169 protein-coding genes and 1 tRNA gene (1 of these 170 only partly in view) are annotated in these 204,399 nt (G+C 63.1%); 108 read left to right on the forward strand and 62 right to left on the reverse strand.

Annotation, left to right across the window (positions count from 1 at the left end; translation table 11 throughout):
• Positions 1-57, forward strand: the 3' end of a protein-coding gene (locus tag MWN76_RS04890; protein WP_250459789.1) for a glycosyltransferase family 2 protein. 2,205 nt of this gene lie to the left of the window's left edge; 57 of the gene's 2,262 nt are visible here — the last part of the coding sequence; its start codon lies off the left edge, out of view; it ends in the stop codon at positions 55-57.
• A 108-nt stretch (positions 58-165) separates the two neighbouring features.
• Here MWN76_RS04890 and MWN76_RS04895 read toward each other — a convergent pair whose 3' ends face one another.
• The 3 genes from MWN76_RS04895 to MWN76_RS20930 form a co-directional block, all read right to left on the reverse strand.
• Complete coding sequence (locus tag MWN76_RS04895; protein ID WP_250459791.1) at positions 166-1,338, reverse strand: ATP-binding protein; 1,173 nt, start codon at positions 1,336-1,338, stop codon at positions 166-168.
• Between the two features lie 611 nt (positions 1,339-1,949).
• Positions 1,950-2,258: an addiction module antidote protein gene (locus tag MWN76_RS04900; protein WP_250459793.1), complete on the reverse strand. Its 309-nt coding sequence runs from the start codon at positions 2,256-2,258 to the stop codon at positions 1,950-1,952.
• A complete protein-coding gene (locus MWN76_RS20930) occupies positions 2,248-2,382 on the reverse strand; it encodes a hypothetical protein (RefSeq protein WP_284500097.1) in 135 nt (44 codons plus the stop codon). The genes MWN76_RS04900 and MWN76_RS20930 overlap by 11 nt, the downstream gene beginning before the upstream one ends.
• Before the next feature lie 239 nt (positions 2,383-2,621).
• Here MWN76_RS20930 and MWN76_RS04905 point away from each other — a divergent pair, with 239 nt between their 5' ends.
• The 6 genes from MWN76_RS04905 (at position 2,622) to MWN76_RS04930 (ending at position 12,519) form a co-directional block, all read left to right on the forward strand.
• Positions 2,622-4,349 carry an SLC13 family permease gene (locus MWN76_RS04905; protein ID WP_250459795.1) on the forward strand — a complete coding sequence of 576 codons (1,728 nt, stop codon included), beginning with the start codon at positions 2,622-2,624 and terminating at the stop codon, positions 4,347-4,349.
• A gap of 139 nt (positions 4,350-4,488) precedes the next feature.
• Positions 4,489-5,406: a glycosyltransferase family protein gene (locus tag MWN76_RS04910; protein WP_250459797.1), complete on the forward strand. Its 918-nt coding sequence runs from the start codon at positions 4,489-4,491 to the stop codon at positions 5,404-5,406.
• Positions 5,403-7,529 carry a capsular polysaccharide biosynthesis protein gene (locus tag MWN76_RS04915; protein WP_250459799.1) on the forward strand — a complete coding sequence of 709 codons (2,127 nt, stop codon included), beginning with the start codon at positions 5,403-5,405 and terminating at the stop codon, positions 7,527-7,529. The genes MWN76_RS04910 and MWN76_RS04915 overlap by 4 nt, the downstream gene beginning before the upstream one ends.
• A gap of 197 nt (positions 7,530-7,726) precedes the next feature.
• On the forward strand, positions 7,727-8,770 hold the full coding sequence (locus MWN76_RS04920; protein WP_250459801.1) for a phytanoyl-CoA dioxygenase family protein: 1,044 nt from the start codon (positions 7,727-7,729) through the stop codon (positions 8,768-8,770).
• Between the two features lie 438 nt (positions 8,771-9,208).
• The gene (locus MWN76_RS04925; RefSeq protein ID WP_250459803.1) at positions 9,209-10,378 is read left to right on the forward strand and encodes a capsule biosynthesis protein; all 1,170 of its coding nucleotides are present in this window, start codon (positions 9,209-9,211) and stop codon (positions 10,376-10,378) included.
• A gap of 416 nt (positions 10,379-10,794) precedes the next feature.
• Entirely contained in the window at positions 10,795-12,519 is a 1,725-nt protein-coding gene (locus tag MWN76_RS04930; protein ID WP_250459805.1) for a DEAD/DEAH box helicase, read from the forward strand.
• 132 nt (positions 12,520-12,651) lie between these two features.
• Here MWN76_RS04930 and MWN76_RS04935 read toward each other — a convergent pair whose 3' ends face one another.
• Together MWN76_RS04935 and MWN76_RS04940 are read right to left on the reverse strand one after the other, a co-directional pair.
• Positions 12,652-13,191, reverse strand: coding sequence for a cytochrome b (locus tag MWN76_RS04935; protein ID WP_250459807.1), 540 nt, complete (start codon positions 13,189-13,191; stop codon positions 12,652-12,654).
• A 159-nt stretch (positions 13,192-13,350) separates the two neighbouring features.
• On the reverse strand, positions 13,351-14,277 hold the full coding sequence (locus tag MWN76_RS04940) for a LysR family transcriptional regulator (RefSeq protein WP_250459809.1): 927 nt from the start codon (positions 14,275-14,277) through the stop codon (positions 13,351-13,353).
• A gap of 361 nt (positions 14,278-14,638) precedes the next feature.
• Between MWN76_RS04940 and roxB the strand changes: the two genes are divergently transcribed.
• Both roxB and metE read left to right on the forward strand, forming a co-directional pair.
• Positions 14,639-16,804: a rubber dioxygenase RoxB gene (gene roxB / locus MWN76_RS04945; RefSeq protein WP_250459811.1), complete on the forward strand. Its 2,166-nt coding sequence runs from the start codon at positions 14,639-14,641 to the stop codon at positions 16,802-16,804.
• A 223-nt stretch (positions 16,805-17,027) separates the two neighbouring features.
• Positions 17,028-19,286 (forward strand): 5-methyltetrahydropteroyltriglutamate--homocysteine S-methyltransferase, encoded by a 2,259-nt coding sequence (gene metE, locus MWN76_RS04950; protein WP_250459813.1) that lies wholly within the window; start codon positions 17,028-17,030, stop codon positions 19,284-19,286.
• A gap of 100 nt (positions 19,287-19,386) precedes the next feature.
• On the opposite strand, the gene pepQ is transcribed toward metE, so the two are convergent.
• Entirely contained in the window at positions 19,387-20,700 is a 1,314-nt protein-coding gene (pepQ, locus tag MWN76_RS04955; RefSeq protein ID WP_250459815.1) for a Xaa-Pro dipeptidase, read from the reverse strand.
• 82 nt (positions 20,701-20,782) lie between these two features.
• On the opposite strand from pepQ, the gene purU reads away from it, so the two are divergent.
• The 4 genes from purU (at position 20,783) to MWN76_RS04975 (ending at position 24,165) form a co-directional block, all read left to right on the forward strand.
• Entirely contained in the window at positions 20,783-21,619 is an 837-nt protein-coding gene (purU, locus tag MWN76_RS04960) for a formyltetrahydrofolate deformylase (RefSeq protein WP_250459817.1), read from the forward strand.
• 57 nt (positions 21,620-21,676) lie between these two features.
• A complete protein-coding gene (locus MWN76_RS04965) occupies positions 21,677-22,114 on the forward strand; it encodes a hypothetical protein (RefSeq protein ID WP_250459819.1) in 438 nt (145 codons plus the stop codon).
• Positions 22,115-22,573: 459 nt separating this feature from the next.
• Positions 22,574-23,353: a 4-vinyl reductase gene (locus MWN76_RS04970; RefSeq protein ID WP_250459821.1), complete on the forward strand. Its 780-nt coding sequence runs from the start codon at positions 22,574-22,576 to the stop codon at positions 23,351-23,353.
• Positions 23,354-23,427: 74 nt separating this feature from the next.
• Positions 23,428-24,165, forward strand: a complete 738-nt coding sequence (locus tag MWN76_RS04975) for an MHYT domain-containing protein (RefSeq protein ID WP_250459822.1) — start codon at positions 23,428-23,430, stop codon at positions 24,163-24,165.
• A gap of 245 nt (positions 24,166-24,410) precedes the next feature.
• Here the strand turns inward: MWN76_RS04975 and gcvP are convergent, their stop codons facing one another.
• On the reverse strand, positions 24,411-27,302 hold the full coding sequence (gcvP, locus tag MWN76_RS04980; RefSeq protein WP_250459825.1) for an aminomethyl-transferring glycine dehydrogenase: 2,892 nt from the start codon (positions 27,300-27,302) through the stop codon (positions 24,411-24,413).
• A gap of 438 nt (positions 27,303-27,740) precedes the next feature.
• Here gcvP and MWN76_RS04985 point away from each other — a divergent pair, with 438 nt between their 5' ends.
• The 3 genes from MWN76_RS04985 to MWN76_RS04995 all read left to right on the forward strand — a co-directional run bounded on the left by MWN76_RS04985 (position 27,741) and on the right by MWN76_RS04995 (position 30,472).
• Positions 27,741-28,172: a substrate-binding domain-containing protein gene (locus tag MWN76_RS04985; RefSeq protein ID WP_250459827.1), complete on the forward strand. Its 432-nt coding sequence runs from the start codon at positions 27,741-27,743 to the stop codon at positions 28,170-28,172.
• Positions 28,173-28,277: 105 nt separating this feature from the next.
• Positions 28,278-30,038: a GGDEF domain-containing protein gene (locus MWN76_RS04990; protein ID WP_250459829.1), complete on the forward strand. Its 1,761-nt coding sequence runs from the start codon at positions 28,278-28,280 to the stop codon at positions 30,036-30,038.
• Positions 30,039-30,160: 122 nt separating this feature from the next.
• A complete protein-coding gene (locus MWN76_RS04995; RefSeq protein WP_250459831.1) occupies positions 30,161-30,472 on the forward strand; it encodes a hypothetical protein in 312 nt (103 codons plus the stop codon).
• A 21-nt stretch (positions 30,473-30,493) separates the two neighbouring features.
• On the opposite strand, the gene MWN76_RS05000 is transcribed toward MWN76_RS04995, so the two are convergent.
• The 3 genes from MWN76_RS05000 to MWN76_RS05010 form a co-directional block, all read right to left on the reverse strand.
• Positions 30,494-31,378 (reverse strand): dTDP-4-dehydrorhamnose reductase family protein, encoded by an 885-nt coding sequence (locus tag MWN76_RS05000; RefSeq protein ID WP_250459833.1) that lies wholly within the window; start codon positions 31,376-31,378, stop codon positions 30,494-30,496.
• Between the two features lie 73 nt (positions 31,379-31,451).
• Positions 31,452-33,212, reverse strand: a complete 1,761-nt coding sequence (gene argS / locus MWN76_RS05005; protein WP_250459835.1) for an arginine--tRNA ligase — start codon at positions 33,210-33,212, stop codon at positions 31,452-31,454.
• 99 nt (positions 33,213-33,311) lie between these two features.
• Positions 33,312-33,761, reverse strand: a complete 450-nt coding sequence (locus MWN76_RS05010; RefSeq protein WP_250459838.1) for a VOC family protein — start codon at positions 33,759-33,761, stop codon at positions 33,312-33,314.
• 231 nt (positions 33,762-33,992) lie between these two features.
• Between MWN76_RS05010 and sbcB the strand changes: the two genes are divergently transcribed.
• From sbcB to MWN76_RS05045, 7 genes are all read left to right on the forward strand, one after another.
• Positions 33,993-35,420 (forward strand): exodeoxyribonuclease I, encoded by a 1,428-nt coding sequence (gene sbcB / locus MWN76_RS05015; RefSeq protein WP_250459840.1) that lies wholly within the window; start codon positions 33,993-33,995, stop codon positions 35,418-35,420.
• Positions 35,421-35,560: 140 nt separating this feature from the next.
• Positions 35,561-36,580: an aspartate carbamoyltransferase gene (locus tag MWN76_RS05020; protein WP_250459842.1), complete on the forward strand. Its 1,020-nt coding sequence runs from the start codon at positions 35,561-35,563 to the stop codon at positions 36,578-36,580.
• 137 nt (positions 36,581-36,717) lie between these two features.
• A complete protein-coding gene (locus MWN76_RS05025; protein WP_250459844.1) occupies positions 36,718-38,163 on the forward strand; it encodes an NfeD family protein in 1,446 nt (481 codons plus the stop codon).
• Between the two features lie 13 nt (positions 38,164-38,176).
• Positions 38,177-38,941 (forward strand): slipin family protein, encoded by a 765-nt coding sequence (locus MWN76_RS05030; protein ID WP_250459845.1) that lies wholly within the window; start codon positions 38,177-38,179, stop codon positions 38,939-38,941.
• A 6-nt stretch (positions 38,942-38,947) separates the two neighbouring features.
• Positions 38,948-39,571 carry a MarC family protein gene (locus MWN76_RS05035; RefSeq protein WP_250459847.1) on the forward strand — a complete coding sequence of 208 codons (624 nt, stop codon included), beginning with the start codon at positions 38,948-38,950 and terminating at the stop codon, positions 39,569-39,571.
• A gap of 128 nt (positions 39,572-39,699) precedes the next feature.
• Positions 39,700-40,209 carry an ArsR/SmtB family transcription factor gene (locus MWN76_RS05040; RefSeq protein ID WP_250459849.1) on the forward strand — a complete coding sequence of 170 codons (510 nt, stop codon included), beginning with the start codon at positions 39,700-39,702 and terminating at the stop codon, positions 40,207-40,209.
• 33 nt (positions 40,210-40,242) lie between these two features.
• On the forward strand, positions 40,243-41,682 hold the full coding sequence (locus MWN76_RS05045) for a serine hydrolase domain-containing protein (RefSeq protein WP_250459851.1): 1,440 nt from the start codon (positions 40,243-40,245) through the stop codon (positions 41,680-41,682).
• Between the two features lie 17 nt (positions 41,683-41,699).
• On the opposite strand, the gene MWN76_RS05050 is transcribed toward MWN76_RS05045, so the two are convergent.
• A complete protein-coding gene (locus MWN76_RS05050) occupies positions 41,700-41,876 on the reverse strand; it encodes a hypothetical protein (protein WP_345780051.1) in 177 nt (58 codons plus the stop codon).
• Positions 41,877-42,383: 507 nt separating this feature from the next.
• On the opposite strand from MWN76_RS05050, the gene MWN76_RS05055 reads away from it, so the two are divergent.
• Positions 42,384-42,770, forward strand: coding sequence for a hypothetical protein (locus tag MWN76_RS05055; RefSeq protein WP_250459852.1), 387 nt, complete (start codon positions 42,384-42,386; stop codon positions 42,768-42,770).
• On the forward strand, positions 42,713-44,830 hold the full coding sequence (locus tag MWN76_RS05060) for an arylsulfatase (protein ID WP_250460100.1): 2,118 nt from the start codon (positions 42,713-42,715) through the stop codon (positions 44,828-44,830). The genes MWN76_RS05055 and MWN76_RS05060 overlap by 58 nt, the downstream gene beginning before the upstream one ends.
• A gap of 308 nt (positions 44,831-45,138) precedes the next feature.
• Here MWN76_RS05060 and pgi read toward each other — a convergent pair whose 3' ends face one another.
• The 4 genes from pgi to nhaC all read right to left on the reverse strand — a co-directional run bounded on the left by pgi (position 45,139) and on the right by nhaC (position 50,148).
• Positions 45,139-46,764 (reverse strand): glucose-6-phosphate isomerase, encoded by a 1,626-nt coding sequence (pgi, locus tag MWN76_RS05065; RefSeq protein WP_250459854.1) that lies wholly within the window; start codon positions 46,762-46,764, stop codon positions 45,139-45,141.
• A gap of 655 nt (positions 46,765-47,419) precedes the next feature.
• The gene (locus tag MWN76_RS05070) at positions 47,420-47,575 is read right to left on the reverse strand and encodes a hypothetical protein (RefSeq protein WP_250459856.1); all 156 of its coding nucleotides are present in this window, start codon (positions 47,573-47,575) and stop codon (positions 47,420-47,422) included.
• Positions 47,576-47,618: 43 nt separating this feature from the next.
• Positions 47,619-48,665: a DUF3549 family protein gene (locus MWN76_RS05075; RefSeq protein ID WP_250459858.1), complete on the reverse strand. Its 1,047-nt coding sequence runs from the start codon at positions 48,663-48,665 to the stop codon at positions 47,619-47,621.
• Positions 48,666-48,726: 61 nt separating this feature from the next.
• A complete protein-coding gene (gene nhaC, locus MWN76_RS05080) occupies positions 48,727-50,148 on the reverse strand; it encodes a Na+/H+ antiporter NhaC (RefSeq protein WP_250459860.1) in 1,422 nt (473 codons plus the stop codon).
• A 307-nt stretch (positions 50,149-50,455) separates the two neighbouring features.
• On the opposite strand from nhaC, the gene MWN76_RS05085 reads away from it, so the two are divergent.
• The 7 genes from MWN76_RS05085 (at position 50,456) to MWN76_RS05115 (ending at position 60,012) form a co-directional block, all read left to right on the forward strand.
• Positions 50,456-51,625 (forward strand): 1-acyl-sn-glycerol-3-phosphate acyltransferase, encoded by a 1,170-nt coding sequence (locus MWN76_RS05085; RefSeq protein ID WP_250459862.1) that lies wholly within the window; start codon positions 50,456-50,458, stop codon positions 51,623-51,625.
• Positions 51,626-51,721: 96 nt separating this feature from the next.
• Complete coding sequence (gene dinG / locus MWN76_RS05090) at positions 51,722-53,875, forward strand: ATP-dependent DNA helicase DinG (protein WP_250459864.1); 2,154 nt, start codon at positions 51,722-51,724, stop codon at positions 53,873-53,875.
• Between the two features lie 135 nt (positions 53,876-54,010).
• Positions 54,011-54,334 (forward strand): YqcC family protein, encoded by a 324-nt coding sequence (locus tag MWN76_RS05095; RefSeq protein ID WP_250459866.1) that lies wholly within the window; start codon positions 54,011-54,013, stop codon positions 54,332-54,334.
• A 238-nt stretch (positions 54,335-54,572) separates the two neighbouring features.
• Positions 54,573-55,229, forward strand: coding sequence for an ATP-dependent zinc protease family protein (locus MWN76_RS05100; RefSeq protein WP_250459868.1), 657 nt, complete (start codon positions 54,573-54,575; stop codon positions 55,227-55,229).
• Between the two features lie 52 nt (positions 55,230-55,281).
• Positions 55,282-56,814 carry an inactive transglutaminase family protein gene (locus MWN76_RS05105; RefSeq protein WP_250459870.1) on the forward strand — a complete coding sequence of 511 codons (1,533 nt, stop codon included), beginning with the start codon at positions 55,282-55,284 and terminating at the stop codon, positions 56,812-56,814.
• Positions 56,815-57,828 carry an alpha-L-glutamate ligase-like protein gene (locus MWN76_RS05110; protein WP_250459872.1) on the forward strand — a complete coding sequence of 338 codons (1,014 nt, stop codon included), beginning with the start codon at positions 56,815-56,817 and terminating at the stop codon, positions 57,826-57,828.
• Positions 57,829-57,930: 102 nt separating this feature from the next.
• The gene (locus tag MWN76_RS05115; protein ID WP_250459874.1) at positions 57,931-60,012 is read left to right on the forward strand and encodes a TonB-dependent receptor; all 2,082 of its coding nucleotides are present in this window, start codon (positions 57,931-57,933) and stop codon (positions 60,010-60,012) included.
• A gap of 368 nt (positions 60,013-60,380) precedes the next feature.
• Here MWN76_RS05115 and MWN76_RS05120 read toward each other — a convergent pair whose 3' ends face one another.
• Positions 60,381-61,544 (reverse strand): acyl-CoA desaturase, encoded by a 1,164-nt coding sequence (locus MWN76_RS05120; protein WP_250459875.1) that lies wholly within the window; start codon positions 61,542-61,544, stop codon positions 60,381-60,383.
• 522 nt (positions 61,545-62,066) lie between these two features.
• On the opposite strand from MWN76_RS05120, the gene MWN76_RS05125 reads away from it, so the two are divergent.
• Together MWN76_RS05125 and MWN76_RS05130 are read left to right on the forward strand one after the other, a co-directional pair.
• Positions 62,067-64,121: a hybrid sensor histidine kinase/response regulator gene (locus MWN76_RS05125; protein ID WP_250459876.1), complete on the forward strand. Its 2,055-nt coding sequence runs from the start codon at positions 62,067-62,069 to the stop codon at positions 64,119-64,121.
• Positions 64,122-64,385: 264 nt separating this feature from the next.
• The gene (locus MWN76_RS05130; protein WP_250459879.1) at positions 64,386-67,322 is read left to right on the forward strand and encodes an EAL domain-containing protein; all 2,937 of its coding nucleotides are present in this window, start codon (positions 64,386-64,388) and stop codon (positions 67,320-67,322) included.
• A gap of 27 nt (positions 67,323-67,349) precedes the next feature.
• Here MWN76_RS05130 and MWN76_RS05135 read toward each other — a convergent pair whose 3' ends face one another.
• Complete coding sequence (locus tag MWN76_RS05135; RefSeq protein ID WP_250459881.1) at positions 67,350-68,153, reverse strand: inositol monophosphatase family protein; 804 nt, start codon at positions 68,151-68,153, stop codon at positions 67,350-67,352.
• Between the two features lie 192 nt (positions 68,154-68,345).
• Here MWN76_RS05135 and trmJ point away from each other — a divergent pair, with 192 nt between their 5' ends.
• From trmJ to MWN76_RS05260, 25 genes are all read left to right on the forward strand, one after another.
• Complete coding sequence (gene trmJ, locus MWN76_RS05140; RefSeq protein WP_250459882.1) at positions 68,346-69,131, forward strand: tRNA (cytosine(32)/uridine(32)-2'-O)-methyltransferase TrmJ; 786 nt, start codon at positions 68,346-68,348, stop codon at positions 69,129-69,131.
• Between the two features lie 239 nt (positions 69,132-69,370).
• Positions 69,371-69,850 (forward strand): Fe-S cluster assembly transcriptional regulator IscR, encoded by a 480-nt coding sequence (gene iscR / locus MWN76_RS05145; protein WP_250459884.1) that lies wholly within the window; start codon positions 69,371-69,373, stop codon positions 69,848-69,850.
• Positions 69,851-69,937: 87 nt separating this feature from the next.
• Entirely contained in the window at positions 69,938-71,152 is a 1,215-nt protein-coding gene (locus tag MWN76_RS05150) for an IscS subfamily cysteine desulfurase (protein WP_250459886.1), read from the forward strand.
• A 34-nt stretch (positions 71,153-71,186) separates the two neighbouring features.
• Positions 71,187-71,597 carry a Fe-S cluster assembly scaffold IscU gene (gene iscU, locus MWN76_RS05155; RefSeq protein ID WP_250459888.1) on the forward strand — a complete coding sequence of 137 codons (411 nt, stop codon included), beginning with the start codon at positions 71,187-71,189 and terminating at the stop codon, positions 71,595-71,597.
• Positions 71,598-71,626: 29 nt separating this feature from the next.
• Positions 71,627-71,950, forward strand: a complete 324-nt coding sequence (gene iscA / locus MWN76_RS05160) for an iron-sulfur cluster assembly protein IscA (protein WP_250459889.1) — start codon at positions 71,627-71,629, stop codon at positions 71,948-71,950.
• Between the two features lie 184 nt (positions 71,951-72,134).
• Positions 72,135-72,650, forward strand: a complete 516-nt coding sequence (gene hscB / locus MWN76_RS05165) for a Fe-S protein assembly co-chaperone HscB (RefSeq protein ID WP_250459891.1) — start codon at positions 72,135-72,137, stop codon at positions 72,648-72,650.
• Positions 72,651-72,659: 9 nt separating this feature from the next.
• Complete coding sequence (gene hscA, locus MWN76_RS05170) at positions 72,660-74,537, forward strand: Fe-S protein assembly chaperone HscA (protein ID WP_250459893.1); 1,878 nt, start codon at positions 72,660-72,662, stop codon at positions 74,535-74,537.
• A gap of 92 nt (positions 74,538-74,629) precedes the next feature.
• Entirely contained in the window at positions 74,630-74,968 is a 339-nt protein-coding gene (gene fdx, locus MWN76_RS05175) for an ISC system 2Fe-2S type ferredoxin (protein ID WP_250459895.1), read from the forward strand.
• A 28-nt stretch (positions 74,969-74,996) separates the two neighbouring features.
• Positions 74,997-75,191 carry a Fe-S cluster assembly protein IscX gene (gene iscX / locus MWN76_RS05180; protein ID WP_250459896.1) on the forward strand — a complete coding sequence of 65 codons (195 nt, stop codon included), beginning with the start codon at positions 74,997-74,999 and terminating at the stop codon, positions 75,189-75,191.
• Between the two features lie 176 nt (positions 75,192-75,367).
• Positions 75,368-75,796 (forward strand): nucleoside-diphosphate kinase, encoded by a 429-nt coding sequence (ndk, locus tag MWN76_RS05185; protein ID WP_250459898.1) that lies wholly within the window; start codon positions 75,368-75,370, stop codon positions 75,794-75,796.
• Positions 75,797-76,085: 289 nt separating this feature from the next.
• Positions 76,086-77,246, forward strand: coding sequence for a dual-specificity RNA methyltransferase RlmN (gene rlmN / locus MWN76_RS05190; protein WP_250459900.1), 1,161 nt, complete (start codon positions 76,086-76,088; stop codon positions 77,244-77,246).
• Positions 77,247-77,295: 49 nt separating this feature from the next.
• On the forward strand, positions 77,296-78,075 hold the full coding sequence (gene pilW / locus MWN76_RS05195; RefSeq protein ID WP_250459902.1) for a type IV pilus biogenesis/stability protein PilW: 780 nt from the start codon (positions 77,296-77,298) through the stop codon (positions 78,073-78,075).
• Positions 78,065-79,114, forward strand: a complete 1,050-nt coding sequence (locus tag MWN76_RS05200) for a RodZ domain-containing protein (RefSeq protein WP_250459903.1) — start codon at positions 78,065-78,067, stop codon at positions 79,112-79,114. Before pilW ends, MWN76_RS05200 begins: the two co-directional genes overlap by 11 nt.
• 237 nt (positions 79,115-79,351) lie before the next feature.
• Positions 79,352-80,464, forward strand: a complete 1,113-nt coding sequence (gene ispG, locus MWN76_RS05205) for a flavodoxin-dependent (E)-4-hydroxy-3-methylbut-2-enyl-diphosphate synthase (RefSeq protein WP_250459905.1) — start codon at positions 79,352-79,354, stop codon at positions 80,462-80,464.
• A 281-nt stretch (positions 80,465-80,745) separates the two neighbouring features.
• A complete protein-coding gene (gene hisS / locus MWN76_RS05210) occupies positions 80,746-82,008 on the forward strand; it encodes a histidine--tRNA ligase (RefSeq protein ID WP_250459907.1) in 1,263 nt (420 codons plus the stop codon).
• Positions 82,009-82,092: 84 nt separating this feature from the next.
• Complete coding sequence (locus MWN76_RS05215; RefSeq protein WP_250459909.1) at positions 82,093-82,833, forward strand: YfgM family protein; 741 nt, start codon at positions 82,093-82,095, stop codon at positions 82,831-82,833.
• The gene (bamB, locus tag MWN76_RS05220) at positions 82,830-83,993 is read left to right on the forward strand and encodes an outer membrane protein assembly factor BamB (RefSeq protein ID WP_250459911.1); all 1,164 of its coding nucleotides are present in this window, start codon (positions 82,830-82,832) and stop codon (positions 83,991-83,993) included. Before MWN76_RS05215 ends, bamB begins: the two co-directional genes overlap by 4 nt.
• 222 nt (positions 83,994-84,215) lie before the next feature.
• Positions 84,216-85,610 (forward strand): ribosome biogenesis GTPase Der, encoded by a 1,395-nt coding sequence (gene der, locus MWN76_RS05225; RefSeq protein WP_250459913.1) that lies wholly within the window; start codon positions 84,216-84,218, stop codon positions 85,608-85,610.
• Positions 85,611-85,739: 129 nt separating this feature from the next.
• Positions 85,740-87,203: an NAD-dependent succinate-semialdehyde dehydrogenase gene (locus MWN76_RS05230; protein WP_250459915.1), complete on the forward strand. Its 1,464-nt coding sequence runs from the start codon at positions 85,740-85,742 to the stop codon at positions 87,201-87,203.
• 39 nt (positions 87,204-87,242) lie between these two features.
• A complete protein-coding gene (gene tsaA / locus MWN76_RS05235; protein ID WP_250459917.1) occupies positions 87,243-87,938 on the forward strand; it encodes a tRNA (N6-threonylcarbamoyladenosine(37)-N6)-methyltransferase TrmO in 696 nt (231 codons plus the stop codon).
• 183 nt (positions 87,939-88,121) lie between these two features.
• Complete coding sequence (locus tag MWN76_RS05240) at positions 88,122-90,167, forward strand: metallophosphoesterase family protein (protein ID WP_250459918.1); 2,046 nt, start codon at positions 88,122-88,124, stop codon at positions 90,165-90,167.
• Positions 90,168-90,394: 227 nt separating this feature from the next.
• Positions 90,395-92,407: a protein-disulfide reductase DsbD family protein gene (locus MWN76_RS05245; protein WP_284500147.1), complete on the forward strand. Its 2,013-nt coding sequence runs from the start codon at positions 90,395-90,397 to the stop codon at positions 92,405-92,407.
• On the forward strand, positions 92,404-93,012 hold the full coding sequence (locus tag MWN76_RS05250; RefSeq protein ID WP_250459922.1) for a thioredoxin family protein: 609 nt from the start codon (positions 92,404-92,406) through the stop codon (positions 93,010-93,012). Before MWN76_RS05245 ends, MWN76_RS05250 begins: the two co-directional genes overlap by 4 nt.
• 16 nt (positions 93,013-93,028) lie before the next feature.
• Complete coding sequence (locus MWN76_RS05255; RefSeq protein ID WP_250459924.1) at positions 93,029-93,538, forward strand: protein disulfide oxidoreductase; 510 nt, start codon at positions 93,029-93,031, stop codon at positions 93,536-93,538.
• Positions 93,539-93,661: 123 nt separating this feature from the next.
• Positions 93,662-94,477, forward strand: coding sequence for an MBL fold metallo-hydrolase (locus MWN76_RS05260; RefSeq protein WP_250459925.1), 816 nt, complete (start codon positions 93,662-93,664; stop codon positions 94,475-94,477).
• A gap of 273 nt (positions 94,478-94,750) precedes the next feature.
• On the opposite strand, the gene MWN76_RS05265 is transcribed toward MWN76_RS05260, so the two are convergent.
• Positions 94,751-95,944, reverse strand: a complete 1,194-nt coding sequence (locus tag MWN76_RS05265) for a multidrug effflux MFS transporter (RefSeq protein WP_250459927.1) — start codon at positions 95,942-95,944, stop codon at positions 94,751-94,753.
• Positions 95,945-96,114: 170 nt separating this feature from the next.
• Here MWN76_RS05265 and MWN76_RS05270 point away from each other — a divergent pair, with 170 nt between their 5' ends.
• Complete coding sequence (locus MWN76_RS05270) at positions 96,115-96,540, forward strand: MarR family winged helix-turn-helix transcriptional regulator (protein WP_250459929.1); 426 nt, start codon at positions 96,115-96,117, stop codon at positions 96,538-96,540.
• A gap of 108 nt (positions 96,541-96,648) precedes the next feature.
• Here the strand turns inward: MWN76_RS05270 and nagX are convergent, their stop codons facing one another.
• From nagX to MWN76_RS05285, 3 genes are all read right to left on the reverse strand, one after another.
• Positions 96,649-97,746: a transmembrane glucosamine N-acetyltransferase NagX gene (gene nagX, locus MWN76_RS05275; protein WP_250459931.1), complete on the reverse strand. Its 1,098-nt coding sequence runs from the start codon at positions 97,744-97,746 to the stop codon at positions 96,649-96,651.
• A gap of 252 nt (positions 97,747-97,998) precedes the next feature.
• The gene (locus MWN76_RS05280; RefSeq protein ID WP_250459933.1) at positions 97,999-98,901 is read right to left on the reverse strand and encodes a glycoside hydrolase family 16 protein; all 903 of its coding nucleotides are present in this window, start codon (positions 98,899-98,901) and stop codon (positions 97,999-98,001) included.
• Positions 98,902-99,092: 191 nt separating this feature from the next.
• Positions 99,093-102,443 (reverse strand): chitinase C-terminal domain-containing protein, encoded by a 3,351-nt coding sequence (locus MWN76_RS05285; RefSeq protein ID WP_250459935.1) that lies wholly within the window; start codon positions 102,441-102,443, stop codon positions 99,093-99,095.
• A 516-nt stretch (positions 102,444-102,959) separates the two neighbouring features.
• On the opposite strand from MWN76_RS05285, the gene MWN76_RS05290 reads away from it, so the two are divergent.
• Entirely contained in the window at positions 102,960-105,440 is a 2,481-nt protein-coding gene (locus MWN76_RS05290; protein ID WP_250459937.1) for a TonB-dependent receptor plug domain-containing protein, read from the forward strand.
• A gap of 106 nt (positions 105,441-105,546) precedes the next feature.
• Here the strand turns inward: MWN76_RS05290 and MWN76_RS05295 are convergent, their stop codons facing one another.
• From MWN76_RS05295 to MWN76_RS05385, 19 genes are all read right to left on the reverse strand, one after another.
• Entirely contained in the window at positions 105,547-106,005 is a 459-nt protein-coding gene (locus MWN76_RS05295) for a hypothetical protein (protein ID WP_250459939.1), read from the reverse strand.
• Positions 106,006-106,081: 76 nt separating this feature from the next.
• Positions 106,082-107,617 (reverse strand): NADH-quinone oxidoreductase subunit N, encoded by a 1,536-nt coding sequence (locus MWN76_RS05300; RefSeq protein ID WP_250459940.1) that lies wholly within the window; start codon positions 107,615-107,617, stop codon positions 106,082-106,084.
• Positions 107,614-109,221, reverse strand: coding sequence for a complex I subunit 4 family protein (locus MWN76_RS05305; RefSeq protein WP_250459942.1), 1,608 nt, complete (start codon positions 109,219-109,221; stop codon positions 107,614-107,616). Before MWN76_RS05305 ends, MWN76_RS05300 begins: the two co-directional genes overlap by 4 nt.
• Positions 109,218-111,053 carry an NADH-quinone oxidoreductase subunit L gene (gene nuoL / locus MWN76_RS05310; protein ID WP_250459945.1) on the reverse strand — a complete coding sequence of 612 codons (1,836 nt, stop codon included), beginning with the start codon at positions 111,051-111,053 and terminating at the stop codon, positions 109,218-109,220. The genes MWN76_RS05305 and nuoL overlap by 4 nt, the downstream gene beginning before the upstream one ends.
• A 1-nt stretch (position 111,054) precedes the next feature.
• Positions 111,055-111,372 carry an NADH-quinone oxidoreductase subunit NuoK gene (gene nuoK, locus MWN76_RS05315; protein WP_425606592.1) on the reverse strand — a complete coding sequence of 106 codons (318 nt, stop codon included), beginning with the start codon at positions 111,370-111,372 and terminating at the stop codon, positions 111,055-111,057.
• Complete coding sequence (gene nuoJ, locus MWN76_RS05320; RefSeq protein ID WP_250459947.1) at positions 111,362-111,889, reverse strand: NADH-quinone oxidoreductase subunit J; 528 nt, start codon at positions 111,887-111,889, stop codon at positions 111,362-111,364. Before nuoJ ends, nuoK begins: the two co-directional genes overlap by 11 nt.
• A 77-nt stretch (positions 111,890-111,966) precedes the next feature.
• Entirely contained in the window at positions 111,967-112,482 is a 516-nt protein-coding gene (gene nuoI / locus MWN76_RS05325) for an NADH-quinone oxidoreductase subunit NuoI (RefSeq protein WP_250459949.1), read from the reverse strand.
• Between the two features lie 12 nt (positions 112,483-112,494).
• Positions 112,495-113,454 (reverse strand): NADH-quinone oxidoreductase subunit NuoH, encoded by a 960-nt coding sequence (nuoH, locus tag MWN76_RS05330; RefSeq protein WP_250459951.1) that lies wholly within the window; start codon positions 113,452-113,454, stop codon positions 112,495-112,497.
• Positions 113,451-116,288, reverse strand: coding sequence for an NADH-quinone oxidoreductase subunit NuoG (nuoG, locus tag MWN76_RS05335; protein ID WP_250459952.1), 2,838 nt, complete (start codon positions 116,286-116,288; stop codon positions 113,451-113,453). Before nuoG ends, nuoH begins: the two co-directional genes overlap by 4 nt.
• Positions 116,289-116,585: 297 nt before the next feature.
• Positions 116,586-117,899, reverse strand: a complete 1,314-nt coding sequence (gene nuoF, locus MWN76_RS05340; protein WP_250459954.1) for an NADH-quinone oxidoreductase subunit NuoF — start codon at positions 117,897-117,899, stop codon at positions 116,586-116,588.
• Positions 117,877-118,473 carry an NADH-quinone oxidoreductase subunit NuoE gene (gene nuoE, locus MWN76_RS05345; protein WP_250459956.1) on the reverse strand — a complete coding sequence of 199 codons (597 nt, stop codon included), beginning with the start codon at positions 118,471-118,473 and terminating at the stop codon, positions 117,877-117,879. Before nuoE ends, nuoF begins: the two co-directional genes overlap by 23 nt.
• 18 nt (positions 118,474-118,491) lie before the next feature.
• Positions 118,492-120,297 (reverse strand): NADH-quinone oxidoreductase subunit C/D, encoded by a 1,806-nt coding sequence (gene nuoC, locus MWN76_RS05350; protein WP_250459958.1) that lies wholly within the window; start codon positions 120,295-120,297, stop codon positions 118,492-118,494.
• A 40-nt stretch (positions 120,298-120,337) separates the two neighbouring features.
• On the reverse strand, positions 120,338-120,994 hold the full coding sequence (locus MWN76_RS05355; RefSeq protein ID WP_345780052.1) for an NADH-quinone oxidoreductase subunit B: 657 nt from the start codon (positions 120,992-120,994) through the stop codon (positions 120,338-120,340).
• A gap of 9 nt (positions 120,995-121,003) precedes the next feature.
• Positions 121,004-121,417, reverse strand: coding sequence for an NADH-quinone oxidoreductase subunit A (gene ndhC, locus MWN76_RS05360; RefSeq protein WP_425606593.1), 414 nt, complete (start codon positions 121,415-121,417; stop codon positions 121,004-121,006).
• Positions 121,418-121,853: 436 nt separating this feature from the next.
• The gene (locus tag MWN76_RS05365; RefSeq protein WP_250459960.1) at positions 121,854-124,625 is read right to left on the reverse strand and encodes a valine--tRNA ligase; all 2,772 of its coding nucleotides are present in this window, start codon (positions 124,623-124,625) and stop codon (positions 121,854-121,856) included.
• 155 nt (positions 124,626-124,780) lie between these two features.
• Positions 124,781-125,572, reverse strand: a complete 792-nt coding sequence (locus MWN76_RS05370) for a hypothetical protein (protein ID WP_250459962.1) — start codon at positions 125,570-125,572, stop codon at positions 124,781-124,783.
• A 24-nt stretch (positions 125,573-125,596) separates the two neighbouring features.
• On the reverse strand, positions 125,597-126,022 hold the full coding sequence (locus MWN76_RS05375; RefSeq protein WP_250459964.1) for a DNA polymerase III subunit chi: 426 nt from the start codon (positions 126,020-126,022) through the stop codon (positions 125,597-125,599).
• Positions 126,023-126,239: 217 nt separating this feature from the next.
• Positions 126,240-127,706 carry a leucyl aminopeptidase gene (locus MWN76_RS05380; protein ID WP_250459966.1) on the reverse strand — a complete coding sequence of 489 codons (1,467 nt, stop codon included), beginning with the start codon at positions 127,704-127,706 and terminating at the stop codon, positions 126,240-126,242.
• A gap of 11 nt (positions 127,707-127,717) precedes the next feature.
• A complete protein-coding gene (locus MWN76_RS05385) occupies positions 127,718-127,987 on the reverse strand; it encodes a hypothetical protein (protein ID WP_250459967.1) in 270 nt (89 codons plus the stop codon).
• A 3-nt stretch (positions 127,988-127,990) separates the two neighbouring features.
• Here MWN76_RS05385 and lptF point away from each other — a divergent pair, with 3 nt between their 5' ends.
• Both lptF and lptG read left to right on the forward strand, forming a co-directional pair.
• Positions 127,991-129,109 (forward strand): LPS export ABC transporter permease LptF, encoded by a 1,119-nt coding sequence (gene lptF, locus MWN76_RS05390; protein ID WP_250459969.1) that lies wholly within the window; start codon positions 127,991-127,993, stop codon positions 129,107-129,109.
• Complete coding sequence (gene lptG, locus MWN76_RS05395) at positions 129,106-130,167, forward strand: LPS export ABC transporter permease LptG (protein ID WP_250459972.1); 1,062 nt, start codon at positions 129,106-129,108, stop codon at positions 130,165-130,167. The genes lptF and lptG overlap by 4 nt, the downstream gene beginning before the upstream one ends.
• 44 nt (positions 130,168-130,211) lie before the next feature.
• Here the strand turns inward: lptG and MWN76_RS05400 are convergent, their stop codons facing one another.
• Complete coding sequence (locus tag MWN76_RS05400) at positions 130,212-130,706, reverse strand: RDD family protein (RefSeq protein ID WP_250459974.1); 495 nt, start codon at positions 130,704-130,706, stop codon at positions 130,212-130,214.
• Positions 130,707-130,760: 54 nt separating this feature from the next.
• On the reverse strand, positions 130,761-131,201 hold the full coding sequence (locus MWN76_RS05405) for a hypothetical protein (RefSeq protein ID WP_250459976.1): 441 nt from the start codon (positions 131,199-131,201) through the stop codon (positions 130,761-130,763).
• A 545-nt stretch (positions 131,202-131,746) separates the two neighbouring features.
• Here MWN76_RS05405 and MWN76_RS05410 point away from each other — a divergent pair.
• Positions 131,747-134,467, forward strand: coding sequence for a family 20 glycosylhydrolase (locus tag MWN76_RS05410; RefSeq protein ID WP_250459977.1), 2,721 nt, complete (start codon positions 131,747-131,749; stop codon positions 134,465-134,467).
• 22 nt (positions 134,468-134,489) lie between these two features.
• On the opposite strand, the gene MWN76_RS05415 is transcribed toward MWN76_RS05410, so the two are convergent.
• Positions 134,490-135,176, reverse strand: coding sequence for a class I SAM-dependent methyltransferase (locus tag MWN76_RS05415; RefSeq protein WP_250459979.1), 687 nt, complete (start codon positions 135,174-135,176; stop codon positions 134,490-134,492).
• 85 nt (positions 135,177-135,261) lie between these two features.
• Here MWN76_RS05415 and MWN76_RS05420 point away from each other — a divergent pair, with 85 nt between their 5' ends.
• From MWN76_RS05420 to MWN76_RS05435, 4 genes are all read left to right on the forward strand, one after another.
• Entirely contained in the window at positions 135,262-136,893 is a 1,632-nt protein-coding gene (locus tag MWN76_RS05420; RefSeq protein WP_250459981.1) for a GMC family oxidoreductase, read from the forward strand.
• Positions 136,890-137,693 carry a putative RNA methyltransferase gene (locus tag MWN76_RS05425; RefSeq protein WP_250459982.1) on the forward strand — a complete coding sequence of 268 codons (804 nt, stop codon included), beginning with the start codon at positions 136,890-136,892 and terminating at the stop codon, positions 137,691-137,693. The genes MWN76_RS05420 and MWN76_RS05425 overlap by 4 nt, the downstream gene beginning before the upstream one ends.
• A gap of 76 nt (positions 137,694-137,769) precedes the next feature.
• Positions 137,770-138,225 (forward strand): tRNA adenosine(34) deaminase TadA, encoded by a 456-nt coding sequence (tadA, locus tag MWN76_RS05430; protein WP_250459984.1) that lies wholly within the window; start codon positions 137,770-137,772, stop codon positions 138,223-138,225.
• 18 nt (positions 138,226-138,243) lie between these two features.
• A complete protein-coding gene (locus MWN76_RS05435; protein WP_250459985.1) occupies positions 138,244-138,672 on the forward strand; it encodes an ion channel in 429 nt (142 codons plus the stop codon).
• Here the strand turns inward: MWN76_RS05435 and MWN76_RS05440 are convergent.
• Complete coding sequence (locus MWN76_RS05440; RefSeq protein ID WP_250459987.1) at positions 138,651-139,196, reverse strand: YbaY family lipoprotein; 546 nt, start codon at positions 139,194-139,196, stop codon at positions 138,651-138,653. The genes MWN76_RS05435 and MWN76_RS05440 overlap by 22 nt on opposite strands.
• Before the next feature lie 153 nt (positions 139,197-139,349).
• Here MWN76_RS05440 and MWN76_RS05445 point away from each other — a divergent pair, with 153 nt between their 5' ends.
• Positions 139,350-140,549 (forward strand): multidrug effflux MFS transporter, encoded by a 1,200-nt coding sequence (locus MWN76_RS05445; RefSeq protein WP_250459989.1) that lies wholly within the window; start codon positions 139,350-139,352, stop codon positions 140,547-140,549.
• Positions 140,550-140,583: 34 nt separating this feature from the next.
• On the opposite strand, the gene MWN76_RS05450 is transcribed toward MWN76_RS05445, so the two are convergent.
• The gene (locus MWN76_RS05450) at positions 140,584-141,675 is read right to left on the reverse strand and encodes an acyltransferase family protein (RefSeq protein WP_250459991.1); all 1,092 of its coding nucleotides are present in this window, start codon (positions 141,673-141,675) and stop codon (positions 140,584-140,586) included.
• Between the two features lie 149 nt (positions 141,676-141,824).
• A tRNA-Leu gene (locus tag MWN76_RS05455) sits at positions 141,825-141,911 on the reverse strand.
• Positions 141,912-142,041: 130 nt separating this feature from the next.
• Between MWN76_RS05455 and queA the strand changes: the two genes are divergently transcribed.
• The 4 genes from queA (at position 142,042) to secF (ending at position 147,506) form a co-directional block, all read left to right on the forward strand.
• Positions 142,042-143,082: a tRNA preQ1(34) S-adenosylmethionine ribosyltransferase-isomerase QueA gene (gene queA / locus MWN76_RS05460; RefSeq protein WP_250459993.1), complete on the forward strand. Its 1,041-nt coding sequence runs from the start codon at positions 142,042-142,044 to the stop codon at positions 143,080-143,082.
• Positions 143,083-143,259: 177 nt separating this feature from the next.
• The gene (gene tgt / locus MWN76_RS05465) at positions 143,260-144,378 is read left to right on the forward strand and encodes a tRNA guanosine(34) transglycosylase Tgt (protein WP_425606595.1); all 1,119 of its coding nucleotides are present in this window, start codon (positions 143,260-143,262) and stop codon (positions 144,376-144,378) included.
• A gap of 233 nt (positions 144,379-144,611) precedes the next feature.
• The gene (gene secD, locus MWN76_RS05470; protein WP_250459996.1) at positions 144,612-146,477 is read left to right on the forward strand and encodes a protein translocase subunit SecD; all 1,866 of its coding nucleotides are present in this window, start codon (positions 144,612-144,614) and stop codon (positions 146,475-146,477) included.
• Positions 146,478-146,546: 69 nt separating this feature from the next.
• Positions 146,547-147,506: a protein translocase subunit SecF gene (gene secF / locus MWN76_RS05475; RefSeq protein ID WP_250460104.1), complete on the forward strand. Its 960-nt coding sequence runs from the start codon at positions 146,547-146,549 to the stop codon at positions 147,504-147,506.
• A gap of 67 nt (positions 147,507-147,573) precedes the next feature.
• Here secF and MWN76_RS05480 read toward each other — a convergent pair whose 3' ends face one another.
• The 6 genes from MWN76_RS05480 to pyrC form a co-directional block, all read right to left on the reverse strand.
• The gene (locus MWN76_RS05480) at positions 147,574-147,774 is read right to left on the reverse strand and encodes a hypothetical protein (RefSeq protein WP_250459998.1); all 201 of its coding nucleotides are present in this window, start codon (positions 147,772-147,774) and stop codon (positions 147,574-147,576) included.
• Between the two features lie 319 nt (positions 147,775-148,093).
• Positions 148,094-148,294, reverse strand: coding sequence for a hypothetical protein (locus MWN76_RS05485; protein WP_250460000.1), 201 nt, complete (start codon positions 148,292-148,294; stop codon positions 148,094-148,096).
• An 89-nt stretch (positions 148,295-148,383) separates the two neighbouring features.
• A complete protein-coding gene (locus tag MWN76_RS05490) occupies positions 148,384-150,303 on the reverse strand; it encodes an extracellular catalytic domain type 1 short-chain-length polyhydroxyalkanoate depolymerase (protein ID WP_250460002.1) in 1,920 nt (639 codons plus the stop codon).
• 302 nt (positions 150,304-150,605) lie between these two features.
• Positions 150,606-153,794, reverse strand: coding sequence for a DEAD/DEAH box helicase (locus MWN76_RS05495; RefSeq protein ID WP_250460004.1), 3,189 nt, complete (start codon positions 153,792-153,794; stop codon positions 150,606-150,608).
• Positions 153,795-153,852: 58 nt separating this feature from the next.
• A complete protein-coding gene (gene rnt / locus MWN76_RS05500; protein ID WP_250460006.1) occupies positions 153,853-154,518 on the reverse strand; it encodes a ribonuclease T in 666 nt (221 codons plus the stop codon).
• A gap of 253 nt (positions 154,519-154,771) precedes the next feature.
• Positions 154,772-155,803, reverse strand: coding sequence for a dihydroorotase (pyrC, locus tag MWN76_RS05505; protein ID WP_250460008.1), 1,032 nt, complete (start codon positions 155,801-155,803; stop codon positions 154,772-154,774).
• A gap of 307 nt (positions 155,804-156,110) precedes the next feature.
• On the opposite strand from pyrC, the gene MWN76_RS05510 reads away from it, so the two are divergent.
• The 13 genes from MWN76_RS05510 (at position 156,111) to MWN76_RS05570 (ending at position 171,621) form a co-directional block, all read left to right on the forward strand.
• Entirely contained in the window at positions 156,111-157,331 is a 1,221-nt protein-coding gene (locus MWN76_RS05510) for an argininosuccinate synthase (protein WP_250460009.1), read from the forward strand.
• Positions 157,332-157,475: 144 nt separating this feature from the next.
• Positions 157,476-158,930, forward strand: a complete 1,455-nt coding sequence (ccoN, locus tag MWN76_RS05515; protein ID WP_250460011.1) for a cytochrome-c oxidase, cbb3-type subunit I — start codon at positions 157,476-157,478, stop codon at positions 158,928-158,930.
• 11 nt (positions 158,931-158,941) lie between these two features.
• Entirely contained in the window at positions 158,942-159,559 is a 618-nt protein-coding gene (ccoO, locus tag MWN76_RS05520; protein WP_250460013.1) for a cytochrome-c oxidase, cbb3-type subunit II, read from the forward strand.
• A 14-nt stretch (positions 159,560-159,573) separates the two neighbouring features.
• Entirely contained in the window at positions 159,574-159,834 is a 261-nt protein-coding gene (locus MWN76_RS05525) for a cbb3-type cytochrome oxidase subunit 3 (protein ID WP_250460014.1), read from the forward strand.
• Positions 159,831-160,739, forward strand: a complete 909-nt coding sequence (gene ccoP / locus MWN76_RS05530; RefSeq protein ID WP_250460015.1) for a cytochrome-c oxidase, cbb3-type subunit III — start codon at positions 159,831-159,833, stop codon at positions 160,737-160,739. The genes MWN76_RS05525 and ccoP overlap by 4 nt, the downstream gene beginning before the upstream one ends.
• Positions 160,740-160,955: 216 nt before the next feature.
• Positions 160,956-162,374, forward strand: a complete 1,419-nt coding sequence (gene ccoG / locus MWN76_RS05535) for a cytochrome c oxidase accessory protein CcoG (RefSeq protein WP_250460016.1) — start codon at positions 160,956-160,958, stop codon at positions 162,372-162,374.
• Between the two features lie 58 nt (positions 162,375-162,432).
• Entirely contained in the window at positions 162,433-162,963 is a 531-nt protein-coding gene (locus tag MWN76_RS05540) for a FixH family protein (RefSeq protein WP_250460017.1), read from the forward strand.
• A 37-nt stretch (positions 162,964-163,000) separates the two neighbouring features.
• The gene (locus tag MWN76_RS05545; protein WP_250460018.1) at positions 163,001-165,457 is read left to right on the forward strand and encodes a heavy metal translocating P-type ATPase; all 2,457 of its coding nucleotides are present in this window, start codon (positions 163,001-163,003) and stop codon (positions 165,455-165,457) included.
• Between the two features lie 12 nt (positions 165,458-165,469).
• Positions 165,470-165,664 (forward strand): cbb3-type cytochrome oxidase assembly protein CcoS, encoded by a 195-nt coding sequence (gene ccoS, locus MWN76_RS05550; protein ID WP_250460019.1) that lies wholly within the window; start codon positions 165,470-165,472, stop codon positions 165,662-165,664.
• On the forward strand, positions 165,665-166,390 hold the full coding sequence (locus MWN76_RS05555) for a sulfite exporter TauE/SafE family protein (protein WP_250460020.1): 726 nt from the start codon (positions 165,665-165,667) through the stop codon (positions 166,388-166,390).
• 440 nt (positions 166,391-166,830) lie between these two features.
• Positions 166,831-168,543, forward strand: coding sequence for a glycosyl hydrolase family 18 protein (locus tag MWN76_RS05560; protein WP_250460021.1), 1,713 nt, complete (start codon positions 166,831-166,833; stop codon positions 168,541-168,543).
• Positions 168,544-168,675: 132 nt separating this feature from the next.
• The gene (locus MWN76_RS05565; RefSeq protein WP_250460023.1) at positions 168,676-170,058 is read left to right on the forward strand and encodes a methyltransferase family protein; all 1,383 of its coding nucleotides are present in this window, start codon (positions 168,676-168,678) and stop codon (positions 170,056-170,058) included.
• A gap of 12 nt (positions 170,059-170,070) precedes the next feature.
• Positions 170,071-171,621, forward strand: coding sequence for a glycosyl hydrolase family 18 protein (locus MWN76_RS05570; protein ID WP_250460025.1), 1,551 nt, complete (start codon positions 170,071-170,073; stop codon positions 171,619-171,621).
• A gap of 90 nt (positions 171,622-171,711) precedes the next feature.
• Here MWN76_RS05570 and MWN76_RS05575 read toward each other — a convergent pair whose 3' ends face one another.
• Positions 171,712-171,945 (reverse strand): hypothetical protein, encoded by a 234-nt coding sequence (locus MWN76_RS05575; protein ID WP_250460027.1) that lies wholly within the window; start codon positions 171,943-171,945, stop codon positions 171,712-171,714.
• A 200-nt stretch (positions 171,946-172,145) separates the two neighbouring features.
• Here MWN76_RS05575 and MWN76_RS05580 point away from each other — a divergent pair, with 200 nt between their 5' ends.
• Positions 172,146-172,442 (forward strand): sll1863 family stress response protein, encoded by a 297-nt coding sequence (locus tag MWN76_RS05580; protein WP_250460029.1) that lies wholly within the window; start codon positions 172,146-172,148, stop codon positions 172,440-172,442.
• Between the two features lie 63 nt (positions 172,443-172,505).
• Here the strand turns inward: MWN76_RS05580 and nadC are convergent, their stop codons facing one another.
• On the reverse strand, positions 172,506-173,378 hold the full coding sequence (gene nadC / locus MWN76_RS05585) for a carboxylating nicotinate-nucleotide diphosphorylase (protein ID WP_250460031.1): 873 nt from the start codon (positions 173,376-173,378) through the stop codon (positions 172,506-172,508).
• Between the two features lie 317 nt (positions 173,379-173,695).
• Here nadC and MWN76_RS05590 point away from each other — a divergent pair, with 317 nt between their 5' ends.
• From MWN76_RS05590 to MWN76_RS05605, 4 genes are all read left to right on the forward strand, one after another.
• Entirely contained in the window at positions 173,696-176,020 is a 2,325-nt protein-coding gene (locus MWN76_RS05590; RefSeq protein ID WP_250460033.1) for a DUF1631 domain-containing protein, read from the forward strand.
• A 278-nt stretch (positions 176,021-176,298) separates the two neighbouring features.
• Entirely contained in the window at positions 176,299-176,859 is a 561-nt protein-coding gene (gene ampD, locus MWN76_RS05595) for a 1,6-anhydro-N-acetylmuramyl-L-alanine amidase AmpD (protein ID WP_250460035.1), read from the forward strand.
• 89 nt (positions 176,860-176,948) lie between these two features.
• Positions 176,949-177,815: a regulatory signaling modulator protein AmpE gene (gene ampE / locus MWN76_RS05600; protein WP_250460037.1), complete on the forward strand. Its 867-nt coding sequence runs from the start codon at positions 176,949-176,951 to the stop codon at positions 177,813-177,815.
• 143 nt (positions 177,816-177,958) lie between these two features.
• Positions 177,959-179,383, forward strand: coding sequence for an aldehyde dehydrogenase family protein (locus MWN76_RS05605; protein ID WP_250460039.1), 1,425 nt, complete (start codon positions 177,959-177,961; stop codon positions 179,381-179,383).
• Between the two features lie 19 nt (positions 179,384-179,402).
• On the opposite strand, the gene fabF is transcribed toward MWN76_RS05605, so the two are convergent.
• Positions 179,403-180,668, reverse strand: a complete 1,266-nt coding sequence (gene fabF, locus MWN76_RS05610) for a beta-ketoacyl-ACP synthase II (protein WP_250460041.1) — start codon at positions 180,666-180,668, stop codon at positions 179,403-179,405.
• A 148-nt stretch (positions 180,669-180,816) separates the two neighbouring features.
• Between fabF and MWN76_RS05615 the strand changes: the two genes are divergently transcribed.
• From MWN76_RS05615 to MWN76_RS05630, 4 genes are all read left to right on the forward strand, one after another.
• A complete protein-coding gene (locus MWN76_RS05615; protein WP_250460042.1) occupies positions 180,817-181,458 on the forward strand; it encodes a TetR/AcrR family transcriptional regulator in 642 nt (213 codons plus the stop codon).
• A gap of 96 nt (positions 181,459-181,554) precedes the next feature.
• Positions 181,555-182,547, forward strand: coding sequence for a threonine ammonia-lyase (locus tag MWN76_RS05620; protein ID WP_250460044.1), 993 nt, complete (start codon positions 181,555-181,557; stop codon positions 182,545-182,547).
• A complete protein-coding gene (locus MWN76_RS05625; protein ID WP_250460046.1) occupies positions 182,544-183,119 on the forward strand; it encodes a YbhB/YbcL family Raf kinase inhibitor-like protein in 576 nt (191 codons plus the stop codon). Before MWN76_RS05620 ends, MWN76_RS05625 begins: the two co-directional genes overlap by 4 nt.
• A 202-nt stretch (positions 183,120-183,321) precedes the next feature.
• Positions 183,322-184,674: an AmpG family muropeptide MFS transporter gene (locus MWN76_RS05630; RefSeq protein WP_250460048.1), complete on the forward strand. Its 1,353-nt coding sequence runs from the start codon at positions 183,322-183,324 to the stop codon at positions 184,672-184,674.
• Positions 184,675-184,693: 19 nt separating this feature from the next.
• Here MWN76_RS05630 and MWN76_RS05635 read toward each other — a convergent pair whose 3' ends face one another.
• Positions 184,694-185,011 carry an MGMT family protein gene (locus MWN76_RS05635; protein ID WP_250460050.1) on the reverse strand — a complete coding sequence of 106 codons (318 nt, stop codon included), beginning with the start codon at positions 185,009-185,011 and terminating at the stop codon, positions 184,694-184,696.
• A gap of 38 nt (positions 185,012-185,049) precedes the next feature.
• On the opposite strand from MWN76_RS05635, the gene MWN76_RS05640 reads away from it, so the two are divergent.
• Both MWN76_RS05640 and MWN76_RS05645 read left to right on the forward strand, forming a co-directional pair.
• Positions 185,050-186,081 carry a DUF481 domain-containing protein gene (locus MWN76_RS05640; protein ID WP_250460052.1) on the forward strand — a complete coding sequence of 344 codons (1,032 nt, stop codon included), beginning with the start codon at positions 185,050-185,052 and terminating at the stop codon, positions 186,079-186,081.
• 80 nt (positions 186,082-186,161) lie between these two features.
• A complete protein-coding gene (locus MWN76_RS05645; RefSeq protein ID WP_250460055.1) occupies positions 186,162-186,923 on the forward strand; it encodes an SDR family oxidoreductase in 762 nt (253 codons plus the stop codon).
• A 21-nt stretch (positions 186,924-186,944) separates the two neighbouring features.
• On the opposite strand, the gene cfa is transcribed toward MWN76_RS05645, so the two are convergent.
• Positions 186,945-188,093 carry a cyclopropane fatty acyl phospholipid synthase gene (gene cfa / locus MWN76_RS05650; protein WP_250460056.1) on the reverse strand — a complete coding sequence of 383 codons (1,149 nt, stop codon included), beginning with the start codon at positions 188,091-188,093 and terminating at the stop codon, positions 186,945-186,947.
• Positions 188,094-188,484: 391 nt separating this feature from the next.
• Between cfa and MWN76_RS05655 the strand changes: the two genes are divergently transcribed.
• The 3 genes from MWN76_RS05655 to groL all read left to right on the forward strand — a co-directional run bounded on the left by MWN76_RS05655 (position 188,485) and on the right by groL (position 191,175).
• Positions 188,485-188,961 carry an FxsA family protein gene (locus tag MWN76_RS05655; protein ID WP_250460058.1) on the forward strand — a complete coding sequence of 159 codons (477 nt, stop codon included), beginning with the start codon at positions 188,485-188,487 and terminating at the stop codon, positions 188,959-188,961.
• A 217-nt stretch (positions 188,962-189,178) separates the two neighbouring features.
• On the forward strand, positions 189,179-189,472 hold the full coding sequence (locus MWN76_RS05660; RefSeq protein WP_250460060.1) for a co-chaperone GroES: 294 nt from the start codon (positions 189,179-189,181) through the stop codon (positions 189,470-189,472).
• Positions 189,473-189,534: 62 nt separating this feature from the next.
• The gene (gene groL, locus MWN76_RS05665) at positions 189,535-191,175 is read left to right on the forward strand and encodes a chaperonin GroEL (RefSeq protein WP_250460062.1); all 1,641 of its coding nucleotides are present in this window, start codon (positions 189,535-189,537) and stop codon (positions 191,173-191,175) included.
• Between the two features lie 100 nt (positions 191,176-191,275).
• Here groL and MWN76_RS05670 read toward each other — a convergent pair whose 3' ends face one another.
• The 3 genes from MWN76_RS05670 to MWN76_RS05680 form a co-directional block, all read right to left on the reverse strand.
• Positions 191,276-192,256, reverse strand: coding sequence for an L-carnitine dehydrogenase (locus MWN76_RS05670; protein ID WP_250460063.1), 981 nt, complete (start codon positions 192,254-192,256; stop codon positions 191,276-191,278).
• A gap of 9 nt (positions 192,257-192,265) precedes the next feature.
• Entirely contained in the window at positions 192,266-193,156 is an 891-nt protein-coding gene (locus MWN76_RS05675; protein ID WP_250460065.1) for a beta-keto acid cleavage family enzyme, read from the reverse strand.
• Between the two features lie 129 nt (positions 193,157-193,285).
• A complete protein-coding gene (locus MWN76_RS05680; protein WP_250460067.1) occupies positions 193,286-194,290 on the reverse strand; it encodes a GlxA family transcriptional regulator in 1,005 nt (334 codons plus the stop codon).
• 132 nt (positions 194,291-194,422) lie between these two features.
• On the opposite strand from MWN76_RS05680, the gene MWN76_RS05685 reads away from it, so the two are divergent.
• The 7 genes from MWN76_RS05685 to MWN76_RS05715 all read left to right on the forward strand — a co-directional run bounded on the left by MWN76_RS05685 (position 194,423) and on the right by MWN76_RS05715 (position 202,148).
• Positions 194,423-196,618, forward strand: a complete 2,196-nt coding sequence (locus MWN76_RS05685) for a TonB-dependent receptor (protein ID WP_250460069.1) — start codon at positions 194,423-194,425, stop codon at positions 196,616-196,618.
• Positions 196,619-196,713: 95 nt separating this feature from the next.
• On the forward strand, positions 196,714-198,294 hold the full coding sequence (locus MWN76_RS05690; protein WP_250460071.1) for a BCCT family transporter: 1,581 nt from the start codon (positions 196,714-196,716) through the stop codon (positions 198,292-198,294).
• Positions 198,287-199,177 carry a dienelactone hydrolase family protein gene (locus tag MWN76_RS05695; protein WP_250460072.1) on the forward strand — a complete coding sequence of 297 codons (891 nt, stop codon included), beginning with the start codon at positions 198,287-198,289 and terminating at the stop codon, positions 199,175-199,177. Before MWN76_RS05690 ends, MWN76_RS05695 begins: the two co-directional genes overlap by 8 nt.
• Positions 199,177-199,608: an acyl-CoA thioesterase gene (locus MWN76_RS05700; RefSeq protein WP_250460074.1), complete on the forward strand. Its 432-nt coding sequence runs from the start codon at positions 199,177-199,179 to the stop codon at positions 199,606-199,608. Before MWN76_RS05695 ends, MWN76_RS05700 begins: the two co-directional genes overlap by 1 nt.
• A gap of 266 nt (positions 199,609-199,874) precedes the next feature.
• A complete protein-coding gene (locus tag MWN76_RS05705) occupies positions 199,875-200,480 on the forward strand; it encodes a response regulator transcription factor (RefSeq protein ID WP_250460075.1) in 606 nt (201 codons plus the stop codon).
• A 99-nt stretch (positions 200,481-200,579) separates the two neighbouring features.
• Positions 200,580-200,945, forward strand: coding sequence for a SpoIIAA family protein (locus MWN76_RS05710; protein ID WP_250460077.1), 366 nt, complete (start codon positions 200,580-200,582; stop codon positions 200,943-200,945).
• 123 nt (positions 200,946-201,068) lie between these two features.
• Entirely contained in the window at positions 201,069-202,148 is a 1,080-nt protein-coding gene (locus MWN76_RS05715) for a peptidase M42 (RefSeq protein ID WP_250460079.1), read from the forward strand.
• Positions 202,149-202,151: 3 nt separating this feature from the next.
• Here the strand turns inward: MWN76_RS05715 and MWN76_RS05720 are convergent, their stop codons facing one another.
• Positions 202,152-202,469 (reverse strand): hypothetical protein, encoded by a 318-nt coding sequence (locus tag MWN76_RS05720; protein WP_250460081.1) that lies wholly within the window; start codon positions 202,467-202,469, stop codon positions 202,152-202,154.
• Between the two features lie 113 nt (positions 202,470-202,582).
• Positions 202,583-203,773 (reverse strand): MFS transporter, encoded by a 1,191-nt coding sequence (locus MWN76_RS05725; RefSeq protein WP_250460083.1) that lies wholly within the window; start codon positions 203,771-203,773, stop codon positions 202,583-202,585.
• Between the two features lie 118 nt (positions 203,774-203,891).
• Here MWN76_RS05725 and MWN76_RS05730 point away from each other — a divergent pair, with 118 nt between their 5' ends.
• Complete coding sequence (locus MWN76_RS05730; RefSeq protein ID WP_250460085.1) at positions 203,892-204,395, forward strand: MarR family winged helix-turn-helix transcriptional regulator; 504 nt, start codon at positions 203,892-203,894, stop codon at positions 204,393-204,395.
• Positions 204,396-204,399: the final 4 nt, after the last annotated feature.

The following is a 204,399-nucleotide window of genomic DNA, read 5'->3' on the forward strand; positions in this document are numbered from 1 at the left end:
GATCCGGCCTATAACCCCAATCTAACGCTGGTTCATGAGGATTTTTCTTTGGCGTGATTTTATGAGGCGCTGTGTCGTGGAGAGGGGGCCTGGCCGGTTCCCGGATTCCGCTGCGCTCCATCCGGGCTACGCCCGTATGCGGAGCTGGAGTTCCGCGAGCCCGGGTCAGTCTCGAAGGATGTAGTGGATTCCTTCCAGCCAGGGAAAAGCCCGGATTTCTCCTATTATCTGGCTGTGGGGAATCTGGCCCAGGACAATCGCCTCTGCGTCGGGGAAGTCGTTGGCCAATTGCGCGAATCGGGTGATTTTTTCAGGTGCTATGGTTTTTCCCGACTTTATTTCCACCAGCAGTAATGGCAGGCCGGGGCGCTGTATTATGCAGTCGATCTCCAGGCCGCTTTTTGTGCGGAGGAACGACAGTTTGAAGTCGTTCCTGGCATAGCTGCAACGCTTTTGCAGCTCAAGCAATACCAGGTGTTCAAATGTTTCTCCGTAGTAGGATGTACCGGCTTTGGGTTGCAGGCGCAGTTCTCCGGAAAGGGCGCGTTTGACACCGGAATCGAAAAAATAGAACTTCGGTGTTTTCCCCACTTGCTTGCGTACGGAGGTATCAAAAGGCTCGAGGAAAAAGCCGAGCAGGGTATCTTCAAGGATTTCGAAATAGGTGCGTACGGTTTTCTCCGTCACGCCACAGTGGCGGGCGGTAGCGGAAAAGTTGACTTCCTTGCCGTTGCTCTGGGCCGCTACCTGCAGGAACTTGCGAAAGGGTTCCAGATTGCGGATAAGTTGTTCCCCCCATACCTCCTCTTTCAGGTAAGTTCTGGCGTAGGCGGTGAGATAGTCATAGCGGTCCTCTTCATCCCGTAGCTGGTAGATTTCCGGCAAAAGGCCCCAGCTCAGGGCAGATTCGGTATCGAAATTTTCGCCCAGTTCGCTGGCGGTAAACGGGTAGAGCTCCCGGACCGAGGCCCTGCCGGCCAGAAGGTTGGAGCTGCCACGCTTCAGTTTGCGGGCGCTCGATCCGGTCAGGACGAAGCGGTATTTTTTTTGCTCGATCAGGTGATGAACGATATCCAGGAGTTTGGGGACCTTTTGCACTTCGTCGATGATGACGACAGCGGGCGATCCGGTGTGCGAGGGCTGGGGGTCCCAGGCCTTCAGGCGCCGAATCAGGGAGTCCGGGTCTCCAGCCAGTTGCGCTTCCTCTTCGTCCAGTAGAAGGTTGATATAGAGGGCATTGGGAAACTGGGTGCGTACCAGGGTACTTTTTCCTACGCCGCGGGCACCAAACAGGAAGAAAGAGCGACTCCCGGGGCAGGATATCAGGCGCTTTAACATACCACACTCCGAAATTAGCGGCTAATTTCGGAGTGTGGTGGCTAAATTGGAATGTGTCAAGCGCGCTTGTGGCTGCCTGGAATCTGGAACTCCCCGTATGGCTGCCCCTGTTTTCGCGGGCGGGCCTGCAGCCCGCTTGCCGAGCTGCAGCTCGGCGTTCCCGGCAACGTAGCCCGGATGAAGCGCAGCGGAGTCCGGGGTGGGTGGATATACGGTAGAGGGAGCTTGGCCGGTTCCCGGATTCCGCTGCGCTACATCCGGGCTACGGCCTCAAATTGTCCAATAAGAAGAATCAAAAGGAAGGGAAGGATCTATAGACCACGAACATTCATGCGAACACTTCGGCGATAGAGCTGGCCGTATTCCTTATTCTTATTGAACGGAAAACGGATTCAGAAACTGACGCCCCCAGAACAGTTTCCGGTCAACTTCACTCAGTTCAGCTTCCTCGCAGACGGTGTTCCAGTGCTGCCGGATGGTCCCTGTCAGGTGGTTCGTGAGCCCGGCTTCATCCGCATCAAAAAGTTTGACCCCGACAATGGTGGCCAGATTCCCTATGCCACTACAGGTGAGCTGTAGCTCCTTGGTTCAGAGGGGGCTGAGGGGGGATTTCAGGCCGCTTGGTGGGGCGAGTCGCCGATCTCTACCTTTAACTTCAACCCCAGGCCGTGGATCACCTTGGTGAAGCTGGAAAGCTTGGGGTTCCCGCTCGCTGACAGCATTTTATACATGCTTTCACGGCCCAGGTGGGAGCGGTTTGCCAAGCCGGTAATGCCATCTTCCTGAGCTTCGGCGATGTTGCGGAGAGCCATCAGGATAACGGCGGCATCGCCTTCTTCCAGGGCTTCGCTCAAGTATTCTGCCGCCACCTCCGGATCTCGCAGGTGTTCGTTGTGGGTCGCTCTGATATTACGCGCCATTTGGATGCCTCCGCTTGTGATCTTGCCAGTAGGCTTTAGCTCTGGCATCACGCAGCTTCCCCAGCCATTCGGCATAGAGGCTTTTCCCGTTCTCGTCCGTGTACTCGTTGATGGTATTTTTCATGTCCGACATGCTCTTATTGTATCCTGAAGGATACGGATCGCAACTACATATTTCGGTAGGGGCGTGTGAATTAGCCAGGTTTCCCGGATTCCACGTCGCTCCATCCTGCCTACGCGTGCGCCGGGCCATCTGCTCCTGCGGGGCGCATCGGGGGGCAAGATTTGGCATAATTTGCCTTCGCCACAGGCGCGTATCCATAACAATCACCTGCTTCGAAGACCAGAGCGGCGCCCCGATCTATGACTCTTTCCCAAATTATTGTTGCCGGCCTCTTTGCCGCGGTCATCGCCTCGCTGATCTTCACGCGTATCCGCCCGTCGCTGGTCTTCGCCTCGGGTGCGGCTGTCTGCTTTTTGACCGGTCTGGTGCCGGCGGAGTCGGTGTTGCAGAAGGCGGTGAACCCGGGCCTGGTGACCCTGGTGGCGCTGATCCTGGCCTCGATCGGCCTGGAGAAGGCCCGGTGGCTGCGGGCCATCTCGGAGGGATTGATCAACGGTTCGCTGAAAAGCAGCCTGCTGCGGCTCACCGGGGCCACGGCGCTGAGCTCCGCCTTCCTGAACAATACCGCGGTGGTGGCCGCGCTGGCTTCCAGTGTGCGCGACCAGCGCCGCTACCCGCCGGCCAAGCTGTTGTTGCCGCTCTCTTATGCGGCGATTCTCGGTGGCACCCTGACCCTGATCGGTACCTCCACCAACCTGATTGTGAACAGCTTCGTGCTGGATCGCGGCCTGCCGGGGCTGGAATTCTTCTCCTTCCTGCCGGTGGGGATCGGCGCCGTGCTGGTGGGCCTGGTGGTGCTGATGCTCTGCAACCGGCTGCTGCCGGAGGGCCGCGTGGCCGAGGAGCCGGTGGCCGAATACCTGCTGGAGGCGGAGGTGATCGGGGATTCGCCGCTGGACGGCAAGACGGTGGAGCAGAACAACCTGCGCCAGCTGGAAACCCTGTACCTGATCGAGATCGTGCGCGGCGGGCGAACCATCAGCCCGGTAGCGCCGACGGAGATAGTCCGCTGCGGCGACAAGCTGATCTTCAGCGGCGATGTGCGCGACCTGGGCCGGCTGGAGGAGATCGAGGGCCTGCGGCTGTTTGCGCTGGAAGACGAAAAGCTGGACCTGGACCTGACGGAAGTGGTGTTGACCCCCAACTCCAGCATGATTGGCGAGAGCCTGAAGAGTGCCCAGTTCCGCACCCGCTTCGATGCGGCGGTGGTGGCCATGCGCCGCGGCGGTGACCGCCTGTCCGGCAAGCTGGGCGAGGTCCGGCTGCAGGCCGGGGATGCCCTGTTGCTGGCGGTGGGGCCGGACTTCAAGCACCACCGCAATATCGACAAGAACTTTTATGTGATCAGTGGCAAAGAGGTGCAGCGCCAGTTGTCCCGGCGCGACAGCTGGCTGCTGGGCATCGGTTTTGCGGCCGTGGTGGCCGGCGCGGCCCTGGGGTACTTCTCGCTGCTGAAGGGGCTGGTGGTGATGCTGGGTGGCATGATCGGCCTGAATATCGTTTCCACCACGGAGCTGCAGCGCCGCTTCCCGTTCCAGATCTGGCTGATCATTGCCAGTGCGCTGGTGCTGGCGGAGGCGTTTTCCGGCAGCGGGCTGGCGGATGCGCTGGCCGCCGGTTTGCGCGGGCTGCTGGCCGGGGCGGGGCCCTATGCGGGGCTGGTGGGTATCTTCCTGCTGACCCTGGCGCTGACGGAACTGATGACCAACAACGCGGCCGCAGCGCTGGCGTTTCCGCTGGCCTGGAGCCTGGCGGAGAGTTTCGGTGTGAGCTGGACCCCGTTTGTCATGGCGGTGGCCTACGGGGCCAGTGCCAGTTTCCTGACGCCGTTCGGCTACCAGACCAACCTCATGGTGCAGAACCTCGGCGGCTACCAGTTGAAGGATTTTGTGCGCGCCGGGCTGCCGTTGACGGTGGCCTACTCGGTGACGGTGCTGGTGTTGCTGCCGATGGTGTTTCCGTTTTAGGGCGGGCCTTGATCCCTGGATCCCGCTGCGCTGCATCCAGGCTACGGGAGCTACCTTTCACAGTCGTCATCCCGGACTCGATCCGGGATCCAGCAGTGATGAGACCCTTAATATCAACTTTTCCGGATGTGACTGAATTTTGAAGAAGGGCGATCGGGTATTGCTGGTTGAGGAGGGGGAGAACCCCTCCACCGATTATTTTGTAATGCCCTTCCTGGGGGAACGGGGTGTGGTGCCCCGGCGCTTCAATTTTTCCCACCTGCCGGCGGCGGAAGAGTTGGAGGGGGCCACGCTGGTTTTTGTGCGCTACATCCCCACCGCCTGGCGCGCGCTGGTGGAGCGTTGCCGGGACAGGATCGGCGCTGTCTATTTCTTTATGGACGACGACCTGTTCGACTGGCGGGCGACGATCGATATGCCGTTGCGCTACCAGTGGAAGATCCTGCGCTACAGCCGCCGGCACCGGAACTGGCTGCAAAGCCTGGGTGCGCGGCTGCTGGTCTCCACCGAATACCTGCGCGACAAGTACGCCCAGTGGCAGCCGCGCCTGCTGCCGCCGAAACCGCCCGAGCCGGGCGAAGCCCCGATTGTGCTCTTCTACCACGGCTCCGCCTCCCACGGCGTGGACCTGCGCTGGTTGCGCCCGGTGATTGCGGAGGCGTTGGCGCGGGACGAGCGGCTGGTGTTCGAGGTGATCGGCAATGCGTCGGTCAACCGCCTGTTCAAGGGGGTGCCGCGGGTGCATGTGGTGCACCCGATGAAATGGGGCAGCTACCGCGCGCTGGCCCGCCGCCCCGGCCGCGCCATCGGCCTGGCGCCGCTGCTGGACAACCGCTTCAACCGCGCCCGCTCCCATACCAAATTCTTTGATATCACCCTGGCCGGGGCCGTCGGTATTTACGCACACGGCGATATCTATGGCGGCGTTGTCCGGGATGGCGAGAACGGTTTGTTGCTGCCGATGGACCGGACCACCTGGGTCGAGGAAATACTGCGCCTGGCCGCCGATGAACCCCGGCGCGAACGCTTGCTGGCGAACGCAAGGGCGTACCTGTGATCGGTTACTGCTCACCGGGGATTCGCCGCATCCCGTATCTGGAGGCGCTGCTGGAAGTGCCGTGCCGGTATTTTGTCCGCCGCCCCGGCGCCGCGGTCTCGGCCATTGCCGGCTGGGGCCTGAAGCCCACTGCCAATCGCGCGCGCCGCATCGCCGCCGCGCGCAAACTGCCCTATATCGCCATCGAGGACGGATTCCTGCGTTCGCTGGACCTGGGCGTGGCCGGCGCGCCGGCGCACAGTGTGGTGGTGGACTTCAAGGGTATCTACTACGACGCCACCCGCCCGAGCGACCTGGAAACGCTGATCCTGGAGGCGGATTTCGGCGCGGCGGAACTGGCGCGCGCGCGCGACTGCATGGCGCTGCTGCGGCAGCACCGGTTGTCCAAGTACAACTGCGCCACCGACCGCGCCATCGAGTGGCCGGATGCGCGCCCGCGGGTGCTGGTGGTGGACCAGACTTTTGGCGATGCGTCGGTGGTGTATGGCGGCGCCGACGAGCGGCGCTTTGTGGAAATGCTGGACGCGGCGCAGCGCGACAATCCGCACGCCGAGGTTTGCGTCAAGGTGCACCCGGATGTGGTAGCGGGCAAGAAGCGCGGGTATCTGCTGGACGCGGCGCGGCAGCGGGGCTGCCGGATTCTGGCCGGGGATATTGCCCCCTGGGCGCTGCTGGATGCGGTGGAAAGTGTGTATGCGGTTACCAGCCAGTTGGGCTTTGAGGCATTGCTGGCGGGGCGCAAGGTGCACTGCTTCGGCCTGCCGTTCTATGCCGGCTGGGGGCTGACCGACGACGTGCTCGATTGCCGGCGCAGGAATGTGGCGCGATCGCTGGAGCAGTTGTTCGCCGCCGCCTACCTGCGCTACAGCCGCTATATCAATCCCTACACCGGCGAGCGCTGCGAGCTGGAAGACACCATCCGCCTGATCGCGGAACAGAAGCGATTGCGCGAACGCTTTCGCGGCCCCTGGGCCGGTGCCGGTTTTTCCGCCTGGAAGCGGCGCTTCGTGCCCGGTTTTCTCGGCAAACACCGTAGCCCGGATGCAGGCGCGCAGCGCCGGAATCCGGGGGCCCTTGAAAATCAGGCGGTGCAGTTTATCGCCGCCAGGGCGTCGGCGTTGGCCAGGCTGCCTGCGGCAACCCGTGTCGCGACCCAAGTTGTAACCTGGGCCAGCGGCCTGACGGACGCGTTTGCCGCTGCCTGCGATCGTGCCGGCTTGGACCTGTGGCAGATGGAGGATGGATTTCTGCGCTCCGTCGGCCTGGGTGCGGACCTGGTTGCGCCGCTGTCGCTGGTACTGGACAGCCGCGGTATCTACTACGATGCGCGCTCGCCGTCGGACCTGGAGACGATTCTGCGCGAGACGCAGTTCGATGCGGCGCTGTTGGCGCGGGCGCGGCGGCTGCGCGAAACCCTGGTCCGTTCGCGCCTGAGCAAATACAACGTCGGCACTGCGCGGCCGGCGGAGCTGCAGTTACCGGCGGGCCGCCGCGTGATCCTGGTGCCCGGGCAGGTGGAGAGCGATGCGTCCATTGCCGGCGGCTCGCCGGCCCTGAAAAGCAACCATGCGCTGCTGCGGGCCGTGCGCGCCGGCAATCCCGATGCGCTGATCGTTTACAAACCGCACCCGGATGTTGTGGTCGGAGCGCGCCTCGGCGCATTGCCGGAGGAGGGCGGGGAACCGCTGTTCGATCGGCTGGTCACGGATATCGCCATGCCACAACTGCTGGAGGTGGCGGACGAGGTGCATACGCTGTGTTCCCTGAGCGGCTTCGAGGCCCTGCTGCGCGGTTTGAAAGTGGTGACCTACGGTCTGCCGTTTTACGCCGGCTGGGGGCTGAGTGAGGATCTGCTGCTGGACGCAGACACGATGCCGTCGGGCGCCGTGCAGGACTTTGACCGCAGCGCGATACTGGCGCGGCGCGGCCGGCAGTTGCATCTCGACGCGCTGGTGGCCGGTGCGCTGATCCTGTATCCGGTCTATTGCGACCCGGAGTCCGGCGATCATATCGATGTGGAAACGGCGGTACGGCTGCTGCAGGTCCGGCGCCACCGACAGGCGAAACGCGAATGGGGCCGCACACTGTATCGCCTGTTCCGCAACCGTTTTTTGCGACGGTAGCGGTGTGGCGATACACGATAGGCTCCGCCTCCCGGATTCCGCTCCGCTCCATCCGGGCTACGTTGACACCTTGCAAACGGCGTACCGGGGAGAGAGGCCCCCACCTCCGCAGGAGTAGCCTGGATGCAGGCGCGTAGCGCCGGAATCCGGGGAGAGAGGCCCCCACCTCCGCAGTCATCAAAACAGACAAAAAAACCATGATAAACAAAACCCTGAAATCACTCCGCAAGCTCCCCCAATGGCTGCTGGAGCTGGTGTCCTGGGGCAAGAGCTTCAAGAACAACCCGATCATCGGCAACTACTGGCTGAACCGCTGCGGCCTGCATGTGGTGCGGGTGGTGCTGGCGCAGTTGCTGTTCCGCTTCCGGTTGCTGCTGTTGGCACCGCTGGTGCCGGCGGGGGATCGGCGCGCGTTTCTCAGGGATGGCTTTGTGCTCAAGGAAAACTTCCTGCCGCCGGAGCAGTTCGAGCGGCTGGCGCGGGAACTCCAGGTCTACGAGGGCGAGGTGCGTGAGTTCGTAGAGGGCACGACACTGACCCAGCGCACCTTCATGACGCACGATGTGCGCGCGGATTTGCCCGAGATGCAGGCCTTGGCGGAGGAACCGCGTCTGGAGCGTTTGATGCGCTACTGCTCCTCCAAGAACCGCCCACCGCTGTTCTATGTCGAGAACCTGTGCAACCACGCCAATGTGACACCGCGCCCGGACCCGCAGCGCGACATGCACGCCGATACCTTCCACCCCTGTGTAAAAGGCTGGCTGTATATCGATGCGGTGGACGACCGCAACGGCCCCTACATTTATGTGCCCGGTTCCCACCGCCTGGGCTGGCGGCGGCTGAAGTGGGAGTACCGCCAGAGCCTGGAGGCCTGCAAGCGCGGTGCGGACCGCGCGCCGGGGCGCTACTGGGATGGCTCCTTCCGGATCTCCGGGGCCGAACTGGTGGAAATGGGGTTCGAGCCGCGCAAATTCTGTGTGCCGGCCAACACCCTGGTGATCGGCAATGTCTACGGCTTCCACCGCCGCGGCGAGGCCCTGGAAGAATCGCACCGGATGACCGTGTGGATGCAGGCCCGCGACAATCCCTTCAACCCGCTTTTCACACTTTGGCCCCGGCGCACCGGCAGGGTGTTCGAGTGGGTCTGGGGCAGGGTGCTGCAGAACCTGGACCGGAAAAAGCTGGCCAGTGGCGAGCAGCGCAGTTTCCGCGGCCGTTTCAGTCGCGGAAAGACAGTCTGATCCGTCCGCTTTTTCCGCCCGGATTTTGAGCAGTTGGAACACCGCTTGCAGATTGCAATATCGTGGCGCCGGGGCTGAATGGCAAACCGATTACATCGCATTACAAAGTAAAGATTTTGTGCCATATAGTGCGTACAATGCGACGCTGGCAAAAAGCTCCATGTGACGTGAAGGGGTGCCGCTTCATTGGGGGAAGCGGCGAACGGCAGAGCCGCCAAGGATCACCAATACCGTTTTTATCTTTTTGCGACTTCCCGGTTTGGCCGCTGGCCAATCGCAGTTCGCTGCCGTATCTGGTGCGAACGTGGAAGTTTTGGTGTCGGTATAAGCAGTAACAAAACCGGCACGTTTGGGGGGCAAATGTCTTCGGCTGTCTTTTTGCAGGGCCCGCTTGGTCCTTTCTTTGCCCGATTGGCAAAGCGGCTGTCTGCCTTTGGGGTGGAAACGCACAAGATCAACTTCAACGGCGGCGACCGCCATTTTGGCTGGGCCGACCACCAGGTGGATTTCACCGGCCACGCCCGCGACTGGTCGGCGTTTTTCCGCGACTATCTCCAGCGGCACGATATCGCTGCGGTTTTTGTCTACGGCGACTGCCGCCTCTACCACGCCGAGGCCTGCAGCGTCTGTGAAGCGCTGGATATCCCCTTTGGTGTCTTCGAGGAGGGCTACCTGCGGCCCGATTTCGTGACCCTGGAGTGGGGCGGTGTCAACGCGCTGTCGAGCACCGATTGGTCGCTGGAGGCCATCGACAGTTACCGCCCCGCCGGCCGCGAACCCTCGCTCAAGGTGGGAATGACGTTCTGGCAACGCGCCGCGTTTGCCGTCCGCTATTACCTGGCCGCGCGCCTGGCCCGCTCGGAATTCCCGGATTACCAACACCACCGCAACCGCGACTGGAAGGCGGAGACCGGTTGCTGGCTGAAGAGCTTCGTCCGCAAGGGGGTCTACAAACTGACCCAGCGCTCGCTGCTGCCCCGGGTGCTGGAGCGCTACAGCGGGCGCTTCTACCTGTTCCCGCTGCAAACCCGCGACGACTTCCAGCTGCGCACCCACTCCGATCTGCTGTCGATCGAGAATGCCATCGATGTGGTGATCAGTTCCTTTGCCAGGAACGCCGCTGAAGACGAGGCGCTGGTAATCAAGCACCACCCGATGGACCGCGGTTTCTGCCAGTACCGGAAGCTGATCGAGACGCTCGCCCGGCAGCGCGGCGTGACCGGCAGGATCTTCTATTGCCACGACCAGCACCTGCCCACCATGCTCAAGCACGCCAGGGGCGTGGTGACGATCAACAGCACCGTGGGGATTTCGGCACTGTTGCACCGGGTGCCGACCAAGGTGCTGGGGCGCGCCTTCTACGATATGGAAGGGCTCACCCACAGCGGGGACCTGGCCAGTTTCTGGCGCGGCGCGGATCCGGTGGATGCCAGGCTGTTCCGTCGCTTCCGCACCTATCTCTACGAGCGGACCCAGCTGGATGGCAGCTTTTTCAAATATATCGACCTGACAGTCGATGCCGCCTGGAACCGGCTGATGCACGTGGTTCCGGTCCGGGAGCGGGTCACCCTGCCATCGGTACAGGCACACTCGGCCGAGGCCGGCTGATCCCACCGCCCGGGATCCCGGATTCCGCTGCGCTCCATCCAGGCTACATCCTTGCGTACCGGGAATGGCCGCCCGGTGTCACGGATTCCGCTTCGCTCCATCCGGGCGACATCCGTCCGTAGCCCGGATGCAGGCGCGCAGCGCCGGAATCCGGGATCACCGCCCGGGGGCCCCGGATTCCGCTTCGCTCCATCCGGGCTACATCCCCGTAGCCTGGATGCATGTGCGCAGCGCCGGAATCCGGGATCAGCCGCTCGAATCCCCATTCCCGCCAATTGGCGTTCAAAAAACATACTGCCGACATCGCCCAAAGCTGCTAAACTGCGCGGCCTTTTGACCCCCGCCGCAGCCGGCCCCTCTATGCTGTAGAGAAGAGTAGAGACAGGCCCCCTTTGCAGCTTCAAGTGAATTCCGAAATGACCGATACCCCCGAGCCCGTTGGCTTTGACCAGCTGGGTCTACCCGCCCAAATTCTCACCGCCGTTGAAAAGCTGGGTTACGAAACCCCGTCGCCGATCCAGGCACAGACCATCCCCACACTGCTGGAAGGCCGCGACCTGCTGGGCCAGGCGCAGACCGGCACCGGCAAGACGGCGGCCTTTGCGCTGCCGCTGTTGTCGCAGCTGGACCTGAACAACAAGCGCCCCCAGGCGCTGGTACTGGCGCCGACCCGCGAGCTGGCCATCCAGGTGGCCGAGGCCTGCCAGTCCTACGCCGCCAACCTGAAGGGGTTTCATGTGGCGCCCATCTACGGCGGCGCCGACTATCGCAGCCAGCTGAAACAGCTCAAGCGCGGTGTGCAACTGATCGTGGGCACACCCGGCCGGGTGATGGACCATATGCGCCGCGGTTCGCTGGACCTCTCCAACCTGAAGACCCTGGTGCTGGACGAAGCCGACGAAATGCTGCGCATGGGCTTTATCGACGACGTGCAGTGGGTGCTGGAACAACTGCCCGAACAGCGCCAGATCGCCCTCTTTTCCGCCACCATGCCGAAGGAGATTGCACGCATTGCCCGCGAGCACCTGCGCGAACCGGTGGAGGTCAAGATCCGCGTCAAGCAGGAAACCGCGGAGACCATCCGCCAGCGCTACTGGCCGGTGGGTGGCCTGCACAAGCTGGACGCGCTGACCCGTATCCTCGAGGCGGAGCCGGTGGATGCCACCATCATCTTCGTGCGCACCAAGAACAGCACCGTGGAACTGGCAGACAAGCTGGCCGCGCGCGGTTTCGCCAGTGCAGCGTTGAACGGTGATATGGCCCAGAACCTGCGCGAGGGGGTGATCGACAAGCTGAAAAAAGGTGCGCTGGATATCGTCGTGGCCACCGATGTGGCAGCCCGTGGCCTGGACGTGAAACGTATCAGCCACGTGATCAACTACGACATTCCCTACGACAGCGAAGCTTATATCCACCGCATCGGCCGCACTGGCCGCGCGGGGCGCGAGGGCGACGCGATCCTGTTCGTGGCGCCGCGCGAGCGGCGCATGCTGCGCGTTATCGAAAAGGCCACCAAGAAACCCATCGAGCAGCTGGAACTGCCGAGTGCCGACCAGGTGAACAGCGCACGCATGCAGCGCTTCCGCGAGCGCATCACCACCACCCGCGAGGGCGGCACCGACCTGGCGCCCTACCGCCAGCTGGTGGAGGAATACCTGGCCCAGAACGACGTCGACCCGCTGGACGTGGCCGCGGCCCTGGCCGCCATGGCCCAGGGCGACCAGCCGCTGCTGGTGAAGGAAGTGGCGCAAAAGCCGCGCAGGGAGCGCAAAGAGCGCGACCGCGACTCCGAGGACCGCGGGCGCAAGAAGGGCGGCTACGACAAGGACAAGAAGATGCCGCCGCCGGACGAGGGCATGGAACGGTTCCGTATCGAGGTGGGCCGCGAGAACAATGTGCGCCCGGGCAACATCGTCGGCGCCATCGCCAATGAGGTGGACCTGGACAGCTCCTATATCGGGCGTATCGAAATCTACCCCGAGTACACCACCGTGGATCTGCCGGAGGGAATGCCGAAGGAGATTTTCCAGCACCTGAAAAAAGTGCGGGTGGCCGGCAGGGAAATGAAAATCTCCCGCTTCGATGCGAAGGTCGGCGGCAAGCCGAAAAAGCGCAAGCCCCAAAACAAGCCCCAAAAGTAGCCGCGTTTGTCATACCGGCGGAGGCCGGTATCCAAGTCCGGGGGACACCTGGATTCCGGCCTTCGCCGGAATGACGATGGGTAGCGCAGGTTGGGCTTCGCGGAGCTCGGCCCAACCTTGCGCCATCCGGGACTATCGCTGCGGCAACATCCTTGTGAGCGTATCGTCCTTCCGCACAAAGTGGTGCCACAGCGCCGCCGCGATATGCAGCCCCACCAGTGTCAGCAGTGCCGGCCACAGGACCTCCTTGTGCATAAAGGCGAGCTGCTTGCCGATATCCGGGTTTTCCGCCAGCAGCCGCGGCAGCGGGAAGAGCCCGAAAAACTCCGTGTCGCGGCCGAACAGCTGCCGCATGGCGATACCGGAAGCCGGCATTGCCAGCAGTACCAGGTAGAGGGCGGCGTGGGTCAGCTTCGACAGCGCCCGTTGCCAGCCGGGACCTGCCGCCTGCGGCCGCGCGTGGCGGGCCCGCCAGAAAAGGCGCACGGCCAGCAACAGCAGCACGGTAGTGCCGAGGGAGAAGTGCAGCCGCACCAGCCAGCCGCGCATCGGGTCTTCCCGGTCGTAGAATTCATGCAGTTCCACCGCGCCCCAGACGCAGATCAACAGGATCACGAACAGCCAGTGGAGGCCCTTGCTGACCGGGTTCCAGCGCTCGATCTGATTTGCCATAACACCATATCCTCACTCAATCTGCGGTTATGTTAATCGTGTTGCGCGGGCTGCGGAACCGCCGGGCGGCTGGTTTAAGAAATCTTTACACAGGTTCGCGCGGCGGTTTCCGTACCAAGCGGAGCCCGCCCATCAAAACGGCGGCTGCCGCTGTGCGATTCACACAGCGCGGATCCCGTTCAGGTTACTGAAGCAGGTGGCGCGGGCCGTGTCGAAGAAGTCCCGCAGGAATGCCTGCTCCAGCATTTCCTCGCGCACGGCGGCGTAGAGCCGGCTCCAGAGTCCCTTTTCCCCCAGCCGCAGCTGCGCGATCAGGCCCTTCTGCCCCTTCCGCAGATGGTCGTGCAGGGCCCAGTTGGGCAGCGCGCAGACCCCGCGGCCGCTGACCACCAGCTGCACCATCATCACGGTCAGTTCCGCCGTGCGCACATCCGCCGGTTCCACCCCGGCGGGGTCGAGAAAGTGCTGGAAGATATCCAGCCGCTCCCGTTCCACCGGATAGGTGATCTGTACCTCGCCGGCCAGTTCCTCCGGCGAGACCCAGCGTTGCCCCGCCAGCGCGTGCCTGCGGCTGACCGCCAGGCACATCTCGAAACCGAACAGCGGTTCGTAGTGGATGCCCTTGAGCGAATCGTCCGGGTTGCTCGTCACCACCAGGTCCAGGTCGCCGCGCACCAGCGCCGGCAGCGGCGCAAAGTGGAAGCCGCTGGACAGGTCCAGCTCCACCTCCGGCCAGTCGTCCCGGTAGGCGTCCAAGGTTGGCATCAGCCATTGGTAACAGCTGTGGCATTCGATGGCGATGTTCAGCCGGCCCGCCTGTCCCGACGCCAGCCGCGCGATATCCCGCTGGGCCACGGCGACCCGCGGCAGCACGTCGTCCGCCAGTTGCAGCAGCCGCAGCCCGGCGCTGGTGAAGCGCAGCGGCCGCGACTTGCGCACGAACAGCGCCTGCTCGTGGCGGTCCTCCATTTCGCGGAACAGGTGGGACAGGGCGGATTGGGTCAGGTGCAGTCGCTCAGCGGCCCGCACCATGCTGCCGGTCTCCCGCAGCAGCGTCAGCGCGCGCAAGTGGCGGAGTTCAATCATGGTGCAGGAGCATCTTTAGGTTGGTTCATGTTTTTGTCTGGAAAGGTGAAATTTATTAAACAGGGAGGGGCCCCGGAAATCAAGCCCGATGGACTTCGGCAGCGGGATCCACCGACAGGATTCGCATCGCGCGGCAAATAGTCCTTTCAGACGAAGCGGCGTAGCGCGCGAGCGGCTAGCTTCAACAACGCATGATGAGCGGGGCCGTCGACAGGCCATGCGATATCCCCGATTGACTCTTTGCGCCCCTCCTTCACCCGGAACCCAGCTGTATTCGCGGTAAAAGCATTCATTAGCGGGAGGTCACGATCCAGCCCGACGGCTGGAAAATATCCATAAAATAACGAGGGAGCCGAGTGTTATGTTGGAACCAACACACAAAACGACGGCGCTGGCCGTTCTCGGTGGAAAAGCGGTGATGAGAGGCGCGTTGTTTGCGTCGGTATTGACACTTCTATCAGCAGGGACCCCTGCCTATACGAGCGCGGATTCCGGATATGACGATCCCTATTACGATCCGGAATCCTCATCCAGCCCGCACAACGTATACAATCGCCCGTCGGATTATGATCCCGGCGCCCTGCTCGGTAGCAGCAATGGTGGCTGGGCCGTGTGGGATTTCTGTTATGGAAAGCCGGATGAGACCCAATTGCCCGAGGATCCGCGCGCGCTGGTCCAGGAGGGCATCAGCGATGGGCGCGCGGTACATTTCAATGCCTACTACAAAAACTGCCATGTCGACCCGGAAGCGGTGCGGGAAGTCGGGGCCGCCGAAACCTGCGGTGAACTGCGCGAGCGATTCGATCTCGGCGGGCGCCTGCTGACCGGTGGCTCACCCGGAGTCGGTGCGCTGTTCGCGGGCACTGACCCCTTTACCCCGGAAGCCGCGCTGGGTATCTCCACTCTGACACGCAGGCAGTACAACAACCTGTGGAAATCCTGGGGTGGCTACATCGCCAAGCCGGAAAATTACGATGCGCTGGTCGCGGAGCGCTACGGTTCCGTGTTGCCGGCGGGGCGCAATCCCTATCCCCTCAATGGCGAGGACCCGAACAGGACCAGTGGCGGTTCCGGGCAGCTGCCGTTGATGTTCACGCAGATGCGCTACCCGGACGGCACCTGGACCGGCCGCATCGGCATTACCTGCCACGCCTGCCACAGCGGTGCCATTGACGGTGAGGTGGCGCTGGGCGGCGGCAGTCCCCTCGCCGACCTGGACCTGTTCCTTCGCGACGCGTTGCCGCAGGGCTATCTCGCCTCCATCGCCACACTGGCCAACCTGTCGCATACCCGCGGCACCAATAACGCGAGCGACGTCAATCTGGCCTTTATTTTCCCGGACCAGGGGCTGTATTCCGCATCGGATGCCATCGACCTGATCACCTCCGGCTCGACCGCCAGTATGGACACGCCGGCCTGGTGGAACCTGGGGCACCGGCCGGTGAAATTTGTCGATGGCATGTTCCCCGCGGATGCACCGCGTATCGACCAGGTTTTCTATACGCCGCTGTTTGGCCTGTTCGGCGAGTTGCTCGGGCCGCTGAGCGACGCGGGACAAAAATACATGCGCGATAACGGGCCGCCGATCAACGCCTGGATCGAGACCCTGAAGGCGCCGCAGTATCCCGGGCAGATCAATACCGCGCTGGCAGAGGAGGGCGCGGTGCTGTTCCACGAGCTGGATATGTGGGCGCCGGAGCGCGACAACACGGTGCGCCGCCCGGAGGGCAACGGCAGTTGCGCCGGCTGCCACGGCGCCTATGCACCGCGCTACGTGAATGACCCGGATTTCCTTGCGAGCCCGGTTCTGGAAGGGGTTGCCAGCTACATCGTGCCGCAGGAAATCATCGGTACCGACCCGGTGCGCTGGGAAACCAACAACGAGGGAATGCAGCGCGCGGGCTCGGTCAACTTCTTCGGCTATCCGCCCACCAGGGGCACCGACCAGGATTGCGGGCCCCAGAACCAGGAGCGCCTGCGCGGCGACCGCGAGTTGGGCTACCTGGCGCCACCACTCTATGGTATCTGGGCCAGCGCGCCCTATATGCACAACGGCTCCATCCCCAATGTCTGGGAAGTGCTGAAACCCTCCGAGCGCGAACCGCTGTGGCGCCGTGAATCCGCGGCCAGGCTGGACAACCCCTGGTGGAACAACGGCAATGTGGTGATGGGCTACGATACCGATCTCGACAGCGCCTACGATCACGGGAAAATGGGTTGGAAATACGACGTGATCGACTGCGAGTGGCGCTCTTTCCTGAATCCTTCGGTTTCGCCGTATCGCACCTGTGACCCCAACGACAAGCACGCGACGCCGATGGCCCAGAAGGTGCTCGACGGCCTGTACAGCAACCTGATCCTCACGTGGAATATCTTCTTCCCGCCGACACTCACCACCCGGCAGATGGAAGACCGGAAGATCTACAACACGCTGCTCTTCAGCCACGGCAACGAGGGCCATGAGTTCAACAGCGTGCTGACGGACCACGAGCGCAGGGCGATTATCGAGTATCTCAAGACCCTGTAGTGACCGGGGTTACAGGTTTCATCCACAGAGGGCCGCTCGGGAGACCGCGCGGCCCTTTTTGTTTTGCCCGGTTGTTGCACCTTCCTTTAGAAGTATTCATGTTTTCGGCAAAAAATATGAAATTGATTGATGTTCGAATGATGCGCAGAATCAACCGGGAATACGGGGCTCCAGCCCCGCAGCGGGCCGGGCCCGCAGAGACAGGATGCGAAGGAAGAGATCAATGACACAGACACATATCCTCGGCTACCCCCGCATCGGCGCGCAGCGCGAGCTGAAAAACGCCCAGGAGGCTTACTGGCGCGGGGACATCACGCAGGCAGAACTGCTGAAGGTGGGCGCGGAGATCCGCCGAGCGAACTGGCGGGCGCAGTGCGACGCCGGGCTGGACCTGGTGACCGTGGGTGATTTTGCCTGGTACGACCAGGTGCTGAACCACACGCTGATGTTCGGTGCCGTGCCGGCGCGTTTCAATCAGGGCGCCGCCGATAACAAACTGGACCAGTATTTCCGCCTGGCCCGCGGCCGCGCGCCGTCCGGCGAGCCGGTGGCGGCCAGTGCCATGACGAAATGGTTCGACACCAACTACCACTACCTAGTACCGGAATTCGCTGCCGACCAGGCTTTCGAACTCGACGCCGAGTGGCTGCTGGACGAAGTGCGCGAGGCCCGGGGCCAGGGGCACAGCGTCAAGCCGGTGGTGATCGGGCCGCTGAGCTATCTCTGGCTCGGCCGAACCCGTAGTGGTGTCCGCGGTGATCTGCTGGAACTGTTGCCGAAACTGCTGCCCTGCTACGAACAACTGTTGCGACAACTGGCCGCGGCCGGCGTCGACTGGGTGCAGATCGACGAGCCGATCCTGGGGCTGGACCTGCCGGCCCAGTGGCGCGATGCCTTCGCGCCGGCGTTCCGCAAGTTGGCGGCTGTGGCACCGACCAGGTTGCTGCTGGCCACTTATTTCTCGTCGCTGCGGGAAAACCTGGCGCTGGCATTCGGTCTGCCGGTGGCCGGTGTACATATCGACTGTGTGCGCGCGCCGGAGGAACTGCCCGCGGCGGTGGAGGCGCTGGGGGCGCAACAGGTGCTGTCGCTGGGGGTGCTGAACGGTCGCAATGTCTGGCGAGGCGACCTGGGCCGGTGGCAGCGCGAACTGCAGCCACTGGCGGAAAAGCTGGGCCAGCACCTGTGGCTGTCCGCCAGTTGCTCGCTGCTGCACACGCCGGTGGACCTGGACAGCGAAACCGGACTGCCGCCGGAGCAGGTGCAGAAGCTGGCCTATGCGCGCCAGAAACTGGATGAGCTGCAGCAGTTGCAGTTACTGCTGAAAGGTGCGGGCGACACTGTGACGGCGCCGCTGGAGCAGACCGCAGGCTCCGGTTCCGTGGCTGCAGAGCTGGCCGATAGCTGGCGCCCGCAGCGCTACGCCGAGCGGGCGAACCTGCAGCGCCAGCGCCTGCAGTTGCCGCTGCTGCCCACCACCACCATCGGCTCCTTCCCGCAGACCGACTTGCTGCGCCAGACGCGCCGGCGCTTTCGCAGCGGTGAGATTTCCCGGCAGGATTACTGCGACCACCTGCGCGCGGAAATCGCCGAGGCCATCCGCCGCCAGGAAATCCTGGGCCTGGATGTGCTGGTGCACGGCGAGGCGGAGCGCAACGATATGGTGGAATATTTCGGCGAGCAGTTGGACGGCTTTGTGCACACCGGCAACGGTTGGGTGCAGAGTTACGGTTCGCGCTGCGTAAAACCGCCGATCATTTTCGGCGATATCTCGCGGCCGGCACCGATGACCGTCGAGTGGAGCACCTACGCGCAGGGCCTGACGAAGAAACCGGTCAAGGGCATGCTGACCGGGCCGGTGACGATCCTCAACTGGTCCTTCCCGCGCGAGGATATTTCCCGCCGCGAGAGCTGCCTGCAGATTGCGAAAGCCCTGCGGCAGGAGGTGCTGGACCTGGAGGCGGCCGGTATCGGCATCATCCAGATCGACGAACCGGCCCTGCGCGAGGGCGTGCCGCTGCGTGAGTCGGAGCACCGGGATTATTTCGACTGGGCCGTGGCCTGTTTCCGCTATACCTGCAGCGAGGTGCAGCCGGAAACACAGATCCACACGCATATGTGCTACAGCAACTTCAACGCGATCATGGATGCGATCGTGGCGCTGGATGCGGACGTGATCACCATCGAATCCGCGCGTTCGGACCTGCGTCTGCTGGAGGTCTTTGCCGGCGACGCTTCACTGTCCGGCCGGGGTGGCTACCCGAATGAGATAGGCCCGGGGATTTACGATATCCACTCGCCCAATGTGCCCGAGCGCGCGGAGTTGGTGGCGCGCTTGGAAAAGATGGCCGAGGTGGTGACGGTGGAGCGGCTGTGGGTCAACCCGGACTGCGGCCTGAAGACGCGCAGCTGGGCCGAGGTGGGATCGTCGCTGTTGAATATGGTGGAGGCGGCGCGCGCGGTGCGGGCGGCGCTGGCCTGACCCCGGCCCGACTCCGGTCCCGGTACGCGGCGTAGAAGAGAGGGGCTCCTCGGTAGGGTGCGCCGTGCGCACCGTTGACCCGCCGGGAGCCCGGAACCGGCTACGACTCCGCGTAACAGTCCCGTGTCATATTCTCCACCCGATCCGCGTGCACGATCACATTGTCCTCGATCCGCACACCGCCGAACGGCCGCAGTGCCTCTACCTTGTCCCAGTGCACTTCGCCCGCCAGGGCGGACTCCTTCAGGTCGCCCAGCAGGCTCTCGATGAAGTAGAGACCCGGCTCGATGGTGAACACCTGCTCCGCCTCGATGGTGCGGGTGGTGCGCAGGAAGGGAAAGTCCGCCGGCGGTGGGGTGGTGCCGCCCTCCGGGGCGCTCTGGTGGCCGCCGACGTCGTGTACCTGCAGCCCCAGGAAATGCCCCAGGCCATGGGGCATGAAGGTGCCGGTGAGGCCGGATTCCACCGCATTCTCCGCTGCCATTGCAATGATGCCGAAGCGCTGCAGGATATCCGCGATCTTCAGGTGGCAGTCGCGGTGCAGGTCCGGGTAGGGCAGGCCGGCTTTCATCTGCTCCACCAGTTGCAACTGCATGATGTCCATGGCCTCCACCAGGTCCGCAAACTCGCCGTCACTATAGGCGTAACTGCGGGTGATATCGGCGCAGTAGCCGTGGCTGTCGGCGCCGGCGTCGATCAGGAAGCTTCTCAGTTGTGCCTCCGGGAGGCGTCTGTCCGACAGGTGGGTGTAGTGGAGGATGGAGCCGTGTTCGTTGAGGCCGATGATATTGCCGTAGGGCATGCGGTTTTCGCCCTGGCCGGCGGCTTTCAGGTAGGCGAGGTTGATCTCGAACTCGCTGGCACCGCTGCGAAAGGCGTCCTCGGCGGCCCGGTGGGCGGTGACCGCGATGCGGTTGGCGTCGCGCAGGCAGGCCATCTCGTAGGGTGTCTTGTAGGCGCGCGCCCAGTGCAGCCGGGAAATCAGCTGTTCCGGGTTGGCTTCGCCCAGGGACCAGCCTTCGAGGCCGTCGGTCTCGCCGATAAAGGCGGCATTGTCGGCGCTCAGGAACTGCTTCGCTTCGTCCGGCTTGCTCAGCAGCTCGATCTCGTACTCGTCGCTCCAGAAGGTCTGCGGTGCCGGCGGCACATAGTGCCAGAAGTCCACCGGGCGGTAGAACAGCAGCTTGGGCTTCTGCCCGCGGCGGTAGATGACCCAGCTGTGCGGGTTGTCGGTGACCGGCACCAGCGCCTTGAACTGTGGGTTGACCTTGAACGGGTAGTTGTTGTCGTCGAGGAACTGGACCTTGGGGCGGCCGCTGTAGACATTCAGGGTGTCGAAGCCGCAGTTGTCCAGAATGGCGTCGTAGCGGCTGCGCAACAGCGCGAGGTGTTCGGCGAAAAGCTTTTTGTCCATGGTTCCCCTAATAGTCTGTGTGAATCGGGCAATCCCCTTAGTGTATAGTCTGTACCCTGGATATTTGGCCTGATTTTCGACCATGGAAAAGAAGATACTGCTGACTGATTGCCCGGATGCCAAGGGATTGATCGCCAAGATCACCAACATCTGTTACAAGCACCAGCTCAACATCACCAAGAACGACGAATTTGTGGACCGGCGGCGGGGCCGCTTCTTCATGCGCACGGCGCTGGAGGGCAACTTCAACGATGCCACCTTGCTGGAAGACCTGGATATGGCGCTGCCCGAGGGCGCCGAGCGCCGGCTGGTGGCCAGCGGGCGCAAGCGGCTCGTGCTGATGGTTACCCGCGAGCCGCACTGCCTCGGCGATATCCTGATGAAGTGTTACGCCGGGGCGCTGGATGTGGAGATTGCCGCGGTGATCGGCAATCATCCCGACCTGGGTGCGCTGGTGGAGAAGTTCGATATACCCTTCCACTGCCTGCCCGCCGAGGGCCTGGCGCGGGAGCAGCACGAAGAGCAGGTGGTACAGCTGGTGGACAGCTACGCGCCGGATTACCTGGTGCTGGCGAAATATATGCGCGTGCTGACACCGGCCTTCGTGGATCGCTACCGCGGCCGCATCGTCAATATCCATCACTCGTTCCTGCCGGCCTTTATCGGCGCCAGTCCCTACCGCCAGGCCTATGAGCGCGGGGTCAAGATCATCGGCGCCACAGCGCACTTTGTCACCGACGACCTGGACGAGGGGCCGATCATCGAACAGGACGTGATCCACGTCGACCACGCCTATTCCGCCGATGCCATGGCAGATGCCGGGCGCGATGTGGAAAAGCTGGTGCTGACCCGCGCGCTGCAGTTGATTCTGCAGGAGCGGGTATTCATCCACGGTAACAAGACGGTGGTGTTCAAGTAGTCGAACCGATCGCTGTTCGGCGCAGATCCGATAACGCCTGATTACGGAGGTACAGCTTTGATAAAAATGATAAATCCCGCGCTTGCCCGGCGCTGCGGGCTGCCGGTGATGGCGCTGCCGCTACTGCTGGCGGCCTGTGGCGGTAACCCGCCGCTGCCTATTCCGGGGTTGAAGGAATCCTTTCACACCGAGATCGCCGCCAATGGCGCCAAGCGTTTTACCTATTCTCTGCAGATGCAGCGGCGCGATATCCCCGCGCCCTACACCGACCAGGGGATCAATTCCGGCCGGGTGTCCCGTGCCTCCACGGGGCGCGGCGGGCGCCGGCCGACCGGGGCGGGACCGCTGCAGTTCGATCGTGCGATGAAGGAGAAGCTGATGGAGACCGGTTTCTGCAGGGATGGTTATTTCGAGATAGAGCGGACGATTTCATCTCTTGGGGGAGAGGTTCGGGGCGAGTGTCGCGAAGGGGCAAGTCGCACTGCCGGACAGTGATCCGCAGGGCCCGGTGTTTTACTGCGCCGGGTAACTCGCTCTATTTTTTTGTCGTCTCCCGACAAAATTCTTTGCCGGAATTTTCCTGGCTCACTGTGTCAATGCAGTGACAGGATTATTTGCATCAACTTCTCCTCATTGGCAAACCTCCCCTTGTCGCTTCCTGCCCTTTCCTGTTCGGTCGTCCCAATTAATCCTCACCTGACTTTTTGAAATGGTTTTTTGTATGTGATGACAATCACATAAAAAAATTATGGAGAAATAATTGACGCCAATTCCTTGTGAAGCTAAAAATTGATGCTATCTATTGAAGTGATAGCTAAAGGTAAATTTAGGCGCCGCACCCCGGTGCTGAACAACGGATAGGGGAGCTGGTATTCGACCCCCGTAAGGAAGCGCCGAGGTCGCCGGGAGTTCCATAGAGCATAATTATAAAACCAACCTGCCAGAAGGATCACAATGGAAGTCGAGTTTACGGTTCTATCCGACCGCCGCGAGGGACTGCTGCGGGGTTTGGGAAATGTCGTTATCCAGAGTGGCTTTACGTTGTTGCGTCAACGGATGTCGTCCCTGGAAAGTGGCATTCAACTCTGGTTGCGCGTCAGCGGGCGGGAGGAGTGCCTGCTGGAGCTGGAGGAGCGACTGGGGTCTCACCCCATGGTGCTCAGTTTTGAATCCGAGCACCAGGTCTCACCCAACGGCGCCCTGGCACCCCGCCCGCCAAAACCGGCGGCCTTTTCTAAACGGCCTTCCGGCGGCGTTGGCAGCAGCTTGAAGGCTGGCGGCAACGCCGGCCCGGCGGTGGGGCAGATAGAAGCGGAATTGCCCGGGCTGGCAAAGGAATACCCGCGGATTTTTCCCCGCCTGTTGAGTATGCACGGCAAGCTGCCCGACGGGCAGGTCGCCGCCAGCATGGAATTCGCCGGCCGCCGGGTGGGGGCCTGGGTATACAAGAGGGATTATGCCCTGGGGGGTCGGCTGGACATGTCCAGTGCCCTCAAGCAGATCGCTTTGCCCGCCCTGCGCAATTTGCTGCCCACCGACCTGAAGGAAAACTCCCTGCGAATCAAGAACAACCCGCTGTGCATGCCGGGCGGCCACTGCCGCAACGGCGATTTTTTCTGTGGTTTTTTACAGGGGCTGCTCGAAGAGTCCGGTGTCGGCGGGCAGGTCACCGTGCGCGAGATTTACTGCCGCAGTGAAGGAGCGGAAGACTGCGTTTTTGAAATCGTCAACTGAACCGGGATGCGACAAATTTCGAAACCTGAACAAAAAGGAAAAATGGCAGGAAAGCCAATCAAGGGGAATGCGTTATGATCGCTGAATACAATATGGTGCTGGTGACCCTTTCGTACCTGATTTCGGTGCTCGGGTCTTTCACCTCTCTGCAACTTGCCATCTCCATTCCACACGCCCGGCCGGGGCGGGAGAAACGCAATGCCATACTGGCAGCCGGTACCGCCATGGGTGGCGGCGCCATATGGGCCATGCATTTTATCGCCATGCTGGCTTATGAGATGGATATGCCGGTGGCCTACGACACATTTGTCACGCTGGTGTCGTCGCTGATTGCCATAGCGTCCTGTTCTATCGGTCTGGGCATTGCTGGATCGGGTGTTTTCACTTTCGATAAACTTCTGCCGGCCGGTATCTTCATGGGGTGTGGCGTTGCCGGCATGCACTACACCGGTATGGCGGCGATGCTGATGCCGGCGGAAGTCTATTACGACCTGAATATCCTGATGATCTCGGTGATCATCGGTGTGCTCGCCTCCTGCGCGGCGCTGTGGCTGGCATTCCATATGCGCGGCCAGTGGCAGATGTTCGGCAGTGCCCTGATCATGGGGGTGGCCGTCTGCGGCATGCACTATACCGGCATGGCGGCGGCCAATTACCGGCATACCGGCACCATTCCGGGTGCGACCTTTGCCGGCACCATGAGCGGTGAATACCTGGGGCTGTCGATATTTGTCATCAGCGTGGCATTGCTGATGTTTGCGCTGTGGATTACCCAGGCGCGCCGCCGTCGCCGGGCTACGTTGGCTATTTGAGCGTCGCTGGCAAGTGCCTGCTGAATAGAAAAAAGGCCGGGAAATTTCCCTAATGCCGGTCAGTTAAGTCACACTGTCGCCGCAAAGGCCCTGATGCCGGGTGCAGCCTTGCGAGACTGTCTGCGAGAGGGACCTCGCAGACAAGCCTACAGGGATGTATATACGGCGTGTCTCGCAAGGCTGCACCCGGTAGCAGGGCCGCCCCGAAGCCAGCCAAAGCCCCGCACAATCCTGCGGACCCGGCTTTAGTCCATATAACTCTCGACCGGCGGACAGGAACAGATCAGGTTTCTGTCCCCATAGACATTGTCGATGCGGTTGGATGAGGGCCACACCTTGTGGTCCTTCAGCCATGCCGCCGGGCGTCCGGCAATATCGCGGGAGTAGCTGTGGGGCCACTGGTCGGCCATCACGTCTTCCAGTGTATGCGGCGCATTGTGCAGCGGGTTGTCGTCGGCGCTGTACTTGCCTTCCGCCACATCCTCCACTTCCTTGCGGATGATCGCCATGGCCTCGATAAAGCGGTCCAGCTCTTCCTTGGATTCGCTTTCGGTGGGCTCGATCATCAGGGTGCCGGCCACCGGGAAGGACATGGTGGGTGCGTGGAAGCCGAAGTCCATCAGGCGCTTGGCGATATCCTCTTCGGTGATGCCACTGGCCTCTTTCAGCGGGCGCAGGTCCACCAGGCACTCGTGGGCGATGAAGCCGTTACTGCCGGTGTAGAGCAGCGAGTAGTCCTCGCTCAGGCACCGGGCCACGTAGTTGGCGTTCAGGATGGCCATCTCGGTGGCCTTTTTCATGCCCTGTCGGCCCATCATGCGGATATACATCCAGCTGATCGGCAGGATGCTGGCGGAGCCCCAGGGCGCCGCGGAAATGGTGCCGTTGACAGTGTCGGTTTCCGGCACTTCAGTGACCGGGTGCCCGGCCAAGTAGGGCTTCAGGTGTTCGCCGACAGCGATGGGGCCCATGCCCGGGCCGCCGCCACCGTGGGGGATGCAGAAAGTCTTGTGCAGGTTCAGGTGCGAGACGTCGCCGCCGAACTGGCCCGGCGCGGCCACACCGATCAGTGCGTTCATGTTGGCACCGTCGATATACACCTGGCCGCCGGCTCGATGCACCAGATCGCAGATCTCGCGGATACCCTCCTCGAACACGCCGTGGGTGGACGGGTAGGTGACCATCAGCGCGGCGATGCGGTCGCCGTGCTCTTCGATCCTGGCCTTCAGGTCGTCAGTGTCGACGTTGCCGTTCTTGTCACAGGCAACCACCACCACTTTCATGCTGACCATCATCGCCGAGGCCGGGTTGGTGCCGTGGGCGGAGGCTGGGATCAGGCAGATATCGCGCTGGCTCTCGCCCCTGGCCTCGAAGTATTTCTTGATCGCCACCAGGCCGGCGTACTCGCCCTGGGAGCCGGCATTGGGCTGCAGGCTGACGGCGTCGTAGCCGGTGCAGGCGGCCAGCATCTGTTGCAGTTGCTCGAACATCTCGGCGTAGCCCCGGGCCTGGTCGGCGGGGGCGAAGGGGTGCAGCTTGCCGAACTCCGGCCAGGTCACCGGGATCATTTCCGCGGTGGCGTTCAGCTTCATGGTGCAGGAACCCAGCGGGATCATCGAGTGATTCAGCGCGATATCCCTGGACTCCAGGGTTTTCAGGTAGCGCAGCATCTCCGTTTCGGAGTGGTAACTGTTGAACACCGGGTGGGTCAGGAACTCGCTCTCGCGCTGCAGGGATTTGGGCAGGCCCTGTGGGCCCTTGGCCGCGATCTCGCTGTCCAGCGCCGCCAGGTCCAGGCCGTGTTCCGCGCCCACAAAGGCGTTCAGCAGGTCGGACACATCCTGCAGCGAGGCGGTCTCGTGCAGGCTGATACCCAGCGAGTCATCGCCAACCTTGCGCAGGTTGATCTCGGCATCCAGGGCGCGCTGGTAAATTTCGCCCTGTCTGTCGCCGGTCACGACGGTCAGGGTATCGAACCAGCTGTCGTGAGCCAGTTCAAAATCTTTCTTCTGCAGGCCGGCGGCGAGAATATCCGCCAGGCGCTGGATGCGCGCGGCGATGGTCTTGAGGCCGTCCGGGCCGTGGTAGCAGGCGTAGAAGGCGCTCATGACTGCCAGCAGTACCTGCGAGGTGCAGATATTGGAGTTGGCCTTTTCGCGGCGGATATGCTGTTCGCGGGTCTGCATCGCCATGCGCAGCGCGCGCTTGCCCTTGCTGTCCACGGACACGCCGATAATGCGGCCCGGCGCGGAGCGCTTGTAGGCCTCGCGGAAGGCGAAGAAGCCGGCGTGCGGGCCGCCGTAACCCATGGGGATACCGAAGCGCTGGTTGCAGCCGACGACCACGTCCGCGCCCATCTCGCCCGGCGCCTTCAGGGCTACCAGGCTCATCAGGTCCGCGGCCACGGTCACCAGGCCCTTGGCTTCGTGCACCCTGTCGATGATGGCGGTCAGGTCGCGCACCACACCGGTGGAGCCGGGGTACTGCAGCAGGGCGCCGAACAGCTCTGCCGGCAGGTCCTGTTCCGGATCGCCGACGACAATGTCGAAACCGAAGTGTTCGGCGCGGGTTTTGACCACGGCGATGGTCTGCGGGTGGCAGTCCGCGTCGACAAAAAAGACGTTGGATTTGTTGCGCTTCGCCTGGCGCTTGCACATGGCCATGGCCTCGGCGGCGGCGGTGCCCTCGTCCAGCATGGAGGCGTTGGCCAGTTCCATGCCGGTCAGGTCCATGATCATCTGCTGGAAGTTCAGCAGGCCTTCCAGGCGGCCCTGGGCGATTTCCGGCTGGTAGGGGGTGTAGGCGGTGTACCAGCCCGGGTTTTCCAGCACATTGCGGAGGATGACATTGGGTGTAATCGTATCGTGGTAGCCCATACCGATGAATGTGCGGTAAATTTTGTTCCGCGCGGCCAGGGATTTCAGGTCCGCCAGGGCTTCTTCTTCGTTGATGGCGTCGGCGAGATCCAGCGCATCGTTTTTGCGAATCGCGGCGGGGACGGTTTTCTCGATCAGCTCATCGACGCTGGAGATGCCGAGCCGCGCCAGCATCGCCTCCACCTGGGCACTGTCCGGGCCGATGTGGCGGTGAATAAAAGCGTCGTGTTGTTCCAACTGCTGAAGAGATGGCTGGGTCATAAACTTCGTTCCTGTTATCGCAGGGAGGAGATGCGTCCACGGTTAAAGTAGCCGGCACCGGGCTCCGGCGCCCGGTGCCGCCCCTCGGGTTGATTCGGGTAGAGAGGGGCGGGGCAATTGCTCGCGGCGCTCTCGGCCGCCGGCCGGCGCGCATCTTAGCAACAGCGGGCCCGACCGGCAATTGGCCGGTTTTTAGCGGTAATTGTGCTATTTCATGTCAAAAATTGTGAAGGAAATCCTGTTGTTGGGGTTCTGGCGCAATTTTATTCTAGTTGATTTGGCACTGTTCAGTGGCCGAGCGGGCCTTCAACCATACTGATTCTCATTAATCGCCGCTGGCGATTGTCGATAACCGGATGTTCGTGCGCGCCTCATCCGGGGCAGTCTGCGCACCGCACAATAAGCGATAAACACCGGAACCGGAAAGGGAATCACCGCGTGCTGCGCCTGGCCTGCCCACTGATACTGTTGCTGTCCCTCGCCACCGGCCCCGTGCGCGCGGAGGGTGAGCCGTATGTATTTGTGGTGGTCAGCCGCGCCTCGGTGGAATCACTGGACCAACAGGCGCTGCGGGCCATTTTTTCGATGCAGCTGCGGGAGTGGGAAGACGGCAGCAGGGTCCATGTCTTTGTGCTGCCGGACGGGGACGCCACCCACTGCCAGTTTGTGCGCGAAGTTCTGCATCTGTTTCCCCACCAGCTGCGGCGCAGTTGGGACAGGGCCACGGACTCGGGCATGGGGCGGGCCCCGCGGGTGGTCGCCTCGGAGGCGGAGATGACCCGCAGGCTGATCGACAACCCGGGCGCCATCGGCTACCTGAGCGAGGACCCGCGGGACGAGCGCTTGTATACGGTTGCCGTCAGGCAGTAGCGCCGGGTACCGCTGAAGCGGCCATTGAGGAGAGGGCCGCTGCGAAGAAGGATTTTCCTGACAAAGTTCCAGGGCTTTGCAGATATACAGGAGTAGCAAAGGAAAATGCAGTTACACAGCTTGAGAGTGAAGGCCAGTATCTTTTCGCTGCTGTTGATTGTGGCGATATGCCTGTTTTTTATCTTGCTGGGAAACGGAAGCCTGCAGTCCCTGTTGGAGAAAAACCGCAAAAACCGCTACCAGACCTACGAGTACCAGATCTCCGGCCTGTTGAAACAGTCCCGCGAAGACCTGATCCAGCTGACCGACCTGATCGTGCTCTGGCACAACGGCAGCTCGGCCAATCCGTCGGTACTTCGACAGTTGTTCGACCGCCAGTGGGAGTACCTGCAGATCAGCTGGGGTGTCGAATCCCTGAAGCTCTATGTCGACGATCGCGAACCGCCGATTCACTGGGGCGAGTCCACCCGCCGGCTGACACCGGCACAGATTCGCGAGGTGATCATCAGCGGGCAGCCGCTGGAGAGTGTGCGCTGCAACCGCATCTGCGTGCAGAGCCTGGCGGTGCCGGTGATCGGCAACGACAACACCGACTATGTGTTACAGGTGGACCGCTCCCTGGCGGGGGAGCTGGTCACTTTTCGCGAGATTACCGGCTCGGATATCGGCATCCTTTCCGCCGCGCGCAATACGCCGTCGTTCCATACCAGTGATTACCTGGAGAACTGGCAGCGCGAGGTGATTGCTCTGACCTCGCGGGAGATGCTGATGCCGCTGCTGCGACAGGTGGCATCGGGGCAGTCACAGGTGCCCGGCTTGCGCTACTCGAAAAGCCACCTGTTCGAAGGCAGGCATTTCGATATCAAGACGATCCCGGTCAGCGGCCTGGACCGGAACGGGGCCCAGTTTGTGGTTGTCGAGGATGTCTCCGACCAGGTGGGACATATCGGCGATTCCCTCAAACTGCTGCTGCTTTTCTCGGTGCTCGGGGCCTTTATTTTTATCAGTGCCGTGACCAGCATGCTGTGGCAGCCGATCTTCCGCCTGCGCCGCCTGGCGGAGGCGCTGCCGCTGCTCAGCGACGGCAAGTTCGATGCGGCGCGCAGCCTGATCCGCCCGGTGTCCAAGCGCATTTCCCACTACGATGAGATCGACGTGCTTGACTCCACCGGTCTGGCGGTCTGTGACCAGCTGGAAGTCATGAAGGAAATCGTTTCGCAGAACACGGCCGAGCTGGAGCGTATTGCCATGTACGATACCCTCACCGGGCTGGCCAATCGCCACAATATTGTCGAGGAGCTGAAAAAGTACCTGCACAGTGGTGACTGTGACGAGAGTAACGGCTACCTGTTCTTTGTCGACCTGGACGACTTCAAACAGGTCAATGATTCCCTCGGCCACCAGGGCGGCGACGACCTGCTCAGGGTAGTGGCGCAGCGGCTGGTCAGTGTGATGCGTTTTGGCGATATCGTCGCGCGCCTGGGCGGCGATGAATTCTGCGTATTCGTGCGTTCGCTGTCCGGCGACGGCACCTATCGCGCGCTGGCGGAAAAAATGTTGAGCATCGTTGCCGAGCCGGTACGCATCGGCGACGAGCTGGTGCAGGTCACGCTGAGTATCGGCATCGTCGCCATTCCCGAGCACGGCAAGACCCTGGAAGCTGTGCTGCAGAAGGCGGATGTCGCCATGTACCACGCCAAGTTTCGCGGTAAGAACAATTACCAGTTGTACTCGGTGGAATTGCCCGGGATCGAGCAGGTCAGTACCGGTACCGGGGAGACAAAAAAGCTGGAGCTGGTCGCCGACCGAGATCACGGCGACCGAGATCACGGCGACTGGGTGACGCCAATAAAAACCCCGACCTGACGGTGGAATTCGCGTTATTGTCGAGGCTGGTCTATTTTTACGAAACCCCCGACGGTTTTGTGGGGCTGAGGGAGGCAGAACAAGGATAATGCATTTGGCAAGGATCGCGGAAAATTTTCAACATGGCGCAAAGGATTTATATCGCCAGTGACCAACTGTTAGTCAACCATCTCTGTAACCTGCTGGAAAAGGCCGGCATCCCGGCCCTGACACAAAAGGCGGTGATGGATGCACCACAGGAAGAGTGCACACCACTGGCCTGGTATTCGGAATTGTGGATCATGCGGGACGGCCAGCTGGCCAGAGCCTGGCAACTGCTGGACCGGGCCCTGGCCGGGGAAAACCCCCGCCCTCCCGGGCGCGACTTCTCCGCACTGGGCCGACAGGCCGCAAATATTCCCCCGTCTTTTCCCCCGCCGGCAGAAATCGCCTGAGCTGCTGTTGCTAATGGACCACTAGAGAAACGGTCGCAGGTAACGGGCCAGTTGCTCGTCGATGGATCCTGAAACCGAGATACCGAGATCGGCAAGGCGCGATTTATCGAGCTGGCAGTTATGCGGCCGCGGCTCGGCGTAGTCGGGATTCGGGTCGCCACTCAGGTGATCGGCCGGCAATCCACAGGCCCGCGCCACCAGGCCGGCGAGCTGGTAGCGTGTGCAGGCCCTATCGCCGCTCCACTGGTAGACACCACCCAGTTCCGCCGAACCGTCGGCAATCCTTTCCGCGCACTGTTCCAGCACCCGGGCGACGTCCTCCACGCTGGTGGGAAAACGGATGGCCCAGTCGTCCAGCGCCGCGGGTTTGCTGTCGCGGACGGTATCCAGCAGCGCGGTGACCCCGGATTCCTGCGGGTAGGTTACGGGCCCGAACAGCAACGGCAGGCGCAGCACCCAGTGGTCGCCGTTGCCGAGCACCGCCTCTTCGCCGGCGAGCTTGCTGCGGCCGTAGAAGTTCACCGGGTTGGGCCTGTCGCCGGCGGAGTAGGGCGGGGCACTGCCGTCGAAGACGTAGTCGGTGGAGATGTATACCAGCTGTGCGCAGGAGTCGGTACAGAGTTTCGCCAGGCGCGCGGCGCTGTCGACATTGAGCTGCCAGGCGGCATCCGGGTTTTCGGCGCAGCGGTCCGGCCAGCGTTCGGCGGCACAGTGGATGACCAACCGCGGGCGGACTTGCCCGAGCACAGCGCCGAGTCGGTCGCCGTCGGTCAGGTCCAGCTGTAGCAACGGCCCGCTGGCACGGGAATGGGCGGTACCGGTGACGGTAAAGGCGGGGTTGCTGTCGAGCTGTTTGAAGACGCTGCGACCCAGCAGGCCGGAGGCCCCGGTGATCAGGATTTCCAACGCGGTTCTCCGGATTTGCCTGTGGTCGGGGCGGCGGTTGCAGGGGGAATCCCTCTACAACCGGCGGGCCCGCTTACATCTTCTCCAGCACCTCGATACCCAGCAGGTCGAGGCCGGCGGCGATGGTGCGCGCCACCAGGTCGCACAACTGCAGGCGGCTGTTGCGGACATCCGCTTCGACCCCTTCCCTGAGCACCGGACAGGCCTCGTAGAAAGCCATGTAGCCGCTGGCCAGGTCGTACAGGTAGCCGCACAGTACGTGCGGGAAGGTGTCTTTCGCCACCTGGTCCAGCACTTCGCCAAACTGGCACAGCTTGATTGCCAGCGCGCGCTCCTCGGCGGTGCCCAGTTGGATATCGCCGCTCAGTTCCCCGGGATCGATACCGGCGCGGCGGAAGATACTGCGCACCCGGGTGTAGGCATACTGCAGGTAGGGGGCGGTGTTGCCCTCGAAGCTGAGCATCGCGTTCCAGTTGAACGCGTAATCGTTGGTGCGGGTCTTGCTCAGGTCGGCGTATTTGACTGCGCCGATACCGACTGTGCGACCGATCTGCGCGCACTCGTCGGGGCTCAGGTCCGGGTTCTTGTCCGCCACCAGCTTTTGCGCGCGCTCGATGGCCTCGTCCAGCAGCGCGGACAGTTTTACCGTGCCGCCGGTGCGGGTTTTGAACGGCTTGCCGTCGTCACCCATCATGGTGCCGAAGGCGCAGTGCTCGAGGCTCACGGACTCCGGCAGGAAACCGGCCTTGCGCGAGGCGGTGAAGGCCTGCTGCAGGTGCAGCGACTGGCGCGCGTCCACCACATACAGGATACGGTCCGCGTGCAGCTGGTTGGCGCGGTAGCGGATCGCCGCCAGGTCGGTGGTGGAGTAGAGATAGCCACCGCCTTTCTTGCGGATGATCATCGGGCTGGGATTGCCCTCCTTGTCCGCCATCTCTTCCAGGAACACCACGATCGCGCCCTGGTCCTCCACGGCGATGCCGCGGTCCAGCAGTTCCTGCACCAGCACCGGCAGGTCGTCGTTGTAGCGGCTTTCGCCATAGACGTCGCTGCGCTTCAGGGTGACGTTGAGCTTGTCGTAGATCTCCTCGCTGTGGCTGATGGAGATATCGATGAACTGCTGCCACAGTTTCAGGCATGCCGGATCGCCGCCCTGCAGTTTCACGACGTATTCGCGCGCGCGGTCGTCGAAGCCCTCCTCCTCGTCGAAGCGCACCTTGGCCTCGCGGTAGAAGACTTCCAGGTCGGCCAATGCCACTTTGGCTTTTTGATCGCTGCCGGCGCCGGCGTCATTGCTTTCCAGCTTGTCCGACAGGTGTGCCAGCAGCATGCCGAACTGGGTGCCCCAGTCGCCCATATGGTTCTGGCGGATCACCTTGTGGCCCTGGAACTCCAGCAGGCGCGCCAGCGCGTCGCCGATGATGGTGGAGCGCAGGTGGCCGACATGCATCTCCTTGGCCAGGTTCGGGTGCGAGTAGTCGATGACGACCGTCTGCGGCTGCGCCGCCGGGGCGATATTCAGGCGCTCGTCGCGCTGCGCCGCGGCCAGTTGAGCGGCCAGCCAGGCATTGCTCAGGTGGATGTTCATAAAGCCGGGACCGGCGATCTCGACCTTCTCGATCATGTCGCCCCGGTCCAGCTGCTCCAGGATCCCGGCCGCCAGCTCGCGCGGGTTGGTGCCCATGCGCTTGGCCGCGGCCATGGCGCCGTTGGCCTGGTAGTCACCGAAGCCCGCTTTCTTGGCCGGGGCCACGACCGGGCCGCAATCTTCGGGAATGCCGGCGGCGAGCATGGCGGCCTGGAATTTGTCGGTGAGGAGCTGGCGAATATTCATAGGTGGGAACTGCAGTTGTGATCCGTGGAAACGGCGGATTTTAATGGGCGGGAGCGGCTTTGCAACCGGCCGCCCGCGTCAGTGCGGGCGGCGGGCAGGTCAGGAGAGTTCGGCGACGCGTTTTTCCAGCTCGTCTTCCGGCACATCCTCGATATGGGTGCCGACAAACCAGACATGGCCGAACGGATCCCGCAGTGTGCCCATGCGGTCGCCGTAGAACTGGTCCACCAGCGGTCGCACGACGGTAGCGCCGGCGGCGGTGGCCTGTGCAAACACCGAGTCGACATCCTCGACATACAGCAGCAGGCCCACCGGCGAACTGCCCTGCGGGCTCAGCAGGCCGCCGTCCGGGTTGTCGTCGGCCAGCGAGATGCGGGTGTCGCCGACCTGTATCTCCGCGTGCATGATCATGTTGTCCGGTCCTTCCATGCGGAACAGCTCCTCGGCCCCGAATGCCTCCCGGTAGAACTCGATGGCCCTGGCCGCGCCTCTGATACACAGATAGGGGGTGACGCTGTGATAGCCGTCGGGAATGGGTTTGACCGCCATGTCGCTTCTCCTCTCAATTCTGTTGGTGTGCCCGGGCAATGCTCCGCCGCAATGGTGGATTTGTCCAGTGCGGCAGGGTGCACCGTTGATCCTGGCGGTGCGCACGGCGCACCCTACTGGGAGTCCCGAGTCCCGAGTCCCGAGTCCCGAGTCCCGAGTCCCGAGTCCCGAGTCCCGAGTCCCGAGTCCCGAGTCCCGATGATATGATGCGCGCAGACAAAGGAGACCGTTTTGAGCGCAAATACCCTCTACTGGCACGACTACGAAACCTGGGGCACGGACCCCGGCGCCGACAAACCGTCGCAGTTCGCCGGTATCCGCACCGACGAGGACCTCAATATCGTCGGCGAGCCGCTGATGCTCTACTGCCGTCCCCCGTCCGACTGCCTGCCGCAGCCGATGGCCGGCCTGGTGACCGGTATCATCCCGCAGAAGGCGCTGGCGGAAGGGGTGCCGGAAATCGAATTCATCCGGCGCATTGTCGCCGAACTGGGCGCGCCCGGTACCTGCGGGGTCGGTTACAACAGCCTGCGCTTCGACGACGAGGTGACCCGCCACACCCTCTACCGCAACCTGCTGGATCCCTACGAGCGCGAGTGGCGCTCCGGCAACAGCCGCTGGGACATCATCGATATGGTGCGCCTGGCCTACGCGCTGCGCCCGCAGGGGATCCAGTGGCCGCAGAAGGAAACCGGGGTGCCGTCCTTCCGCCTGGAGGAGCTGACCGCAGCCAACGGCATCGCCCACGAGGGCGCGCACGATGCCCTGTCCGACGTGCGCGCCACCATCGAATTGGCAAAGCTGGTGCGCAGCCGCCAGCCGAAGCTTTACGATTACCTCTATCGCCTGCGGCGCAAGAAGGAAGCGGGCAAACTGATCGACCTGCGCAACCGCAAACCGCTGCTGCATATCTCCGGCAAGGTGCCGGCCTCCCACGGGCACCTGACCTATGTGATGCCGCTGGCCAGCCACCCGGTCAATCGCAACGCCATCATCGCCGCCAACCTGGCGATGGATCCGCAACCGATACTCGAGCTGGACGCCGATGAACTGCGCGAGCGCCTGTACACGGCCCGCGACCAACTGGCGGAGGGCGAGTTGCCGGCGGGACTGAAACTGATCCACCTGAACAAGTGCCCGGTGCTGGCGCCGCCGAACATGCTCGACGACCGGCGCGCCGCGGAACTGGGCATCGACAAGGCCGCCTGCGAGGCCAACTGGCAGCGGCTGCAGCCGCTGGACCTGACGGACAAGCTGCACCGCGTCTACCTGGACAGCGAGTTCCCGCCGCGGGACGTGGAGGCGAGCCTCTACGACGGCTTCCTCAACGACGCCGACCGCGACCTGTGCCGGGAACTGCACCGGGCGCTGGCCGAGCGGGGCCCCGAAGTGCTGGTCGGCGATGTGCCCTTTGCCGACGCGCGCCTGCCCGAGCTGCTGTTCCGCCTGCGCGCGCGCAACTTTCCCGAGACCCTGTCCGCGGACGAGCAGCAGCGCTGGCAGGAGTGGCGCTACCGCCGCCTGACCGCCCCCTCCGCCGGCGCCAGCATCACGCTGGAGCCCTATTTCGAGCAGATCGCGGCGCTGCGCGCGCAGTATCCGGAACAGGCGGCACTGCTGGACCAGCTCGAGGCCTGGGGCGACAGCCTGCTGGCCTGACCCGGCGTCCCCGCGAACGCCGGGCGCTAGCCCGGTGTGCGGGCCGCAGCGCCGCTCCTGCGGCTATGTTCTTCGCCCGCGCGCGAGTAGAATCCCCCGGTCAAAACCCGCGCCCACAAGGCGCAGTCAACGGAGTAGCAATGGACTTTATCGGAGCCAATATCCTTTCCGTCAGCCAGTTCGAACGCTGCGACATCGAGCGCATCTTCGATGTGGCGGACGCCATGGGTCCCTACGCGCGGCGGGAGAAGGTCACCCGCGTGCTGGAGGGCGCCATTCTCGGCAACATGTTCCTGGAGCCGAGCACCCGCACCCGGCTCAGCTTCGGCTCCGCCTTCAACCTGCTGGGCGGCACTGTGCGCGAGACGGTCGGCATCAGCGCCAGCGCCATGGCCAAGGGGGAATCCCTGTACGATACGGCGCGGGTCCTGTCCGGCTACAGCGATGTGATCTGCATGCGCCACCCGCAGGCCGGTTCGGTGGCGGAATTCGCCGCCGCCAGCCGCGTGCCGGTGGTCAACGGCGGCGACGGTGCCAACGAGCACCCGACCCAGGCGCTGCTGGACCTGTACACCATCCGCAAGGAACTGGAGGGGCACGGCCGCACCCTGGACGCATTCAGCATCGCCATGATCGGCGACCTGAAGTATGGCCGCACGGTGCACTCGCTGTGCAAGCTGCTGTGCCTGTTCGGCAGGGTGCAGATAGTGCTGGTGGCGCCGCCGGAGCTGGCCATGCCGGAAGCCGTGATCGAACAGTTGCGCGCGGCCGGGCACGACGTCAGCGTTTCCGACCAGCTGGAGCAGTCCATCTCCCAGGTGGATATCGTCTACTCCACCCGCATCCAGGAGGAGCGTTTCGCATCCCAGGAAGAGGCCAACCTCTACCGCGGCCGCTTCCGCCTGAACCGCGAGATCTTCACCCGCCACGCGCAGCCCAACACGGTGATCATGCACCCGCTGCCGCGGGACTCCCGCGCCGAGGCCAACGAGCTGGACACGGACCTGAACGAACACCCGAGCCTCGCCATCTTCCGCCAGACCGACAATGGCCTGTTGGTGCGCATGGCGCTGTTCGCGCTGTTGCTGGGGGTGGAAGGTAAGGTCGACCAGTATTCCCACGAAGTACGCTGGCACAGCCGCCGCAACCCGGTCCCCTAAACCCTCTCTCCCGGTGGGGGCGTCGCCGGGCCCCCGCCCGTTTTGCGGGCCACCACGTCCGGTTCCATTCTTGCGCTCACTGAGCGATTTTCTGTTAGGCTCCGATAAACGCCATTTCCGCTTCCAGGATTGGAGCCATGCTGAATCGGATTTCAGAGGTGTGCCCGGGCGGCTGGAGACTGGCCGCAGCCCTGCTATTGGCCGCGGTGTTTTCCTGTGCCGTCGCCCAGCCGGCAGGTCGCCCCCATGTGGCCGAATTTTCCATCGAGGGTCCCATCGGCCCCGCCACCACCGACTACCTGATCCGCGCCATGGAGGAGGCCCAGGGCGATGGCGCGGAACTGTTCCTGATCCAGATGGATACCCCCGGTGGCCTGGACGCCGCCACCCGCGACATCATCAAGCATATCCTCGCCTCCGAGATTCCGGTCGTCACCTACGTCTACCCCGCCGGCGCCCGCGCCGCCAGCGCCGGCACCTATATCCTCTACGCCAGCCAGGTCGCCGCCATGACGCCGTCCACGACCCTCGGTGCCGCTACGCCGGTGCAGATGGGGGGCGCACCCGGGCAACAGCCACCCGGCGAGCGGCCGCAGCAGGGCGGTGGGGAATCGGAAAAAACCGGAGAGGCGGCTGGAGAAGGCGACGGGGAACAGGACGACAGCGCGAAATCCGGTACGGCCATGGAGCGCAAGGTCACCAACGACGCGGTGGCCTTTATCCGCGGTCTCGCCAACCGCCACGGCCGCAACGCCGACTGGGCGGAAAAGGCGGTGCGCGACGCCGCCACGCTGACTGCGACCGAGGCGCTGGAACAGAATGTCATCGATATCGTCGCCAGGGATCGCGAGGACCTGCTGCGCCAGGTCGCCGGTCGCGAAGTGGTGCTGGATACCGGCAGGGTCGTTGTCGACGAGCGCGTCGCCGAGCTGCCGGTGCAGGCCTACGAGCCGGACTGGCGCAACGAGATACTGGCGCTGATCACCAATCCGCAGATCGCCTATATTCTGTTACTGGTCGGAATCTACGGCCTGATTTTCGAGGGCTACAACCCCGGTGCCATGGTGCCCGGCATCGTCGGCATCATCTGCCTGCTGCTGGCCTTCTACGCACTGCAGGTGCTGCCGATCAATTACGCCGGCCTGGCGCTGATTGTGGTGGGCGCGGTGCTGATCGTCGCGGAACTGTTCATGCCCAGTTTCGGCGCCCTGGGTATCGGCGGCGTGATCGCGCTGGTGATCGGCTCGGTGATGCTGATCGACAGCGACGTGCCCGGCATGCAGGTCTCGCGTGGGCTGATCGGCGCCATCGCCGGCGTCAGTGGCCTGGCGGTGCTGGGGCTGCTGCTGGCAGCCGGGCGCAGTGCGCGCCAGCCGCGCATTCCCGCCGACCAGGCGCTGGTGGGCCGCAGCGCGACAGTCAGCGATATCCAGGATGGCGAGCTGCTGGTGCACCTGGGTGGCGAAATCTGGCGCGCCAGCTGCGACGAGCCGGTGAAGCCGGGGGATCGGGTGACCGTGGCGGAGCAGCACGGCCTGCGGCTGAAGGTGACGCCCGCGGAAAACTCCGGGCAAAGGGAATAACGGGAGAATAATTATGTTCAGCTACTTCATGGGATTGCTGATCGCGGTCATTGTGCTGCTGATCATGTACGCGATCCGCATCATGCGCGAATACGAGCGCGCGGTGGTGTTTTTCCTCGGTCGCTTCCAGTCGGTCAAGGGCCCGGGCCTGATCATCATCATCCCGGTGATCCAGACCATGGAGCGGGTGGATCTGCGCACGGTGGTCATGGACGTGCCGACCCAGGATGTGATCAGCCGCGATAACGTTTCGGTCAAGGTGAATGCGGTCGTCTACTACCGGGTGATCGATCCGCAGTCGGCGATCATCAATGTGGAGAACTACCACGAGGCGGTCAGCCAGCTTTCCCAGACCACGCTGCGCTCGGTGCTGGGCAAGCACGAGCTGGACGAAATGCTGTCGGAGCGGGACAAGCTCAATGTGGATATCCAGAAGATTCTCGACGAGCAGACCGATGCCTGGGGCGTAAAGGTGACCAACGTCGAGATCAAGCACATCGACCTGGACGAGAGCATGATCCGCGCCATCGCCAAGCAGGCGGAGGCGGAACGGGCGCGGCGCGCCAAGGTGATTCACGCCGACGGCGAGGCCCAGGCGGCGGTCAAGCTCACCGAGGCGGCCGACGAGCTCTCCAGGAACTCCAATGCCATCACGCTGCGCTATATGCAGACGCTGATCGACATCGCGGGCGAGCAGAACTCCACCATCGTCTTCCCCCTGCCGCTGGACCTGATCCAGCCGATCATGAAGAAATTGGTGGATGAGAAGAGCGGGTAGACGGCGATGGAGCTGAACTGGGATCAGTTCATCAATTCCTTCCTGTTGCTGCTGGTCCTGATCAATCCCTTTATCATGAGCATCTACCTGCTGGACCTGATCAAGCGGGTGGAGCTCAGGGTTTTCTCCCAACTGATCGTCCGCGCATTCCTGATTAGCCTGGTGGTTTTTCTGGTATTTGCCTGGTTCGGCGAGCGGGTATTCGAAAGCGTGTTCCAGGTGCGTTTCCTGGCATTCATGATCTTCGGCGGCATCACTTTCCTGATCGTCGGCATCCGCCTGATTCTCGGCATCGGCCCGCCGGTGGAAACCATGAAAACGCAGTCCAGCGAAGTGGCCGGCGCCATCGCCATGCCGTTTGTCGTCGGGCCCGGTACCATCAGTGCCTGTGTCATCGCCGGCAGCAGTGTCGGTGCCCCGGGCGCTTCCCTCGCCATCGTGCTGGCCATGTCTGTGTCCGTCGGCTCCATGATCCTGCTGAAAATACTCCACGACTGGGTACAGACGCGACACGAACGCTATGTGGAAAGGTATGTGGAGATTGCGGGCCGGCTTACCGCACTGTTCACCGGTTCCTTCGCTGTAGACATGATTCTGAAAGGGGTCGAGCGCTGGCGCGAGTTACTGTGAAGGGGCGAGCCCCGACCCTGTCGGTCCTTTAAATCCCAAATGCCGTTTTCGCGGTTTTCCCATTTCCCCCAAGTATCAGGATCGTCGTCCCTTGACATTCATGTAAAGTACGTAATAACGTTCTTTATATGAATAAAGATTCAATTTGGTTGGAAATTCATGCTTTGCAGGAGCGGGTTGCGTTGCTGGAAGCCGGCAGCGGTGGGGTGGCCCCTGCAGGGGGAAAGGATGACTCGCGCCTATGGTTGCTGGAGGCTCTGCGGCAACGAGTAGAGGCGCCCGGCGCGGTCGCGTTCGGCGGCACTGTGGATTTGCCCGATGGTCGGTATTACGAGTGGCAATGGGGAGAGTCTGTCGGTGAGCGCCTGGAGGCGGACTGGAGTGAAGCGGCAGTGCCGCTTGAGGCCCTGGGGCATCCGGTGCGTCTGGCAATACTGCGGAGTGTCCTGCAAGGGGTTTCGGATATCGCCTCCCTGGCCGCCCTGCCGCAAATGGGGACGCGCGGGCAGCTGTATCACCATCTCAAGGTTCTGGAAAACGGCGGTTGGATCCTGCCGCAGCGACGAGGCGTCTACGGTGTCCCCGGCGAACGCGTGGTGCCACTGCTGACCGTGCTGGCTGCCGCGACCGGAGGATGATTCTGTATTCATTTCGTTACGGGGGAAGGCGTGATGCGTCGAATACCGCTTTTGCTACTTGGGGGCCTGCTGGCTTTGCTGCCCCTTTTCGGTACGGCCAAACCGGAGGAGGGCCCGGAGCTCCTGCTGCGCGAGTATGTGCAGAATTTTGCTCCCGGGACATCGGTAGTGGCGATGGTGATAGATCTGGAGGCCGATGGGCCGCGGCGGCAGCTGTACCGCTATGCGGAGAAGGGCGAGCCCCTGCCCGATGGCGACAGCCTGTTCGAGATAGGCTCTGTCACCAAGGTATTCACCTCCCTGTTGCTGGCGGATATGGTCCGACGCGGGGAAGTATCCCTGGATACGACGGTGGGAGAAATTCTACCGGAACGGCAATTTCCGCAAGCCGTCAAAGACATTCCCCTGCGAGAACTTTCGCAACACACTTCCGGCCTGCCGCGCCTGCCTGCCGATCCGCGCTCCCTGCTGCAGTTGCTGCGGATCGACAACCCCTATGCCGGTTTCGACCAGGAGGATTTATATCGCGCATTGGCATCGGTAGAAGTCAGTGATCGCGGTGATTTTGCTTACTCCAATCTGGGTGTGGCTCTGTTGGGGCAGCTGCTCGCGGAGCGGGCCGGCCGGGATTTTTGGCCGCTGCTACAGGACAGGGTGTTATCGCCACTCGAACTTGCCGATGTCCATCTCGATGATGAGTCCGTCGGAAAGCGCCTGCTGGAGGGGCATCGGCGCAATGGTATGGCCGCTGCGGCATGGGAAATGGGTGCCTACGCACCGGCGGGCGATCTGTCGGCCTCTGCCGAGAGTCTCGCGAGACTGGTGGAGCTGCAGATGACAGAGCCCTGCCCGTTGTGGAAAGCCTGCATCAATGGTGAAACGGGCAGTGTGCGCCTGGGCTGGATGGAGAGCGATTGGCAGGGCAATACGCTTGTCTGGCACAACGGTGGCACTGGGGGGTTCCGCAGTTTCATTGGCTTCATACCCGAGTTGAAGCGGGGTGTGATTGTGCTTTCCAATGGTGCTGCGAGGGTTGGACACCTGGGGGGGCAATTGCTCGGAGGGGATCCCGAGCCTGTGTTGCGGCCGGAACCCAGATACTTCTGGATATTGTTTAGTGGTTTCTACCTGCTCCTGACGCCCCTCGGTTTGGGCATGTACTGGTGGTGTCACCCTCGAAAAACCGGGAAGCTGGCTTTGCGTTGTTGCCGGCTGTTCTTCGCCTGCGGGTGGCGCTTGAGCCGTGGAGTGGCCGATCGCTGGGAATGCCTGGTCTGGTTAGGAATTATGGGGCCTTTCTATGTGTTCTTGCTTTTCTTCGGCCCCTGGGAGGCGATCCCATTGTGGGCCCTATGGATATCCGCACCCATATCGGCAGTACTGTTTATCGCGTTGTTGATACGGCCGAAGGCCCGCGCCGCGGAGCCGGCGATGGGCGAGAGCGGGCAACCGGGCCGTATCGATGTGGGTTAACCGCCGTTACTGCGCTATTACGGCAGCAGGCGCCGGCACAGCTCCCGGGTCGAGCCGTCCCAATCCCCGGGTATCTCGCCGCCGATAGTATCGTGCACCCGCGCACCCAGCAGTTTGCCCAGCTCCACACCCCACTGGTCGAACGGATTGATACCCAGCAGGCAGCCGTGCACGAACACCTTGTGCTCGTACAATTCCAGCAGCGCAAAAAAACCAGCCTGTAAAGCAGGTGGACATGTGCGGGGAAGCAAAGCTAATACTGTCTCGGTTTAGAAAGCAGTTAGAGGTGGGCTGATCCCCAGTCAAAGCGCCAAGGTTGGCCCCGCGATCATAGTCGTGCGCCAAACCTCAAGTTTATCCCGCGTATAGTACTTTCAGTGTCGCCATTATTTACTTATCTCCGATAGTGGCTGATGAGGCTTTAAGTCAGTGGAGGATGGTTGTCTGAGATATCAGGCTGGGGCGGGTGTGCTAGGCTCAAAGCTGTGCGTTAGGACGGCTGATCGCGAAATTTTCCTGGTTAGCAGTGTAACAGAAGAAGCCATAAATCAGCTTGTCCTTCCATGTATGATGAAGAGTGCGCCCGTATAATTATACATTATGTCTCCGGCCAGAAATGGCGGCGGTTTTCTCTACTTGCGTGCATACTTTCTGCTCGTTCTGAATGTGTGAAGTACATCCCGCGGAAACGGAGAATGTGGATGTTTAAAAAGGTGAACGCTTTAGTTGTCGCAGCGGTATCGCTGCTTGGTATTTTCTGCTCGGAGGCTATTGCCGAAAGGACGAAAGAGGCGAATAATTCCGAATGGCCCGATCGGGAACACCTGCCGATTGAACCCTTTCAGAAGTCCGGCAAGCTTGCGCCCACAGTGCGTGATTCCACGAAGATGGAATGGCCAAAGGAAATTTCGGCTCCAGACGGTGCGCCGAATATCCTATTGATCATGATGGATGATGTCGGATTCGGCGCATCGCAGCCCTTTGGAGGCCGGTCCCCACGCCCACTCTTGATCGTATTTCAAAAGAGGGTCTGCGTTATAACGCTTTCCACACCACCGCAGTATGTTCCCCGACACGCGCTTCACTGATCACCGGTCGCAATCACCATGTTGCCTCTACCGGTATCATCATGGAGTTCTCTACGCCATATCCGGGTTACCACAGCCTTGTATCGCGCAGTGTGGGAAATGTCGGTGAAATCCTGACGATGAATGGCTACGGCTCCTCCTGGTTTGGCAAGAATCACAATGTTCCGGATTGGCAGACCACGCCCGCGGGGCCCTTCAATCTGTGGCCGACCGGGCTTGGCTTTGAGTATTTCTACGGCTTCCTCGGCGCCGATGCGCACCAGTTTCGGCCAGCCGTTTACGAGAATACTGCCCCCATAGACCCCTATCTGGGGCAGGAGGATACGTATCATTTTGATGCTGATATGGCCGATCAGGCAATCCGCTGGATACACACACAGAAGTCAGTGTGGCCGGACAAGCCATTCTTCGTGTACTACACACCGGGGACTTCACACGCGCCGCACCATGCACCCAGGGAATGGATCGAAAAATTTAAGGGTAAGTTCGACCACGGTTGGGACAAGCAGCGGGAAATGACGTTTAGAAAACAGAAGGAGATGGGAATTATTCCAGAAGATGCTGTATTGAACCCGACGCCAGAAGCCTATAAGCGTTGGGATGACCTATCTCCTGATATGAAAAAAGTCGCTGCCCGTGAAATGGAAGCCTATGCCGGAGCACTTTCGCATTCCGATCACCAGGTTGGGCGTGTTGTTGACGCAATCGAGCAGATGGGCGAGCTGGGCAATACGCTGATTATCTACATTATGGGCGACAATGGCGCCAGCGCAGAGGACCCGACGGGTATCGGTATCACCAGTGAGATCGCTGTACTGGGGAATGGTGTTGAAGATGATCCCAAGTACATGCTGGAGAATATCGATCTGTTTGGAACCATGTGGTTCCAGAATCATTATTCTCACGGCTGGGCCCACGCGATGAATACGCCTTTCCAGTGGGACAAGAAATTTGCGTCACATCTGGGGGGGACGCGCACTGGTATGGCCGTTTCCTGGCCGGGCCACATCAAGGAGCCGGGAAAGATACGTAGCCAGTTTACGCATGTTACCGATGTTTTGCCGACGATTCTCGAAGCTGCACGGCTGCCGGTTCCTGAAACCATTAATGGGTTCGAGCAGGTTCCCATGAATGGGACAAGCTTTATTTACACTTTCAACAATGCCGAAGCGCCGGAGCGTCACACCACGCAGTATTTTGAGATCATAGGAAACCAGGGGATTTACCACGAAGGCTGGCTGGCGAATACAACGCCTGAGCGCCTCCCATGGCAAGGTCGCGGCCCCACTCATGAAGACCCATTCAATGACTTCGAGTGGGAACTCTACAACCTCAAGGAAGACTTCACGCAATCCAGGAATGTCGCCGAGGAGCACCCGGAAAAGCTTGCGCAAATGAGGGCGTTATTTAAAGCGGAGGCTGAAAAGAACCAGGTCTTCCCGTTAGATGATCGTTATATTGAGCGGCTGGATCCGGCCAACCGACCGCAGCCGAACAAAGGACGTACCAAGTTTGTGTACTATGGGGATACAGTCCGAATTACTGAGCCAATGGCGGCAAATATCAAGAACACGTCATTCACCATTACGGCCGATGTGGAGGTGCCGGAGAAGAACGCCGAAGGTATCGTAATGACGCAGGGCGGGTGGTTCGGCGGCGTGGCATTGCTGCTGCAAGAGGGTAAGCCGGGTTTCGTATATGCGCGTTCTCATTACCCGAAACACAAGTATCGTGTTCAGTCAGATATGGCGCTTGAACCCGGAAAGCACCAGATAGTCGTCGATTTTGTCTATGATGGCGGTGGTGTGGGTAAGGGGGGGAAAGCGGTGCTGCGGGTTGATGGTAAGCAGGTCGCTGAAGGCCGTATACCGGAAACTGTTCCCTCGCGATTCTCCGCGGATGAGACTCTCGATGTCGGTGAAGATTCCGGCACGCCTGTGGTGCGTGATTATGATGTACCGTTTCGCTTTACCGGGAAGATAGAGAAAGTTGTGATTGATATTGATCCTACTGCCACGGCCAAAAGCCAGGCTTCCCTGCCCCCGCCGGCAGGAATATGATCATCGCAGATGAACTGATCAAGTATCTGCCTGATGACCCAGAGTTGCTCTAGTGTGCCGTACGGGAAGTTCGCAAACAGTTCGTGCGCCAAGGCGCTCAGCCCAGCCTTGAGAAAGCTTGAAATAACCCTGCTATTCCAGTGCTTTCTCGCCTTGATCCGGGCGTTTTGGCTGTGTTCCTTTGTTGACGAACTTCCCGCAGAGCGCACTAGTGCTGGCGATACTGGTGGCCGGTGGTTCCGTCATCTGCAGTGGATATGATCCTGAAAGGGGTGGAACGCTGGCTGGCGTTGGTGCCCCCGTAAGTATCAGCCCAAGAGTTTCTCGACCAGCGCGCGGGTCGAGCCATCCCAGTCTTCGGGCACGGTGCCGCCGATGGTTTCGTGCACTTGTGCTCCGAGCAGCTTGCCCAGCTCCACGCCCCACTGGTCGAACGGGTTGATACCCAGCAGGCAGCCGTGCGCGAACACCTTGTGCTCGTACAATGCCAGCAGCGCCCCCAGGTGTCGGGGATCGAGTCTGTCGACGATCAGTGTATTGCTGGGCCGGTTGCCGGGCACGGCCTTGTGCGGCGCCAGGGCGTGGGCTTCGCGGTGGGTGTGGCCCTGCCGCTCCAGTTCCTCGCGCGCCTCGTGCTGGCTCTTGCCGCGCAGGAGTGCCTGGCTCTGGCTGATGCAGCAGGCCAGCAGCCAGCGGTGCTGTTCCTCCAGCCCGGAAGTCGGTTCCCTGATGGCGATAAAGTCCGCCGGAATGGTGTCGGTCCCCTGGTGCAGTAACTGGTGGAAGGAGTGCTGGCCGTTACTGCCCTCGGTCCCCCAGATCACACTGCCGCTGGGGTAGTCCAGTGGCTGCCCGTCGCGATCCACGCCCTTGCCCAGGCTCTCCATATCCAGTTGCTGCAGCCAGGCGGGAAACTTGGCCAGGCGCTGGGCGTAGGGCAGGGTCACCTGGCTACTGGCACCCCAGCACTGGCGGTACCAGAACTGGATCAGCGCCTGCAGCACCGGCAGGTTTTCCGCCAGCGGCGCGGAGGCGAAGTGCCGGTCCATCTCGTTGGCGCCGGCCAACAGCGCCTCGAAGGCATCGAAACCGCAGGCCAGCGCGATCGGCAGGCCGATCGCGGACCACAGCGAATAGCGCCCGCCGACCCAGTCCCACATCGGGAAGATGTTCTCCGCGGCGATACCGAAATCGCGGGCGGCAACGATATTGCTGCTGACGGCCACAAAGTGCTTTTCCAGTTCGCCCTCGGCGCAGCCGGCATCCAGGATCCACTGGCGCGCGGACAGGGCGTTCTGGAGCGTTTCCAGCGTGGAGAAAGACTTGGAGGCGACGATAAACAGGGTCTTTTCGGCCGGCAGTTGCGCGATGGTATCGCTCAGGTCGGCGCCGTCGATATTGGCCACAAAGTGCACCGACAGGCCCTCGACCCGCCACGGGTGCAGTGCCTCCACGACCATGCGCGGCCCCAGGTCGGAGCCGCCGATGCCGATATTGACGATATGCTCGATAGGCTGGCCGGAAAAGCCGCGCCATTCACCGCTGTGTACTTTTTCCACAAAGCTGCGCATCTGTGCGCGGCAGTCGGCTACCGCCTGTTCGTGCTCGCTTTGCGGCTCGCCCTGGAAGCGCAGGGCCGTGTGCAGTGCCGGGCGATGCTCGGTGTTGTTGATATTGGCTCCGGCAAACAGGGCCGCAATCTGCGCGGGCAGGTCGATCTGTCCGGCGAACTCCAGCAGCATTGCCAGTGTGTCGTCGCGCAGGTGGTTTTTACTGTAATCCAGGTAGATGCCGGCGGCTTCTGCACTGAATTGCTGCGCCCTGTGCGGCGCGGTGGCGAACAGGTCGCGCAGTGACCACTTGTGTTGCTCGCGGTGGGATTGCAGTCGGGCGATGGCGGCGGAACGGCTGAGTGCCGGGGTGGCTGTTGTCATGGTGTTGTGAATTATTGCTATTGCGGAAAGGTTTCGCTGCAAGACAATGCGGGCAGCGGTCTGGAGCGTCAATGCTAGCGGGAAAGGCCGATTGGAGCCAGGGCTTTGGTATCGGAGGGCGTTCGCCGCGAAAGCCGGGCGGTGGGGAGGCGTGGGTCGTAGTGCCCGGAAGCGGAGTGGCCGGGCCGCGAAAAGCAAATGCCGCTTCGGAAAGCGGCATTGCTAATCGCTGGAAGCGATCTTACTTGACCACCTTCATGCAGCGCACGTTGTCGGAAGCCATCCAACAATCCGCATCTGCGGGGCAGGCCATTGAGAGTGGAATCTGCTCAGAGCCCGGAGGGCAGGAAGCCGGCATAGGTGGCGCTGCACAGCAACCTGCCAGAACCAGTGCACTGATAATTCCGATTAAGTACTTGGCTGGAGTGAAATTCATCCCCTAACTCCTTTCCGTTGATGTTAGCCATTAGCATAGCCAATAAAACGTCACCTGTTTGGTCTGCTTTGTAAAAAGATTTTCTACAAAGATACCGCCCAATGGAGTGTAATAGGCACCAGGTTTAAATAGCCGCCAAGGGTGAAGTCTGGATAAAATTTGTGCCACTTTGTCGCGGCGAAATACCTAAATTTAAAGGTTTTTCCGCCAATATGGCCGCTAGACCATTGCAGGACGCTTAGGATTTTTTTTCAGAAAAAATACAGGCAAATATTTCTGTGCCTGTTTGGTGGCTTTGTGTGTCACTTTTTTGCCGGTGGCCATCCCGGAAAGTGGTTTGCGGATAAATTTTGAAGAAGGATAGCTTCTTTTCAATTCAACTTTCGGCGTTTGACGTTTTGCTGGTCGACGAAAGTCGTCAGTGAATGGTGCCCGGGCCGTGCAGGAAGTTGCCGAATGCCCGTGCCAGTGCCTCCGGGCGCGTTGGGTCGCGCAGGGCTGCCAGCAGCGCTGTGCGCACCGGCGGCAGGTACATCAGGTCGCCGAGCAGCAGGTTGAAGGTTTCCTGCCCCTGGTGTTCCGCCAGTGCCGCCAGCCAGGGCGCGGCGATTTCGCCGTGTTCCAGGTCCTGCGGGCATCGGCTGCCGATGGCCGCGATCACTTCGGTATTGCTGCGGGCCTCGACGTTGTTCAGCAGTTCCAGCAGGAAGTCCCGTCGCAACCCCGCTGCCGGCGAGTGCGAAACACCGCGCACCGCCGCGGCGACAATGGCGCAATCCACCGTTTCGCCGCCCAGGGTCGCCCGGGCGCGGTGGATTACCTTTTCCGCCAGATGGTGGTCGATCGCCTCGTTTTCCAGGCATTGGCACAGGCCGATAAAGACCGGCGGCGCAACCTGGACGATCCCCTTCGACAGCAGGTTTTTCTGCGATTCCCAGCGCGCGGCGAGATCCGCGATGCCCTGGAGCCCGAGTTGGTCCCAGCGGTGCTGTTGCGGGTCGTGGAAATAGGCCAGTGCGGCGTCGAGGTGCGCACTGGCGGGGCGTTTCAACTGCAGGGCGGCGCGGGCGTGGAAGCAGGCCTGGCGCTCCGGTGCCGGCGAGAACTGCAGGCCGCTCTGCTCCAGTGCCGCGTGCAATTGCGCGGCGGATTCCGACGGCTCCGCCCGCTCCAGTTTCTGTGACAACAGCCGCAGCAGGCCGTCCCGCGCCGGCAGTTGCAGCCTGCCCTGTTCGTCCAGTGGCAGGCGCAGGAACCAGACCACCGGCTCGCCGCCTTCCTCCGGCCACAGCAGCAGTCCGGCCCAGGCGCTCTGCAGGTAGGGATATGGCCAGGCTGCGCGCCCGGCCTCGAAGGCCTCGGCGGCAGCGCGCGAGACCGGCTGCAGGCGCCGGCCCAGGTCGAACCAGCGCAGCTTGAACTGCGCCTCTGTAATCAGGCCGCCGAGGGTAGCGCTGTCTGTCATAGCGGTGGAAATCTCAATGTTCTATCCGGGGAATCGGGCCTTGGCGACAGCGCCTGTCGGTTTATCGCGCAGTTGCCGCCGCGGACAGCGGCATCTGCTTGAAGTGGAACCATCCGTAGGCGATGGCCAGCAGCGGGCAGATGAGGTTAAACAGCGCGTAGGGCGCGTAGCTGAAGGTGGCGATGCCGAGGGTCGCGCTCATGTAGGCGCCGCAGGTGTTCCAGGGGATCAGCACCGAGGTGATGGTGCCGGAGTCCTCCAGCGTGCGCGACAGGTTCAGCCCGTGCAGGCCCTTGTCGGCGAAGGCCTCGCGGAACATGCGCCCGGGAATGATGATGGCCATGTACTGGTCGCCGGCGGCGGCATTCATGCCGAAGCAGGTCAGTACCGTGGTGGTGACCAGGCCGCCGACGGTTTTGACCTGGGCCAGGGTCCAGTCGACGATCACCTGCAGGAAACCGGCGCGTTCCATGGCGCCGCCGAAGGCCATCGCCGAGATGATCAGCCACACGGTATTGAGCATGCTGCTCATGCCGCCCTTGGACAGCAGCGCGGCGACATTCTCGTTGCTGGAGGTGGACTTGTAGCCGTCGAACAGGCTGTACCAGGCCCCCTTGATGGCCGCCAGGAAATCGTCGCCGCCGCCCAGGCGGCGCGCGGTATCCGGCTCAAACACCAGCCCGATCAGGCAGCCCACCAGGGCGCCGATGATCAGCGTTGGGTAGGCCGGGATCTTGCGCCAGGCCATAAACAGCAGCAATACCAGCGGCAGCAGGCTGACGATGGAGATATTGAACTCTTCCTGCAGGGCGCCCAGCAGCAGTTGGATATCCTCCGCCGAGGCGCTGCCGGTATCGGCGGTGAGGCCGATCACCGAGAAGACCACCAGCGCGATCACGAAGGCCGGCATGGTGGTCCACAGCATATGGCGGATGTGCAGGAACAGGTCGTTGGAGGTGACCGCAGCGGCCACGTTGGTGGTATCGGACAGCGGCGACATCTTGTCGCCGAAGTAGGCGCCGGAGATGACCGCGCCGGCGGTAATGGCCGGTGACAGGCCCAGCGCGCCGGCAATGCCCATCAGCGCCACGCCCAGGGTGCCGGCGGTGGTCCAGCTGGAGCCGATGCTGAGGCCGACGATGGCGCAGATGATGCAGCTGGCGGCGTAGAACCACTGCGGCGACAGTATCTGCACACCGTAGTAGATCATCGATGGCACCGTGCCGGCCAGGATCCAGCTGCCGATCAGCGCGCCTACCGCCAACAGGATCAGGATGGCGCCGAACACCAGGCCGATGCCGTGCAGCATGCCGCCTTCCATATCGTTCCAGCTGTGGCCGTTTTTTATTCCCATCAGCGCGGCCACGCCGGCGCACAGCAACAGGGCAATCTGGTTGGGACCGTAGGAGGAATCGGCGCCGTAGAAATACACGGACAGGGACAGCAGGGCGATCAGTATCCCCAGTGGGATGAGGGCGTCCAACAGACTCGGCTTGTGGGGTTCGGGACGGGAACGGGTCTGGCTCAAAGTGAACTCCAAGTCTACTGCATACCCGGCGGCGGGCCGGGTTCGTTATCGTTGTTGTGGAATCAAGCGGTGTATTCTCCCGGCAGAGGGCGGGGAAGTCCAATTTCGCGGGAGCCGCTGGCCAGCGGCCGGCGCTTCCGGTATGTTCTGCGCCGGCCCGCCTTCCCGGGCCCGCCCGCAGGCGCGCGTCCGCGGGGTTGATCCTTGTCCAGAATAACTGAGAAGAGAGGTCCCGCGCGGTCCGCGGTTGGCAGGTAGTTTCATGAGAGCAAGTGAGTTGGATTCGGCCCAGTTCGAGGATATCCGCCCCTATCGCGACGACGAGGCGCGGGCGGTGCTGGACCGTGTGATCGCCGACCCGGAGATGTCACACGCCGCGGCCCACCTGCTGGTGCCCAAGCTGGCCAGGCTGGAGGGGCCCATCGCCTGGCTGGTGCGCCTGTTCGTGCGTTTCGAATTCCGCAGGGCCAGGGATATCCGCGGCGTGCAGGAAGTGATCGCCAAATACCTGCAATTGGCGGTCAACCGCACCAGTTCCGGCCTGAGCATTTCCGGCCTGGATACGCTGCCGCGGGATCGCGCCTGCCTTTTTGTCGGCAACCACCGCGATATCGCCATGGACCCGGCGCTGGCGATCCTGGCCATGTTCCGGGAGGGGCACGAGACGGCCCGTATCGCCATCGGCGACAACCTGCTCACCAAGCCGTTCGCCACCGATATCATGAAGCTGAACAAGAGCTTCGTGGTCAAGCGCGATGCCGGCAGTCGCCGCGAAAAACTGGCGGCCGCCACCCAGCTGTCCAATTACATCTACCACTCGGTGGTCAACGAGAATGAACACGTGTGGATTGCACAGCGCTCCGGGCGTGCCAAGGATGGCCTGGACCGCACCAATCCCGCGCTGGCGGCCATGTTCGCGATGACCAAGGACAAGGGCGCGCCCTTCGCCGATTTCTGGCGCAAACTGCATATCGTGCCGCTGTCGATCTCCTACGAGTGGGACCCCTGCGACGCGCAGAAGGCCAAGGAGCTGTACATCACCGAGCACAAGGAGGAGTACCGAAAGGGCAAGCACGAGGACCTGGGTTCCATCGCCAAGGGTATCACCGGCTTCAAGGGCCATATCCACGCCGCCTTCGGCACACCCATCGAGGGAGACTTCAACGATGTCGGCGCCCTGGCCGAGGAAATCGACCGCCAGGTGATCGGCAACTATGTGCTGCACCCCACCAACCTGATCGCCTACCAGATGCTCTACGGCGAGGCGCCACCACTGCAGGTGGGTTACCCGGCCAGGCCCTGGCACCCGGACGAATACCGCGAGACCCGCGAGAAGTTCGAACAGCGCATGGCGCGCATCGACGGGCGCTGGCGCGAAAAGGCGATCCATGCCTACGCCAATCCGGTGGTTTCCAAGCTCGCCTACGAGTGAGCGGCGGTTATTAATGGTGGCTGGTGAGTCGCGGATGGTTAGTGGATAATGCCGGCCTTCAATCCCCAACCACCATCACCAACCGCTGACCATTCCGTGCTGCAAGACCGAGACAAAAAAGCCATCCAGTCCGCCTACAGCCAGTTCCTTGCCGGCCGCGACCTCAAGGCCCGCTACGGGCAGAAGCTGATGGTGGCGGCCATTGCGCGCACCCTGGGCGGTATCGTCCAGGATGCCAGTGGCGAGCGCGACGCGGCCAAGTGCAGCGGCGAGCATATCTGTGTGGTCGAGGCCGGCACCGGCACCGGCAAGACGGTGGCCTACCTGCTGGCCGCGATTCCACTGGCCCGGGCCCAGGACAAGAAGCTGGTGGTGTCCACCGCCACCGTGGCGCTGCAGGAACAGATCATCAACAAGGACCTGCCGGAAGTGGCGCGCCACAGTGGCCTGAAGTTCGACTTCAGTCTGGCCAAGGGCCGCGGCCGCTATCTGTGCCTGTCCAAGCTGGACCAGCTGCTGTCCAGCCTCGGCAGCAGTGGTAGCGGCTTCTCGCTGGGCCTCTACGGCGATGAGCCACCGCAGGTGGACGAGGCCGACGCGAAGCTCTACCGCAATATGGCCGACCAGCTGGCCGCCGGCGACTGGGACGGCGATCGCGACAACTGGCCCGAGACCATCGAGGTCGAGGACTGGAGCCGCGTCACCACCGACCACCGCCAGTGCAGCGGCCGCCGTTGCCCCCACGTGACCAACTGCAGCTTCTTCCGCGCGCGCGAAAACCTCGGCAAGACCGAAGTCATCGTCGCCAACCACGACCTGCTGCTGGCGGACCTGGCCCTCGGTGGCGGCGCCATACTGCCGCCGCCGGAGGAGAGCATCTATGTGCTCGACGAGGCCCACCACCTGCCGGACAAGGCCCTGAACCACTTCTCCCACCACAGCCGCGTCGGCGCCTCCACCGGCTGGCTGGACCAGATGCAGAAAAATCTCGGCCAGATGCTGGGCGAGATCGGCGACGGAGGTGAGATAGACCGCAGCGGCGAGCAGTTGCCGGCGGTGCTGACCTCCGCCAAACAGGCGCTGGAGCAGATGTGGCCGCTGATCGAGGAGCACTGCAACTTCGAGGACGAGCGCGGCTACGGCAGGCAGGGCGGCAGCGCCCGCCACCGCTTCGAGGGCGGCGTGGTGCCGGAGGCCATGATGCAGCTGGCGGAGAAGCTGCGCGAGGACTTCGACGAACTGGAGACGCTGCTGAACAAGATGCTGCAGGCGGCGCAGAAACTGCTGGAGGATCCGCACTCGCCGGTGCCGGCGGTGGACCTGGAGCGCTGGTATCCGCAATTGGGCAGTTGGTACGGTCGCGCAGAGGGCAACCTGCAGCTGTGGGCCAACTATGCTCGAGCGGACGCCGAGGGCGCGCTGCCGCAGGCGCGCTGGGTGACACTGGTGGACTGGGGTGGGTCGACGGATTTCGAAGTCTGCAGTTCGCCCATCCTGGCTGGCAAGACACTGGAATACGGGCTCTGGCAGCGCTGCTATGGCGCCGTGTTGACCTCGGCCACGCTGACGGCACTGGGCAAGTTCGATCGCCTGAAGATGCGCGCCGGCACGCCGGACAACGCCAGCTACCAGGTGGTACCCAGCCCGTTCGACTTCTCCCGGGCAAAACTGCAGGTGCCGGCCGGCGCGGTGGATGCCGGCAGTGCCGACGCCCACACCGACGCGGTGATCGACGCGCTGCCGGGGCTGCTCGACGAAAAGGGCGGGGCGCTGGTGCTGTTCGCATCGCGCCGGCAGATGGAAACCGTCTACGAGGCGCTGCCGGGCGTGTTCCGCAATCGCGTCCTGATGCAGGGCCAGCGCTCGCGCCAGCAACTGCTTGAAAACCACCGCGAGACGATCGACGGCGGTGGCCAAAGCGTGCTGTTCGGCCTCGCCAGTTTCGCCGAGGGGGTGGATTTGCCGGGGGACTACTGTCGCCATGTGGTGATCGCCAAGCTGCCGTTCGCGGTGCCGGACGACCCGATCGAGGCGGCGCTGGCGGAGTGGATCGAGGCGAAGGGCGGCAACCCGTTCATGCAGATCACGGTACCGGATGCGGCACTGAAATTGGTACAGGCCTGTGGCCGCCTGCTGCGCACCGAGGGCGATACCGGCACCATCACGCTGCTGGACCGCCGCGTCGTCACCCGCCGCTACGGCCGTGCCATTCTCGATTCGCTGCCGCCGTTCAGCCGCCATATCGAGTAGCGCTTTCCCCGTCCCCCGCACGCGGATATCGCCAAGCGGGCCGGTTCGGGGGAGGTCGTGTCAAGAACGGCGGTCGATTCGCCCGCTTGTCGACCGGCTGGCCGAAAGAAAACACATTTTGTCCTACAACACCGTATGAAACCGATTTACAACGATATTGCCGATCAGTTGCTGTCACTGGAAATGGAGCTGCGCCGCCTGGACCTGTGGCGTTCGGAGCCCCCGCCGCCGGAAGCGCTGGCCAGTACCGAACCCTTTTGTGTCGATACCCTGACGCTGCCGGAGTGGCTGCAGTTCATCTTTATCCCGCGCATGGGGCAGTTGATCCGGGCGGAGCAGCCGCTGCCGCACCAGTGCGGTATCGCGCCGATCGCCGAGGAGTTTTTCAAGGAAACCGGTGGTGCCGGCGCGCTGGTCGAGCTGTTGCGCGCGATTGATACACGCCTGCAGCGCGGTTGAAAGCGGTCCGCTGCGACGCGGGTTCGGGTACGACGTCCGGAGCGGGCAGAACGCTGGCCTGCCGACCAGTCGCTGTTCAGCTACCGGGGGGATGCGGTACTATCGGCTCCTTGTTCAAGACGGGGGCAGGACTCTCCGGTATATAACAAGCATGGACAGCCTATCGCACAGGGATGGCCCCAGAGGCCTTAAGGTAGTAAACAGGAAAATGCGGATCTCTCCCATTTCATGGTTGTTGTTGGCTAGCCTGCTGGCCGGTTGCGAGTCGCTGCCGTTTGTCTCCCGGGACAGGGCACCGACCGCACCCTCCCCGGTTACCGAGACGCCGGCAACGCCCGGCGAGGGCCAGCAGTGCCCGGAGCCCGCCGAAGTCGTCTGCCAGGAGCCCGAGGTCAAAGTTGTCGAGCGGGTGATCGAACGAAGATTCGAAAAGGTGGTCGAAGTGCCGGTCGCGAAAGACAAGCTGGTACTGGGCTCGGTGGAGTCTGTCTCCATTGAGCCGGGCGGCCTGATTCTCGACTCGCTGATCGATACCGGCGCTCCCACTTCCTCCCTCGCCGCAAAGGAATTGAAACCCTTCGAACGCGATGGCAAGGAATGGGTGCGTTTCAAACTCGCCCCGCCTGCAGCCAACAGCGACCCGGTCACCATCGAGTTGCCGGTGAAGCGCTATGTGCGGGTGTCGCGCCCGGGCTTTGAGAGCCAGCGCCGCCCGGTGGTGGACATGAGCCTTACCGTCGGCGAGGTCACCCATATGGTCGAGGTGAACCTGACCGATCGCAGCGGCCTCGACCAGCCGTTGCTGGTGGGCCGCAACTTTCTCAAGGACGCCGCGGTGGTGGACGTGAGTCGCCGCAATGTCCAGGGCCAGCCCAGGCCACCGCTAAGCAAATAATCGATTAAAAGTGGCGCTGGTGATCCCGGCGCCCCTGCATGGGGATTGGCGAATGTCGCCACGCGCTCAGGTATATTTTCTGGCCGCGCTGCTCGCATTGATGGGCGCGGGGCTGACCATCTACAAAAACCGCGAACTGGGATTCCCGCTGCTGCCGGGAGAGTATCGCACCGTCTGGACCATCGAGGCCAAGGTCGGCTTTACCGCCGATGGCGGCCCGGTCAAGGCGGCGCTGACGCTGCCGCGCGAGCAGCGCAATATGGAAGTGCTGAACGAGAGTTTCAGCTCCTCCGGCTACGGTTTCAATATCATTCGTGAAAACGATGAGTACCGGGCCGTCTGGTCGCGGCGTTCCGCCAGCGGCCCCCAGTCCCTTTTCTATCAGCTGGATGTCCACCAGACTCCCGGCGCACCACTGGAGCAGCCGCTGGACCTGAGCACGGCGGTGGAAAAACCCTTCCTCGGCGCGCGTGAACAGGAGGCGGTGCGCCAGGCGATCTACTCCCTGGTGGAAACCGCGCGCGAGCGCTCCTCGGATGTGGAGACCTTTACCACCCAACTGCTGAGCGCACTGGGCGATCCGCGCAACCAGGACCGCAACCTGATCTTCGGCTATTACAAGGATCGCTCGCTGGTGGATGTGGCGCTGCTGGTATTGGCCACGGCGGAAGTCCCCGCGCACCGCATCCGCGGTCTCTACCTGGAGGACGACCGCCGGCGCCTGGATCCGGAGGACCTGCTCGAAGTCTACGACGGCAAGCGCTGGGTGGTGTTCGAGCCCCACAGCGGTTCCCCCGGTGTGCCGAAAAATTTCTTTATCTGGCAGCGCGGCGGCAAGAGCCTGCTGGACGTCGAGGGCGGGCGCAATTCCCAGGTGACCTTCTCGGTGATTTCCAACGATGTGCCGGCGCGCGACGTCTCCATGCTCAGCACCAGCAAGGAAAAGGAAGCGCTGGTGGATTTCTCTATCTACAGCCTGCCGATCGAACAGCAGAGTATCTTCAAGCTGATCCTGCTGGTGCCGGTGGGCGCACTGGTGGTGGTGTTGTTGCGGGTGTTTGTGGGCCTGCGCACCTCCGGCACCTTCATGCCGGTGCTGCTGGCCGTCGCCTTTATCGAGACACAGCTTTTTACCGGCCTGTCGATCTTCGTATTGATCCTGATCCTGGGCCTTTGGGTGCGTTTCTATCTCAGCCGGCTCAATCTGTTGCTGGTGTCGAGGATCGCCGCCGTGGTGGTCACGGTGGTGATACTGATGGGGGCCATCAGCGTGGTCAGCTACAAGCTGGGTATCGAACAGGCGCTGACGGTGACTTTCTTCCCGATGATCATCCTGGCCTGGACCATTGAGCGCATGTCCATCGTCTGGGAAGAGGATGGGCCCTACGAAGTGGTGGTGCAGGCGGGCGGCAGCCTGCTGGTGGCGGTGCTGGCCTGGTGGGTGATGACCAACCGCTACGTCGAGCACTGGACCTTCAACTTCCCCGAGCTGCTGCTGGTGCTGCTGGGCCTGATCCTGGTGATCGGTAACTACACCGGTTACCGCCTGGCCGAACTGATGCGCTTCCGGCAGTTGGTGAAATAGATGGGCGCTTTCTCCCTGCCACAATTCCTGGCCAAGCTGCGCGGCGGCCTGGTATCGCCGATGGCGCTGCACCGCATGGGTGTGCTGGGGATGAATGCGCGCAATATCAATTACATTGCGCGCTACAACGACCGCGACAAGTACCCGATCGTCGACGACAAGCTCAATACCAAGCGCGCCGCCAAGCGCTATGGCATCCCGACCCCGGAATTGATCGCCGCCTTCGAGATCCAGCCCAGCCGCTCGCAGGTCCTGAAACTGATCGAGCCCCTGTGGCAGTTCGTGATCAAGCCGGCGCGCGGTTCCGGCGGCAAGGGGATCCTGGTGATCGTCGGTCGCGACGGCGACAAGTACAAGAAAGCTTCCGGCGCGGAGCTGACGGCCGAGGATATCCTGCGCCACGTCAGCAACATCACCAGTGGCCTGTATAGCCTGGGTGGCAAACCGGACCGGGTGATGGTCGAGGCGCTGGTGGACTTCGATCCGGTGTTCGACAACTACTCGTTCGAGGGAGTACCGGATATCCGCGTGATCGTCTTTCGCGGTTTTCCGGTGATGGCGATGCTGCGCTGCTCCACCCACGACTCCGACGGCAAGGCCAACCTGCACCAGGGCGCCGTGGGTGTGGGAATCGACCTGGCTACCGGCAGGAGCTGCCACGCGGTGCAGCGGGGGCTGCGCATCAAGCAGCATCCGGATACGGAAATGCCTTTCGGCGAGCTGCAGGTACCGGGCTGGCGCGACCTGGTGCGGCTGGCGGCCAGTTGTTATGAGATGACCGGCCTCGGCTATCTCGGCTGCGACATCGTGCTCGACCGCCGGCGCGGCCCGCTGCTGCTGGAGGCCAATGCCCGCCCGGGCCTGGCGATCCAGGTGGCCAACGGCGTCGGCCTGGCGAGCCGGTTGCAGCATATCGAGCGCTTCGACCTGGAGCAGCTGGAAAAAAACGTGGAGGAGCGGGTGGCCTATTCCATGCGCGAGTTCGCTGCCTCCCGTACCCTGGACAAGGAATAAGTCCCATAGGCCGGCTCCGGCGGTTTGCACCCGTCGGCAAAATGCATACCCTCTGTTGCCGGTACTTTCTCGATTGCTAACCCCAGATAACCCGGGCTACCCATGACTCAATTTCGCAGGAAAGCCCGCCTCGGGCTGTTGCTCGCCCTGGCGCCGGTGGCGGCTGTGGCCGAACCCCCCGCGGAACTGGAAACCCTGTCGGTTACCGCTTCGCGGGACCGGCGGGCCCCAGGCTCTCTGGCGGAGAGCCTGTCCTCCGTTTCCGCCGCCGAATTGCAGCGGGCGCGCGCGGTACATATCAGCGAGGCGCTGGCGCGCGTCCCGGGGACCTGGATCAGCCGCGGCAACGGCCAGGAACACCTGACGGCCATCCGTTCACCGGTGCTGACTGGCGCCGGCAGCTGCGGTGCCTTCGCGATCACGGAAGACGGCGTGCCGGTGCGCGGCACCGGTTTCTGCAACGTCAACCAGTTATTTGATCTCAACAGTGAACAGGCGGGCCGCATCGAAGTGCTGCGGGGGCCCGCGCCGGTGCTCTACGGCTCCGATGCGCAACACGGTGTGATCAACCTGATCAGCGCGCCGCCGGGGGAGGGCGGCGATCGCCTGTCGCTCGAGGCCGGCGCCAACGACTACCTGCGTTTCGGAACCAGTATCGGCCGCAGCGCCGGCCGGCACGGCTACCGCCTCAGTGCCAACGGCGCCAGCGACGGCGGCTTCAAGGACGATTCCGGCTTTGACCAGCAGAAGCTGACCCTGCGCCACGATTTCGACGGCGACGGACTGAGCGCGCGCACCCTGCTGAACCTGAGTAACCTGAACCAGGAAACCGCTGGTTATGTGTCGGGTAAAGACGCCTACAAGGTTGCATCTCGCAAGCGGGAGAACCCGAACCCGGAAGCTTTCCGCGACAGCCGTTCGGCGCGTCTCCAGACCCGGATCGAGGGCGCGACGGATGGTGGCAGCCACTGGCAGTTGACGCCCTACGCACGCTACACCGATATGCAGTTCCTGATGCACTTCCTGCCGGGCACGCCACTGGAGGAAAACGGCCAGCGCGGTGTGGGTGTGAAGAGTGCGTACTTTTTTTCCGACCCGGACGGGTGGTCGCTGACCAGCGGTGTCGACCTGGAGTTGACCGAGGGCTGGCTCAGGCAGAGCCAGGAAAGCGGTTTTTCCTCGTTTCCGGCGGGTCAGCAGTACGACTACGAAGTGGCTGCGGCGGTGGCGGCGGCGTTTTCCAAAGCGGACTGGAGGCTGTCGGATTCCACCCGCCTGGCGGCCGGTGCCCGTTTCGAGTATCTCCGCTATGACTACGACAACCGGATGATCAGCGGCGACACCGCGGAGGACGGTTCCGTCTGTATCAGCAGTTACACCGGTGCGGAGGGCTGCCGCTACTCGCGCCCCGCGGATCGTCGCGACGATTTTACCAATCTTTCAATCGATGCCAGCCTGTTGCACCGGTTTGGTGACAGCCTTACCGGAGTTGCCCGATTGGCGCGCGGTTTCCGGGCTCCCCAGGCGACGGAACTCTACCGCCTGCAGAATGGCCAGCTGCGGGCCGACCTGGATTCGGAATCCATCGACAGCCTGGAGCTGGGGCTGCGCGGTACTGTGGAGCAGGTGCATTTCAGCCTGACCGCTTTCTATATGGAAAAGGCCGATGTGATTTTCCAGTCGTCGGAGCGCCTGAACCTGAGCGATGGCGAAACCCGCCACTACGGCCTGGAGTACGACCTGGGCTGGCAGCTCGCCGATCGATGGCGCCTGGCCCTGGCCGGCACTCTGGCCCGCCACCTGTACACCAACGATGTCAGCGCACCGGGCGCCTCCGAATGGATCGAAACCAGCGGCAATGATATCGATACCGCGCCGCGACAGATGCACACGCTGAACCTGCAGTGGTCGCCGGGTGAGGCCACCGCGGCGGAATTGCAGTGGCAGCGCATGGGCGCCTATTACACCGATATCGAAAACGATCACCGCTACGCCGGTCACGACCTGCTGAGCCTGCGCCTGCGCCAGCGGCTCTCGGAAAAGGTGGAAGTGGGCCTGCGGGTGCATAACCTGGCGGATGTGGATTACGCCGAGCGGGCGGATTACTCGAGCCTGGGTGGTGGGGATCGCTACTTTATCGGTGAACCGCGGAGTTTATTTGCGGATATCAGCTTCGTGCTGTGATTCGTCTGGGCGAACCTTTGGGTTCGCCGCTTTTCCTTGGCCTTTCCCATTTTGTGTCATTAGATGATTCAGTGGCGGCGCTGCTACCGGTGGCTGTTTGCCAGACACGCGGTGAATACATCCCTGTACGCTCTAATCGACATCCCTGTCTCATAAGGTCTGGCAAACAGCCACCGGCATCAGCGCCTTCGCATCGACATTGAAGTTCTAATTGGCTAGTTGGACCGTTCGAAAAGAAGATTGAAGTCAACGCGAAGGCCCTGATACCGGGAGCCACCAAATGCGCTTACCAGCACCGGCCTGAAGTGCCACAAATAAAAAGGGCGAACCCAAAGGTTCGCCCCGACGATCGAATCAAGTCGAATTGATCAGGCCGCAGTAGCCGGGCAGAGGTGGAACTGCTCCATCATGATCTGCAGGCGCTTGCGCTGCATCTTCAGGCTGTATTCCAGCTCTTTTACCCGTGTGCGAATAGCCGCGCTTTCCCATTTGGCCAGCAGGCGCTCGCGCGCGTTTTCGTAGCGGCGGGACTGGAGTTCCTTCCATTCGGACAGCGCTGCGGAAAATTCCTGCGCTTCCTTTTCCAGCAACTGGCGCCAGCTCTCCCTGTGATTTGATTCCTGCAACTTCTGTTCGGCGCGCTTGAACTGCATGGCGAGCATGGCGCGCTGGATGCGCATGGCCGGCACGGTTTTCAGGTTGCGTGCCAGGCCCAGCCAGCTGGCGGTCCTGATCAGCCACTTGGTCGGGTCCCACTGGTACCAGCGGATACCGTTGCGGTAGTCGGTCTGGAAGATGTGGTGGTAGTTGTGGTAGCCCTCGCCGAAGGTGAAGAACGCCAGCAGGTCGTTGTCCCGCGCGGTGTTTTCGTCGGTGTAGGGCCGGCGGCCCCAGATATGCGCCAGGGAATTGATAAAGAAAGTGGTGTGGTGGTTGACCACGATACGCAGCACACCCGCCAACAGCAGCATGCCGATCACATCGCCGGTAAGCAGGCCCAGCAGCAGCGGCAGGCCCAGGTTCATGGCCAGGGTGATGGGCACATAGTGGTTGTGCTGCCACATGACGATCTTGTCGCGCTGCAGGTCCTTGGCGTTACTGAAATCCTCTTTGCCGCTGGGGTAGTCGCGCAGCATCCAGCCGATATGGGAGAACCAGAAACCGCGTTTGGCGGAATAGGGATCCTGGTGGTTGTCGTCCACATGGCGGTGGTGGCGGCGGTGGCCGGAGCACCAGATGAGGACGCTGTTCTGCAGCGCGGCGGCGCCGAACAGCGCGAACAGCAGGCGCAGGGACCAGTGCGCCTCGTAGGTGCGGTGGGACCAGAGGCGGTGGTAGCCGGCGGTGATCGAGAGGCCGCACAGGGCACCGATGACGGCAAAGGCCAGCCACTGGTACCAGTGGTAGCCCACCATGGCACCGTACAGCGGTACCAGGATCAGGGCCGCCAGCGCAGTGCTGGCAAAAAGGACGGTGGTGACCCAGATGCGCGGCGCGTCGGCCCACTCTCGAGTCTCTTTAGCTGGATTCATAGTACAACCTTTCTCGTGCGCTACAGCGGGTGGGCGGTCGGGGAAACAGAACCGGGTTCCCCCCATCAGGTTAGTGCCCACTGAATGGCAGATGCTAACCGATCGCCCGGCGCAAGGCACGCCCAAAGCGCACAGACTGGGACTGATGCCCAACAGGAGGTCACCACCATCCATCCTCCCATTCATGACTTTTTGCCTGATTTTGGTGCACAAGCGGGTTTTTTCGTGCCCTGTTGGTTCAAACGCCGGCTGCCGGCTGGCGGGAAGGGCCCCACAGGGGCGATTTCATGGGGTTTGCAAAGTTGGCATGGCGGTTGCAATAACCAGGGTGTGGGCCGAAAGGTCCACGCTCCGGGAATCCATCACGGGGTTATGGCAAAAGTTATTACTGCGTGACTTCCCGTTTTCTCTCATCATCGCTGATTCAGGCCCCGCTTTGCGGGGCCTTTTTTTATCTCCTCCCGATACCGGCTTCCCCTGCCACAGCGGCTGACGCGGCGGTCTTTTCAGCGGCGCCCAGAAGTGATTCACTTGTGGGAATACCAGAAAAGCGATGAAGTGACCCGCGTGTCCCAGCCACTCCTCCCCGATAGCGCCGAAATGCCGCTGCAATTGCCCGCGTCTGCCGAAGAGCTCGAGCAGTTGGAGCCGGCGCAGTTGCAGCGGCAGTTGGGCTATTTGCGGGATCTGTTGCTGGATACGGACTGCGGCCTCTGGGAGTGGCACCCCCGGAGTGGGCACCAGCGTGCCAGCGGGGCGGTCTGGACACTCCTGGGGGAGGATCCGGACGCGGTTCTGAGCGGGCTCTGGAGTGGCGATGAGCTGACCCTGGTGCACTCCGACGAGCGCGACAAACTGTTCGCCCTGCGCCAGCGCATCGCTTCCCGGGGGGGCTCCATCGATACCACTTTCCGGGCCTACGACGCGTCCGGCCAGATCTACTGGATGCGGCTCTGGGCCCGCGCCTTCGATGTTGATGACAGCGGGGTGCCGGCCCTGGTGATTGGCGGCTGCGCCGATTACACCGAAGCCCTGTCGGTACGCTATCTCTCCAACCTGCCCGGCGAGCGGCCGCTGCAGGCGCTCGCCGGTGTCGGCGACGGCCTCTGGGAATGGGACCTGCGCGCCGACGAGGTAGTGCTGGACCGGGCCTGCTGGGCGATGCTCGGCTACGAGCACAGCCAGGTGGACACCGATGCGCGCACGGCGCTGTCGCACTGGAAAAACCGCATGCTGCCGGAGGATTACCCGCGCGCACAGCAGGCGATCCAGGACCACGTGCGCGAGCAGGTGCCGCTGGACGTGGAGTTCCGCCTCTGGCACCGCGATGGCGGCATCGTCTGGGTCCGCTGCCGGGGGCAGGTACAGCGCAACAGCGGCGGCGAGGCGGTGCGGGTCATGGGGGTGTTGCAGGACATCACCGGCAGCCGCGAGGCGCTGGCGCGGGCCGAACGGGAGCTGCAACAGCAGCGCCAGGAGAACGCCAATCGCGCGGACCTGCTGTTCAGCCTCAGCCACGAGCTGCGCACGCCGCTGAATGCGATCCTCGGCTACAGCCAGATGGTGGAGCTGGACCAGTCCCTGAACCCGGACCAGCGCCAGCGCCTGTCCGAGATCCGCCGTGCCGGGCAGCACCTGCTGCATCTGGTGGGCGACGTGCTGGAGCTGGCGCGCATCGACAGCCATCGCCTGGCGCCGTCGATGGAGCCAATGCAGCCGGCGGCGCTGGTGGCCGATTGCAAGCGGCTGCTGGAACCGCTGGCGGAGACCCGGCGTGTAAACCTGATTTTCGAGCCGCTGGGTTGGGAATCGGCCTACATCTGCGCCGATCCGGTGCGCTTCAAGCAGGTGGTGCTGAACCTGGCGGGCAACGCGGTCAAGTACAACTGCGAGAACGGCCGTGTCGTCATCAATTTTGCGCCGCAGACAGAGGGTTGGCTGCGGCTGAGTATCCTGGATACCGGCCAGGGGATTCCGGAGGACAAGCAGGCGGAAGTGTTCGAGCCGTTCAACCGCCTCGGCGCCGAAGAGGGACAGATAGAAGGTACCGGTGTGGGCCTGGCGATCGCCAAGCGGCTCACGGAGGCCATGGGCGGGCGCATCGATTTCGAGAGCCACGAGGACCAGGGCTCCATCTTCTGGATCGAGTTCCCACTGATCGACGCGCCGCTCGAGGTGATGCAACTGAAATCGCAACCCCAGTTGGACATCCGCCTGCTGCCCTGTCGCCTGTTATTGGTGGACAGCAGTCCGGCGGGTTTCAACCGTCTCGACAGCATGCTGGCCGGCGCTTCCCAGGTGCAGCTGTTGGCCGCGGCCGACGCGGTGGAAGCGATTTTCACTGCGCGTACCCAGTCGCCGGATATCGTGTTGTTCAATGCGTCGATGCCGGGAATGTCGGCGTCGGATATGGCGGCCATCCTGTGCGGCGATCCGCAGACGGCGGAGATCCACTTCGTCGCGATCGGTGAATACAGCGGGGAGGAATGCGAGGCGGCGCTGCCGTCCGGGTTCGAACTTATACAGCTTTGTCAGGTTGTGGAGAAATGCCTGGTTCCCACAGAGGAAGTCGACTGAGGTATCCCGGCCAACCGGTTTCAAGTCGTCTACAATGGGCCTCGATAAAACAAAATAAACGACGCAATGCGGGGTTTCCAACACCAGCCGGGACGTTTGCTGACGCCGCGCTACCCGGTTGGAGTGCCAGCTCCAGAAATCAGGCAGTACTCACGGAACGATACCGATAAGCCGAGGCAGTGGATGTCTGTTTTACTCCCGGATGCCAGTCCTGAGCGGCGGCAATTCTGTCAAAGTCCCTGGATCTCAGCCCTGCAATTGGCAGTGCTGGGTGCCGTTTTTGTCGTGGTGTGCAAGAAGCTCCTGAGTTCGGAAGTGGGCGCCGCACCCATCTGGTACGCCGATGCCATCGCCATCGCCTACCTCTATCGCTCGCCGGTGCGCGACTGGCCGCTGTTGCTCGCCGCGTACGTGGCGGGCAACGTCGTCGCTGGCGCGTCGATCAATTTCGGCGTGGATGTGGCGCTGATCTATACCTGCGTGGGATTGACGGAAATCCTGCTGGCCGCCGCGCTGCTGCGGCGTTTCTGCCCGGAGGAGGACCGCTTCGACGAGTTGCGCCGCTGGCTGCGTTTCACGTTTTTCTCGGCGATAGTGCCGCCGCTGGCCAGCGCCGGCATCGGTTCGGCGATCGCCTCGGTGCGGATGGATGTGCCCTACGCATCGCTGGTCCTGCCCTGGTACCTGGCGGATGCAATCGGCATCCTGGTACTGCTGCCGCTGGCGCTGCACTGCCGGCCCGAGAATCTGCGCGCGGCGCTGGGCCCGGCGCTGCTGGGGCGTTTCCTGGCGGTGTCGGCGGTTGCCATCGGTTCGGTGTTCGTGCTGCTGGAGGTGGCGCTGTTGCCGTTCGTGTTCGTGTCGCTGCCGCTGATCTGGGCCGCGACCCGGCTGCCGGTATTACAGACCCTGCTGCTGGTCTTCCTGACCGTGACGGCCCTGGTTTTCCGCTACGTGGGGGTGGAGGCGCACCCCAACCCGGCGCTGATGTCCGGGTCCCTGCAACCGCACACCGCTTCGCTGGTCCTGTCTATTTTCGTCGCCACGCTGCCGGCCTACGCGATGGCGCTGTACACCAACATCGAGCGCAACCGCAACGCGCGCATTGTCGAGGTGGAAAGCAGTTTCCGTGCCGCGGTGGAAAACTCGCGCATCGGCATGCTGCTGGTGTCGCTGGAGGGGCGGATACTGCAGGCGAACCGCAGTTTCGGTGAATTCCTGCAGTACTCCAGCGGTGAGCTTGAAGGGCGCAGTGTCTTCGATATCACCTGTCGGGAAGACCGGGACAGCAGCCGCGCCTTCTGGCGGGATTTTGTCAGCGGGCGCCAGCAGGCCCCGCACCTGGAGCTGCGCTACCTGCGCAGGGATGGTGCGGTGGTCTGGGGGCACCTGAGTTTCTGCCACGCCCGGGATGTGAACGGAGAGCCGCTGTATTCGGTTGCCCAGATCGAGGATATCGACTGGCGCAAGCGCAGCGAGGCCAGTCTGATGGAGGCCAAGGAGCGCCTGCAGGTGACCTTGTCCTCGATCGCCGATGCGGTCATTGCCACCGATGTGCAGCGGCATATCAATTTCATGAACCCGGTGGCGGAACAGATGACCGGGATTGGTTTCGAGGAGGCCCGTGGGCAGCCGATCGAATCGGTGTTTCATATCACTCGGGGGCGCGATGGTAAGCCGCTGGATCACGCGGTGGCCGAGTGTCTCCAGCGCGGCGAAATCGTCTACGGCGCCGATGGCACTGTGCTGCACAGCCGCGACGGCCGCACCTACGATATCAAGCACTCCGCCTCACCGCTTAAAAACGAGCGCGGTGCGCTGCTGGGGGCGGTCACTGTATTCCAGGATGTGAGCGAGTCGCGGCAGTTGATCCGGCAATTGAGCTACAAGGCCTCCCACGATGACCTGACCGGATTGCCGAATCGCGACGCCTTCAAGCGCGAGCTCCTGGATGCAATCGACAGTGTGCGCGGCGGTGACCGTTGTCATTCGCTCGCCTACATCGACCTGGACCGTTTCAAGGTGGTCAACGACAGCGCCGGGCACCTGGCCGGGGATGCGCTGTTGAAAAAGGTCAGCAAGTACCTGCGCGGCCTGTTGCGTGCGTCCGACAGTGTCGCGCGCCTGGGCGGGGACGAGTTCGGCCTGCTGTTCCGCCACTGCAATGCAGAACAGGCAAAACTGCGTTGCGAGCAGTTGATTCGCCAGATTGTCTCCCTGCGTTTCCCCTGGAACGAACGCATCTACGATGTGGGGGCCAGTGTCGGTATTACCGAAATCAATCGCCACAACGACCGGCTCGGCGATCTCCTCAGCCAGGCGGATGTCGCCTGTTACTCGGCCAAGCACGCCAGCCGCGGCACGGTGATGATCTACGAGCGGGAGCAGAGCGCGGCCGCCGACCAGCACCGGGAAATCATCATGGCATCCGCTATTCGCGAGGCCCTCGACGAGCGCCGGCTGGCTCTCTGCGTGCAGCCGATCGCGGCCACCGGCAATATCGTCGCGATCAATCACTACGAAGTGCTGGTTCGGATGGTGGACGATTACGGCAGCCTGATCCTGCCGGCGGCGTTTATTCCCGCGGCGGAGCGCTACGGGCTGATGCCGCAGATCGATCGCTGGGTAGTGGACGAGGTACTGGTGCGGCGTGCTGCAGAAGTAGCCCGCGCGGGGCTGCACTTCTCCCTGAATATTTCCGCCGATGCGCTCGGGGATGGCAGCTTCCAGTCCCACCTGATCGAGGTGCTGGAAAAAACGTCGATCCCCCTGTCCCGCGTGGGGTTCGAGATTACCGAGACCGCGGTCATCAATCAACTGGAAAACGCCGGCTATTTTGTCGCCCGGCTGCGGGAGATGGGCTGCAAGGTGGCGTTGGATGATTTTGGCAACGGTCTCAGCTCGTTCAACTACCTGAAGGCTTTCTCCGTCGACTTTATCAAGATCGACGGCAGCTTTGTGCGGCAGGTGGAATCGAACTTTGTCGATTCGATCATCGTCGAGTCAATTCACCAGGTGGCGCATCGCCTGGGGGCGCAGACCATTGCCGAGTATGTGGAGGACGCCTCTACCGAGGCCAGGCTGCGCACTATCGGTGTCGACCTGGTGCAGGGCTACCATATCGGCCGGCCGAAGCCCCTGGAGGCGCTGTTGTCAGACGGGTGCGAGGTAAAGCAGCTGGCGGTTGCCGCCAGTGATTGACGGCTCCTTCCCGCGGCGCCCCGGGAATTACCGCACCGAGCCCAGGTGCTTGCCGACAATCTGCAGCAGCGGCTTGAATGCCTTGGGGGTGGCGCAGACCAGGTGACCGGAGTCCAGGTAGCCGTCGCCGCCGCGGAAATCGCTGATCAGGCCGCCGGCCTCTTTGACCAGCAGCGAGCCGGCGGCGATATCCCAGCTGTTCAGGTACATTTCCCAGAAACCGTCGAAGCGGCCCGCGGCCACATAGGCCAGGTCCAGCGCCGCGGCGCCCGGGCGGCGGATGCCGGCGGTCTGGCCGGCGATCTCTTTCAGTGCCGCCAGGTAGGAATCCATATTCTCCAGTGCCGGGCCATTGAACGGGATACCGGTACCGATCAGGCCACCGCGCAGGTTCTGGCGACCGGAGACGCGGATGCGGCGGCCGTTCAGGGCCGCGCCGCGGCCGCGGCTGGCAGTGAACTCCTCACGCTTGATCGGGTCCAGCACCACCGCGTGTTCGATGCGACCGCGGTAGCGGCAGGCGATGGAGACGGCGAATTGCGGAATGCCGTGGATAAAGTTGGTGGTGCCGTCGAGCGGGTCGATGATCCACTCGTAGTCCGGCTCGGCGCCCTCGAGAACGCCGCTCTCCTCCGCGTGGATGCTGTGTTTGGGGTAGGCCTTGCGCAGGTGGTAGATGATCTCCTGCTCGCAGGCCTTGTCCACTTCGGTGACGAAATCGTTGCGGCCCTTCTCCTCGAATTTGGTCAGGTCGCTGCGCTCCCAGGCCCGTTCAATCAGTTCTCCGGCCTTGCGCGCCGCGCGCAGGGCAATATTCAGCATGGGTTCCATAGCTATTCCGCACAGTGGTGGTTGGGGGATTCGTAAAAAGCGGGAGCAGCGAGCAGCAACTCCGGGTCGGGCATCGATAGGTCTGGCGCATCGTCGCGCCGGCCGCGGGGCGCCGACGGCGGCGATTGTAGGGATTCCCGCGCACTTTTGCTACACTCGCGCGCCGCTAACGACCGACTAATGCATACCAGTATGGCCAACTCGTCCCCGGATCTCTCTCCCCTCGACAATGTGCGCGTGGTGCTCGTCAACACGGCCCACCCCGGCAATATCGGTGGCGCGGCCCGCGCGCTGAAGAACATGGGCCTCAGCCAACTCTACCTGGTGGCGCCGCGGGAGTTCCCCGCCGCCAACGCCATCTGGCGGGCTTCCAGTGCCGCGGACCTGCTGGACAGTGCCGTGGTGGTGGACACGCTGGAAGAAGCGGTGGCCGATTGCGGCCTGGTGGTGGGAACCAGCGCCCGTGAACGCCGCATCCCCTGGCCGCTGCTGACCCCGCGGGAGTGTGGTGCCCGCACCGTGGCCGAGGCACAGAGCCATCCGGTGGCGCTGGTGTTCGGGCGCGAGGACCGCGGCCTGACCAACGAGGAGCTGCAGGTCTGCAACTACCACGTGCATATCCCATCCAATCCGGACTACAGCTCGCTGAACCTGGCCACCGCGGTGCAGGTGCTGGCCTACGAGGTGCGCGTGGCCGCACTGGAAGCGGGCAGGGGGGGCGAGCTCAGCTACGCGGACTGGGACAGGCCGCCGGCCAAAGCGAGCGATATGGAACTCTACTACGAGCACCTGCAGCAGGCCCTGGGCGAGCTCGGTTTTATCGACCCGGACAACCCGCGCCAGACCATGACGCGCCTGCGCCGACTGTTCAGTCGCGTGCGTCCGGACGATATGGAGCTGGGGATATTGCGCGGCATGCTGACGGCGATCCAGAACCATATTCACCGCACTGGAGGCAAGGGCAGGCCGGATGATTGATGCGGAAGGCCGCCGTGGCTGCGGGCAGTTCCGCGACTGAGAGGCATGAACGCCTGGTCGCGGTGGAGATATTGCAGTCCGGCATCAACTATCTCCGCGTATTCCGCATTCATCGTTCAGCGTTCCGCATTTGGGAAATACCTGACTCCGATACCCGGTTATATACTTGACTGGGTTGCTGGGTTATTACATACTCCCGCCCCGATCGGATAAGGGCTGTAGATCAGTCGGGAGCTGATATGCGTTTGACAACCAAAGGCCGCTACGCGGTCACGGCGATGCTGGACCTGGCGCTGCACGCCGGTCGCGGCCCTATCAGCCTGGCGGATATCTCAAAACGCCAGGGGATCTCCCTGTCTTACCTGGAACAGTTGTTCTCCCGCCTGCGGCAGTCCGGCCTGGTTTCCAGTGTGCGCGGCCCCGGTGGCGGCTATCGCCTGGCGCGTGCCGGCGGCGAGATCTATGTGGCCCAGATTGTCGATGCGGTCAACGAGTCCGTGGATGCCACCAGCTGCGGCGGCAACAGCGATTGCGCCGGTGGCGAACAGTGCCTCACCCACTACCTGTGGTGTGACCTCAGCGACCAGATACACAGCTTCCTGAACGGTATCAGTCTCGCCGACCTGGTGGCGCGGGCCGAGGTGCAGGAAGTGGCGCGGCGCCAGGAACTGCGCGACGCGCCGGAACAGAAAGTGGCGGTGATCGGCGGCTTACAGTAAGGTGCGCGCCGCCGGACCGCCGGTTTTGCCAGAATTCAGCAAGTACAGCACTCGAGTTAACAGCACAGTGCGCGGAGAGAGATAAGTATGAAGCTTCCCATCTACCTGGACTATTCGGCTACCTGCCCGGTGGACCCCCGCGTCGCCAGCAAAATGGCGGAGCAGATGACCATGGAGGGCAACTTCGGCAACCCCGCGTCCCGCTCCCACCTGTTCGGCTGGAAAGCGGAAGAGGCGGTCGAGGACGCGCGTCGCCAGGTCGCCGACCTGGTCAATGCCGACCCGCGCGAAATCGTCTGGACCAGCGGTGCCACCGAATCCGACAACCTGGCAATCAAGGGCGCGGCCCACTTCTACCAGGGCCGCGGCAAGCACATCATCACCTCCAAGATCGAGCACAAGGCGGTGCTGGACACCTGCCGTCAGCTGGAGCGGGAGGGCTTTGAAGTCACCTACCTGAATCCCCGTGAAGACGGCATCGTCTACCCGGAGCAGGTGGAGGAAGCGCTGCGCGAGGACACCATCCTGGTGAGCCTGATGCACGTCAACAACGAAATCGGCGTGATCAACGACATCGCCGCCATCGGCGAGATCTGCCGCGCGAAGAAAGTGATCTTCCACGTGGACGCGGCCCAGAGTGCCGGCAAGCTGCCGATCGACCTGGCGGAAATGAAAGTCGACCTGATGTCCTTCTCCGGCCACAAGGTATACGGCCCCAAGGGGATCGGTGCCCTGTACGTGCGCCGCAAGCCGCGGGTGCGCATCGAGGCGCAGATCCACGGCGGCGGCCACGAGCGCGGCATGCGTTCCGGCACCCTGCCGACCCACCAGATCGTGGGCATGGGCGAGGCCTTCCGTATCGCCAAAGAGGAAATGGCGGCGGAAAACGAGCGCCTGCTGATGCTGCGCAACCGCTTCTGGGACCAGATCAGCGATATGGAAGAGGTCCATATCAACGGCTCCCTCGAGCAGCGGGTGGTCGGCAACCTGAACGTGAGCTTCGCCTTCGTCGAGGGCGAGAGCCTGATCATGTCGCTGAAGGACCTGGCGATTTCCTCCGGCTCCGCCTGTACCTCCGCCAGCCTCGAGCCCAGCTACGTACTGCGCGCGCTGGGCGTCAACGACGAAATGGCCCACAGCTCCCTGCGTTTCAGCTTCGGCCGTTTCACCACCGAAAGCGACGTGGACACCGCCGCCGCGGAAGTGCGCAAGGCGGTGGAAAAACTGCGCGAACTGTCGCCCCTGTGGGACATGTACAAAGACGGCATCGATCTCAATACCATTGAGTGGGCCGCTCATTAATTCCGCACCGGCAAAGATTTAGGAGATAAGAGTCATGGCATACAGCGATAAAGTGATCGATCACTATGAACATCCCCGCAATGTCGGTCGTATGGACGACAAGGCGGACAACGTCGGCACCGGCATGGTCGGCGCGCCGGCCTGTGGCGATGTGATGCGCCTGCAGATCCAGGTCAACGACGACGGCGTGATCGAGGATGCCAAGTTCAAGACCTACGGCTGCGGCTCCGCCATTGCCTCCAGCTCCCTGCTGACCGAGTGGGTCAAGGGCAAGAGCATCGACGAGGCGGAGCAGATCAAGAACACCGCCATCGCCGAGGAACTGGCATTGCCGCCGGTAAAAATTCACTGCTCTGTACTGGCGGAAGACGCCATCAAGGCCGCCGTGAAGAGCATTCGCGAAAAGCGCGGCCAACTGGCCGGTGACGCAAAAGAGGCCGGTTGATCGCGAGCGGAAGCAGTAGGGGAACCGCTATGGCAATTACCATGACAGACGCGGCCCGGGATCATATCCGGCGCCAGCTCGAGAAGCGCGGCAGTGGTATCGGCATCCGCGTCGGCATCAGGACCGCCGGCTGCTCGGGCATGGCCTATGTGCTCGAGTTCGTCGATCGGGCCGAACCGGAGGACCAGGTGTTCGAGCGCGACGACGTCAAGCTGGTCGTCGACCCGAAAAGCCTGGCCTACCTGGACGGTACCGAGCTGGATTTCGTCAAGGAGGGGCTGAACGAAGGGTTTGCCTTCTCCAACCCCAACGTGAAAAACGAATGCGGCTGCGGCGAAAGCTTTCACGTGTGAATTTTCCGCTGCCGCCAGAGAGGCCGGGTGCGTCGCGCACGCCGGCCTTTTTAATATGTTCGGGACTCGGGACTCGGGACTCGGGACTCGGGAGGTGCGCACGGCGCGCCCTACGCATCTCCGAACTCCGAAACATGAGCGCCCCTCTCCCTCCGGGAGAGGGGCCGGGGGAGAGGACAGGCCCATGGCACAGACCTATTTCGAAATATTCGGCCTGAAACCCGGCTTTGAAGTCGATCGCCGGGCCCTGGCCGAGCGCTACCGCGAGCTGCAGCGGGAATTTCACCCGGACAAGTACGCGTCGAAATCCGATCGCGAGCAGCTGCTCGCCATGCAGTACGCGGCGCAGATCAACGAGGCCCACACAACGCTGCGCGATCCGGTACAGCGCGCCGCCTACCTGCTGAAACTGGCCGGCGTCGAGGTCAGCCCCGAGCAAACGACCTCCGACGCCGAATTCCTGATGCAGCAGATGATGCTGCGCGAGCGCCTGGAGGACGTGCGTGGCGAAGCGGACCCGGCCGCCGCGCTGGACGAACTGGCCGATGAAGTACACGGCTTGTACAGCGGTGAACAGAAACATTTCGCCGAGGTCTTTGTCGCCGGCGATCTCGACGCGGGCAAAGACTCCCTGCTCAAACTGCAGTTCCTGAGCAAGCTGCAGAAGCAGGTGGAAGAACTGGAAGAAGACCTGGACTGAAGATTTACCATGGCATTACTGCAGATTTCCGAACCCGGCCAGACCCCGGAACCACACCAGCGCAAGCGCGCGGTGGGTATCGATCTGGGTACCACCAACTCCCTGGTGGCCGCGGTGCGCAGCGGTTCGGCCGAAGCGATCGCGGCCGAGGACGGCAGCGTAATACTGCCGTCGGCGGTGCACTACGGTGAGGACGGCATTGGCGTGGGCGCGGAGGCCCGCGCGCGCGCCGGCGAGGATCCCTACAACACCATGCTGTCGATCAAGCGCCTGATGGGGCGCGGTATCGGCGACGTGAAAAGTTTCGGCGAGCAGTTGCCGTATCGCTTTGCAGACAGTGACAACGACGGCGGCATGCCGATGATCGAAACCGCTGCCGGCCCGGTCAGCCCGGTGCAGGTATCGGCGGAAATCCTCAGGGTGCTGGCGCAGCGCGGCAGCGAAGCCCTGGGCGGCGAGCTGGACGGCGCCGTGATCACGGTGCCGGCCTACTTCGACGACGCCCAGCGCCAGGCCACCAAAGACGCGGCCCGCCTCGCCGGCCTGCATGTACTGCGGCTTCTGAACGAACCCACGGCCGCGGCGGTGGCCTACGGCCTGGACAGTGAGGAAGAGGGCGGCGCCGACCGGACAATCGCCGTTTACGACCTGGGCGGCGGCACCTTCGATATCTCCATCCTGCGCCTGTCCCGCGGCGTGTTCGAAGTGCTGTCCACCGGCGGCGACACGGCCCTGGGCGGCGACGACTTCGATCGCACCATCGCCAGCTGGATCGCCGGGCAGGCGGGCCTCGGCAGTGACCTGGATGTCACCACCCAGCGGGCCCTGCTGGATCGTGCCTGCACCGCCAAGGAGGCGCTGGCGCGGGAAGAGAGCGTCGCGCTCGAATTCGGCGACTGGCGCGGCAGCTTGGATCGCGCCGGCATGGCCGAACTGCTGGACTCGCTGATCGCCAAGACCCTGCGCGCCTGCAAGCGCGCCCTGCGCGACGCCGAGCTGGGCGCGGAAGATATCGACGAAGTGGTGCTGGTGGGCGGTTCCACCCGCACCCTGCGTGTGCGCGAGCGGGTGGAGGACTATTTCGGTCGCGCGCCCCACGCGGATATCGACCCGGACAAGGTGGTCGCCATCGGCGCCGCGCGCCAGGCGGACGTGCTGGTGGGCAACAAGTCCGGCGACGACCTGTTGCTGCTGGACGTGATCCCGCTGTCCCTGGGCATCGAGACCATGGGCGGCCTGACCGAGAAGCTGATCGCCCGCAACACCACCATTCCGGTGGCCAAGGCGCAGGAGTTCACCACCTTCAAGGACGGCCAGACCGCCATGGCGGTGCACGTGGTGCAGGGCGAGCGGGAACTGGTCTCGGACTGCCGTTCCCTGGCGCGCTTCGAGCTGCGCGGCATCCCGCCGATGACCGCCGGTGCCGCCCATATCCGCGTGACCTTCCAGGTGGATGCCGATGGCCTGCTGTCCGTCAGCGCGATGGAAAAGAGCAGCGGCGTCAGCGCGGATATCACCGTCAAGCCGTCCTACGGGCTGGAAGACGCGGATATCACCCGCATGTTGCAGGACTCCTACACCCACGCCGAAGAGGACATGGCCGCCCGCGCCCTGCGCGAGGCCCAGGTGGAAGCCGAACGCACCCTGGAAAGCCTGCTGGTCGCGTTGCGGGAAAACGGTGCCGAGCTGCTGGACGAACGGGAACTGGACGCGCTCGAACGGGGCATGGAAGCGCTGCGCCTGGCGCACAACGGCGGCGACGCCGACGAGATCCACAGGCGCATCGAGGCACTCAACGAGCTGTCCGAAGCCTTCGCCCAGCGCCGTATGGACGCATCGATCAAGCGCGCCATGCAGGGCCACTCCCTGGACGAATTTGATCAATGATTTTGTAGGAGCCAGCCCGGCCGGCGATTGTCCTCCCGGACCATCGCCGGTTTCGCCCGCAGGCTGGGTTCCCGGACCACAGAGAGTCAGTTATGCCGAAGATCGTATTTTTACCCCATGCCGAACTCTGCCCCGACGGCAAGGTTGTGGAAGTGGAACCCGGAGTCAGCGTTTGCGACGCGGCCCTGCAGAACGGTGTCGAGATCGAGCACGCCTGCGAAAAATCCTGTGCCTGCACCACCTGCCACGTGATCGTGCGCGAGGGCTTCGACTCGATGGAGGATCCGGACGAGCTGGAAGAGGACCTGCTGGACAAGGCCTGGGGCCTGGAGCCGGAATCCCGCCTGTCCTGCCAGGCCATCGTCGACGGCGAGGACCTGGTGGTCGAGATTCCCAAATACACCATCAACCAGGTATCCGAAAAACACTGACGGAGCAGTCACTGCCGGGGAAAATACTATGAAATGGACCGACATCAACGATATCGCCATCGAGCTGGTGGATACCCATCCGGATGTGGACCCGCTGCGGGTCAACTTCGTCGACCTGCGCAACTGGGTGATCGAACTGCCCGGTTTCGACGACGACCCGGACCGCTGCGGCGAGAAAATCCTCGAGGCCATCCAGGCGGCCTGGATCGAAGAGGCCGATTAGCGGACCCGGGCGGAAATAGTACAAACTTCACGCACTAACGCGTATAATCCGCCGGCCGTCACCGACGGTTGTTCATTTATTGAGCTAAGTGAATATTGGGAAAGAGCAACTTATTGGTTGCTCTTTCCGTATTGGAATTACAGATATCCCAGCAATCAGACAAATTGGAGAAAAACATGGCCCTGGAGCGCACTCTTTCCATCATCAAGCCGGACGCGGTAGCCAAGAACGTGATCGGCGAAATCGAAAGCCGCTTTGAAAAGGCCGGCCTGCGTATCGTCGCCATGAAAATGCTGCACCTGTCCGACGAGAAAGCCGGAGGCTTCTACGCCGAGCACAAGGAGCGCCCCTTCTTCAAGGATCTGGTAGGCTTCATGACCTCCGGCCCGGTTGTCGTGCAGGTGCTGGAAGGTGAAAACGCCATCGCCGCCAACCGCGACCTGATGGGCGCCACCAACCCGAAGGAAGCCGAAGCCGGCACCATCCGCGCCGATTTCGCCAACAGCATTGACGCCAACGCGGTACACGGCTCCGACTCCGCCGAATCCGCCGGCCGCGAAATCAGCTATTTCTTCGCCGACGACGAAATCTGCCCGCGCGGTTGATTTGTAAACTGGAAGCATAATGGTGCGCACGGCGTACCTTGTGATTCGCGCATCGGCAAAGGTGTTAACAACTCTTGAGTCGATGTGAAGGCCCTGCTACCGACAATGGGTGCAGGGACTGTCAGCGAGAGGGACCTCGCAGACAAGCCTCCAGGGATGTATTTACGGCGGGGGCGCCCAGCCGTGTCCCAGAAAGGCGTACCCCGTCCCGGCTAGCGAAACGGAACCCCGAAACCCGGGGCCGGAACGTCTGGGCCGCCACCGAGCCAGCTTAGAGGCACTGTTACCCATGAGCCAGCCACAATCCGACAAAGTGAACCTGCTCGGCCTCTCGGTCGAGAAGCTGACCGCATTCTTCGAGTCCCTGGGCGAGAAGCGCTTCCGCGCCGTGCAGGTGCTGAAATGGATGCACCAGAATGGGGTGGACGATTTCGCGCAGATGACCAACGTCAGCAAGGCGCTGCGCGAAAAGCTGGCCAAAGTGGCCGAGATCCGCGCCCCCGAAGTGCTCAAGCAGTGGGATTCCTCCGACGGCACGCGCAAGTGGCTGATCCGCGTCGAGGGCGGCAGCGCCATCGAGACCGTCTATATCCCCGACGGCGAGCGCGGCACCCTGTGTGTTTCCTCCCAGGTGGGCTGCTCACTGGACTGCAGCTTCTGCGCCACCGGCAAGCAGGGCTTTAACCGCGACCTGACTGCGGCCGAGATCATCGGCCAGGTGTGGATTGCCTGCAAGTCCTTCGGTCAACTGGAGCCGAAGGGGCCGCGCAAGGTCACCAACGTGGTCATGATGGGCATGGGCGAGCCGCTGCTCAACTTCGACAACGTCGTCGATGCCATGAACCTGATGATGGAAGACAACGCCTACGGCATCTCCAAGCGCCGCGTGACCCTGAGCACCTCCGGCGTGGTGCCGGCACTGGACCGGCTGTCCGAGGTGACCGATGTGAGCCTCGCCATCTCGCTGCACGCGCCCAACGACGAATTGCGCAACGAACTGGTGCCGATCAACAGGAAGTATCCGATTGCGATGCTTCTGGACAGCGCCGTGCGCTATATCGCCAGCATGCCCGACACCCATCGCAAGATGACCATCGAGTACACCCTGATGCGGGAGGTCAACGACCGCCCGGAGCACGCCGAACAACTGGCCGAATTGCTGCGCGATGTGCCTGTCAAAATAAATTTGATACCCTTCAACCCGTTCGAGCTGTCCGATTACCAACGGGTCAGCAACAACGCTTTGCGACGGTTTCAACAGATTTTGCTGGACAAAGGCTTTACCGTAACCGTACGCACCACTCGCGGCGACGATATCGCCGCGGCCTGCGGCCAACTGGCCGGCAGCGTCAACGACCGCACACGCCGCTCCGAGCGCTACCGGGACGCCGGCCGCCGCAATGCCGGGCGCGGCGACGATATTGAAAGCCCGGTACGCATCGTCGGGTGATGTCGACCAGACATCACCGGGATGAAATATAAAAATGACAGGTGATGTTGTGTTATCCAGAATTCTTTCCCCACCCATGGTGGGAATACTTCTTACTGCGTGGCTGAGTGGTTGTGTCACCACCGGCCTGCCGCCAAAACAGGAAATCGACCTGGACAAGGCGTTGGAGACCCATGTGCAGCTGGGCCTCCGCTATCTGCAGAGCGGCGACAACCGCGAGGCGGCGCGCCAGCACTTCCTGAAAGCCCTGGAACTCGGCGAGCGCGACCCCCGCGCCCACCACGGCCTGGCCCTGCTCTACCAGTCCCAGGGCGAGCTGGATGTAGCCGAATCCCACTTCAAGAAAGCCCTGCGCTATGGCGACGACTTCTCCATGGCAAAGACCAACTACGGGGTGTTTCTCTACCAGCAGGAACGCTACGAGGAGGCGCTGGAGCTGTTCCGCGAGGCCTCCGCGGACCTGCGCTACAACCGCCGGTCATACGCGTTGGCCAATCTGGGGCGCACCGCTCTCAAGCTCGGCCGGGTGGAGGAGGCGGAGAAGGCCTATACCCGCGCGCTGGCACTGAACGAAGGCATGCCGCAGGCGCTGCTGGAACTGGCGGAACTAAAATTCGATGCCGGTGCCTACCCAGAGGCCAAGCGCTACCTGGATCGGTTCAGCGCGAACAACCGGCAGATCCCCCAGTCCCTGTGGCTGGGCATCCGCATCGAGAAAGTTTTTGGCAACCGTAACAAGGAACGCAGTTACGCCCTTGCGCTGAAAAACCTCTATCCCTACTCAGACGAAGCGCTGAAGTACAAGAAGATGACAGCCAATGACGGATAACGTTTCTGAAAGCGTCGAAAACGCCGGGAACCGCGCCTCGCAGAGCGATGCGCGGAGCCTGGACAACTCCCCCGGCAGCCAGCTGCAGCGGGGCCGCGAAAGCGCCGGCCTCAGCCGCGAGGAGCTCTCCCGCCGCCTGTGCATGACGGTCGAAAAGCTGGACCTGCTCGAGCGCGACGAATACGAGCGCCTGCCGAGTGCACTCTATGTGCGCGGCTATATCCGCAATGCCTGCAAGGAACTGGGCCTGGATTCAGCCCCGGTACTGGCCGCCTTCTCCGGCTACGCTGCCGCGGAAGAAGAGAGCCGCGCAATCGTTGAGCACGTGCGCCGCGGTCCGGTGATCGACAACCGCCCCAAGCGCAACCTGCGCGGCCTGGCCCTGCTGCCGCTACTGCTCGTTGCCGGCGTATTCTGGTGGCTGAACGGGCGCGACCTGACCCCGCCGGTACTGACTGCGGAGCCCGCCGGGGAAGAGGCCCTTGCCGCCGAACAGGCGCCGGTGGAATCCGGGGCATTCGCAGTAGCCGGCAATGTACAGCCGCAAGGGCCCGACACCGACGCAGAGGCGGCCCCACTACAACCGCTGGCGGAAGAGCCCTCAGCGAAGGAGGTAGAGCCTTCAGCGGAGATAGAGCCCTCAGCGGAAAATGAGCCTTCAGCGGAACAGCAGCCCTCAGCGGAACAGCAGCCCCCAGCAGAAGAAGCCCCCCAGCAGCAAGAGACTGCCGCGGAGGCCGCCCCCGCGGCGGACCCCGTCAGCGAGCCGTCCTTCGACCCGGCTCCCGCGCCGGCCGGCAGTGAATCGCTGCAGTTGGCCTTCACCGAAGAGGCCTGGATCGAGGTGAAAGACGCCAGCGGCGCCGTGCTCCTGGCCAAGCTGCAACCCGCCGGTTCAAAGGTATCGGTGGCCGGTCAGCCGCCATTCCAGTTGATGCTGGGCAATGCGAGCGGCACCGAGGTGCGCTTCCACGGCGAACTGGTGGACAGTGACCCGTTAGGCAACCGCCGCACACGCAAGCTTACGGTCGGGGACTGAAGCGGCACGGTGGCTGCGGGGCGACCCGCCTGCCCACCCTCCGCGGCAGTCTCTCCCGGGCCGATACTGGTTTGACCAGCCCGCATTTTAGCGTGCAGGCAGCACATCCCGGCAATTCCGCCCCGCCGGAGGCCGCTGTCGGCGTGACAAATCGGCCATCCATGCTGATTTGTAAGCCTTCCGCATTTATAATCTCCCCCTCATTTATCCAGTCTGCGAAACTGCCGAGTCAGCCCTATGCAATTTGAGTCACCCATTGTCCGCCGCCGGTCGCGTCAGATTATGGTGGGCAACGTGCCCGTCGGCGGTGATGCGCCGATCTCGGTGCAGAGCATGACCAATACCGACACCTGCGACGTGGCCGCCACCGTCGACCAGATCCGCCGGCTGCAGGCAGCGGGCGCCGATATCGTGCGCGTCTCCGTGCCCAGCCTGGACGCCGCCGAGGCCTTCGGCGAGATCAAAAAGCAGGCGGAAGTGCCGCTGGTGGCAGATATCCACTTCGACTACCGCATCGCGCTGCGCGTAGCGGACCTCGGCGTCGACTGCCTGCGCATCAACCCGGGCAATATCGGCCGCGAGAAGCGCATCCGCGCCGTGGTGGACAAGGCCCGCGACCTGAATATCCCCATCCGCATCGGCGTCAACGCCGGCTCGCTGGAAAAAGACCTGCAGAAGAAGTACGGCGAACCCACACCGGACGCGTTGGTCGAATCCGCCCTGCGCCATGTGGAGATTCTCGACGGCCTGGATTTCCAGGATTTCAAGGTCAGCGTCAAAGCCTCCGATATCTTCATGGCCACCGTCGCCTACCGCAAACTGGCGCAGCAGATAGAACAGCCGCTGCACCTGGGCATCACCGAGGCCGGCGGCCTGCGCTCCGGCACGGTCAAGTCCGCCATCGGCCTGGGCGCGCTGCTGCTGGACGGCATCGGCGATACCCTGCGGGTCTCGCTGGCGGCGGACCCGGTGGAAGAAGTGAAAGTGGGCTGGGATCTCCTGAAGAGCCTGCGCCTGCGCACCAAGGGCATCAACTTTATCGCCTGCCCCAGCTGTTCGCGCCAGAACTTCGACGTGGTACAGACCATGAACGAACTGGAAACGCGGCTGGAAGATATCACCACGCCGCTGGACGTGGCGGTGATCGGCTGCATCGTCAATGGCCCCGGCGAAGCCAAGGAGGCGGATATCGGCCTCACCGGCGGCACGCCCAGCCACGCCATCTATGTGGACGGCAAGCCGGACCGCAAATTCAATCACGACAACCTGGTCGACAACCTCGAGCGCCTGATCCGCGAGAAAGCCGCGGCCAAGGAAGAGCGCGAGGCGGATATTATTGCCAAGGCATGATTGTTGGGACTCGGGACTCGGGACTCGGGACTCGGGACTCGGGACTCGGGACTCGGGACTCGGGACTCGGGACTCGAAAAAGAACACAGAAATCAAATGCGAAGGCGCTGATGCCGGTACTCTCTTGCGGGACTGTTGGCGAGAGGGACCTCGCCGACAAGCCTCCAGGGATGGATTTACGGCGTGTCCCGCAAGAGAGTACCGGCAGCAGCGCCGCCACAGGACCTTCTTACTGACACCCGTCCGTGTGGCCGCAAAAAATTAGCAAGTAAGGAACACCGTTGAAACAACTTCGCGCAATACGCGGCATGAATGACCTGCTGCCGGGCCAGTCCCCGGTGTGGCAGTATGTGGAATCCACCCTCAGCGAACTCTTCGCCCGCTACGGCTACAGCGAGATCCGCACGCCCTACCTGGAGGCGACACAGCTGTTCTCGCGCGCCGTGGGCGAGGCCACCGATATTGTCGAGAAGGAGATGTACACCTTCGAAGACAAGAGCGGCGACAGCGTCACCCTGCGCCCGGAAGGCACCGCCGGCACCGTGCGCGCGGCCATCCAGAACAACCTGCTGACCCAGCCCCAGCGGCTGTGGTATTTCGGCCCCATGTTCCGCTACGAGCGCCCGCAGAAAGGCCGCCTGCGCCAGTTTCACCAGTTCGGTATCGAAGTCTTCGGCATCGAGGGCCCCGACATCGATGCGGAAATCCTGGTCATGACCGCGCGCCTGTGGCGCCAACTGGGGATCCAGGATCACGTCAAACTGCAACTCAACTCGCTCGGCAACTCCGCCAGCCGCGCCGCCTACCGCGAGGCGCTGGTGACCTACCTGAGCGAGCGCCGCGAACAGCTGGATGAAGACAGCCAGCGCCGCCTGGAGCGCAACCCGCTGCGCATACTCGACAGCAAAAACCCCCAGACCCAGGAACTGCTGGCCGATGCGCCCTGTCTACTGGACTTCCTCGACGGGGAATCCGCGGCGCACTTCGACCGCCTGAAAGCCATGCTCGACGCCGCCGGCGTCGCCTACGAGATCAATCCGAAGCTGGTGCGCGGCCTCGACTACTACGGCAAGACCGTATTCGAGTGGGTCACCGACAGCCTCGGCGCCCAGGGCACCGTCTGCGCCGGTGGCCGCTACGACGGCCTGGTGGAACAGATGGGCGGCAAATCCACCCCGGCCGTGGGCTTTGGCCTCGGTGTCGAGCGGCTGGTGCTGATGCTCGAGACCCTCGAGGTACTGCCCGAAGCCATCGACCAGCAGGTGGACGCCTACCTGGTCGCCGTGGGTGATGTACAATCGGCGGCTTTGGCCGCGGCCGAGCAGCTGCGCGACGAACTGCCCTGGTTGCGCCTGCAGACCCATATGGGCGGCGGCAGCTTCAAGAGCCAGATGAAAAAGGCCGACCGCAGCAACGCCGACTTCGCGCTGATCATCGGCGAGGACGAGGCCGCGGCGGGGCAGGTCACCGTCAAGTTCCTGCGCGCCGACGAGCCGCAGCAGACGGTCGCGCTGGCCGAACTGCCCGCGCTGCTGGCAGGCTGACGACAGAACAGGCAGGGAAGGGGCCCGGCGCTCCTGATTTCCCTGCGGGAAGATCCAGATAATTACAGGAAAGGCAAGTATCCAATGGCTGACCACATTACCGAAGAAGAACAAATAGAAACGCTCAAGCGCTGGTGGGCGGAAAACGGCAAGGGTATCGTCACCGGCGTGGTATTGGCACTGGCCGGCTACTTCGGCTACCAGTGGTGGCAGGACAGCGAGCGGGGCGAGGCCGAAGCCGCCTCCAACCTCTACCAGAGCTTTGTCCAGGCCGTGTCTGCCAACGAGGGCCAGCCGGACAACAAACAGCTGACCACCGCCAAGAGCGTCGCCCGCCAGTTGAAGGAAGAATTCAGCCAGCGTATCTACGCCAGCCAGGCAGCCCTGCGCCTGGCCGCCATCGCCGCGGAAGACAACGACCTGGAAGCGGCCGCCAAACAACTGCAGTGGGTGCTGGACAACGGCGCCGAGCCCACCATGCAACTGCTGGCCAAGCGCCGCCTGGCTGCAGTGAAGGCCGCGCGCGGTGAACCGCAAGAGGCGCTGGCACTGCTGGAAGGCGAGGTGCCGCCGGCCTTCGCCTCCCTCTACGCCGAAACCCGCGGCGATATCCTGCTGCAGCAGGGCGATGAGGCGGCGGCCCACAGTGCCTACCAGCAGGCACTGGCCCAGCTGTTGCCGGAACAGGCCAACAGCGCCCGGTTGCTGCGGATGAAAGCCGACAGCCTGGCCGCGGCCGAAGACACCGAAGCCGCAGCCGACGACAAGGCTGAGCCGGTCGATGCAGAGGTAGAAGTCGAGGACAAGGAGAGCACTGAGCAATGAGTTTCCTTTCCCGCGCGAGTGCGCGCATGTTGGCGGTGGCACTGGCCGCAACCCTGGGCGCCTGCGCGTCCAATGACGAAAAAGAAGACACGGACCCGGTCGAACTGGTCGAGATCCAGCCCAGCGTCGAGCTGCGCGAAGTCTGGTCCCACAATATCGGCGATATCGACGCCAAGCTCTACGCCATGTTGCAGCCCGGTATTTCCGCCGGCCGTATCGTTGTCGCCAACAGCGAGGGGGACGTGATTGCCTTCGAGCGCAGCAGCGGCAAGCGCCTGTGGGAAACCGAACTGGATGTGGAAATCAGCGGCGGTGTCGGTGTCGGCCTGGGCCTGGCCGTGGTCGCGGATTACCGCGGTCGCGTCGAGGCCCTGAACCTGAACACCGGCGAAGAAGTCTGGAGCCACCAGCTGTCCAGCGAAGTGGTCGCCGCACCCGCAGTCGGCTCCGGCCGCGTGGTGGTACAGACGGTCGACGGCAAGATCATCGGCCTCGACGCCTCCAGTGGCGAGGAGCGCTGGAGCCACAGCACCGTATTGCCGGTACTGACCCTGCGCGGCACCGCCGCACCGGTGATCTCCGCCGGCGTGGTCTACGCCGGCCTGGACAACGGCAAGCTGATCGCACTGGATGCCACCGATGGCATTCCGCGCTGGGACCAGCGCGTCGCCATTCCGCAGGGCTCCGCCGAACTGGACCGGGTCGTGGATATCGACGGCTCGCCGGTGGTGCGCGGCGACCTGGTGTTCGCCGCCAGCTACCAGGGCCGCGCCGTGGCCCTGTCGCGCGAAGATGGCCGCGGCCTCTGGGCGCGAGATGCCTCCACCCACCACAGCGTGGCCGTGGGCGCGGGCAGTGTGTTCCTGAGCGATGCCGAGGGCAGCGTCTACGCCTACAATGTGGGCAATGGCCAGATTGTCTGGAGCAACAACGAACTGTTGCGCCGCGAACTCAGTGGCCCGGCCTATTTCGGCGATGTCCTGGTGGTCGGCGACCTGGAGGGCTACCTGCACGCGCTGGATCCCGCCAGCGGCCGCATCATCGGACGCAAGAAAATCGACAGCGACCCGGTGCGTATCCCGCTGCTGGCCGACGGCGACCTGCTGTTTGCCCTGTCCGACGACGGCGAACTCGTGGCCCTGCGCCTGGAGCGCGGATAATACTGGCGGGACTCGGGACTCGGGACTCGGGACTCGGGACCCGGCATCTGGCACTCTGGAAAGGGCCTGATTGCCCCGAGGTCGGAAAGAATAGCTCCCCTTCTCCCTCTGGCAGGGGGCTGGGGGAAGGGCCGCGCTGGCGCCCCGCATTTGAACATCGCCCGCACCTCTGCGGGCGTTCGCATTTATGGCAAACAAGTTTTGCCCCGAGTAGAAAGAACTATGCTCCCTGTAATCGCCCTGGTCGGGCGCCCCAACGTGGGCAAATCCACCCTCTTCAACCGGCTCACCAAGAGCCGCGATGCCCTGGTGGCCAACTACGCCGGCCTGACCCGCGACCGCAAGTACGGCGAGGCGGAGATCGAGGGCCACAAGGTTATCCTGGTCGACACCGGCGGTATCAGCGGCGGCGAGGAGGGTATAGACGCGGCCATGGCCCAGCAGTCCATGCAGGCCATCGAGGAGGCGGACGTGGTGCTGTTCCTGGTGGATTGCCGCGCCGGCCTGACACCGGCGGACGAGATGATCGCCGAACAGCTGCGCACCCGCTCCAAGCCCACGCTGCTGGTGGCCAACAAGGTCGACGGCGTCAACCCGGATATCGCCCTGGCGCCTTTCTACGAGCTGGGCATCGGCGAGCTGTTCCCCACCACCGCCACCCACGGCCGCGGCGTGCGCGGGCTGATGGAACGCGTGGTGCAGGACCTGCCGGAACCGCAGGAAGCCGAGACCGGGGACGAGGCCAAGGGCATCAAGATCGCCATCGTCGGCCGCCCGAATGTGGGCAAGTCCACACTGGTCAATCGCCTGCTGGGCGAGGACCGCGTGGTGGTCTACGACCAGCCCGGCACCACCCGCGACAGCGTCTATATCAACTACGAGCGCGACGACAAGCCCTATACCATCATCGATACCGCGGGCATCCGCCGGCGCAAGAATATCCGCGAGTCGGTGGAGAAATTCTCCATCGTCAAAACCCTGCAGGCGGTGGAAGACGCCAATGTGGTGGTACTGGTGATCGACGCCGGCGAGGGCCTGGTGGACCAGGATATGCACCTGATGGGCAGCGTGATCCAGGCCGGCCGCGCGCTGGTGGTGGCGTTGAACAAGTGGGATGGCCTGGAAGACGACCACCGCCAGTACGTCAAGACCGAGCTGGAGCGGCGCCTGCGTTTCGTCGACTTCGCCGATATCCACTTTATCTCCGCACTGCACGGCACCGGCGTCGGCCACCTGTACGAATCGATCGAGTCCGCCTACCAGAGCGCCACCGACAAGCTCTCCACCAACCACCTGACGCGTATCCTGCAGTGGGCGGTCAGTGAGCACCAACCACCGCTGGTACACGGCCACCGCATCAAGTTACGCTACGCCCACGCCGGCGGCCAGAATCCGCCGGTAATCGTGATTCACGGCAACCAGACCGAGCAGGTGCCGGGCCACTATGTGCGCTACCTTGAGAAAACCTTCCGCAAGGCGCTGGACCTGCACGGCACCCCGGTCAAGATCGAGTTCCGCACCGGCAGCAATCCCTATGCCGGCAAAAAGAACAAACTGAGCGACCGCCAGAAGGCCAAGAAGCGGCGCCTGATGAAGTTTGTGAAAAAGAAGAAGTAGTGTTGTCGGGACTCGGGACTCGGAAAAAGGCGCCTTGGGAACGCCGAGTTCGGGAGCGCCCGCCGCCAGCTCGGCAAAGCGGGCCGCAGGCCCGCCAATGCCAATGGAATATGTCAAAAGGAGAATGCGATGCTGGACCTGAAAAATACCTCGCTACTGCGCACCCAGTCCTACGTCGACGGCCAGTGGATAGATGCCGACTCGGGCAACACCTTCGATATCACCAACCCGGCCACCGGCGAAGTGATCGCCAGCATCGCCGACCTGGGCGCCGATGAAACCCGCCGCGCCATCGAGGCCGCGGACAAGGCCTGGCCCGCCTGGCGCGACAAGACCGTCAAGGAACGCGCCAAGATACTGCGCCGCTGGTACGACCTGATTATCGACAATGTCGACGATCTGGCGAAAATCCTCACCGTCGAACAGGGCAAGCCATTGAAGGAGTCGCAGACCGAGATTGTCTACGGCGCCAACTACATCGAGTGGTTCAGCGAAGAGGCCAAGCGCGTCTACGGCGATGTGATTGCGCCGCCGTCCAACGACAAGCGCATCGTCGTGATCAAGCAATCCGTCGGCGTCACCTGTTCCGTCACACCGTGGAATTTTCCCAGCGCCATGATCGCGCGCAAGATGGCGCCGGCACTGGCCGCCGGCTGCCCGTTCGTCGCCAAGCCCGCTTCCGATACGCCGCTGTCGGCCCTGGCCCTGGCGGTGCTCGCGGACGAGGCCGGAATTCCCGCCGGTGTTTTCAATGTCGTGGCCGGCAAGAGCTCGCGCGAAATCGGCAACGAGATGACCGCCAACCCGCTGGTGCGCAAATTCACCTTTACCGGCTCGACCGCGGTGGGCAAGAAGCTGATGGCCCAGTGCGCCGAGACCATCAAGAAAACCTCGATGGAACTGGGTGGCAACGCGCCGTTTATCGTCTTCGACGACGCGGACCTCGACGAGGCCGTCAAGGGCGCCATCATCTGCAAGTACCGCAACGCCGGCCAGACCTGCGTCTGCGCCAACCGTATTTTCGTGCAGGAAGGCGTCTACGATGCCTTCGCGCAGAAATTCACTACCGCTGTCGAAGCACTGAAAATGGGCAACGGTGTGGAAGAGGGCGTTGAAGTCGGACCGCTGATCAACAGCCAGGCGGTGGAGGATGTCAAGGCGCTGGTGGACGACGCACTGGCCAAAGGCGCCAGGGAAAAAGTCAGCGGCGGTCCCAGCGAGCTGGGCGACTGTTTCTATGCGCCGACGGTACTGACCGACGTCAACGAAGAAATGAAACTCTTCAAGGAGGAAATCTTCGGCCCGGTCGCGCCCCTGTACAAATTCTCCAGCGAAGACGAAGTCATCGCCATGGCCAACGACACCGAGTTCGGCCTCGCCTCCTATTTCTACTCCCGCGATGTCGGCCGTATCTGGCGCGTCAGTGAAGGCCTGGAATACGGCATGGTCGGCGTCAACGAAGGGATCGTCTCCAATGAAATGGCACCGTTTGGCGGCGTCAAACAGTCCGGCATCGGTCGTGAGGGGTCCAGGTATGGCCTCGACGATTACCTGGAAATCAAATACCTGTGCATGGGTGGGATTGATCAATGATGTGTTTCGCTTTCACGGCGCCTTGATTCCCGGTCATCGATGCTTGTCGAACCCATTGCCACCGTCCATTCCTGCTTCGGCGAAAAATTCGGCGTGCCGCGCCAGCCGCTGCTGGCCGATGCCAGCCGCGCCGCCATCGAATTGCTGCCGCCACTGGACACCGCCGATGCGGTGGCCGGGTTGGAGGAAAATACCCATCTCTGGGTGGTGTTCCAGTTTCACCAGGTCGCCGGCCAGTGGTCGGCGAAGGTGCGGCCGCCGCGGCTGGGCGGTAACAGGAAGCTCGGTGTGCTCGCCACCCGCTCGCCATTCCGGCCCAACAATATCGGCCTGTCGGTGGTGCGGCTGATCGAAGTGCGCACCGGGCCCAAGGTGGAGTTGGTTGTCGGCGGGGCGGATCTCGTGGACGGCACGCCGGTGCTGGATATCAAACCCTATATTCCCTACGCCGATGCGCTGCCCGACGCGCACAGCACTTTTGCCGACGCCTCGCCGGCACCGCTGCCGGTATCGATGCCCGATGCTGTACGCGATCGGGCTGCCGCCTACCGCGACGACTGGGGCACGGACCTGCCGCGACTGATCGAGCAGGTGCTGGCCCAGGACCCCAAACCCGCTTACCAGAAACCGGATCCGGCGCGGATCTACGGCATGCAGTTGTGCGGTTTTGATCTGCGCTGGCGCTATGTTGACGGCGGGATCGAGGTCGTCGACCTGACAAGCCCGCAGAACTGAGTTCCGCCATCGCAGCGTCAAATTTCTGCCGTCAAATTGTCACTTCCCCCCGCTTCAATAACCTGTCAGTCCGGTGCCGTGATGGCCGATTCGGTTGGTCGCTATTGCCGAGATTCGCGTGTGCCAACAGCATTCATTGTGTAGTCCGTAAAAATTCCCGATCCCGATAATGGAACAGGACAAATGACAGGTAGCAACAATATCGATTGGCGCTGGATCCTATTGGCATTGCTGATCGCCGCGGCCCTTGTCGGCTGTGGATCCGACTCGGACAACGGCATTGCAGCGGATACACAACCGCCCAGTGCCGGTGAACTGCCGGGGAATGAAGAGGAACCGGGGGAAGAGCCGCCCGCGGAAGAAGAAACCGGGCAAGAAGGCGTGCCAGAGTTCCGCATCGGCCTGCTGCCCGATACCCAGGGCGGTACCGACGGCGAGGGACAGGCGCACGTGGCCTTGCACCCGATGCGCGAAGTACTCGAACACCAGCAGTCCGCCGGTGTGGATATGGTGATCGCACTGGGGGACCTGACCGATCACGGGTCGGCCCTGGAATTCAACGAGTGGCGCTCGGTAGCGGAGGACTATGCGGAACTGGGCATCGAGTTCCTGCCGGTGATGGGCAACCACGAAAGCAGCTACGCCTACACCGTCGAGTGGATCGATACCATGCGGGATTTTATTCCCGCGGACGCCGTGCATATGCCCGGCTATGAATGGGTCAATTACTATGTGGTGCGCGAGAATGTGCTGGTGATCGGCCTCGCCTACTACAACCTGCCCATCGCCTTCGAGTGGATCAAGCAGGTGGTCTATGAAAAGCGCGACCAGGTGTTTCATATCGTCGTCGCCAGCCACGATGGCCTGATCGGTGCCAAGTACGGCCAGACCCGCGAGCAGATCGTCGAGGGCACCAAGGCGGACAACTGGGTTTACCAGATCCAGCCACAGATTCGGGAATTCCTCGCCGATAACGATGTCATCTATGTGCAGGGCCACGAGCACCAGTACCAGCGCTCGCTGATCTCTGCCAGGACGGCGCTGCAGACACTGCCATCGGGGTCCACCCCGTCGGGCGGGAATTATCGTATGCCCGCCTATACCCAGATCATGGCCGGCAACGCCTCCTACAAGGGCTATGAGTTCCGCTACGGCGAGCGGGATCTGGTGCAGATGATCGTATCGCAGAAGAACGCCACGCTGGAAAACGGCTCAGAGTCCTTCGACGTCAATTCCTCTATCCTGGCTTTCCGCGGCCCGCGGGTGGATTACGCTTCCTACTTTGCGCCACACACTGCGAAAAGCAATGACGAGGCTGAAGCTTTCAGCGCGGAGTGGAAACTGCTGGATAAATTCTCGCGCACCGGCAACCGCTGCGAGCGGCTCGTCTATCCCGACTCGATTCCCGACGACACCCGCTCGGCCCTGGTGTTGCAGCCGGAATATCGCACCGACGCCTGCCTGGCGCCGAACGGCGGCGAGGCGCAGTTGTCAGGCGGCCGCAACCGCACCTTCAACCGCACCGATACCCGTACCCGGGATATGGAGTACAGCCCCGGCTTGACCCGCGCGGAATCCCTCAACGACCTGGCGCGACTGGCTTACCAATGGCTGTTCCAGTATCACGAGAACTGGACGCCGAACCTGAACAGCCCGCAGCGCGCGGTACCGGACGCCGACAGCGATACGCTCATCATTCCGGAAACCACCATCGACCTGAAGGAACACGTCACCCTGAGCTGGCTGCCGGGCAACGGCGACACGCTGTCCGATATCCTGATCGTCAGCGGCACCCAGAACCAGACCGGTGTCTACCAGGATGACTACGGCGCGCCGAAGGATATTGAAACGGATTCCGGGCTCGCCACAAGCCGCACCGACGGCGGCGCCAAGCCCCCGGTCGCGTTGCCGGACACGGCGACAAAATCCTGGGATATCGGCGATGCGGTGGCCGATCCCTATGTGTTGTCTTTTACCGGCCGGGAAGAGGTCGGCGGCCCCGCGATACTGGCGACCAGGGACGCCGGCGCCTGGCGTGCGCTGGCGCCGGAGGCGTGCCTGGTGCAGGCCCCCTGGCAGGACAGTTACCTGGATACGATGCCTGAACGCACGGCCGGCTGTGAGGACCGGCCGCTGGTGGGGTTCGATCCGTTACAACCAAACCACTGGTGGGCGATTCTGCAGAGGGATGTGGAGGTGGCCTTGATTGAGCGCGAAAGCCTGAATTGATGAATCCGGGAACCCTGTGGCTGGCGAAGCTCCCCTACGCCTGAAAGCGGATCGTCGCTCGTGTCGGCGCAATTGTCGCACCGGTGTTTGCAGGCGGAGAGGGAATCCGCTTGAATGGCATTGTCGTATAAAAAATGCGCCGGTGCGGAAACGCAGCAAAACCGGCTCTTATCCGGGGAAGGCCAGTGTTCAATCCTTGCAATGTCGCAAAACTCATTGCCGCTGTCATGCTGCTGGCCGCTGCCCTGGCTGTCTCCGCCCAGGACAGCGCCAGCGGCGATCATGTCCGCGTACGTTGGCTGGCGCCGGATTCCTTTGCCGCCGGCGAAACCGAAACCGTCGGCTTCTATTTTGAAGTGGATCCCGAATGGCATGTCTACTGGCGCAATGCCGGTGATTCCGGCGCCGCGCCGCGTTTTGATATCGCTGCGGACGAGGCCGAGGTCGGCGGCATACAGTGGCCCTTCCCGACGCGGCTGCCGATCGAGCACCTGACCAATCTCGGCTATCACGGCAACGTCGCCTACCTGTTCGATGTAACACCCGCCGACGGCGCCGACAGCCTGTCCCTGGATGTGAACCTGGAATGGCTGGTGTGCCGGATAAACTGCATCCCCGGCTTTGGCAGTATGAACCTGGAGCGCCACGTGGGGCCCAGCGCCAACTGGAGCGCCGGGGACCGCAGCCTGCGGGACCGGTTCGCGCGACGCATTCCGGCAGCGGCAGCCGCCAGTCCCTGGCAGGTGGTCTCCCTGTCCGAAGCCGGCGGCGACAGAATCCGCCTGACCCTGGAGGGAACGGGTGAAGCGCCGCAGGTGTTCCCCCTGGACGGGGAACTGTTGACCGCGAAAGAACCGGCACTGCGCAGCGACGGCGGGCGGCTGCACTACACCTTTGAACGCGTGCCGGGCGCGCCGCGGCCCGAGGGCAGCGGTTTCGTCGTCAGCGATGGTGAGCGCGCCTGGCAGTTCGACGATATCCCGTTCACCGCCGCGGCGGTCGCCCCCGAGGCGCAAGCGACGAGCCTGTGGTGGCTGCTGCTGGCCGCCTTTGCCGGCGGCGCCATACTGAACCTGATGCCCTGCGTGTTCCCGGTGCTGTCGATCAAGCTGTTCGGGCTGATCAGTGCCCGCACCGGCACCGCCGGGCGGTTGCGCGAGGGGCTGGTCTACAGCGCCGGGGTACTGGTGACCTTTGCCGCGCTCGGCGGCCTGCTGCTGGCCCTGCGCACCGGCGGCGCCGCGGTGGGCTGGGGCTTCCAGCTGCAATCCGCGCCGGTGGTGCTGGCGCTGGTACTGCTGTTCTGGCTGATGGCGCTGTCGTTCAGCGGTGTGTTCGAGTTCGGCCACCGGCTGATGAACCTGGCGGGCCACAGCCGTGGCGGCTCCTTTGCCACCGGGGTCCTGGCGGTGTTTGTGGCCGCGCCCTGTACCGGCCCCTTCATGGGCGCCGCGCTGGGGGCGGCAGCGGTATTGCCCGCCGTCTCGGCGATGGCGGTCTTCCTCGGCCTCGGCGCCGGCCTGGCGGCGCCCTTCCTGCTGCTCTGTGCCAGCCCGGCACTGTTGAACAGGCTGCCCGCACCGGGCCCGTGGATGGAGAAATTCCGCCAGTTGCTAGCGTTCCCGCTCTACGCCACGGTGATCTGGCTGCTGTGGGTGCTGGGCCGGCTGCTCGGCGACAGCGGCTGGCTGATCGGTACCCTGTTGTTGCTGGTTGTGGTCTTCGCGCTGTGGCTGGGGCGCAACTTCGCACGCGCCGGCAGGGTCGCCGGTTACCTGCTGGCCATCGCGGCCCTGGTCAGCGCCTTCGGTGCGCTGCGCGTCCCGCAAACGGACCGACAACAGATGGCGCAGGGCGAGTGGCGGCCCTACGACAGGGCGGCCATTGAACAGGCGCGGGCCGATGGCCGCGCCGTGTTTATCGATTACACCGCCGCCTGGTGCATCACCTGCCAGGTCAACAAGAAGCTGGTGCTGGATACACCCGAGGCGATGGCGCTGTTCGCCGCCCACGATGTCTTCCTGGTGCGCGCCGACTGGACCAGCCAGGATCCGGAAATCACCCGCGCGCTGGCGGAGCTGGGCAGGAATTCCGTGCCCGTCTACGCCTGGTATGCGCCCGGTGCCACAGAACCCGAGCTGCTGCCCCAGATATTGCAGCAGCAGATGATTGCCGCGCTGTTTGACGGACTCTTTTCTGGGGAAAGTACACTTCAATTGACAGAGGATGAAAGACCATGAACGGAAAGCAGTTTCTTCGCAGCCTGGTATTGTTTGCGGCCGCACCGGCGCTGGCACTGGCGGCCGCCGTGCCCGGGGAAAAGGCGCCGGACTTTTCCGAAGTCGACGCCGCGGGCAAAACCCATGCGCTGGGCGATTACAAGGGCGAGTGGCTGGTGGTGGAATGGTTCAACAAGGACTGCCCCTACGTCAGGAAGCACTACGGCAGCGGCAATATGCAGGCGCTGCAGAAAAAATACACCGGCGAGGAGATCAACTGGCTGACGGTGATTTCGTCGGCCAGGGGCAAGCAGGGTTACCTGGAGCCGGCGCAGGCACTGGAAGTGGCCAGGAGTCACAAGCTGAACGCCAGCGCTCCCTTCCTGCTGGATGCGGACGGCAGTATGGGCCGCGCCTACGGCGCCAAGACCACACCGCATATGTTCATCATCAACCCGCAGGGCGAGGTGGTCTACGCCGGTGCCATCGACGACAACGATTCCGCCAACCCGGCGGTGATTGCGGATTCGACAAACTACGTCGCCGCCGCGCTGGACGCGTCGCTGAGCGGTGAGGCGGTCGATGTCGCCTCGTCGCGGGCCTACGGCTGCAGCGTCAAGTACTGAGCGGTAACCCCCGGATATGCCGTTGTGGAAAAAGCTGGCCGCAGTGCTGGGCAAGCTGGCGGGATTTGTGCTGCTGGCAGCCCTGTTGCTCGGCGCCGTGGGTTACTACCAGCAGCGGGATATTCCCCGCGAGCAGGCGCCGCCGCTGGCGGGAAGCACACTGCAGGGGCGCGCAGTCGACCTGCAGCGAATGACCGCCGGCGGGCCGGTGCTGATTTATTTCTGGGCCACCTGGTGCCCTTACTGCCGGGTGGTCTCGCCGGCCATTTCCGACCTGGGCCGGGATCACCAGGTCATCTCCGTTGCCATGCAATCCGGCAGCGATCCGGAACTGCGCGCCTACCTGCAGCGCCACGGGCTGGCATGGCCGACCCTCAACGATGCCAGCGGTGCCCTCAGCCGCCGCTGGGGCGTGCGTGTCACGCCCACCATCGTCATTGTCGACAGCCGCGGGGAAGTCCGCTGGGTCACTTCCGGCACCACCTCCAAGTGGGGACTGCAGTTGCGGCTGGCACTGACCGACTGATTGTTTTTGCGTTTGCCGACAGGCGAGCGTATCGGTCACCACGGTTTACGGAATCGGTAATTCCACCGGGCCGCGCCCGGCCCAACAATAGGTGGCTGTTGATTGCCGATTGAGAGACAAGCCGTGTCCGTACTCGACACCTTTCGCCACAAGGACCTTGATGCCCTGCGGGTCGGCCGCTTCAACCTGGGGATCAATACGTCTTTTATTGTCTACCGCCTGCAGGACGCAGTGATCGACACCGGCCCCAGCAACCAGTGGAAATATGTGCGGCCGTTTATACAGAGCCGGCCCTTCAGCCAGTTGCTGCTGACCCACCACCACGAGGATCACGCCGGCAACGCCGGCGCCATTCACCGTCTGACCGGGGTCCAACCCCGGGCGCCGGAGAAAACCGTCGAGATCCTGAAACGGGGTTTCCGCATACCGCTGGTGCAGAAGCTGATCTGGGGGTCGGCGGGCAGGGCCGACGCGGCTCCGCTGCCGGCGGAAATCGCCATTGGCGGCGAACTGGTAACACCGATTTTCACCCCCGGCCACGCGAAAGACATGACCTGCTACCTGCTGCCCGGGCGCGGCTGGCTGTTCAGTGCCGATCTGTATATCGCCAACTACCTGAAAATGCTGCGCAGCGATGAGGATATCCCGACGCTGCTGGACAGTATCCGCAAGGTGCTCGGCTACGATTTCGACACCATCCTGTGCCCGCATCGCGGCTTGGTGGAAAATGGCCGACAGCGGCTGCGGGAGAAATTCGACTACCTGCTCGAGCTGTCGGAAAATGCGCAGGCCCTGCAGCGACAGGGCCTGGAGCTGCGGGCGATCACCGAGCGGTTGCTGGGCCGGGAGGGGATGATCAGCGTGCTGAGCCGCTACAACTTCAGCAAGCGGAACCTGGTCGCCTCCTGCCTGAAAGTAAAACCGGATCGATACCGATAGCATCCTGTCTGCGGGCAGTACCTGATTTCGCCATCGGCTCCTGCAGGGAATATAGACTTATTGGTTGTCTCAAAATTGTTTTGACCAGGGCCCGCCCTTTTGAGCCGTCATCCCGTACTCCATCCCTCATCCCGTACTCCACCCGTCATCCCGGACTCGATCCGGGATCCAGTGAATGAGCCCCGGCGGCCTGGATTCCGGATCGAGTCCGGAATGACGACCGTATCAATAACTTGCCGCCATTCAGTTGGGCACTGATTCCGTTACCGGTTCCTACAGCTGCTGGCTTTCCAGCGCAGTATCCCGGAACGGGGCCCACACCAGCAGCAGGCAGACCGCCGAACAGATTGCCATGCCCAGGACTATCGCCTCCACGGTTTCCGGCAGCATCGCGGACAGCGCGGAAACACCGCCGGCCACCGAGAATTGCAGTGCACCCATCAGCGCGGCCGCGGTGCCGCCGTTCTCCTCAAAATACTCCATACAGCTGGCCTGGTTGTTGGGGCTGATGGCTCCCATGGCGCCCACCGTGATCATCATCGACGGCACAAACAGCCACAGTGTCGGCGCCAGCCAGAGCACCAGCAGCAGCGCGGCGATACCGCTGGCCTGCAGCGTGATTGCAAAGCGCAGCAGCCGATGGGGTGAGAAGCGGTTCAGGGCAATGCGGTTGGCCAGCATCATGACCGTCATCACCACGATATTGGCGCCGAACAGTATGGCGAACAGCTCCGGCCCGACGCCAAAATGCTGTTGGTAGATAAATGACGAGTGGGTGATAAACAGCAGCATCACCGAGAATGCCATGGCCTGCAGGCCGATAAAGCGCAGCGCCGGGCGGGTGGACAGCACCGCCGCATAGCGGCGTAGGGCGCTGACACCGGATGCCGGCGGCGAAACCCGGGGGCCGCGGAACAGCGTCAGGCGCTGGGCGACCAGCAGGATGGCGCCGTACAGGCCCAGGAACAGGAAAATGCTGGTCCAGCCGCCCAGCTCCAGCAGCAGGCTGCCGATACTGGGGGCGAAGGCCGGCGCCGCCACCACGATCAGGCCGATGAGGCTGAACAGTTTGGCCGCCTCGCGGCCGTGCACGCGATCGCGCACCAGCGCCGGCACGCAGACTGCGGCCCAGCCGCCACCGAACGCCTGCGCGGCGCGCAGCAATAACAGCAGCCGGAAATCCTCCGTCTGCCAGATGGCGAGGCTGGCCAGGCTGAAAATCGCCAGCCCCGCCATCAGCACCGGCCCGCGGCCGAGGCGGTCGGACAGCGGCCCGCCGATCAACTGCCCCAGCGACAGCACGAACACATAGATGGATATGCTCAGGGACAGGGCGTGGCTGTCGACGGCCAGTGCATCGGCCATGGCGGGAAAGGCGGGCAGGTAGGTATCGAGCGCCAGCGGTCCCAGTGCCACCGTCATGGCGAGCAGCAGTACAAATCCAAAGCGCGGGGAGGGTTCGTTCAAAGTGGTACCTCAGGCAGACAGCCGGCTACTGCGCCGCGCCAGTGCCTTGATAATATGACACTGGCTTGACAATAGGGCCGGCAGAACAGATAGTTGATATAGTCAACCATCTATCGGTTGATTCTGTCAACCATACTAGCTTTTCTGATCAGCGCTCGCGGGCCAACAGCATGTCGAATACCCCCTCCCTGGAATTTACCCTCGGTACCCTGATGATCGAGCTGCGCAAGGTCATGATGCGGTCGCTGGCCCGGGCGGGCTTCCAGCTGTCACCGCCGCAGACCCAGTTGCTGCAGATGATCGGTGTGGAGCCGGGGATTTCCGCCGGCGCACTGGCGCGGCGTTCCGGGCGCGACAAGGCCACCATTACCCGGATGCTGGCGCCGTTGGTTGCCGACGGCTGGGTCCTGCGCAGTCCGGACCCGGATGACGCGCGGCGCCAGCAGTTGTCGCTCAGCGGCGATGGCATGGAGGTCCTGCGCAAAATCCGCCGGGCGCGGCTGCGCGCCCACGAGGAATTCTTCAGCGCGCTCAGCTCGGAGGAAAAGCAGCAGCTCAGCGGACTGCTGCAGAAGTGCCTGCCGGATGCGGAGTGACAGGGTTCACGGGAAATTGGCACTAAGCCAGGCCCGCGCTCCCTGTAGGATGGGCGAAGGAGCGCAGCGACGTGCCCATCGTCCGCCGCTTTGCCCATCCTGCGAAAACTAAGGACTGATCAATATGCCGCGCTTGTACAGCCAGCGCAGCACCAGCCACTGCAGCAGTATCACGCCGACGGCGATGACCAGGGTGCCGCCGGCTTCCGGCAGCGCCGAGGCGATGCCGCCGAACAAGCCCTGGCTGCTGTAGCGCCAGTCCACCAGGCTGGTGCCCAGGTAGACCAGGATTGCGTTGCAGCCGATCACCGCGAAAAAGGTATTGAAGTGGCGCCAGTGCCACACATCCACCAGCAGGTAGAAGAGCGCCAGTAACAGCAGGCTGCAGCCGCTGGTAATCATGACGAAAGAGCTGGTCCACAGTTCCTTGTTCACCGGGTAGATCCAGTGCCACAGAAAGCCCGCCAGCAGGCAGGCGAGGCCGCCGATTGCCAGTCCCTGCAAGATTTTTCCGTGCTGCCCCCCAAAACGGCGCAGCCAGCGGCCGGCGAATACACCCATCAGCGCGTTGGCGATGGCCGGGATCGTGGACAGCAGTCCCTCCGGGTCGTAGGCGCGGTGTTGATAGGTACTGCCCGGCAGGCAGCACTGGTCGACCCAGGCGTTGGCGGAACCGCTGGGGGTCAGCGCACCGAAACCGACCTGGACCAGCCAGTAACCCAGCAGTATCGCCGCGGCGATCGCATACTGGGTGCGCGCGGCGCAGTGCCAGACGATCATGGCGGCGAAGAACCAGGCAAAACCGATGCGGGCCAGTACGCTGGCGTAGCGGATTTCTCCCGGGTCGGCGGGAATGCCCGTGCCCCAGCCGTGGTTGTAGATGATGCCCAGGCCGATCAGGATCAGCAGGCGCTTTGCCGCCTTGCGGTAGACCGGTCCGCGCTCGGCGGATGGCAGGCCGCGCAGGGATTTGTCGGCGAGCCCCAGGGTCACGCCGGAGAGAAAGATAAACAGCGGGAAAATCAGGTCGTAGAAGGTAAAGCCGTTCCACTCGGTGTGCTGCATCTGGCTGTGGCCGAAGGCGAACACAGACCAGCCGCTCAGTGCCAGCAGCGGCGCGAACAGGGCTTCGCCGCCGATAATCCAGAACATGTCGAAACCGCGCAGGGCGTCGACGGAGGCGAGGCGTTGTTTTTTTGCTGTCATGATACTTCTCGGTACATCTTCTTGTTGACTTGAGTATCGGGGTTCAGATCGGGCCGCCCGACTCTGTGCCTGTTTTCAAGGCTTCTCAATTCCGAAACTTGAGTTTTTGATTTCCGGTCCCGGGTTTTCTGGTTCCAATTAAAATTTACCAACGGGGTGTAGGGTGCGCCGTGCGCACCGATTGGATACCGGGCGCGCGGCAAACAGTCGGAGCGCGCGGCGCACCCGACAGTTGAAACTGTCGCGTTTATCCTACAGCCCGCAGGGCGAGTCCAGCTTCGGCGTCCAGTCCGGCACCGTGTCCGCAAATGCGACCTTATCGTTGCGCAGGTCGGCTACTGCCCGGGTCACCTGCCCGGTATTCATGATTTTGTCGGCATTGTGGTAGACCCAGTCCACATCCTGCTGGTACACGCGCTTCTCTTCCGAATCGAGCAGTCCCTCCTGGGTAAACCACAGGTTGAAATTGATCGACATGGGCTCTTCCGGGTAGACATGCTCGCTGTGCTCGGCGAACTGTTCGCCATCGACGAAGTAGCGCAGTTTTTTGTCGGTGACCTGTAGCACCAGCGTGTGCCAGCCCTCGAGGCTGCCCTGCCTGACCGTATACTCGTTGTCCTTTTCAAACGGGTTCAGTTTAAAGGTCTCCCAACTGGTGGCGAACAGGCCGTGCCCGTCTTCGCCCCAGCCGCCGTTGGCCAGGTATTCGAAGTCCATCTCGCTGTAATCCGGGTCCATGTCCTTCTTCAGCGGGCTGATGGTGTAGAAGGTCTCGATGATCTGGTCGCCGTCCGGTCCCTCCACCGGTGCATCGCGGAAAAATACCCGCGCCGCATAGGTGCCCTCCAGGTATTTGCGCTGGTGGCAGAACTGGGTGTGCTCGGTATTTTCACCGCTGCCGTCGGTGGAGGAGGTCATGCGCAGCAGCCTGTTGCCGGCGGAATCCCGGTCGTCGAGAAAGCGGATGCCGTCTGCCGACCAGCGCGCGCCGCTGACGCCGGGATGGCCGGTCTGGGTGCGCGCCTTCCAGCCGTTTTCCCGCATGGCCGGCAGGTCGGGGTAGGAGAAATCGTCGAAGAGGATTTTCTGTTGCGGATTTTCAGCGCCGCCGCAGCCGGCCAGCAGGCCGGTCAATAGAAATGCGCAGTATTTCATGGATGTTGTTACCTGTTTGTCTGCCCCGGGGCAGGTTCAATGGAGGAGAGTGTTCCCCCTTATCAAAACGAAAAAAAACCCCGGTGGACCGGGGCGAATATAGGAGCATTACCTATAGATCAACGACGAGAGAGAAAACGTCCTGTGAATATTCTTTCCTGTCCCTCTCCCCGCGGGGAGAGGAACGCTGCTCAGTCGACAGTGCAGACAAATTCCCAGCTGCCGTCACTGCCCGGTACCGAGTTGGTCCACCAGCTGGCCTGGTACACACTGCCCTCGTGGATGATGCGGTCGCCGCCGGAGGCGTGATCGCCCTGGGGCCAGTTGGGGTAGGTCACCAGGCCGCTGGTGTCCACACCCGCGGAACTGCAATTGCTGCCGCCGCCGTTACCGCCATCACCGCCGCCGGACAGGTCCGCCAGCGGCAGTTCCGGGTACTCGAAGGCCAGCGCGTAGGTGCTGCCATTGATGGTGACGGTGTAGGCCTGCGGGCCGGAAACCGGCAGGTAGTAGTTCAGGGTCAGGTCCCAGCTGGCGCCGTCGGCGAGGGACTGCCACTCCGGCAGCGTGAAGCGCACGCGGTGGAACTCGTTTTCCGCACCGCCCACGTTGCCGCCGCTGGCATTGGCGCCGCTCTCGATCACCGTGAGGCCGGCACCGCTCTGGTCGGTGATGGTGTCGGAGGTGGCCGTGGGCATATCGAACTCGAATGCGGTGCCGCCGGGAATGGTGGTGCCGGTGTTGTTGGTGATGGTCAGCTTCGGGTTGAGCGGGTAGTTCTGGTCGCCCAGCTTGAAGCCGTCCACGACCATGCCGATATCCACCGCTTCGTCCGGCAGCGCGCGGTCGCTGCGCAGCTCGCGGTAGTCGCCGGCGGTCTTGAACCTGTCGTAGGCGAGGCTGGTCAGGGTGTCGCCCATGAAGTACTCGCCCTTGCCGGCGTCATAGTCGTAGTCGCCGGCCAGCTCCCAGAACATGATGCCGCCGACGCCCTGGTCGATCACGTACTGCACCTTCGCGTCCATCGACTCTTCATCTTCGGTGGAGATGAACACATCCTTGCTGTCGTTCCACAGCCAGGGCGCTTCGGAGACGCTGTCGTAGTGGCGCACGTAAGTGCCCACCAACTGGTCCTGCGGGTCATTGGCCGGGTCCAGTCCGTAGTCGTCCAGGTAGCTGCCGAGAATGCCGTTCTCCAGGTTCTTGGCGTGCCACATGGGGTTGGAGCCGGCGCCCATTTCCTCGCCGATGCTGTTCTTGTCGTGCCACATATTGTCGATACCCACGGCACCATTGCCGCAGTCGGCCGCGCCGCCGGTACCCTCGGGGCAATCGGATTGCGACGGCAGCGGCGCGCTGCCACCCAGGCCGTTGGTACCGCCGGTGACGCCCTGCCAGCCGCGGGTGTAGTAGGGGATGCCGATATTGATGCGGCCCGGGGACATGGAACCGCGGAAATACTTCACCGCCCAGTCGATATTCAGGTAGCCGATACCACCATACTGGGATGTGGTGTAGACACTGGCGGCGGCCAGTTCCGGGTCCTCGCCGTTGTCGAACAGCGCGGAATTGTGGCCCACGTATTCGTTCCAGGCGCCGTGCAGGTCGTACGTCATGATATTGACGTAGTCCAGGTACCGGGTGATCTGCATCGTCTCCATGCCGCGCAGCAGGTAGCCGGAAGAGGGCGAGGCGATGGTCAGCATATAGTGGGTGCCGTCCTGCTCGCCGGCTTCATCCAGCTTTTCGCGCAGCACCCGCATCAGTTCCACATAGGCATCCATCAGGTCGCCGCGCTTGGGATTGGCAATGCCGAAATCCAGCGGATTGCCGGCGTCGTTCATCGAGGTGGGGTATTCGTAGTCGATATCCACACCGTCGAAGCCGTAGCTGCGGATAAAGTCCACCGCCGAATCGGCGAAGGTCTCGATACCCTGGTGATTGATGCTGCCGTCGCCATTGGTGGTCATGGTGTAGAAGCCGCCGTCGGCCACGCGGTCGCCCTGCTCGTTGAAATGGCCTCCGGTTTCGGCCCAGCCGCCGACGGAGATCAGGGTCTTCACATCCGGATACTGCTCCTTGTATTTGGACAGCTGGTTGAAGTGCCCTTTGTAGGCGTAGTCCGGATCGGTCTCCGCGCCGGCCACGCCCGGCCACTCCATGCCGGTAGCGGGGTTGTCCGGATTGGCGGTGTTGCCCACGGATACGGAATAGTCGCTGCCCACGTGGGCAAAGGCGTAGTTGATATGGGTGATCTTGCCCCAGGGAATATCCTTCACCAGGTAGCTGGGCTGGCCGTTGGCGCCGTTACGCCAGCTGGTGAAATAGCCGATGATGCGCCGCGGGTGATCCGCGCCCATTTTCTCCCGGCCGGCCTGGTCGTAGATATCGCAGTAGTCCGGATTGGTGCCCGGGGTGGTGTAGAGGCCGTCCGGGCGGCAGGGGAAGTCGCCGCTCACCGGCTCGCCGTCGACGGTGATCGATACGGCGGCGGAATCGGTCCAGACGTCGGCGCTGTCGTAGGCGCGGGCGAAAACCTCATGTTCGCCGGCCTCGGCGGTCCAGCCGTAGCTGTAGGGCGCGCTGGCATCCTCGCCGACTTTCTGGCCGCCGACATAGAACTCGACGCGGCTGACCGGGCCCTCGTCGTCCCCGGCCGAGGCGTTGAGACTGACGCTGACACCCTCCTCGTAGCTGCTGCCGTCGACCGGCGCGTCGAGGCTGACGCTGGGGGGATTGTTTGGCTCTGAAACCTCGATGCCCGAGGTCGCGGATTGGGTGGACTGGTCGTCATTGTCCGTGGCGATTGCGTGGATCGCGTGGCTGCCGAGTGTCGCAGTCCAGTCGACGGAATAGGGTGCGCTGGTATCGCTGCCGACACTGCTGCCGTCGACGAAGAATTCCACCGCGCTGACGGTGCCGTCACTGTCGCTGGCATCGGCGCTCAGCGCCAGGCTGTCCCCGGCGGAGAGAACGGTACCGTCCGCCGGCGCGGTCAGGCTGACCTGCGGCGGCACCGGCCCGGCCGGGTTGACGGTGATGACTACATCCGTGCTGAGCACCTCCTGGCCGGCGCTGTCCTCGATACGCGCGGTGATGACCGGCGATCCGGCCACTGCGATCCAGGTGGCCTGGTAGGGGGCGGTGTTGTCGGTGCCGATGGCGTTGCCGTCGATATAGAACTCGACGGCGGTCACGCCGTTATCGTCGCTGGCGTCGACTGAGATGACAACGTTGTCATTCTCGGTGTAAACGGAGCCGGCAGTGGGGGTGGTTATCGAGCCTTGGGGCGGGTTGTCGGCGGCGCCGTCGCAGGCGCCGAGCAGGCTCCATTCCTGGTACTGGCCGGAGTACTGTTCCGGATCCTGGTTCTGGGTCCACCAGTTGGCCTCGTAGGCGCTGCCGTTGTGTTCTACCTGGGCGCCGCCGTTATAGGCGCTGGAGGGGTTCCATGGGGACAGGCCCGAGCAGTCCACGGCGTAGGCGTGTCCCGCTCCGAGCATGGCTGCGGCGAGGGCGCCGAGCGCGAGTCGCTTGTGCATCTTCTTCACCTTGCTTGAGCAATTATTGTTATTGAATGGGCGCGCAAACCTCGGCACCGTCAAAATGACATCGCTGTCAAAATAACAGTCGCTTACAGCCGAGGCAATGCAAATTGCCCACAAATGTGAAAGAACCGAGTAAAGGTGCGCCAGTTCACGGGAGTAATAGATATTGCTCTGGCAGTGCTATCGCAGTGATTATCGGCCGTTTTTTGCATTGAGTCACAATTTCGTCCCGGGAAAACAATTTCCAGCGCGATTTTCTTTTGTCGAACTTCATTCTTGTCACGCTTCTTGCAATAACCCTGATATTGCAGCCATAGGGGTTTTTCTGTCGCCGCAGATAACGTTGACCGGAAGTGCTGTGCCTGGCCGTGGGGCAGTGGTGTTGTGCCGCGTTCCAGGTTGGTGCGGATCCCGGTCGAGGTGGGGCGACAGCGCGGTGGATACGCTGCAATGGATGCGACGCGGCCCGGACGCCGTGTCGAAAACAATAAAAACTGACAGGGTATATTTATGACAGAGAGTAAAAAGCGCCGGCTGGCCGTTGCCGGTATGCCGTCACTACTGGCCGTTGCCATCGCCGCGACCGCCGGTCCCGCACTGGCCCAGGATGAGGTCATCGAGGAGATCATCACCATCGGTACCCGGGTCGACGGTCGCTCGGCGACGGATTCCGCCGCGCCGGTGGATATCGTCAGCGGCGACGAGTTCGTCAACCAGGGCGACGGCGACCTGAACAACCTGCTGCGCAATGTGGTGCCCTCCTACAACGTCAACACCCAGCCGATCAGCGACGCCGCCACCATCGTGCGCCCGGCCAACCTGCGCGGCCTGCCGCCGGATTCCACCCTGGTGCTGGTCAACGGCAAGCGGCGCCATCGCGCCGCGGTGATCTCCTTCCTCGGCGGCGGCCTGTCCGACGGCGCCCAGGGCCCGGATATCTCCGCGATCCCCGCCATCGCCCTCAAGCAGGTGGAAGTGTTGCGCGACGGTGCCGCGGCCCAGTATGGCTCCGACGCCATTGCCGGGGTCATGAATTTCCAGTTGAAAGATGCGGCCGAGGGCGGAGAGGTGGAAGTGAAATACGCCACCACCGCCGCGGGCGACGGCGACCAGATGCAGATTGCCGGCAACCTGGGCCTGCCGCTGACCGATTCCGGTTTCATCAATATCAGTTACGAGTTGCGCGAGCAGGACGCCACCAGCCGCAGCGTGCAGCGCGACGATGCCGCCGGCCTGATTGCCGATGGCAACACCGCCGTGGAGGACCCGGCGCAGATCTGGGGCCAACCGGAAGTGAACGACGACACCAAGCTGTTTATCAACAGCGCGGTGGAAGTGGGTGACAGCGCCGAACTCTACGCCTTCGGCAACTACGCCAGCCGCACCGTGGATGGCGGTTTCTATTTTCGCAACCCGGAAACCCGCCCGGGGGTGTTCGCCGATGGCGACGGCAACCCGCTGGTCGCCGATCTGGACGACAGCAACGGCCTCGATGACTGCGCCGGTTTTTCCCACGCCGATGCCATGGCCAGCGAGGAGTGTTTCTCCTTCCAGGAAATTTTCCCCGGCGGCTTTACCCCGCGTTTCGGCGGTGACCTGGAGGATTACTCGGCGGTATTCGGTCTGCGCGGTGAGTTCGCCAATGGCATCGGCTATGACGTCAGTGCCAGCGCCGGCCACAACCAGGTGGATTTCGTGATCCGCAATACCGTGAATGCCACGCTGGGGCCGGATACGCCCACGGCGTTCAATCCCGGCACATACATCCAGGATGAAACCAACTTCAATGTCGACCTGAGCAGGGAAACCGCAGTGAGCGGCAAGCCGCTGTTTGTCGCCGCCGGTTTCGAGTGGCGCGAGGAAACGTTCGAGGCCCAGGTCGGCGATCGGGCCTCCTGGGAAGTGGGGCCCCTGGTAGGCCAGGGCTTTTCCATCGGTTCCAACGGCTTCCCGGGGTTTGGCCCGCAGGTGGCCGGTACTTTTGATCGCGACAATATCGCGGTCTATACCGATATGGAACTGGATGCCACCGACAAGCTGCGCCTGGGTGCCGCCCTGCGCTGGGAGGATTTCTCCGATTTCGGCAGCACCTCCAACTTCAAGTTATCCGGTCACTACACCGTCAATGACCTGCTGGCTTTCCGCTCGACGATCAGTACCGGTTTCCGGGCGCCGACGCCGGGGCAATCGAATATCACCAATGTGTCCACGGTATTCACCAGCGGCCAGCTGATCAACCGCGGTACCATTCCCCCCACCAATCCGATCGCGGAGTTGAAGGGTGGCGAACAGCTGCAACCGGAGGAGTCCGAGAGCGTTACGTTGGGCGCCATCATTACGACGGCGGACTGGGATATCACCATCGATTACTTCCGCATCGCCGTCAGTGACCGCATCACCCAATCCGCGGACCAGGAGCTGAGCGATGCCGAGCGCGCGCAGCTGATCGCCGACGGCATCACCGGCGCCGATTCGCTGTCCTCCTTCCGTTTCTACACCAACGACTTCGATACCGAGACCCAGGGGGTCGATATAGTGGCCACCTATTCACTGGCGGAATCCACGGACCTCGGTTTTGCGATGAACTGGACCGATACCGAGGTGACCGAGTACAACCCGGCCACCATGGATGAGACCCGCATCAAGCTGTTGCAGGAAAACCTGCCCAACGTGCGCGGTAATGCCACCCTGACGCACTACGGTGACAACTGGCGTGGCCTGGTGCGGCTGAACTACTTCGGCAGTTTCTGGGAGGCGCACCTGGATGACGGCACACTGCCGATCGACGCCGGGGCGGAGTGGACGCTGGATGCGGAGGCTTCCTACAGTTTCAACGACAACCTGTCGCTGATCGCCGGTGCGGAAAACCTGCTCGACAATTATCCGGACGATAACCCCTGGGCGGGTGTTGCCGGCTCCGAGTACCCGACCACGTCGCCGATGGGCTTCAATGGCGCGCTCTACTATATGCGTGCCCGCTATCAGTTCTGAGCAGGCTTTGGGCAAGTCGAAAAAAGAAAACCCCGCTGTGGCCAGCGGGGTTTTTTCTTGTGATTGTTTGTGCGGTAGAAAATTATTCGAGTCCCGAATCCTGAGCCTACATATCCCACAGCGAATTGGTCGCCATCGACAGTGTGATTCGCTCCTTGTCCTGGATCTGCTTCAGGTCTTCGAAGACCTCCTTGACTTCCGCGGACTCGATCGCGCCGTAGACGGCCTCGTAGAGATCGGAAAAGTAACGATCCACCTCGCGGCCCATATTGTTGATTTCCTTGATTGTGGGTGGATCGCCCAGGTCCAGGGACCTGATGAAATCGCTGGCGGATTCCTCATGGGTGTACTGCAGCCAGGTCTGCATGACCTTGTGCTGGGCAACACCGTTGTAGTTGGCCAGGTTTCGCGCCATCCGCCGCTCGTGTTCCAGCATATGCTGTAGCAGCAGCCGGGTGCGATTGTCGGCGGCTTTTTCCAGCAACTCTTCGTAGAGATCGGCCATCTGCCGGTGAAACTTCTCGGCGTCTTTCAGTACCTGGAAGGCCTGCTTGAATGTCTTCATGGAATTGCCTTTGCATTGTATTTTTGTGTCGAGGGGCGGCAATGGGTTCTTGTCGTCTCCGGGCTCCTATCTATGTTTATAGTGCATTTATCCAATTGATCAAGAGTTGTGGAAATACGCCGAACAGCAGCAGGGCCAGGGTCAGGGAGGCCAGCAGGGCGTGACCGGAGGCGGCGATCTGTACGCCGTTCCGCGCAGTGCCGGTCGCCTCCGTATCCCGCTGTACCATCGCCAATAGCAGCCGCAGGTAGTAAAAGAGGCCCAGCGCACTGCCGACCACCACCGCCGCCAGCAGCAACCAGAGCTGCCCCTGCACACCGGCGGCAAAAATATAGAACTTGCCGATAAAACCGATGGTCAGCGGAATTCCCGCCAGCGACAGCAGCATGGCCGCCAGGCAGCAGGCCAGCCAGGGCGAGCGCCAGAAGAGACCGCGATAGTAGTCGCGGTGGAAGGGATCACTGCCGGAATCCGCCAGCGGACGGGAACCGCCGGGGGTCAGTTCGACCGCGCCGTCCGCGATCAGCCCCACCACCGCGAAGGCGCCCAGTGTGGTGATCATGTAGGCAACCAGGTAGTAGATCACGGCCTCAGTACCGAAGGCGCTGCCACCGATCAGCAGAGCCACGATCAGGTAGCCGAGATGGGCGATGGACGAGTAGGCCAGCAGGCGCTTGATGTTCGGCTGCATCAGCGCCAGCAGGTTGCCCGCCAGCATGCTCGCCACCGCCATGATGCCCAGCAACCCGGTCAGCGCGGGAACCGCAAACAGGTCGAGCCGGTCGAACAGCCGCAGCAGCAGGGCGACCACCGCACCCTTGCCGACAGTGGCGATCAGCGCGGTCACCGGTGTCGGCGCGCCCTGGTAGACATCCGGTGTCCAGATGTGGAACGGCACCAGCGACAGCTTGAAAGCCACCCCGATCAGCAACAGCGTAAGGCCTGCCAGCAGCAGCGATGGACCGCCTGCCATCGCGGCAACCGCGGCGGACACACCGGCAAAATCCAGTGCGCCGCTGGCGGCGAATACCATCGCGATACCGAACAGGGCCAGCGCTGTGGACAGTGCCGATAGCAGCAGGTACTTGAGCGCGGACTCCAGTGAATAGAGCTGGTCCCGCTGTGGCGAGCGGTCGCCGTTGACGGCGAAGCCCAGCAGCGGGTAGAGCGACAGGCCGATCAATTCCAGGGCGAGAAAAAAACTGGCGAAATGGCTGGCGAACACCAGGGTACAGGCGCCCAGCATCGTCAGCAGCAGCAGGATATAGAACTCCTCCGGGTAGCTGTCGGCCCAGGCCTTGCGATCACAGCGGTGTTTCAGGTAACTGAAGCCGAGAACCGTGATGGCGATGGCCGCCACCAGCAACAGCAGGCAGATAAACAGCGCCCTGTGGTCCACCTGCAGCAGTCCGGTGGACTGGATGGACGTCACCCCGCCGTCCAGCAGTCGAGCCACCTGGAAACAGGCGGCTGCCGCCGCGGCCAGTGTGGCCAGTGTGGTGAACAGCGCACCGCGGTGACCGCGGCGCAGGGCCACCTGCAGCAGCAGGAAGACAATGCCGGCGCCCAGTACCAGCAGCGGCAGAATCGCGTGGAGCTCCAGTGCACTCATGGCGAAATACCCCGTTCGGGATTGGATGGCGGCCAGCGGGAATCCGCGGCGTCGGCAACGGCCCCGGTATCGCCGGGCGGTGCGCCATACCGGTCGGGTGTTCCCGCAACGGTAGCGTCAATATGCTGCAGCGCATCGGCGACGGCGGGACCGGCGGTATCGAAAACCCCCTGGGGCCGCAGGCCGAGAAATACCAGCAGCACCGCCAGTGAAAGCAGTGCCGCGGATTCCCGCGGTGCCAGGTCGGCCGGGGGCCCGCTATTCTGGTGCGGGGACCTTTCGCCACCGAAGAAAACCCGCTGCATCATCAGCAGCGCATACAGTGCCGCGCCCACCAGCCCGGTGGCGGCGACGGCGGTAATCCAGCGGCTGCTGGCAAAGCTGCCGGCCAGGACCAGGAACTCGGCGATGAAATTCCCCAGCCCCGGCAGGCCGAGAGACGCCACCGCGAAGAACAGCGCGATGGCCGACAGCCTCGGCAGGTTGCCCCAGAGCCCGCCGAGCTCTCCCATATCGCGGGTGTGCAGCCGGTGTTGCAGCGCGCCCACCAGTGCGAACAGTGCCGCGGTACTGAGGCCGTGGGCAATCATCTGCATTACCGCGCCCTGGATGGCAATGGCATTCAGCGCGTAGAGCCCCAGCAGCACAAAACCCATATGGCTGACACTGGAGTAGGCCACCAGCCGCTTCATATCCCGCTGGGCAAAGGACATCACCGCGCCGTAGACCACGCTGGCCGCGCCGATCGACATGGCCACCGGCGCAAAGGCGAGGGAGGATTCCGGGAATAGTGGCAGGGTAAAACGCAACAGGCCGTAGGCGCCGGTTTTGAGCAGGATTGCCGCCAGCAGGATACTGCCCGCAGTGGGGGCCTGGGTGTGGGCGTCGGGCAACCAGGTATGCAGCGGCAGTGCCGGCAGTTTGACTGCAAAGGCGACAAAGAAGCCCAGCATCAGCCAGTAGCTGGTGGCCGGGGGCAGCCTGGCGGCGAGCAGCTCGCGGTAGTTGAACGTCAGTTGGCCGCTGGCGCTGTAGTGCAGGTAGACCAGCGCGACGATCGCGATCAGCATCAACAGGCTGCTGGCCTGGGTGAAAATAAAGAACTTGATTGCCGCAGGGATACGCTGCTCGTAGCCCCAGACCGCGATCAGCAGCAGCATCGGTACCAGCATCACCTCCCAGAAGAAAAAGAACAGGAACAGGTCCATCGCGGTAAAGACTCCGGCGACGCCGGCCAGTGTCCACAGGTAGTTGAAGTAGAAGAAACCGCGGCGGAAGCCCACATCCCTCCAGGTGGCGATAAGACCGAACAGCCCCATCGCCAGGGTCAGCGCCAGCAGTAGGAAGCCGAGGCCGTCCAGCGCCAGGAAAAAAGTGATACCGAAACGCGGAATCCAGTTCAGCTGCAGGCTGTCCCACCAGAGGGGCGCCGACCCTGTCGCCGTAGCGATCCCCGTATGGTCGGCGTAACGCCCCAGCAGCGCGATGGCCAGCAGCAGGCTCAGCAGCGCGACCCAGCGGCTGGCGCCATCTTTCCAGTGTTCCGACAGCCACGCCAGGATACCGCCGAGAAACAGTACCGCGATGATTGCCAGTAGAGTCATAGGACCACCAGTAGCGCGAGAAAGAGAACAGTGCCAACCGCCAGAGTGGCGATATACCAGCGCACCTGGCCGTTCTGGGACACACTGACCAGGCCGTGGAGCTGCCGGCTGGCGGCGGCGGTGCCGCTGTAGAGGCGGTCGATTACGTCGTTTCGATTGAGCCGCGCCAGGGTTGTAAAGGGTTTTACCAGCAGCGTGTCGTAGAGTCGGTCAAAGCCCCAGCCGCTGTACCAGAACCTGCCGAGTGCGGACTGTTCGCCCCTTGCCGGGTCATTGTAAAGGCAGGCCCACCAGGCCATGGCAATACCGGCCAGTGGCGCGGCAACGGCGATCGCCTCCACCCACAGCGGTGGGTGGCCCGCTCCGGCGGCGCCGAATACCGACTGCAGCGGCGGCGCCAGCAGCCCGCCCAATAGTGCCAGCACCGCCAGCATGCCCAGCGGCAGGACCATGGCGGTGTTGTTGGCATCCCTGCAATGGCTGCTGGCCTCCCCCTCGCGGCCGAAGAACACCAGGAACAGCAGGCGGAAACTGTAGAATCCGGTCACCAGCGCGCCCAGTACGCCGGCCAGCCAGATGCCGTTGAAGCCGTGATAAAAGTCCCAGGCACTGAGCAGTATGCGATCCTTGCTGTAGAAACCCGAGGTGAACGGCAGCGCGGCGAGGCAGGCGCAGCCGATCAGGAAACAGAAAAACGTAAACGGAATTTTTCGCCGCAGGCCACCCATCCGGAAAATATCCTGCTCGTGGTGCAGGCCCAGGATCACCGAGCCGGCGGCGAGAAACAGCAGCGCCTTGAAAAAGGCGTGGGTCATCAGGTGGAAAATGGCCCCGGACCAGGCGCCTACCCCCAGGGCGAGAAACATGTAACCGATCTGGCTGATGGTGGAATAGGCCAGCACCCGCTTGATATCCGACTGTACCAGAGCGCTGCAGCCCGCCAGCAGCAGAGTCAGGGCACCGACGATGGCCACTGCACTCATGGCCATATCAGACAATGCGAACAGCGGATGCATACGCGCGATCAGGTAGACGCCGGCGGTGACCATGGTGGCAGCGTGGATCAGGGCGCTGACCGGCGTGGGGCCGGCCATCGCATCCGGCAGCCAGGTCTGCAGCGGCAGTTGCGCCGACTTGCCCACGGCACCGCCGAGCAACAACAACGCCGCCAGGGTGACTCTGGGATCGTTTGCCTGAACGGTGGACAGTGCACTGATCAACTCACCGATATCGAGCGTCGCAAATTCGGTAAACAGCAGGAACAGGCCGATCACCATGGCGGTGTCACCGATGCGGGTGACGACAAACGCCTTGCGCGCGGCGGCGCCATTGGCCGGATCCCGGTACCAGAAGCCGATCAACAGGTAGCTGCACAGGCCCACGCCCTCCCAGCCCAGATACAGCAGCACCAGGTTGTCCGCCAATACCAGTAGCAACATGGCGCAGACAAACAGGTTCAGGTAGGCGAAATAGCGCTGGTAGCCGGCGTCGTCGCGCATATATCCGGTGGAGTAGAGATGGATCAGGAAGCCGACACCGGTTACCACCGACAGCATCACCAGCGTCAGCCAGTCCAGGTGGAAACCGAAATCCAGTTGCAGGCCATCGACACTGAACCATTGCCACAGGGACAGGTTGAGTTCCGCTGCCGGGTTGCCGGCAAACTGCGTTGCGGCGAGGAAGGCTGTGAGTATTGCCGCCAGCCCGACACTGCCGACGCCGATAGCCGCGACGAGCTTCGGGGGCAGCGGCCGGTCACTGAACAGCGGTGTGGCGATCAACACCAGAAAGCCCAGTAGCGGGAGCATCGGTATCCAGGCGACAACGGTCATATCAACCTCGCAGTGCGTTCAGTTGATCGATATCCACCGTGTAACGGCGGCGGTAGAATTGCAGTACCAGCGCCAGCGCAATGGCGACTTCCGCGGCCGCCAGCGTGATGACAAACACAAACATCACCTGGCCGTCGGCATCGCTCCAGTGGGCCCCGGCCACGACAAACGCGAGTGCCGCGGCATTGGTGCATATCTCCACGCACATCAGCATGAAAATGATATTGCGCCGCACCAGCAGTCCCGCGAGGCCCAGGCAGAACAGGACCGCCGCCAGTGATAAGCCGGTGTGCAGGGCGGGGATGGACTCAATCGGCACCTTCCACCTCCCCGCTATCCGCGTGCCGCTGGCGAGCCAGGTGGAAGGCGCCCACCAGGCCGGCGAGCAGTAACATCGAGGCCAGCTCCACCGCCAGTACATATTGACTGAACAGTGCAATACCGACTTCCCTGGGGCCGATCGTGCCGGGCGTGCCAGCAGTGATGGCGCCGTCGCTACCCAGCAGAACGACCAACTGCACGAGCAGCACCGCGGAGAGAATCGCGGGCCCTGTCCAACTGCGCGGCTGCAGCCAGCGGCTCTCCTGTTCCACCGCCGCCGCGCCCTGGTTCAATATCATGATCACGAACACCATCAGCACCATGATGGCGCCCGCGTAGACGATGACTTCCAGTGCCGCCGCGAAGGGCGCGCCGTATTGATAGAAGATCACGGCCACCGCCAGCAGGGAGACAACCAGGTAGAGCAGCGCGTGCACGGCGTTGCGGTTGAAAATCACCATGGCAGTCGAGAGAATGGCGACGGTCGCGGTCAGGTAAAAACTGATGGTGCCCATTATTCTAATCCTCGGCCTGGATATTCAGTTCCTCTTGTCTTTGATAAAAGGGGGAGGCGTTTTCCGATATTCCCCGATCACAGGTTGAGGCTTTTGACATCGACAGGCCCTGCCTCGTTTTCCGCCTCGCCCTTACCCTTACCGTCAATGGCCTTGCCCGCGACATTGTAGAAACTGTATTCGTGGTATTTCCCCGGGCCGCTGATCAGCAGGTCCTCTTTCTCGTACACCATGCTCTGCCTGTCGTATTCACACATTTCGAAGTCCGGCGTCAGCTGGATGGCGTAGGTCGGGCAGGCGTCCTCGCACAGGCCGCACATAATGCAGCGTGAGAAATTGATGCGGAAAAATGCCGGGCGCCAGCGGCCGTCTTCATCCTCGGTTTTCTGCAGGGAAATACAGTCCGGCGGGCAGGCCACGGCGCAGAGGTTGCAGGCGACGCAGCGCTCCTCGCCGTCCGGGTCGCGGGTGAGCACAATGCGGCCCCGATAGCGGGGTGCCAGGTAGGGCTTCTGGTCCGGATACTGGACAGTGGCGGTGCGGGTGAACAGGTGGCGGAACACCAGCCACATGCTGCGCAGCAGGCTAAGCATGGCGGGCCTCCTTCATTGTTGCAGCCATAGCAGGACCCCGCCGGTCAGCAGCAGGTTGGCCAGCGAGAGCGGCAGCATGACTTTCCAGCCGAAATGCATCAGCTGGTCGTAGCGTGGTCTCGGCAGCGCGGCGCGCAGCAGCACAAAGAGTGCGACCAGCAGCCCGGTCTTGAGCGCAAACCAGACTGCCGGTGGCAACCAGGGCCCCAGCCAGCCGCCCAGGAACAGGGTGGTGATCAACGATGAAACCAGAATCACCGACAGGTACTCACCGACAAAGAACATGCCGAACTTCATCCCCGAGTACTCGGTGTGAAAGCCGGCCGTCAGTTCGTGTTCCGCCTCGGGCAGGTCGAATGGCAGCCGGTGGCTCTCGGCGATGCCGGCGACCAGGAATATCAGGAAACCGGCGAACTGCGGCAGCACGAACCAGCCGCCCTGCTGGGCCACGACGATTTCACGCAGGTTGAAACTGCCGGCCAGCATCACCACGCCCATCAGGCTGATCCCCATGAACACCTCGTAGGAGACCGTCTGCGCCGCGGCACGCAGGCCTCCCAGCAATGCGTATTTATTGTTGGAGGCATAGCCGCCGAGAATCACGCTGTAGACGGCCATGGACGACATGGCGAGGAAGAACAGCAACCCCACGTTCAGGTCGATTACGCCCACCATCGGCGAGACCGGAATCACCGCAAAGCCCAGCAGCATGGATGCCATGACGATGGTGGGGGCGAGAACGAAAACCGGGATATCGGCAAAGCGCGGTACAAAGTCCTCCTTGAAGAACAGCTTGATCATATCGGCGACCACCTGGAACAGGCCAAAGGGCCCGACCCTGTTGGGCCCGGGCCGGTCCTGCCAGAATCCCAGCAGCCGGCGCTCTCCCCAGGTGAGCAGGGCGGCCAGCAGCACCGCCGCGATGAGTACCCCGAAAATATTCAGCAGGGTTATCCAGATGGATGGGTTCATGGGCTTTCTCCGCCGTGGATCCGTTCGACCGCCGCCGGGCCGGGCAGGTGGCAGTCGAGGGATTCCAGCCCGGGCAGGCCGGCGGGGACACCGACAGTACCGCGGGGCAGGGTTGCGGATATCCGCGCTTCCACGGCGTAGTGTTCCGAGTCGATGCGAATTTGCAGCAGGTCGCCGTGCTGGATCTGCCGCTGTTCCGCGTCGCCGGCGCTGATCACCGCGTAGGGCTCGTCGATGACACTGGCGATTGCCGCAGCCCGCGCGCTCAGTTCGTCGGAGCCGAACATCCTGTGCAGCGGTACCAGCACCAAATCAGTTGCCGCGGAAAATGTTGCGGCTGCCTTTGTATTCTGTGGATGCCAGTCTTCCAGCGGTTGCGCTGCGCGTTCGATACGGCGGCTGCCCTGTGCACCCTTCCTCCGGCCGCCAACGCCCTGCAGGAATTTCTGGATCGACTGATTGGAATTCCAACCCGGAGACCAGATATTGGCCTGCAATGTCGTCCGGGCGGCATTCTGGATTCCCTCCATACTGAACACCATGGGGGCGTCCGGGTCGCGGTGCGGTGGCAGCTCGGCGACATGGTCGCGGGCCCGGATTGCGGTCCGGCCGCTGTAGCGGTGGCTCTGTCGCGCCACCTTCAGTCCGTCGATGCGATAGTGCTCGTCGGGGCCCAGCCCGGCCAATACGCCCAGTGCCGGAAATTTGCCGGCCAGTGCGGCACTCAGTTCGTGGACGTGCTGGCAGCCGGCCAGTACATCGTTGCCCGGGTATTCTTCACAGGCCGCCGCGGCGTTTGCCAGCCAGCGCCAGCTCTCCTGAATAAAGCCCGCACCTTCGTAGACGGCGTAGAAGCGCTGGGCGATACCGCTGCTATTGATATAGCTGCCCTCCGACTCCGCCGTGGCGGCGGCGGGGAAAACCAGGTCCGCGTGCCTGGCGGTGGTGTTGAGCAGGGTATCCAGCAGTATCACCTCGTCGGCGCCGGCCAGCAGGGTGTCGACGGTTCGGCGGTCGCAACGGCGATAGAGGTCGTTTTCCAGAATCACCAGAGTTGTGGGTGTATCCCCATCCCCCGCCCGCAGTTGTCCGGCAAGCTGCTCCAGTTGTCCGCCACCCGGTGGAAACAGCTGGGCAATTCCCAGGCTATTGACTTCCGGGCAGGCCAGGTAGAGGTCGCACTGTTCGCGGTCACCCTGTTCACATTCGGCGAGTGCGCAGGCAACGGCGGCGGCGCCGTTGACGATATCGACGCTGCGGTTGCCACAGCCGGAGACGATCAGCGGCCGCTGCGCCGCAGAGAGCCTTTCCGCTGCCCGCCGGGCGAGTTCCCGCAGGCTTTCCGGCAGCTCGGTCTGTTCGGGCTCATCGCGGCGCAGGAAACCCACAACAGCGGTGGCAAAGGACGCGGTCTGGTCTGCGGTGCAGTGCAGTATTTCGCTGGCAATCTCTTCCAGTGCCGGTGTGCCGGTGCCGATCAGTAGTACCGGGCTGGGGTTGCCGTCCAGCTGGCGCACCGAGGCGTCCTGCCAGAGTGGTATTTTCAGGTCGCGTGCCCGCTGTTTCTGCCGGTTGCGCGCAGCCTGTCGCACCGCCAGTGCGATGCGCGGCGCGGTATTGTCGATATCCTCGCCGAGGATCAGCACGGCGTCGGCGCTCTCGATTTCGGGCGTGGTCGGGCTGTGGATGCGGGGATCCCGCTGGACCCGGTCGACCAGGTGCAGCAGCTCCAGGTCGCGCCGGGCCAGGCCGCAGAAGAAATTGGCACCGCCGACCAGCTGGCGGAGGGCAAAGTTGTTTTCCAGGGAGCTGCGCGGAGACGCGATACCGATGAGGCGGCGTCGCCCCAGTTGCGCTGCAGCCAGTGTCTGCGCAAACCGGCCGACCGCATCCGCCGGTGGCAGGATCCGGTGAATTTTCTCGCCCGACCGGGCGGTGGATTCGATCAGCCGGTCCCCCCGGGCCGCGAGCACATTCTCCAGCCGGTGGTCGCTATTGACATAGTCATAGCCGAAGCGGCCGCGGTCGCAGAGAAAGTAGCCGTTGATATCGCGGTGGTACAGGTTGGTGACACGCCGCAGTATCGCGCGGCCGCCGTTGCCGGGTTCGCGGGCACCGGGCGCGGTATTGCAGCCCACGGCGCAGTGTTCGCAGATGGAGGGGGCCGTCTGCAGGTCCCACTTGCGCACGTAGTGCTGGCTGAATGTCTTGTCGGTAAACACCCCGGTGGGGCAGACTTCCACCAGGTTGCCGCTGAAGCCGTTTTCCAGCATGCCGTCTTTCTGGCGGCCGAAATAGATCTGGTTGTTGCGGCCCAGGGATTCCAGGTCGCTGCCGCCGGCGTAGTCGCGATAGAAACGCGTGCAGCGGTAACAGGCGATGCAGCGGTTCATTTCGTGGTTGATAAACGGGCCCAGGTACTGGTTGCGGTGGGTGCGCTTGCTGCCGCGGTAGCGGCGTTGCACATGGCCGGTCATTTCGGTCATGTCCTGCAGGTGGCACTCGCCGCCCTCCTCGCATACCGGGCAGTCGTGGGGGTGGTTGGTCATCAGGTCTTCGATGATGCCGCCGCGGAATTCCCGCGCGGCGTCGGCGATAACACTGTAGAGTCCGCCGTCCTTTACCGGTGTCATGCAACCCATGACCAGCTTGCCGTGCTGGTCTTCCGTATCCTTGTATTCGATTACCGCGCACTGCCGGCAGGCGCCGACCGATCCCATGGCCGGGTGCCAGCAGAAGTAGGGCAGGTTGATGCCCAGCGACAGGCAGGTGGCGAGCAGATTCTGTTCGCCGTCTACCTCGTAGTCTTCGCCATCGATGGTGATTGTCGGCATTTTCGATCCGTTATCTTCTTTTCTATTCCCTTGGCGTCATCCCTGCATGCAAACGGGAGAGTATTGTAGGGTGCGCCGTGCGCACCGTTGACCGCATCCGTAAAGGTTGCCGAAGTTACGGTTCGCAAGGAGACTCCGGGGCGGCCCTGCTGTCGGGGAGTATTTGCTCAACAGCCTCATCGGCAATCGTTTCACAAACAACCCCCGACAGCTGGGCCTTCACGTCCGGGCTCGATATTCTTTCTGACATCATCCGGGCGGTGTGCGCGGCGCACCCCACTCGGATCCCGAATCTCTTCAAACCGCCTCCAGTACCTCCGGTTCCACCACATAGGGGCAGCAGCCCCGCGCTATATGGTCGATAAAATCCTGCTCGAATAAATCCAGTCCGCTCAATATCGGCGCCGCCGCGCCCGGCGCCAGCGCGCAGAAGGTATTACCCGGACCCATGCGCTGCGCCTGTTCGCGCAGTAGCTCCAGATCCTCCGGCAGCCCGTGTCCCCGCTCTATACGCTGCAGTATCTGCACCACCCAGGGCAGGCCATCGCGGCAGGGCGTGCACCAGCCGCAGGATTCGCGGGCAAAAAAGCGGGACAGGTTCAGTACCAGCCCGACCGGGCAGGTCCGATCGTCCACGACGATGATGGTGCCGGTCCCCATGCGGCTGCCGGCCTTGCCGATGGTGTCGTAGTCCATCGGCAGGTCCAGGTGTTGTGGGCCGAGAAAATCCGTGGAGCCGCCGCCGGGCAGGAAGCCTTTCAGTTTCAGGCCATCGCACAGGCCTCCGGCATGATGCTCGATGATCTGGCGAATCGGTGTTCCCATCGGCAGTTCCCAGGCGCCGGGGTTTCTGACCCTGCCGCTGACGCCGAATATCTTGCTGCCGGCGTCCTCGCCGCGACCGAGGTTTTTGTACCAGTCGATACCCAGGTCGACCAGGTGCGGGATATTGCACAGAGTCTCGACATTGTTGACCACCGTGGGTTTTCCCCAGAGCCCGCTGACCTGCGGAAAGGGCGGTTTGGCCCGGGGCAGTGCGCGCTTGCCCTCGAGTGCATTCAGCAGCGCGGTTTCCTCGCCGCAGATATAGTTGCCGGAACTGCGGTGCAGGTGGATTTCCAGGCTGAAGTCGCTGCCGTCGATATTGCTGCCCAACAACTTCTGTTGCCTGGCTTCCGCGATCGCGTTTTCCAGCCGTGCCGTGGCCAGGTGGTATTCGCCGCGAATGAATATATAGGCGGTGTGCGCGCCGATGGCGTAGGCGGCGATGATCATGCCCTCGATCAGCAGGTGCGGATCCCGCTCCATCAGCAGCCGGTCCTTGAAGGTGCCCGGCTCCATTTCATCGGCGTTGCACACCAGGTACTTGACCGGCGGTGCGTCGTCGCCGGCCGGCACAAAGCTCCACTTCAGGCCGGTATTGAAACCGGCACCGCCGCGGCCGCGCAGACCGCCGTCTTTTACTGTAGTGACGATATCGGCCGGTGCCATCCGCAGCGCCTTGCGCAAGCCGCGATAGCCGCCGTTGGCGCGGTAGCTGTCCAGGCTGGTGGCGACGTTTTCCGGGCCCATATTCTTGGTCAGCGGTTTAGTCAGGGAGTTGGTCTGCATCGGTAGTCTTGTGTTGTATTATTTTTTGCTCGATCCATTTGTCGATGGATTTCTCGGTGATGTTGTGGTGCACCTGTTCTCCCACCAGCATGACCGGCGCTTTATCGCAATCGCCCAGGCAGGGGGTTTCCAGCAGTGTGAAAATACCGTCTTCGCTGGTCTGGCCGGGTGCAATCTGCAGTCGGTTGCGGATATGCACCTGCAGCCTGCTGCATCCCATGATCCAGCAGCTGGCGCTCTTGCACAGCAGCATGACCTCCCTGCCCACCGGCTGGCGAAAGATCAGCTGGAAGTAAGTGGCGACACTCTCCAGCTGTGCGGGCGGTATCTCCAGGTAGTCGGAAACCGCCTGCAGGCTTTCATCGGAGACCCAGCCGCGGTGCTTCTGCACGATGCGCAGCGCCTCGAGTCCCACCGATGCCCTGTCTTCGTAGCGGGAGAACTCGCTGTCGATTTCACGCTTTTCCTCCTCGCTCAGTTCGGTGTCGGTGTTGCCCGGGGGCGTATTGCTTTGCTCCATTACTTCGACGGCTTTGATTTCGCTAAGGACTTCTGTTTCGCTGAAACTGTTCACGCTGTTTTCCCCTCCCGGTCACCGGTCCACATCAGCCATGACAAAATCGATGCTGGCGATGATTGCGATCAGGTCCGATACCAGCAGCCCGCGGGACATCAGGGGAATCATCTGCAGGTGCGGAAACGACGGTGTCCGTATCCGGTTGCGATAGGCATTGGTGCCGCCGTCGCTGACGATCTGGTAGCTGTTCAGCCCCTTGGTGGCCTCCACCGGGAAACAGACTTCGCCCACCGGCATTACCGGTCCCCAGCTGTTGTTGACGAAATGCTGGATCAGTGTCTCTATGTCGTGCATGGTGCCGGCCTTGCGCGGCGGCGTGGTCAACGGATGGTCGGATTTGTAGGGACCGCCCGGCATATTGTCGAGACACTGTCGAATAATGCGCAGGCTCTGGTGTATTTCCTCGACGCGCACACGGCAGCGATCAAAACAGTCTCCCCCATCATAGACCGGAATATCGAACTCGAACTGGTCGTAGCCGCTGTAGGGCCGGCGCTTGCGCAGGTCCCAGGCGAGGCCGGTAGCGCGCAGCCCCGGGCCGGTGATGCCCCAGTTGAGCGCCTCCCCGGTGTTGTAGACGCCGATGCCGCGGGTGCGTTTGCGCAGGATGCTGTTCTTGAGCACCATGCCTTCGTACTCGCGCAGGCGCGCGGGCATGTAATCGAGAAATTCGCGGATCATCCTGTCCCAGCCCTCCGGCAGGTCCTGGGCCACACCGCCGATGCGGAACCAGGCCGGATGCATGCGCCCGCCGGTGATCGCCTCGACGATACCGAACAGTTTTTCCCGATCGACGAACATATAGAAGACTGGCGACATCTGGCCCACGTCCTGGGCAAAGGTGCCGTAGAACACCAGGTGGCTGGCGATGCGGAAGAGCTCGCACAGCATCACGCGGATCGTCTGCGCCCGCGGCGGCACCTCAATACCGGCCAGCTGTTCCAGTGCCAGGACATAGGGCAGGTTGTTCATGACGCCGCCGAGGTAGTCGATGCGGTCGGTGTATGGCACATAGGTGTGCCAGGCCTGGCGCTCGGCCATTTTTTCCGCGCCGCGATGGTGGTAGCCGATATCCGGCACGGCGTCGACGATTTGCTCGCCATCCAGTTGCAGCGCGACGCGGAAAACGCCGTGCACGCTGGGGTGGTTGGGCCCTAGGTTCAGAAACATGAATTCGGCGCTGTCGCTGGCGCGGGCCATGCCCCATTCCTCGGGTTTGAACAGCAGCGCCTCCTGTTCAGTACGCTGCTTTTCCGCCGACAGCGTAAACGGATCCACTTCGGTGGCGCGGGCGTGGTGGTCCTTGCGCAGGGGATGCCCCTGCCAGGTCTGCGGCATCATGATGCGGCGCAGGTTCGGGTGGCCGATGAATTCGATACCGAACAGGTCCCAGATCTCGCGCTCGTACCAGTTGGCACAGGCCCAGACGGAAGTGGCGCTGGGCGCCGACAGACGCGACTCCGGCAGCGCGACCTTGATGCGTACAAACAGGTCCCGCTCCAGGGACAGCAGTTGGTAGACGAGGGTGAAATCGCTCTGCGGCTGTTTCAGTTCGCCCTCGCCACGGTTGAGGCGCAGCCGCTCGTCGATCGCGCTCAGGTCGTAGAGCATGGCGAAGGGCTGGGAGAGCTCGCTTTTCAGGAAGCGCAGCAGCGGCAGCAGTTCGCGCTGCCCGATCCACAGCGTGGGCAAATCCAGGCAATCCGGTTGCAGCCAGTAGCTGTCACCCACGCACTCTCTGCGCAGGTCGCCGATAAAGGCCTCGGCGGCCTCGCGGTAGGGGCTGGCTTTGTAAACGCTTTTGGCGATTACGTCTGGCATGGAGCTTTCCTGTTGCACTGTTTCTCCGCTTTCCGGCGGGTCAGACGGAATCCGGCGGCCGCAATTTCTCCGCACGCATCCGTTCGTCCCGGTGCAGGTCCCGCTGGCTGGGTTTTGGTACCTGCCTTACACCGTGATCCTCGACCACCCAGCTCAGGGCGCGGCGGTCCCTGGCAATGGAATCCTGCAGCAGGTTGAGCCCCTGCATCAGCGCCTCGGGCCGCGGCGGGCAGCCGGGAACGTAGACGTCCACGGGCATGAAGCGGTCCACGCCCTGAACCACACTGTAGATGTCGTACATACCGCCGGAGTTGGCGCAGGAGCCCATGGAAATGACCCAGCGCGGTTCCATCATCTGTTCGTAGAGGCGCTGCAGCACCGGGGCCATCTTGATGAACACGGTGCCGGAGATGACGATCAGGTCGGCCTGGCGCGGGGTGGCGCGAATGACTTCGGATCCGAAACGGGAGATGTCGTGACGGCTGGTAAAGGCGGTGGCCATTTCCACGTAGCAGCAGGAGAGCCCGAAGTTGAACGGCCACAGTGAGTTGGCGCGTCCCCAGGCCACCAGGTCCTCGAGTTTGGTCAGCAGGATATTTTTCCTGACTTCCTCGGAGAAGATTTCGCCTTCGGTGCGGCTCGAGTCGGCGGCGATCAGCTTGTTGCCTTCGTCTGCTCCGGTGAGCTGCCAGCGCATAGGGGGTCCTTATTGTTGTCGGTTTCTTTCCCGCAGGCTCAGTTGCCGGCCGCCCCAGTCGAGTGCCCCGAGACGCCACAGGTAAACCAGCCCTGCGAGCAGTATCAGGATAAAGATAGCGGCTTCGACAAATCCGGTGAGGCCGGTTTCGCGAAAGGCGACGGCCCAGCCGAACAGGTAGATGGCTTCCAGGTCGAAAACGATGAAGAGAATGGCGACGAGGTAGTAGGTGACGGACAGCCGCAGGCGGGCGCTGCCCTGGGAGACGATCCCGGATTCGTAGGGCTCGTCCGTGGCCGTGTCCCGCCGGCGCTGGCCGAGGACGTAGGACAGCCCCAGCATCAGCGCGATCAGCGCAATCACCGCCAGGCCGTAGACCAGCAGTGGCCAGATTGCCGTTTCCATCCGGGCTGGGTAATTCAACGCTCTCTCCCCGATCTGCTTTGGGAGCGCGGGGCGCTCAGGGTTCATCGCTGGTGGCGCTCAAACTGCGGGTTTGAGCGCGATAAAAGTACCGCAGGAAACTCTGACAGATTTTGCTGCCCGCCGGCGATTGGCTATAGGGATTTTCTGGTTTTCCCGGCAGTCTGACCGATGCGCCGGAGAGTTTCCGCAAGCTGGCACTGGAATTATTCTTCTGGTGGATTTCCGCGCGCAGACGCGAAACCTAATGATTTATAAATCTTTGCCGGCGATGGCGCCAGTCATCGGAAGGAACGTTTATTTCTTAATGTAATTATTCTTATGAGTGCTGATTCTGTGATAAATGACGTCAAGGAGAATTGAGCGCAATAAAAAAGGGGCCCGGGGCCCCTTTAAAACAATATCGTGCGCGGCGGAAGGCGCCACTGCCACAGCGTCAGAGCTGGCTGATTTCCTCCAGCTGTTGCTTGAGGCGTCCCTGGGCGTTCTGCATCTCCGCGAGCTTGTCCCGCTCCTTGGCGACTACCGCTTCCGGTGCTTTGTCGACGAACTTGGGATTGTTCAGTTTGCCTTCCACGCGCGCCAGGTCCTTGGTCAGTTTGTCGATTTCCTTCTGCAGTCGCGCGGTTTCCGCCGCCACATCGATCAGCCCGGCCATGGGGACCAGCAGTTCCTGGTCGCCGGACAGGGCGGTGGCGGAGGCCGGGGCACTGTCGCCGGATTCCAGTGTGGTGATGGATTCCAGGCTGGCGAGTTTCGTCAGCAGGCTGCGGGAGGCATCCAGCAGTTCGCGGTCCCTGTCCGAGCCGCCGCGCAGCAGCAGCGGAATTTTCCTGGCCGGGGAGATGTTCATCTCGCCGCGGATATTGCGCACACCCTCGATCACCTGTTTCAGCCAGGCGATGGCGGCCTCGGCATCGGCGTCGATCTTGTGCTCGTTCGCCTGTGGATAGGCTTGCAGCATGATGGTGTCACCGCTGACGCCGGCGAGTGTTTTGACACGCTGCCAGATTTCCTCGGTGATAAACGGCATCAGCGGGTGCGCCAGGCGCAGGATGGTTTCCAGTACGCGGATCAGGGTGCGGCGGGTACCTTTCTTGACGGCGTTGCTGGCGTTGTCGTCCCAGAGTACCGGTTTGGACAGTTCCAGGTACCAGCTGCAGTACTCGCCCCAGACGAAGTCGTACAGCGCCTGTGAGGCCAGGTCGAAGCGGTAGCTGTCCATTGCTTCCCGAATCGTGATCTCGGTGCGCTGCAGTTGGGAGATGATCCAGCGGTCGGCCAGGCTCAGCTCGAAGTCCTCGCCGCCGTCCTGGCCGCAATCGTGGCCCTCGCAGTTCTGCAGCACGTAGCGCGACGCGTTCCAGATTTTGTTGCAGAAGTTGCGGAAGCCCTCGATGCGGCCGACGTCGAAGCGAATATCGCGGCCGGTGGAGGCCAGCGAATAGTAGGTGTAGCGCAGCGCGTCGGTGCCGTAGGCGGCGATACCCTCGGGGAATTCCTTGCGGGTCTGCTTTTCGATCTTGTCGCGCAGGTGCGGCTGCATCATGCCGCTGGTGCGCTTCTGCACCAGGCTTTCCAGGTCGATGCCGTCGATCAGGTCGATCGGGTCGAGCACATTGCCCTTGGACTTGGACATCTTCTGCCCGTGGCTGTCGCGCACCAGGCCGTGCACATAGACGGTCTGGAAGGGCACTTCCTTCTTGAAGTACAGGGTCAGCATCATCATGCGCGCGACCCAGAAGAAGATGATATCGAAGCCGGTCACCAGCACGCTGGTGGGGTGGAAGGTGTTCAGCTCCGGGGTGTCTTCCGGCCAGCCGAGGGTGCCGAAGGTCCACAGGCCGGACGAGAACCAGGTGTCGAGTACGTCGTCGTCCTGGTTCAGTTCGATATCGCCGAGTTCATGCTTCTCGCGGACTTCCTGTTCCGAACGGCCCACATAGACATTGCCATCGTTGTCGTACCAGGCCGGAATGCGGTGGCCCCACCACAGCTGGCGGGAGATGCACCAGTCCTGGATGTCGCGCATCCAGGAGAAGTACATATTCTCGTAGTTTTTTGGCACGAAGTTGACGCGACCGTCCTCGACGGCCTTGATTGCATCCTCCGCCAGCGGCTGGGTCTTTACATACCATTGATCGGTCAGCCAGGGCTCGATAACGACGCCGGAGCGGTCGCCGCGCGGTACCTTCAAGGTGTGCGGTTCGGTCTTCTCAAGCAGGCCCAGCGCGTCCAGGTCGTCGACCACCTGCGAGCGCGCGGCGAAGCGTTCCATGCCGCGGTATTTTTCCGGCACGTTGTCGTTCAGGTTGGCGTCGGCGTCGAGGATGTTGATGATCTCGAGGTCGTGGCGCTGGCCCATCTCGTAGTCGTTGAAATCGTGGGCCGGGGTGATCTTCACGCAGCCGGTGCCGAACTCGCGGTCGACATAGTCGTCGCCGATAATCGGGATCTCGCGCCCGGCCAGCGGCAGCTTGATGCTCTTGCCGATCAGGTCTTTGTAGCGCTCGTCCTCCGGGTGCACCGCCACGGCGGTGTCGCCGAGCATGGTCTCCGGGCGGGTGGTGGCGACGACCAGGTGGCCGGAGCCGTCGGTAAGAGGGTAGCGGAAGTGCCACAGGTGGCCCTGTTCCTCCTCGTTCAGCACTTCCAGGTCGGAGATGGCGGTGTGCAGTTTCGGGTCCCAGTTCACCAGGCGCTTGCCGCGGTAGATAAGGCCGTCTTCATACAAGCGGACAAAGACCTCCTGCACGGCTTTGTAAAAGCCGTCGTCCATGGTGAAGCGCTCGCGGGACCAGTCCGGGCTGGCGCCGAGGCGCCGCAGCTGGCGGGTGATATTGCCGCCGGACTGTTCCTTCCACTCCCACACTTTCTCGATGAACTGGTCGCGGCCCAGTTCGTGGCGGGACTTGCCTTCCGCTGCCAGCAGCCGCTCGACCACCATCTGCGTGGCGATGCCGGCGTGGTCGGTGCCCACCTGCCACAGGGTGTTGTCGCCCTGCATGCGGTGGTAGCGGATCAGCGCGTCCATGATGGATTCCTGGAAGCCGTGGCCCATATGCAGGCTGCCGGTGACATTCGGCGGCGGGATCATGATGCAGTAGGGATCGGCGGCGGTGTCGCCGGAGGGCTTGAAGTAGCCGCTCTCTTCCCAGGTCTGGTACCACTGCTGTTCGATGGCGTTGGGCTGGTATGTCTTGTCCATACGGGTGGGGAAACCTTGTATCAATTCGGGGTCTGGCGCCTGCAGGATGCGCTGAAAAGGGCAGGGATTATCAAATATCGACTGTCAAATATCAAAAGACAAAGCGCCGCGGCGGCCCGCTTGCGACGTCGTTATGCGGTGTCTGTTCTCCGGGTTTAGCGGTCCCTGGCTTCCAGTTCGTCGACCATCCGCTCGATGCGCGCCCGCAACTGGCGCTCCAGCTCCGGCAACTGTTGGGCGACCAGCCGGTCGATCAGTTGCTGGCGCTGTCGCTGGCGGTCGGCGGCGGCTGTTGCGGCGCTGTCTGAATCGGCGCTGTCTGGATTGGTATTGTCGGACCCGGCAACGGTTTCGGTGTCGCCCTGTGGCAGTTCGTCTGCGGTGGGGGGCTCCGGTTCGACGGTGGGCGCTGCCTGTGGCTGTGCTGTTTCAGGTGCGTCCGCGGCGGTTTCGGGCTCGGGGCCCGCTTTCGGCATGCGGCCACCGGTCAGCCGGGCGCGGATATGGGCCGGCAGGAAGGGATTTTCCGCCGCGGCGGGGGGCTCGGGTTCGCCGAACAGCTCTCGCTGTTGCTCCTGTTCACCGGCGGGGCCGCTGTCCGCGGGCAGTTCCCGCAGCGGTTGCAGCAGCTTGCGGTCGGATTCGTCCAGCTCGGGTTTGTAGTCCTCGGGCAGTTCCTCGTCGACTGGCGAGAAGAGTATCGGCAGGTCGCTCTCATCCAGCGGTTCCTGCCGCGGCTGCGGCGCCTGCGCCGGCCGGCTATGGGGCGGGGGCTCCGGTTTGCCGGCGGCGGGGGCCGGTTCCGCCACCCGGTCGAGCAGGGGGATATCGCCAAGCGCTTCGCTGCCGAGCAGGTCGCGCAGTGAGTTGAGTTCGTCGAGAAGCTCGGTCGACTGCCCGGGCTGCTGCTGTCTGCGCTGTCTGTTCTTGTTTTTGCGACCGGACATTGCTTCTGAGGGCTGCGCCTGGGGTTAATTGCCAATACGGTGGGATTGTAACGGATATCCGCGGTTGCGAAAGTGACCGAATCGGGATCGCGACCGTTCCAGGGCCTGCGGCTGCTGCACGACGATTTCCGCCAGCCGCTCGAAGCGGCTGAACCAGCCGGGCACCTCGCTGCACAGGTTGATCAGCAGGCCGTGGTGCGGTCCGGGTTCCTCGCCGCAGTTGATTTCCACTGCCGCCCGCTGTTCGTCCCCCTGGGGCGCGTGGGGCAGGAAACTGTCCTCGCGGAAGGTCCACAGCAGCGCGTCCAGCTGTTCGGCCCGCTGGCGGTCGTCCACTGCCAGCAGCACGCGCATGCCGGCGCGGTGGGCCTTCTCGGCCAGGCGGCAGGCGAAGATATCGCCCTGGTGGTGTTGGTCGGACTGTAGGATGTAGAAATCGATGCGGGTCATTGGGCTGTCGTCTGGGGCATATTCAAGCTTTAAGGGTTGTTTTCCGGGCCCGACTGTAGGGTGCGCCGTGCGCACCGTTGACCGGCCGGTGCGCGCGGCGCACCCTACTGAGAGTCCCGAGTCCCGAGTCCCGAGTCCCGAGTCCCGAGTCCCGAGTCCCGAGTCCCGAGTCCCGAGTCCCGAGTCCCGAGTCCCGAGTCCCGAGTCCCGAGTCCCGTCATTTCCCCAACAAATACTCCAGCAACAGCGGCACCGGCCGCCCGGTGGCGCCCTTGGCGGCGCCGGAGTTCCAGGCGCTGCCGGCGATATCCAGGTGTGCCCAGTCGTAGTCCCTGGTGAAGCGCGACAGGAAGCAGGCGGCGGTGACGGAACCGGCCTCGCGGCCGCCGATATTCTGCATGTCGGCGAAGTTGGAATCCAGCATGGGCTGGTATTCGTCCCACAGCGGCATGTGCCAGGCGCGGTCGCCGGCGCGCTCGCCGGCGGCGATCAGGGATTTGGCCAGCTTGTCCTTGTTGGCGTAGAGGCCGGTGGCGTGGCTGCCGAGGGCGATCACGCAGGCGCCGGTGAGGGTGGCGACGTCGATCACGGTGGCCGGCTTGAACTTGGCGGCGTAGGTGAGGGCGTCGCAGAGTACCAGGCGGCCCTCGGCGTCGGTGTTGAGGATCTCGATGGTCTGGCCGGACATGGAGGTGACGATGTCACCGGGCTTGCTGGCGCGGCCGCTGGGCATATTCTCGGCGGCGGCCACCAGGCCCACCACGTTGATCGGCGCATCCATTTCCACCAGTGCGTTCATGACGCCGAAGACGCTGGCAGCGCCGCACATGTCGAATTTCATTTCATCCATGGCCATACCGGGTTTGAGGCTGATGCCGCCGGTATCGAAGGTGATGCCCTTGCCCACCAGCACGACCGGTTTGTCCTTGGCCTTGCCGCCCTTGTACTGCATGGCAATCATCGCCGGCGGCTCGTCGCTGCCCTTGGAGACGCTCAGGAAGGCGCCCATGCCGAGAGACTGCATTTTTTTCTCGTCGAGCACGGTGGTGGTGAGATTTGTGTGTTTTTTCGCCAGTTCGCGCGCCTGTCCCGCCAGGTACTGGGGCGTGCAGATATTGCCGGGCAGGTTGCCCAGTTCGCGCGCGACGTTGCTGCCCAGCGCCTGGCCTTCACCGAACTCGACGCCGCGCTTGACCGCCGTGAGTTGTTTGCGGTCCGCCGCGTGCACGGTGAACTTCTTCAGCGGATTCGCCGTGGCTTCGCTCAGGCAGCGGGTGAACTTGTAGGTGGCGAGGCCGGCGGCCAGGGCCAGTTGCTGTGCCTGCCAGCGGTTGTCGGCGTCGGTGACTTCCACCTCGGTGAGGTAGCTGGTGGCGTCCTTGAAGCCTTTTACCGCCTCGGCACTGGCTTTGGCCATTTTGCGGAATTCGGCCTGGCTGAGCACGCCGTCATTGGCGCGCACCAGCAGCACGCGCTCCGCGGGGCCCTCGACCTGGTTGAGGAGCAGGGTGCTGCCGACTTTTCTGCCCAGGTCGCCGCGCTTGAGGATCTTGCCGATGGCGCCGCCACAGGCTTTGTCCAGCGCATCGCCGCTGTTGCTGAGGCGATTCTTGGCGTCTGCGGTGATGATGGCACAGGCGCTGCGCTGTTTGCTGATATCGGTGACCTTGGCAGTAAACTGCATATTTCCTTCCCTTATCTTGCAATTGGAACGACGAAATCAAATCGGCTTGTGGCCGAGACATCGAAGAGAATTTTCGCGATAATGCGCCGCACAAGTTTAACCCGACGGCTGCCGGATTGCTGTACCGGGAGCGCATCCGGGGAGATGAAAATCCCCGCCGGGGGGCGCCGGAGTGTGCGGATGCGGGCCCGGTGCAGCGCAAATGGCCCGGCCCGGGCGGGAAACTTGCTCATTTTTGATCCAGAATTCACCACACCGCAGTCACCAAGGAATTCGTTCATCCCGTGATTATTTTCCGCTATCTCTGCCGCGAGCTGCTTTACGCCACGCTGGCAGTCAGCGCTGTCCTGTTGCTGATGGTGATGAGCGGTCGCTTCGTGAAGTACCTGGCATCGGCCGCGGCCGGGGATCTCTCGGCCGGTATCCTTTTCCCGGTGATGGGTTACCGCCTGCCCGGTTTCCTGGAAGTGCTGCTGCCGATGGGCTTTTTCCTCGGCATCCTGCTCGCCTACGGGCGCTTCTACATCGAGAGCGAGATGACGGTGCTGCACGCCTGTGGTTTCAGCGAGCGGCGGCTGCTGGGTTACACCATGGTGCCGGCACTGCTGATGGCGCTGGTGGTGGCGGCCATGAGTCTCTACTTCGCGCCCACCGGCATCGAGCGCGCGTCCGGGCTGCTGACCGCCGACAAATCGCGCAACGAATTCGATCACCTGGTGCCGCGCAAGTTTGTGACCACCGAGGGTGGGCGCGCGGTCTACTACGCGGACTCGCTCAGCGATGACAAATCCACCATGCACGATGTGTTCCTGGCCGAGCTGGGGGCCTCCGGTGCGGATACCGAGAGCGATCGCCAGATCGTGATCGTGGCCAGCGAGGGGGTGCAGCAGGTAGACCCGGACACCGGGCTGCGCTACCTGGTGCTGCGGGACGGCTATCGCTACGAGGGTGTGCCGGGCCAGCGCGACTACCGCTTGATGGAGTTTTCCAGCTACGAACAACTGCTCGATGTGCCGTCGCTGCGGCGCAAGGAGAGCGACAGGATCGAATCCGCCTCCACCCTGGAGCTGATGCGCAGCGATGTGCGCGAGGAGCGCGCCAACCTGCACTGGCGCTTCAGCCTGCCGGTGCTGGTGCTGGTGGTGGCGGTACTGGCGGTGCCGCTCAGCCGCACCAATCCGCGCCAGGGGCGCTATGTGAAGATGATCCCGGCGGTGCTGCTGTATATCGTCTACCTCTACAGCCTGATGTGGGTGCGCGGCGCCGTCGAGGACGGCAAGCTGCAGAATCCGGCCGCCATCTGGCTGGTGCACCCGCCGTTTCTGATCCTGGGACTGGTGCTGCTCGGCGGACGCGGTTTCCGGCGCCGCCCCAGGCGGCCGACAGCGGGAGGTGGGCAGTGAACAAGCTCGATCGTTACATCGGTCGCTCGGTGGCCTCGGCCATTGTCGCGGTGCTGCTGGTGATTCTCGGCCTGGACCTGATCTTCGCCTATATCGACGAGATGGGTGACCTGAGCGAGAGCTACCGGGCGGCGGATATCCTGCGCTACCTGCTGTGGACACTGCCGGCCGGCGTGTACGAGTACCTGGGTTTCGCCGCCCTGGTCGGGTGCCTGATCGGCCTGGGGACGCTGGCCAGCACCAGCGAGCTGACGGTGATGCGCGCGGCGGGCATGTCGGTGGCACGTATCACCTGGTCGGTGATGAAACCGGTGCTGCTGATCATCTTCCTGGGTCTGGCACTGGCGGAGTTCGTCATCCCCCATACCAGCCAGTCGGCGGAAAAATTCAAGGCGATGGCGACCGGTGAGCTGGAGGGTGCCGGCCTCGACCAGGGGCTGTGGATGACCGAAGGGGGTGAGTTTGTGCACTTCAATGCGGCCCTGCCCGGCGGTGAGCTGTTCGGGGTCACCCGCTACCGTTTCGGTGAACAGCGCAACCTGGAGCGGGTGGTCTTTTCCGAGCGCGGCGTGTTTGACGGTGGCCGGTGGCTGCTGCAGAACAACCGCGCCACCACCTTCACCGAGGAGCGTGCCAGCAGCGGGGTGGAGTCGCGCAGTATCTGGGAGACGGATATCTCCCCGAATCTCTTCTCGCTGGTGGTCCCCCTGCCGTCGGACCTGTCGCCGCGCAATCTCTGGGCCTACGGCAAGTTTCTCGATACCAAGGGGCAGGACTCCAGCCGCTACTGGCTGCAGTTCTGGAAGAAGGTGCTGCAGCCGTTGACCATCGCCAGCCTGGTGATGGTTGCCATCTCCTTCATCTTCGGCCCGCTGCGGGAAGTGACCACCGGCCTGCGCGTCTTTACCGGCGTCATCGTCGGTATCGTCTTCCAGACGGTCCAGGACATGCTCGGCCCCAGCTCTGTGGTTTTCGGCTTTCCGCCGCTGATCGCGGTGCTGCTGCCTGTGGTGATGTGTTTCGGGCTGGGATGGGTGCTGCTGAAAAGGGCGCGTTAGCGGCCGGGAACAGGTCGAGCGCGGCGCCCCTTGCCGTTTTCTGGCTATTTTTTCGGCAGCAGTCGCACCTGCGATCCCGACACCAGGTCGTGCCAGCTGGCGCGGTCGGTGCGGGTCAGGCCCCAGAAGTAGCCGGCGCCGAAGCAGGCCAGCGAAACCGGGGCCGCCAGGATGCGCAGGGCGCATTGGCGCCAGCTGAGCTGTACGCCGTCGGGCGAGGCCAGCAGCAGCCGCCAGGCGCGCATACCGATGGTCTGCCCGGCGGCGCGCCAGGACCAGGTAAAGTAACCCGCGATCACCGCCAGCGCCCCCAACTGGAACAGCGGCCCGCTGACGCAGGGGTTGTAGTCCAGCTCTTCCGGCTGGCAGTTCAGGCCCACCACCGCCGAGGCCACCAGCATGGCCACGAAGCCGTACACCATCAGCAGGCCCATCAGGATCAGGCTGTCGTAGACCAGCGCCGCCAGGCGACGGCCGACACCGGCGAAGGGCAGCCCGGTAAAGGTGGAGGCAGCAGGGGATGAATTGGATTGGCTCACGGCAATCTCCGCCAGGGGAATTGGCGGAGATTCTAACAAAAGCCGCGGGGCGGTTCAGAATTCGTATTCAAACGAGAATTTGAATTTCTCTCCCGACAGGCGCATGTCGTAGTCGAACGACTTGCCGATCTTGCCCTTGCCGGTGGCGTAGCGCATCAGGGCATTGCTCTTCGAGCGCTTGTGCTGCTCGCGGTAGGTCTTCCAGCCCATCTTCAGGATTTCGTTCAGCGCCTTGCCGCCCGTGGTAGGCTCGAACTCGCTCGGGTGCGTGTGCATCTGCAACCACTGGTAGTTCAGGCGGCGCTGAACCGATCCCATGGAGTTGTTGCGCAGGTTGTCCGCCGCCTCGTAGAGGGCGGCGTTGTCCATGCCGAAGGCGCTGTCGACGAAGAAGGCGTTGTCGGCCTCGAGATTCAGGGCGCTGCTGGAGTCGGGGATGAACAGGTCGTCGGCGAGGCAACTGCCGGAAATGGGCAATACGAGGAGGGTAAACACAACAGACAGGTGTTTGCTGGGACGGAAACGATAACTACAGAGTTCCATTGGATCTACCCCGGGTGTCTACTTCTTTGACCGAACGATCGCTTGGCAACCGTTGAATTTATTATGGTTCACCCTCTAGTGACTTGTTGTATCTCACAGGTCTGTCGCACTTGGCAACCTGAATTTGTGGACATTTGGCGAAAGCCGGTCAATTGTCTGCAGCCCGCATCAGCTCTGGGCTTTTTTATTGTTGTCGATCTCCGTTCGGCGGTGTGCTGGCGAACGCCAAAGTTTTTTATAGCCGCGGGCAGGCGCGGATTCCCCTGTAATGACAACTTGATCTAGTCCGCTTGATGATCCGACATTAACGGAAGGATGGACTTTGCGGTCATTATTCCCTGTGTGTATTTGTGCCAGACGGCTTATATTTGAAAGTTTCCGACGCCAGCCGCTGTGGTAGCGCGCCCGCTTTCGGAACTCGCTCTCCGACATTTGTTGACAGCGCTGTCTTTTTCGCTAAGGTGGCGGAGACTGACAAAGACAATAAGAGCCCGCCCATGATCCGTATCCCCGTTCTGGCCACCATTGCCCTCAGCGCCCTGCTGTGCGCCTGTAGCGACCCGCAGTCCGGCAGCGGAGAAGCCGCGGACAAAACGGCCGCTGCGGCTGAGCGTATCGCGCGCCATTTCTCCATTTCCCAGGAAGTGCTCAGCAACTTCCAGGGCGTCGACCGGGCGCTGCGCGCCGAATGCAAGCGCGCCGGTGGCGGCGGGGCCATCTGCTCCAGCTACCGGATTTCCCTGACCAACGAGGGGCCGGCGATCGCCGCCGGCGAGCGGGACTGGACCCTCTATTTCCACAGCGTGCGCCGCACCTTCCGCCTGTTGAACCGGGACGATTTCGACCTGCAGCGGGTGCAGGGCGACCTGCACCGCCTGGCACCGAACGACCGTTTCACCGGTATCGGTGCCGGCGAGACGCTGGAGCTGGATCTGCTGGCCGAGAACTGGTTCCAGTTCGAGTCCGACTTCATGCCGCGCCTGTTTGTGGTGGACGCCGTGGGTGAGGCCCATGTCATCGAATCCACCGATACCGACAGCCTAGCCGGGCTGGTAAAACCCATCGGTACCAACGACCCGGACAACTGGAAGCGCACCGCCGACGACGCCAATGTACTGGCCACTGCCGCCAGCCGCTACGCCGACTTCAGTGCCCACGGGCCCTTCGATGGCGACGATTGGCGCGCGCGCATTATTCCGCAGCCGCTGCAGAGCGAAACCACCGGCGAGCCGGTGCTGCTGGAGACCGGTATCGCCGTCGATGCCGGCCCGCTCGACAGCCGCAGCCTGCACGCCTTCCGCCAGCGCCTGGAGCGGCTGCAACTGGCGCCGGTCGGCCCCGGTGCCTACGCGGTGACGGTCCGGATCGACGCCGATGGCTTTGACGGGGACACCGCGGGTGCCTATCGGCTGGAGACCGGCGAGCGCAGTGCGACCATCGTCGGCGCCGACCAGGCCGGTGCTTTCTACGGCCTGCAATCGCTGCTGGCACTGGTGGATATCGACAGCCGCACGCTGGCACAGGTGACCATTGAAGACGCGCCGCGCTTCGATCACCGCGGCCTGTTCCTGGACGTGGGGCGCAATTTCCACAGCAAGGCGCTGGTGCTGAAGCTGCTGGACCAGATGGCCGCCTACAAGCTCAACCGTTTCCATTTTCACCTGTCCGACGACGAGGGCTGGCGCCTGGAAATTCCCGGCCTGCCGGAACTGACCGAGGTAGGCAGCCGGCGCTGTTTCGACCTGGATGAAAACCGCTGCCTGCTGCCGCAACTGGGCTCCGGCCCCGATACCAACAACAACGGCAGCGGCCATTTCAGCGTCGATGACTATATCGAGATCGTCCGCTATGCCGCCGCGCGCCATATCGAGGTGGTGCCGGAATTCGATATGCCGGCCCACGCCCGCGCCGCCGTGGTATCCATGGAGGCCCGCTATCGCAGGCTGAAAGACCGGGCGCCGCAGAAAGCGGAGGAATACCGCCTGATTGATCCGCAGGACGATACCCGCTATCTGTCCGTGCAGTACTACGACGACAGCTATATCAACCCCTGTATCGATTCCACCTACCGCTTTGTCGGCAAGGTGATCGACGAGGTCAAGGCGATGCACGCAGCCGCCGGCCAGCCTCTGGCCACCTGGCACTTCGGCGGCGACGAGGCAGTCAATATCCTCGCCGGCGGCGCTTTCGAGGCGGCGCCGGGCGACGACCCGGACAAGGGCGATGTGCCGGCAGCGGCGCGCAAACACCCCTGGAGCAACTCGCCCCGCTGCGAAGAACTGATCGCCGCCGGCGAAGTGGACTCCATCGATGAACTGGGTGAGTACTACGCCAGGCGCGTCAGCGGGCTGGTGGACGCCGCCGGTATCCCCACCATGGCCGCCTGGAACGACGGCGTGAAGGCGATCGACAACGCCGCCGGGGAACTGGCCACGGAGCACAACTACGTCAACTCCTGGGCGCCGCTGTTCTGGGGCGGTGGCGACGAGAGCCGGCATTTTGCCGAGGCCGGTTTCGACCTGGTGCAGTCCCACTCGGACTTTCTCTACTTCGACATGCCCTACGAGGTGGATCCGCGGGAGAGCGGCTACTACTGGGCCTCGCGCTATATCGATACCGCGAAAACCTTCAGCTACGCCCCGCTGAACACGGCGCAGCTGGCCGAAGTTTCCACCGACCGCGACGGCAATGCCTGGTCTGCGGCGTCGGCCGGGCCAGCGCTGGCCGAGCGGGTCCGGGGTATCCAGGGGCAACTGTGGAGCGAAGTGGTGCGCACCGACGCCCGCGTGGAGTACCAGATATTCCCGCGGCTGCTGGCGCTGGCCGAACGTGCCTGGCACCGGGCCGGCTGGGAGCTGCCGCCGGTGAAAGGGCAGAAATTCTCCGCCGACACCGATGCCGTGGACAAAGCCGCGCTGGCGGCGGACTGGAAGGGCTTCGCCGCTGCGCTGGGTCGCAAGGAACTGCGCAAGCTGGATCTCGGCGGTGTCGGTTACCGCATCCCGGTGCCCGGTGCCGCAGTGCGCGGCGATGCGCTGAAAACGGCCATGCCGTACCCGGGGCTGGCGCTGGAATACTTTGACGGCGACGCCTGGCAACCGCTGGTCGGGGACACCCCAGCGGGGTCCGTACAGGCAGTGCGCGCCCGCAGTGCCGACGGCGCGCGCGCCGGCCGCGCGGTGACATTGGCGCGCTCGACGGAGGCGGCGCGGCGCTGACCGCCGCCGGGAAACGCACGGGTTATCGCGGGCTGCCGCACAGGATCAGGGAGGCGGGCCGTCCGCTTTCCGGGTGCAGTGGCTCCCGCAATTCCACCACCGGCAGGCCGCTGCGCGCGAACAGTTCCACCCAACTGCCCAGCGTGCGGAAGTACCAGGGTGCCGGCTCGCTGAATTCGCCGCCGAGCCCGGCCCAGCTGCCCGGTCGCCAGCCGTCCCGGTAGTCCCCCTCGCCACACGCCTCCAGCGGGTGCAGTGTCTGTACCAGGAGGTGTCCGCCCGGATTCAACAGGCCGGGCGCTGCGGCAAACAGCCGTTCGACGGTTTCCTTCCCCAGCAGCGAGAAGTTGCATACCAGCAGATCGAAGCGCCGGGACAGCGCTCCGCCGGCGAGGGCCTCGTAGCTGAGTCGGCGGTATGCCTCTCCGGGCCCCGCGCGCCGCTGCGCCGCCTGCACCAGTTCCGGCACAGCATCCACACCCAGCACCTCCATGCCGCAGCCGGCCAGTATCCGTGACAGCCAGCCCTCGCCGCAGCCGACGTCCAGCAGTGTGGCCGGATTCTGCGCCCGCGCGGCGGCTACAATTGCAGCGTCGGTAACCAGCCTTCGGCTGGCGATGGAGGCGCTGTCGATGGCGCGGACCCAGGGCGCTGCGTTGCGGTGCCAGCTTTGCAGGATTTTTCTGTCGCTGAATTCGGAATCGCTCATGGTTTGTGCGTCTCGCTGTCTGTGCCCGCGGAGCCTGTGAGTGTACCGTCTGGGCGATTGAGAAAAGAGAAGAAGAGATAACGCTATGCCCCGACAGATGGTATTCGACTATGTGATCGTCGGCGGCGGTTCCGCCGGCTGTGTGCTGGCCAACCGCCTGAGCGCCGACGAGCAGCACCGTGTCTGTGTACTGGAGGCGGGGCCTGCAGATCGCAGTTTGTTGATTCAGATGCCGGCCGGTGTCGGCTACCTGGTACCGGGCACCGGCTACAACCGGCATTTCCATACCGAACCGCAGACACAGTTGAAGGGTCGGCGGCTTTTCTGGCCGCGGGGCCGCACCCTCGGCGGCAGCAGCTCGATCAACGCAATGATTTATACCCGCGGCAACGGCGCCGACTACGACGCCTGGGAGGCCGCGGGCAATCCCGGCTGGGGCTGGCGCGACCTGCTGCCGTACTTCCTGCTGTCGGAGGGCAATGAGCGCGGCAGCGATGCGCACCACAGTGGCTACGGACCGCTCACCGTATCCGACCTGAAGTGGAAATCGGAGGCCGGGCGCGCCTTTGTGCGCGCCGCGCAAGCCGCGGGCCACCGCCTGAACAACGATTTCAACGGCGGCCAGCAGGGCGGTGTCGGCTTCTACCAGGTGACGCAGAAACACGGCCGCCGCTGCTCCGCCGCCAGCGCCTATCTGCACCCGGTCAAGAATCGCCCCAACCTGAGTGTGTTTACCGGCCGGCAGGTGGCGCGGCTGTTGTTCCGGGGCGATCGGGTGACCGGCGTCGAACTGTTGGGTGGCAGGCGCATTCTCGCCAATCGCGAGGTGCTCCTGTGTGGCGGCGCGGTGCAGTCGCCGCAGTTGCTGATGCTGTCCGGCATCGGCCCGGAGGAGGAACTGAAGCGGCAGGGTATCCTGCTCCAGGCGCACCTGCCCGGGGTTGGCAGGAACCTGCAGGACCATCTCGATATCGTGCAGGTGGAAGAGGCCTCGCGGGCGATTACCTTTTCCGATTCCCTCTGGCCCAAGTTCAGGACGGCGCTGCGGCTGCCGGAGTTCCTGCTTACCAATCGCGGGCCCCTGACCAGCAACGTGGCCGAGGCGGGCGGCTTTGCCAGTTCCAGTTGCGCCGGCCTGCACCCGGATATCCAGTTCCACCTATGTGCGGCGCCGGTATTCCGGCACGGGCTGGAAAAGCCGGAGGGATTCGGCTATTCGCTGCACGCCTGCGCACTGCGCCCGCGCAGCCGCGGCGAAATCACGCTGGCCAGCGGCGATCCGCGGCAGCCGCCGCTGATCCAGCCGAACTACCTGGGCGAGCGCGAGGATATGCAGGTCATGGTGGAGGGGTTCAAGATGGCGCGGGAAATCCTCGAGCAGGAAGCCCTGGTCCGCCACCGCAAGCGCCGCTGGAGCCCGGCGAAAAAACTGAAGAATCGCCGCGCGATCGAGAATTTTATCCGCGCTCACGCGGAGACCATCTATCACCCTGTCGGCAGCTGTAAAATGGGATGCGATGAGATGGCGGTGGTGGACAGTGAGCTCAAAGTCCGGGGTGTCGATGGACTGCGCGTGGTGGACGCCTCCATAATGCCCACCCTGATTAGCGGCAACACCAATGCGCCGGTGATTGCGATCGCGGAAAAAGCCGCGGCGATGATCCTGGGCAGGGCTGCCGCGTCCCCTGAATCGAAGGAAGTCCTGGAAAGCGAATGATCTGGCAATGTCCCCTTTGCCAATTGCCGTTGCAGTTGAGCGACAGCCACTGGCACTGTGCCAACCGACACAGTTTCGACTGCGCCCGCGAGGGATACGTCAACCTGTTGCCGGTGAACCGCAAGCGCAGCCGCGAGCCGGGGGATACGGCGGAAATGCTGCGGGCGCGGCGGCGCTTTCTCGAGGCCGGGCACTACCGGCCGCTGGTGGATGCGATTGCGGCGCTGATGCCCTACGCGGCCGGTCGCCAGCTACTGGACATCGGTTGCGGTGAGGGGTATTACGCGCGGCGGCTGCAGGCCGCCGGCTGGCCGGCCGCGGCACTGGCCGGTGTGGACATATCCAAGGCCGGTGTCCGCATGGCAGCGAAAAGCCAGCCCGGTGCCCAGTTTGTGGTGGCGGGCAGCTACGACCTGCCGCTGGCGCGGGACAGTGTCGATCACCTGCTGCGCGTGTTTGCGCCCGCCGCGGATGCGGAGATGCACCGGGTCGTCAATCCGGGGGGCTCGCTGCTGGACGTGGCGCCCGGGCCCGAACACCTGTGGTCACTGAAAACCGCCCTCTACGGCGAGCCGCGCCGGCACGCGCCGCCAAAGGCCGTCGAGGGCTTCGCTCCGGAAGTGGAGATGCGCTGCTGTTTTCCACTGCGTATCGAGGGGCCGGAGGCGATCGCGGATTTCCTCGCCATGACACCCTTCGCCTGGAAGGGCCACAGTGATGAGCGGCGGGAACTGGAGGAGCGGGAGATCCTGCGGCTGGAGGCGGATTTCGTTATACGCCGCCTCGTCTGTCAAAAATAAGGGCTTTTGCCCACAGGGTGCGCAGTGCGCACCGTCGACCAGCGGTGCGCGCGGCGCACCCTACCAAGTGGAAATTATGGCAACCCCGAGAGATTACGGATTCATGCGCCGCGCGCTGGAACTGGCGGAGATCGCCGGTGAACGCGGCGAGGTGCCGGTGGGTGCGGTGCTGGTGCGCGACGGGCAGGTGATCGGCGAGGGCAGCAACCGCCCGATCGGCAACTGCGATCCCAGCGCCCACGCGGAAATCGTCGCCCTGCGCCGCGCCGCGGAGCGGGAGCAGAATTACCGCCTGCCCGGCACCACCCTCTACGTTACCATCGAGCCCTGTACCATGTGCTTCGGCGCACTGGTGCACGCCCGGGTCAACCGCCTGGTATACGGCGCCGGCGAGCCCCGCGCCGGCGCCGTGGCGAGCCGTCTGCAACTGGCGCAGGCAGACTTTTTCAATCACAGCATCGCGGTGGAGGAGGGGCTGATGGCCGAGGAGGCCAGTGCCCTGGTAAAAGCGTTTTTTGCCGGCCGCCGCTGAGGCCGGATCGGGGGAGGCATGCTGGTAGCGATACTGCTCAACAGCTTTCTGGTGGCGGCGGTGGTGGTGATTCACCACGAGTCGTTGAACTACCTGTTCCGAGTGGGGCAGAAAGTCTCGGTGCGACGCAACCTGGCGCTGCTGGTCGGCGTGTTTGGTGCCCTGATTGCGCATGTGGTGGAGATGTGGCTTTTTGCACTGGGTTATTTCTTTATGGTCCACTCGGACCGCTTCCAGACCCTCAGTGGGAATTTCGACGGCAGCCTGACCGACTGTGCCTACTTTTCGTTTACCACCTACACCTCCCTCGGTTTCGGCGATATAGAGCCGCTCGGCTACCTGCGCTTCACGGCCGGCCTGGAGGCGCTGACCGGCCTGGTGATGATCACCTGGACCGCGTCGTTCATGTTCCTGAAAATGCAGCGCTACTGGCGGTTTTCCGACTGAGGGGGTTTTGATACCACCTGGGTCAGGCGGATATCCCCCAGTTCGATATCGCCTTCCTGCCCCGCGTTGACGCCGTGGTGGCTGTCGGTAATCCAAAGCAACTGGCCCTTGCCGTCCTCGATCCGCGCCGACACGGAGTAACTGTGGCGCGGATCCAGGTCACCATCGCTCACCTGCAGGGAGAAGGGGATGGGGACCTGCCGGTTTTCCAGTTCCACGACCTCTTCCGCCAGTACCGCGGCGGGGGCGTCGGCCAGGGATACGTCCAGCAACTGCACGGTGGCCCGGGCCTCGGGCGGCAGTGCGATACGCTGCAGGTAGACCAGGCGCCCGCTGACCTTTACCGGGTCCCCTTCGCTTTGCATGGATTGTCCCGGTTCGCGGACTTCCTTTTCATCCTGCTGCGGGTCGGTGCCCGGCCCGGGGCTTTTGTCCTGCTGGCAAGCGGCGAGAGGAATCAATAGTAGGGCCGCGAGGGCGTATGACAGCAGGGGGCGGGTGGAGAGGTGACTGGTGTTTGCCATGGTGGTTCCCTGTCTTCTGGTCTGTGCAAAAAGTATTGACGCTCTGTGACCCGGCGGTGATGCGCGAGTTCCGCCAACGGATGCGCAATCTGCTAGACTGGCCCGCCGGCGGCCGGGGCCCGGTAGCAGTTTAGATGGTGGATGCGAGTTGTGATGAAACATGAGTTGATCAAGATGGCGCTGATTCTCGGCCTGCTGAGTTGCGTCGGCCCCTTTGCCATCGACATGTACCTGCCGGCGCTGCCGCTGATGGCGGAGAGCTTCGGCGCGCCCGTGGAGGCGGCGCAGTATACGCTGATGGCCTTCTTTATCGCGTTCGGTGTCTGCCAGCTGTTCTACGGTCCGGCGTCGGACATGTTCGGGCGCAAGCCGCCACTGTATTTCGGCCTGATCCTGTTTGCGCTGGCATCTGTCGGCTGCGCCCTGGCGCCGACCATCGAGTGGCTGATCGCGCTGCGCTTCGTGCAGGGGGTGGGGGCCGCCTCGGTGATGTCGATCCCGCGCGCCATTATCCGCGACCGCTATACCGGCACCCGCGCCACCCGGCTGATGACCACGGTGATGCTGGTGATTTCCATTTCCCCGATGCTGGCGCCGCTCGCCGGCAGCGCCCTGATCGGCCCCTTCGGCTGGCCGTCGGTCTTTATCGCGGTGACGCTGGCGACGATACTGAGCCTGTTGCTGGCCGGCTTCGGCCTGCCGGAGACTCTCGCGCCGGCCGATCGTGTGCCTTTCCGGTTCGACGCCATGCTGCAGGCTTTCCGCACGCTGCTCTGCGATGCCGGCTTTATGGGCCTGACGCTGATCGGCGGATTGGGGATGGCCAGCTTTTTCGTATTCCTGTCCACGTCATCCTTTCTGTACACGGAATACTACGGCCTGAGCTCGACCCAGTTCAGCCTGGCCTTTGCGCTGAATGCGCTGGGTTTTTTCACCACCAGCCAGTTCGCCGCCAACCTGGGCGAGCGTTTTGGCCCGGTACCGGTGGTCAGGTGGGCGGTGACCGGTTTTGTCGTCAGTGCCTCGGCCATGTGCGCACTGGTCGCGGCCGGCTTCGACAGCTTTGCCCTGTTGGTGGCGATGCTGCTGCTCAGCAATTCCTTCCTGGGCCTGGTGGTCCCCACCTCGATGGTGCTGTCACTGGACGATCACGGCCCCATTGCCGGCACCGCCGCCGCGCTCGGCGGCGCCCTGCAGATGCTGGTCGGGGCGGTGGCCATCGTGCTGGCCAGCCTGGTGTTCGACGGCACGCCGTTGCCGTTGGTGGCGAGTATTGCCGCCTGTGGGATCCTGGCGAAAATCCTGTCACTGGTGACATTGCGACGGGAGAATGGCTTGGTGGTTGAGTCTTGATCTATTGTATATGAGGTTGTTTCTTTCCTGTAATTCAGGCCGTCGATGTACGGATAGAAGCCCGGTTCTTTGAAAGAGCCCTTCCCATATCGATGGATGGTTGCTCAACCAGGCGGTACATGGTCCAGGCGATAATAATTGTGAGCCCGGCTGTGATAGATATATAGAACCCCAGCGCATGGCCGCTGAGGAACTGGCCCCAGTCCTGCTGCATGGTCCACCTGAGGACCTGCATGGCGACAGGATGGAACAGATAGAGCGAGTAACTGATGGTGCCGAAGAAAACCAGCATCCTGGGCGGAGTCTTTGGAACCAGCAGGACAATCAGAAATACGGCCAGGGCGATCAGGTGGGCGGAGCCAAAACGTATGGGGCCTTCAATAAGATGGATGCCGAGAAGTGCCAGCACCAGGAGGCACAGTGGAATTGCGAAAGTGGCGGAAAGCCCCAGCAATGCATATAGGTATCCCGAACGGTTTGTATGGCAGTATCGGATCAGGGCGCCACAGAACATGACTGCGAGGCAGTATGGGGTATAGGTGATTGGGGAGGGGAAATCCACCGCCGCTGGAATCAGTTTCCCCACAAGGCGCCATGCGACAAATACAAACAGGCTTCCCCAGCACAGGAGCAGCAGAGATAGCGGCCTGTCCAGTAGTCTGAGCGCGAATGTGGCGGCGCACAGGCAGTAGAAAATCAATTCGATCGTCAGCGTCCAGTAGAGACCCTGGATATTCTCAAAACCGAAAAGCCCCTGCAGCATCGTTGTATTTGCGACAATGGTTGCTGTGGGAAAGTGTTGGTTATTCAGTGCCGCGGCACAGACAACCGCGAGAATGATGGATGTCCAGTAAACCGGGTACAGGCGAAAGACGCGGCGTATGGCAAAGCGCCCGACGGAGGCCCGGGGGCCGGACAGGCTGTAGGGGATCACAAAGCCGGATATCAGGAAGAAACAGATCACGCCGATTCTGCCGAAGTCCACGGTGGCGGCGATGTCGGCCAGGAGCGTCCCCCGTTGTGCGATATCCGGATTGCGGACAAAAAGCTCACTGCTGTGTTGCCACACGACGAGAAATGCAGCGATACCCCGCAGGGCGTCCAGATTCAGGAGACGGCTGGTCATCTTGTGTTTCTTGTTCCTTTTCTTCTTCCTTGAACGGAGCCGGCCAAAATATTTCTTCTGGGTGTTACTTTATTGGAGATTTGCAGTCGGGGACACATCGGTAAACAGGGCCAGATACGAAAAAGCCCGCATTTGCGGGCTTCTGGATATGGTACCGGAGGCCGGACTCGAACCGGCACGGGTTTTACCCCAACGGATTTTGAATCCGTCGTGTCTACCAATTTCACCACTCCGGCAGAGGGGCTGGCAAGGGGGACGATTATAGCGATGGGGCCCTGTCGGTCAACCGGATTTGGCGGCGGCGCGGGTTTCCGTTACTCTTCGCGCCCGTTCCCGCAACCCTACCCGACCACCTAAACTGAAACCATGCGCCGCCAGGACTTCCACTTCGACCTGCCCGATGAACTGATTGCCCGCGCGCCCGCCCAGGAGCGGCGTGGCAGCCGCCTGTTGTGCCTGGACGGGCCCTCTGGTGATGTCGACCACCGCCATTTTGCCGAACTGGCGGATCTGGTTGCGCCCGGCGATCTGCTGGTGTTCAACGATACGCGGGTGATACCGGCGCGGCTGTTCGGGCGCAAGGCCAGTGGCGGCAAGCTGGAGATACTGATCGAGCGGGTGTTGGACGAGCGCCGCGCGCTGGCCCATATCCGCGCCAGCAAGTCACCCAAGCCAGGCAGTGAGATACTGCTGGAGGACAATACCGGCCTGCGGATGCTGGCCCGGCACGAGGCGCTGTTCGAGCTGGAATTCCCACAGGAAGGCGCGTTGCCGGTGCTGGAGCGGCTGGGGCATATGCCGCTGCCGCCCTATATCGACCGCCCGGACGAGGAGTCCGACAAGGAGCGCTACCAGACCGTCTACAGCCGTGAGGCGGGCGCAGTGGCGGCGCCCACCGCCGGCCTGCACTTCGACGATGAGATGCTCGATGCGCTGCGCAGCAAGGGGGGCGAGACCGCCTTTGTGACCCTGCACGTGGGCGCCGGCACCTTCCAGCCGGTGCGGGTGGACGATATCTTCGAGCACAGGATGCACAGCGAAGTGATGCAGGTGCCGGAATCCGTCTGCCGGGCGGTGGCGGACTGCCGCGCGCGCGGCGGCCGGGTGATCGCTGTCGGCACCACCAGTGTGCGGGCGCTGGAGAGTGCGGCCGCCAGCGGGGAACTGAAGCCGACTACCGGTGAGACGGATATCTTTATCTACCCCGGTTACCGGTTCCGGGTCATCGACCGGCTGATCACCAATTTCCACCTGCCGGAATCGACCCTGCTGATGCTGGTCAGCGCCTTTGCCGGCTACGAGCAGACGATGAATGCCTATCGGGAAGCGGTGCAGGAGAAGTACCGTTTCTTCAGTTACGGCGACGCGATGCTGATCAGCCGCAATCCAGAGGTGCATGGATGGTGAGGGGGCTGCCATCCGGCTCTTTCCCCCGGCGCCTTTCCCTGAGGGTGAGGGGAGCTTTGTTTTCGGGGGTTGTGGGGGCGGGAAGTGACGCGATCATTGCCGAGTCCCGAGTCCCGAGTCCCGAGTCCCGAGTCCCGAACCTAGAACCAGGAGCAACCCTTGAGCCGCCAGTGCTTTATGCAGTTTGAATTGGACACCACCGAAGGCAAGGCCCGCCGCGGGCGCCTGCGATTTCCGCGCGGGGTGGTGGAGACGCCGGCGTTTATGCCGGTGGGCACCTATGGCACCGTGAAAGGCATGTTGCCGCGGGATATCGAGGCCATCGGGGCGCAGATCATTCTCGGCAATACCTTCCACCTGATGTTGCGCCCGGGCACCAGGGTGATCGAGGAGCACGGCGACCTGCACGATTTCATGCAATGGTCCGGCCCGATCCTGACCGATTCCGGCGGCTTCCAGGTGTTCAGCCTGGGGCAGATGCGCAAGATCACCGAGGAGGGCGTGTCCTTCAAGTCGCCGGTGGACGGCAGCCCGGTGTTCATGGGCCCGGAGGAGTCCATGCAGGTACAGAAATCCCTGGGCTCCGATATTGTGATGATCTTCGACGAATGCACGCCGTACCCGGCCACGACGGAGGAGGCGCGCAAGTCGATGGAGATGTCGCTGCGCTGGGCCGAGCGCTCGAAAAAGGCCCATGGCGACAGCCCGTCAGCGCTGTTCGGCATCGTCCAGGGCGGCATGTACCCGGAGCTGCGGGATATCTCCCTGCGCGGGCTCACGGCGCTGGGTTTCGACGGCTACGCCATCGGCGGGCTGTCCGTGGGCGAGCCGAAAGAGGAGATGATCAAGGTGCTCGACCACCTGGCCCACAGGATGCCCGCGGACAAACCGCGCTACCTGATGGGGGTGGGCAAGCCGGAGGATATCGTCGAGGCGGTGCGCCGCGGAGTGGATATGTTCGACTGCGTGATGCCGACCCGCAACGCCCGCAACGGCCACCTGTTCACCGCCGAGGGGGTGGTCAAGATCCGCAATGCCGTGCACCGCCACGATACCGGGCCGCTGGAGGCCGGCTGCGACTGCTACACCTGCAAGAATTTCTCCCGCGCCTACCTGCACCACCTGGACCGCTGCGGCGAGATCCTGGGTTCGCAGCTCAACACCATCCACAACCTGCGCCACTACCAGAGGCTGATGCAGGGGCTGCGCGACGCCATCGCCGCCGGTGAACTGGAGGCGTTTGTAGCGGAGTTCTACCGCCGCCTGGGTCGCGAGGTGCCGCCGTTGCATGCATAGGCACTGAATCTTGTGTCGGCCGGGTCTCTGTGCCCGCATTGTCACTGTCGGGCAGGGGGAGTACAGGGGGCGCCCGGCAGTTTGTGCCCGATTTGTACCCGCACACCATCCCCGTATAATCTGCCCCCGATTCGGAAGGGCGCGCCTTGCAATCGGGGCCCCGCGCCCGCATATCGTCCGACATCGCTTTAAATGACCGGCCCACCCGGCCGCACTACAACAATGAGAGCAGCATGAATCGCTACCCCCTCTGGAAGTATCTCCTGATTCTGACGATCGCGGCCCTCGGCTTCCTGTATGCCGCGCCCAATCTCTACAAGCCGGACCCGGCCGTGCAGATCTCCGGCCAGTCCAGCGCCATGGAAATTGGCCCGCAGGTACTCGAGCAGGCGGAACAGGCCCTGGACGAGGCGGGTATCGGGTATTTCGGCGGCGAAGTGGGCGATAAGGGGGTGTTGCTGCGCCTGGAGTCGATAGAGCAGCAGTTGCCCGCCAAACGCGTGATCCAGCAGGCCCTCGGTCACAGTGAATATGTAGTCGCACTCAACCAGGCGCCCACCACGCCGGAGTGGCTGAGCAGCATGGGGGCCAGTCCGATGAAGCTGGGCCTGGACCTGGCCGGCGGTGTGCACTTCCTGATGGAAGTGGATACCAACACCATCGTGCGCACCAACCTCGAGGGCTATACCCAGGAAATCCGGGCCAAGCTGCGGGCGGCCAAGGCCCGCTACCGCAGCGTCGACCTGGTGGACGACCGCGAGATCGTCGCCCGCTTCCGCACCGAGGCGCTGCGCGACAAGGCGGTATCCACCATCCGCAGTGAATTCCCCAGCCTGCAGGTCACCGAGGCCGGCAGCGGCAATAACCTGGAAGTGCGCGCGACCCTGTCGGAACAGGAGGTCAAGGAGCTGGAGGACTACGCCGTCTCCCAGAACCTGACGACGCTGCGCAACCGGGTGAACGAACTGGGGGTGGCCGAGCCGATCGTGCAGCGCCAGGGCCGCAACCGCATCGTGGTGGAGCTGCCGGGTGTGCAGGATACCGCCGAGGCCAAGCGCATCATCGGCAAGACCGCCAACCTGGAATTCCGCATGGAGGCGCGCCCCGACGAGCTGGTGACCAACAAGGAATACTTCGAGTACCGCGATGACCAGCAGCGCCAGATGTACGGCGGCGCCTGGCTGGAGCGCAAGGTCATCATCAAGGGCGACCGCGTCACCAACGCCCGCGTCGGCTACGACGAAAACGGCATGCCGCAGGTGAACATCACCCTGGATTCCCGCGGCGGCGAGATGATGCACCGCGCCACCTGGAAAAATGTCGGTCGCCGCATGGGCACCCTGTTTATCGAGAGCCGCTTTATTCCCGAGACCAAGGTGGACGAGGCCGGTAACGAAATCACGGTACAGAAGCGCGTCGATGAAAAGCGCATCATCAGTCTGGCGACAGTACAGAGCGCGTTGGGCAAGCAGTTCCGCACCACCGGCCTCGAGGCCGCGGAGGCGCAGGAGCTGTCACTGCTGCTGCGCGCCGGCGCCTTGGCCGCACCCATGTACTTTGTCGAGGAGCGCGTCATCGGCCCGTCCCTGGGTGCCGACAATATCGATGTGGGTGTGACTTCCGTGCAGATCGGCCTGATCGCGGTGTTGATCTGCATGCTGTTGTTCTACCGTGTCTTCGGCCTCGCCGCCAATATTGCCCTGGCATTGAACCTGGTGCTGCTGGTGGCGGTGATGTCGATCCTCGGCGCCACCCTGACGCTGCCGGGGATCGCGGGTATGGTATTGACCATCGGCATGGCGGTGGATGCCAACGTATTGATCTTCTCGCGAATACGGGAGGAACTCAGGAACGGCATGCCGCCCCAGTCGGCGATCAATGCGGGTTTCGACAATGCCTACAGCGCGATCGTCGACGCCAATATCACCACGCTGATCGTGGCCGTGATCCTGTACGCGATCGGCTCCGGGCCGGTGCAGGGCTTTGCGGTAACCCTGTCCGTGGGCATCCTGACTTCCATGTTCAGCGCCATCATGGGCACCCGTGCGATCATCAATTTGTTCTACGGCGGTCGCCGTGTGCAGAAACTTTGGATATAAGGAGCGCCGACCGTGAGTGAGAGCAAAGTAGCGGAAACCAGAGAGGAAAACGGCCAGATCACCGAGTATATGGGCAAGCGCGTGTTCGATTTCATGCGCTGGCGCAAACTGGCTCTGGTGCTGTCGGTTGTGCTGGTGGTCGGTTCGATCACGGCGCTGGCGATGAACGGCCTGAAACTTGGATTGGACTTTACCGGCGGCACCCAGATCGAGGTGGGTTTCGAGGAGGCGCCGGGTCTCGAGGAGGTGCGCAGCCAACTGGCGAATGCGGGCTACGAAGATGCTTCGGTGGTGCGTTTCGGCTCTGACAACGAGTTGCTGATCAAGCTGCCGCCGGAAGTGGCGGAGGAACAGACCCAGCTCAGCGCCGGCGATGACGAGGCCGTCCAGTCCGTGGGCGACCAGGTGGTTGCGGTACTGCGCCAGGGCTCCGCCGGCGACGTGGAACTGCGCCGCGTGGAAATGGTGGGCCCGCAGGTGGGTGAGGAATTGCGCGATGACGGCGGCCTGGGCATGCTGTTCGCACTGGTTGTGGTGATGGCCTATGTGGCGCTGCGTTTCCAGTACAAGTTCGCGATCGGTGCCGTGGTGGCCCTGGTACACGACGTAATCATCGTGCTGGGCTTCTTCGCCGTGTTCAGGCTGGATTTTGACCTGACGGTACTGGCGGCGGTGCTGGCAGTGATCGGTTACTCGATCAACGACACCATCGTGGTATTCGACCGTATCCGCGAGAATTTCCGTCGCGTGCGCAAGGCGGATCCGAGCGAGATCATGAATATCTCCATGAGCCAGACCCTGGGCCGCACCACGATGACCTCACTGACCACGTTGCTGGTGCTCTGGGCACTGCAGTTCTTCGGTGGCGAGCTGATTCACAACTTCTCGCTGGCGTTGATCGTGGGCGTGATTGTGGGTACCTATTCCTCGGTATACGTGGCCGTCAACGTACTGATGACGATGCGTATCTCCAAGGAAGACCTGATGCCGCCGGTGAAAGAGGGCGCGGAGCTGGAGGAAATGCCCTGACGGCTCGGTGGGAAATGGGGTGGTCAGTGGCCTGTATCTTTCACCACTGATCACCTGCTGCCGGTAATCAGGAAGCGCGCGGCTTCTTGCCCAGGGTAATATGCTTGGGACCGGATGTGTTGGTCTGGCCGCTGACACCCTTGGGAACCTGCTGTATCTCACCGCCGCCAGCCAGGAACGCCTGTACCTGTTCCTCAATGCTCTCGCGGGTTTCCAGAGCGGAGGGTTGTTGCTTGCGCTTGGATGCGCCGGTTGCTTTCTTGGCCACAATAGTTTTCCGGTTTTCTTCGAGAACCGCGTATTCTACAGTAGTTTGCACAAAAAATCACCTGCCCGATATTTGACACCCGTTTTCCCGCTTTTGGCCACATATTTTTCTCCCCTTCCCCGCCCGGCTGATACAAAAAAGCCCGGCGGTTGCCTAATGCCGGTCAGTTAAGCCACGCAGTCGCGGCAAAGGCCCTGATGCCGGGGGCAGCCCCAATGCCAACTAAAGCCTCGCGCAATCTCAGCTGCCAGGCCTTAACCTGTTTAACTGACCGGCATTGCGGCGGTTGCCGGGCTTCCGTTTGACCACTGGTCCACTTTCAATGGGCCCTGTTGGACAGCTTCCACAGCCAGAGACACAGCGCCAGCAGCAGGATGAAGGCCACTGCACTGGGCCACGCGGGCATCGGTGCGCCGGCCACCAGTACTTCCGGCTGCGCCACCAGGCGCCACAGCTGGCCCAGTGACATCAGCCCGAACAGCACGCTGGACAGGCGCAGGCCGCCTTTGGGGGAGTTCATACATCACCTCCTGCGAAAAGATATTCTCTTCACCCCGGTGATTGTAGTGTTGGGCGGCCGCGATTCCCCGCGGTGGAACAAATCTTTTCTCAGGGACAGTTGCCCAGCTGCCAACTGTTGCCGTCGTCGCTGTGCAGTGTATTCAGCCCCCAGGTGGAACCGGGCATGGCGTCGTCGCTGCCGCTGGCGAAATAGTCCGGTGCCAGCGGGTTGCCGGTGCTGTAGGCCCGCCCGGCGGTCTTGTGGTAGTAGTTGTAGGCCGACGCCTGGTCGCAGCTGTCCCCACCGCTGCTGCTGCCTCCACTGCTGCTGCCGCTGCCACTTCCACTCCCGCTGGAGCAGGTGACCTGCGGGCCGGTGCAGGAGGCATCGTCGTCGCGCCACTGGCACTGGCCGCCGGAAAGCGCAAATTCATCCAGGCGAAATGGGCTGGTGCTGTACTCCAGGTAGCAGTTGGCGTAGTTGGTGTAGTCGAGACGGCCGGCGGCGATATGGGTGTCCAGGGTCGCGGTTACGCCGGCGTCGACGGTAAACGCAACGCTGCCGGTATCGCTGAGGCCGGCCAGGTCGGTGGCGGTGACCAGGGCGCTGCCGTCACCGCCCGGCAGATTGCACTGCTCGGCGCTGAAGTCGGTGCCGGTGACTGCGGCCGTTACCGCGCCGTTGCCGAAATCCACCACCACCGAGTCCAGGTTCTGGTTCTCGTCCACCACCGTGCCACTCACGTTCACGCACTGGCCGCTGGCCGTGGCGGAGAGGTCCCCCAGTTCCGGTGCCGTTTCCGGCGGCTCCGGGCCCAGGCGCACGGTGGTGGAGTAGGGGGTGCCCTCGGCGCCGCTGTTATCCGTGGCAACAACCGCAACCGTATAGAGATCGTCCGCCAGCGGGCCACTGGTCAGGTTAAAAAAACCGTTTCCATCGACCCCGCCGCTGGTACTGCTGTCACCGTTGCCGGAGAAAGTCGCGGTGACACCGGTCACCGAGCCGTCGCTGTCGGTGGCTGTGCCGCTGACCAGGATACGGTCGCCGCTGGTGGTGATCTCCACATCGCTGACCACCGGTGCCCGATTGCGGTCGACCCGCTTGTTGTTGTCGGCGAAGTACTGACCCAGGTAACGCGCATAGTTGATACCGGCAGCGCTGATATAGCTGCCGCTGGCGCCCTCGCCGCCGGACCAGGCGTGGTCGACGCCGTTCAGCCACAGCATCGAGACGCGGCCGTCCTGCCACAGGGTCTCTTCGGCGCTGCGGCTGCCCTCGGCAATGGTATTGCTGTCGCCGAGCTGTGTGACGCCGTAGACCCCGGCCATACCGCTGGCATTCTGGTCGTTGTAGCACTGGTTGACGGTGGTGTCGGCGTCGCCCTGGGCAATAGAGGCAATCTGGGTGTCGAAATGGTCGGCGTAACTGCCGGCGTAACTGTTGCAGCGGCTGGTGACATCGGCCGTTTCACAGGGACCGAGGGCGCCGCTGGAGCTGGTGCCGATACTCGGCCCGGCGCTGATGCCCATGCCGGCGAACACGTCCGGTGCCAGGCAGGCGGTGGTATTGGCAAAGCTGGCACCGGAGGAGAGGCCGGCGATATACACCTGGTCCGGATCGATACCGCGGGCGCTGTCGCCGGACAGCGCACTGGCCAGATCAATCAGGTTTTTATAGTCGCCGGCGGCGCGGGACTTTGTGCCCTGCCAGTAGGACCAGCAACTGTAGCCGGCCTTGTTCATCGCATCCGGCACCGCCACCACCATGCCGAATTCTTCCGCGGCGTCCTCCAGGTTGGCGCTCAGGTAGTTATCGATCGGCTGCACGCAGCCGTGCAGCACGATCAGCAGCGACTTGCCGTCGCCGATGGGGGAGTCGCTGTCGGGTGTGTAGAGATGCACATTGTTGAAGCCGCCGATGGCGACATCCTCCTGCCAGCTGCCGGCCTGGGACGTCGCGGCGCCACAGGCCGCAATGGCAAAGAGCAGGCGGCGGAGCCATCCGCGCCCGGTTGTCGGGATCATCATCGCATTCACCTTTATTTTTATGGAATAGGGCGCCGATCAGCCTAGAAGGGTGATTCGGCGCTGGGAATGCGACCTTGGTTGGAGGAATGGGGAGAAAGTACCGGCGGCCCCCGGCCGCAGACTCTACCCGCCGCAATCAGAGGCCGGCGTTTTTCAGGCGATTGGCGTGCTGTCGGTAGATGGTCACCGGTTCCGGTGCCACCGGGGCACAGAGTATACAGTCTGCTCAGGTGTCAGCGGATAGAGGATGTCGTGCCCGTCGCCGGCCCACTAGTTTGCGGAAACGGGCCTGGCTTGGTCGACTACTGGAACAGCTGCAGAATTTCCTCACCACTCAGTTTCGACAGCGCCGCGCCCTCGCCGGTGAGCAGCGCGTCGGCCAGCGACTGCTTGTGTTGCTGCAGTTCCTGGATGCGCTCCTCGATGGTGCCCTCCGCAATCAGCTTGTAGACGAACACCGGTTTCTGTTGGCCGATGCGGTGGGCGCGGTCGGTGGCCTGGTTTTCCGCCGCCGGGTTCCACCAGGGATCGTAGTGGATCACGGTGTCCGCTTCGGTCAGGTTGAGGCCAAAACCACCGGCCTTGAGGCTGATCAGGAACAGCGGCACCTCGCCGCCCTGGAAAGCATCGATGGCCGCCTGGCGCTTGCGGGTGCGGCCGGTGAGCTTGCTGTAGGCGACCCCGCGTTTTTTCAGTTCGCCCTCGACGATCGACAGCATGCTGGTGAACTGCGAGAACAGCAGTATCCTGCGCCCCTCCGCCAGCATTTCCTCGAGCATTTCCAGCAGCGCCTCCAGCTTGGCCGACTGCTTTACTTTGGTTGCGCTGGGGATTTTCACCAGCGACGGATCGCAGCAGATCTGGCGCAGCTTCAGCAGCGCGTCCAGCACCTGGATATGGCTTTTGGCCAGGCCCTTGCGGTCCAGCAGCTGGCGCACCTCCTTCTCCATGCTGGCGCGCACCGACTGGTAGAGTTTCTGCTGCCGGTCGCCGAGGGTCACCGCCTGCACGATTTCGGTTTTCGGCGGAAGCTCTTTCGCCACCTGTTCCTTGGTGCGGCGCAGCATGAAGGGCGCGGTGCGGTTGCGCAGTTGCCGCTGGCGGGACTCGTCGCCTTCCTTTTCGATCGGGTTGCGGTACAGGCGGTTGAACGACTTCTGGCCGCCCAGCAGGCCGGGCATCAGGAAATCGAACTGGGCCCAGAATTCCCCCAGGTGGTTTTCCAGCGGCGTGCCGGTCAGGCACAGGCGCTGTGTGGTTTCGTAGTCACGCAGTGCCTGGGAGACTTTGGCGCGGGGGTTCTTGATCGCCTGGGCCTCGTCCAGCACCAGCAGGCTGAACGGGTGCGGGCCCAGTATGTCCGCATCCCGCTGCGCCAGCGCATAGCTGGTGATGACCAGGTCGTAGTCGCCGAGGGCCTCCAGCACGCTGTCCCGGCCCTGGCCGTGGCTGATGGCGGCGTTGAGTCGTGGGGTGAATTTCTGTGCTTCGTGCAGCCAGTTGCCCAGCAGGCTGGTGGGGGCGATGATCAGCGCCGCCTCGGGCAGTTTGCCACGCTGTTTCAGGTACAGGATAAACGCCAGTGTCTGCAGGGTCTTGCCCAGGCCCATATCGTCGGCGAGGATGCCGCTGAAGCGAAAGCGGTGCAGGAAGGCGAGCCAGTCGAGTCCCTCCTGCTGGTAGCTGCGCAGTTCGGCGCGCAGACCGCGCGGCGGCTTCACCGCCTCGATGCGGTCGAGTTCTTTGAGCTGGCGGGCCAGGGCGCGGCGCTTCTTACCGCCGTGCCACTGGAAGCGGCTGTTGTCCAGTTCGTCTTCGAGCTGGGTCAGTGGTGCCAGGTTGTGGCGGTGCAGTTTCAGGTGCCCGCTGTCGTCCAGTTGCGGTTCTTCGTGCAGCTCGATCAGCGTCTCCAGCACCGGTTCTATCCAGTCGCGCGGGATGCTTAGCCACTGGTCCGGTCCCGTCTGTACGATCAGGCCGTTTTCCGGCAGCTGGTCGCCGTATTCGAGTGCGCGCGCCAGCAGCGGCAGCAATTCCAGCTGGCGATCGCCGAAATTGACCTGGATGCCGAGGCTGTCGCCGCTCAGGTCGCCGGACAGGCTGTCGGCGCCGATGACATCCAGCTGGAAGTCGGGATCCTTTTCGATGCGCCAGCCGCGCTCGCGCAATGGTTCGGCGTCCACGTCGAGGAATTCCGTCCAGCGCAGCGGCGACGGCATGGTGTCGGTGTCGGGCAGCAGGAAGCCCACATCGCCGACGTCCGGGGACAGGCGATAGCCGGTGAAGCCGAGCGCTTCCAGGCTGTCGATGGCGTCGTGCTCGAAATCCCCGGCCCGGGTCAGCAGCAACTGGCTGCCGTCGGTATCCAGTATCTGTTTGTCCTTGGGCGGGAAGGCACGGATTTCATGGCCGTCGTAGACGAAATAGAGCGCTGCGTAGCGGCAGTCGAGCGCCTCCCGGTAGCCCAGTCGCAACAGCGGTGTCGGTTCTCCGCCGATACTGGCAAGGTTTTCCAGCGGCAGCGGCAGTGTGTCGACCGGCAGTTGCTCGGCCAGCAGCTGCGCGGTGTCCAGCCGGGCGTCGGCGGGCACCGGGGGCATTTCCCGCAGCAGCAGTATCTGTTCGGTGGACAGCGGTGTGTCGATGGGGCCGCAGAGACCGGTGTCGATCTCCAGGTAGTGGGGCGGTTCGGTGACGGCCAGCAGCCAGTCGCCGTCGCAGTCCGCCAGTGTCACCTGCAGCTGTGTCTGGCCGTCGTTCTCATCCCAGGTGTAGGCGAGCGACCGCTGTTCGCCGGCTGTCGCCGGTCTGCCACTCGCGGGCAGCATGGCGCGGCCGGTGTCGAGGATCTCTGCCAGTGCCATGGCGCCGCGGCGGCGCTCGGGGGTAAACAGCCAGTCGGCATTGCCGCTGTCGGCAAGCAGTTCGACGATGGTCGCGTCTTCGGGAGTGGCGGCGCTGCTGTAGCGGTAATTCCAGGGCGCGCCCGGAATCGAGACGGGCTTGCCCCAGGTGCCGCCTTTCCTGCGCCGCACCCGCTGCATGCCGATTTCCAGCAGGCCGTCGTCGCCTTCGCCGAGCAGGTAGATGACCATTTCCCCGCGCTGCTCTGCCGCCGCCGGGGTCGGCTGGGCCGCGGCGCTGAAACGGCGCCGCCAGTTCGCCAGGGCGAGGTTGTCGTCGGCGATGCTGCCGCTCTCCAGCTGTTGCATCAGCGTCAGCAGGGCGGCGACCACGTGCTTGCAGTTGAAGCCCACGGGGCAGTCGCAGTAACCGCTGATGCGTGTCTGCTTCTGGCCCGGTACCAGGTTGATCTCCTGTTCGTAGGGTTCGGGGCCCGAACCCTCCACGGCGCTTGCGACCAGCCCGGCGTCCGGATCCATCTGCAGGAAGACTACGCGTCCGTCTTCCGCATAGCGCTGGCCGCGCTGGAAGGCGCCGGCGCCGCAGGCGGCGAGGATGGCGCCGCGGGTGATTTCCGGTAGCGACATGAAAATGGCCCCAAGCAAAAAAGCGAAATCCTATGCCACGGCGGGAGCCGCTGTCGAGTTACTCCGCGGGCACGGCCTTTTCCTCCAGCGGCCAGCCGCCCAGTGCGCGCCACTTGTTGACGATGCCGCAGAAGAGGTCGGCGGTTTTCTCCGCGTCGTACTCGGCGGAGTGGGCGGCGTTGTTGTCGAAGGGGATACCGGCCACCTGGCAGGCGCGCGCCAGTACAGTCTGGCCGTAGGCGAGGCCGGCCAGGGTGGCGGTGTCGAAGCAGGAGAAGGGGTGGAAGGGGTTGCGTTTGATGCCGCAGCGCTCCACGGCGGCGTTGATAAAGCCGAGGTCGAAATGGGCGTTGTGAGCGACGACCACGGCGCGGGTGCAGCTGTGCTTTTTCACCGCGGTGCGGATCTTGCGGAACAGTTCCGGCAGGGCGATTTCCTCGGGCCAGGCGTCGCGGTCCGGGGATTCCAGGTCGATGCCGATAAAGTCCAGCGCCGACTGCTCGACATTGGCGCCCTCGAAGGGCTCCAGGTGGAAGCTGTGGGTTTCGCACGGAAACAGTGTGCCGTCTTCATCCATATCCAGGATCACGGCGGAGATTTCCAGCAGCGCGTCGGTGCGGGAATTGAAACCGCCGCTTTCGAGATCCACCACCACGGGCAGAAAGCCGCGAAACCGCTGGGCTAACAGGCTTTTGGGTCCGGAGGGGTCTTCGGCGGGGGTCACTTGGGGTCCTTATCGGTTTCTGTGGTTGTAAGCAGATTCTGGGGCGGCCCTGCCAGCGAGATTCGTATGCGGGACACGCCGTGAATACATCCCTGTAGGCTTGTCCGCGAGGTCCCTCTCGCAGACAGTCCCGCAAACGAATCCCGCTAGCAGGGCCTTCGCATCGGACTGTAATGTTCTTTTCTTTCGGTGTCTTCGGCACAATTTTGGAGTCCCGAGTCCCGAGTCCCGAGTCCCGAGTCCCGAGTCCCGATCATACCAGCTGCCAGTTCAGCGTCTCGCCGGCGGCCAGCGGCACCAGTTGCTCGCTACCCATCTCCAGGCTCCGGGGCAGGGCCCAGGGCTTGCGTTTCAGGGTGATGCTGCCGTCGTTGCGCGGCAGGCCGTAGAAGTCCGGCCCGAACTCGCTGGCGAAGCCCTCGAGTTTGTCCAGCGCGCCGGCGCGGTCGAACACCTCGGCGTAGAGCTCGATGGCGCTGTAGGCGGTGTAGCAGCCGGCGCAGCCGCAGGCGGTTTCCTTTTTGTCTTGGGTATGGGGCGCCGAGTCGGTGCCGAGAAAGAATTTTGGGTTGCCGCTGGTGGCGGCTTCGATCAGCGCCGACTGGTGGTAGCCGCGTTTCAGTATCGGTAGGCAGTAGTAGTGCGGGCGGATGCCGCCCACCAGCATGTGGTTGCGGTTGTACAGCAGGTGGTGGGCCGTGATGGTGGCGCCGACACCGTCGCGCGCTTTCTGCACGAACTCGGCCGCGTGGGCGGTGGTGATATGTTCCAGCACGATTTTCAGGTCCGGGAAGTCGTCCACCACGCGTGACAGGATCTTCTCGATAAACACCTGTTCGCGGTCGAAGATATCGATATCGTGGGTCGTCACCTCGCCGTGCAGCAGCAGTTTCATGCCGCATTCCTGCATCGCCTCCAGTGCCGGGTAGATGTTGGCGATATCGGTGACGCCGGAGTCGGAGTTGGTGGTGGCGCCGGCCGGGTAGAGCTTGGCGGCGACCACGCCGGCCTCGAACGCCTGCCTGACTACCGCGGCGTCCGTCCTGTCGGTCAGGTAGATCACCATCAGCGGCTCGAACGGGTTGCCCGCCGGGATCTGTTCCTCGATGCGCAGTCGGTAGGAGAGGGCGTCCCCGGCGTCGACCACCGGCGGCACCAGGTTCGGCATCACGATGGCGCGGCGGAACTGGCGCGCCGCGTCGCCGACGGTGCGTTCGAGGGCGTCGCCGTCGCGCAGGTGGATATGCCAGTCGTCGGGGGCGCGAAGGGTGATCTGGTCCGTCATTTGGGTAATCTTTCGCCGGGGCTGGTGAGTTGCGGCGCAGATGCTAACCGAAGCACCGGCAAATTGCGATGCGCCGCAGTTTGTACATTAAATAACCATTATGCCCTTGTGGTCTTTCTGGCGCTAGTCGATCGCGGCATGAGGCGCTACAATCGCGCCCCGAAAAAAGGCAGCGCAGCTGCCGCTCCTGGGCACACCTCCAACAATAATCCCCCCAGACCGACACTGTTCCACCCGCTGCGGCAGTCAGCGCGGTGTGTTCAATGGCGGGCAGCACTTCCGGCAAACAAGGGTATCGAGCATAGTAATGAGCAAAATCGACAAGGTTGTATTGGCGTATTCCGGCGGTCTGGACACTTCGGTGATTGTGCGATGGCTGCAGGACACTTACGGCTGCGAAGTGGTGACGTTTACCGCGGATATCGGCCAGGGCGAGGAAGTGGAGCCGGCGCGCGCCAAGGCGGAAGCGCTGGGCGTGAAAGAGATCTATATCGACGACCTGCGCGAGGAGTATGTGCGCGATTTCGTCTTCCCGATGTTCCGCGCCAACACCATCTACGAGGGCGAGTATCTGCTGGGCACCTCCATTGCCCGCCCGCTGATTGCCAAGCGCCTGATCGAGATCGCCAATGAAACCGGCGCCGATGCCATCTCCCACGGCGCCACCGGCAAGGGCAATGACCAGGTGCGCTTCGAGCTGGGCGCCTACGCGCTGAAACCGGGTATCCAGGTGATCGCGCCCTGGCGCGAGTGGGACCTGACCTCGCGCGAAAAGCTGATGAGCTACTGCGAACAGCACAAGATCCCGGTGGATTTCTCCTCCGGCAAGAAGAAGTCCCCCTATTCTATGGATGCCAACCTGCTGCATATCTCCTACGAGGGCGGCATCCTGGAGGACCCCTGGGCCGAGGCCGAAGAGGATATGTGGCGCTGGAGCGTGAGCCCGGAGGCGGCGCCGGATCAGCCCACCTACATCACCCTGACGTTCGAGAACGGCGATCCGGTGGCGCTGGACGGCGAGCGCCTGAGTCCGGCCACCATGCTGGCAACCCTGAACAGGCTGGGCGGCGACAACGGCATCGGCCGCCTGGATATCGTCGAGAACCGCTATGTGGGCATGAAGTCCCGCGGCTGCTATGAGACGCCCGGCGGCACCATCCTGTTGAAGGCCCACCGCGCCATCGAGTCCATCACCCTGGACCGCGAGGTGGCCCACCAGAAAGACGAGCTGATGCCGCGCTACGCCAAGCTGATCTACAACGGCTACTGGTGGTCCCCGGAGCGGGAGATGCTGCAGGCGGCCATCGACCAGTCGCAGTCGGTGGTCAACGGCGAGGTGCGCCTGAAACTGTACAAGGGCAGTGTCACCGCGGTGGGCCGCCGCTCGGAAGACAGCCTGTTCGACGAACGCATCGCCACCTTCGAGGACGACGCCGGCGCCTACGACCAGAAGGATGCGGAGGGCTTTATCAAGCTGAATGCCCTGCGCCTGCGTATTGCGGCGGGAAAAGGGCGCGACTTGATCTGAGTCAGTTGCAGCGGGCGACAGGTGCGTTTAAATCGTCGCCCGCCGACCGTCGCGAGCTAGTGTGAAGGTATAGACCCGCAAATCCTGCGGCAGATGCCGTTCGTCCAGTGGAATCGAATTCTAAATAGCAACGGAAGTAACACAATGACGACAACCGTGGCAAAGACTGGCCCCGTGCCGGACTATGACTACAAAGTGGTACGTCAGTTCACCATCATGTCGGTGGTCTGGGGTATTTTCGGGATGGGTATGGGCGTGCTCATTGCAGCCCAGCTGGCGTGGCCGGAGCTGAACAACTTCTGGCAGCCGTTCAGCCACTTCGGCCGCCTGCGCCCGCTGCACACCAACGCGGTGATCTTCGCCTTCGGCGGCAGCGTGCTCTTCGCGACTTCCTACTACGTGGTGCAGCGCACCTGCCAGACCCGCCTCTGGGGCGGCTGGCTGGTGCCCTTCACCTTCTGGGGCTGGCAGGTGGTGATTATCGCCGCCGCCATCACCCTGCCGATGGGCCTGACGTCCACCAAGGAATACGCGGAGCTGCAGTGGCCGATCGACATCCTGATCGCATTCATCTGGATCGCCTACGCGCTGGTATTCTTCGGCACCATCGCCAAGCGCCGGACCTCCCACATCTACGTGGCCAACTGGTTCTTCGGCGCCTACATCATCACCATCGCCGCGCTGCATATCGTCAACAACCTGGCGATTCCCTATTCGTCGTTCATGGCCTACTCGCTGTTCTCCGGCACCACCGACGCCATGATCCAGTGGTGGTACGGCCACAACGCCGTGGGCTTCTTCCTGACCGCGGCCTTCCTCGGCATCATGTACTACTTCGTGCCCAAACAGGCGGGGCGCCCGGTCTACTCCTATCAGCTGTCCATCGTGCACTTCTGGGCGCTGATCTCCATCTACGTCTGGGCCGGCGGCCACCACCTGCATTACTCCGCGCTGCCGGACTGGACCCAGAGCCTGGCGATGGTGATGTCCGTGATCCTGCTGGCGCCGTCCTGGGGCGGCATGATCAACGGCATCATGACCCTGTCCGGGGCCTGGCACAAACTGCGCACCGATCCGACGCTGCGCTTCCTGGTGGTGTCCCTGTCCTTCTACGGCATGTCCACCTTCGAGGGGCCGATGATGTCCATCAAGACGGTCAACGCCCTGTCCCACAACACCGACTGGACCGTCGGCCACGTGCACTCCGGCGCGCTGGGCTGGGTGGCGATGATCTCCATCGGTGCCCTGTACCACCTGGTGCCGGTACTGTTCCACCGCAAACAGATGTACAGCGTCAAGCTGATCAACGCCCACTTCTGGCTGGCGACCGTCGGCACGGTACTTTACATCGCCGCCATGTGGGTCAACGGCATTACCCAGGGCCTGATGTGGCGCGCCTTCAACGCCGACGGCACCCTGACCTACAGCTTCGTGGAGAGTGTGATGGCGAGCCACCCGGGCTATATCGTGCGCTGGATTGGCGGCAGTTTCTTCCTGTTCGGCATGTTCCTGATGGCCTACAACGTGTTCCGCACCATCACCGAGAAGGAAAATGCCGCGCGCGGTGACAATACCGTGCCCATGGCGCAGACGGCTTAGGAGGTCAGACCGTGAAAAACCATGACATAGTAGAAAAAAACGTCGGCATTCTGATCGTATTCACCTGTATTGCCATCAGTTTCGGCGCCCTGGTGGAAATCGTCCCGCAGTTCTTTGTCGAGGCGAACAAGGAGCCGGTAGCCGGCCTGAAGCCGCTGCCGCCGATCGTGCTGGAAGGGCGCGATATCTATATCCGCGAGGGCTGCCACGTGTGCCACACGCAGATGGTGCGCCCGCTGCGCGCGGAAGTGGAGCGCTACGGCCACTACTCCATGTCCCAGGAGTATGTCTACGAGCACCCCTTCCTGTGGGGCTCCAAGCGCACCGGTCCGGACCTGGCGCGGGTCGGCGACCGCTACTCCGACGAGTGGCACCGCGCCCACCTGTACAACCCGCGCAACGTCGTGCCGGAATCCATCATGCCGGCCTATCCGTGGCTGTTTGACAATGTGGTCACCGGCGAGCACACCGCGGCCAAGATGCGCGCCCTGCGCGCCGCCGGTGTGCCCTATACCGATGAGGATATCGCCAATGCCGGCGAGCCCTTCGTCGGCGGGCGGGTGAAGGAAATCGATGCCCTGGTGGCTTACCTGCAGCAACTGGGTGTGCTGGTTCAGCAGAAACGCTAACGGAGTAGCAGCTCTTGGATATCAATACTTTGCGGGAAATCGCCGTCGTCCTCGGGGCCCTGGCTTTCCTCGGCGTCTGCTGGTGGGCCTTCTCGCCCAAGCGCAAGAAACGCTTCGAGGAGGACGCCATGCTGCCGTTCGCCGATGAGGAGAAATCCGAGCGCTCGGCGCGGCGCGCCGACAAGAACAGCGACGAAGCATCGACAGAAGACAAGGGCCCGTCTGCGGACAGCGACTCCGCCGGGACCGACAAAAAGGGGCAGGACAAACAATGAGTACATTCTGGAGTGTGTGGGTTATTGTGCTCACTCTCACCAACCTGGCACTGATCACCTGGGTGCTGTTCGCCAACCGCAAGGTGGCGGTGGACGACCAGCAGGATCCCGAGAACAAGACCACCGGCCATGTCTACGACGGCATCGAGGAATACGACAACCCGCTGCCGAAATGGTGGTTCATGCTGTTCGTGGCCACGCTGGTCTTCACCGGCATCTACCTGGCCATCTACCCGGGCCTGGGTAACTTCAAGGGCTTTGGCGGCTGGACTTCCGTGGGCCAGCTGGAGCGCCACCAGGCCGAGGCCCGCGCCGAGTTTGACGAGACCTACGGCCAATACGTGGAAATGCCCATCGAACAGATCGCGGAAAACCGCGAGGCACTGAAAATGGGCGCGCGGATTTTTGCCAACAACTGCGCTGTCTGCCACGGTGCCGACGGCGGCGGCAACTACGGCTTTCCCAACCTGACCGACAACGATTGGCTGCACGGCGGCACGCCCGACAAAATCCTGGAGACGCTGCACGAAGGGCGCAAGGGCCTGATGCCGCCCCAAGGGCCGGTGATCGGCGAAGAGGGCGTCAAGAACGCGGCCGAGTATGTACTGGCACTGAATGGTCTGGAGCATGATCCGGCCATGGCGGCCGAGGGCAAGGAAATCTTCGGCACCGTCTGCATGGCCTGCCACGGCGCGGACGGCAAGGGCAAGCAGGCCATGGGCGCGCCCAACCTGACCGACAATATCTGGCTCTACGGCAGCAGCCGCGAGCAGATCCGCCACACCATCCGCAGCGGTCGCAAGAATGAGATGCCTTCGCAGGCGGACAAGCTGCGCGAGGACAAGATCCGCCTGGTGGCGGCCTATGTCTACAGCCTGTCGCGGCAGGAAGAAGTGGAACAGTGATCGATCCACAGTGATGAATCACTAATTGGCAGGACGATAGGCGGGCAACCGCTACGGAAGGCGGCTCGCTTGCGACAGTATTGCAAGACGGTCACAGCACAGCCCGCCTATCGCCAGCCCGAAAATGGATTGCGGCGTACAGGGAAGAAAAAGAAAGGCCTCATGCAATAAGATCTGCCCGCTCGCCGTTTTGCGGCCGGGGCAAGGTGAGGTTTCGTGAGCGATAAAATTCCAACGGTGGAAGAACAGGACGGCGGCGGGGAAGTCCGCTACCGGATGTTGTACGAGTCCGAGGACAAGGTCTATATCCGCCATATCCGCGGTCTCTATACCCGTGTCCGCAAATACACCGGCCTGCCGCTGCTGCTCGGTTTCTTTTTTCTCCCCTGGTTGAATATCGAGGGCCGCCAGGCCGTACTGTTCGACCTGCCGACGCGCAAATTCCATATCTTCTGGACTTCCTTCGGTCCCCAGGACGGCTTCCTGCTGGCCTGGCTACTGATCATCGCCGCCTTTGCACTGTTTGCGGTCACCACCTGGCTGGGCCGGGTGTGGTGCGGTTTCACCTGCCCGCAGACGGTCTGGACCATGATGTTTATCTGGGCGGAACGGGTCTGCGAGGGCGATCGCAACAAACGCATGAAACTGGATGCGGCGCCCTGGAGCCTGGAGAAGGTGCTGCGCAAGGGCGGCACCCACGCCATCTGGCTCTTTATCTCCCTGGCCACGGCGCTGGCGTTCGTCGGGTACTTTTACGGTATTCGCGACCTGGTCCTGGACCTGGCGCGGTTCCAGGCCCACCCGCAGGGCGTTTTCTGGGTGGCCTTCTTTACCTTTGCCACCTATTTCAATGCCGGTTTTATGCGCGAGCAGGTGTGCAAGTACATGTGCCCCTACGCGCGCTTCCAGTCGGTGATGTACGACAAGGACACGCTCGCGGTCTACTACGACGCCAGGCGCGGGGAGACGCGCGGTCCGCGCAAGAAGGGTATCGACTACCGCGCCGAGGGCATGGGCGACTGCATCGACTGTTACTGGTGCGTACAGGTGTGCCCGGTGGATATCGATATCCGCGACGGTATGCAGTACGAGTGCATCAACTGCGGTCTCTGTGTCGACGCCTGCAACAGCGTCATGGACAAGATGGAATACCCCCGCGGCCTGATCCGCTTCACGTCCGAAGACGAGCTGGAGACCGGCAAGACCAACTACCTGCGCCCGCGCCTGTTCGGCTACGCGCTGGTGCTGGCGGCGATGATCGGTCTGTTCGCGCAGCAGGTGGTGACCCGCAGCCCGATCGAGGCGGAGGTGCTGCGCGATCGCGGCGCGCGCATGTTCCGCGAGTACCGCGGGGATATCCAGAACGTCTATACCGTCAAAATCAACAATATGGACCAGGCGCCGCACGAGTTTTCCATTCGCATCGAGGGCGAGCCCGGCTACGACTACTCACTGCGGAGGCCGCGCGAGATCTACCTGCAGGCCGGCGAGATCTACGCGGTGCCGATTCGCGTGAGTGTGCCCAAGGAGCAACTGCAAACCACCAAGCACGATATCCACATCGTCGTGCAGGCAGTGGACAAACCGGAGCTGATGGACCGGCACCAGACGGTATTTATCGGGCCCGAGCGGTAATTGCCGGGCCCGCGCGTCGCGCCCTGCCGAAGTGAGCACTGAAATCAAGATAAACACAATGACCGAAGAATCCAACAAACCCTGGTACCGCGAATTCTGGCTCTGGGTGGTCCTCTTCCCGCTGATCCTGACCCTGGTGGCCTCGAGCATCATGGTCACCATCGCCGTGCGCCACGCCGACGACACCGTCAGTGATACCTACTACAAAGACAGCCGCATGTATCACTACACCGCGGAGCAGGACGAGCGCGCCCGCGCGCTGGGGCTCGCCGGCATGCTGCAGTTCCGGCGCGCGGACAATGTGGTCACGCTGGACCTGGACGGCGAACTGGATTACCCGGAAAAACTGCTGCTGACCATGAGCCACCCGGTGGAGGAGGATATGGACCGCCATATCCTGCTGGAGCTGACCGGCGGTGGCCACTACACCGGAACCGTGCCCGGCGCGCTGCAGCACCGCTGGTACCTGCGCCTGATGCCGGAATTGAGTCCGCAGAAGCACCTGGACGCCGAGTGGCGCCTCAAGGGCGAGATCAATTTCGACCTGGGGCACGCCGCGCCGCTGAATCCCGCCGTGCGGCGGCCGTGAGCGGGGTTGCCCGATCGATGAGCGAACCGCGCCAGTCATGACTGCCACCGCCTGCTTCCACTGCGGCCTGCCGGTCCCCGCCGGCAGCCGCCACTCGGTTGTCATCGACGGCGCCGAACGGCCAATGTGCTGTCCGGGGTGCGAGGCGGTGGCGGGCGCCATCGTGGCCGGTGGGCTGGACAATTTCTACCGCTTCCGCGACAGCCGCAGCGAGCGGCCCGAGACAGAATCCCGCGACAGCCAGTGGGCCGCCTACGATCTCGTGGAAGTGCAGCGGCAATTTGTGCACGACGGCGAAGACGGGCGCAAAGTGGCCGGCCTGCTGGTGGGCGGTATCACCTGTGCCGCCTGCGTGTGGCTGATCGAGAAACACCTGGGACAACTGGACGGTGTCGAGCGGGTTTCCGTCAACGCCAGTACCCAGCGCGCACGCGTCGGCTTCGACCCGGGAAAAATCCGCCCGGCGCAACTGTTCGCCGAACTGGCGCGGATCGGCTACCGGCCGGCGCCGGCCACCGCCGCCAACAGCGAGCAACTGCTGCAGAGCGAGCGCCGCGCGGCGCTGCGTCGCCTGGGCGTGGCCGGTCTCGGCACCATGCAGGTGATGATGTTCGCGATCGCCCTCTATTTCGGTGCCAGCTCCGGTATCGACGGCGAGCTGCAGCGCTACCTGCGCTGGGTCTCGCTGCTGGTGGCCACGCCGGTGGTCCTCTATGCGGCGCGGCCGTTCTTCAGTGCCGCGCTGCGCAGCCTGCGCGGCCGCCACCTGAGTATGGACGTACCCGTTTCGCTGGCCATCGGCCTCGCCTACGGCGCCAGTTTTTACGCCACCGTGTTCAATACCGGCGAGGTGTATTTCGAATCCATCTCCATGTTCACCTTTTTCCTGCTGCTGGGCCGCACCGTGGAGATGCGTGCGCGCCACCGCGCCGGTCTCGCCAGCGGCGGCCTGGCGCAGTTGCTGCCGCTGACCGCCAACCGCGTCGACGGCCAGCGGCTCGAATCCGTACCGGTGGCCGCACTGGCGGTGGGGGACCGGATCCTGCTGCGCCCGGGGGAGACCATCGCCGCCGACGGCGAGGTGATCGAAGGGCGCAGCGGCGTGGACGAGTCACTGTTGAGCGGCGAGTCGGCGCTGCAGCCCAAATCCCGGGGCAGCCGGGTCTACGCCGGCAGCGTCAACGGCGACTCGAGCCTGACGGTGCGGGTCACCGCCGCCGGTAGTTCCACCCGCCTGTCGGCCATCGAGCGGCTGGTGGAACGGGCGCAACTGGAGAAGCCGCGGCAGGTGGCGCTGGCCGACCGCGTCGCCGGCTGGTTTGTGGGCCTGGTGCTGTGTGCGGCGCTGGTGGCTTTCGCAGTCTGGTGGCAACTGGACCCGTCGCGGGCCTTCTGGGTGGCACTGTCGGTACTGGTGGTGACCTGCCCCTGCGCGTTGTCACTGGCCACGCCGGCGGCACTGGCGGCGGCGACACTGCGACTGCAGCAACTGGGGCTGCTGGTGGCCGGCGGCCAGTTGCTGGAGACACTGCCGCGGCTGACCCGGACCGTATTCGACAAGACCGGCACCCTGACCCGCGGCGAGCCGCGCATTCTGCAGGTTCAACCGCTGCGCGACGGCGTCGCCGAGCAGCGGGTGGTGGATATCGCCGCGGCGCTGGAGTCCCGCACCGACCACCCGCTGGCCAGGGCGTTTCGCGCCTGGAGGGGCAATCTGCATGCTGTCGATGTCCAGGTGCATACGGGACTCGGTCTGGAGGGATGCGTCGACGGTGTGGATTACCGGCTCGGGCGCTCGGATTTCGCCGCCAGCCGGCCACCGGCGGTGCCGCAAGAGGAGGGGCAGTGGCTGCTGCTGGCGGATGCCAGCGGGCCGCTGGCCTGGATCGCCCTCGGCGATCGGCTGCGCACCTCGGCGCGGGATGCGGTGGCCGGACTGGAACGCGCGGGCCTGGCGGTAGAGCTGCTGAGCGGCGACCAGTCCGGCGAAGTGCAGCGGCTGGCGGCAGCCGCCGGTATCGGGCACTGGCGCGCCGGCGCCTCGCCGGAACACAAGCTCGAACACCTGCAGCAGCTGCAGCGGGATGGCGAGCGGGTGCTGATGGTCGGCGACGGTCTCAACGATGTGCCGGTGCTGTCCGGCGCCGACGCCTCGGTGGCGATGATGTCCGCCGCCGACCTGGCCCAGTCGCGCGCCGATGCCATCCTGCTGAGCGGCGACCTGCGCGTGCTGTGGCAGGCGGTGGCGCTGGCGCGTCGCTGCCGTACAATCGTGCGCCAGAACCTGGTCTGGGCGCTGGGGTACAATGCGCTGGCACTGCCGCTGGCAGTCTTTGGCCTGGTACCGCCCTGGGCGGCGGCCATCGGTATGTCGATCAGTTCGCTGGTGGTGGTGCTGAATGCGCTGCGCCTGTCCCGTCACGATGCCCCCCTCTCCCGTGAGAGAGAAGCCGGGAATGAGGGGCAGGCCGAAGGCCCCCTCTCTTCCAGTTAGCGGTACTCGAACATGGATAGCCTCTACTTCCTGATCCCGATCGCCATCATCTTCGTCGCCACCGCGGTCAAGCTGTTTTTCTGGGCCGTCAACAACGGCCAGTACGACGACCTGGAGACCGAGGGGCGGCGCATCCTGTTTGACGATGACGAACCCGCAGAGGCTCGTCGCGAGGACAGCGACGGTGACGGGGCGGGGGAGTGCTAGATGGGTGAGTGGGGGTTCGTCGCCGCGGCGCTGGCGATCGGTTTTCTCGGCAGTAGCCACTGTATCGGTATGTGCGGCGGTATCGCCGGCGCCCTGGGGATGGCCGTGCCGGGCCAGAGAACCGCCTGGGGGCAGTTGGCGGGCTACTCCGTCGGACGCGTCGGCAGCTATACCCTGATGGGCGCGCTGGCCGGTGCCCTGGGTGCCGCGGCCCTGCCGGCGCTGACCCCGCTGCGGCTGTTGGCCGGTTTCATGCTGGTCGCCATGGCGCTCTATATTGCCGGCTGGTGGCGCGGGTTGGTGTGGCTGGAGAAGGGGGGGGCCCATCTCTGGCGCTACCTGCAACCGTTGTCGGCGAAGCTGCTGCCGGTGCGCTCCGCGCCCCAGGCGCTGGCGCTGGGGTCGATCTGGGGCTGGTTGCCCTGCGGCCTGGTCTACAGCGCGCTCACCTTTGCCCTGGCGCAGGGCAGCAGCCTGCGCGCGGCGCTGGCGATGCTGGCGTTCGGGCTGGGTACCGTGCCGGCCATGTTTGCCACCGGCGCGGCGGCGTCGAAAGTGCGCGGCTTCGTGCAGCGGCCGGCGGTACGGCTGTTGTTTGCGGCCGCGATACTGCTGTTCGGGCTGTGGACGCTGTGGGGGGCCATGGGCCACGGTGCCCACGCCGGCCACGGCGCGATGGAAATGGCGCCGCAATCTTCCGAAGCGGATCAACACCACCACCACTGATCGGGTCTGGCGCTATTTTCATTTTTGTGGGCATTTGTCACTGTGAAGCTTCGCCGTAAAGCCGTGCACGACTATCGACAGAAAGTTGATTGTTGCGCCATCCGCCTGTAATCGCGCGTAATCGGGCGCAGATTTTCACCTGATTCTGAGTAGTGTGTAGCACTTCTGCCCATCTGCCGTCTGGCACCAAAAGTCAATTGCCGCTATCTTCAGGAGCGTACGGATGACAGCGTTATCATTTTTGATGACAGCGCTGTCTGCGCGGGCGACAGGTAATCCGCTGCCGGCGCAGTCATTTGTACTTTCGCATCGACACGGCGCGCTGGGCGGTATCGAGAATACAGCGGCTGTGGGGTCGCGGCGCACGGCGTTACGGGGCTATTGCCGGTTGTCGCCGTCGACCTGTTTCGGAATCCATTCCAACAATAACGGTGACAATCATGAAAATAGTGCGTCCTTTGCAACTGGCGGCGTTGATGCTGCTCGGCCTCTTTGCCGGGTACGGCTACGCCTACGATTGTGGCGGCGTCCAGGTTTATGTGGACGGCTCGGCTTACAGCACGGGCAACATAGTACAGAACAATTCGGTGGCCTATCGCTGCGATGTGGGCGGCTGGTGCAGCCAGGGCGGTGCCTATGAACCGGGTGCCGGCTGGGCCTGGACCGAGGCCTGGAGCGACCTGGGAGCCTGCGATGGCGGTTCCTCCTCCGGCGGCTCCACGTCCAGTTCCAGCAGCTCTTCCTCCAGCAGTTCCTCTTCCTCCGGTGGCTCCTCTTCCGGCGGCGGCGACTGTGCCGGCCTGCCGGCGTGGGATGCGGCGAGCGTCTATGTCGGCGGTGACCATGTGCAGCACCAGAACACCGAGTATGAGGCCCAGTGGTGGACCCAGGGCGAGGATCCCAGCCAGAGCGGTGAATATGGTGTCTGGGACAATCTCGGTGCCTGTTCCGGCAGCTCCTCGTCGTCTTCCGGCGGTTCCTCGAGCAGCTCCTCCTCTTCTTCCAGCAGTTCTTCCTCCTCTGGCGGCGGTTCCAGCAGCGGCGGCGAGCGCCTGGGCGGTTACTTTGTCGAGTGGGGCGTGTACGACCGCGACTACCACGTGAAAGACATTGTCACCAGCGGTTCTGCCGAGAAGCTGACCCATATCTACTACGCCTTCGGCAATGTGCAGAATGGCCAGTGCACCATCGGCGACTCCTACGCGGATTACGACCGTTTCTACAGCGCGGCCGAGAGTGTCGACGGCGTGGCCGATACCTGGGACACCGGCGCACTGCGCGGTTCCTTCAACCAGCTGCGCAAGCTCAAGGAAATGTACCCGCACATCAAGGTGCTGTGGTCCTTCGGCGGCTGGACCTGGTCCGGCGGTTTCGGCCAGGCGGCGCAGAATCCGGAAGCGTTTGCGGAGTCCTGCTACAACCTGATCCACGACCCGCGCTGGGACGGCGTCTTCGACGGCATCGACCTGGACTGGGAGTACCCCAATGCCTGTGGCCTGAGCTGTGACAACAGCGGCTATTCTGCTCTGACCGACATGATGGCGGCGATGCGCGCGCGCTTCGGCGATGAGCTGGTCACTGCGGCCATCACTGCCGACGGCACCGCGGGTGGCAAGATCGATTCGGCGGATTACGCCGGTGCGGCGCAGTATGTCGACTTCTACAACGTTATGACCTATGACTTCTTCGGCGCATTTGACGCGGACGGCCCCACCGCACCGCATTCGGCCCTGACCGATTTCGTCTCGATTCCGCAACCGGGCTTCTATTCTGACTACGCCATCCAGGCGTTGAAGAACAAGGGCGTTCCGGCGAGCAAGCTGAACCTGGGAATCGGTTTCTACGGCCGCGGCTGGACCGGCGTCAGCCAGTCGGCACCGGGCGGCGCAGCCACCGGCGCGGCCCCCGGCACCTACGAGGCGGGTATCGAGGACTACAAAGTGTTGAAAAACACCTGTCCGTCCACCGGCACCGTCGCCGGCACCGCCTATGCCCACTGCGGCAATAACTGGTGGAGCTACGACACCCCGTCCACCATCGCCGGCAAGATGCAGTACATCGCCGATGAAAACCTGGGCGGCTCCTTCTTCTGGGAACTGACCGGGGACACCACCGACGGCGAGCTGATTGAAGCCATGCACAGTAATCAGTAACTTTAGTCGGGACTCGGGACTCGGGAACAACTGAGAGTCCGAGGTGAAGGCCTCCGGTAGCAGGATCGCCCCTGAGTCCTCTTAAGGCCACAGGCCGAGCCCCGAAAATAACTACTGGTTACCGGCCGTGATATGAAAAAGAATAAAAAGCCCGCGACGGCGCAAGCCGTCGCCTGCCCGAAGGCGCCTACCAGCGTGTTGATCAATACCGTCGCCCTCGCGATTTCGCTACTGGCGGTGGTCTGGTTGCGCGAATACGGCCAGCAGTTGCCATCTCGTACTGCCGGCCTGGTGGTGGTCTGTGTGGCACTGGCGCTGCCGATCGTGTTGCTGGAGTGGCTGTTCCTGAAGCCCTACCGCAACCCGTCGGCGGGGCTGGATTTCAGCGCGCCGCGCAAGCGGGGCAGTGCCAACCGCACCGCGGTCAAGCTGTTGGGCTTTTACTGCACGGTGGGGCTGGTGGCACTGGTCTACTGGCTCTTTCCGGAATATCACGGCTCCTTTTACGACAATTATTACGCGGTAGTGAAAGCCGTGTTGCCCTGGTGGCTGTTGCTGGCGGTGCCGTATTTCTACTGGCTCGACGGCCATATGCAAAAACCGAAGGACGCCTACTGGCAGCTGGGCAACTGGTTGCTGGGACGCAGCCGGGACAACAGTGGCCGCGTTGCCGACGGTCGTGCCATCGGGCAGCTGTTCCTCGGCTGGCTGGTAAAACTGTTCTTCCTGCCGCTGATGTTTGTCTACCTGGGCAACAACCTGACCACACTGCTGAATTTTGATTTCGCCCGCATGGCGGGCAATTTCAAGGCGGTGTTCGATTTCACCTTCAACTTTCTCTACTACATCGACTTGCTGTACGTGACGGTGGGGTATGTCTGCACCCTGCGGTTGTTCGACTCCCATATCCGCAGTGCCGAACCGAGTTTTCTCGGTTGGGGTGTGGCGCTGATCAGCTACCAGCCGTTCTGGAGCACCTTTTCCGGCACTTACCTGAAATACGACCAGGGGCCGGCCTGGGGCTACTGGTTCTGGAGTACGCCGGTGATGTATGGAATCTGGGGTGCGGCGATCCTGCTGCTGATTGCGATCTATGTCTGGGCGAGTATCCCCTTCGGGATCCGCTTTTCCAACCTGACGCACCGGGGGATCCTGACCAACGGCCCCTATCGCTATACCAAGCACCCGGCATACGTGAGCAAGAACCTGTCCTGGTGGATGATCTCCATGCCGTTCATGGTGAGCGGCAGTGGTTCCGAAGCGGTGCGCCAGTCGCTGTTACTCCTGTTGGTGAATTTTGTTTACTTCATGCGCGCGCGCACCGAAGAGCGACACCTGTCCTGGGATCCGGACTATGTCGCCTATGCGCGCTATATCGAGCAGCGGGGCCTGTTTGCGTTTGTCGGCCGCTGGTTCCCGCTGTTGCGATTCAATCCCGGGCGCCTGTTCAACCTGCCCGGACAGACTTCCGACCAGCCCGCGCGGCCACCGGCGGCGGGGCTGGCGACAGATTAAGGAATCGAAACGATGAAAATGTTATGGCTGGGCGTCGCTGCCCTGAGCCTCGTCGCGGCCAGGGCCGCGGCGGTGGACTGCAGCAGCCTGCCCGACTGGCAAGAGTCCGCCGTCTATGTCGGCGGCGACAGTGTTCAGCATCTCTCCAACGCCTACACCGCCAACTGGTGGACCCAGGCCGAGAACCCGGCGACCAACTCCGGTACCTGGGATGTATGGGCATACGACGGTGCCTGCGATGGTTCCGGTAGTTCCAGTTCCTCTTCCAGCTCCTCGTCGAGCTCTTCTTCTTCCAGCTCTTCTTCCTCCAGTTCTTCGTCCTCTTCCGGAGGCAGTGGCGGCAGCTGCGATGCGCCGCAGTATGTGGCCGGTACCGCCTACGCCGCCGGCGAGCTGGTACAGAATGTCGGCCTGGAATTCCGCTGCGATATCGCCGGCTGGTGCTCGTCCGACGCGGCCTGGGCCTATGCGCCGGGCGAGGGCGCCCACTGGCAGGACGCCTGGAGCCAGGTCGGGGACTGTTCCGGCGGTGGCAGTTCCAGCAGCTCTTCGGGCGGTTCCTCGAGCAGCTCGTCGAGTTCCTCCGGCAGTTCCGGCGGCGGCAACAGCGGTCTGCTGCCGGACCACGCGCTGGTGGGTTACTGGCACAACTTCGACAACGGCTCCGGTCTCTACCGCATCAGCGAGGTGTCCGATGTCTGGGACGTGATCGTGGTGGCCTTTGCCGATGACGCCGGCAATGGCAATGTGGCCTTCAACCTGGATCCGGGTCTCGATAAGCAGCAGTTTATCGACGATATCGCGGCCAAGCGGGCCGAGGGCAAGATCGTCGTGGTGTCGTTTGGCGGCCAGAATGGCACCGTGACGCTGAACAGCCAGCAGAACGTCGACAACTTTGTCGCCAGCACCGCGGCGATGATCGACGAGTATGGCTTCGACGGTATCGATATCGACCTGGAATCCGGTGCCGGTGTCATGCACGGTGCGCCGGTGGTGCAGAACCTGGTGGATGCGGTCCGGCAGCTCAAGCAGCAGTACCCGGATATGTATCTGTCCATGGCGCCGGAGCATCCCTATGTGCAGGGCGGTTACGTGGCCTACACCGGCATCTGGGGCGCCTACCTGCCGATGATCGACCAGCTGCGCAACGAACTGGACCTGCTGCACGTGCAGCTGTACAACAACGGCGGCCTGTCGACGCCATACAATGCCCAGGCCTACCCGGCCGGATCGGTGGACATGATGGTTGCGTCGGCACTGATGCTGATCGAGGGCTTCCCGCTGGGCGGCGGCTCGGCCGGCTACTTCGATGGCCTGGCGCCGGAGCAGGTGGCCCTGGGGCTGCCGTCCGGGCCCAGCTCCGCCGGCAGTGGCCAGGCGACCACCGCGGATATCAACCGCGCCCTGGACTGCCTGACGGCGCTGGCCAACTGCGGTTCACTGACCCCGGGCCAGGCCTATCCGGATTTCAACGGCGTCATGACCTGGTCCATCAACTGGGATATGCACGACGGCGGTATCTTCTCCGGGCCGGTGGGCAGCCATGTGCACAACCTGCCGTAGCGGATAAACCACTGATTCGCTGTACCGAAACGGGGCCTGCGGGCCCCGTTTTCAATAGTGGATGCAAGCCGGGCTGTACGTTTGGTCGCTTCAGCTCCGGTCGATTATCTCGTCGTGACCGGCGCGCGCCGCACAGTGGGCGCAGCAGTAATATTTGCCCTCGGCCTCGGTGCCGTGGCCGAGAATACGCGTATTGCACTGGTCGCAGCGGGGCGCCAGTGCCTGGATTGCGCACTCGAAACTATCGAAGGTATGGGATTCATTGCCGATGGTGATTTCCATCGTCTTGTCGTACTGGTTGCCGCAGGTTTCGCACTGGTTCATGACCGGTCTCCGTTTTTTCCCGGCGCGGCGCGCTGCGCCGCCGGGCGGGGTGGTGCACTGTTTCGCGCTGGATGGCACTTTCTGCGCGAGGCCGTGCACCAGTTCATGGATGCTTCCAGTCAAAGCATAGAAGAACCGTCGACATTTGGCGGATGCTTCTACACTTTGGGAGTATGCAGTCATTACCGAGGTATCCAGCCATGAACGAACGCAAAGAGAAGACGGCCTATCGCAAAAAGATGGATGCGCGATTGAAGGAGTGGAACGCGGAAATCGAAAAGCTCCAGGCGAAGGCCGAGGAGGCGGGGGCCGACGCGGAGGTCAAGTACCGGGACCAGCTCAAGGATCTGCGCACCAAGCGCGATGCGCTGCAGGAAAAAGTGAACCACATGCAGGAGCAGAGCGGCGATGCCTGGCAGGAGATGAAGGCCGGCGTCGAAAACGCCTGGGGTGAGCTGAAGCAGTCCATCGACCGCGCCCGCGACCGTATGCGTTGAGCCCGCGGCGGCAGCCGGGCCGGCGGGCGAAAGACGTGTCGCCCCGGTCCGGCGTCGCGCTACTCAGAGATCGATCCGCAACGACAGGTCGATGGCGCGCAGGTGCTTGGTCAGGCTGCCGGAGGAGATGTAATCCACATCCAGCCCGGCCAGCTGCTGCAGCCGCTCGCTGTCGACGCTGCCGGAGATCTCGATCCTGGCTCGGCCGCGGGCCAGCTCCAGTGCGGAGCGGGTGTCTGTATCGCTGAACTCGTCCAGCATGATCACCTCGGCACCGCCGTCCAATGCCTGTCGCAGCTCCTCCAGGTTCTCCACCTCCACTTCCACCAGTGCGCCCGGTTTGATGCGGCGCGCCTGGGCGATGGCGTTGCCAATACCGCCGGCCGCGGCGATATGGTTTTCCTTGATCAGGAAGGCATCGTAGAGGCCGATGCGGTGATTGTGTCCACCGCCGCAGAGCACCGCGTATTTCTGGGCGCTGCGCAGGCCCGGGATCGTCTTGCGGGTATCGAGGATCCTGATATTGGTGCCGTGCGCCGCGTTCGCCGCCGCCACGCGCTCGGCGTATTGCGACGCGGTGGTGGCGGTGCCGGACAGGGTCTGCAGGAAGTTCAGCGCCGTGCGTTCGCCGGTCAGGATGGCGCGGGCGTTGCCCGCCAGTTCGAAAAGCACCGTCTCCGCTGCGACGCGGTCGCCATCTTCGCAGTGCCAGGTCAGTTGCAGTTCCGGGTCCAACTGGCGGAACACCTCTTCCACCCAGGCGCGGCCGCAGACAACACAGTCCTCGCGGGTAATGACCCTTGCCCGGGCCTCGCGATCGGCGGGAATCAACTGTGCGGTGATGTCACCGCTGCCCAGGTCTTCGGCCAGTGCCGTGCGCACGGCGCGCTGCAGGTCGGCGGTGATATCGGGGATGGCGGTATCCTGTGGTTGCATGCGGGGAACCTCTGTTGCGGAGGGGCAAGTTTAACGCAAAACGGCGCCCTGTCCGGCCGCGCGGTTGGCCCCGGGTATGGAACCGGGATGGGCCGGGCGAATATGCCTGTGACCGGCGTCTCAAATCCGGTTGCCGAAGTTGCGCAGTGGCCCGCAAGCGTCTGAGAATAGGTACTTACGGATAAACTCTCCGCGGCAAAGCGCTGTCTTTGCGGCGGCCGATAGAGCAGTCGGTTACCGCGGCGTGCCCGGGCGCGCGCGCTCCACGCTATCAATTGCGCAGGGTCCCGGCTGGGTACCCGCAGGGCGATCAGAAAATGAACGATTCCAACAATGTGATTTCACTGTCGGACAAGGGCGCCGGCAGCCAGGGCGCTTCGGCGCGCAGGACCATGCCGTTGGCTTCGGCAGTGGTGACACTGCGGGAAAAGGCGCGCGGCCGGTTGCTGGAACAGTTCAAACAGCTGTTTGGCAAGGTGGACGACTCGCTCTTCTCGATGGCGGAGCGGGCCCACGGCCAGGAGGAGCAGGACGGGCTCTTCCAGGCGCTGCGCCTGCTGCGGGTGGAGCGGCGCAATGTCGCCCAGCGCTTCGGCGACAATATCGATGACGCCTTCCAGGTACAGCCGCAGGAGGCCGGGGACGAAGAGGCGTTCGCCTCGGACAATCTCTCCCTGGTTCACAACGACGACCTGGAACAGCTGGTGGCCGCGGATACCATGGTCGCCAACGCCAAGCGCGATTTTGCCGAACCGGTCACCGAACTCTGCCTGCGCCTCGACACCCTCTACTCCGTCAAGATTTACGAAAAGAGCAATCCGCTCGGCCCCGACGCCATCTGCGAGGCCTTCGTCCAGGCGATTCGCCCGCTGGATATCCATATCCGCGCCCGCCTGGTACTGCTGAAGAAATTCGAGCAGGTGGTGATGTTGAACCTGCGGGAGTTCTACGAGCAGTGTAACCAGTTGCTGGTAGAGCAGGGTGTGCTGCCCTCGCTGCGCGAGCAGCGCCGCGTCGCTCGCCAGCGCGCGGTGCAGCGCCCCGCGGCGCCGCAGGGCGGTTACCAGCAGGGCGATGCCGCGCCGGCGGGCGGTTCCGCGCAGGGTGTTTCCGCCCCGGCGGGGCAGGGCATGGGCCAGGCCGGTGTCAGCGGTGGCAGTTACTCTCCCGGGTTGCTACCGGCCACGGCCGGGCTGGCGCCCATGCCGTCCGGCGACCTGCTCGGGCACCTGGGCGAGCTGCAGCAGAATGTGGATTACCAGGATGCCGGTGATATCCAATTGCTGAATGTCGGGAGCCTGTTGCAACAGCGACTGGTGGATGCCAAGCAGTCCGCGTCTCTGGCCAAGGTGGACAGTGACATCATCAAGCTGGTGGAAATGCTGTTCTCGTTCATTCTCGAGGATCGCAACCTGGCCGAACCGATCAAGGCGCAGCTGGGGCGCATGCAGTTGCCGCTGCTGAAAGTGGCCATTGCCGACAAGTCGTTTTTCAGCAAGGGTGGCCACCCGGCGCGCAAACTGTTGAACGAACTGGCGGACGCCGCCACCGGCTGGCAGGCCGGCGAGGACTACGAGTCCGACCCGCTCTACTGCGAAGTGGGGCAGGTGGTCGAGCGGGTGTTGAGCGAGTTCGACCGGGATATCGATATCTTCGCGACGCTGCTGGAGCGTTTCCGCCAGTTCATGACCCGCGAGCGCAAGCGCGCCGAGATGCTGGAGCGCCGCGTGGTGGACGAGGCGGATGGCCGCGCCAAGACCCAGGCGGCGCGGGCGCGCGTGGCCGCGGTCATGGACGCGCTGGTCGCCGAGCGGGAATTGCCCGAGGTGGTGCACGACTGGCTGCACAAGGTCTGGAACAATGTGCTGTTCCTGACCTGTGTCAAAGAGGGCACCGAGAGCGAAGCCTGGAGCCGCGATGTGCGCACCGCGCGCGACCTGGTCTGGAGTGTACAGGCGCCGATGCCCGACAGCCGCCAGCAATTGCTGGGGCTGTTGCCCGCGTTGCAGGAGCGCCTGCGCGCCGGTGTCGAGGCGGTATCAATGAACCCGTTCGAGGCCCGTGGCCTGTTTGCGGGCCTGAAGGAAATCTACCGCGAGCGTTTCGCACTGGCACAGAAGCTGGCCGCCGAGCGCGAGCAGCGGGCCCGCGACCAGTTGGCGCAGGAGCGCCGCGAGGCCGAATCGGCGGCCGCCGGGGAACGACCCGAGGCAGAGGTGGCGGAGCCGCCGCCGGAAGTTGCCGAGGTGGTCTCGGTACCGCAGATGGAAGAATTGGAGCAGGCCGTCGCCGAGGCCGAAGTGGCACCGGCCGCGGAGCAGGAACAGCAGGGGCTGGGAGAGCTGCCGGAGAGCGACCCGCACTGGCAGATGACGTTCCGCCTGGCCCAGGGCAGCTGGTTCGAACTCAAGCGCTCCGATGACGAACAGTTCCGCTGCCGCCTGGCCGCGGTGATCAAGGACATCGACCAGTTTATTTTCGTCAACCGCAACGGCGCCAAGGTGGCCGAATTCTCCCGCCTGGACCTGGCGCATGCGCTGCGCGGTGCCGAACTGATGCCGCTGGATGACGGTATGCTGTTCGAGCGCGCGTTGCAGTCGGTGATCGGCAACGTGCGCAGAAAACGCAGCGAGAATAAGTAACCGGATTCCCGTATTTCCCCTGCGGCCCGTGCGCCATACACGGGCCCGCTTTGCCCGGAGTCGTTCAACTCCGGACGAAATCCCACTTCCATCTGTCACGACAGCCTTTCTTTGAGGGGGCGCTGATGTATGTGGTGGAGCATATTGGCGAAACGTGGATCGACATCGGCACCGGGCGCGCGTGAGCGACAATTGGTATATCGGTCGGCGCTTCCATAAAATGGTATTCCACCGGAAGCGACCGCTGCCGGCGGTTGCGGAGCAGATGGGAGTCGAGCGTGAAGTACCAATTGGATTCCGGCTGGCTGGCCGGCGCCCGCCGGGTGCCCAGCCCGCATTGCAACGACCGGCCCGAGGGCTGCCCGGTGGACCTGCTGGTGGTCCACTGTATCAGCCTGCCACCGGGCGAGTATGGCGGCGCCCATATCGACGCCTTCTTTCTCGGCCAGCTGGATATCGATGCCCATCCGTATTTCGCCGAGATCGCCGCACTGCGGGTTTCCGCGCATATCCTGATCGACCGCAACGGTGTCGTAACCCAGTATGTGCCGCTCGACCGCCGCGCCTGGCACGCGGGTCAATCCGAATTCAACGGCCGCTGCAATTGCAATGACTTTTCTATCGGCATCGAACTCGAGGGGCTGGATACCGATTCCTACACCGACGCCCAATATGCAGCGCTGGCGGAGGTCACCGCCGCCATCCAGGCGGAGTATCCGCGCATTACCCGGGACAATATCACCGGCCACTCCGATATCGCCCCCGGTCGCAAACTGGATCCCGGGCCCGGGTTTGACTGGCAGCGCTACTATCGCGGCCTGGACCAGGTCTGCGAGTGACCCGGCGCTGCCCTGTACCCCCCGTGCCGCTTCCCCCTCTGCGCCGCCGGCGTTATTCTCTGCCTGAGAGAGATTGATCGAGAATAACTATGGCACTTCTGACCGTGTTGCTGGCGTTGGGGTTGGTGCAGATATGGGGGTCCGGTGCACCGTTGCACCGGGATGGCTGGTTCTACCGCTGGCGGGAATACCTCGCGTTACGCCCCTGGCTGCGGGACAATCCCGGCCAATTGCTGGGGGCCTCGGTGTTGGCGCCAGTGGTGGTGGCCGCAGTGTTAATGGTGTTGGCGGAAGCGGCGCTGGGCTGGCTGGGCACGCTGGCGCTCGGCGTGCCGCTGTTGCTCTACACCCTCGGGCGCGGCAACTTCAACGAAATACTCGCGAACTATCTGCGCAACTGGTACCAGGGCGACCTGGAGGCGGCCAGGCAGAGCGCGGCCCCGCTGCTCGGCGACGGGGAGGGGGAGCGTGGCGATTCGCGCGAACTGCACGAGGAGGTGTTCCGCGGCGCCGCCTACTGCGCCTTCGAACGCCTGTTCGCGGTGCTTTTCTGGTATCTGTTACTGGGCATTCCCGGTGCCCTCCTGTACCGCCTCAGCGCTCTCTACAGGGCGCGGTTCTATGAACCGACGGCAGTGCGCTGGCTGTGGCTGCTGGAGTGGCTGCCGGTGCGCGTGATGGGGTTCACCTTCGCTATCGTGGGCAACTTTGCCGGTTGCTACCGCGCCTGGCGCCAGTGCCTGATGTGCCGCGAGCGGGCTACCGACGAGGTGCTGGAAGCCTACCTGGAAGGTGCCCTGGGCGGCATCGATGCCAGTGAGTGCAGTGTCGGCGTCGAGGTGGCCGAGGGGCAGCGTATTTGCGGCGCGCAGCTGGAGGGATTGCAGTCACTGCTGTCCCGCGCGCTGTTGCTGTGGATCACGGCCATGGCGCTGGCGGTCCTGTTCGACTTTTAAACGTTTCGCAGTCTCCCCGGAACAAAGTTGGTGAATTGGTACTAAGTTTGAAACTTTGTTCCAGTCGCCAACTTGACTTGCCCGGACCCGGTCCGGATATTGCCATATTAATAACAACATGAATCAATTGGCGGGAACTTTCGATGACGGTAGCGACGATGGACTCTTCTGCGGTATCCGACGCGGATTCCGGCGAGGGCCTGAATGCGTCGGCCCTGGTAGCTGGCCTGCGCACCTATTTCCATAGCGGCACCACCGCGGACCCGGGCTGGCGCCGCCAGCAATTGGGCCAGTTGCGCAAAATGCTGGTCGACAACGAGCGGCGTTTTCTCGAGGCCCTGGAACAGGACCTGCACAAGGCGCCGCTGGAAGCGTTCATGACCGAGGTCTCGGCGACCTGCGGCGATATCGACCACGCGCTCAAGCACCTGAAAAAATGGGTGCAGCCGCGCCGCGCCTCCACGCCGATGGTCGCCCAGCCCGGCAAGAGCTATATACAGCCCGAACCGCTCGGCGTGGTGCTGATTATCGGTGCCTGGAACTACCCGCTGCAGTTGCTGCTGTCGCCGCTGGTGCCGGCGATTGCCGCGGGCAATTGCGCGGTGCTGAAACCGTCGGAGCTGGCACCGGCCACCTCCGCGCTGGTGGCGGAGCTGTTGCCGCGCTATCTGGACAGCGACGCATTTGCCGTCGTCGAGGGCGCGGTTCCGGAGACCAGTGCGCTTCTGGAACAGCGCTGGGACCATATCCTCTACACCGGTGGCGGCAAGGTGGGCAAGATCGTGATGTCCGCGGCCGCCAGGCACCTGACGCCGGTGACACTGGAGCTCGGTGGCAAGAGCCCCTGTATCGTCGCCGACGACGCGGATATCGAAGTGACCGCCCGGCGTATCGCCTGGGGCAAGTTCACCAATGCCGGCCAGACCTGCATCGCCCCGGACTACCTGCTCTGTACCCGCACCACTGCCGAGCGGTTGCTGCCGGCGATAGAGAGGGCCACCCGCGCCATGTTCGGCGAGCGGCCGCGGGATTCCAAGGATTACGGGCGCATCATCAACAGCCGCCACGCACAGCGGATTGCCAATTATATCGACGACGGCGAGGTGGCTTTCGGCGGTGAGACGGATATCGAGAACCGCTATATTGCCCCCACGCTGTTGCGCAATGTGGGCCTGGAAACCGCGGTGATGCAGGAGGAGATCTTCGGCCCTGTGCTGCCGGTGATCGAACTGGACGATTTCGGCCAGGTGGAGCAGTTCGTCAACGATCGCGAGAAGCCACTGGCGCTCTACGTGTTCACGTCCAGCGACAGCACCGCCAACCGCCTCCTGGCGCGCTGCAGCTCCGGCAATGCCTGCGTCAACGACTGCATGATGTTCATGGCCGCCCACGAACTGCCGTTTGGCGGTGTCGGCCCCAGCGGCATGGGCGCCTATCACGGCGAGCACGGTTTCCGCACCTTCAGCCACTACAAGGCGGTGATGAAACGCAGCTACCTGTTCGACCTGGACCTGCGCTATGCGCCGTTTACCGCGCGCAAGTTCAACCTGTTGCGGCTGCTGCGCTGAAACGATTCCGCTCCCTCCTTTACAAGCGGGATACCAGCAGCGAGGCGTTGACGCCGCCAAACCCGAAGGCACTGCACAGCGCGTGCCGCGTCGGCTGCATACGGCGGGTTCCGGGTACCAAGTCCAGATCCTCCAGTTCGCTGTCCGCGCAATCCAGGTTCAGGGTTGGCGGCAGCTCACCTTCGCGCACGGCCATTGCCGTGAACACCGCCTCGATCCCACCCGCGGCGCCGAGCAGGTGCCCGGTGGCGGATTTGGTGGCGGAAATCGGGATGCCGGGCAGGCGCTGCCCGAACACATTGCGCAGGGCGGCGATTTCGGCCCGGTCGCCCACCGGGGTCGACGTGGCGTGGGCATTGATGTAGCCGATATCCTGCGGCGCCAGCCCGGCCGACGAGAGGGCCCGCCGGATAGCCGCAGCCGCGCCGGCGCCGTCGTCCGGGCCGGCGGTAATGTGATGGGCATCGGCGCTGGTGCCGTAACCGCCGATCACGGCCAGCGGCGTGGCGCCCCGACTGAGCGCATGCTCCCGGGTTTCGATCACCAGTAGCCCGGCACCTTCTCCCATGACGAAACCGTCCCGGTCCCGGTCGAACGGGCGCGATGCCCGAGCCGGATCGCGGTCATTGGTGGAAAGCGCCTTCATGGCGTGGAAACTGGCCAGGGAAAGCGGATCGACACAGCCCTTGGCACCGCCGACCAGGGCCACCTGTGCCTCGCCGCTGCGGATCAGGCGCATGCCGTCGCCGATCGCCTGCAGCCCCGCGGCGCAGGCCGTCACCGGGCAGCCGATGGGGCCCCTGAACCCGTGCCGGATCGAAAGCTGGCCCGCGGCCAGGTTGGCGAGAAACGCCGGCACGGTGAAAGGAGACAGGCGCCGGTGCCCCCGTTCGTGCAGGGTCTGCTGTGCCGCGGTGATGGTCGGGAAACCGCCGATACCGCTGCCCACGATCGTCGCCGTGGCATGCCGTTCGCTCTCGCCCTGTGGTTGCCAGCCGGACTGTGCCAGGGCCTCTTCCGCGGCGGCCAGGGCATAGAGTGTAAAGCGGTCCAGCTTGCGGCGTTCTTTGGCGCTTACCAGGGCATCGCTGTCGATCCCGGCCTCCGGGTCGCTGTGCCGGTCCGGGACCATTCCCGCCAGGCGTACGGGAAAATGGGTCGTATCGAAGTGCTCGATGGTGCGAATGCCGGATTTACCGGCACACAACCGACGCCAGACTGCTTCGACGCCACAGCCCAGCGGACTGGCGATCCCCATTCCGGTGATCACGATCGGTGAGTGCATAACAACCTCCAGGGACAAGTGGACAAAGCAATCGGGGGACCGGAGGCAAATTACGCGCAGCTAATATATGATCAAGGTAATATTTTCCGGGGCGGTGTTTTGCGAGTGGGTGCTTGCCCCGGAGTTGCCTGCTGCAGGGGAGGAAGCGGTGCCCTACTCAAAAAAACACAAGCTGCGTAGCAAAAGTCGCATCATGCACTCGGCAACGGAACTCTTCTGTCGCCACGGCTTTGACAGGGTGTCCATAGGCCAGATCATGGAAGTGGCGAAAATGACCCACGGCGCTTTCTACAACCACTTTGAATCCAAGGAGGCGCTGTTCAGCGCTTCCTTCCTGGAGAGCTTCAGGCGCGGCACCGTGGGCCGCCTGGCCAAAGCCCCGTTTTCGATCAAGCACCTGGCGGCACTGGCGACCGACTACCTGAGTTTGCGCGCTTTCAGGGATCGGCGGGATCCCGGTCCCGAGGCGGTGCTGTTCAACGAAATCGGCAGCGAGAGACCGGCGATTCGGAAACTCTATGAGGAGGCCTACGAGCGCATGAAAAAAATGCTGGAGGTGCGCATCACGGCCCTCGCGCGACTGGGCAAGCTGCCTTTTGCCGTGAACCGCGAAATCGCTGCAGACCGGGCCCGCAGTATCATCGCCGCAATGGTCGGCGCGGTGGCAGTGGCGAGAAGCATTACCGATCCGCGGGAACAGCATCTGGTATTGTTGGCGGCACAGCGACAGATCCTGGCCATGCTCGGAGTCAGTGAGTCGGCGTATGATCCGGCAAAAATAGCCGGGTGAACGGCTGCCCGCATTCGATGGCAGCCATCGCGGAACCGGTGATGACAATACCCGCTGCCGCGGAGCAGATGCGACCGGGAGAGACCGATAAGAACCATGCCAACTGAAAACAACGACCTGCCCTCCAGCGCGGAAGTACTGTCCGCGGCCCAGAACATCGCCGGCTTCGTACACCGTACCCCGCTGATCCGCAGCCGCCAGCTCGACGAACGGGCCGGGACATCGCTGCGTTTCAAGTGCGAGCACCTGCAGAAAGTGGGTGCCTTCAAGGCCCGCGGCGCCAGCAATGCACTGTGCCGGTTGCCGCCGGGCACGGCGATGGTGGCCACGCACTCCTCCGGCAATCACGGCGCGGCGCTGGCCTGGGCCGCGGCCAAACGGGGGCTCGCCTGCACGGTGGTGATGCCGGAAACGGCGCCCATGGCCAAGCGTGCTGCGGTGGCCTCCTACGGCGCGGAGATCGTGTTCTGCGGCCCGAGCCTGCGGGATCGCGAGAGCGCCCTGCAGAAAGTGGTGGACGAGAAGGGCGCGCACGTGGTGCCGCCGTTCGACGACCGCCGCATCATTGCCGGCCAGGGCACGGTGGCGCTGGAGATACTGCAGCAGTGCCGCGAGGAGGGGTTTACACCGGATATCGTGGTGGCGCCGGTGGGCGGCGGTGGCCTGCTGGCCGGTATCGGGCTGGCGCTGGCCGGGCTGGCGCCGGATACGATGGTGCTGGGGGCGGAACCGGCCGGCGCCGACGACGCGCAACGCTCACTGCGCGGCGGTGTACATATCACCGAGCAGCACCCTGATACCATGGCCGACGGCCTGAGGACCACCCTCGGTCGCAGGAACTACGCCGTCATCCGGCGCACGGTCAGGGATATCGTCACTGTCTCCGAGGGCGCGATCGTCGACGCCCTGGAGCTTCTGTGGACGCGGACCAAACAGTTGGTGGAGCCGTCGGCGGCGGTGAGCCTGGCGGCGGTGCTGGAGCACGGGGCGCGTTTTCGCGACAAACGGGTTGTCGCTGTGCTGACCGGTGGCAACATGGATCTGGGGCGGGTATCCGAACTGCTCGCCCAGCGGGAGGGACGACAATGAGAAGGATCAATCTGCAAGCCGCCCGGCGCGCGGCTGCTAAACTGGTGGCTGCCGCGGCTTTCACCGGCCTCGCGTGTGCGGCCTCCGCAGCGGAGTTCGCGCTTACTTCGAAGACCCTGGAGGCGGGTGAACGGATGCCGGCACTCCATGTCTACACTGGTTGCGGCGGCGAGGATGTATCGCCACAGCTGAGCTGGCGCGGTGCGCCGGAGGGCACCGGCAGTTTTGCGCTGATGGTCTACGATCCCGATGCGCCGACCGGCAGCGGCTGGTGGCACTGGGTGCTGTTCAATATCCCGGCGGATGTGAACGAGCTGCCGGAGGGGGCCGGCACCCCCAAGAACGGCCTGGTGCCGGAGGCGATCCAGGTGCGCAACGACTACGGCAACCCCGGATACGGCGGCGCCTGCCCACCGGAAGGGCACGGCGACCATCGCTATCAGTTCCGGCTGTTTGCGCTCGGTGTGGATGAACTGCCGCTGGACGACAGCGCCACGCCGGCCAAGGTCGGTTTCCATGTCAATGCCAACAAGCTGGCGGAGGCGGAACTGGAAGTTCTGTATAGTCGCTAGTGGTCCATGCGGAAAGTTGTGTAACTGTTCGCTTCGCCAAAGCGTCCAGCTCTGCGTTGAGAAAGCTTGAAATAGAACCACTATTCCTGCGCTTTCTCGCCTTGATCTGAACACTTTGGCTGTGCTCCTTAGTTACCGAACTTTCTGCATGAACCACTAGACGGTATTCTTATCTTAAAAGAACAAGGAAGAACTGGGCAGCATGCAACAACAGAGACATTCATGGGCTGAGGCGCTGGCGGTTTATTTCAAGCCCCGTATGTTGGCGATGTTCTTCCTGGGCTTCTCCTCCGGTCTTCCCTATGCGCTGGTATTTTCCACGCTGACTGCCTGGCTGCGGGATTATGGTGTCAGCCGCACTGCCATTGGTTTTTTTGCCTGGGTGGGGATTACTTTTTCCTTCAAGTTCGTCTTGGCGCCGCTGCTCGATTCTCTGCCTGTCCCCTTTTTGACCCGCTGGCTCGGAAAGCGCCGGAGCTGGATGCTGCTGTCGCAACTGGGATTGGCCGGCGGCCTGCTGGTCATGGCCCAGCTCAACCCCCAGCTGGCTTTGCTGCCGGTAGCTCTGGCCTCTGTCTGGGTGGCTGTCTGTTCAGCCTGCCAGGATGTGGTGATTGATGCCTACCGCATCGAGGCGATGGATCAGGAATATCAGGGCGCCATGGCTGCCAATTATGTATTCGGTTATCGCCTGGCAGTCCTGGTTTCCGGAGCCGGTGCCCTGCTGATTGCCGATCAGGCCAACTGGGCGATTTCCTATGCCAGCATGGCCGCGTTTATGGGGGTGGGCATTATCACTTGCCTGCTGATCGCCGAGCCGGATCACAGCCGGATACAACAGCAGGTCGACGAATTCCAGAGCGAATGGGTAACCAGGGTTCTGGGGAGTGGCAAGCATGGGCGTGTCACTGAATGGTTTGTGCGCGCGGTGGCTTGCCCGTTTATAGATTTCTTCCAGCGTAACGGGCGTTTTTCCCTGGTACTGCTGGCGTTTATCAGTATCTACCTGCTGAGCGACATCGTTTTGGGCATCATGGCAATGCCCTTCTACCTGGATTTGGGGTTCTCGCTGACAGATATCGCTACTATCACCAAGGTGTTCGGCTTTGCCTGTACCATTATCGGCGCCTTCCTCGGTGGGGCCCTGGTGGTACGCTATGGAATCATGCGCCCGCTGATCCTCGGTGCGGTATTACTGTCTGCCGCCAACCTGCTATTTGCCTACCTGGCCCATGTGGGGCCGGACAGGGTCTGGCTGGCGATCGTGATCAGCGCGGACAATATCGGTGGAGGGCTATCCAACGCGGTCTTTATCGCCTACATGTCAAGCCTGACCAACCAAGCCTACACGGCCACACAGTATGCGCTGTTCAGCTCCCTGATGAAGCTTCCGGGGAAAGTTATCAGTGGCTTCTCTGGCGTGGTAGTCGATGCCGAAGGCTATGCCCAGTTTTTTGTCTATTCCGCAGCCCTGGGCGTGCCGGCGATATTGATGGCCACTTTCCTGTGGTGGCGCGGCAGGCGTATGGAGGAGCCCGACTCCCGCCCAACATAGGGGCAGTCCCCGAAACGGTTTACGGGCGCCAGCGATACCTTTTCATATCGACCCGCCCCCTGATCAACGCGATACCTTCCCGCTCGAGCCGCTCCCGCTGGCGTCGCGCGCCCGGCTCGGGCAGGGAGATCCTGCCCTGGGCATTGATCACCCGGTGCCAGGGCAGGCGGGTATCCCGCGGCAGTTTGCGCAAAATTTGACCGGCCAGGCGCGCTGCGCGCGGGTAGCCGGCCATCTCTGCCAGGTCGCCATAGGTGACCACATGGCCATGGGGGATTTCTGCCAGTACACGACAGAATCTCAATATGGCATCATTGTCCCGATTGCTGTTCCCCACCGATAAATCCGCTGTAAATCATTCTAAGGTTGTTTTTCGTGCTACGAGCCTTTCGACAGATCGTCTACATAGTGCTGTTTTTTGCTCCCCTTGTCTCCCTCCCCGCGGCTGCAGGCGTACTGACGCTGGCCAACGGCGACCGGATATACGGTGAACTGGTGCTGGTGGAACGGGACCACGTGGTGTGGAACTCGGAGACCTTCGGCGAGGTGACCATCGCCAAGGGCAAGATCCTGTCCCTGGATACCGATGTGGACCTGAAAATCGCCGGCCGCGAGGACCCCTGTACGCTGGCGGGGCATCGTCGCGAGCAGTGGGAACTCTACTGTGACGAGGGTTCCGGCTGGGTGATGGATTTCCCGGCGGTGGACCGCGCAGAGCCGTATATCAATTTTGTCGGCAACCCGTTGGTGTTCCACGGCAATGTCAGTGCCGGTGGTGTTTTCGAACACGGTAACCGGGAGCGCGAGGACCTGGACGTGAACGTCAACCTGGATATCCGCAACGGCGATTTCCACCACCTGCTCAATGCGCTGTACCAGAACCAGACCAACCTGGAGGTGGACTCGCTGGAGAAGTACCGCCTCGGCTATGACCTGCGCTGGGTCTTCGCGGAGAAATGGTTTGCGGCGGCCAACAGCTCATTTCTGCGGGAAGAGGCCAGAAACCTGGATATGGGCACCACGCTCGGTCTCGGTATGGGTTATCTCTTCTATGATACGGACAAGACGGCCTTCTCGATGCAGGGCGGCCTCAGCAGCCTGACCGAGGACTATATCGACACCGACCTGAGCGAGGACCAGGACGACCGCTATGCGGCCGCGCGGATGGCGATGAACTATCGCTACAAATTCGATATGGGCCCGGAAATCTATTTCGACCAGGAGGCCCTGCAGTCTGTCGACAGCAGTGACGACTACCAGGCCAATGCGACAGTGGGGGTGCGCACACCGCTGGTGGAAGGGGTGTTGATGGAGATTTCCTACGATTGGCTGTACGACAACACGCCGTCGCTGGAGAGTGAAAAAGAAGATACCAAGCTGTCCGTGGGTGTCGGTTACCAGTGGTAGGCCGGCAATTTCCCTCTGCCTCCCTCATTCGGGAGAGGGAATCGATGGTTGAATAATGCGGTAAAAGACGAGGAGCTCCCATGCAGATTGCCAATAGTATTGTAACCATCACCGGCGCGGGCCAGGGCCTCGGTCGCGCCATGGCCGAGTACCTGGCCCGGCGCGGTGCGCGCCTGGCCCTGATTGATGTCAACGAAGACTGCCTGAAAGAGAGCGTTGCGGCTTGTGAAAAACACGGTGCCGAGGCGCGCAGTTACGTGATCAACGTGGCCAGTGAAGACGACGTCGACAGCGGCTTCGCGAAGATCGCCTCGGATTTCGGCGGGCTTCATGTGCTGGTCAACAACGCGGGCATCATGCGCGACGGTATGCTGCTGAAAGTCAAAGAGGGCAAAGTGACCGACCGTATGTCACTGTCGCAGTGGCAGTCCGTGATCGATGTGAACCTGACCGGTGTTTTCCTGTGCGGCCGGGCGGCCGCGGGCATCATGGCCGAGAGCGGAGACAGCGGTGCGATCATCAATATCTCCAGCCTCTCCCGGGCCGGTAACATGGGCCAGACAAACTACTCCGCGAGCAAGGCCGGCGTCGCCGCAATGACCGTGACCTGGGCGCGGGAACTGGCCCGTTATGGCGTGCGTGTGGCCGCTATTGCGCCGGGTTTTATCAAGACCGATATGGTCGAGCAGATGCGCGCGGAGATCCTCGAGGGCCTGGTCAAACAGGTACCACTGCGCCGCCTCGGACAGCAGGAGGAAATCGCCTCCACCGTGGGCTTTATTCTCGAAAACGATTTTGTTACCGGGCGCGTTTTGGATATCGACGGCGGTGCCAGAATTTGATGCGGCATGCGCATTCCGCATTCACGACACCCGCGCAATCCCCCCCTGCACCCGGTCACTGAACATCCACTGCCATAGCTGGATATGCCGCGCGCGAAAAGCGCCGGCGCAGGAGAGCAGGTAGTAGCGCCACATACGATAGAAGCGTTCGCCGTACTGCCCGGCGAAGCGCGGCCAGCTCTGCTCGAAGTTCTGGTGCCAGGCCATCAGGGTTTTGTCGTAATCGCTGCCGAAGTTGTGCAGGTCCTCACACACCAGCAGGTTGTCGGCGGCGTCACCGATCTGGCCGGCGGAGGGCAGGTCGCCGTTGGGGAAGATGTACTTGTCGATCCACGGGTCGGTGGTGGTGCGGCGCAGGTTCTTGCCGATGGTGTGCAGCAGCAGCAGGCCATCCTCTTTCAGGCAGCGTTTGGCCACCTGCATGAAAGTGCGGTGGTTCTTGCGTCCGACGTGTTCGAACATGCCCACGCTGGCGATGCGGTCGAAAGGCTGGTTCAGGTTGCGGTAGTCCCGCAGGTGTACGGTGATCGGCAGGTGGCCGTAGTGCTCTGCAATGTAGGCGCTCTGTTCCTTTGACACGGTTACGCCCACGCATTCCACGCCGTAGTGCTCCGCCGCGTAACTGACCAGGCTGCCCCAGCCGCAGCCGATGTCCAGCAGGCGCATGCCCGGTTCCAGCCCCAGCTTGCGGCAGATCAGGTCCAGCTTGCCGGCCTGTGCCTGGTCCAGGGTTTCCGCCTCGCGCCAGTAGCCGCAGCTGTAGGTCAGGCGGCTGTCGAGCATCGCCTGGTAAAAGTCGTTGCCCAGGTCATAGTGGCGCTCGCCCACCTCGAAGGCGCGCCGGCGGCTCTGCAGGTTCAGCAGGTAGCAGCGCAGAATACGCCAGGTATTGCGCCAGGGCTTGATGCGACTCGGCAGGTCGGCCTTGAGCAGGCGGTAGAAGAACTGGTCGAGCGCCGGTACGTCCCAATCGCCGCGCATATAGGTCTCGCCGAGGCCCAGGCTGTGGCGGGCGACGATCTCGTCCAGTGCCTCTGCGCGGTGCAGTCGCAGATCCCAGGGTCTGTCGCCGTTGATGCGGATATCCGCCTCGGCCAGTATCTCGTCCGCCAGGTGGCGGTTGCGCCCCACTTCCGGTACCTCCATGGTGTCCTGCTGTTCGCTCGCCATGCCAAGCCTCCTAGCCTGTGTCTTGCATCGCTGGCGCCGGGTAGAAAGCAGCGCCTTGAATAATTTGCCACCACCCCTCATTTATTACAGCATAAACCTAGAAAACACAGTTGACCGCTCTCCGCGTTCCCGGAGACTGTACGGGAGCCGGGCGTTGGCACCTTCGGCTGAAGTCCCTGCCCGGCAAGGCCGCTACACACCCGATTGCACGCCTGGGAGACTGTCTGGCTGCGTTGCGCCTCCTGCCAGGTGCCGGCACCTGCGGCGTCGTCGCGCCTTGCCAGCCAGCCTCCCAGGCGCACACTCGGGCGCGTTCATCTGTGATTTCTAGGATTGAAAATACCCAGTTTCGCCCGTTCCAACAAGCGACGGGCCCCGAGGAAACCGCTCTATGCGCCCGTTATTGCTGTTGTTTATTGTCATCCCCATCCTGGAAATGTGGCTGTTGATTGCCGTGGGCAGTGAGATCGGCGCCCTGCCCACTATCGGCCTGGTGCTGCTGACAGCGGTGGTGGGGCTGGCGCTATTGCGCCGCCAGGGGCTGTCCACGGTGATGCGGGCGCAACAGAAAATGCAGGCCGGCGAACTGCCGGCGCGCGAGATGGTGGAGGGTATCTTCCTGGCCGTGGGCGGCGCGCTGCTGCTGACCCCCGGGTTCTTTACCGATGCCCTCGGCTTTGCCTGCCTGATCCCCGGCCTGCGCCAACTGCTGCTGGGCCGTATCCTGCGCCACGTCACCGTGGTCCGGGGCCCCGGAGCCACACCGCCCGGCGGCGCCGGCCGGCAGCGGGATCACGATGTGATCGAGGGTGACTACTCGCGCGAGGAGTCCTCGAAACCCGGCCGTCGCGACAATTCTGAACAATAATTGATCGCTCGCACTGCCGGATTCCCCCTGTGTCCCAATCTTCGCAGTTTTTTTGCCTGCCACTGTTGAAATTCACTATTGCGCCCATAGATAGGCTGCACTCACAGTTTATGCCCCGGTTCTGCCAGCCAGGCCGGGGCGCCGGGACCCGAAGCCCTCTGGGCCGAGGATCTTCCACATTGGAAACCTTAAAAACGACTCAATGGAGAGCTTATCCATGAAAATTCGTCCTTTACACGACCGCGTCGTAGTGCGCCGTAAGGAAGAAGAAGAGAAGACCGCCGGTGGCATCGTGCTGCCGGGTGCTGCCAAAGAAAAGCCGAACCAGGGCGAAGTCGTAGCCGTGGGTGAGGGCAAGCTGCTGGACAACGGCGACGTGCGCGCCCTGGCCGTCAAAGTGGGCGATACCGTGGTATTTGGCCGCTACGCCGACAGCAACACCCTGAAGGTGGACGGCGAAGAGCTGATCATCATGAGCGAAGGCGATATCTACGGCGTGCTGGAAGGCTGAGCCGCATACCGCGAGCCCCCAGCTGACTGACAACGCACAAACAGAATTCGAGGAAAAGAATCATGGCAGCAAAAGACGTAAAATTCGGAGACGACGCCCGCCAGAAGATGCTGGCCGGTGTAAACATCCTGGCTGACGCCGTAAAAACCACCCTGGGCCCGAAAGGCCGCAACGTGGTCCTGGACAAGTCCTTCGGCGCCCCGACCGTGACCAAAGACGGCGTATCTGTAGCCAAGGAAATCGAGCTGAAAGACAAGTTCGAGAACATGGGCGCGCAGATGGTGAAGGAAGTGGCTTCCAAGGCTTCCGACGTCGCCGGCGACGGCACCACCACCGCCACCGTACTGGCCCAGGCCATCGTTACCGAAGGCCTCAAGTCCGTGGCCGCCGGCTTCAACCCGATGGACCTGAAGCGCGGTATCGACAAGGCGGTAATCGCCGCTGTCGACCATATCGCCGGCCTGTCCACTCCCTGTGAGGACAGCAAGGCCATTGCCCAGGTAGGCACCATCTCCGCCAACAGCGATGCCAGCGTCGGCACCATCATCGCCGAAGCCATGGAGAAAGTGGGCAAAGAGGGTGTGATCACCGTCGAGGAAGGTTCCGGCCTGGAGAACGAGCTGGACGTCGTGGAAGGCATGCAGTTCGACCGCGGCTACCTGTCTCCGTACTTCATCACCAACCAGGACAACATGACCGCCGAGCTGGACGATCCCTTCATCCTGCTGGTGGACAAGAAGATCTCCAACATCCGCGACCTGCTGCCGCTGCTGGAGCAGGTAGCCAAGGCCTCCAAGCCACTGCTGATCATTGCCGAAGACGTGGAAGGCGAAGCGCTGGCCACCCTGGTTGTGAACAGCATGCGCGGTATCGTCAAGGTTGCCGCCGTCAAGGCACCGGGCTTCGGCGACCGCCGCAAGGCCATGCTGCAGGATATCGCCATCCTGACCGGTGGTACCGTGATTTCCGAGGAAGTCGGCCTGGAACTGGAAGCCACCACCCTGGAGCACCTGGGTACCGCCAAGCGCGTCACCCTGTCCAAGGAAAACACCGTGATCGTTGACGGCTCCGGCTCCAACGACGACATCGAAGCGCGCGTCAAGCAGATCCGCGCCCAGATCGAAGAGTCTTCCTCCGACTACGACAAAGAGAAACTGCAGGAGCGCGTTGCCAAGCTGGCCGGCGGTGTTGCGGTGATCAAGGTTGGCGCCGCCACCGAAGTCGAAATGAAAGAGAAGAAGGCCCGCGTTGAAGACGCGCTGCACGCGACCCGCGCCGCGGTGGAAGAGGGTGTGGTACCCGGCGGTGGTACCGCCTTGGTGCGCGCCGTACAGGCCATCTCTGTGACCGGTGACAACGAAGACCAGAACCACGGCATCGCCGCTGCGCTGCGCGCCATGGAAATGCCGCTGCGCCAGATCGTCGAAAACGCCGGTGACGAGTCCTCTGTTGTCGTGGACAAGATCAAGCAGGGTGAAGGTAACTACGGTTACAACGCCGCTACCGGCGAGTACGGCGACATGCTGGAAATGGGCATCCTGGACCCGGCCAAGGTAACCCGCTCTGCACTGCAGGCGGCTGCCTCCATCGCCGGTCTGATGATCACCACCGAAGCCATGGTTGCGGAAATCCCGGAAGACAAGCCGGCCGCACCGGACATGGGTGGCATGGGCGGTATGGGAGGTATGGGCGGCATGATGTAAGCCGGCCTTTCCAAGCCAAGCAAAAAAAGCCCCGCATTTGCGGGGCTTTTTTGTATCCGGCTGAAATTTGTTTTCAGCTTTGCAGGTGCTTTTTCCGGAATTAGTCGCTGGAGGGGATGCCGTGTCTCTTCCGGTGCTCTGCCAGCACCCGGCCTGCCCCGGTCTCGAACTCCCCCAGCGCTTCCATAATCCGCACCAGGCAGTTGTCGCGCAGGGTTTCCAGCTCGCGGATGGACTGGTCGCCGGCCTGCGCCTGTGTGCCCTCCACCATGCGGTCGATCAGTTGGTCGTTCAGCTCCGGGGCCTCCAGTTTGGTCCAGGGCAGCTTCAGCGCTGGCCCGAACTGCTCCAGCATATGGCGCATGCCGGTTTCGCCACCGGCCAGGTGGTAGGTCAGGTTGGTGCCCATAAAGGCCCAGCGCAGGCCCGGACCGTGAGTGATGGCCTGATCCAGCTCACCGGTGGTGGCGACGCCGTCGTTGACCAGGTGCAATATCTCCCTCCACACCGCTTCCAGAAGCCGGTCGGACAGGTGCCCGTCGATCTCGTTGCGCACATGCAGCGGGTGCATGCCGATGTCCCTGAAAAAAGCCATTGCGCGCTCGACGGTATCGGCAGCAGTCTGCTCGCCGCCAACGACTTCGACCAGCGGCAGCAGGTACACCGGGTTGAACGGGTGGCTGACCACAAAGCGCTCCGGCGCGACCATTTTCTGCTGCAGTACGGACGGCTTGAAACCGGAGGTGGAGGAACCGATCAGCGCATCTTCCGGCGCGGCGCGGCTGATTTCCGCCAACAGGTCCACTTTCATCGACTCCCGTTCCGGCGCGTTTTCCTGGATAAAGCAGGCGCCTTCACAGGCTTCGGCCAGCGAGCTGGCAAAGCGCAGTCGCTCTTTGCTGGCGCCCGCCACCAGGCCGATCTTTTCCAGCGACGGCCAGGCGGTATCGACGCTTTCGCGCAGTTTGCGCTCCGCGTCGGCGCCCGGGTCCCAGGCGATCACGTCGTGGCCCTGGGCCAGCAGGCGCGCTACCCAGCCGGCGCCGATCACGCCGGTTCCAATAACAGCTGCGTGTGACATGATTCCCCCTCAGGCCTGTACTTTCAGGTCGAAGCGTTCGCGCGCCTCGGCCGCTGTGGCGACGGTGCCGCCCAAGAGCTCGACGATGGTTGCGGCCTTTTCCACCAGCTGTGCATTGGTGGCCAGTTCGCCTTTCTTCAGGTACAGGTTGTCCTCCAGGCCCACGCGCATATTGCCGCCCATCAGCATCACTTGTGCAGCCATCGGGAACTGGTGGCGGCCGATACCGAAGCCGGCCCACTGGGCGCCTTCCGGCAGGTTGTCGACCATTGCCTTCAGCGTGCCGACGTCCGGTGGCGCGCCCCACGGAATGCCCATGCACAGCTGGAACAGTGGCGGTTCGTCCAGCAGGCCCTCGGCCAGCATCTGGTTGGCAAACCACAGGTTGCCGGTGTCGAAGATCTCCAGTTCCGGTTTTACGCCCAGCTCCTGCACGCGCCTGGCGCCGATGCGCAGCATGTCCGGGGAGGAGACGTAAACCAGGTTGTCGTTGCCGAAGTTCAGCGAGCCGCAATCCAGGGTGCAGATTTCCGGGCGCAGTTCCTCGATATGTTTCAGGCGCTCGCGACCGCCGACCACATCGGTGCCCGCGGCAAACTCCATCGGGTTTTCGTCCGGACCCAGCAGCAGGTCGCCGCCCATGCCGGCGGTCAGGTTGATGACCACATCCTGCCCGGACTCGCGGATGCGCTGCACCACTTCGCGGTACAGCTCGGTATCGCGACTGGGCGTACCGGTTTCCGGGTCGCGTACATGGATATGGGCGATGGCTGCGCCGGCTTTGGCGGCGGCGATGGCGTCGTCGGCGATCTGTTTCGGAGTCACCGGGACATGGGGGCTTTTTTCCGTGGTCGCCCCGGCTCCGGTCAGGGCGCAGGTAATAATTACCTTGTTGTTCATTGGCATCATCTCCAGCAGGTGGCAAGTCGGCCGCTATGCTAGAGAAGAGACGGAAAAACGCTGGCGTTAACCCGCTGGGATCTTTTGATATTGCGACAGATTCCGTGGCGATGCGCTGTGGGCGATCGGTCAGCCGCGATCCCTGCTCGGGCTGGTGCCGAAATCCTGCCGGTAGGCGGCACTGAAATAGGCTGAAGACTGAAAGCCACAGGATATGGCGATATCCAGCACGGTCATCCCGGTTTGGCGCAACAGCTGGCGGGCCCGTTCCAGCCGGAGGTGGCGGTAGAAACGCTTTGGTGGTGTGCCCACTTCTTTTTTGAACAGCCGCTCCATCTCCCGCACGGAGATCTCCGCTTTTTCCGCCACCTGCTTGACGCTCAGCGGCGGCGCCAGGTGCTGCTCCATGATCTGTACCGCGCGAATCAGGCGCTTGTTGGTGGTCCGCAGCCGGCTGCGCGGGCTCATTCGCTGGGCGTCGTCGGCGCTCTGGATATAGTTGTAAGTAAACTGTTCCGCCACCGCCGTGGCCAGTTCCCTGCCGTGGCTGGCGCCGATGATATTCAGCATCATATCCAGGCTGCTCAGCCCGCCGGCGGCGGACACCCGGCTCTCCTCGATCATAAAGCGTTCCGGCACGACCTGGATGGACGGATAGCTCTCCTGGAAACCGCTGCTCGCCTCCCAGTGCACAATCGCCTTCTGCCCCTGCAGTAGCCCGGCCCGGGCCAGGATATGGGCCCCGGTATCCACGCAACCCAGGCTGACACCGTTGGCGGACAGTCTCTTCAGTTCCGAGACCAGCGATTCGCCGCAGCCCTCCAGCGGGTCGAATCCCGATACCACCACAATGGTCTGATAGTCGTCCGGGCAGTCCGCCAGGCTGTACTGCACTTCAAACGGCATATCGTTGGACGCCTTGACCGGCAGGCCATCTTCGGAAATGAAGGTGAACTGGAACAGTTTCTTGCCGGCAACCCGGTTTGCGACCCGCAGTGGCTCCGAGCAACAGGCCAGCGCAAAGAAGGAAAATTTCGGTACCAGTACAAAGCCGATATGCACCACATCGCTGTGGCCGAATCGGGGGGGCTGGAAGGTGTCCTGCATGGCGAGACCGGGTGAATCAGCAGTCATGTCGCAATAGGTTAAATATTAGTCGCATTACATAAAGTATATACCGGGGCAGGCGTTAGGATAGCGCCCACTCAACGGCTCTACGGGGAAAATATGGAGTCATCTTTACCAGAAAACCGAATTGGGGATTCAATGCAAACTGATAACACCAGCATCGATTTTGAACGAAAGCCTCTCGCCAGAATGGTCTCAGCCTCTCTGGCCGTCCTGCTGAGCCAGGGCGTCGCAGCGCAGCAAAGCGGTGAGGAAAGTACGCCCACGTTGTCCCTGGAGGAGATTACGGTCACCGCCCAGAGAAAAGCACAGAATCTGCAGAGTGTTCCCATCGCGGTTTCCGCATTTGGTGAAGAGGCCATGGAGCGGGGCAATATGCTGGACATCGAGGATGTCTCCGCCATGACCCCGGGTTTTTCCCTGTCCACCTACAACCCGGTGACGCCGCAGCCCTACATTCGCGGTGTGGGCACCAACTCCAGCTCCGTCGGCGACGACGCTTCCGTCGGCGTCTTTATCGATGAAGTCTACGCGGGCCGCGCCGGCGGTTACCGCGCCGACATGTTCGACGTGCAGCGGGTGGAAGTACTGCGCGGTCCACAGGGTTCCCTGTACGGCCGCAATGTCGCCGGCGGTGCGATCAATGTTATCACCAACAACCCGACCGACACCTTCGAGTCCAAAATCAAGGTCACCGGCGGCAACTACGACCTGCGCGAGGTACGCGGCATGGTCAGCGGCCCGCTGTCCGATAACGTCAACGGCCGCCTGGCCGTATCCAGCCGCAAACGTGACGGCTGGATCGAAAACGTCTCCAACGGCCACGAGCTGGCCAACCAGGACAACACCTCCGTGCGCGGCAAGCTCGACTTTGCGCTGGGCGACAACACCGATGTGCTGCTGAGCGCGGACTACGCCGAGGACGACCTGGTCGGCTCCGGCGCGCGCAGCATTGTAGGTTATGGAGAGGTGTTCAGTGTAGAGCATGCGACGGAAAACCGGCCCGACAAGGTGGATCTGTTCGTGGACGGCTATGCCGAGCGTGAGATGAGCGGCGTTTCGGCCAAGGTTACCCACGCCATGGGTGATATGGACCTGGTTTCCATCACGGCCTACCGCAGCCAGGACTATGCCTTCAACGACGACCTGATGGGCAGATACCTGGCCGCAGCCGGTGCGGCGATGACCAACGACGCCACCGAGGAATCCAGCCAGTTCACCCAGGAATTGCGCCTGCAGTCCGTCGCGGCGGAAAAACTGGAGTGGACCACCGGTCTGTATTTCTTCCGGGAAGATGTCGACCGTGTGGAAAGTTTCGATTCCTCCCTGACTTATGCCCTGATGGGAGCGGAGGGCATGAGCTCGCGTCCGGTATGGGATGCGTCCAATGAAACCACCAGCTATGCGGTTTTCGGTGAAACGACCTATCACTTCTCTCCATCCTGGAGTGCGTCTTTCGGTGGGCGCTACACCTACGACGAGAAAGATTTCAGCAGCAGCGCGACCGGAGGCCCCGACCTGTTCGGTTTCCTGGCCGAGAATTACGACGTGGCGGCGAAAGAGAACTGGAAGAAATTCACACCCAAGGCAACCCTGACCTATACCAGCGACGATGCGGATATTGTCTACGTGACGGTTTCCGAGGGTTACAAGGCCGGTGGTTTCAATGGCATTGCGGCCACCGCACAGGGCGCCACCGTGGCATTCGACCCGGAAAATGCCACCAACTATGAACTCGGTTTCAAGTCCGACCTGCTGGACCGGCGGGTACGCCTGAACGGTGCCGTGTTCTTCCTGGACTACAGCGACCTGCAGAGTTTCACCGTGGACCTGGAAAGCGGCCAGGTGAAAACCGCCACCGGCGACGCCGAGGTCAAGGGCCTGGAGCTAGAGGCCACGGCCTACCTGACCGAAGGCCTGCGCGCGGGGCTGAATTACGGCTATACCGATTCCGAGTATGTAAGCTTTGACTCCCGTCCTGAAGTCGTGGGCAACCAGCTGGCGCGCACGCCGGAGCAGATGGTCTCTGCGAACATCAACTATGAGTGGGCACTCGCCAATGGCTCCGCCATCAACTTCAATGCCAACGCCATGTACCAGGACGAGGTGTACTTCAGTGTCGGCAACGAGGAGGCGGCTTCCGATGATGCCCGTACCCTGGTCAACGCCAATATTGCCTGGAACAACTTTGAAGGCCTGAAAGTGGCCCTCTGGGGCAAAAACCTGACGGACGAGGCGTATGTCGCCCACGCGTTCGAGCAGTCCGGCATGGGCCTTGCAATCCAGGGCGAGCCCCTGACCTGGGGCGTGAGCGTCACCCGGGAATTCTTCTGACCGGATAGCCTGTCTCCGGGGCGCCGCAGCGCTGTGGCGCCGCTTCTTTTTATTTATGCACTCCGTTGTAAGCAATGGGAAATCCCGGCAGTAGAATGCAGTTGAACTCCTCCCAGAAACAGCCCAGGCTGGACCTGGCGGCCTTTATTCCGGCTTTTGGAATTGCGGTGCTGGTTGCCTGTATATTGATCCTGATGCCCGAGCAGGCGGAAACCTGGGCCGGTAACCTGATGTCCCTGGTCACCGGCCACTTCGGCTGGCTGTTCGTCCTCTTCGGTTTCGGCACCTTTGTCTTTGCCCTGTGGCTGGCCTTCGGCCGCTTCGGCCAGGTCAAGCTCTCGCGCACCGACGAACCGCCGGAATACTCCGAACTGAGCTGGGCGGCGATGATGTTCTCCGCCGGTATTGGAATCGGCCTGGTCAGTTGGTCGTTTGTCGAACCCATCTATTACCTGTCCACACCGCCGTTGCATCTTGCTCCCCATTCGTCCAGCGCCGCGGAGTGGGGACATATGTACGCGCTGTTCCACTGGAGCTTTGTGCCCTGGGCCCTGTACGCGGTGCCGTCCGTGGCGGTGGCCTATATGCTGCACGTGGATCGCCGGCCGTTCCTGCGCATCTCCGAAGTCTGCCGTCCGCTGTTGGGGCGGCGCGTCGACGGCTGGCTGGGATCGGTCATCGATACCCTGATCATTCTCGGCCTGCTCGGTGGCGCCGGTACGTCGCTGGGGCTGGGCGTACCGCTGGTTTCCGCGCTGACCACAACCCTGCTGGGCATCGAGGAAACCCTGCTGACGCAGTTGGGTGTGATCGGGTTCTGGACATTGATCTTCGGCGCCAGCGCATACAAAGGGCTGAAAGCGGGGATCCGCATTCTCAGCGATATCAATATCTTCCTGGCAATCGCGTTGGTGCTGGTGGTGCTGCTGGCCGGGCCCACGGTATTCATCCTTTCAATGTCCGCCAACAGCATCGGCCTGATGCTGGACAATTTCACCCGCATCAGTTTCTGGCTGGACCCGATCGAGCAAGGCGGTTTCCCGGATACCTGGACGCTGTTCTACTGGGGCTGGTGGATTGCCTATGCGCCGCTGATGGGGCTGTTCTTCGGCCGCATTTCGCGCGGCCGCACCATTCGCCAGATGGTACTGGGTATCATGCTCTGGGGCAGTCTCGGCTGTATCGCCTTCCTCAGTATCTGCGGTGCCTATGCACTGGACCTTGAGCTTTCCGGCACGCTGGATATTTCCCGGCTGCTGGAGGAGAGCGGCATTTCGGCGACGGTAGTGGCGATCATCCAGACGCTGCCGTTCAGCACGCTGTTCCTGGCTGCCTTTACTCTGCTGAGCTTTGTTTTCCTGGCCACCACGCTGGATTCCTCTGCCTATGTGCTGGCCAGTATCAGCACGAAAAACCTCTACGGTGAGCAGGAACCGGCCAAGGCAAACCGGCTGGCCTGGGCCTTTGCGCTGGCGCTGATCGCCGTGGGCCTGCTGTTTGCCAGCGGCCTGCAGACTGTCAAGTCGCTCACCATTATTCTCGCACTGCCGCTGATGGCGGTACTGTTCCTGGTATTCCGTGCACTGTTGCGGGTGCTGCACAATGATTTCGGGCTCCGCGTGCGCAAAAGTGCACTGGTCGTCCGGGTTAACGATAAGGAGTCACAAGATGTTTAGAGTGTTTTTGTTACTGGCGGCGCTGTGCAGCCTTCCCGCGCTGGCGGCGACCGACAGCAACCGCGGTGAACTCGAGGACGTGGTCGAAAACGGATCGGTGGAATCCTTTATCGCCCGGGCGATCGCTCACGCGAAAGCGACGGTAAAGGAGACTTCCGTCGACGCGATCAGCGACAGGTTGCGGCCCTTCGACAAAAGTTACTTTCCCAAAACCGATGCGCCGGTGCCGACGGTGCTGTTCTTCCACGGCTGCAGCGGTCCCACCGCCAGCCACGAACAGGATTGGGCGCAGCGCTTTAATGAAGCCGGCATCGGCCTGATCGCCGTCGACAGCTACCAGGGGCGCGGTATCGAGTGGCGGCAGGCGTGTGACTTCAAGGTGATGACCCCGTGGCAGCGTTCCGCGGATGTCCTGGCCACCATCGAGGATGTCAAGGCGGATCCGCGGGTCGACGCGGACCAGCTCTACCTGGCCGGTTTTTCCCACGGTGCCGTTACCATCTGGGCCGCACTGGTCCAGGCATCCAGCCAGACGCCGCCGATCGGTCTGCGCCAGTGGCCCGAGGTGGGATTCGAGCAGCATGTGCAGGGCGCCTTCATGTTCTACGGCACCTGCATGCAGCCCTGGACCGTCGATGTGGACGCAGCCATGTTCCTCGGTACCGACGACCGCTATATCCAGGAGGAGACCTGCCAGGCCTATGAGCCGAAGCACCCACATGAAGCCGGAGAGCTGATTGTAAAAATCTACCCGGGAGCCACGCACACCTTCGACCATGCCAAACCCAACCCGGCCAATATCGAGGCGGGCTCCAGGTACGATCCGGCCGCTACGGAGGACGCCTGGAAAACCATGCTGGAAATGATCCAGGGCAATCGGTAATGGCGAGCGTCAGAACCTATTCCGGCGTCGCGCATACCTGGCTGTGCGACGAGATGGGCCACCTGAACACCCGCAATTATGTGGGGATGTTCGACGACGCCATGCAGCACTTCATGTTGATCCTCGGTCATCGGGCTGTGGTCGATGGCGAACGCCGCCTGGGCTGGGCGGATGTACGCCACGAGATCGATTATATGGCGGAAGTACCGGAGGGGGCCCTGGTGCATGTCGACTGTGAAGCGCTGCGGGTCGGTAACAGTTCCATCACGTACCGGCAGACCCTGGTCCTGAGTGAGACGGGCGAAGTAGCTGCGGTCAACAAGGCGACTTCGGTGCTGTTCGACCTGAAGAAGCGGGCCACCACCTCCATCCCGGATGTAATGCGGGAGAAGGTGGGTGGCTATATGGCGAGTGAAACGGACAACGACTGAAAAGCTGCCATCGTTTCCCCCTTGCCGGAAAACTGGATTTCCCTTTCGGCATGGACCTCCACCTACCTGCATAGAGTCCGCATATAGTGCCCCGGCGCTGGAAGTGATAAATTATTCCTCCGGTTGGGGGGCTCTATTATTTTCCAGTCCCGACAACCAAATCCAATTTTATTCCATTAGCGTGAGTCGAGTGGCAGCGCCCTGCCGGACGGGGCGGTGGCCTGCTGGAAATCGTGGACGCAGATCGGCCGGCATGGGCCAGACAGATGACGTTTAAGGTACTGATAACCGAAGATCACGAACTGTATCGGGACGGTTTGTGCCTGCTGGTGCGGGAGGTGCTGCCGGATGCCTCGGTTATCGAAGCGGGGGATTTCGCCGCAGCCGGGGCCGCCCTGGCAGCCCATCCGGATATTGCCCTGGTCCTCTTTGATATCCATATCCCGGGCATCAGTGGACTCGATGGCTTGAAAGAGATCAAGACCCGCTACCCGGCGCTGCCGCTGGTCGTCGTGTCCTCTGTCGATCACCGTGCCAGTATTCAGCAGATGTTGCAGTTGGGAGCCGACGGCTTTATCGCCAAAACCAGTTCCAAGGCAATCATAGTCAAGGCGCTTAGGGATGTAATGGAGGGCGAAGTGGTCATTGTTGGCGGTCAGGATGGCGCCGAGCCGGCAACCCTGTCGCCGCGGCAGGTGACCACCCTGGAGCTGCTGGCGCTTGGCCTGCCGAACAAGGAAATAGCCGCACAGCTCAATATTTCCCCCGCCACTGTCAGGGAATATGTGTCGGATCTACTGAAGCTGTTCGACTGCGACAACCGTACGCAGGCCGTGCTGCGGGCTCGCCAGCTGGGATTCATCCTGGATTGAGCCGGCGCCCCGTTACGGCAGCCGCATCTTCCAAGGCGACATGATGGCTCCGGCCGACATTAATATGGCCGGACAGCGATGGTATCGGAGGTGGTGACAATGTTTCGTGTGCAGCGTATCGGCGACAGGCGCGTCGACCTTGAAATAAGCGGCAGGCTCGACAGCGAGGGGATGAAAACGGCCCTCGACGAGCTGTCCGCGGCCTGTGAGGGTATTGAGCGGGGCAGGATGCTGTGCGACGTGATGAATTACCGGCTGCCGTCCCCGGGCGCCCTCGCCGTGGAGTTTTCCCGCCTGCCGTCGCTGTTGCGACTGGTAGGTCGTTTTGATCGCGCGGCGGTTCTGGCCGATGAGGCGTGGTTGCAGAAAGCCAGCGAGCTGGAGGGCAGGTTGATCCCGGGGCTGGAGATCAGGGCGTTTGGCCGCAACCGGCGAGGCGAGGCGGAGGCCTGGCTGGCCCGCTGAGCGCCCGCCGGATTCCACTTCGGGGCCAGGTCCGGCCCGCAGAACCGCAGTGCCGATTCCCGTATTGCATCTGGCCGCAGATCGGCGACACTTGGCGGAATTGCCCCCGGGAGGCTCCGCGCCATGCAACTGTCCGAAGCGTTTATCGATCTGCTCAAGGTCCTGATCCGCAGCCCCAGCGTCGTGGGCGCGGAGCATTCGTTTTTCCGCGTGCTGCAGCGGGAACTGGAAGAGCGGGGAGCCAGGGTAACCTGGTACGAGGGGCTGCTGGTGGCCCAGGGGGCCCAACCGCGCAGTGCGATGTTCTCGGCACATATCGACCGCCACGGGCTTATCTGTACCGGGCCCAATGAATTCCAGTACGCCGCTTTTGTCGCCGGGCGCCGCTCCGACCTGCTGGGCAACTCGGTGTCGGAAAAGCTGATGCGCAAGATTGAGGATCGCTTTCACGGTATGCCGGTCACGGCCTACGAGCCCTGGTCCGGATCCTACTTCGGCGCCGGGGTGATCCAGCGCTCCTACGTGTGCGAGTACCGCAACAACCTGATTTTCGAGGTGGAGGGCCTGGAACACCTGGTGGCGGGAACGCCGGTGGCGTTTAGCGATCGACTGCAGACCTTCGGCGATATCCTCAGTGCACAGCTGGACAATGTCCTGACGGCGGCCCATCTGGTACACCTGTTTGCGCAGGGCTTCCAGGGTACGGCTTTCTTTACCGCACAGGAGGAGGCCGGCAGTAGCTGGCGCTACCTGCTGGAGTGGTTTCGCCGTTTCAACGGCGGTACGGACAAGCTGGTGGTCGTGGATACCAGCCCCTACCCGGACAGGCAGGCGGCCGATGCCCAGCAACTGGTACTGCGCCACCGGGATGTCAATGCGGAATTCCAGCCCGACACCACGGCGCTGTTGGAAACCCTGTGCCGCGAGAGCGGCATTTCCTACAGTTTCAAGGATCGCTATATCGATGCCCAGAACCGGCTGGCGGAGGCCCGCGGCAGCGAGCCACAGTCGCTCGGCAGTACGGAGATGGGGCGGATCGCGGCCGCCTCCAACGGCTTCGTACAGGGGACCACCTTGCAGATTCCCACCACCGGTTACCACACCATGGAGGAATCCTCGAGTGTTAGCGCCAACGAGGCCTTCGGCCGCCTGTTGTTGCTGTTCAGTGAGCGGGTCGGGGCCCTCGCTTCCCGGGAGTGGTAGCGGTCAGCGGTCGGGCCGGTCGGAAATCACCTGGCCGCTGATCTCGTCCACTTCCAGCCTTCTTTTTTTTCCCATCCAGTAGGCACGGACCTTCCAGCGGCCGCCCTCAAAATGCATTTCGGTTATGGGATCGAAACCCAGGCTGTTGAGTCGGTGGCGCACGGCGGACCTGTCCATGGCGATGATGGACGGCTCATCGTCATACAGGTCCTCGCTGTCGTAAATGGTGACCGGCGGGTTGGGATCCAGGTCCGGCGGAATCGGCGTTGTCAGGTTATAGCTGGCAGCGCCGGTGAGTAGCAGTGCGGCAAAGAAACTCATGGTGTGCTCCCGACCACCCGGAAATCCCATTGATAATGTCGGTGTGGCCGGGTCACAAGAAATCCCGGTTTTTTTCAAGATGTTCAGCGGGCTGGCGATTGCCCCGGTAAGGCCTACCGGTCCGGCGGGAAAGCGCGCTGATAACTCGCGGGGCTTAGATTCAGGGAAAGCAGGAAAATGGTGACGCCCCCCAGGGCAAGGAGCAGCCAGGCGTACTCGAAACCACTGAGACTGTCGCGGATGATGCCGCTGACCCAGGGCGTGACAGCCGCGATGATGTAGCCGATACCCTGCACGAATGCCGTCAGCCGGCCCGACTGCAGCGGATCGTCGCGATGATCCATGGTGACGATCATCGACATCGGGAAAAAGCCGCCGATACCCAGGCCGATAATGCCGGCCCACAGCGGCAGCCCCGCCTCCGGCGCCAGCGCCAGGCCGCCAAAACCCACCAGCTGCAGTGCGCAGAGCGTAAACAGTACCGGGCGGCGGTCCCGCCCGCGGTTGGCCCAGGCGGGAAACAGCAATCCGGCGAACACCTCCATCAGCGTCAGGAAACCCAGCAGCAACCCCGCCTGTTTATCGCTGTAGCCCTGTTCAATTGCGTAGGGCGCCAGCCAGGCCAGCACACAGACATAGGCGCCGGTGCCCAGCCCGAACAGGCTGGCGAGCTTCCACGAGCGGCGGTTTTTCCAGTAGCGCGGGCCCGGTTCGGCGCCGGCGACCGGTACTGTCAGTGTGTGTCTGCCGGTGAGCCAGGTCCAGGCCAGCCAGCTGGCCAGGGTCAGCCAGGCCCAGTGTCCGAGACCGCCGCGCCAGCCGCCGAAATCGGCGATTACCGGTGCTCCCGCCGCGGCAAAGGTGGCACCCGCCATGATGGCCGTCACATAGAACCCCATCACCGCCGGTACCCGGTTGCCGAAATTGGCTTTGATGATGGCCGGCATCAGCGTCTGTACGGTGGCGATCCCCAGGCCCGCGAGCAGGGCGGTACCCAGCAGCCCGGCGGCGGAGCCGGCCCAGAAGCGCAGGCCTGTGGCCAGGGCCAGGCACAGCAAGGAATAACTGATGGTCCGCGCCGTACCCAGGTGCCGCGCGATGCGGAAGCCCACGAAACAGGCGAGGCCCATGGCCAGCACCGGCAGGGTGGTCAGCAGGGAGGCGGCGGTAAAGCTGATGGGCATATCCCGCTGGATTGCCGACAGCAACGGGCCGACCGAGGCCAGCACCGGTCGCAGGTTGAGGGCAACCAGGACTATCACGGCGCCGAGCAGCAGGGGGTGGATCGGGGATGGGGGGCGCATGGAGCACTTTCCTTCACTTGGATTTACATCATTTATCTTTATGTAAAGATAAGTGGAGTTTACGGGCTCGAATGGAGTGGAGTAAAGTATCTTTAAGTCAAGATAAATGGTTGGCCGGATGAAAAGAGCCGAAGACGATGACCTGGACTGGATAGCGCGGCAGTGGGTCGAGCAGGGTGTCAGCGAGGACCTGACACCGATGAAGCTGATCGGCCGGCTGTTGCGGCTGGTGAAAGTGCTGGAGGCAGCCCAACTTCGCTGCCACGGGGCATTTGGCCTGGGACAGGGGGAGTTCGATGTGCTCGCGACCCTGCGGCGCGCCGGGGCGCCCCACTGCCTGACACCGTCGCAGCTATACCAGTCGATGCTGTTGAGTTCCGGTGCCATGACCAACAGACTGGACCGGTTGGAGCGCAAGGGATTGATTGAGCGGCGCCACAGCGAGGAGGACAGGCGCAGCGTAAAAGTGCACCTTACCCGGCCGGGATTGGAATTGATTGACCGGGCGCTGCCGGTGCACCTGCAGAATATGCGGGACCTGCTGGACGGCGTCGGCACAAGCGAGCGCGATCAACTGGAGCAGTTGCTGAAGCTCTGGCTGGGGCGGCTCGCCGATCACTAGTGGT

The sequence above is a fragment of the Microbulbifer litoralis genome, assembly GCF_023634065.1.
Classification (GTDB): Bacteria; Pseudomonadota; Gammaproteobacteria; order Pseudomonadales; family Cellvibrionaceae; genus Microbulbifer; species Microbulbifer litoralis.

What these genes read in the sequence shown, in the direction of transcription:
- MWN76_RS04895 (WP_250459791.1), bottom strand. Translation starts at nt 1,338, where the DNA reads ATGTTAAAGCGCCTGATATCCTGCCCCGGGAGTCGCTCTTTCTTCCTG.
- MWN76_RS04900 (WP_250459793.1), bottom strand. Translation starts at nt 2,258, where the DNA reads ATGGCGCGTAATATCAGAGCGACCCACAACGAACACCTGCGAGATCCG.
- MWN76_RS20930 (WP_284500097.1), bottom strand. Translation starts at nt 2,382, where the DNA reads ATGAAAAATACCATCAACGAGTACACGGACGAGAACGGGAAAAGCCTC.
- MWN76_RS04905 (WP_250459795.1), top strand. Translation starts at nt 2,622, where the DNA reads ATGACTCTTTCCCAAATTATTGTTGCCGGCCTCTTTGCCGCGGTCATC.
- MWN76_RS04920 (WP_250459801.1), top strand. Translation starts at nt 7,727, where the DNA reads ATGATAAACAAAACCCTGAAATCACTCCGCAAGCTCCCCCAATGGCTG.
- MWN76_RS04930 (WP_250459805.1), top strand. Translation starts at nt 10,795, where the DNA reads ATGACCGATACCCCCGAGCCCGTTGGCTTTGACCAGCTGGGTCTACCC.
- MWN76_RS04935 (WP_250459807.1), bottom strand. Translation starts at nt 13,191, where the DNA reads ATGGCAAATCAGATCGAGCGCTGGAACCCGGTCAGCAAGGGCCTCCAC.
- MWN76_RS04940 (WP_250459809.1), bottom strand. Translation starts at nt 14,277, where the DNA reads ATGATTGAACTCCGCCACTTGCGCGCGCTGACGCTGCTGCGGGAGACC.
- roxB (WP_250459811.1), top strand. Translation starts at nt 14,639, where the DNA reads ATGTTGGAACCAACACACAAAACGACGGCGCTGGCCGTTCTCGGTGGA.
- metE (WP_250459813.1), top strand. Translation starts at nt 17,028, where the DNA reads ATGACACAGACACATATCCTCGGCTACCCCCGCATCGGCGCGCAGCGC.
- pepQ (WP_250459815.1), bottom strand. Translation starts at nt 20,700, where the DNA reads ATGGACAAAAAGCTTTTCGCCGAACACCTCGCGCTGTTGCGCAGCCGC.
- purU (WP_250459817.1), top strand. Translation starts at nt 20,783, where the DNA reads ATGGAAAAGAAGATACTGCTGACTGATTGCCCGGATGCCAAGGGATTG.
- MWN76_RS04970 (WP_250459821.1), top strand. Translation starts at nt 22,574, where the DNA reads ATGGAAGTCGAGTTTACGGTTCTATCCGACCGCCGCGAGGGACTGCTG.
- MWN76_RS04975 (WP_250459822.1), top strand. Translation starts at nt 23,428, where the DNA reads ATGATCGCTGAATACAATATGGTGCTGGTGACCCTTTCGTACCTGATT.
- gcvP (WP_250459825.1), bottom strand. Translation starts at nt 27,302, where the DNA reads ATGACCCAGCCATCTCTTCAGCAGTTGGAACAACACGACGCTTTTATT.
- MWN76_RS04990 (WP_250459829.1), top strand. Translation starts at nt 28,278, where the DNA reads ATGCAGTTACACAGCTTGAGAGTGAAGGCCAGTATCTTTTCGCTGCTG.
- MWN76_RS04995 (WP_250459831.1), top strand. Translation starts at nt 30,161, where the DNA reads ATGGCGCAAAGGATTTATATCGCCAGTGACCAACTGTTAGTCAACCAT.
- argS (WP_250459835.1), bottom strand. Translation starts at nt 33,212, where the DNA reads ATGAATATTCGCCAGCTCCTCACCGACAAATTCCAGGCCGCCATGCTC.
- MWN76_RS05010 (WP_250459838.1), bottom strand. Translation starts at nt 33,761, where the DNA reads ATGGCGGTCAAACCCATTCCCGACGGCTATCACAGCGTCACCCCCTAT.
- MWN76_RS05020 (WP_250459842.1), top strand. Translation starts at nt 35,561, where the DNA reads ATGGACTTTATCGGAGCCAATATCCTTTCCGTCAGCCAGTTCGAACGC.
- MWN76_RS05025 (WP_250459844.1), top strand. Translation starts at nt 36,718, where the DNA reads ATGCTGAATCGGATTTCAGAGGTGTGCCCGGGCGGCTGGAGACTGGCC.
- MWN76_RS05030 (WP_250459845.1), top strand. Translation starts at nt 38,177, where the DNA reads ATGTTCAGCTACTTCATGGGATTGCTGATCGCGGTCATTGTGCTGCTG.
- MWN76_RS05035 (WP_250459847.1), top strand. Translation starts at nt 38,948, where the DNA reads ATGGAGCTGAACTGGGATCAGTTCATCAATTCCTTCCTGTTGCTGCTG.
- MWN76_RS05040 (WP_250459849.1), top strand. Translation starts at nt 39,700, where the DNA reads ATGAATAAAGATTCAATTTGGTTGGAAATTCATGCTTTGCAGGAGCGG.
- MWN76_RS05045 (WP_250459851.1), top strand. Translation starts at nt 40,243, where the DNA reads ATGCGTCGAATACCGCTTTTGCTACTTGGGGGCCTGCTGGCTTTGCTG.
- MWN76_RS05055 (WP_250459852.1), top strand. Translation starts at nt 42,384, where the DNA reads ATGTTTAAAAAGGTGAACGCTTTAGTTGTCGCAGCGGTATCGCTGCTT.
- pgi (WP_250459854.1), bottom strand. Translation starts at nt 46,764, where the DNA reads ATGACAACAGCCACCCCGGCACTCAGCCGTTCCGCCGCCATCGCCCGA.
- MWN76_RS05075 (WP_250459858.1), bottom strand. Translation starts at nt 48,665, where the DNA reads ATGACAGACAGCGCTACCCTCGGCGGCCTGATTACAGAGGCGCAGTTC.
- MWN76_RS05085 (WP_250459862.1), top strand. Translation starts at nt 50,456, where the DNA reads ATGAGAGCAAGTGAGTTGGATTCGGCCCAGTTCGAGGATATCCGCCCC.
- MWN76_RS05095 (WP_250459866.1), top strand. Translation starts at nt 54,011, where the DNA reads ATGAAACCGATTTACAACGATATTGCCGATCAGTTGCTGTCACTGGAA.
- MWN76_RS05105 (WP_250459870.1), top strand. Translation starts at nt 55,282, where the DNA reads ATGTCGCCACGCGCTCAGGTATATTTTCTGGCCGCGCTGCTCGCATTG.
- MWN76_RS05110 (WP_250459872.1), top strand. Translation starts at nt 56,815, where the DNA reads ATGGGCGCTTTCTCCCTGCCACAATTCCTGGCCAAGCTGCGCGGCGGC.
- MWN76_RS05115 (WP_250459874.1), top strand. Translation starts at nt 57,931, where the DNA reads ATGACTCAATTTCGCAGGAAAGCCCGCCTCGGGCTGTTGCTCGCCCTG.
- MWN76_RS05120 (WP_250459875.1), bottom strand. Translation starts at nt 61,544, where the DNA reads ATGAATCCAGCTAAAGAGACTCGAGAGTGGGCCGACGCGCCGCGCATC.
- MWN76_RS05135 (WP_250459881.1), bottom strand. Translation starts at nt 68,153, where the DNA reads ATGGAACCCATGCTGAATATTGCCCTGCGCGCGGCGCGCAAGGCCGGA.
- trmJ (WP_250459882.1), top strand. Translation starts at nt 68,346, where the DNA reads ATGGCCAACTCGTCCCCGGATCTCTCTCCCCTCGACAATGTGCGCGTG.
- iscR (WP_250459884.1), top strand. Translation starts at nt 69,371, where the DNA reads ATGCGTTTGACAACCAAAGGCCGCTACGCGGTCACGGCGATGCTGGAC.
- MWN76_RS05150 (WP_250459886.1), top strand. Translation starts at nt 69,938, where the DNA reads ATGAAGCTTCCCATCTACCTGGACTATTCGGCTACCTGCCCGGTGGAC.
- iscU (WP_250459888.1), top strand. Translation starts at nt 71,187, where the DNA reads ATGGCATACAGCGATAAAGTGATCGATCACTATGAACATCCCCGCAAT.
- iscA (WP_250459889.1), top strand. Translation starts at nt 71,627, where the DNA reads ATGGCAATTACCATGACAGACGCGGCCCGGGATCATATCCGGCGCCAG.
- hscB (WP_250459891.1), top strand. Translation starts at nt 72,135, where the DNA reads ATGGCACAGACCTATTTCGAAATATTCGGCCTGAAACCCGGCTTTGAA.
- hscA (WP_250459893.1), top strand. Translation starts at nt 72,660, where the DNA reads ATGGCATTACTGCAGATTTCCGAACCCGGCCAGACCCCGGAACCACAC.
- fdx (WP_250459895.1), top strand. Translation starts at nt 74,630, where the DNA reads ATGCCGAAGATCGTATTTTTACCCCATGCCGAACTCTGCCCCGACGGC.
- iscX (WP_250459896.1), top strand. Translation starts at nt 74,997, where the DNA reads ATGAAATGGACCGACATCAACGATATCGCCATCGAGCTGGTGGATACC.
- ndk (WP_250459898.1), top strand. Translation starts at nt 75,368, where the DNA reads ATGGCCCTGGAGCGCACTCTTTCCATCATCAAGCCGGACGCGGTAGCC.
- rlmN (WP_250459900.1), top strand. Translation starts at nt 76,086, where the DNA reads ATGAGCCAGCCACAATCCGACAAAGTGAACCTGCTCGGCCTCTCGGTC.
- MWN76_RS05200 (WP_250459903.1), top strand. Translation starts at nt 78,065, where the DNA reads ATGACGGATAACGTTTCTGAAAGCGTCGAAAACGCCGGGAACCGCGCC.
- ispG (WP_250459905.1), top strand. Translation starts at nt 79,352, where the DNA reads ATGCAATTTGAGTCACCCATTGTCCGCCGCCGGTCGCGTCAGATTATG.
- MWN76_RS05215 (WP_250459909.1), top strand. Translation starts at nt 82,093, where the DNA reads ATGGCTGACCACATTACCGAAGAAGAACAAATAGAAACGCTCAAGCGC.
- bamB (WP_250459911.1), top strand. Translation starts at nt 82,830, where the DNA reads ATGAGTTTCCTTTCCCGCGCGAGTGCGCGCATGTTGGCGGTGGCACTG.
- der (WP_250459913.1), top strand. Translation starts at nt 84,216, where the DNA reads ATGCTCCCTGTAATCGCCCTGGTCGGGCGCCCCAACGTGGGCAAATCC.
- MWN76_RS05230 (WP_250459915.1), top strand. Translation starts at nt 85,740, where the DNA reads ATGCTGGACCTGAAAAATACCTCGCTACTGCGCACCCAGTCCTACGTC.
- tsaA (WP_250459917.1), top strand. Translation starts at nt 87,243, where the DNA reads ATGCTTGTCGAACCCATTGCCACCGTCCATTCCTGCTTCGGCGAAAAA.
- MWN76_RS05240 (WP_250459918.1), top strand. Translation starts at nt 88,122, where the DNA reads ATGACAGGTAGCAACAATATCGATTGGCGCTGGATCCTATTGGCATTG.
- MWN76_RS05245 (WP_284500147.1), top strand. Translation starts at nt 90,395, where the DNA reads ATGCTGCTGGCCGCTGCCCTGGCTGTCTCCGCCCAGGACAGCGCCAGC.
- MWN76_RS05250 (WP_250459922.1), top strand. Translation starts at nt 92,404, where the DNA reads ATGAACGGAAAGCAGTTTCTTCGCAGCCTGGTATTGTTTGCGGCCGCA.
- MWN76_RS05255 (WP_250459924.1), top strand. Translation starts at nt 93,029, where the DNA reads ATGCCGTTGTGGAAAAAGCTGGCCGCAGTGCTGGGCAAGCTGGCGGGA.
- MWN76_RS05270 (WP_250459929.1), top strand. Translation starts at nt 96,115, where the DNA reads ATGTCGAATACCCCCTCCCTGGAATTTACCCTCGGTACCCTGATGATC.
- nagX (WP_250459931.1), bottom strand. Translation starts at nt 97,746, where the DNA reads ATGACAGCAAAAAAACAACGCCTCGCCTCCGTCGACGCCCTGCGCGGT.
- MWN76_RS05280 (WP_250459933.1), bottom strand. Translation starts at nt 98,901, where the DNA reads ATGAAATACTGCGCATTTCTATTGACCGGCCTGCTGGCCGGCTGCGGC.
- MWN76_RS05285 (WP_250459935.1), bottom strand. Translation starts at nt 102,443, where the DNA reads ATGCACAAGCGACTCGCGCTCGGCGCCCTCGCCGCAGCCATGCTCGGA.
- MWN76_RS05290 (WP_250459937.1), top strand. Translation starts at nt 102,960, where the DNA reads ATGACAGAGAGTAAAAAGCGCCGGCTGGCCGTTGCCGGTATGCCGTCA.
- MWN76_RS05295 (WP_250459939.1), bottom strand. Translation starts at nt 106,005, where the DNA reads ATGAAGACATTCAAGCAGGCCTTCCAGGTACTGAAAGACGCCGAGAAG.
- MWN76_RS05300 (WP_250459940.1), bottom strand. Translation starts at nt 107,617, where the DNA reads ATGAGTGCACTGGAGCTCCACGCGATTCTGCCGCTGCTGGTACTGGGC.
- MWN76_RS05305 (WP_250459942.1), bottom strand. Translation starts at nt 109,221, where the DNA reads ATGACTCTACTGGCAATCATCGCGGTACTGTTTCTCGGCGGTATCCTG.
- nuoL (WP_250459945.1), bottom strand. Translation starts at nt 111,053, where the DNA reads ATGACCGTTGTCGCCTGGATACCGATGCTCCCGCTACTGGGCTTTCTG.
- nuoJ (WP_250459947.1), bottom strand. Translation starts at nt 111,889, where the DNA reads ATGGGCACCATCAGTTTTTACCTGACCGCGACCGTCGCCATTCTCTCG.
- nuoI (WP_250459949.1), bottom strand. Translation starts at nt 112,482, where the DNA reads ATGCTTAGCCTGCTGCGCAGCATGTGGCTGGTGTTCCGCCACCTGTTC.
- nuoH (WP_250459951.1), bottom strand. Translation starts at nt 113,454, where the DNA reads ATGAACCCATCCATCTGGATAACCCTGCTGAATATTTTCGGGGTACTC.
- nuoG (WP_250459952.1), bottom strand. Translation starts at nt 116,288, where the DNA reads ATGCCGACAATCACCATCGATGGCGAAGACTACGAGGTAGACGGCGAA.
- nuoF (WP_250459954.1), bottom strand. Translation starts at nt 117,899, where the DNA reads ATGCAGACCAACTCCCTGACTAAACCGCTGACCAAGAATATGGGCCCG.
- nuoC (WP_250459958.1), bottom strand. Translation starts at nt 120,297, where the DNA reads ATGCCAGACGTAATCGCCAAAAGCGTTTACAAAGCCAGCCCCTACCGC.
- MWN76_RS05355 (WP_345780052.1), bottom strand. Translation starts at nt 120,994, where the DNA reads ATGCGCTGGCAGCTCACCGGAGCAGACGAAGGCAACAAGCTGATCGCC.
- MWN76_RS05365 (WP_250459960.1), bottom strand. Translation starts at nt 124,625, where the DNA reads ATGGACAAGACATACCAGCCCAACGCCATCGAACAGCAGTGGTACCAG.
- MWN76_RS05370 (WP_250459962.1), bottom strand. Translation starts at nt 125,572, where the DNA reads ATGTCCGGTCGCAAAAACAAGAACAGACAGCGCAGACAGCAGCAGCCC.
- MWN76_RS05375 (WP_250459964.1), bottom strand. Translation starts at nt 126,022, where the DNA reads ATGACCCGCATCGATTTCTACATCCTACAGTCCGACCAACACCACCAG.
- MWN76_RS05380 (WP_250459966.1), bottom strand. Translation starts at nt 127,706, where the DNA reads ATGCAGTTTACTGCCAAGGTCACCGATATCAGCAAACAGCGCAGCGCC.
- MWN76_RS05385 (WP_250459967.1), bottom strand. Translation starts at nt 127,987, where the DNA reads ATGAACGAATTCCTTGGTGACTGCGGTGTGGTGAATTCTGGATCAAAA.
- MWN76_RS05410 (WP_250459977.1), top strand. Translation starts at nt 131,747, where the DNA reads ATGATCCGTATCCCCGTTCTGGCCACCATTGCCCTCAGCGCCCTGCTG.
- MWN76_RS05415 (WP_250459979.1), bottom strand. Translation starts at nt 135,176, where the DNA reads ATGAGCGATTCCGAATTCAGCGACAGAAAAATCCTGCAAAGCTGGCAC.
- MWN76_RS05420 (WP_250459981.1), top strand. Translation starts at nt 135,262, where the DNA reads ATGCCCCGACAGATGGTATTCGACTATGTGATCGTCGGCGGCGGTTCC.
- MWN76_RS05425 (WP_250459982.1), top strand. Translation starts at nt 136,890, where the DNA reads ATGATCTGGCAATGTCCCCTTTGCCAATTGCCGTTGCAGTTGAGCGAC.
- tadA (WP_250459984.1), top strand. Translation starts at nt 137,770, where the DNA reads ATGGCAACCCCGAGAGATTACGGATTCATGCGCCGCGCGCTGGAACTG.
- MWN76_RS05435 (WP_250459985.1), top strand. Translation starts at nt 138,244, where the DNA reads ATGCTGGTAGCGATACTGCTCAACAGCTTTCTGGTGGCGGCGGTGGTG.
- MWN76_RS05440 (WP_250459987.1), bottom strand. Translation starts at nt 139,196, where the DNA reads ATGGCAAACACCAGTCACCTCTCCACCCGCCCCCTGCTGTCATACGCC.
- MWN76_RS05445 (WP_250459989.1), top strand. Translation starts at nt 139,350, where the DNA reads ATGAAACATGAGTTGATCAAGATGGCGCTGATTCTCGGCCTGCTGAGT.
- MWN76_RS05450 (WP_250459991.1), bottom strand. Translation starts at nt 141,675, where the DNA reads ATGACCAGCCGTCTCCTGAATCTGGACGCCCTGCGGGGTATCGCTGCA.
- queA (WP_250459993.1), top strand. Translation starts at nt 142,042, where the DNA reads ATGCGCCGCCAGGACTTCCACTTCGACCTGCCCGATGAACTGATTGCC.
- tgt (WP_425606595.1), top strand. Translation starts at nt 143,260, where the DNA reads ATGCAGTTTGAATTGGACACCACCGAAGGCAAGGCCCGCCGCGGGCGC.
- secD (WP_250459996.1), top strand. Translation starts at nt 144,612, where the DNA reads ATGAATCGCTACCCCCTCTGGAAGTATCTCCTGATTCTGACGATCGCG.
- secF (WP_250460104.1), top strand. Translation starts at nt 146,547, where the DNA reads ATGGGCAAGCGCGTGTTCGATTTCATGCGCTGGCGCAAACTGGCTCTG.
- MWN76_RS05485 (WP_250460000.1), bottom strand. Translation starts at nt 148,294, where the DNA reads ATGAACTCCCCCAAAGGCGGCCTGCGCCTGTCCAGCGTGCTGTTCGGG.
- MWN76_RS05490 (WP_250460002.1), bottom strand. Translation starts at nt 150,303, where the DNA reads ATGATGATCCCGACAACCGGGCGCGGATGGCTCCGCCGCCTGCTCTTT.
- MWN76_RS05495 (WP_250460004.1), bottom strand. Translation starts at nt 153,794, where the DNA reads ATGTCGCTACCGGAAATCACCCGCGGCGCCATCCTCGCCGCCTGCGGC.
- pyrC (WP_250460008.1), bottom strand. Translation starts at nt 155,803, where the DNA reads ATGACGGACCAGATCACCCTTCGCGCCCCCGACGACTGGCATATCCAC.
- MWN76_RS05510 (WP_250460009.1), top strand. Translation starts at nt 156,111, where the DNA reads ATGAGCAAAATCGACAAGGTTGTATTGGCGTATTCCGGCGGTCTGGAC.
- ccoN (WP_250460011.1), top strand. Translation starts at nt 157,476, where the DNA reads ATGACGACAACCGTGGCAAAGACTGGCCCCGTGCCGGACTATGACTAC.
- ccoP (WP_250460015.1), top strand. Translation starts at nt 159,831, where the DNA reads ATGAGTACATTCTGGAGTGTGTGGGTTATTGTGCTCACTCTCACCAAC.
- MWN76_RS05540 (WP_250460017.1), top strand. Translation starts at nt 162,433, where the DNA reads ATGACCGAAGAATCCAACAAACCCTGGTACCGCGAATTCTGGCTCTGG.
- MWN76_RS05545 (WP_250460018.1), top strand. Translation starts at nt 163,001, where the DNA reads ATGACTGCCACCGCCTGCTTCCACTGCGGCCTGCCGGTCCCCGCCGGC.
- ccoS (WP_250460019.1), top strand. Translation starts at nt 165,470, where the DNA reads ATGGATAGCCTCTACTTCCTGATCCCGATCGCCATCATCTTCGTCGCC.
- MWN76_RS05555 (WP_250460020.1), top strand. Translation starts at nt 165,665, where the DNA reads ATGGGTGAGTGGGGGTTCGTCGCCGCGGCGCTGGCGATCGGTTTTCTC.
- MWN76_RS05560 (WP_250460021.1), top strand. Translation starts at nt 166,831, where the DNA reads ATGAAAATAGTGCGTCCTTTGCAACTGGCGGCGTTGATGCTGCTCGGC.
- MWN76_RS05565 (WP_250460023.1), top strand. Translation starts at nt 168,676, where the DNA reads ATGAAAAAGAATAAAAAGCCCGCGACGGCGCAAGCCGTCGCCTGCCCG.
- MWN76_RS05570 (WP_250460025.1), top strand. Translation starts at nt 170,071, where the DNA reads ATGAAAATGTTATGGCTGGGCGTCGCTGCCCTGAGCCTCGTCGCGGCC.
- MWN76_RS05575 (WP_250460027.1), bottom strand. Translation starts at nt 171,945, where the DNA reads ATGAACCAGTGCGAAACCTGCGGCAACCAGTACGACAAGACGATGGAA.
- MWN76_RS05580 (WP_250460029.1), top strand. Translation starts at nt 172,146, where the DNA reads ATGAACGAACGCAAAGAGAAGACGGCCTATCGCAAAAAGATGGATGCG.
- nadC (WP_250460031.1), bottom strand. Translation starts at nt 173,378, where the DNA reads ATGCAACCACAGGATACCGCCATCCCCGATATCACCGCCGACCTGCAG.
- MWN76_RS05590 (WP_250460033.1), top strand. Translation starts at nt 173,696, where the DNA reads ATGAACGATTCCAACAATGTGATTTCACTGTCGGACAAGGGCGCCGGC.
- ampE (WP_250460037.1), top strand. Translation starts at nt 176,949, where the DNA reads ATGGCACTTCTGACCGTGTTGCTGGCGTTGGGGTTGGTGCAGATATGG.
- MWN76_RS05605 (WP_250460039.1), top strand. Translation starts at nt 177,959, where the DNA reads ATGACGGTAGCGACGATGGACTCTTCTGCGGTATCCGACGCGGATTCC.
- fabF (WP_250460041.1), bottom strand. Translation starts at nt 180,668, where the DNA reads ATGCACTCACCGATCGTGATCACCGGAATGGGGATCGCCAGTCCGCTG.
- MWN76_RS05620 (WP_250460044.1), top strand. Translation starts at nt 181,555, where the DNA reads ATGCCAACTGAAAACAACGACCTGCCCTCCAGCGCGGAAGTACTGTCC.
- MWN76_RS05625 (WP_250460046.1), top strand. Translation starts at nt 182,544, where the DNA reads ATGAGAAGGATCAATCTGCAAGCCGCCCGGCGCGCGGCTGCTAAACTG.
- MWN76_RS05630 (WP_250460048.1), top strand. Translation starts at nt 183,322, where the DNA reads ATGCAACAACAGAGACATTCATGGGCTGAGGCGCTGGCGGTTTATTTC.
- MWN76_RS05645 (WP_250460055.1), top strand. Translation starts at nt 186,162, where the DNA reads ATGCAGATTGCCAATAGTATTGTAACCATCACCGGCGCGGGCCAGGGC.
- cfa (WP_250460056.1), bottom strand. Translation starts at nt 188,093, where the DNA reads ATGGCGAGCGAACAGCAGGACACCATGGAGGTACCGGAAGTGGGGCGC.
- MWN76_RS05655 (WP_250460058.1), top strand. Translation starts at nt 188,485, where the DNA reads ATGCGCCCGTTATTGCTGTTGTTTATTGTCATCCCCATCCTGGAAATG.
- MWN76_RS05660 (WP_250460060.1), top strand. Translation starts at nt 189,179, where the DNA reads ATGAAAATTCGTCCTTTACACGACCGCGTCGTAGTGCGCCGTAAGGAA.
- groL (WP_250460062.1), top strand. Translation starts at nt 189,535, where the DNA reads ATGGCAGCAAAAGACGTAAAATTCGGAGACGACGCCCGCCAGAAGATG.
- MWN76_RS05670 (WP_250460063.1), bottom strand. Translation starts at nt 192,256, where the DNA reads ATGTCACACGCAGCTGTTATTGGAACCGGCGTGATCGGCGCCGGCTGG.
- MWN76_RS05675 (WP_250460065.1), bottom strand. Translation starts at nt 193,156, where the DNA reads ATGAACAACAAGGTAATTATTACCTGCGCCCTGACCGGAGCCGGGGCG.
- MWN76_RS05680 (WP_250460067.1), bottom strand. Translation starts at nt 194,290, where the DNA reads ATGACTGCTGATTCACCCGGTCTCGCCATGCAGGACACCTTCCAGCCC.
- MWN76_RS05685 (WP_250460069.1), top strand. Translation starts at nt 194,423, where the DNA reads ATGCAAACTGATAACACCAGCATCGATTTTGAACGAAAGCCTCTCGCC.
- MWN76_RS05690 (WP_250460071.1), top strand. Translation starts at nt 196,714, where the DNA reads ATGCAGTTGAACTCCTCCCAGAAACAGCCCAGGCTGGACCTGGCGGCC.
- MWN76_RS05695 (WP_250460072.1), top strand. Translation starts at nt 198,287, where the DNA reads ATGTTTAGAGTGTTTTTGTTACTGGCGGCGCTGTGCAGCCTTCCCGCG.
- MWN76_RS05700 (WP_250460074.1), top strand. Translation starts at nt 199,177, where the DNA reads ATGGCGAGCGTCAGAACCTATTCCGGCGTCGCGCATACCTGGCTGTGC.
- MWN76_RS05705 (WP_250460075.1), top strand. Translation starts at nt 199,875, where the DNA reads ATGACGTTTAAGGTACTGATAACCGAAGATCACGAACTGTATCGGGAC.
- MWN76_RS05710 (WP_250460077.1), top strand. Translation starts at nt 200,580, where the DNA reads ATGTTTCGTGTGCAGCGTATCGGCGACAGGCGCGTCGACCTTGAAATA.
- MWN76_RS05715 (WP_250460079.1), top strand. Translation starts at nt 201,069, where the DNA reads ATGCAACTGTCCGAAGCGTTTATCGATCTGCTCAAGGTCCTGATCCGC.
- MWN76_RS05720 (WP_250460081.1), bottom strand. Translation starts at nt 202,469, where the DNA reads ATGAGTTTCTTTGCCGCACTGCTACTCACCGGCGCTGCCAGCTATAAC.
- MWN76_RS05725 (WP_250460083.1), bottom strand. Translation starts at nt 203,773, where the DNA reads ATGCGCCCCCCATCCCCGATCCACCCCCTGCTGCTCGGCGCCGTGATA.
- MWN76_RS05730 (WP_250460085.1), top strand. Translation starts at nt 203,892, where the DNA reads ATGAAAAGAGCCGAAGACGATGACCTGGACTGGATAGCGCGGCAGTGG.